Origin of the sequence: Gordonia aurantiaca (genome assembly GCF_039939235.1) — a bacterium.
Taxonomy (GTDB): Bacteria; Actinomycetota; Actinomycetes; order Mycobacteriales; family Mycobacteriaceae; genus Gordonia.
Window position 1 is genome coordinate 57,672 of the sequence record NZ_JBDUUF010000004.1, and the last position, 229,415, is coordinate 287,086.

At 69.5% G+C, this 229,415-nt stretch carries 203 protein-coding genes, 4 pseudogenes and 2 riboswitches (2 of these 209 cut by a window edge); of the genes and pseudogenes, 106 read left to right on the top strand and 101 right to left on the bottom strand.

Annotated features, from left to right (window positions below; all coding sequences use genetic code 11):
* Both ABFT43_RS09740 and ABFT43_RS09745 read left to right on the top strand, forming a co-directional pair.
* Positions 1–1,503, top strand: the 3' portion of a protein-coding gene (locus ABFT43_RS09740) for a flavin-containing monooxygenase (RefSeq protein WP_347960152.1). 51 nt of this gene lie to the left of the window's left edge; 1,503 of the gene's 1,554 nt are visible here — the last part of the coding sequence; its start codon lies off the left edge, out of view; its stop codon occupies positions 1,501–1,503.
* Positions 1,504–1,539: 36 nt separating this feature from the next.
* On the top strand, positions 1,540–2,370 hold the full coding sequence (locus ABFT43_RS09745) for an SDR family NAD(P)-dependent oxidoreductase (RefSeq protein WP_347960153.1): 831 nt from the start codon (positions 1,540–1,542) through the stop codon (positions 2,368–2,370).
* Between the two features lie 83 nt (positions 2,371–2,453).
* Here the strand turns inward: ABFT43_RS09745 and ABFT43_RS09750 are convergent, their stop codons facing one another.
* The gene (locus ABFT43_RS09750) at positions 2,454–3,413 is read right to left on the bottom strand and encodes a glycine betaine ABC transporter substrate-binding protein (protein ID WP_347960154.1); all 960 of its coding nucleotides are present in this window, start codon (positions 3,411–3,413) and stop codon (positions 2,454–2,456) included.
* Between the two features lie 65 nt (positions 3,414–3,478).
* Positions 3,479–4,099: a MarC family protein gene (locus tag ABFT43_RS09755; RefSeq protein ID WP_347960155.1), complete on the bottom strand. Its 621-nt coding sequence runs from the start codon at positions 4,097–4,099 to the stop codon at positions 3,479–3,481.
* Positions 4,100–4,138: 39 nt separating this feature from the next.
* On the opposite strand from ABFT43_RS09755, the gene ABFT43_RS09760 reads away from it, so the two are divergent.
* The 3 genes from ABFT43_RS09760 to ABFT43_RS09770 all read left to right on the top strand — a co-directional run bounded on the left by ABFT43_RS09760 (position 4,139) and on the right by ABFT43_RS09770 (position 7,149).
* A complete protein-coding gene (locus ABFT43_RS09760) occupies positions 4,139–5,272 on the top strand; it encodes a magnesium and cobalt transport protein CorA (protein WP_457590129.1) in 1,134 nt (377 codons plus the stop codon).
* 47 nt (positions 5,273–5,319) lie between these two features.
* Positions 5,320–5,964, top strand: coding sequence for an HhH-GDP family DNA glycosylase (locus tag ABFT43_RS09765; RefSeq protein ID WP_347960157.1), 645 nt, complete (start codon positions 5,320–5,322; stop codon positions 5,962–5,964).
* Between the two features lie 150 nt (positions 5,965–6,114).
* Positions 6,115–7,149, top strand: a complete 1,035-nt coding sequence (locus tag ABFT43_RS09770) for an iron-containing redox enzyme family protein (RefSeq protein ID WP_347960158.1) — start codon at positions 6,115–6,117, stop codon at positions 7,147–7,149.
* A gap of 139 nt (positions 7,150–7,288) precedes the next feature.
* Here the strand turns inward: ABFT43_RS09770 and ABFT43_RS09775 are convergent, their stop codons facing one another.
* From ABFT43_RS09775 to ABFT43_RS09785, 3 genes are all read right to left on the bottom strand, one after another.
* On the bottom strand, positions 7,289–7,504 hold the full coding sequence (locus ABFT43_RS09775) for a CDGSH iron-sulfur domain-containing protein (protein ID WP_347960440.1): 216 nt from the start codon (positions 7,502–7,504) through the stop codon (positions 7,289–7,291).
* Between the two features lie 95 nt (positions 7,505–7,599).
* The gene (locus ABFT43_RS09780; RefSeq protein WP_457590130.1) at positions 7,600–8,352 is read right to left on the bottom strand and encodes a HemK2/MTQ2 family protein methyltransferase; all 753 of its coding nucleotides are present in this window, start codon (positions 8,350–8,352) and stop codon (positions 7,600–7,602) included.
* A 147-nt stretch (positions 8,353–8,499) separates the two neighbouring features.
* Positions 8,500–9,090, bottom strand: coding sequence for a suppressor of fused domain protein (locus ABFT43_RS09785; protein WP_347960159.1), 591 nt, complete (start codon positions 9,088–9,090; stop codon positions 8,500–8,502).
* Positions 9,091–9,147: 57 nt separating this feature from the next.
* Between ABFT43_RS09785 and ABFT43_RS09790 the strand changes: the two genes are divergently transcribed.
* On the top strand, positions 9,148–9,858 hold the full coding sequence (locus ABFT43_RS09790) for a metallophosphoesterase family protein (RefSeq protein WP_347960160.1): 711 nt from the start codon (positions 9,148–9,150) through the stop codon (positions 9,856–9,858).
* Positions 9,848–10,705, top strand: a complete 858-nt coding sequence (locus ABFT43_RS09795) for a chromosome partitioning protein ParB (RefSeq protein WP_347960161.1) — start codon at positions 9,848–9,850, stop codon at positions 10,703–10,705. The genes ABFT43_RS09790 and ABFT43_RS09795 overlap by 11 nt, the downstream gene beginning before the upstream one ends.
* Positions 10,706–10,809: 104 nt before the next feature.
* Here the strand turns inward: ABFT43_RS09795 and ABFT43_RS09800 are convergent, their stop codons facing one another.
* From ABFT43_RS09800 to ABFT43_RS09820, 5 genes are all read right to left on the bottom strand, one after another.
* On the bottom strand, positions 10,810–11,988 hold the full coding sequence (locus ABFT43_RS09800; protein ID WP_347960162.1) for an ABC transporter ATP-binding protein: 1,179 nt from the start codon (positions 11,986–11,988) through the stop codon (positions 10,810–10,812).
* Positions 11,989–11,991: 3 nt separating this feature from the next.
* On the bottom strand, positions 11,992–12,822 hold the full coding sequence (locus ABFT43_RS09805) for a carbohydrate ABC transporter permease (RefSeq protein WP_347960163.1): 831 nt from the start codon (positions 12,820–12,822) through the stop codon (positions 11,992–11,994).
* A 4-nt stretch (positions 12,823–12,826) separates the two neighbouring features.
* A complete protein-coding gene (locus ABFT43_RS09810) occupies positions 12,827–14,017 on the bottom strand; it encodes a carbohydrate ABC transporter permease (RefSeq protein WP_347960164.1) in 1,191 nt (396 codons plus the stop codon).
* Positions 14,014–15,399, bottom strand: coding sequence for an extracellular solute-binding protein (locus ABFT43_RS09815; RefSeq protein WP_347960165.1), 1,386 nt, complete (start codon positions 15,397–15,399; stop codon positions 14,014–14,016). Before ABFT43_RS09815 ends, ABFT43_RS09810 begins: the two co-directional genes overlap by 4 nt.
* A gap of 293 nt (positions 15,400–15,692) precedes the next feature.
* On the bottom strand, positions 15,693–16,181 hold the full coding sequence (locus tag ABFT43_RS09820) for a general stress protein (protein ID WP_347960166.1): 489 nt from the start codon (positions 16,179–16,181) through the stop codon (positions 15,693–15,695).
* Between the two features lie 123 nt (positions 16,182–16,304).
* Here ABFT43_RS09820 and ABFT43_RS09825 point away from each other — a divergent pair, with 123 nt between their 5' ends.
* From ABFT43_RS09825 to ABFT43_RS09840, 4 genes are all read left to right on the top strand, one after another.
* A complete protein-coding gene (locus tag ABFT43_RS09825) occupies positions 16,305–17,609 on the top strand; it encodes a magnesium transporter MgtE N-terminal domain-containing protein (RefSeq protein ID WP_347960167.1) in 1,305 nt (434 codons plus the stop codon).
* Complete coding sequence (locus tag ABFT43_RS09830) at positions 17,606–18,127, top strand: DUF1003 domain-containing protein (protein ID WP_347960168.1); 522 nt, start codon at positions 17,606–17,608, stop codon at positions 18,125–18,127. Before ABFT43_RS09825 ends, ABFT43_RS09830 begins: the two co-directional genes overlap by 4 nt.
* A gap of 529 nt (positions 18,128–18,656) precedes the next feature.
* Positions 18,657–19,769, top strand: coding sequence for a lytic transglycosylase domain-containing protein (locus ABFT43_RS09835; protein ID WP_347960169.1), 1,113 nt, complete (start codon positions 18,657–18,659; stop codon positions 19,767–19,769).
* A 69-nt stretch (positions 19,770–19,838) separates the two neighbouring features.
* Positions 19,839–20,984, top strand: a complete 1,146-nt coding sequence (locus ABFT43_RS09840) for an Mrp/NBP35 family ATP-binding protein (protein WP_347960170.1) — start codon at positions 19,839–19,841, stop codon at positions 20,982–20,984.
* Between the two features lie 92 nt (positions 20,985–21,076).
* On the opposite strand, the gene tatB is transcribed toward ABFT43_RS09840, so the two are convergent.
* From tatB to sigE, 4 genes are all read right to left on the bottom strand, one after another.
* The gene (tatB, locus tag ABFT43_RS09845) at positions 21,077–21,562 is read right to left on the bottom strand and encodes a Sec-independent protein translocase protein TatB (protein WP_347960171.1); all 486 of its coding nucleotides are present in this window, start codon (positions 21,560–21,562) and stop codon (positions 21,077–21,079) included.
* Between the two features lie 41 nt (positions 21,563–21,603).
* Complete coding sequence (locus ABFT43_RS09850; protein ID WP_457590131.1) at positions 21,604–23,187, bottom strand: trypsin-like peptidase domain-containing protein; 1,584 nt, start codon at positions 23,185–23,187, stop codon at positions 21,604–21,606.
* Positions 23,184–23,708: a hypothetical protein gene (locus ABFT43_RS09855; protein ID WP_347960174.1), complete on the bottom strand. Its 525-nt coding sequence runs from the start codon at positions 23,706–23,708 to the stop codon at positions 23,184–23,186. Before ABFT43_RS09855 ends, ABFT43_RS09850 begins: the two co-directional genes overlap by 4 nt.
* A 286-nt stretch (positions 23,709–23,994) precedes the next feature.
* Complete coding sequence (gene sigE / locus ABFT43_RS09860) at positions 23,995–24,615, bottom strand: RNA polymerase sigma factor SigE (RefSeq protein ID WP_347960175.1); 621 nt, start codon at positions 24,613–24,615, stop codon at positions 23,995–23,997.
* A 303-nt stretch (positions 24,616–24,918) separates the two neighbouring features.
* On the opposite strand from sigE, the gene ABFT43_RS09865 reads away from it, so the two are divergent.
* Positions 24,919–25,566, top strand: coding sequence for an O-methyltransferase (locus ABFT43_RS09865; protein WP_347960176.1), 648 nt, complete (start codon positions 24,919–24,921; stop codon positions 25,564–25,566).
* A gap of 102 nt (positions 25,567–25,668) precedes the next feature.
* Here ABFT43_RS09865 and manB read toward each other — a convergent pair whose 3' ends face one another.
* From manB to rfbD, 3 genes are read right to left on the bottom strand one after another with little or no spacing between them, the layout of a single operon-like run.
* A complete protein-coding gene (manB, locus tag ABFT43_RS09870) occupies positions 25,669–26,802 on the bottom strand; it encodes a mannose-1-phosphate guanylyltransferase (protein ID WP_347960177.1) in 1,134 nt (377 codons plus the stop codon).
* Positions 26,803–26,846: 44 nt separating this feature from the next.
* Positions 26,847–27,725, bottom strand: a complete 879-nt coding sequence (locus tag ABFT43_RS09875) for a glycosyltransferase family 2 protein (RefSeq protein WP_347960178.1) — start codon at positions 27,723–27,725, stop codon at positions 26,847–26,849.
* A gap of 4 nt (positions 27,726–27,729) precedes the next feature.
* Positions 27,730–28,692, bottom strand: coding sequence for a dTDP-4-dehydrorhamnose reductase (gene rfbD, locus ABFT43_RS09880; protein ID WP_347960442.1), 963 nt, complete (start codon positions 28,690–28,692; stop codon positions 27,730–27,732).
* Positions 28,693–28,944: 252 nt separating this feature from the next.
* Between rfbD and ABFT43_RS09885 the strand changes: the two genes are divergently transcribed.
* The 4 genes from ABFT43_RS09885 (at position 28,945) to ABFT43_RS09900 (ending at position 33,548) form a co-directional block, all read left to right on the top strand.
* On the top strand, positions 28,945–31,551 hold the full coding sequence (locus tag ABFT43_RS09885; protein ID WP_347960179.1) for an LCP family glycopolymer transferase: 2,607 nt from the start codon (positions 28,945–28,947) through the stop codon (positions 31,549–31,551).
* A complete protein-coding gene (locus ABFT43_RS09890; RefSeq protein ID WP_347960180.1) occupies positions 31,539–32,252 on the top strand; it encodes a TIGR03089 family protein in 714 nt (237 codons plus the stop codon). The genes ABFT43_RS09885 and ABFT43_RS09890 overlap by 13 nt, the downstream gene beginning before the upstream one ends.
* Positions 32,253–32,331: 79 nt before the next feature.
* A complete protein-coding gene (locus ABFT43_RS09895; RefSeq protein WP_347960181.1) occupies positions 32,332–32,706 on the top strand; it encodes a nitroreductase family deazaflavin-dependent oxidoreductase in 375 nt (124 codons plus the stop codon).
* 5 nt (positions 32,707–32,711) lie between these two features.
* Positions 32,712–33,548, top strand: a complete 837-nt coding sequence (locus ABFT43_RS09900) for a dienelactone hydrolase family protein (protein WP_347960182.1) — start codon at positions 32,712–32,714, stop codon at positions 33,546–33,548.
* A 54-nt stretch (positions 33,549–33,602) separates the two neighbouring features.
* On the opposite strand, the gene purE is transcribed toward ABFT43_RS09900, so the two are convergent.
* Both purE and ABFT43_RS09910 read right to left on the bottom strand, forming a co-directional pair.
* On the bottom strand, positions 33,603–34,127 hold the full coding sequence (purE, locus tag ABFT43_RS09905; RefSeq protein ID WP_347960183.1) for a 5-(carboxyamino)imidazole ribonucleotide mutase: 525 nt from the start codon (positions 34,125–34,127) through the stop codon (positions 33,603–33,605).
* The gene (locus ABFT43_RS09910) at positions 34,124–35,422 is read right to left on the bottom strand and encodes a 5-(carboxyamino)imidazole ribonucleotide synthase (RefSeq protein ID WP_457590132.1); all 1,299 of its coding nucleotides are present in this window, start codon (positions 35,420–35,422) and stop codon (positions 34,124–34,126) included. The genes purE and ABFT43_RS09910 overlap by 4 nt, the downstream gene beginning before the upstream one ends.
* A gap of 78 nt (positions 35,423–35,500) precedes the next feature.
* Between ABFT43_RS09910 and ABFT43_RS09915 the strand changes: the two genes are divergently transcribed.
* On the top strand, positions 35,501–36,061 hold the full coding sequence (locus ABFT43_RS09915; protein ID WP_347960184.1) for a GtrA family protein: 561 nt from the start codon (positions 35,501–35,503) through the stop codon (positions 36,059–36,061).
* Here ABFT43_RS09915 and ABFT43_RS09920 read toward each other — a convergent pair.
* From ABFT43_RS09920 to ABFT43_RS09930, 3 genes are read right to left on the bottom strand one after another with little or no spacing between them, the layout of a single operon-like run.
* Positions 36,033–37,496, bottom strand: coding sequence for a sensor histidine kinase (locus ABFT43_RS09920; protein WP_347960444.1), 1,464 nt, complete (start codon positions 37,494–37,496; stop codon positions 36,033–36,035). The two genes, ABFT43_RS09915 and ABFT43_RS09920, sit on opposite strands and share 29 nt — an antisense overlap.
* A gap of 23 nt (positions 37,497–37,519) precedes the next feature.
* Positions 37,520–38,200: a response regulator transcription factor gene (locus ABFT43_RS09925; protein ID WP_347960185.1), complete on the bottom strand. Its 681-nt coding sequence runs from the start codon at positions 38,198–38,200 to the stop codon at positions 37,520–37,522.
* Positions 38,197–38,787 (bottom strand): PH domain-containing protein, encoded by a 591-nt coding sequence (locus tag ABFT43_RS09930; protein WP_347960186.1) that lies wholly within the window; start codon positions 38,785–38,787, stop codon positions 38,197–38,199. The genes ABFT43_RS09925 and ABFT43_RS09930 overlap by 4 nt, the downstream gene beginning before the upstream one ends.
* Positions 38,788–38,899: 112 nt before the next feature.
* On the opposite strand from ABFT43_RS09930, the gene ABFT43_RS09935 reads away from it, so the two are divergent.
* Positions 38,900–39,529: a hypothetical protein gene (locus tag ABFT43_RS09935; RefSeq protein WP_347960187.1), complete on the top strand. Its 630-nt coding sequence runs from the start codon at positions 38,900–38,902 to the stop codon at positions 39,527–39,529.
* 23 nt (positions 39,530–39,552) lie between these two features.
* On the opposite strand, the gene ABFT43_RS09940 is transcribed toward ABFT43_RS09935, so the two are convergent.
* Entirely contained in the window at positions 39,553–40,344 is a 792-nt protein-coding gene (locus ABFT43_RS09940; RefSeq protein ID WP_347960188.1) for a biotin--[acetyl-CoA-carboxylase] ligase, read from the bottom strand.
* 156 nt (positions 40,345–40,500) lie between these two features.
* On the opposite strand from ABFT43_RS09940, the gene ABFT43_RS09945 reads away from it, so the two are divergent.
* From ABFT43_RS09945 to ABFT43_RS09955, 3 genes are read left to right on the top strand one after another with little or no spacing between them, the layout of a single operon-like run.
* Positions 40,501–42,129, top strand: a complete 1,629-nt coding sequence (locus ABFT43_RS09945) for an acyl-CoA carboxylase subunit beta (RefSeq protein WP_347960189.1) — start codon at positions 40,501–40,503, stop codon at positions 42,127–42,129.
* 35 nt (positions 42,130–42,164) lie between these two features.
* Positions 42,165–42,386: an acyl-CoA carboxylase subunit epsilon gene (locus ABFT43_RS09950; RefSeq protein WP_347960190.1), complete on the top strand. Its 222-nt coding sequence runs from the start codon at positions 42,165–42,167 to the stop codon at positions 42,384–42,386.
* Between the two features lie 2 nt (positions 42,387–42,388).
* Positions 42,389–43,066, top strand: a complete 678-nt coding sequence (locus ABFT43_RS09955; RefSeq protein ID WP_347960191.1) for a Maf family protein — start codon at positions 42,389–42,391, stop codon at positions 43,064–43,066.
* On the opposite strand, the gene ABFT43_RS09960 is transcribed toward ABFT43_RS09955, so the two are convergent.
* Complete coding sequence (locus ABFT43_RS09960) at positions 43,063–43,788, bottom strand: neutral zinc metallopeptidase (protein ID WP_347960192.1); 726 nt, start codon at positions 43,786–43,788, stop codon at positions 43,063–43,065. The genes ABFT43_RS09955 and ABFT43_RS09960 overlap by 4 nt on opposite strands.
* 538 nt (positions 43,789–44,326) lie before the next feature.
* Here ABFT43_RS09960 and ABFT43_RS09965 point away from each other — a divergent pair.
* From ABFT43_RS09965 to ABFT43_RS09985, 5 genes are all read left to right on the top strand, one after another.
* Positions 44,327–45,223 (top strand): sulfurtransferase, encoded by an 897-nt coding sequence (locus ABFT43_RS09965; protein WP_347960193.1) that lies wholly within the window; start codon positions 44,327–44,329, stop codon positions 45,221–45,223.
* Positions 45,224–45,236: 13 nt separating this feature from the next.
* Positions 45,237–45,686, top strand: coding sequence for a SufE family protein (locus tag ABFT43_RS09970; protein ID WP_347960194.1), 450 nt, complete (start codon positions 45,237–45,239; stop codon positions 45,684–45,686).
* Entirely contained in the window at positions 45,683–47,224 is a 1,542-nt protein-coding gene (locus tag ABFT43_RS09975) for a condensation domain-containing protein (RefSeq protein ID WP_347960195.1), read from the top strand. Before ABFT43_RS09970 ends, ABFT43_RS09975 begins: the two co-directional genes overlap by 4 nt.
* A 208-nt stretch (positions 47,225–47,432) precedes the next feature.
* Positions 47,433–49,217 (top strand): acetyl/propionyl/methylcrotonyl-CoA carboxylase subunit alpha, encoded by a 1,785-nt coding sequence (locus tag ABFT43_RS09980; protein WP_347960196.1) that lies wholly within the window; start codon positions 47,433–47,435, stop codon positions 49,215–49,217.
* A gap of 116 nt (positions 49,218–49,333) precedes the next feature.
* Positions 49,334–49,696, top strand: a complete 363-nt coding sequence (locus ABFT43_RS09985) for a hypothetical protein (RefSeq protein ID WP_347960197.1) — start codon at positions 49,334–49,336, stop codon at positions 49,694–49,696.
* Between the two features lie 283 nt (positions 49,697–49,979).
* On the opposite strand, the gene ABFT43_RS09990 is transcribed toward ABFT43_RS09985, so the two are convergent.
* Entirely contained in the window at positions 49,980–51,107 is a 1,128-nt protein-coding gene (locus ABFT43_RS09990; protein WP_347960198.1) for a nitronate monooxygenase, read from the bottom strand.
* A gap of 438 nt (positions 51,108–51,545) precedes the next feature.
* On the opposite strand from ABFT43_RS09990, the pseudogene ABFT43_RS22690 reads away from it, so the two are divergent.
* Together ABFT43_RS22690 and ABFT43_RS10000 are read left to right on the top strand one after the other, a co-directional pair.
* Positions 51,546–51,740 (top strand): annotated as a pseudogene (locus ABFT43_RS22690) (hypothetical protein); the annotation flags it as partial.
* 622 nt (positions 51,741–52,362) lie between these two features.
* Entirely contained in the window at positions 52,363–52,851 is a 489-nt protein-coding gene (locus ABFT43_RS10000) for a 5' nucleotidase, NT5C type (protein WP_347960200.1), read from the top strand.
* A 74-nt stretch (positions 52,852–52,925) separates the two neighbouring features.
* Here ABFT43_RS10000 and ABFT43_RS10005 read toward each other — a convergent pair whose 3' ends face one another.
* Positions 52,926–54,245, bottom strand: a complete 1,320-nt coding sequence (locus ABFT43_RS10005; RefSeq protein WP_347960201.1) for an NAD(P)/FAD-dependent oxidoreductase — start codon at positions 54,243–54,245, stop codon at positions 52,926–52,928.
* A 110-nt stretch (positions 54,246–54,355) separates the two neighbouring features.
* On the opposite strand from ABFT43_RS10005, the gene ABFT43_RS10010 reads away from it, so the two are divergent.
* Genes ABFT43_RS10010 through ABFT43_RS10020 form a run of 3 tightly spaced genes read left to right on the top strand, consistent with a single transcriptional unit; the run spans position 54,356 to position 57,950 of the window.
* Positions 54,356–54,868: a 2Fe-2S iron-sulfur cluster-binding protein gene (locus tag ABFT43_RS10010; RefSeq protein WP_347960202.1), complete on the top strand. Its 513-nt coding sequence runs from the start codon at positions 54,356–54,358 to the stop codon at positions 54,866–54,868.
* A complete protein-coding gene (locus ABFT43_RS10015) occupies positions 54,865–55,866 on the top strand; it encodes an FAD binding domain-containing protein (protein ID WP_347960203.1) in 1,002 nt (333 codons plus the stop codon). The genes ABFT43_RS10010 and ABFT43_RS10015 overlap by 4 nt, the downstream gene beginning before the upstream one ends.
* Positions 55,863–57,950 carry a xanthine dehydrogenase family protein molybdopterin-binding subunit gene (locus tag ABFT43_RS10020; protein ID WP_347960204.1) on the top strand — a complete coding sequence of 696 codons (2,088 nt, stop codon included), beginning with the start codon at positions 55,863–55,865 and terminating at the stop codon, positions 57,948–57,950. The genes ABFT43_RS10015 and ABFT43_RS10020 overlap by 4 nt, the downstream gene beginning before the upstream one ends.
* 143 nt (positions 57,951–58,093) lie before the next feature.
* On the opposite strand, the gene ABFT43_RS10025 is transcribed toward ABFT43_RS10020, so the two are convergent.
* Entirely contained in the window at positions 58,094–58,867 is a 774-nt protein-coding gene (locus ABFT43_RS10025) for a hypothetical protein (protein ID WP_347960205.1), read from the bottom strand.
* 416 nt (positions 58,868–59,283) lie between these two features.
* Here ABFT43_RS10025 and ABFT43_RS10030 point away from each other — a divergent pair.
* Together ABFT43_RS10030 and ABFT43_RS10035 are read left to right on the top strand one after the other, a co-directional pair.
* Positions 59,284–60,855: pseudogene (locus ABFT43_RS10030) on the top strand (DUF222 domain-containing protein).
* Between the two features lie 167 nt (positions 60,856–61,022).
* On the top strand, positions 61,023–62,252 hold the full coding sequence (locus ABFT43_RS10035; RefSeq protein WP_347960206.1) for an MFS transporter: 1,230 nt from the start codon (positions 61,023–61,025) through the stop codon (positions 62,250–62,252).
* Here ABFT43_RS10035 and ABFT43_RS10040 read toward each other — a convergent pair.
* A complete protein-coding gene (locus ABFT43_RS10040; RefSeq protein WP_347960207.1) occupies positions 62,186–62,776 on the bottom strand; it encodes a nucleotidyltransferase family protein in 591 nt (196 codons plus the stop codon). The genes ABFT43_RS10035 and ABFT43_RS10040 overlap by 67 nt on opposite strands.
* Positions 62,777–62,958: 182 nt before the next feature.
* On the opposite strand from ABFT43_RS10040, the gene ABFT43_RS10045 reads away from it, so the two are divergent.
* Genes ABFT43_RS10045 through ABFT43_RS10060 form a run of 4 tightly spaced genes read left to right on the top strand, consistent with a single transcriptional unit; the run spans position 62,959 to position 66,468 of the window.
* Positions 62,959–64,938 (top strand): solute carrier family 23 protein, encoded by a 1,980-nt coding sequence (locus ABFT43_RS10045; protein WP_347960208.1) that lies wholly within the window; start codon positions 62,959–62,961, stop codon positions 64,936–64,938.
* Between the two features lie 9 nt (positions 64,939–64,947).
* On the top strand, positions 64,948–65,496 hold the full coding sequence (gene uraD, locus ABFT43_RS10050) for a 2-oxo-4-hydroxy-4-carboxy-5-ureidoimidazoline decarboxylase (RefSeq protein WP_347960209.1): 549 nt from the start codon (positions 64,948–64,950) through the stop codon (positions 65,494–65,496).
* A gap of 7 nt (positions 65,497–65,503) precedes the next feature.
* Entirely contained in the window at positions 65,504–65,830 is a 327-nt protein-coding gene (uraH, locus tag ABFT43_RS10055; RefSeq protein ID WP_347960210.1) for a hydroxyisourate hydrolase, read from the top strand.
* A 5-nt stretch (positions 65,831–65,835) separates the two neighbouring features.
* Positions 65,836–66,468, top strand: a complete 633-nt coding sequence (locus ABFT43_RS10060) for a nucleoside/nucleotide kinase family protein (RefSeq protein ID WP_347960211.1) — start codon at positions 65,836–65,838, stop codon at positions 66,466–66,468.
* A gap of 68 nt (positions 66,469–66,536) precedes the next feature.
* On the opposite strand, the gene ABFT43_RS10065 is transcribed toward ABFT43_RS10060, so the two are convergent.
* On the bottom strand, positions 66,537–69,926 hold the full coding sequence (locus ABFT43_RS10065; protein ID WP_347960212.1) for a pyruvate carboxylase: 3,390 nt from the start codon (positions 69,924–69,926) through the stop codon (positions 66,537–66,539).
* Positions 69,927–70,432: 506 nt separating this feature from the next.
* Between ABFT43_RS10065 and ABFT43_RS10070 the strand changes: the two genes are divergently transcribed.
* The 5 genes from ABFT43_RS10070 to ABFT43_RS10090 all read left to right on the top strand — a co-directional run bounded on the left by ABFT43_RS10070 (position 70,433) and on the right by ABFT43_RS10090 (position 78,007).
* Positions 70,433–71,209 (top strand): SGNH/GDSL hydrolase family protein, encoded by a 777-nt coding sequence (locus ABFT43_RS10070; RefSeq protein ID WP_347960213.1) that lies wholly within the window; start codon positions 70,433–70,435, stop codon positions 71,207–71,209.
* Positions 71,210–71,359: 150 nt separating this feature from the next.
* Positions 71,360–72,931: an MFS transporter gene (locus tag ABFT43_RS10075; RefSeq protein ID WP_457590138.1), complete on the top strand. Its 1,572-nt coding sequence runs from the start codon at positions 71,360–71,362 to the stop codon at positions 72,929–72,931.
* A gap of 107 nt (positions 72,932–73,038) precedes the next feature.
* Complete coding sequence (locus ABFT43_RS10080) at positions 73,039–74,403, top strand: 8-oxoguanine deaminase (protein ID WP_347960214.1); 1,365 nt, start codon at positions 73,039–73,041, stop codon at positions 74,401–74,403.
* The gene (locus ABFT43_RS10085) at positions 74,403–75,215 is read left to right on the top strand and encodes an FAD binding domain-containing protein (RefSeq protein WP_347960215.1); all 813 of its coding nucleotides are present in this window, start codon (positions 74,403–74,405) and stop codon (positions 75,213–75,215) included. The genes ABFT43_RS10080 and ABFT43_RS10085 overlap by 1 nt, the downstream gene beginning before the upstream one ends.
* Positions 75,216–75,217: 2 nt before the next feature.
* On the top strand, positions 75,218–78,007 hold the full coding sequence (locus ABFT43_RS10090) for a molybdopterin-dependent oxidoreductase (RefSeq protein WP_347960216.1): 2,790 nt from the start codon (positions 75,218–75,220) through the stop codon (positions 78,005–78,007).
* A 443-nt stretch (positions 78,008–78,450) separates the two neighbouring features.
* On the opposite strand, the gene ABFT43_RS10095 is transcribed toward ABFT43_RS10090, so the two are convergent.
* From ABFT43_RS10095 to ABFT43_RS10110, 4 genes are all read right to left on the bottom strand, one after another.
* Entirely contained in the window at positions 78,451–79,680 is a 1,230-nt protein-coding gene (locus tag ABFT43_RS10095) for an acyl-CoA dehydrogenase family protein (RefSeq protein WP_347960217.1), read from the bottom strand.
* 83 nt (positions 79,681–79,763) lie between these two features.
* Complete coding sequence (locus ABFT43_RS10100; protein WP_347960218.1) at positions 79,764–80,297, bottom strand: histidine phosphatase family protein; 534 nt, start codon at positions 80,295–80,297, stop codon at positions 79,764–79,766.
* Between the two features lie 43 nt (positions 80,298–80,340).
* Positions 80,341–81,165 carry a CbtA family protein gene (locus ABFT43_RS10105; RefSeq protein WP_347960219.1) on the bottom strand — a complete coding sequence of 275 codons (825 nt, stop codon included), beginning with the start codon at positions 81,163–81,165 and terminating at the stop codon, positions 80,341–80,343.
* Between the two features lie 25 nt (positions 81,166–81,190).
* The gene (locus ABFT43_RS10110) at positions 81,191–81,433 is read right to left on the bottom strand and encodes a CbtB domain-containing protein (RefSeq protein ID WP_347960220.1); all 243 of its coding nucleotides are present in this window, start codon (positions 81,431–81,433) and stop codon (positions 81,191–81,193) included.
* Positions 81,434–81,469: 36 nt separating this feature from the next.
* A riboswitch (cobalamin riboswitch) is annotated at positions 81,470–81,656 on the bottom strand.
* 1 nt (position 81,657) lies between these two features.
* Here ABFT43_RS10110 and ABFT43_RS10115 point away from each other — a divergent pair.
* Together ABFT43_RS10115 and ABFT43_RS10120 are read left to right on the top strand one after the other, a co-directional pair.
* Complete coding sequence (locus ABFT43_RS10115) at positions 81,658–86,310, top strand: ATP-dependent helicase (RefSeq protein WP_347960221.1); 4,653 nt, start codon at positions 81,658–81,660, stop codon at positions 86,308–86,310.
* Positions 86,303–87,094: a DNA-formamidopyrimidine glycosylase family protein gene (locus tag ABFT43_RS10120; protein WP_347960222.1), complete on the top strand. Its 792-nt coding sequence runs from the start codon at positions 86,303–86,305 to the stop codon at positions 87,092–87,094. Before ABFT43_RS10115 ends, ABFT43_RS10120 begins: the two co-directional genes overlap by 8 nt.
* A gap of 8 nt (positions 87,095–87,102) precedes the next feature.
* On the opposite strand, the gene ABFT43_RS10125 is transcribed toward ABFT43_RS10120, so the two are convergent.
* Complete coding sequence (locus tag ABFT43_RS10125) at positions 87,103–87,525, bottom strand: pyridoxamine 5'-phosphate oxidase family protein (protein ID WP_347960223.1); 423 nt, start codon at positions 87,523–87,525, stop codon at positions 87,103–87,105.
* Positions 87,526–87,615: 90 nt separating this feature from the next.
* Positions 87,616–89,358 (bottom strand): glycerol-3-phosphate dehydrogenase, encoded by a 1,743-nt coding sequence (glpD, locus tag ABFT43_RS10130; protein WP_347960224.1) that lies wholly within the window; start codon positions 89,356–89,358, stop codon positions 87,616–87,618.
* A gap of 76 nt (positions 89,359–89,434) precedes the next feature.
* Between glpD and glpK the strand changes: the two genes are divergently transcribed.
* Positions 89,435–90,922 carry a glycerol kinase GlpK gene (gene glpK, locus ABFT43_RS10135; RefSeq protein WP_347960446.1) on the top strand — a complete coding sequence of 496 codons (1,488 nt, stop codon included), beginning with the start codon at positions 89,435–89,437 and terminating at the stop codon, positions 90,920–90,922.
* 46 nt (positions 90,923–90,968) lie between these two features.
* Here glpK and ABFT43_RS10140 read toward each other — a convergent pair whose 3' ends face one another.
* The 3 genes from ABFT43_RS10140 to ABFT43_RS10150 form a co-directional block, all read right to left on the bottom strand.
* Complete coding sequence (locus tag ABFT43_RS10140) at positions 90,969–91,409, bottom strand: hypothetical protein (RefSeq protein WP_347960225.1); 441 nt, start codon at positions 91,407–91,409, stop codon at positions 90,969–90,971.
* A 34-nt stretch (positions 91,410–91,443) separates the two neighbouring features.
* Positions 91,444–92,784, bottom strand: a complete 1,341-nt coding sequence (locus ABFT43_RS10145; protein ID WP_347960226.1) for a hypothetical protein — start codon at positions 92,782–92,784, stop codon at positions 91,444–91,446.
* Positions 92,785–92,935: 151 nt separating this feature from the next.
* Positions 92,936–94,339, bottom strand: coding sequence for an NAD(P)H-quinone dehydrogenase (locus tag ABFT43_RS10150; protein ID WP_347960227.1), 1,404 nt, complete (start codon positions 94,337–94,339; stop codon positions 92,936–92,938).
* Positions 94,340–94,664: 325 nt separating this feature from the next.
* On the opposite strand from ABFT43_RS10150, the gene ABFT43_RS10155 reads away from it, so the two are divergent.
* Positions 94,665–95,147, top strand: a complete 483-nt coding sequence (locus ABFT43_RS10155) for a gamma-glutamylcyclotransferase (protein ID WP_347960228.1) — start codon at positions 94,665–94,667, stop codon at positions 95,145–95,147.
* A gap of 14 nt (positions 95,148–95,161) precedes the next feature.
* Here the strand turns inward: ABFT43_RS10155 and ABFT43_RS10160 are convergent, their stop codons facing one another.
* On the bottom strand, positions 95,162–96,361 hold the full coding sequence (locus ABFT43_RS10160; RefSeq protein ID WP_347960447.1) for an amidohydrolase: 1,200 nt from the start codon (positions 96,359–96,361) through the stop codon (positions 95,162–95,164).
* A gap of 5 nt (positions 96,362–96,366) precedes the next feature.
* Positions 96,367–97,065 (bottom strand): enoyl-CoA hydratase/isomerase family protein, encoded by a 699-nt coding sequence (locus ABFT43_RS10165; protein WP_347960229.1) that lies wholly within the window; start codon positions 97,063–97,065, stop codon positions 96,367–96,369.
* An 89-nt stretch (positions 97,066–97,154) separates the two neighbouring features.
* Between ABFT43_RS10165 and ABFT43_RS10170 the strand changes: the two genes are divergently transcribed.
* Positions 97,155–97,958 (top strand): purine-nucleoside phosphorylase, encoded by an 804-nt coding sequence (locus ABFT43_RS10170; protein WP_347960230.1) that lies wholly within the window; start codon positions 97,155–97,157, stop codon positions 97,956–97,958.
* A gap of 42 nt (positions 97,959–98,000) precedes the next feature.
* Positions 98,001–98,693 (top strand): hypothetical protein, encoded by a 693-nt coding sequence (locus ABFT43_RS10175; protein ID WP_347960231.1) that lies wholly within the window; start codon positions 98,001–98,003, stop codon positions 98,691–98,693.
* 67 nt (positions 98,694–98,760) lie between these two features.
* Here the strand turns inward: ABFT43_RS10175 and upp are convergent, their stop codons facing one another.
* On the bottom strand, positions 98,761–99,402 hold the full coding sequence (gene upp / locus ABFT43_RS10180) for a uracil phosphoribosyltransferase (protein ID WP_347960232.1): 642 nt from the start codon (positions 99,400–99,402) through the stop codon (positions 98,761–98,763).
* Positions 99,403–99,530: 128 nt separating this feature from the next.
* On the opposite strand from upp, the gene ABFT43_RS10185 reads away from it, so the two are divergent.
* The 3 genes from ABFT43_RS10185 (at position 99,531) to ABFT43_RS10195 (ending at position 102,245) form a co-directional block, all read left to right on the top strand.
* Positions 99,531–99,887 (top strand): type VII secretion target, encoded by a 357-nt coding sequence (locus ABFT43_RS10185; RefSeq protein WP_347960233.1) that lies wholly within the window; start codon positions 99,531–99,533, stop codon positions 99,885–99,887.
* The gene (locus ABFT43_RS10190; RefSeq protein ID WP_347960234.1) at positions 99,887–100,843 is read left to right on the top strand and encodes a C40 family peptidase; all 957 of its coding nucleotides are present in this window, start codon (positions 99,887–99,889) and stop codon (positions 100,841–100,843) included. Before ABFT43_RS10185 ends, ABFT43_RS10190 begins: the two co-directional genes overlap by 1 nt.
* A 127-nt stretch (positions 100,844–100,970) precedes the next feature.
* Positions 100,971–102,245, top strand: a complete 1,275-nt coding sequence (locus ABFT43_RS10195; RefSeq protein WP_347960235.1) for a primosomal protein — start codon at positions 100,971–100,973, stop codon at positions 102,243–102,245.
* A gap of 5 nt (positions 102,246–102,250) precedes the next feature.
* On the opposite strand, the gene ABFT43_RS10200 is transcribed toward ABFT43_RS10195, so the two are convergent.
* From ABFT43_RS10200 to ABFT43_RS10210, 3 genes are read right to left on the bottom strand one after another with little or no spacing between them, the layout of a single operon-like run.
* Positions 102,251–103,360: an adenosine deaminase gene (locus ABFT43_RS10200; protein ID WP_347960236.1), complete on the bottom strand. Its 1,110-nt coding sequence runs from the start codon at positions 103,358–103,360 to the stop codon at positions 102,251–102,253.
* Positions 103,357–104,718, bottom strand: a complete 1,362-nt coding sequence (locus tag ABFT43_RS10205; RefSeq protein ID WP_347960237.1) for a thymidine phosphorylase — start codon at positions 104,716–104,718, stop codon at positions 103,357–103,359. Before ABFT43_RS10205 ends, ABFT43_RS10200 begins: the two co-directional genes overlap by 4 nt.
* The gene (locus tag ABFT43_RS10210; protein ID WP_347960238.1) at positions 104,715–105,119 is read right to left on the bottom strand and encodes a cytidine deaminase; all 405 of its coding nucleotides are present in this window, start codon (positions 105,117–105,119) and stop codon (positions 104,715–104,717) included. The genes ABFT43_RS10205 and ABFT43_RS10210 overlap by 4 nt, the downstream gene beginning before the upstream one ends.
* A 224-nt stretch (positions 105,120–105,343) precedes the next feature.
* On the opposite strand from ABFT43_RS10210, the gene sdhC reads away from it, so the two are divergent.
* The 4 genes from sdhC to ABFT43_RS10230 are packed head-to-tail and all read left to right on the top strand — an operon-like array spanning position 105,344 to position 108,774.
* Positions 105,344–105,748: a succinate dehydrogenase, cytochrome b556 subunit gene (gene sdhC, locus ABFT43_RS10215; RefSeq protein ID WP_347960239.1), complete on the top strand. Its 405-nt coding sequence runs from the start codon at positions 105,344–105,346 to the stop codon at positions 105,746–105,748.
* A gap of 12 nt (positions 105,749–105,760) precedes the next feature.
* On the top strand, positions 105,761–106,216 hold the full coding sequence (locus ABFT43_RS10220) for a succinate dehydrogenase hydrophobic membrane anchor subunit (protein ID WP_347960240.1): 456 nt from the start codon (positions 105,761–105,763) through the stop codon (positions 106,214–106,216).
* A gap of 15 nt (positions 106,217–106,231) precedes the next feature.
* The gene (sdhA, locus tag ABFT43_RS10225; protein WP_347960241.1) at positions 106,232–107,986 is read left to right on the top strand and encodes a succinate dehydrogenase flavoprotein subunit; all 1,755 of its coding nucleotides are present in this window, start codon (positions 106,232–106,234) and stop codon (positions 107,984–107,986) included.
* A complete protein-coding gene (locus tag ABFT43_RS10230) occupies positions 107,986–108,774 on the top strand; it encodes a succinate dehydrogenase iron-sulfur subunit (RefSeq protein WP_347960242.1) in 789 nt (262 codons plus the stop codon). The genes sdhA and ABFT43_RS10230 overlap by 1 nt, the downstream gene beginning before the upstream one ends.
* A 157-nt stretch (positions 108,775–108,931) precedes the next feature.
* On the opposite strand, the gene ABFT43_RS10235 is transcribed toward ABFT43_RS10230, so the two are convergent.
* Complete coding sequence (locus ABFT43_RS10235) at positions 108,932–109,480, bottom strand: TetR/AcrR family transcriptional regulator (RefSeq protein ID WP_347960243.1); 549 nt, start codon at positions 109,478–109,480, stop codon at positions 108,932–108,934.
* A gap of 178 nt (positions 109,481–109,658) precedes the next feature.
* Here ABFT43_RS10235 and ABFT43_RS10240 point away from each other — a divergent pair, with 178 nt between their 5' ends.
* From ABFT43_RS10240 to ABFT43_RS10260, 5 genes are all read left to right on the top strand, one after another.
* The gene (locus ABFT43_RS10240) at positions 109,659–110,837 is read left to right on the top strand and encodes a cytochrome P450 (RefSeq protein ID WP_347960244.1); all 1,179 of its coding nucleotides are present in this window, start codon (positions 109,659–109,661) and stop codon (positions 110,835–110,837) included.
* Between the two features lie 90 nt (positions 110,838–110,927).
* Positions 110,928–111,410 carry a hypothetical protein gene (locus ABFT43_RS10245; RefSeq protein WP_347960245.1) on the top strand — a complete coding sequence of 161 codons (483 nt, stop codon included), beginning with the start codon at positions 110,928–110,930 and terminating at the stop codon, positions 111,408–111,410.
* 82 nt (positions 111,411–111,492) lie between these two features.
* Entirely contained in the window at positions 111,493–113,037 is a 1,545-nt protein-coding gene (locus ABFT43_RS10250) for an APC family permease (RefSeq protein WP_347960246.1), read from the top strand.
* Positions 113,027–113,929, top strand: a complete 903-nt coding sequence (locus ABFT43_RS10255) for a universal stress protein (protein WP_347960247.1) — start codon at positions 113,027–113,029, stop codon at positions 113,927–113,929. The genes ABFT43_RS10250 and ABFT43_RS10255 overlap by 11 nt, the downstream gene beginning before the upstream one ends.
* Positions 113,930–113,968: 39 nt before the next feature.
* Positions 113,969–114,715, top strand: coding sequence for a type 1 glutamine amidotransferase (locus ABFT43_RS10260; RefSeq protein ID WP_347960248.1), 747 nt, complete (start codon positions 113,969–113,971; stop codon positions 114,713–114,715).
* 7 nt (positions 114,716–114,722) lie between these two features.
* Here ABFT43_RS10260 and ABFT43_RS10265 read toward each other — a convergent pair whose 3' ends face one another.
* Together ABFT43_RS10265 and ABFT43_RS10270 are read right to left on the bottom strand one after the other, a co-directional pair.
* Positions 114,723–116,147 carry an NAD(P)/FAD-dependent oxidoreductase gene (locus tag ABFT43_RS10265; protein ID WP_347960249.1) on the bottom strand — a complete coding sequence of 475 codons (1,425 nt, stop codon included), beginning with the start codon at positions 116,145–116,147 and terminating at the stop codon, positions 114,723–114,725.
* Positions 116,144–117,643 carry a gamma-aminobutyraldehyde dehydrogenase gene (locus ABFT43_RS10270; RefSeq protein WP_347960250.1) on the bottom strand — a complete coding sequence of 500 codons (1,500 nt, stop codon included), beginning with the start codon at positions 117,641–117,643 and terminating at the stop codon, positions 116,144–116,146. The genes ABFT43_RS10265 and ABFT43_RS10270 overlap by 4 nt, the downstream gene beginning before the upstream one ends.
* A 111-nt stretch (positions 117,644–117,754) precedes the next feature.
* On the opposite strand from ABFT43_RS10270, the gene ABFT43_RS10275 reads away from it, so the two are divergent.
* From ABFT43_RS10275 to ABFT43_RS10285, 3 genes are read left to right on the top strand one after another with little or no spacing between them, the layout of a single operon-like run.
* The gene (locus ABFT43_RS10275; protein ID WP_347960251.1) at positions 117,755–118,219 is read left to right on the top strand and encodes an Lrp/AsnC family transcriptional regulator; all 465 of its coding nucleotides are present in this window, start codon (positions 117,755–117,757) and stop codon (positions 118,217–118,219) included.
* Positions 118,216–119,607, top strand: a complete 1,392-nt coding sequence (locus ABFT43_RS10280) for an aspartate aminotransferase family protein (protein ID WP_457590133.1) — start codon at positions 118,216–118,218, stop codon at positions 119,605–119,607. The genes ABFT43_RS10275 and ABFT43_RS10280 overlap by 4 nt, the downstream gene beginning before the upstream one ends.
* A 59-nt stretch (positions 119,608–119,666) precedes the next feature.
* On the top strand, positions 119,667–120,968 hold the full coding sequence (locus tag ABFT43_RS10285) for a D-alanyl-D-alanine carboxypeptidase family protein (RefSeq protein WP_347960253.1): 1,302 nt from the start codon (positions 119,667–119,669) through the stop codon (positions 120,966–120,968).
* A 71-nt stretch (positions 120,969–121,039) separates the two neighbouring features.
* Here the strand turns inward: ABFT43_RS10285 and ABFT43_RS10290 are convergent, their stop codons facing one another.
* The 3 genes from ABFT43_RS10290 to ABFT43_RS10300 all read right to left on the bottom strand — a co-directional run bounded on the left by ABFT43_RS10290 (position 121,040) and on the right by ABFT43_RS10300 (position 124,083).
* The gene (locus ABFT43_RS10290; protein ID WP_347960254.1) at positions 121,040–122,098 is read right to left on the bottom strand and encodes a YhjD/YihY/BrkB family envelope integrity protein; all 1,059 of its coding nucleotides are present in this window, start codon (positions 122,096–122,098) and stop codon (positions 121,040–121,042) included.
* A gap of 62 nt (positions 122,099–122,160) precedes the next feature.
* A complete protein-coding gene (trpS, locus tag ABFT43_RS10295) occupies positions 122,161–123,195 on the bottom strand; it encodes a tryptophan--tRNA ligase (protein WP_347960255.1) in 1,035 nt (344 codons plus the stop codon).
* A gap of 51 nt (positions 123,196–123,246) precedes the next feature.
* On the bottom strand, positions 123,247–124,083 hold the full coding sequence (locus ABFT43_RS10300) for an exodeoxyribonuclease III (RefSeq protein WP_347960256.1): 837 nt from the start codon (positions 124,081–124,083) through the stop codon (positions 123,247–123,249).
* A gap of 145 nt (positions 124,084–124,228) precedes the next feature.
* Between ABFT43_RS10300 and ABFT43_RS10305 the strand changes: the two genes are divergently transcribed.
* Positions 124,229–124,411 carry a (2Fe-2S)-binding protein gene (locus ABFT43_RS10305; RefSeq protein WP_347960257.1) on the top strand — a complete coding sequence of 61 codons (183 nt, stop codon included), beginning with the start codon at positions 124,229–124,231 and terminating at the stop codon, positions 124,409–124,411.
* A 101-nt stretch (positions 124,412–124,512) separates the two neighbouring features.
* The gene (gene bfr, locus ABFT43_RS10310) at positions 124,513–125,001 is read left to right on the top strand and encodes a bacterioferritin (protein WP_347960258.1); all 489 of its coding nucleotides are present in this window, start codon (positions 124,513–124,515) and stop codon (positions 124,999–125,001) included.
* Between the two features lie 43 nt (positions 125,002–125,044).
* Here bfr and ABFT43_RS10315 read toward each other — a convergent pair whose 3' ends face one another.
* On the bottom strand, positions 125,045–126,304 hold the full coding sequence (locus ABFT43_RS10315) for an MFS transporter (protein WP_347960259.1): 1,260 nt from the start codon (positions 126,302–126,304) through the stop codon (positions 125,045–125,047).
* Positions 126,305–126,459: 155 nt separating this feature from the next.
* Positions 126,460–128,229 (bottom strand): cutinase family protein, encoded by a 1,770-nt coding sequence (locus ABFT43_RS10320; RefSeq protein ID WP_347960260.1) that lies wholly within the window; start codon positions 128,227–128,229, stop codon positions 126,460–126,462.
* A gap of 274 nt (positions 128,230–128,503) precedes the next feature.
* Positions 128,504–128,625: riboswitch (SAM riboswitch) on the top strand.
* Positions 128,626–128,688: 63 nt separating this feature from the next.
* On the opposite strand from ABFT43_RS10320, the gene ABFT43_RS10325 reads away from it, so the two are divergent.
* A complete protein-coding gene (locus ABFT43_RS10325) occupies positions 128,689–130,011 on the top strand; it encodes a bifunctional o-acetylhomoserine/o-acetylserine sulfhydrylase (RefSeq protein ID WP_347960261.1) in 1,323 nt (440 codons plus the stop codon).
* Between the two features lie 16 nt (positions 130,012–130,027).
* Positions 130,028–131,176 carry a homoserine O-acetyltransferase MetX gene (metX, locus tag ABFT43_RS10330; protein WP_347960262.1) on the top strand — a complete coding sequence of 383 codons (1,149 nt, stop codon included), beginning with the start codon at positions 130,028–130,030 and terminating at the stop codon, positions 131,174–131,176.
* A 46-nt stretch (positions 131,177–131,222) separates the two neighbouring features.
* Here the strand turns inward: metX and ABFT43_RS10335 are convergent, their stop codons facing one another.
* The 3 genes from ABFT43_RS10335 to ABFT43_RS10345 form a co-directional block, all read right to left on the bottom strand.
* A complete protein-coding gene (locus ABFT43_RS10335) occupies positions 131,223–132,821 on the bottom strand; it encodes an Hsp70 family protein (RefSeq protein WP_347960263.1) in 1,599 nt (532 codons plus the stop codon).
* Positions 132,822–132,991: 170 nt separating this feature from the next.
* Positions 132,992–133,225, bottom strand: a complete 234-nt coding sequence (locus tag ABFT43_RS10340) for a DUF3017 domain-containing protein (protein WP_347960448.1) — start codon at positions 133,223–133,225, stop codon at positions 132,992–132,994.
* A gap of 89 nt (positions 133,226–133,314) precedes the next feature.
* Entirely contained in the window at positions 133,315–134,202 is an 888-nt protein-coding gene (locus ABFT43_RS10345) for a bifunctional methylenetetrahydrofolate dehydrogenase/methenyltetrahydrofolate cyclohydrolase (protein ID WP_347960264.1), read from the bottom strand.
* A 56-nt stretch (positions 134,203–134,258) separates the two neighbouring features.
* On the opposite strand from ABFT43_RS10345, the gene ABFT43_RS10350 reads away from it, so the two are divergent.
* Both ABFT43_RS10350 and ABFT43_RS10355 read left to right on the top strand, forming a co-directional pair.
* Positions 134,259–135,197 carry a serine/threonine dehydratase gene (locus ABFT43_RS10350; protein ID WP_347960265.1) on the top strand — a complete coding sequence of 313 codons (939 nt, stop codon included), beginning with the start codon at positions 134,259–134,261 and terminating at the stop codon, positions 135,195–135,197.
* A gap of 255 nt (positions 135,198–135,452) precedes the next feature.
* Positions 135,453–135,917, top strand: coding sequence for a tRNA (cytidine(34)-2'-O)-methyltransferase (locus tag ABFT43_RS10355; RefSeq protein WP_347960266.1), 465 nt, complete (start codon positions 135,453–135,455; stop codon positions 135,915–135,917).
* Positions 135,918–135,920: 3 nt separating this feature from the next.
* Here ABFT43_RS10355 and ABFT43_RS10360 read toward each other — a convergent pair whose 3' ends face one another.
* Together ABFT43_RS10360 and ABFT43_RS10365 are read right to left on the bottom strand one after the other, a co-directional pair.
* A complete protein-coding gene (locus ABFT43_RS10360) occupies positions 135,921–136,148 on the bottom strand; it encodes a DUF167 domain-containing protein (protein WP_347960267.1) in 228 nt (75 codons plus the stop codon).
* A 44-nt stretch (positions 136,149–136,192) separates the two neighbouring features.
* Positions 136,193–139,477: an error-prone DNA polymerase gene (locus tag ABFT43_RS10365; protein ID WP_347960268.1), complete on the bottom strand. Its 3,285-nt coding sequence runs from the start codon at positions 139,475–139,477 to the stop codon at positions 136,193–136,195.
* A 163-nt stretch (positions 139,478–139,640) separates the two neighbouring features.
* On the opposite strand from ABFT43_RS10365, the gene ABFT43_RS10370 reads away from it, so the two are divergent.
* Together ABFT43_RS10370 and ABFT43_RS10375 are read left to right on the top strand one after the other, a co-directional pair.
* Complete coding sequence (locus tag ABFT43_RS10370) at positions 139,641–141,578, top strand: SDR family oxidoreductase (protein ID WP_347960269.1); 1,938 nt, start codon at positions 139,641–139,643, stop codon at positions 141,576–141,578.
* Positions 141,575–142,663 (top strand): alanine racemase, encoded by a 1,089-nt coding sequence (locus tag ABFT43_RS10375; RefSeq protein WP_347960270.1) that lies wholly within the window; start codon positions 141,575–141,577, stop codon positions 142,661–142,663. Before ABFT43_RS10370 ends, ABFT43_RS10375 begins: the two co-directional genes overlap by 4 nt.
* 20 nt (positions 142,664–142,683) lie before the next feature.
* On the opposite strand, the gene ABFT43_RS10380 is transcribed toward ABFT43_RS10375, so the two are convergent.
* The 3 genes from ABFT43_RS10380 to ABFT43_RS10390 all read right to left on the bottom strand — a co-directional run bounded on the left by ABFT43_RS10380 (position 142,684) and on the right by ABFT43_RS10390 (position 146,453).
* Complete coding sequence (locus tag ABFT43_RS10380) at positions 142,684–144,267, bottom strand: DNA polymerase Y family protein (RefSeq protein WP_347960271.1); 1,584 nt, start codon at positions 144,265–144,267, stop codon at positions 142,684–142,686.
* Between the two features lie 11 nt (positions 144,268–144,278).
* Entirely contained in the window at positions 144,279–145,058 is a 780-nt protein-coding gene (locus ABFT43_RS10385) for a hypothetical protein (RefSeq protein ID WP_347960272.1), read from the bottom strand.
* A 351-nt stretch (positions 145,059–145,409) separates the two neighbouring features.
* The gene (locus tag ABFT43_RS10390) at positions 145,410–146,453 is read right to left on the bottom strand and encodes an Rv2578c family radical SAM protein (RefSeq protein WP_347960273.1); all 1,044 of its coding nucleotides are present in this window, start codon (positions 146,451–146,453) and stop codon (positions 145,410–145,412) included.
* A gap of 78 nt (positions 146,454–146,531) precedes the next feature.
* On the opposite strand from ABFT43_RS10390, the gene ABFT43_RS10395 reads away from it, so the two are divergent.
* Positions 146,532–147,815: a serine/threonine-protein kinase gene (locus ABFT43_RS10395; RefSeq protein WP_347960274.1), complete on the top strand. Its 1,284-nt coding sequence runs from the start codon at positions 146,532–146,534 to the stop codon at positions 147,813–147,815.
* Between the two features lie 76 nt (positions 147,816–147,891).
* Here the strand turns inward: ABFT43_RS10395 and ABFT43_RS10400 are convergent, their stop codons facing one another.
* Together ABFT43_RS10400 and ABFT43_RS10405 are read right to left on the bottom strand one after the other, a co-directional pair.
* Positions 147,892–148,614 carry a response regulator transcription factor gene (locus ABFT43_RS10400; RefSeq protein ID WP_347960275.1) on the bottom strand — a complete coding sequence of 241 codons (723 nt, stop codon included), beginning with the start codon at positions 148,612–148,614 and terminating at the stop codon, positions 147,892–147,894.
* On the bottom strand, positions 148,611–149,906 hold the full coding sequence (locus ABFT43_RS10405; protein WP_457590134.1) for a PspC domain-containing protein: 1,296 nt from the start codon (positions 149,904–149,906) through the stop codon (positions 148,611–148,613). The genes ABFT43_RS10400 and ABFT43_RS10405 overlap by 4 nt, the downstream gene beginning before the upstream one ends.
* Before the next feature lie 155 nt (positions 149,907–150,061).
* On the opposite strand from ABFT43_RS10405, the gene ABFT43_RS10410 reads away from it, so the two are divergent.
* Together ABFT43_RS10410 and ABFT43_RS10415 are read left to right on the top strand one after the other, a co-directional pair.
* Complete coding sequence (locus ABFT43_RS10410) at positions 150,062–151,597, top strand: PspC domain-containing protein (RefSeq protein WP_347960277.1); 1,536 nt, start codon at positions 150,062–150,064, stop codon at positions 151,595–151,597.
* A pseudogene (locus ABFT43_RS10415) lies at positions 151,594–151,806 on the top strand (hypothetical protein); the annotation flags it as partial. The gene ABFT43_RS10410 and the pseudogene ABFT43_RS10415, both read left to right, overlap by 4 nt.
* 10 nt (positions 151,807–151,816) lie before the next feature.
* On the opposite strand, the gene guaA reads toward ABFT43_RS10415, so the two are convergent.
* Positions 151,817–153,409, bottom strand: coding sequence for a glutamine-hydrolyzing GMP synthase (gene guaA / locus ABFT43_RS10420; RefSeq protein ID WP_347960278.1), 1,593 nt, complete (start codon positions 153,407–153,409; stop codon positions 151,817–151,819).
* A 48-nt stretch (positions 153,410–153,457) separates the two neighbouring features.
* Here guaA and ABFT43_RS10425 point away from each other — a divergent pair, with 48 nt between their 5' ends.
* Genes ABFT43_RS10425 through ABFT43_RS10435 form a run of 3 tightly spaced genes read left to right on the top strand, consistent with a single transcriptional unit; the run spans position 153,458 to position 155,382 of the window.
* On the top strand, positions 153,458–154,075 hold the full coding sequence (locus ABFT43_RS10425; protein WP_347960279.1) for a biotin transporter BioY: 618 nt from the start codon (positions 153,458–153,460) through the stop codon (positions 154,073–154,075).
* Positions 154,076–154,108: 33 nt separating this feature from the next.
* Positions 154,109–154,783 carry an energy-coupling factor ABC transporter ATP-binding protein gene (locus ABFT43_RS10430; protein ID WP_347960280.1) on the top strand — a complete coding sequence of 225 codons (675 nt, stop codon included), beginning with the start codon at positions 154,109–154,111 and terminating at the stop codon, positions 154,781–154,783.
* Positions 154,780–155,382: an energy-coupling factor transporter transmembrane component T family protein gene (locus ABFT43_RS10435; RefSeq protein ID WP_347960281.1), complete on the top strand. Its 603-nt coding sequence runs from the start codon at positions 154,780–154,782 to the stop codon at positions 155,380–155,382. Before ABFT43_RS10430 ends, ABFT43_RS10435 begins: the two co-directional genes overlap by 4 nt.
* 334 nt (positions 155,383–155,716) lie before the next feature.
* Here ABFT43_RS10435 and ABFT43_RS10440 read toward each other — a convergent pair whose 3' ends face one another.
* From ABFT43_RS10440 to guaB, 3 genes are all read right to left on the bottom strand, one after another.
* Positions 155,717–157,477 carry a GMC family oxidoreductase gene (locus ABFT43_RS10440; RefSeq protein ID WP_347960282.1) on the bottom strand — a complete coding sequence of 587 codons (1,761 nt, stop codon included), beginning with the start codon at positions 157,475–157,477 and terminating at the stop codon, positions 155,717–155,719.
* Positions 157,478–157,556: 79 nt separating this feature from the next.
* On the bottom strand, positions 157,557–158,708 hold the full coding sequence (locus ABFT43_RS10445) for a GuaB3 family IMP dehydrogenase-related protein (RefSeq protein ID WP_347960283.1): 1,152 nt from the start codon (positions 158,706–158,708) through the stop codon (positions 157,557–157,559).
* A 90-nt stretch (positions 158,709–158,798) separates the two neighbouring features.
* Complete coding sequence (gene guaB, locus ABFT43_RS10450) at positions 158,799–160,310, bottom strand: IMP dehydrogenase (RefSeq protein WP_347960284.1); 1,512 nt, start codon at positions 160,308–160,310, stop codon at positions 158,799–158,801.
* A 182-nt stretch (positions 160,311–160,492) separates the two neighbouring features.
* Here guaB and ABFT43_RS10455 point away from each other — a divergent pair, with 182 nt between their 5' ends.
* Positions 160,493–160,882 carry a DUF5319 domain-containing protein gene (locus ABFT43_RS10455; protein WP_347960285.1) on the top strand — a complete coding sequence of 130 codons (390 nt, stop codon included), beginning with the start codon at positions 160,493–160,495 and terminating at the stop codon, positions 160,880–160,882.
* Between the two features lie 95 nt (positions 160,883–160,977).
* On the opposite strand, the gene ABFT43_RS10460 is transcribed toward ABFT43_RS10455, so the two are convergent.
* The 3 genes from ABFT43_RS10460 to ABFT43_RS10470 form a co-directional block, all read right to left on the bottom strand.
* A complete protein-coding gene (locus ABFT43_RS10460; protein ID WP_347960286.1) occupies positions 160,978–162,048 on the bottom strand; it encodes an anti-sigma-D factor RsdA in 1,071 nt (356 codons plus the stop codon).
* Positions 162,045–162,620, bottom strand: a complete 576-nt coding sequence (locus ABFT43_RS10465) for a sigma-70 family RNA polymerase sigma factor (protein ID WP_347960287.1) — start codon at positions 162,618–162,620, stop codon at positions 162,045–162,047. Before ABFT43_RS10465 ends, ABFT43_RS10460 begins: the two co-directional genes overlap by 4 nt.
* A gap of 117 nt (positions 162,621–162,737) precedes the next feature.
* Positions 162,738–163,640, bottom strand: coding sequence for a hypothetical protein (locus ABFT43_RS10470; RefSeq protein WP_347960288.1), 903 nt, complete (start codon positions 163,638–163,640; stop codon positions 162,738–162,740).
* Between the two features lie 504 nt (positions 163,641–164,144).
* On the opposite strand from ABFT43_RS10470, the gene ABFT43_RS10475 reads away from it, so the two are divergent.
* Positions 164,145–164,441, top strand: a complete 297-nt coding sequence (locus ABFT43_RS10475; RefSeq protein ID WP_006900050.1) for a WhiB family transcriptional regulator — start codon at positions 164,145–164,147, stop codon at positions 164,439–164,441.
* Positions 164,442–164,645: 204 nt separating this feature from the next.
* On the opposite strand, the gene groL is transcribed toward ABFT43_RS10475, so the two are convergent.
* The 8 genes from groL to alr form a co-directional block, all read right to left on the bottom strand.
* A complete protein-coding gene (gene groL / locus ABFT43_RS10480) occupies positions 164,646–166,265 on the bottom strand; it encodes a chaperonin GroEL (protein ID WP_347960289.1) in 1,620 nt (539 codons plus the stop codon).
* 139 nt (positions 166,266–166,404) lie between these two features.
* A complete protein-coding gene (gene groES, locus ABFT43_RS10485) occupies positions 166,405–166,704 on the bottom strand; it encodes a co-chaperone GroES (protein WP_347960290.1) in 300 nt (99 codons plus the stop codon).
* Positions 166,705–166,915: 211 nt separating this feature from the next.
* Positions 166,916–167,962 (bottom strand): tRNA (adenosine(37)-N6)-threonylcarbamoyltransferase complex transferase subunit TsaD, encoded by a 1,047-nt coding sequence (tsaD, locus tag ABFT43_RS10490; RefSeq protein ID WP_347960291.1) that lies wholly within the window; start codon positions 167,960–167,962, stop codon positions 166,916–166,918.
* The gene (gene rimI, locus ABFT43_RS10495) at positions 167,959–168,468 is read right to left on the bottom strand and encodes a ribosomal protein S18-alanine N-acetyltransferase (protein ID WP_347960292.1); all 510 of its coding nucleotides are present in this window, start codon (positions 168,466–168,468) and stop codon (positions 167,959–167,961) included. Before rimI ends, tsaD begins: the two co-directional genes overlap by 4 nt.
* Entirely contained in the window at positions 168,465–169,277 is an 813-nt protein-coding gene (gene tsaB, locus ABFT43_RS10500; RefSeq protein WP_347960293.1) for a tRNA (adenosine(37)-N6)-threonylcarbamoyltransferase complex dimerization subunit type 1 TsaB, read from the bottom strand. The genes rimI and tsaB overlap by 4 nt, the downstream gene beginning before the upstream one ends.
* Entirely contained in the window at positions 169,274–169,792 is a 519-nt protein-coding gene (tsaE, locus tag ABFT43_RS10505) for a tRNA (adenosine(37)-N6)-threonylcarbamoyltransferase complex ATPase subunit type 1 TsaE (protein ID WP_347960294.1), read from the bottom strand. The genes tsaB and tsaE overlap by 4 nt, the downstream gene beginning before the upstream one ends.
* A complete protein-coding gene (locus tag ABFT43_RS10510) occupies positions 169,789–170,928 on the bottom strand; it encodes an alpha/beta fold hydrolase (protein WP_347960295.1) in 1,140 nt (379 codons plus the stop codon). Before ABFT43_RS10510 ends, tsaE begins: the two co-directional genes overlap by 4 nt.
* Before the next feature lie 7 nt (positions 170,929–170,935).
* Positions 170,936–172,087, bottom strand: coding sequence for an alanine racemase (gene alr, locus ABFT43_RS10515; protein ID WP_347960296.1), 1,152 nt, complete (start codon positions 172,085–172,087; stop codon positions 170,936–170,938).
* A gap of 190 nt (positions 172,088–172,277) precedes the next feature.
* On the opposite strand from alr, the gene ABFT43_RS10520 reads away from it, so the two are divergent.
* Positions 172,278–172,712, top strand: a complete 435-nt coding sequence (locus ABFT43_RS10520) for a hypothetical protein (RefSeq protein WP_347960297.1) — start codon at positions 172,278–172,280, stop codon at positions 172,710–172,712.
* Positions 172,713–172,761: 49 nt separating this feature from the next.
* On the opposite strand, the gene ABFT43_RS10525 is transcribed toward ABFT43_RS10520, so the two are convergent.
* The 7 genes from ABFT43_RS10525 to ABFT43_RS10555 all read right to left on the bottom strand — a co-directional run bounded on the left by ABFT43_RS10525 (position 172,762) and on the right by ABFT43_RS10555 (position 180,352).
* Positions 172,762–174,123 (bottom strand): NtaA/DmoA family FMN-dependent monooxygenase, encoded by a 1,362-nt coding sequence (locus ABFT43_RS10525; RefSeq protein ID WP_347960298.1) that lies wholly within the window; start codon positions 174,121–174,123, stop codon positions 172,762–172,764.
* 91 nt (positions 174,124–174,214) lie between these two features.
* Positions 174,215–175,642 carry an NAD(P)H-hydrate dehydratase gene (locus ABFT43_RS10530; protein ID WP_347960299.1) on the bottom strand — a complete coding sequence of 476 codons (1,428 nt, stop codon included), beginning with the start codon at positions 175,640–175,642 and terminating at the stop codon, positions 174,215–174,217.
* A gap of 8 nt (positions 175,643–175,650) precedes the next feature.
* The gene (gene glmS, locus ABFT43_RS10535) at positions 175,651–177,513 is read right to left on the bottom strand and encodes a glutamine--fructose-6-phosphate transaminase (isomerizing) (RefSeq protein WP_347960300.1); all 1,863 of its coding nucleotides are present in this window, start codon (positions 177,511–177,513) and stop codon (positions 175,651–175,653) included.
* Positions 177,514–177,589: 76 nt separating this feature from the next.
* Positions 177,590–178,579 carry a dienelactone hydrolase family protein gene (locus ABFT43_RS10540; protein ID WP_347960301.1) on the bottom strand — a complete coding sequence of 330 codons (990 nt, stop codon included), beginning with the start codon at positions 178,577–178,579 and terminating at the stop codon, positions 177,590–177,592.
* Between the two features lie 21 nt (positions 178,580–178,600).
* Positions 178,601–178,861 (bottom strand): hypothetical protein, encoded by a 261-nt coding sequence (locus ABFT43_RS10545; protein ID WP_347960302.1) that lies wholly within the window; start codon positions 178,859–178,861, stop codon positions 178,601–178,603.
* On the bottom strand, positions 178,858–179,955 hold the full coding sequence (locus ABFT43_RS10550; RefSeq protein WP_347960449.1) for a hypothetical protein: 1,098 nt from the start codon (positions 179,953–179,955) through the stop codon (positions 178,858–178,860). The genes ABFT43_RS10545 and ABFT43_RS10550 overlap by 4 nt, the downstream gene beginning before the upstream one ends.
* Positions 179,956–179,968: 13 nt before the next feature.
* Positions 179,969–180,352 carry a hypothetical protein gene (locus ABFT43_RS10555; protein WP_347960303.1) on the bottom strand — a complete coding sequence of 128 codons (384 nt, stop codon included), beginning with the start codon at positions 180,350–180,352 and terminating at the stop codon, positions 179,969–179,971.
* Between the two features lie 284 nt (positions 180,353–180,636).
* Between ABFT43_RS10555 and ABFT43_RS10560 the strand changes: the two genes are divergently transcribed.
* The 13 genes from ABFT43_RS10560 to ABFT43_RS10620 all read left to right on the top strand — a co-directional run bounded on the left by ABFT43_RS10560 (position 180,637) and on the right by ABFT43_RS10620 (position 194,912).
* On the top strand, positions 180,637–181,671 hold the full coding sequence (locus tag ABFT43_RS10560) for an LLM class flavin-dependent oxidoreductase (RefSeq protein ID WP_347960304.1): 1,035 nt from the start codon (positions 180,637–180,639) through the stop codon (positions 181,669–181,671).
* Complete coding sequence (locus ABFT43_RS10565; protein WP_347960305.1) at positions 181,668–183,329, top strand: long-chain fatty acid--CoA ligase; 1,662 nt, start codon at positions 181,668–181,670, stop codon at positions 183,327–183,329. The genes ABFT43_RS10560 and ABFT43_RS10565 overlap by 4 nt, the downstream gene beginning before the upstream one ends.
* A gap of 10 nt (positions 183,330–183,339) precedes the next feature.
* Positions 183,340–184,521, top strand: a complete 1,182-nt coding sequence (locus ABFT43_RS10570; protein WP_347960306.1) for an LLM class flavin-dependent oxidoreductase — start codon at positions 183,340–183,342, stop codon at positions 184,519–184,521.
* A complete protein-coding gene (locus ABFT43_RS10575) occupies positions 184,502–185,302 on the top strand; it encodes an alpha/beta fold hydrolase (protein ID WP_347960307.1) in 801 nt (266 codons plus the stop codon). The genes ABFT43_RS10570 and ABFT43_RS10575 overlap by 20 nt, the downstream gene beginning before the upstream one ends.
* Positions 185,299–186,024, top strand: a complete 726-nt coding sequence (locus tag ABFT43_RS10580) for an SDR family oxidoreductase (RefSeq protein WP_347960308.1) — start codon at positions 185,299–185,301, stop codon at positions 186,022–186,024. Before ABFT43_RS10575 ends, ABFT43_RS10580 begins: the two co-directional genes overlap by 4 nt.
* Before the next feature lie 145 nt (positions 186,025–186,169).
* Positions 186,170–186,592 carry a nuclear transport factor 2 family protein gene (locus ABFT43_RS10585; RefSeq protein ID WP_347960309.1) on the top strand — a complete coding sequence of 141 codons (423 nt, stop codon included), beginning with the start codon at positions 186,170–186,172 and terminating at the stop codon, positions 186,590–186,592.
* An 80-nt stretch (positions 186,593–186,672) separates the two neighbouring features.
* Entirely contained in the window at positions 186,673–187,764 is a 1,092-nt protein-coding gene (locus ABFT43_RS10590; protein WP_347960310.1) for an LLM class flavin-dependent oxidoreductase, read from the top strand.
* 136 nt (positions 187,765–187,900) lie between these two features.
* Positions 187,901–188,353: a flavin reductase family protein gene (locus tag ABFT43_RS10595; RefSeq protein WP_457590139.1), complete on the top strand. Its 453-nt coding sequence runs from the start codon at positions 187,901–187,903 to the stop codon at positions 188,351–188,353.
* Positions 188,350–189,621 (top strand): bifunctional 3,4-dihydroxy-2-butanone-4-phosphate synthase/GTP cyclohydrolase II, encoded by a 1,272-nt coding sequence (locus tag ABFT43_RS10600; protein ID WP_347960312.1) that lies wholly within the window; start codon positions 188,350–188,352, stop codon positions 189,619–189,621. Before ABFT43_RS10595 ends, ABFT43_RS10600 begins: the two co-directional genes overlap by 4 nt.
* Before the next feature lie 80 nt (positions 189,622–189,701).
* Positions 189,702–191,534 (top strand): GAF domain-containing protein, encoded by a 1,833-nt coding sequence (locus ABFT43_RS10605; protein ID WP_347960313.1) that lies wholly within the window; start codon positions 189,702–189,704, stop codon positions 191,532–191,534.
* An 85-nt stretch (positions 191,535–191,619) separates the two neighbouring features.
* Complete coding sequence (locus tag ABFT43_RS10610) at positions 191,620–192,711, top strand: phosphotransferase family protein (protein WP_457590135.1); 1,092 nt, start codon at positions 191,620–191,622, stop codon at positions 192,709–192,711.
* A 91-nt stretch (positions 192,712–192,802) separates the two neighbouring features.
* Entirely contained in the window at positions 192,803–194,089 is a 1,287-nt protein-coding gene (locus tag ABFT43_RS10615) for an acyl-CoA dehydrogenase family protein (protein WP_347960314.1), read from the top strand.
* Positions 194,090–194,159: 70 nt separating this feature from the next.
* On the top strand, positions 194,160–194,912 hold the full coding sequence (locus ABFT43_RS10620) for an SDR family NAD(P)-dependent oxidoreductase (protein ID WP_347960315.1): 753 nt from the start codon (positions 194,160–194,162) through the stop codon (positions 194,910–194,912).
* Between the two features lie 6 nt (positions 194,913–194,918).
* Here ABFT43_RS10620 and ABFT43_RS10625 read toward each other — a convergent pair whose 3' ends face one another.
* From ABFT43_RS10625 to eccCa, 6 genes are all read right to left on the bottom strand, one after another.
* Positions 194,919–195,626 carry an HAD family hydrolase gene (locus ABFT43_RS10625; protein ID WP_347960316.1) on the bottom strand — a complete coding sequence of 236 codons (708 nt, stop codon included), beginning with the start codon at positions 195,624–195,626 and terminating at the stop codon, positions 194,919–194,921.
* Positions 195,623–196,966: a phosphoglucosamine mutase gene (gene glmM, locus ABFT43_RS10630; RefSeq protein WP_347960317.1), complete on the bottom strand. Its 1,344-nt coding sequence runs from the start codon at positions 196,964–196,966 to the stop codon at positions 195,623–195,625. The genes ABFT43_RS10625 and glmM overlap by 4 nt, the downstream gene beginning before the upstream one ends.
* A gap of 2 nt (positions 196,967–196,968) precedes the next feature.
* Positions 196,969–197,493 carry a 30S ribosomal protein S9 gene (gene rpsI / locus ABFT43_RS10635; RefSeq protein WP_347960318.1) on the bottom strand — a complete coding sequence of 175 codons (525 nt, stop codon included), beginning with the start codon at positions 197,491–197,493 and terminating at the stop codon, positions 196,969–196,971.
* On the bottom strand, positions 197,490–197,933 hold the full coding sequence (gene rplM, locus ABFT43_RS10640) for a 50S ribosomal protein L13 (RefSeq protein ID WP_347960319.1): 444 nt from the start codon (positions 197,931–197,933) through the stop codon (positions 197,490–197,492). The genes rpsI and rplM overlap by 4 nt, the downstream gene beginning before the upstream one ends.
* Positions 197,934–198,147: 214 nt before the next feature.
* On the bottom strand, positions 198,148–199,458 hold the full coding sequence (locus ABFT43_RS10645; RefSeq protein ID WP_347960320.1) for a type VII secretion-associated protein: 1,311 nt from the start codon (positions 199,456–199,458) through the stop codon (positions 198,148–198,150).
* Positions 199,459–199,471: 13 nt separating this feature from the next.
* Entirely contained in the window at positions 199,472–203,557 is a 4,086-nt protein-coding gene (eccCa, locus tag ABFT43_RS10650; RefSeq protein WP_347960321.1) for a type VII secretion protein EccCa, read from the bottom strand.
* A gap of 98 nt (positions 203,558–203,655) precedes the next feature.
* On the opposite strand from eccCa, the gene eccD reads away from it, so the two are divergent.
* Together eccD and mycP are read left to right on the top strand one after the other, a co-directional pair.
* Positions 203,656–205,209: a type VII secretion integral membrane protein EccD gene (gene eccD, locus ABFT43_RS10655; RefSeq protein ID WP_347960322.1), complete on the top strand. Its 1,554-nt coding sequence runs from the start codon at positions 203,656–203,658 to the stop codon at positions 205,207–205,209.
* A complete protein-coding gene (gene mycP, locus ABFT43_RS10660) occupies positions 205,209–206,597 on the top strand; it encodes a type VII secretion-associated serine protease mycosin (RefSeq protein ID WP_347960323.1) in 1,389 nt (462 codons plus the stop codon). Before eccD ends, mycP begins: the two co-directional genes overlap by 1 nt.
* Positions 206,598–206,635: 38 nt before the next feature.
* Here the strand turns inward: mycP and ABFT43_RS10665 are convergent, their stop codons facing one another.
* The gene (locus ABFT43_RS10665; protein ID WP_347960324.1) at positions 206,636–207,589 is read right to left on the bottom strand and encodes a 4-hydroxy-3-methylbut-2-enyl diphosphate reductase; all 954 of its coding nucleotides are present in this window, start codon (positions 207,587–207,589) and stop codon (positions 206,636–206,638) included.
* A gap of 52 nt (positions 207,590–207,641) precedes the next feature.
* On the opposite strand from ABFT43_RS10665, the gene ABFT43_RS10670 reads away from it, so the two are divergent.
* Genes ABFT43_RS10670 through ABFT43_RS10680 form a run of 3 tightly spaced genes read left to right on the top strand, consistent with a single transcriptional unit; the run spans position 207,642 to position 209,934 of the window.
* A complete protein-coding gene (locus ABFT43_RS10670) occupies positions 207,642–208,403 on the top strand; it encodes a lipid droplet-associated protein (protein WP_347960325.1) in 762 nt (253 codons plus the stop codon).
* A complete protein-coding gene (xseA, locus tag ABFT43_RS10675) occupies positions 208,400–209,668 on the top strand; it encodes an exodeoxyribonuclease VII large subunit (protein WP_347960326.1) in 1,269 nt (422 codons plus the stop codon). Before ABFT43_RS10670 ends, xseA begins: the two co-directional genes overlap by 4 nt.
* A complete protein-coding gene (locus ABFT43_RS10680) occupies positions 209,665–209,934 on the top strand; it encodes an exodeoxyribonuclease VII small subunit (protein WP_347960327.1) in 270 nt (89 codons plus the stop codon). Before xseA ends, ABFT43_RS10680 begins: the two co-directional genes overlap by 4 nt.
* Before the next feature lie 66 nt (positions 209,935–210,000).
* Here the strand turns inward: ABFT43_RS10680 and ABFT43_RS10685 are convergent, their stop codons facing one another.
* Positions 210,001–210,612, bottom strand: a complete 612-nt coding sequence (locus tag ABFT43_RS10685; protein ID WP_347960328.1) for a DUF4245 domain-containing protein — start codon at positions 210,610–210,612, stop codon at positions 210,001–210,003.
* 105 nt (positions 210,613–210,717) lie between these two features.
* Here ABFT43_RS10685 and glpX point away from each other — a divergent pair, with 105 nt between their 5' ends.
* The 3 genes from glpX to ABFT43_RS10700 all read left to right on the top strand — a co-directional run bounded on the left by glpX (position 210,718) and on the right by ABFT43_RS10700 (position 214,929).
* Positions 210,718–211,710, top strand: a complete 993-nt coding sequence (gene glpX, locus ABFT43_RS10690) for a class II fructose-bisphosphatase (RefSeq protein ID WP_347960329.1) — start codon at positions 210,718–210,720, stop codon at positions 211,708–211,710.
* A gap of 110 nt (positions 211,711–211,820) precedes the next feature.
* Positions 211,821–213,512 carry a fumarate hydratase gene (locus ABFT43_RS10695; protein WP_347960330.1) on the top strand — a complete coding sequence of 564 codons (1,692 nt, stop codon included), beginning with the start codon at positions 211,821–211,823 and terminating at the stop codon, positions 213,510–213,512.
* 4 nt (positions 213,513–213,516) lie between these two features.
* On the top strand, positions 213,517–214,929 hold the full coding sequence (locus tag ABFT43_RS10700) for a class II fumarate hydratase (RefSeq protein ID WP_347960331.1): 1,413 nt from the start codon (positions 213,517–213,519) through the stop codon (positions 214,927–214,929).
* A 50-nt stretch (positions 214,930–214,979) separates the two neighbouring features.
* Here ABFT43_RS10700 and ABFT43_RS10705 read toward each other — a convergent pair whose 3' ends face one another.
* Entirely contained in the window at positions 214,980–216,041 is a 1,062-nt protein-coding gene (locus ABFT43_RS10705; protein ID WP_347960332.1) for a hypothetical protein, read from the bottom strand.
* Positions 216,042–216,538: 497 nt separating this feature from the next.
* Here ABFT43_RS10705 and ABFT43_RS10710 point away from each other — a divergent pair, with 497 nt between their 5' ends.
* Positions 216,539–217,261 (top strand): PIG-L deacetylase family protein, encoded by a 723-nt coding sequence (locus ABFT43_RS10710; RefSeq protein ID WP_347960333.1) that lies wholly within the window; start codon positions 216,539–216,541, stop codon positions 217,259–217,261.
* Between the two features lie 392 nt (positions 217,262–217,653).
* Positions 217,654–217,860 (top strand): hypothetical protein, encoded by a 207-nt coding sequence (locus ABFT43_RS10715; RefSeq protein WP_347960334.1) that lies wholly within the window; start codon positions 217,654–217,656, stop codon positions 217,858–217,860.
* A 59-nt stretch (positions 217,861–217,919) separates the two neighbouring features.
* Here ABFT43_RS10715 and ABFT43_RS10720 read toward each other — a convergent pair whose 3' ends face one another.
* The 5 genes from ABFT43_RS10720 to ABFT43_RS10740 form a co-directional block, all read right to left on the bottom strand.
* Positions 217,920–218,882: a L,D-transpeptidase family protein gene (locus ABFT43_RS10720; protein WP_347960451.1), complete on the bottom strand. Its 963-nt coding sequence runs from the start codon at positions 218,880–218,882 to the stop codon at positions 217,920–217,922.
* Positions 218,883–219,279: 397 nt separating this feature from the next.
* Positions 219,280–220,587, bottom strand: a complete 1,308-nt coding sequence (locus ABFT43_RS10725) for a PhoH family protein (RefSeq protein WP_347960335.1) — start codon at positions 220,585–220,587, stop codon at positions 219,280–219,282.
* A gap of 345 nt (positions 220,588–220,932) precedes the next feature.
* Complete coding sequence (locus ABFT43_RS10730) at positions 220,933–221,805, bottom strand: acyl-ACP desaturase (protein ID WP_347960336.1); 873 nt, start codon at positions 221,803–221,805, stop codon at positions 220,933–220,935.
* Positions 221,806–221,885: 80 nt separating this feature from the next.
* The gene (gene glyA / locus ABFT43_RS10735) at positions 221,886–223,193 is read right to left on the bottom strand and encodes a serine hydroxymethyltransferase (protein ID WP_347960337.1); all 1,308 of its coding nucleotides are present in this window, start codon (positions 223,191–223,193) and stop codon (positions 221,886–221,888) included.
* A 34-nt stretch (positions 223,194–223,227) separates the two neighbouring features.
* Positions 223,228–224,472: a DUF885 domain-containing protein gene (locus ABFT43_RS10740; RefSeq protein ID WP_347960338.1), complete on the bottom strand. Its 1,245-nt coding sequence runs from the start codon at positions 224,470–224,472 to the stop codon at positions 223,228–223,230.
* Between the two features lie 113 nt (positions 224,473–224,585).
* Between ABFT43_RS10740 and coaA the strand changes: the two genes are divergently transcribed.
* Positions 224,586–225,527, top strand: a complete 942-nt coding sequence (coaA, locus tag ABFT43_RS10745; RefSeq protein ID WP_347960339.1) for a type I pantothenate kinase — start codon at positions 224,586–224,588, stop codon at positions 225,525–225,527.
* 13 nt (positions 225,528–225,540) lie between these two features.
* On the opposite strand, the gene ABFT43_RS10750 is transcribed toward coaA, so the two are convergent.
* Positions 225,541–226,128, bottom strand: coding sequence for a TetR/AcrR family transcriptional regulator (locus ABFT43_RS10750; RefSeq protein ID WP_347960340.1), 588 nt, complete (start codon positions 226,126–226,128; stop codon positions 225,541–225,543).
* A 62-nt stretch (positions 226,129–226,190) separates the two neighbouring features.
* Here ABFT43_RS10750 and ABFT43_RS10755 point away from each other — a divergent pair, with 62 nt between their 5' ends.
* Positions 226,191–227,351 carry an acyl-CoA dehydrogenase family protein gene (locus ABFT43_RS10755; protein ID WP_347960341.1) on the top strand — a complete coding sequence of 387 codons (1,161 nt, stop codon included), beginning with the start codon at positions 226,191–226,193 and terminating at the stop codon, positions 227,349–227,351.
* Positions 227,352–227,354: 3 nt separating this feature from the next.
* On the opposite strand, the gene ABFT43_RS10760 is transcribed toward ABFT43_RS10755, so the two are convergent.
* The gene (locus ABFT43_RS10760; RefSeq protein ID WP_347960342.1) at positions 227,355–227,855 is read right to left on the bottom strand and encodes a carboxymuconolactone decarboxylase family protein; all 501 of its coding nucleotides are present in this window, start codon (positions 227,853–227,855) and stop codon (positions 227,355–227,357) included.
* Positions 227,855–228,632, bottom strand: a pseudogene (locus ABFT43_RS10765) (SDR family oxidoreductase). Before ABFT43_RS10765 ends, ABFT43_RS10760 begins: the two are co-directional and overlap by 1 nt.
* A gap of 91 nt (positions 228,633–228,723) precedes the next feature.
* Here ABFT43_RS10765 and pdxR point away from each other — a divergent pair.
* Positions 228,724–229,415 carry the 5' portion of a MocR-like pyridoxine biosynthesis transcription factor PdxR gene (pdxR, locus tag ABFT43_RS10770; protein ID WP_347960343.1) on the top strand. 814 nt of this gene lie beyond the right edge of the window, so the window shows 692 of its 1,506 coding nt (coding positions 1–692); the start codon lies at positions 228,724–228,726; its stop codon lies off the right edge, out of view.

A 229,415-nucleotide genomic window follows, 5' to 3' on the forward strand; every position in this document is an offset into this window, starting at 1 on the left:
CTGGGCGCCGCCATCCGCCTCAAGCAGAACGGATTCGACGACTACGTCCTCCTCGACCGCGGTCGCGACTTCGGAGGCACCTGGCGCGACAACACCTACCCCGGCGCCGCCTGCGACGTGCCCTCCCAGCTGTACTCCTACTCGTTCGCGAAGAACCCGACGTGGTCGCGGTCGTACTCGCATCAGCCGGAGATCCACCGCTACATCAACGACGTCGCGGAACGCCACGGCATCCCGGCCAAGGCGCAGTTCGGTACCGAGGTCACCCACGCCGAGTGGAACGAGGCGCAGGGCCGCTGGCTCATCGACACCGAGCGCGACGGCGTGAAGAACCAGATCCGCGCCAACATCCTGGTCGGCGGCGTCGGCCCGCTGTGCGAGCCGAACCTCCCCGACATCGAGGGCATCGAGTCCTTCGAGGGCAAGATCGTCCACTCCGCCCGCTGGGACAACGACTACGACTACTCCGGCAAGCGCGTGGCGGTGATCGGCACCGGCGCGTCGGCGATCCAGATCGTTCCCGAACTCGCCAAGCGCACCTCGCGCCTCGACGTCTACCAGCGCACCGCCCCGTGGATCGTCCCCCGCACCGAGCGTCCCTACACCAAGCTCGAGCATTGGGCCTACCGGAACATCCCCGGCTACCAGTCGGCCGTCCGTGGCACCATCTACGCCGCCAACGAGCTGACCGCCTTCGGTCTGACCTACTCCCCCTCCGCGCTCAAGCCGGTCGAACTGCTGTGCCGCGCCAACATCCTGCGCGGCGTGGGTCGTGACGCCGAGCTGCGCCGCAAGGTCACCCCGACCTTCCAGGTCGGCTGCAAGCGCATCCTGCGCTCCAACGACTGGTACCCGGCGCTCGCCCGCCCGAACGTCGACCTGGTGACCGACGGCATCGACCGGATCACCCCGGCCGGCATCGTCGCCAAGGACGGCACCACGCGTGAGGTCGACGTCATCGTCGTCGCCACCGGTTTCCACGTCACCGACTCCCCGGTGTTCGAGAAGATCGTCGGCTCGGGACGGCGCAGCCTCGCCGACGTGTGGAGCGAGATCGGCATGCAGGCCTACAAGGGCTCGTTCGTCCACGGCTTCCCGAACATGATGCTCATGGTCGGGCCGTCGACCGGCCTGGGCCACACGTCGATGGTCTACATGATCGAGTCGCAGCTGAACTACCTCGTCGACTACCTGAAAACCGTTCGGGCGCAGGGAATCACCCGCACCGAGGTCAAGCTGTCGGCGCAGCAGCAGTTCAACGCCGACATCCAGCACAAGCTGCGCAATTCCGTGTGGATCAACGGCGGCTGCGCGTCCTGGTACAAGGACGCCAACGGCAACATCACCACGCTGTGGCCGGGTTTCACGTTCGCCTTCCGCAACGCGACCCGCCGATTCGACATCGCCGCCTACGATGTGTTGCGCGGAGCGCGCCCGTCGACCTCGGTCCCGGGTGCGGGTGACGAGGCACCTAGCGACCAGCCCGCGACCGTCACCGCCTGACCGCCACCGGCACAACGACATTCGAGGAGACAACACATGAAGGACTTCCGCGGCAAGGTCGTGGTGATCACCGGCGCCGGTTCGGGCATGGGCCGCGACATCGCGGTGAAGCTGGCGAGAGAAGGTGCGCGCCTGGCCATCTCCGACGTCTCGCCGGATGGTCTCGCCGAGACCGAACGCCTGGTGAGGGCGGAGGGCGCCGAGGTCCACGCGCAACTGCTCAACGTCGCCGAGCGTGAGGCCGTGCTGACCTACGCCGACACCGTGAAGAAGCACTTCGGTGTGGTCAACGTGGTGTTCAACAACGCCGGCATCGCGCATCACGGCGAGGTCGAGAAGACCGAGTTCAAGGACATCGAGCGGGTCATGGACGTCGACTACTGGGGAGTCGTCAACGGCACCAAGGCGTTCCTGCCGCACCTGATCGAGTCGGGCGACGGCCACATCGTCAACACGTCGTCGCTGTTCGGCCTGCTGTCCGAACCCGGTCAGGCCGCCTACAACTCGGCGAAGTTCGCCGTGCGCGGCTTCACCGAGGCGCTGCGTCAGGAGATGATCATCGCCAAGCACCCGGTCAAGGTGACCTGCGTGCACCCCGGCGGCATCAAGACCGCGATCGCGCGCAACGCCACCGTGTCCGGTGATCACGACCAGAAGGCGACCGCAGCCTTCTTCGACCGCTACCTCGCGCGTATGTCGAGCGAGGACGCCGCCGACGTCATCATCAACGGTGTCAAGAAGAGCAAGGCCCGCATCCTGGTCGGCGCCGATGCCGTCGTCCTCGACCTCGCGGTGCGCCTCGTCGCCTCGAAGTACCAGTGGGTGTCGGCGAAGGTCACCGGCTGGGCGCTGTCGAAGGCCAAGTAAGAGAATCCGTTTCGGACGTCACACGCCGATGGGTCGGTCGGGGACCCGTCGGCGTGTGGTCGTTTCGGGGCCGGATGCGTTGCTCAGAGACCGTGCTCGGCCAGCCACTCCAGCGCGACATCGCGCGGGTCGCTGCCGGTCTGGACCTCGCCGGCCATCGTGGCCAGGTCGGCGGTGGTGATCTCACCGGCGACCTTGTTCATCGTCTTGACCTGATCACGGCTCAGGGCCGCCGTCCGGTACACCGGCACGAGCATCTCGGCGCGCGGGCCGACCGACGGCTCGTCGGGCCTGTCCCCCGTCTCGCCGGCGGACTTGTCGGCGTCGTCCGCGTCGCCGGTCGGTGTGCGGAGCGCCTGGACGTTCGACGACGCGCCCTCGGCGTCCTCGCCGGCGATGTCGAGCGGCGTCAGCAGGCCGACGGCGGTGCCCTGCGACGCCCGGACCAGGACCTCCTCGGTGCTCGGCACCGTCTCCACCGAACCCAGACGGCATCCTGCGTCGGCGAACGCCCGCAGCGTCGACGGGTCGGGATCGGCGGTGACGACGACCGGCAGTCCCTCCGGGAGAAGGCCGCAGTCGTCGAGGTCGGTGGCGCCCAATGCCCCGGCCATGGTGGTGGACACGAACAGCTGCGGTGCATTGGACACCGGCGTCTCGTCGCCCACCGAAACCCCCTGCGGCAGTGACCGGTTGAGGTCGACGTACACGGCGTCCGCCCCGACCGCGGTCGACGACGGGGCGAGCAGCGCCAGCAGGTCGCCGGTGAACGCCGGGAACAGGTCGACCTCGGCGCGGTCCATCTCGTCGAGCAACGTCGCGTCGTCGCCCCGCGGATGTTCGTCGGAGACCGCGCTGCCCGCGTCACGCAGCGCACCCGCGTAGATCTCGGCCATGACCCGCATCGCAGGCTGCTCCGACGAACCGATCACCAGGGGCCGCGGCGGATCGGCGTCGTCGCCGCACCCGGAGAGCACGAGGGTGAGGGTCGCGATCAGTCCGGTCACCACCGCGAGACGTTTGCCGACGAGACTCTTTCGCACAATGTCACCGTATCGGTTGGCGCGGCGCGGGTGTCGTCCGGCGCGGTCACCCCCCGCTGGAGTCCTCAGCTGCCCTCGGCGATGAAGCCCATGATCGAATCGGCGACGAGCTGCACCGCGATCGCGGCCAGCAGCAGACCCGCGATCTTGGCGAGCAGCGTGATTCCGCCGACGCCGAGGACGCGGATGAGGAACGTCGAGTAGCGCAGCACGAGCATCACCACGAGATGAACGCTGACGATGGCCGCAGCGATCGCGAGGTACCCGGCCGCCTCGCCGTCCACGCTGCTGACCTGCACGATCACGGCGGCGATGGCGCCCGGCCCGGCGAGCAGCGGCGTGCCGAGCGGAACGAGGGCCACGTTGACGTCGTCGGACGCCTTGGGGTTGCCGGCGTTGCCGAGCCCGGTGAGCAACTGCAGCGCGACGAGCAACAACAGCAGGCCACCCGCACCCTGCAGTGCCGGGATGCCGATGTGCAGGTAGTTCAGGATCGCCTTGCCGCCGATCGCGAAGAGACTGATCACCAGCAGGCTCACCATCGGGGCCTGCCAGGCCGCCCGACGCCGGTACTCCGGCGAGCGTTGCCCGACCAGACTCAGGAACAAGGGGATCTGACCGGGCGGATCCATGATGACGATCAGCGTGATCAGCGTCGTCGTGTACACGGTGACGTCGAAGGGCACGGACGCGACTCTACTGACCGGAGCCCGGCCCGGCCGGTCATGCGACACGCCGGGCCGGACGAGGGTTCGCGGGTAGCATCGGCAAGCGTGGCGTCGATCTCCAGGCCCGGTCCTCGTGGCCTGCCGTCGCGCCGGGCCCCGGGCCCGGCGCCCACCGATCCCCCGGCCGAGGCCGGGGCGGTCGTCGACTGCGCCGTCTACGTGAACGGGCATCGGCTGCCCGGCGAGATCGGGTATCGCGAGGCGCTCGAGCGGGTCCGCGAGTCGGGCGAGGGCTTCGTGTGGGTCGGGGTGCACGCGCCCGACGCCTCCCAGATGACCGACGTCGGACACACTTTCGGGTTACACGAGCTCGTCGTCGAGGACGCCGTCCACGCGCACCAACGACCGAAGCTCGAGGTCTACGACGACACCCAGTTCCTCGTGCTGCGCACCGTGCAGTACATCGAACACGACTCGATGGCCAAGGCGAGCGACGTCGTGGAGACCGGCGAGATCATGGTCTTCGCCGGGCCCGACTTCGTGCTGACCGTGCGCCACGGCGAGCACACCGAACTCTCCGGGATGCGGCATCGGCTCGAGGCGCGGCCCGAACGCCTCGCGCTCGGCCCGACCGCGGTCCTGCACGCCGTCGCCGACAAGGTCGTCGACAGCTACCTCGCGGTCACCGAGAGCATGGACGCCGACATCGCGGCCATCGAGGAGACGGTGTTCAGCCCCGACAACCGCTGGCTCGACATCGATCCGGTCTACCTCCTGCGCCGCGAGGTCCTCGAGCTCCGTCGCGCGGTCACGCCGCTCGCCGATCCGCTGCGGGTGCTGACCGCCGGCGGAAACCCCTTGGTGCCCAAGGAGGTCCGGCGCCATCTGCGTGACGTCTCCGATCACCTCACCACCGTCATCGACCGCGTCCTGGAGTACGACGACCTGCTGAACTCGCTGTTGCACGCCGGCGCGGCGAAGGTCGGCATCCAGCAGACCACCGACATGCGCAAGATCTCCGCGTGGGTCGCGATCGCGGCGGTGCCGACCATGGTCGCCGGCATCTACGGCATGAATTTCGAGCACATGCCCGAACTCCACCACCAGTGGGGCTATCCGCTGGTCCTGGGCATCCTGGTGGCGGTGTGCGTGGCACTCTTCGTGGTCTTCCGACGCAGCCACTGGCTCTGAGCGCGCGTTCGGGATTGGCCACGGCCGGCGTCGGGTAGCCGACGGGCATGAGCACCGCCGAGATCGACGAGACCGTGGCCGAACTGCTCGACCGCGCGGGACGTACCTACGCCGACGAGGCCGGGATCACGCTGAAGAACACCCCGGCCCCCCTGTTCGAGCTGCTGGTGCTGTCGTTGTTGCTGTCCACCCGGATCTCCGCCGACATCGCGGTCGCCGCCGCGCGCGAACTGTTCTCCGCGGGGTACCGCACCCCCGAGAAGATGGCGCGCGCGTCATGGCAGGACCTCGTCGACTTGCTGGGCAGGGCGCGCTACAAGCGCTACGACGAGAGCACCGCGACCCGCCTCGGCGAGGCCGCCCAGAAGGTCCTCGACGACCACGACGGTGACCTGAGGAGGCTCGCGAAGACGGCCGACCACGATCCCGAACAGGTGTCGCGGCTGGTCCGGGAGTTCACCGGCATCGGCCCGGTCGGGGCGGAGATCTTCCTGCGCGAGGTGCAGTCCGTGTGGGATTGGGTCGCACCGCGATTCGATCGACGGGCGCTGCAGGGCGCCGCAGCGCTCGGCCTGCCCGACGACCCGGAGGGTCTCGCCGGGCTCGCCGGCGGGCGCCCCGCGCTCCTGGCCGCGGCGCTGGTGCGTGCCTCACTCGACGACGATCTCGTCGCCGATCTGCGCAGGGACTGACCGGCACGGCCGCGCACGCCTATCCTGGGAGGACGATCACGCCCTCGCCGTGCGGGTCGGCGGACGGGTTTGACCTGCGTCCGATCGGGTAATCGGAGACTCTGCCGCGACCCACGTCGGGGTTGGGCGGACCAACCGGGAGGAGTGCTGGTGGCAGCGAGTTCGGTCGTTTCCGATCCGACAACCGAGGTGTTCCGTGTGCCGACGCTGCCACGCGCCCGCGGACCACTGTCGCAGGCCGTGATCGACCTGCTGCGCGGCGACCCGGCGGCGGCGACCGTCCCCGACCTCGACAGCCGCGTCCTCGACGAGGCCGACCCCTACGGTGAGGACCTCCAGCTCGCGTTGTACCTCTGCTACGAGATCCACTACGTCGGATTCGCCGACGCCGATGTCGACTGGGAGTGGAACCCCACGCTGGTGTCGTTGCGCGGCGCCCTCGAGAGCCGGTTCCGCAACGCGCTACACCGTGACGTCCCGGCATCCGACGAGGACGTCGAGGACGTGATGGACGACCTGTGCATCGAGGACCCCGACGGCGACGGCGCGTCGTACCACCTGCGCGACAACGGGACCTGGGACCAGTACCGCCAGATGTTCGCGCTGCGGTCGCTCTATCACCTCAAGGAGGCCGATCCCCATGCCTGGGCGATCCCGCGACTTCGGGGTCATGCGAAGGCCGCCTATGTCGCAGTGGAATTCGACGAATTCGGGTCCGGGCGAGGCAAGGCCGTGCACCAGGAGCTGTTCGCGGACCTGCTCCGCGCGGCCGATCTGTCGGCGGAATACCTCGCCTACCTCGACACCGTGCCCGGCGTCGCACTGACGCCGGTGAATCTCATGTCGCTCTTCGGTCTCCACCGCCGTTACCGCGGTGCGGCGGTGGGTCACCTGGCCGCCACCGAGATCACCTCGCCACCCGGGTCACAGCGACTGCTCGCCGGCCTGGAACGACTCGATGCCCCGGAGGCATGCCGCCACTTCTACCGTGAGCACGTCGAGGCCGACGCGGTCCACGAGCAGATCCTGCGCACCGACGTCGTGGGCGATCTCGTCCGGTCCGATCCGAGTGCCGAGGCCGACGTGATCTTCGGGATCCGTGCGTTCCTGTTCGTCGAAGACGCTCTCGACGCTCATGTGATGGGTGCCTGGGAGCGCGGCGAGAGCGCATTCCCGGGAATTTGAGCACGTGCTCCCCCTCGCCCGGGTCGAGACGGCCGGGTCAACGAGGCGAGCCGCGAACGGCCGACCCATCGGGTCCGCCGTTCGCGGCTCGCCTCCTTCATGTCTCCGGCAGCCTCGTCCCCCGGGAGAGCGCGGGGCGTCACACCACCCGGCGCCTCCGCTTGCGATGACTCGTGTCGCACAGCGGGTAGTTCTTGCTGCGTCCACATGCGCACACCGCGACCATGAACCGGTCGGACCGGACGTGACAGCCGTCGGGTAGTTCGATGTCGACGGGCCCCTCGACCAGCACCGGCCCGCCTCGCACGACGCGCACACGTCGGCGGTCGGCGCCGGGGGCCGGGGTCTCGTCCACGGTCGCGGTCCTCTGGGTTTCGTCGGGCAGTCGGGTTCCGTCGGCCGGGTGGGTCTCGGCGGACAGGGTCGCGTCGGTCATGACGCCTTCCACCGTCATGACGGCGTATGCCCAGTGTGGTCCTTCGCCGCCCGCGGCGCAGCGTCTTCGGGTGCGACCGCGACGATCGCGACCAGCCGCTCGACGCGACATCCGGGTTCGAGAAGCCCCTGTTCCTCGAGCCAGCGGGCGCGGGCGGTCATCACCGGACCGAACGGGATCACCCGTTCGTCGACGATGTCGGCGTCGAGTCCGCCGGAGCGGAGACTCCGCAGGGACTTCTCCTCGTCGGCGAACTCCGAGTGCACCAGCACCAGCCTGCCGCCGGGGACGAGCAGCTCGGCAGCGCGAGCACACAACGGGTCGAGCACTGCACGCCCGTCGATGCCGGCGTCCCACGCGTGGGACGGGCCGTCCGGGTGGTACTGCGGGTCGTCGGCGGGGGGCGTCGGCACGTAAGGCGGATTGCAGGTGACGATGTCGTAGCGTCCCTCGTGGCGTCGGAGGTCGCCGAGTTGCACGTCGACGGACACGCCCGCGCGTTCCGCGTTGTTCGTCGCGTACTCGACCGCGGCGGCCGACGCATCGACCGCGGTGACCTCGGCGGCGCCGAGTCGTGCGGCCGCGATGGCGACCGCGCCGCTGCCGGTGCACAGATCGAGGACCCGCGCCCCGTCGACGCCACGCTCTCGCAGGGTGTCGACGAGCAGTTCGGTGTCCTGCTGGGGCAGATAGACCGTGGCCGCGACCGGTCTGGTGGCGGCCTTCGGCCGGGTCAGTGCGAGCGGCTGCATGGAGGTCACCGTCATCGGACCACCGCCGTACCGCGTGCATCGTCTCGCCGTGTCATCTCGTCCGCCTTCCGACCGCGCCGTCACCAGCGGGGCACTCGCCCCGTGGTGTCGGTACCCCGGACGGGGTCGCGGGAAACCCGGCGAGACGTTCTCGTCGAATCGTCAGACGTGGCCGGCGGAGGCGCGGTTGGGTGCGGTGACGTCGATCCCGGCCTCCCGCCACGCCTCGCGCAGGGCGTCGGCACCCTTGAGCCGCACCCAGGCGGCCTCGTTGGCGGTGATCGGGATGGCGCGCAGGAAACGCACCGGGTCCATCGGGTCGGGCAATCCCACCTCGCCGAGCTCGTCGTCGGTGAGAAGCACCGCGGTGCACGACGACCCGTCCCACAGCGGTTCGCCGAGGTCGACGAGTGCGTCGGGGGCGAGGATGAGGCCTTCCACCGCCGGGGCGGCGGCCAGTGTCGCCATCCGCTTGTGGAGACCGGGCAGAGGGCTGTCCGGCCGCAGCCGCACGACCACCTCGGCGCGGGGTCCGCGGACCGGGTCGGCGTGGAGGTCGTTCGGATCGGTCATCGGGTGCCGCGCACACCCGGACGTCACGTACACCAGTTCCTCGGGACCGGCGTCGCCGACCACGAACCGCAGGACGTCGATCGGTTCCACGCCCAGGAAGGTCACCGACGCCCGCTGGGGTTCGACGCCGAGCCGGTCCTTGAGGTACTTCCCGACCATGTCGGGCACCGAGTCACTCACGTCCGACAGGCTACCGAGCCGCACCACCGGCCCGAGCGGCTCGTCTAGCCTGGTGCCATGGTCCGGGTTCTCGCGGTGGCCGACGAGGTGGTGGAGTCGCTCACCTTCGGCGTCGGCATCGAGGGGCGTCCCGACCTCATCCTCGGAGCCGGCGACCTGCCCTTCGAATACCTGGAGGTGCTCTCCGAACTGTGCGACGCCCCGTGCGTGTTCGTGCCCGGAAACCACGACCGCGACCTCAGCGGATACCGTCGCGGCCGCACCGGGTGGACCCGCGCGGGGCTGCCCGCCGACGATCCGGGCCCGTCCGGCGCGATCAACGCCGACGGCCGGACCGTCACCGTCGCCGGGCTGCGCATCGCCGGGCTCGGCGGGTCCCGCCGCTACAACGGCGGGTCCAACCAGTACACCGACATCCAGCAGCGCCTGCGGTCGACGCGCCTGCGGTGCCGCAACGCGCTCCGTCGGGCGACGTCGTGGGCCTCCGAGGGCGGCGGTACCCACATCCTCCTCACCCACAGCCCGGCCCGCGGCGTCGGGGACCGGGACGACGCACCGCACCGCGGCTTCGACTGTTTCCACGGGCTCGTCCATGCACTGCGGCCGCGGCTGCTGGTGCACGGCCACATCCACCCGTACGGCGACTGCCCGGCCGACCTGCCGATCGGCGAGGAGACCACCTCGATGAACGTCGTCGGATACTGTCAGTTCGACATCGATCCCGTGACCAGGAGGGTCGAGATCGTGAGGCGCAGGCATGGCGCGTGACACCGGTTTTCCCGAGGCCGACGCGGAGAACGACTTCGCGCGGCTACGCCGTCAGGCCGAACGCGCCCGTCTCGCACAGTGGTTCACGCGTCAGCCGGCCGACATAAACGCCATCCTCCCGTTCGACGAGGTCTGCGCGGCGCTGGGCGTCACCGGCAAGACCGTCCTCGGTCTGCAGGTCGTCGAGGTGTCGACGATCGTCGGAAGCGTCGACCGCACCAAGGATTTCGACCGCTACTTCCGGCCCACCTCGTCGCGGGTGCGCGAGCGGTGGCAGCGGCTCGCCGCGGCACAGCGTCGAGGCGAGTCCATGCCACCGGTGCAGCTGTACCGCATCGGGCAGATGCACTTCGTCATCGACGGTCACCACCGGGTGTCGATCGCGATCGCCCGCGGGTACCGCACCATCGACGCCTACGTCACGGAGATCCACACCCGCATCTCTCCCGAGGGCATCAACGCGCCGTCGGACCTGATCCTCAAGGACCACCGGCGGCTTTTCCTGTCGCGTGTGCCCCTGGAGGGATCGCAGGCCGAGGCGATCCGGCTGACCGATCCGTTCGACTACGCCGAGCTCGCCGAGAACGTCGAGGCGTGGGGGTTTCGGCTCAGTCAGGAGATCGGCGAGTTCCTCAGCCGCACCGAGGTCGCGCGCCGCTGGTTCGGCGAGGAGTTCCTGCCCGTGGTGCGGATGGCCCGGCGCGCCGGCATCCGCGACGATCTCGAGAGCGACGCCGAGCTCTACCTGTGGCTGGCGTGCGAGCGGTACCGATTGGTGCGCAAGCACATCTGGGACGAGAAGATCTTCGACGAACTGCGCGACCACTCCCGCCGTGGCCGCCGTTAGCCCGGAGCCCCAGACCCTCACCCGTATCGCTGCTCACACAACAGAATCGCGAGCCGAAACTCGCGATTCTGTCGCAAAGTAGCGATTTCGCGGGTGCTCGGGTGTCAGCGGCGGCGGAGCGACTCGCCCGAGCTCTGGTCGAAGATCGCGACCTTCGACGCGTCGTAGAACAGCTCGGCGGTCGAACCGCGGGTCACCTTCGAGTCCGGCGACAGGCGCGCGATCAACTGGCTTCCGCCGAGGTCCGCACCCGAGTCGGCCGAAAGCTCGGCGAGCGCGTCGCTCGACGCCCGGTTGGCCGAGCCGATCCCGAAGTAGGCGTAGATGTCCGAGCCCATCGACTCGAGAACCTCGATGGTCGCGGTGAACGTCGCGCCCTGCGCGCGCGTGGTCGGGTCGACGAGGGCGGCGTCCTCGATGTGCTCGGGACGGATGCCGACCAGCACGTCACCGCTGCTGCCGACATCACCGGCCCGCGACAGCACCGCACGATGGTCGTCGAGCCTGATCGTGCCGATCGCGGTCTCGATGCCCTCGCTGCCGAGGCGGCCGGACAGGAAGTTCATCGCGGGCGAGCCGATGAAGCCGGCGACGAACACATTGGCCGGATTGTTGTACAGCTCCTGCGGGGTGCCGATCTGCTGGACGTGGCCGCCGCGCAGCACGACGACACGGTCGCCGAGGGTCATCGCCTCGGTCTGGTCGTGCGTGACGTAGACGGTGGTGGTGCCCAGCCGCTGCTGTAGCTGCGCGATCTCGGTGCGCATCTGCACACGCAGCTTCGCGTCGAGATTCGACAGCGGCTCGTCCATCAGGAATGCCTTGGGCGAGCGCACGATCGCGCGACCCATCGCGACACGCTGGCGCTGGCCACCGGAGAGGTTGGCCGGCTTGCGGTCGAGGTACTGGCCGAGGTCGAGGATGCGGGCGGCCTCCTCGACCTTCGCCGCGATCTGGTCCTTCGGCAGCTTCTGCAGCGTCAGCGGGAACGCGATGTTCTCGCGGACCGTCATGTGCGGGTAGAGCGCGTAGCTCTGGAACACCATGGCGATGTCGCGGTCCTTGGGGGCGCGCTCGTTGACGCGCTCGCCGTCGATCCGCAACTCGCCGGAGGTGATGTCCTCGAGCCCGGCGATCATGTTGAGCGTCGTGGACTTTCCACAGCCCGACGGCCCGACCAGGATGACGAACTCGCCGTCGGCGATCTCGATGTCGATCTCGTGGACCGCGACCGAGCCGTCCGGGTACTTCTTGGTGACCTTGTCCAGAACGATGTCTGCCATGGGTTATCCCTTCACGGCGCCGGATGTCAGGCCGGCCACGATTCGACGTTGGAAGAAGAGCACGAAGATGATGATGGGGATCGTGATGACGACCGCCGCGGCCGAGATCGACCCCGTCGGTTCCTCGAACTGAGAGCTGCCGGTGAAGTTCGCGATCGCCACCGGCGCGGTGATCGCGCGTTCGGTCGACGTCAGGGACAACGCCAGCAGCAGGTCGTTCCAGGCGAAGATGAACACCAGGATCGCCGCGGTCACCACGCCGGGCGCGGCCAGCGGCGCGATCACCCGGGTGAACGCCTGGAACGGGGTCGCGCCGTCCATCTTGGCGGCCTTCTCGAGCTCCCAGGGGATCTCGCGGAAGAACGCCGACAGCGTGTAGATCGCCAACGGCAGCGCGAAGGTGATGTACGGCAGGATCAGGCCGGGCCAGGTGTCGAACAGGCCGAGCCTGCGCTCGATGTTGAACAGCGGTGTCACCAGCGAGATCTGCGGGAACATCGCGATCAGCAGCGCCGCGCCGATGAGGACCTTCTTGCCGGGGAAATCGAGGCGTGCCACGGCGTAGGCGGCCATCGTGCCGAGCAGGACGGCGATCAGGGTCGTGATCAGGCCGACGCCGATCGAGTTGATCAGCGCCGAGGTGAAGGCGCTGGTGTCGAAGATCGACTTGTAGTTGTCGAGGGTCCACTCCCGCGGGATGAAGTTGCCGTCGGTCACGCTCGACGCGGGCTTGAACGACAGGCTGATGATCCACAGCAGCGGGATGAGCGCATACAGGATCACCAGGATGTTGGCGATCGTCCACCAGGCCTTGGATTTACCGCTCGCGTTCACCGGCTTACCTCCCCTCGTCGTCGGAACCCGGTGCGGCGGTGCCGAACCCCTTGATGAACACGAATGCGATCAACGCCACGCACACGAAGATCAGGATCGAGATCGCCGATCCCACACCCAGGTTGAACGCCTTGAACAGGTTGTCGTAGCCCAGCATCGACACCGAGTAGGTGCTGTTGGACCCGCGGGTGAGCACGTAGATGTTGTCGAAGATGCGGAACGCGTCCAGCGTGCGGAACAGCAACGCGACCAGGATCGCGGGCTTCATCAGCGGAAGGATGATGCGCCACAGCCTCGTCCACGCTCCCGCGCCGTCGACCTGGGCGGCCTTGAGCAGGTCGTCGGGCACCAGGGCCAGACCCGCCAGCAGCAGCAGCGCCATGAACGGCGTGGTCTTCCAGACCTCCGCGAGGACGATGATCGCCAGCGACGGCCACTGTTCGGTCAGCGGCGCGCTGCCGTCGGGCAGCAGGTTCGCCAGGTAGCCGGTGCCGGGCGTCCAGGCGTAGTACCAGGAGAACGCCGCGGCGACGGTGACGATGCCGTACGGGATGAGAACCACCGTCCGAATCGTGCCGCGCCCGAAGATCGTGCGATGCATCACGAGTGCGATGGCCATGCCGAGGACGAACTCGATGATCACCGACACGATCGTGATCCCCAGCGTCACCGAGAACGCCGTCCACCAGTAGCTGTCGGACAGCACGGTCGCGTAGTTGGAGAACCACACGAACTCGCGCTCGCCCGGCGCGGACAGGCTCATCTTGTTCAGCGACAGCCAGAACGCGTAGATGATCGGATACCCGGTGACGAGCAGCATCATCAGCGCTGCCGGGGCGATCAGCCAGTACGCCAGCCGGCGTTCGGCGCTCTTGCCCTCACTCCGCTTGGGCTGCTTGGCCTTCTTCTCCTTCACCGGCCGCTCGGCCACCGCGGTCCCTCCGGCGGCCGTGCCGCCTGCGGGTGCCGGGTCGCCCCAACCGCCCGCGGCACTCGCCGCGCGTTGCTCGTGGCGTCCGCCCGGTGGCGGCTTCCACAGGTCCGCGGAGTGGACCGGCGGCGGTCCGCCGACGATCGGGATGGGGCCGGTCTGCGCCGGCGCGTCGTCGGGCAGCGCGTGACGGCCCGCGCGAAACGTCGACTCGCTGCCGGAATCGTCGCCGCCGGTGCCGGCCGATGTGTTCTCGTCGGTCACGGGATCAACCCTTCCCCGTTGATTGCCTTCTGGACGGCGTCGGCCAGCTCATCGACCAGGGTCTCCGGGTCCCAGGCGCCGACCGGGCTCAACTTGGCCTGCAGGAGCGTCGAGATCGCCTGATAGTCAGGCGATTTCGGACGAACCGCGGCATGCTCGGGTTCGAGCTGACGCTTGATGTCCTGCGCCATCGGGTAGGCCAGGCGGAAGTCGGCGTCGTCGTAGATGGATTCGATGACCGGCGGCGGACCGGCGTTCAGGGAGAACATCTTCTGCGACGCCTCGTTGGTGATGCACTCGGCCGCCTGCCAGGCGAGGTCCTTCTGCTTCGACGTGCTAGCGACCGCGATGTTGATGCCGCCGAGGGTGGTCTTGGCGGGCAGGCCCTCGAAGCCCGGGTACGGCGCGAAGTCGAAGACCTGCTGCATCTCGCGGTTGAGCGGGATCACGTCGCGGTCCGACGGCGGATTCGACGGATCGGCGTACAGGTTCGCGTACTTGGTCAGATCCAGGAACGGCACGCTGCCCGCGGCGGCGTTCTCACGCATGCCCGCGAACACGAAGGGCCAGTTGACCTCGTACAGCGCCCTGCCGCTCTCCATGCCGAGACGCGCGGCGCCCTCGTCGGAGTTGGTCAGCGACGGATCGTGCCCCGGCGCGGTGGCGACCGCCTTCAGGGTGCGCAGCGCGCGGACGGTGGCGGCCCGGTGCTCCGGGGTGTCGTTGAGCGTCACCTTGTCCGGGTCCTGCGGGTCGACGACCTGACCACCGGCGCTGACGAGCACCGAGTTGAACCACACCATCAGGCCCTCGTACTGCCGGCCCTGCACCATGATGTAGGTCGGTCCGCCGTTGCGCCCGCTGACGAGGGCGTCCTCGAGCATGCCGTCCCAGGTCGTGGCCGGCCGCTTGCGACCGACCTTGTCCTCGAGGACGTCCTTGCGATACCAGAGCAATTGGGTGTTGGTGGAGAACGGGATCGCGTACAGGCGTTCGTTCTCGTCGTCGTCGGTCTTCCACGTCGCGGTGTCGAGCGGACCGCCCAGCGACCGCGCCGCGACCTCGGCGGCCAGCTTGTCGGGGACCGGGACCATCCAACCGGCGTCGGCGAATTCGGCGGTCCACACGACGTCCATGCCCATCAGGTCGAGGCCGGAGTCGTTGCCCGCCAGGCGACGCGCCAGCTGCAGACGCTGGTCGTCGGCGCCCTTCGGAAGCGGGGTCGTGACCACCTTGTAGGCGCCGCCGGACTCCGCCGAGCACTTGTCGCCGATCGCGGCGAAGGTGTCGGCGCCGTCGGCGGGCGGATAGAAATTGAGAACGCCCGCTTCGTATCCCGCCCCGCAGGCGGAGACGACGGGCAGGATCGCCGCCGCGGCCACCGCGGCCGCAACGACCTTTCGCCTTACGCGACTTGTGGTTCGGGAACCCTTCGGGCCGCTCCCCGACCGCCCGGCGCTGCCGGATCGGCCGGTGCGGCCCGAAACCTCAGTGCTGACCCTGCTCCGCACGCAGCCTCCTCGATGTCGTACGCGGCGCAACACGAGCGGGTGCTCCGCCGTGAGCGTCCGAGGTGCAACGCTATACGTCGCGATTCGTGACATGCAACACATTCGGCATGAGCGTGCCACTCCGCCGGGAATTGTGATCGCGCCGTGTCCGAATCGCGAAGGTATCAGGGTTGGAGGCGCGCGAGCATGTCGCGTGCTTTTTCAGCGGTTTTCGGGTCGCACAGGACGTCGTACCGCCCCGCGACCAGCTGCATCGTCGACGCGAAGTCCCGCTGGCCGCGTGTCGCGGCATACGGGATCGTCGCGGAGATCACACCGAAGATCATGCCGCCGACCAGGCCGACGATGATCGGCCCGAGCGGGTTGCCGGTGAACACCAACGCCACCAGGCATCCGAAGAAGAAGCCGAGCCACGCACCGGACACCAGGCCCCCGCCGATGACCTTGCCCCACGTGAGGCGTCCGATGACGCGCTCGACCTGCATCAGGTCGACACCCACGATCGTCACGTCCTCCACGGTGAAGTTCTGGTCGGACAGGTAGTCCACCGCACGCTGGGCCTCGGCGTACGTCGCGTACGAACCGATCGGCCAGCCCTTGGGCGGGGTCGGCAGTCCGGGAGTCTCCCGGTTCGGGCGCATGGGATTCGTCATCTCGTCGAACCTCCCCTTCTTCAAGCGTCTCCGGCGTCGACGTCCGTGGGAGTCGACGTCGACCATGACGGTCGGGCGGCGGCCGCGACCGTCGGCCGTCGTGTTGGCACTACCCTTACTTGCATGTCGTCGGCGAGCAAGGTTTTCGTGGCCAGATTAGTCGGATTGGCCGTCCTTGGTCCCGATGGCGAATCCATCGGGCGCGTCCGTGACGTGGTGGTCTCCATCCGCCTGTCCGGGCAGCAGCCGCGCGCACTCGGGCTCGCGGTCGAACTGACCACGCGCCGAAGGATTTTCGTGCCGATGCTGCGCGTCACCAACATCGAGCCGCAGGCGGTCACCCTGAACACCGGAACGGTGAGCCTGCGCCGGCTGCACCTGCGCCCCGGGGAGGCCCTGGCGATCGGCCAGATCCTCGACACCCGGGTGCGCGTGGTCGACCCCGATCTCCCCGAACTCGCCGACGCCGACGTGACGGTGGTCGATCTCTGCATCGAGCGCACCCGCACCCGCGACTGGGTCGTGTCGCGCGTCGCGGTGCGCGCCGGCCGACGCGGACTGCGCCGCCGCCACGAGACCCACGTCGTCGACTGGTCGAGCGTGCACGGCATCACCCAGAGCTCGCTGAACCTCCCCGGGCAGGGTGTCGCCCAGGCGTTGCTGCAGTTCGAGGGCATGCGCGCGGCCGACGTCGCCAACGCGCTGCGCGAGTTGCCCGCCAAGCGTCGCGGCGAGATCGCGTCCGCACTCGACGACGAGCGGCTCGCCGACGTGCTCCAGGAGCTTCCGCCCGACGACCAGAAGGCGATGCTTACCTCGCTCGGCCGCGACCGCGCCGTCACCATCCTCGAGGAGATGGACCCCGACGACGCCGCCGACCTCCTCGGCGAGCTGCCCGACACCGAGGCCGAGGCGCTGCTGGAGGAGATGGACCCCGAGGAGTCCGAGCCGGTCCGCCGACTCCTGCTGCACTCCCCCGACACCGCGGGCGGTGTGATGACCACCGAGCCGGTCATCGTCAGTCCGTCGACGACGATCGCCGAGGCCCTCGCCCGCGTCCGGGACCCCGACCTCACCCCCGCGGCGGCGAGCATCGTGTTCGTCGTGCGACCCCCGACGTCGACGCCGACCGGCAAGTACCTCGGATGCGTGCATCTGCAGGCGATGCTGCGCGAACCGCCCGCCCATCTCGTCGGTGGCATCCTCGACACCGACCTGGCCGTCCTCCGACCCGAGGACTCCCTGGAGACGATGACCCGCTATTTCGCCACCTACAACCTCGTGTGCGGCCCGGTGGTCGACGAGACGGGCCACCTGCTCGGCGCCGTCAGCGTCGACGACCTGCTCGACGAGCTGCTACCCCGCGACTGGCGCGAGACCGAACCCGAGGACGTCGACCCCGAGTCCGGCGGGGTGCGGCTGCGATGAGCGAGGGCCGCAAGCTCGACACCCCCAGCACCCGGCGGTTCCGGTTCTCGTTCCATCTCGACTCCGACATCGTCGGGATGTACAGCGAACGGGTCGCGCGTTTCCTGGGCACCGGCCGCTATCTGGCGATCCAGACCGTCGTGGTCGTCGTGTGGATCGCCCTCAATCTGATGGCGGTCGCGATCCGGTGGGACCCGTATCCGTTCATCCTGCTCAACCTCGCGTTCTCGACGCAGGCGGCCTACGCCGCTCCCCTGATCCTGCTGGCACAGAACCGCCAGGAGAACCGCGACCGCGTCGCGCTCGAGGAGGACCGGGCCCGCGCCGCCCAGACGAAGGCCGACACCGAGTTCCTGGCCCGCGAGCTCGCCGCGGTGCGACTCGCGGTCGGCGACACCGTCACCCGCGACTACCTCCGCAGGGAACTCGACGAACTGCTCGACGAACTCGTCGAACGCCTCAACGCCCGAGACAAGGGCGAGTCCGAGGACGAGGCCACCGCCGAGAAGTCCCACTGACCCGGACACGGCGCGACCGGGACGCCGCCTGATGCGGCGCACGGGACACGGTTCCGAGGAGGTGAAGACACACCGCGACGACGTCGATGCGCGCTATCTCACACCACATCGAGACCGTCTCGTGACGTCACTCCAGTAACTTCTGTCCCATCAATTCGCGTCGGTAACCCTCTGGGTCTCGACGACGAATTCACTGACGGTGATCAAATGTCGAGTTCGCCATCTGGTCATCGGACCCACTATGTATGGTGGGTCACAGTTTGGCCGGAGATCGGTGTCGCGTCACCGTGATTCGGCCGGCACATTCGCTCTCGGCTCTCGGGCCGACAGACGGTCCGGGACATGCAATCCACGGCGAATCGGGGGCAGACGTGTTGTGTGTTGACAACGGAGTTGATGTGAACGTGCATTCGGTGCGGCAGGAACGGGCGGCGATCCGTCCGACACGATCGACGACGTCGGCGATGCGGGTGGAGGCGCCCGCGGGCAGGTACCCCGCGCGGGGCCCCGAGCAGGACACCGGCCGCCGATGAGCCCGCTGGATCTCGTGCGCCGCCGCCGTGGCCCGCGCCGCCCCTTCCACTTTCCCCGCCGTGCCGCGTCCGTGGTCGTCGGCGGTGGTCTCGTCGGCGCGATGGTGCTGGGCACGACGGCGTCGAGCGCCCACGGAGTCCTGGCCGTCGCGCCCACGGAGCCGACCGAACCGGTCGTCATCGCCGACGTGGTCGCGGGCAGCCCGGTCACCCTCCTCGGTTTCGCACCGCCGCCGGAGAAGCCGGCGCCCATCGCGCCGCAGTTCCGGCTCGCGAGCGACCTGCCGTCCGGGCCTCTCGGGATCCCCGGCATCGTGCTGCAGGCCTACAAACTGGCGGCCAACCGCGTCGGCGCGGAGAGCCCGCAGTGCAAGCTCCCGTGGTTCCTGCTCGCCGGCATCGGCCGCATCGAGTCCAACCACGCCTCGAACGGATCCGTCGACCAGTACGGCACCACGATCAACCAGATCGCCGGGCCCGTGCTCGACGGATCGCTCGCCGGCAACGCCGTCATCAAGGACACCGACGGCGGGCGCCTCGACGGCGACCCCGAGCACGACCGCGCCATCGGGCCGATGCAGTTCATCCCGAGCACGTGGGCCGCGTGGGGCTCCGACGCCAACGGCGACGGCAAGGCCGACCCGAACAACGTCTTCGACGCCACTTACTCGGCGGGCCGCTACCTGTGCGCCGGCGTCACGGACATAATGGCCGAGGGCACCCGGGTTGCCGCGGTCCTGCGCTACAACCACTCGATGGAGTACGTGGTCAACGTCCTCACCTGGGCGTCCGCATACGCGACCGGTGTGATGCCGACGAACCCCGTGCCGGAGGCCAAGCGCCTGGCGTCGAGTTCCAAGAAGAAGAAGTCCAGCTCGTCGAGCTCCTCGAGTTCGTCCTCGTCGACGCCGCCGCCGTCGTCCACGCCGCCGTCGGTGCGCAAGCCGACGCCTCCGCCGCAGGACTGCTTCATCGTGTGCCTGCCGCCGATCACCCTGCCCGGCCAGGCGCCGCCGCCGACCAAGAAGGCGCCCGCGCCGCAGCAGGCCCCGAAGAAGGTGCCGGGGAATCAGCCCGGACCTGCGACGACCCCGGTTCCGGCGCGCTGACGCAGCGGCACGACGGCGGAGCCGGGACCTCTACCCGGCCCCGCGGTTCCCGCCGGTAGTCTGGAACAGATGACAACTCCAGTCACGCCCACGGAATCGGCGGTTCGTGCCGCTCTGGGCAAGGTCAAGGATCCCGAGATCGGCAAGCCCATCACCGACATCGGGATGGTCAAGTCGGTCGCCGTCAACGACGATGCGAGCGTCGACGTCGCCATCTATCTGACGACGTCCGGCTGCCCCATGCGCACCGAGATCTCCAAGCGTGTGGAGACCGCCGTCGCCGACGTGCCCGGTGTCGGCGCGGTGCGCGTCGAGCTCGACGTGATGAACGACGAGCAGCGCACCGAGCTGCGCAAGAAGCTGCGCGGAGACAAGGCCGAGCCGGTCATCCCGTTCGCCCAGCCCGGGTCGCTGACCCGCGTCTACGCGGTGGCGTCCGGCAAGGGTGGTGTCGGCAAGTCCAGCGTCACCGTCAACCTCGCCGCCGCGCTCGCCGAGCGCGGGCTCAGCGTGGGTGTCCTCGACGCCGACATCTACGGCCACTCGGTGCCGCGCATGCTCGGCAGCGACGCCAAGCCCACCCAGGTCGAGCGGATGATCATGCCGCCGAACAGCCACGGCGTGCGATTCATCTCGATCGGGCAGTTCACCGACGGCAACACCCCGGTCACCTGGCGCGGACCGATGCTGCACCGCGCGTTGCAGCAGTTCCTGGCCGATGTCTACTGGGGCGATCTCGATGTCCTGTTGCTCGATCTGCCGCCGGGCACCGGCGACGTCGCCATCTCGATCGCGCAGCTGATCCCGAACGCGGAGATCCTGGTGGTGACCACCCCGCAACAGGCTGCCGCCGAGGTCGCCGAGCGCGCCGGCGCGATCGCGCTGCAGACCCGCCAGAAGATCCTGGGCGTGGTGGAGAACATGTCCTGGATGGAGTTGCCCGACGGCTCCCGGATGGAACCGTTCGGCTCGGGTGGCGGACAGAAGGTCGCCGACCGGCTCACGCACATGGTGGGCGCCCAGGTCGAGCTGCTCGGGCAGGTCCCGTTGGAGACCGCGTTGCGCGAGGGCGGCGACTCGGGTGTGCCCGTGGTGCTCTCGGCGCCGGAGTCGGCATCCGGTTCGGCGCTGCGCGCGATCGCGGCGAAGCTCGCGGTCCGCAAACGCGGCCTCGCGGGTATGAGCCTCGGGCTCGACACCGTCCGGCACGACTGATCCGGAAGGCGGCAAACCGGCCGCCCACGGGCGGCCGGTTTCGTATGCGTCCGTGTCGGAGTCCGGGCGAGTCGGTGCGGGAGAGCCGGTTCCTACGTGGCGTCCCAGTCCGCGACCGAGGGACGACCGGTGCTCTTGCGCCCGGTCGGCTCTCCCCCGGCGGGCTTCGGGGTGTCGACGCGCGGCGTCTGACCGCCGTCCGAGCCGTTCTTGTCCATCGACAGCGGCGCCGACACCGGTTTGATCGGCGGGGACGGCGTGCTGTTCCGGTTGACTGTCGTGGCGTCCTCCCCGAGGCGGAACAGCGAGTCGTCACCGTCGAGCAGATGCTTGGTGACCAGCGAACGCGGGGTCATGCCGCGCAACTCGTTCAGATCGGCCAGCGGCTTGCGGAGATCCTCGAACTCGGGCCCGAGTTCCTCCTTGAGCTGGTTGGTGGCGCCGGTCGCGTAGTCGCGGACCTTGCGGATCGACTGCATGGTCCAGGACACGGCCCCCGGCAGACGTTCCGGTCCGAGGATCACGAGCGCGGCGACCAGGAGGATCGCGATCTCTCCCCATCCGATACTGCTGAACATCTACCTCGTCCCGGTCTCGTCCATGTCGAAAGCCAAGCGCGTCAGTCGCTCGCGGGAGTGATGGTGCCCTTGAACGTGCGCCCGTCCCGCCAGTACTCAAACGGGACTTCCTGTCCGATCTTCGCGGTACGGATCGCGACATTCAACTCGTCGGCGCTCTCGATGGGCCGATTGTTGAACGACGTGATGACGTCGTTCTCCCGGACACCCGATCGTTCGGCGGGCCCGCCGGCCACGACGTTGCGGACCTGGGCGCCCAGAACACGCTCGTTTCGCACCGAGCTGGCGTTGACGCCGATCTGCGGGTGGTTGACCTTGCCGTCGCGGATCAGGGCCTCGGCGATGGGCTTCGCGTCGTTGATCGGGATGGCGAAGCCGAGACCGATCGAGCCGCCGCCTGCGCCGAGACGTCCGGCGGTGTTGATGCCCACGACCTTGCCGTCGGCGTTGACCAGCGGGCCACCCGAGTTGCCCGGATTGATCGCGGCATCGGTCTGGATGGCGTCGATGACCGCGTCGGTGTCCGATTCCGCGTCGGGGGTCAGCGCCACCGGGCGGTTGAGGGCGCTGACGATGCCATGGGTCACCGTGCGGTTGAGCCCGAGTGGCGAGCCGAACGCGACGACCTCCTCACCGATCTGCAGATCGGTGGAGTTGCCGAGCACCGAGACGGTGGGGTTCTTCACGTTGTCGACCTTGAGCACCGCGAGATCGGTCTTCGGGTCGCGTCCCACGATCCGCGCGGGGATGCGCTGCCGATCGAAGAAGACCACCTCGAGCTTGGCGCTCTTGTCGTTCGCCGCGATCGAGATGACATGGTTGTTGGTGAGGATGTAGCCGGCCTTGTCGACGAGGAAGCCGGAACCGGTCGCATACGCACCGGAGGCACGGACGTCGATCGCGACCACGGACTTCTCCACCGACTGCGCGACCCCGGCGATCGCCGAACGGGGTTGCGCCCCGCCTTCGGCGTCGTCGGTGGCGAGTTCGACGGAGTCGGTGGTCAGCGGCGCGGCGACCTCGGCGGTCCAGCGGCCCATCAGGCCTCCGAGGATTCCGATCAACAGCGCGATCACGGCGAGTGTCGCGAGCGCGACCCAGCTGATCCGGCTGCCCAGCAGCACATCCCGGACACCGAGCTTGGGTGCGGGTTCGGTCGGCGGTGCTTTCTCCGACGCCGACAGCGCAGGTTCGGAGAGCCGGGCCGGAGCCTCGGGATCGCGCCACGGATCGGCGGGTTCGGGCTTCTCCTCGGGCTGTCCGTAGGTGGCGAGCGGGTCGCGCTGCAGGGTTTCGTCGGAGCCCGGCGGGCGCCCGAAGGCCTCGGCGAGCACCGGGTCGGGTGGGGCGACCTGCGGCTGCGGAACCGAGTCGGTCTCGCCGGTGGTGTCGAACGATCCACTCACACCGTCGGGACGGCCGAAGACCTGTGCGGTCTCGGGCGAAACGGGCACGTGCCGGCGTCGGCCGGGTGTCAGCCGATGCGACTGCGGCGGCGTCTCGCGACGCGCGAACTGGCCGTCGTCGACGGGGACATGGAGGGCGGGGTGCTCCGCCCCGGGGGTGCCCTCACCGGTGTCGGGGTTCCGCTCGTCGTGCGGTCCGGGTCCGTTGACCACGTTCACCGGCCCCGACGACGGATGTTGCGCCCACGGGCGTCACGGGCGAAGGGATTGGTCGTGGCCCGCATCAGCGGGTTGCGCCCGTTCAGCGGGTTCCGGGCGTTGGGGATGCCGTCGGTCGGGGCGTCCGGGCCGAGATGGATCTCACGGGTCGGGATCTGCGAGAGCTGGCCGAGCAGCGAGGCGGGCACGGACACCTGCCCCGACTCGCGCAGCCGGGTGCGGGCCAGCGACTGGGCCTCGACGGCCGAGACGCATTCCGGGCACAGCGCGAGGTGGTGCGATGCACGCGCATGCGCCGACATGCCGAGTTCGCCGTCGACGAAGGCCGCGACCGCTTCGGGTGCCAGGTGCTCGGTGGGCGCAAAACGTCGGCCACCTGCTCGTCCGGGCTCGCGATAGCCGCGGTTCGGGAGGAACGACGCGGGAGCGGGAGTCCACGGGTCGGCGCCGAGATTGGAGCGCCGGCGACGGAGGTTGGGGGCACCGTTGCCCGTCGCTCGCCCGCGATCACCGTCCGTCATCGTCGGTCACCCCTCTCCACGACGTCCACGCCGCAACTCCTCGAAGTCTGCCACTTCTCCGGCATCGGATCTCCGGCCCCCGGCCCTGTGATCAGTGGTCTCGAGAACCGGTCCGATTGCCACCGGTCCGATTGCCACCGGTCCGATTGCCACGGTACCCATCGACCGCGGCGGCTGCCGGGACCCACGACCGCAGCACGTGCGCGGCGTGGTGAAGCTTATCCGAGTTTCTCAACGACGCTCGGAGATGCAGGGTTCCCGAATCCGGCGCAACGACGGCGGACACTCAGACCCGGGCGCCGACGGCAACCGAACGGCTGCTGGTGTGCCCCTGTGCGGCGAGGGCATCGCGGATGGCCTGCCGGCCGCGGTGGATGCGGCTGCGGACGGTACCCAGCTTCACGCCGAGCGTGGTCGCGATCTCCTCGTAGGACAAGCCCTCGATGTCACACAGGACGACCGCTGCGCGGAACTCCGGTGCCAGCGAGTCGAGGGCGCGCTGCAGATCCGGGTCGAGGTTCGCGGCGTCGTACACCTGCTGCGGGTCGGGGGTCTCGGCCGGCACGCGGTCGTACTCTTCCGGCAGCGCCTCCATGCGGATCTTGTTGCGACGACGGACCATGTCGAGGAACAGGTTGGTCGTGATGCGGTGCAGCCAGCCCTCGAACGTGCCGGGCCGGTAGTTGGACAGTGACCGGAACACCCGGATGAACGTCTCCTGGGTGAGATCCTCGGCGTCGTGCTGGTTCCCCGACAACCGGTAGGCCAGGCGATAGACGCGGTCGGCGTGCTCGCGCACCAGCTCGTCCCACGACGGCATCAGCAGTTCGTCGCCCGTGGCGTCGAAACCTGCGGTACCCGTCGGGACGGCAGCGACCTCGTCGATGGAATCGCGGGGATCGGTCATGGTCGGTGGTCGGTTCCTCTCTCGTGAACACAGCCCGGTGACCCAAGCACTCACCGTGGTGCAACATCTCGAAGACGGTTCGGTATTCCCAACTTGCCGGGCATTCACACCGGCCCGCCGGGAATCGCCCAAACCGTCATCGCTCTCACCCTCTCCCATCGGGGTGTGGTCGCCGTATGAGTCGCCTGAGTGTTCCCTGAGGATGTTGGGCGACCGACCGACATAGCCGGACACCGCCCGGGGATCGGCGCAGGTCGGCGTGCCGCGTCCGTGTCTGCGACGCGAGCGGTCTAACCTCGACGCGTGACCGAGTCAACCCCGTCCGCCGGCCCCGACCTGATCGCCTACGCCGAGTCGGCCATCGTCGAGGACGACGCCGTTCTCGCCGCTCGTGCCCGCGCCGAGGAGCTCGGCGCCAGGCCCGTCAGCCCTGCCGTCGGCGCACTGCTCGCGCTTCTCGCCCGCACCGCCAATGCCAAGGCGGTTGCGGAGATCGGGACGGGAACCGGGGTGAGCGGCCTGTGGCTGCTGAATGGCATGGCCGAGGACGGTGTGCTGACCACCATCGATCCCGAACCCGAGCATCACCGGGCGGCCCGGCAGTCGTTCGCCGGGGCGGACATCTCTCCCGGCCGGACGCGCCTGATCAACGGCACCCCGACCGACGTGCTGCCCCGACTCTCCGACGCGTCTTACGACCTGGTGTTCATCGACGGCCCGCTGATCGACCTGCCGCGGTTCGTGTCCGAGGCCGTCCGCATGCTGCGCGTCGGCGGTGTCGTCGTCGTGCACAACGCGACCGCCGACGGCACGGTCGGCGACCCGTCGCGGACCGAGCCGACCACCGCCGCGGCCCGCGAGGCCGCCCTGCTCATCGCCGACGACGAGTCGCTGCTGCCGGTCGTCATCCCGCTCGGCCCGGGCGTGCTGGCCGCGGTCAAGACGCGCTGACGCACCCGAGACGCCGAACCCACCACTTTCGGACGCAATTCCCACCCCGGCGGGTGGTGGATTTGTCCAGAAGTGGTGGGTTTGTCGTCTACGACTGAGCGGTCAGACGTCGGTCGAGAACCGGATTCCGTTGTCGGGGATCTGGATTCCCGGCCAGACGCGTGCGCCGCGGAGAAGCTCGCAGCGGGCGCCGATGTCCGCGCCGTCGCCGACCACGGTGTCGCGGACGAGTGCGCGCGGACCGATGCGCGCGCCGAAACCGATGATCGAGCGTTCCACCACGGCGCCGGCCTCGATCACCGCGCCGTCGAATACCACCGCACCGTCGAGACGGGCCCGCGGACCCACCTCGGCCCCGCGGCCGACGACGGTGCCGCCGATGAGCAGCGCGCCCGGTCCGACACCGGCGCCCTCGTGCACGAGCGACTCACCATGACGGTCGCCGAGCGCCGGTGAGGGGGCGATGCCGCGCACGAGGTCGGCCGAGCCGCGGACGAAGTCCTCCGGGGTCCCCATGTCGCGCCAGTAGGCGTGGTCGACGTGGGCGTGGATGTGCTTGCCCTCGGTGAGCAGGCGCGGGAACACCTCGCGCTCCACCGACACCGGGACACCGAACGGGATGGTCTCGATGACCTCGCGCTTGAAGATATAGGTACCCGCATTGATCTGGTCGGTTGGCGGGTCCTGCGTCTTCTCCAGGAACGCGGTCACCCGACCGTCGAGATCGGTGGGCACACAACCGAACGCACGCGGGTCGCTGACCCGGACCAGATGGATGGTGACGTCGGCGTCGGCCTCGCGGTGGGTCTTGATGACGTCGCGGACGTCGGTGCCGCCGAGCACGTCTCCGTTGAACACCACGATGGTGCTCGCGGTCAGGTCGTCGAGCACGTTGCGGATGCCGCCACCCGTGCCGAGCGGCTCGTCCTCGGTCACGTACCGCATGTTCAGGCCCAGCTTGGAGCCGTCGCCGTAGTACTCGCTGAACACCTCGGCCTTGTACGAGGTGCTGAGCACCACGTCGCGGATGCCCGCCGCCCGTATCCGCGACAGCAGATGGGTGAGGAAGGGCAGGCCCGCGGTCGGCAGCATCGGCTTGGGCGCCGACAATGTCAGCGGCCGGAGCCGGGTGCCCTTGCCCCCGACGAGGACGACGGCCTGCACGTCCTCGACGACATGTTCCGATCCCCTAACGGACTCGCTCCCCGCCGCCTCGCGAACGGTGTAGTGATCCACTTGATCGGTCCCTTTCTGGTGGTGATTGGTACTCACTTCAGCACTCATCGGCGGTCTTCGCTCGCCGACGCCCGTCGGGCGGCTCGCACCGCCAGACGCGAACGCACGGCGAGACCGACGCGGAGAGCCAAGCGAAGTGGCGCGCGCCATACGCCGGGGTTGCGGTCCGCCTGGAACCGATAGGCGCTCTCGTGGTGTGCGGGCAGCATCTTCTCGGGGTGCTTTCCGGCACTGTGGCCCTTGGTGTGCACGATCTCGGCACTCGGGACGTAGACGTTCTGCCAGCCGGCCTTGCCGAGGCGATCACCGAGATCGACGTCCTCCATGTACATGAAGTAGCGCGGGTCGAATCCACCGACCTCGTCGAATGCCTTGCGCCGCACCAGCAGACACGAACCCGACAACCAACCCACCGCACGTTCGGACGGCTCGACGTCATCGGCGCGGTACGCCGCGGTCCACGGATTGGACTTCCAGACGGTGCCGAGGATGGCGTGGCCGGTGCCGGAGATCAGGTCGGGGACCCGGCGCGCCGACGGGTAGATCGAGCCGTCGGGCTCGCGGATCAGCGGGCCGAGCGAGCCGGCGCGCGGCCAGCGGCGCGCGGCGGCGAGGAGCTCGTCGACGGATCCCGGCTTCCACTCGACGTCGGGATTGGCGAGGAGCACGAACTCGATGTCGGGATCGACCTCGGCGACGCCGCGGTTCATCGCCCGGCCGTAGCCGAGGTTGCCGCCGGTGCGGACGAGGGTCACCGACTCGTACTCCTGCTCGGCACGTTCGGGCGCGCCGTCGGTCGAACCGTTGTCGGCGATGATGACCTGCGGCATCTCGTCGGTGACGGCGTCGAGGCTGCGGAGAAACGTCGCGAGGTGTTCACCGGAGAAATAGGTCACCGTCACGACGGCTAGCTGAGCGGACACCGGCTCAGGGTAACGAACCACCGGCTCGGCTCGACGCGGCGATGGCTGCGTGGAGTGCGGCACGCCACTCCCGCAGCGGAGTGAGCCCCGCGGCGACCCAGGACCGTCCGGACAGCACCGAGTAGGCGGGGCGCGGGGCGGGACGGGGGAACTCCGCCGTGGTCGTCGGCAGCACGCGCGCAGGATCGGCGCCGACCTCGGCGAAGACCGCCGCGGCGACCTCGAACCAGGTCGCCCGGCCGGCGTTGGTCGCGTGCAGCACCGCACCGGTCACCTCCGGGCGCGGGCCCTTGGCGACCAGCTCCCACAGTCCGTCGGCGAGATCGATGCAATAGGTCGGCGAACCGAGCTGGTCGTCGACGACCGAGACGGTGTCGCGGCTCGCCTCGAGCCGGCGCATGGTGCCGACGAAGTCCCGGCTCTCCGGGCCCCCGGTGTACACCCACGCCGTGCGCACCACGGTGGTGCGCGGATCGGCCTCGAGCGCGGCATGCTCGCCGGCGAGCTTGGTGGCGCCGTAGACGGTCGCGGGTACGCCACTCACGTCGTCGGGCTCATAGCCGTCGGGGCGCTCGACGGCACCGTCGCCCCGCTCCTCCAGCGGGGTCCCGGGGAACACGTAGTCGGTGGAGATGTGGATCAGCCACGCCCCGGCCGCCGCGGTGCGCTCGGCCAGGACGGCCGGGCCGGTCACGTTCACGCGATGCGCCCCGTCGCGGTCGGTCTCGGCGCCGTCGACGTCGGTGTAGGCCGCGCAGTTGATCACCACGTCCTCGGGGCCGAGGTCACCGAGTGCCGCGGCGACCGAGGTCTCGTCGGCGATGTCGATGTCGGCGGAGGTCAGCGGTCGCCACACGATGTGCTCGGGCGCCGTCGCCGACCGCTCCTGCAGGGCGGTACCGAGCTGTCCGCCGGCGCCGACGATGTACACGGTGGGGGTACTGGGCGTGACACGCATGCCGACCATCGTGCCGTAGGCGGGTGGCGCCGACGTCTCGGCCACCGCCCGGTGGTTCGGGTGTCGTCCACCCGATGTACGTGATGACCACTACTCGACTTCTCGGCGTTGCGTTCTCGAATTCGGGAATCACTTCAGTAGCCTGGCGGGGAACACACCAACTGACTCTGCTTTCACTTCTGTATCGGCAACCACACGGGTGGATCCACTCCGTGGGCCGGCGTCGAGCAGGGCAACGACTGCGAAAGGGACCGCTTACCAGTGGATTCACCATCCGACGGCGCACGTGGGCGGCCGCGCCCCCGTCGTGCGGTACCGCCGGAGCCCGGCACCCGGCGTCATCCCGACGCCGACGGCGTGCGCCGAGGTGACCGCGGCGAACATGGCGAACGCACTGGTGAACCCGCGCGTCCCGCACCGGGTGCCCGTCCCCGCGGCGTGCACCCGGAGGCTCCCGGTCCCCGCCGCCGCATCCTGCGCACCGCCCCGGACGCCGAGCCGCGGGACCGGGCGCGGGTCCGCCGGCAACCGCCCCCCGAGCACCGGCGCCGCGATGTGGACCCGAGCGCGCGTGACCCGCGTCGTCGTGTCCCGCCGCCGCAGGAACCCGGTGCGCGGCGTCGTGCGACGCCCGAGGCCGTCGACCCGGCGCGCCCGCGTCGTGGCGACGCTCCGATGGGCCGGCGTTCGTCCGGCGAGATCCACACGCGTTCGGCATCGGTGGACCCCACCCGCGGCCGACGTCCGCGACCCGACGCCGAAGGACGTCGGGTGGCCGCCGACCGGGCGGACAGGCCGCACGGCGACGACGTCACGAAGGTGAAGAAGGTCGCACCCGCCGCGGACGCGCCCCGACGCACCCCGGGCGCGAAGAACACCACGAAGAAGTCGACGCGCAGGACGCCGCCGAACTCCGCGTCGAGCGCCGCCGCGGAGATCGCCGGGTCGGCCGGCGGCGACGACGACCACGCCGCCCGGCGCCCGCCGCGGAAGACCGCGGCGAAGAAGACCCCGGGTTCGAAGGCACCGGGAGCAAAGGCACCGGGAGCGAAGGCACCGGGAGTAAAGGCACCGGGAGCGAAGGCACCGGGAGCAAAGGCACCGGGAGCAAAGGCACCTGGAGCGAAGGCACCGGGAGCGAAGGCACCGGGAGTAAAGGCACCGGGTTCGAACGCATCGGGCGCCAGGACATCAGGCGCGCAGGCACCGACCGCCGAGGCCACCGTCGACACGTCCCCGCCGGGCAAGAACACGTCCCGGAAGTCGCAGCGCGCGGCGGCCCGGCCGGGTGACCCCACCGCCGAGAAGCGCCGGCCCACCGCGGGCGCGACACGTGCGGCAGCGGCCGCCGACCTCGCCGACGTCCCGTCCACGGACTCGACGACGGAGTCGACCACCCCGCCGACCGACACCGGCACCGGGTTACGCACCGGCCGTGACTGGGCGTCCGGCGCGAGTTGGGGCCGGGCGCTGATCGCGCTCGCGTCGGTCGCCGTGTTGCTGTGCACGGGCTACGCGTGGAACACCATGACGGGCCTGGACTCCCGCATCACCCAGCTCGGCGGGCTCGGGCTCGGTGGGGCCGCGGACGGGGCCGTCGACATCCTGCTGGTGGGCACCGACTCGCGCACCGACGCGCAGGGCAACCCGCTCTCCCCGGAGGAGATGAAGCTGCTGCGGTCGGGTGACGAGGTGGCCACTAACACCGACACCATCCTGCTGGTCCGCATCCCCGAGGACGGGTCGTCGGCCACCGCCATATCGATCCCACGTGACTCGTACGTCGACGTGCCCGGCATCGGGAAGAGCAAGATCAATGCGGCCTACGGCACCACCCGCGAAGGGGTTCGCGCCCGCGCGGTCGAGTCCGGCGCCTCGCCGGAGGAGGCGGAGAAGCAGGGTACGCTCGCCGGCCGAAAGGCCTTGGTGGACACCGTCGCCAACCTGACCGGCGTGCAGGTCGACCACTACGCCGAGGTCGGCCTCCTCGGCTTCGTCCTGTTGACCAACGCGGTCGGCGGCGTCGACGTCTGCCTCAAGGCACCCGTCCGCGACCCCTACAGCGGCGCCCGCTTCCGCGCCGGCATCCAGACGCTCGACGGCCCGAAGGCGCTCAGCTTCGTCCGCCAGCGTCACGGTCTACCCCGCGGCGACCTCGACCGCATCACCCGCCAACAGGCGTTCATGGCGTCGCTGACCCAGAAGGTGCTGTCCGCGGGCACCCTCACCGATCCCGGCAAGCTCTCCGAGATGCAGGACGCGGTGGCGCGGTCGATCGTCATCGACGACGGCTGGAACATCATCGATTTCGCCGAACAGCTGAAGGATCTGAGCGGCGGCAAGGTGAAGTTCGCGACCATCCCGATCGTCACCGAGCAGGGCTGGAGCGAGGACGGCCAGCAGAGCGTCGTCGAGGTCGACCCGCAGGCGGTGAAGGTGTTCACCGACGAACTGCTCACCCCGAAGAAGACCGACGACGTCGCGCGCGGCGACTACAAGGTCGACGTGGTCAACGCCGGCACCATCGACGGCCTGGGCGCCAACGTGTCGAACATCTTGACCACCAAGGGTTTCCAGCCCGGCCAGACCTCGAGCGGCAAGGCCGACACCAAGGACTCGATCGTCTACGCCAAGGAGAACAACGACGCGGCGCGGCTGCTCGCCAAGGACCTCGGCGGCGTAAGGATCGTCGCCGACCCCTCGCTCGCGGACGACCAGCTCAAGGTGGTGCTCACCAACACCTACGACGGGCCGGGTTCGATCAGCGACGTCGGTGACCAGGCCGACAATGTCCCGGCCAGCGAGCGCGTGGGCAACAAGCGACCTCCGATCACCGCGGGCAACAAGGGGCCGATGTGCGTGAACTGACCGTCACCGACGCGATCTTCGGCGTGGTCGCCGACCATTCGCGTCCGATGCTGACCTATTACGACGACGCGACCGGTGAGCGTACCGAGCTGTCGGCGGCGACGCTCGGCAACTGGGCCGCCAAGACCGGGAACCACCTGCTCGACGAGATCGGCCTGGCCACCGGCGATGTCGTCGTGGTCGACCTACCGGAGCACTGGCAGACCGCGTGCATCCTGCTGGGCGCACTGTGGGCCGGCGCCGACGTGCACTGCGGCCGAACCGATTCCGACGCCGACGCGACGGTGGTGTTCACCTCGCTCGACCGCCTCCACGATCATCCCGACGCCGACGAGATCGTCGTCGCCTCGCTCGATCCGTTCGCTCTCCCGCTGCGCGACCTCCCGCCGGGAGTCGGCGACTACGGGTCGGCGGTACGCGTGCACGGAGACCAGTTCGTCTCGCGCTCCCCCGCCGCAGCCGCTCTCGACGGTGTGGCGACGGCCGACGTCCTCGCCGCGGCTCGTGCGTCCGCCGAGGCGGACGGGATCGGCGCGGGCACCCGGGTGGCCTCGGCCCGCCCCTGGCACACCGCAGACGGTGTCCGCGATCATCTGCTCGCCCCGCTCGTCGCCGGCGGCAGCCTCGTCCACGTGTCGAACGGGACACCGGAACGACTGGCCGCGGTCGCCGCGGTCGAGAAGGCCACCCTCGTCCTCTGATTCCGCCGCGGGCGCCGTGCGCCTGACCCGGACAGCCGTTCGGCCCACGGGCAGCCGACTCTTCGGGCACAGTGGGGACATGAGACTGCCGAGAGCACTGGCCCGTTTCAACAAGGTCGTCACCAACCCGATCCAGAGTCGATGGGCCCCGCACCTTCCACCGTTCGCGATGGTCGAGCACGTCGGCCGCAAGTCGGGGAAGAAGTACTCGATCCCGGTGCTGGCATTCGTCGAACGCGACAAGGTGACGATCATCCTCACCTACGGCCGCGACACCGATTGGGTGCGCAACGTCCGGGCCGCGGGTTCCTTCGGCCTCATCCGCAAGGACCAGCACTACCGTGTGACCGGCCCGCGCGTGGTGCCGTCGGACTCCCCCGACATCGCCCGCGCGGCGAAGATCCCGGCGTTGCTGTTCGAGTCGGCTCTCCTCGGCGACCTGCACAAGGCCTGAGCGCGATGGCCGACGACCCGCTCGACGACTTCACCGCCGATGACGTGACCCTGCGCGGCAGGACCCGCCGCGTGTACCGCAAGGGCGCCGGACCGGCCGTGATCGTGATCGCCGAGATGCCCGGCATCAGCCCCAAGGTCGCGAACGTGGCCCGGCGCATCGCCGATCGCGGGGCGACCGCGGTCATGCCCTCGCTGTTCGGGGTCGACGGCCGCGACCCGCGTCCGGAGAACCTCGGGTACCCGGGCGCCGGCGCAAACATGTTCGGCACCATGGCCAAGGCCTGCATCTCACGTGAGTTCACCATCCTGGCCACGGGAAAGACCTCGCCGGTGGCCGACTGGCTGCGTGACCTCGCGGCACGCGAGCACGAGCGCTGCGGCGGGCCGGGTGTGGGCGCGGTGGGCATGTGCTTCACCGGCGGCTTCGCGCTGGCCATGGCGACCGACGATCGTATGATCGCGCCGGTGCTGTCGCAGCCGTCGTTGCCGTTCGCGCTCCTGCCCGGACGCGGCCGTAGCATCGACGTCTCCGACGCGGATCTCGCCGTCGTACAGGCGCGGTGCGCCCGCGGTCTGCAGGTGATGGGACTGCGCTTCGCCGGCGACCGCCTGTCCCCGAGATCGCGTTTCGCGCGTCTGCGCGAACTACTCGGCGACGCCTTCCTCGCCATCGAGCTGCCCGACGACGCGGCAAATCCGGATTCCTTCCTGCCGCAACCGCATTCGGTGTTGACAGAGGATCTCATCGACGAGCCGGGGCAACCCACGCGCGAGGCGTTCGACCGGGTGCTCGACTTCTTCGCGGAAAAGCTCGAGCTGCAGGCCCCGCCCGCTCCCTGAACAGGCCGCGGCCTGCGGGGGTCGTATCGAGAGGGGTCTCCCCCCCGGACAGTCCTACTCGCCCAGTAACTGCTTCTGCAGCGCAGCGTCCTTCTCGAGCACCATCTGCTCGAGGCCCTTCTGAAACGCCACCATGCGTTCGCGGAGTGCGGTATCCGACGAGGCGAGGATGCGCACGGCGAGCAGACCGGCGTTGCGGGCGCCGCCGACCGACACGGTCGCGACGGGCACGCCGGCCGGCATCTGCACGATCGACAGCAGCGAATCGAGTCCGTCGAGGTGACGCAGCGGCACCGGCACACCGATCACCGGCAGCGGCGTCGCGGAGGCGACCATACCGGGAAGATGCGCTGCGCCACCGGCTCCCGCGATGATGACCTCGATGCCGTTGTCGGCCGCACCGGCCGCGTAGTCGAGCATCCGCTGCGGCGTGCGGTGCGCCGAGATGACGCCGACCTCGAACGGCACGTCGAACTCGGCGAGCGCCTCGGCGGCCGCCTGCATCGTCGGCCAGTCCGAGTCGCTGCCCATGATCAGTCCGACCCGCGGACCGGCCTTGACCTCTGCTGCCTCACTCATGAATGCACATCCCATCCGTCGGTCCACGTCGCGTGCGACATCCACGTCGCCGCGCGCTCGGCACGTTCGCGCACCTGCTCCACCGTCTCACCCTCACGGCCGACGATGTTCACGTGCCCGATCTTGCGGTCCTTGCGCTCGCCCTTGCCGTAGAGGTGGACCTTCGCCTCGGGCATCCGCGCCATGAGGTGGTGCAGGCGTTCGTCCATCGACATCGCCGGCGCCTCCGGAGCTCCCAGGATGTTGGCCATCACGGTGAGCGGGGCGCTCGGCGCGGGACTGCCCAGCGGGTAATCGAGGACGGCCCGCAGGTGCTGCTCGAACTGGGAGGTCACCGCGCCGTCCATGGTCCAGTGGCCGCTGTTGTGCGGCCGCATCGCGAGTTCGTTGACGACGAGCTCGCCGTCGACGGTCTCGAAGAGCTCCATCGCCATCACCCCGACGACGCCGAGGTCGTTCGCCAGCCCCATCGCCATCTGCTGGGCACGTGCGGCGACCTCGTCGTCGAGATCGGGCGCCGGGGCGAGCACGACGGCGCACTGCCCGTGACGCTGGATGGTCTCGACCACCGGCCACGCGGCGCCCTGCCCGAACGGCGAGCGAGCGATCATCGCCGACAGCTCCCGCCGCATCGGCACCTTCTGTTCGGCGAGCAGCGCGGGGGCGTCGGCCGGATAGTCGTCGAAGACGGCCAGCGCCTGCTCCCGCCCGTCCACGAGCCAGACACCGCGGCCGTCGTATCCGCCGCGGACGGCCTTGATCACGATCGCCCAGTCGTGTGCCTCGCCGAACTCGACGAGACGGGCACGCGCGGCGTCGCGGTCACCGGAGAGGTCGGCGAACTCGGGCACCGGGAGGCCGAGTTCGGCCAACCGGGTACGCATCGCGAGCTTGTCCTGCGCATAGTGCAGTGCCTTCGACGGCGGCAGCACGGCGACACCCTCCGCCTCGAGCGCCTGCAGGTGCTGCAGCGGCACGCCCTCGTGGTCGAAGGTCAGCGCGGCCGAACCGGCGGCGGCACGGCGCAGGTCGTCGAGTTCGCCGTGTGAGCCCAGCACGATGTCGGCGCTCACCTGGGCGGCCGGGTCGGTTTCCGACGCGGCGAGCACGCGCAGACACTGCCCGAGCGCGATCGCCGCCTGATGCGTCATCCGCGCCAGCTGACCGCCGCCGATCATGGTGACCGTCGGCATACCCGACGCCGCGGTCGCCGCCCGCGCCGCCTCGGGTGCCGGGGGTACAGAATTCGAGGTCACGGGTGCTGCATCCGGCTCGGGTGAATTCACGCGAACCATCGTGGCATGCCCGCCGTGTCATCCGCACAACCGCCCGGGGAACGAGGTGCCGGATTTTGTTTCGTACACTCGGATCTTGTGCCATTGATCGACGAGTTGATCGCTCGCCTCCCAGCGCCGGTCCGACGTCTCGTCCTTCGGCACCACGAGCTCATCAAGTTCGCGATGGTCGGCGGCACGACGTTCGTCTTCGACCTCGCCATCTTCTACACGTTGAGCCTCACCGTTCTCGAGCCCAAGCCGGTGATCGCGAAGGTCATCGCAGGTGTGCTGGCGACGATCCTGAGCTACATCCTCAACCGCGAGTGGGCGTTCAAGAACCGCGGCGGCCGCGAGCGTCATCACGAGGCCCTGCTGTTCTTCCTCATCAGCGGCATCGGCGTCGTGCTCCAGGCGGCGCCGCTGTACATCGGCAACAACGTGTTCGACATGCGCTCCAACCTGAGCGTCTCCGAGGTCGTGGTCGTCGACTTCATCCTGGGCTACATCATCGGCAACCTGTTGCAGATGGCGTTCCGGTTCTGGGCGCTGCGCAAGTTCGCGTTCCCCGAGGAGTTGCTGCACGGCGCCGAGGCCGGCTCGACCGACCTGCACCCGAGCATGGCCGAACTCAACGATGAGGAACTCGGTCACGCCTGAGACCGTCCGGCCCGGGGGTGTCCGGTCCCGGGGTGGTCGAGCCGCCGGCAGATCCCGTGTCGGCCGCTCCGCTGTCGGCGTCGAGCGTTCCGGTGTCCGCGCCGGGGACCGGCAGGCCTGAGTTCTCCTCCGCGCCCTCGGCCGCGTCGTCGTACCCGCGGACGTACCGCGACGGCACGACGATGGCGAACACCGGCGGACGCCTCACGGTGAGTTCGAGTCGCCCGCCGTCGGCCTCGATGAGCGCCCGCGCCAACGACAGCCCGACGCCGCTGCGTCCCGCACCGCCGCGGCCGGCCGAGAATCCGCGCCGGAAGATGTGCGCCGAGATCTCGTCGGGCACGCCCTCCCCCTCGTCGGAGACGGTGATGCGCACCAGATCGCCGGACTGCAGCGTGGACACGTTGATCCGGCACGTCCCCCGGCCGTGCTGCAGCGCGTTGTCGACGAGGACGCTGACCGCCTCCCGCAGTCGCCCCGGCTGTGTGGTGAGCGCCTGCGGCGACCCGTCGAAGGAAACGGTCAGTTCGCGGCCCTGCGCCTCGTATGCCTGCCGGAAGTCCTCGACGAGGGTCGTCATCATCTCGCCGACGTCGACGATGTGCGGTTCGGACTCGTCGGCGCGCGATGCCTCGACGAGTTCGTCGAGTTCCGTGGCGAGACGGTCCACCTGGTCGAGGGCGGCCTCCGCCTCGGCCACGACGGCCGGATCGTCGTGCAGCGTCAGTTCCTCGAGTCGCAACTGGATGGCGGTCAGGCGGCTGCGCAGCTGATGGGAGGCGTCCCCGGCGATCTCGCGCTCCCGCTCCAGCCGGAGCGCTTGCGCGGTGTTGGCGTCGGCCAGTGCGCGTGACACGCGGTCGAGTTCGGCGATCCCGTACATCTTCCATTTGGTGCGGAAGTCGGCACGGGCCAGCGTCGCGGCGCGGTCGGCGAGATCGGTCAGCGGGTCGACGATGCGGCCGGCGCTCACCGCGGCCACCAGGGACCCGCCGAGGATCGACGCGACGACGACGAGCACCACGGTTCCGGCAGCGGTCACCTGGTCGTCGCGCACCTCGCTGCGCGGGATGGACAGCGAGATGGCGCCCGCGCCGCCGAGCCCGATCGACTCGGTGACCGCGGGCCCGTCGATCGGCTTCCCCACGATGGTGCGATGGACGACGCCCTGCCCGTCGGGATAGGTGACGACGAGGCGGCCGTTCGGCGGCAGGAGCAGCTCGAAGGACTCGCGGTCCACCGCGTCCGGGGTGAGGGTGCCGTCGGCGCCCTCCTGGCGGATGAGCTGGTCGGCGATGACCTTGAGCCGGTTGTCGAGTTCCTCGTGCGCGTTGTCCGACACCCACCACCAGGCGACGACGCTCAGCGGGATGCCCAGCAGGCACCCGACCGCGATCAGGACGGTGATCATGGTCGTGAGGAGCCGGCTGCGCATCGAACCCGTTCGCATCGGACCGCCTAGGGATCGAACCGGAATCCGACTCCGCGCACGGTGACGATGTGGCGGGGCCGGTGGTGGCGGTCGTCGCCGATCTTGCGGCGCAACCAGGAGATGTGCATGTCGAGGGTCTTCGACGACCGGAGGTCGGCGGAGCCCCAGACCTCGGTGAGGATCTCCTCGCGGGTGACGACCTCCCCCGCGCGTTCCATGAGGAAGCGCAGCAGGTCGAACTCGCGGTTGGCGAGGGTGAGGTCCTCCCCGTCGACCAGCACCCGCCGGGCGCGGGCGTCGAGCCGGATCGACCCGCCCTCGAGCACCACCTCGCCGTCGACCGGCTGCCGGCGGCGCAGCAGCGCGCGCACCCGGGCGAGGAGTTCCGCGAGCCGGAACGGTTTGCCCACGTAGTCGTCGGCGCCGGCGTCGAGTCCCACGACGAAGTCGACCTCGTCGGTGCGTGCGGTCAGCATCAGCACGGCCAGCGACGGCCGCTGGGCACGGACGCGGCGGCAGACCTCGAGGCCGTCGAGGTTCGGCAGCCCGAGGTCGAGGATGAGCAACTCGTACCGCGGATCGAGCGCCCTCTCCAGGGCGTCGGAGCCCGTCGCGACCACGTCACAGCCGTAGCCCTCACGGGAGAGTGCCCGCGCGAGCGGTTCGGCGATGGCGGCGTCGTCCTCGGCGAGCAGTACGTTCGTCACCGGTCGCGCGCCCCGCGGGTGTCGGGCCGGTCGGCGGGGACGTCACCGGCGTCCCCGAACCGGTCGTCCCCGAACCGGTCGTCGTCCTCGGCGTACATGTCGAGCACCTCGTGGTAGAGCAGCGCATGCACCTTCTCCACCTGCGGTATGTCGTCGAAGGACAGCGGTTCGTCGGAGGCGGACTCGATGACGAGGGTGCCGGTCCGCAGCATCCGGTCGATCAGGCCGTGACGGAACTCGACGGTGTTGATCCGGCGGATCGGGATGTCGATGCCGGATCTGGTGAGGATGCCGTTGCGGAACATCACCCGCCGGTCCGTGAGCACGAAGTGCGTGGTCTTCCACGACAGGAGCGGCCGGACGAAGTACCAGATGAAGCCGATCGCCCACAGCAACCCGACGACGATGCCGAGCACGGTCTTGGGCGTGTCACCGAGCGACGAGCCGACGATGACGCCGGCGAGCACACCCGCGGCGGCGGTGATGACCGCGAACAGCAGGAAAGGGCCCAGCAGGCACTTCCAGTGGGGGTGCCGGTGGAGGACGACCCGTTCGCCTGGCGCCAGGTTCTCCCGCGGGTATGCCATGCGGCTCAGCTTAATCGGCGGCGGCCCGCACCGGGCGACGCTGAGTAGACTGCGAGACAACCCGGCACCGATCGACCGCCGAGCACGTGGGGCGGTCGGCGAGGAGAGTGGAATGACCTACCAGGACCCGCGCGGCCCGCATCGGGATCCCGATCCCCGGACCGCCCGTTACGAGTCCGGTTACAACCCGGATTCACGTGCATACAGCCGGCAGGGCGACCCGCACGGCGGGTCGTACCAGGACCCGTACCCGGCCGACACCTACGGCGCGGCACCGTACCGCGCGGCGGACGGCGCCGGCGCCAGGGCGCGGAAGCGCACCGCACCGGACGTCAACCCGGTGACCTTCGCCGGCGGCGTGGTGATGACCGGTGTCGTCACCGGCCTGGCCGCATGGCTGGTCGCGTGGATCATCTCGGCATTCGTCGAGAAGGTGAACGAGTCCGGCAAGCTCGGCGTGTGGAATCCCGTCGCCAACAGCGAGATCTGGTTCGGCGTCGTCGGATTCCTCTGTGCGCTGGCCGCGGGCGCGCTCTGGTACGTGCTGCAGCTCATCACGCCGGCGCCCAACCAGTTCTATCGGTGGATCGTGGCGTTGCTGCTGATCGCGGCGGTGCTGATCCCGATCCTCACCTACCGGCAGGTGTCGGTGGGCATCGAAACCGCGATCGTGCACCTCGTGATCGGGCTGCCCCCGTTGACGATCATCCCCGCCATGGGCACCAAGAGCCTGCAGCGCTGAGCGCGCGACCGCGCCCGTCGGGGTCAGACCGGCCGCAGGTGGGTGACGTCGCCGGCCGCGGCGATCACCTGACGCCCGTCGACGTCGACGACGATCCGCCCCGACGCGTCGACGCCGGTCGCGGTGCCGACGACCTCGTCGTCACCGGGCAGCACCAGCCGCACCCGACGCCCGATGGTGTCGCTGTCCTCCCGGTAGCGCGCCGCGAGTCCCCTGACGTCGTGTGGCCAGAGGTCGAGCAGATCCGACAACGCCCGCAGGTACGACGCGGCGAGCTCGGTCAGCGGGATGTCCCGGCCGGTGGCCAGCTGCAGCGACGTCGCGGTCGGCACCGGGAGCTGATCGACCGTCATCGTGGTGTTCAGGCCGGTTCCGATGATCGCGATCCCACCCTCGCCCCGGGAGGTGTGCGGAGAGCGGGTGTATTCCGACAGGATGCCCGCGACCTTCTTGCCGTCCACCAGGACGTCGTTGGGCCACTTGAGGGCCGGACGCACGGCGAGGGCCTCGTCGATGCCCTGCACCGCGGCGAGTCCGGCGAGCAGTGACAGCCAGCCGAGGTACTCGGTGTGGTCGCCCACTTCGACGGCCGCCGACATCGCCAGCTGGGTGCCGCGCGGCGCGGTCCACGTCCGTGCGTGCCGTCCCCGTCCCGCGGTCTGGTCGGTGGTCACCCGGACCGTCCCGTCGACCGGCTCGACGGCCGCGCGGGCGACGAGATCCGCGTTGGTCGACCCCGTCGCGTCGACCACCTCGATCCGGCGCCACCGGGTTCCGGCGAGTCGGCTGGACAGCTCCTCGGCGTCAAGGGTCATGAGGGAGAACCTACTACCGGAGCGGATCGCCGCACCCGCCGCCACCTGCGAAAGCGCCTCTGACCAGCGCACCGACCGATCGCTCGGGAACCTGAGGGATATCTCACGTTGATCCGGTTGACGTGGCTCACACCCGGGTCGTTAGCATCGTTGGTCATGACCACAGCTTCACGCGACGACGCCGCCGCTCCTGACATCCACACGACTGCGGGGAAGCTCGCAGATCTGCGCAATCGTCTCGAGGAGACGAAGCACCCCGTGGGCGAGGCCGCCGTCGAGAAGGTGCACGCGAAGGGCAAGCTGACGGCCCGCGAGCGGATCACCCATCTGCTCGACGAGGGTTCGTTCGTCGAGCTCGACGCCCTCGCGCGGCACCGCAGCACCAACTTCGGTCTCGCCGAGCGTCGTCCCGTCGGAGACGGTGTGGTCACCGGCTACGGCACCATCGACGGCCGCGAGGTGTGCATCTTCTCGCAGGACTCCACCGTGTTCGGCGGCAGCCTCGGTGAGGTCTACGGCGAGAAGATCGTCAAGGTCATGGATCTCGCGGTGAAGACCGGTCGCCCGCTGATCGGCATCAACGACGGCGCCGGCGCCCGCATCCAGGAGGGCGTGGTCTCACTCGGCCTGTACGGCGAGATCTTCTACCGCAACGTCCGCGCCTCGGGTGTCATCCCGCAGATCTCGCTGATCATGGGCGCCGCGGCCGGCGGTCACGTGTACTCCCCCGCGCTCACCGACTTCATCGTCATGGTCGACCAGACCAGCCAGATGTTCATCACCGGCCCGGACGTCATCAAGACCGTCACCGGCGAAGAGGTGACCATGGAGGAGCTCGGCGGCGCGAACACGCACATGGCGAAGTCGGGCACCGCGAGCTACGTCGCCTCCGACGAGGAGGACGCGCTCGAATACGTCAAGGAGCTGCTCAGCTACCTGCCGAGCAACAACCGCGCCGAGCCGCCGCGACTGCCGGTCGCGCAGCCGGCCGCCGGTTCCATCGAGGACACCCTCACCGAGGAGGACCTCGAGCTGGACACGCTGATCCCGGACTCGCCGAACCAGCCGTACGACATGCACGAGGTCATCCGTCGCATCCTCGACGACGACGAGTTCCTCGAGATCCAGGCCGAGTACGCGACAAACATCATCGTCGGCTTCGGTCGCGTCGACGGCCGAAGCGTGGGCATCGTCGCCAACCAGCCGACCCAGTTCGCCGGCTGCCTCGACATCAACGCCTCGGAGAAGGCCGCGCGCTTCGTCCGCACCTGCGACGCGTTCAACATCCCGATCATCACCCTCGTGGACGTGCCCGGCTTCCTGCCCGGCACCGACCAGGAGTACAACGGCATCATCCGCCGCGGCGCCAAGCTGCTCTACGCCTACGGCGAGGCGACCGTCGGCAAGATCACCGTCATCACCCGCAAGGCCTACGGCGGCGCCTATGACGTCATGGGCTCCAAGCACATGGGCGCCGACGTCAACCTGGCCTGGCCGACCGCTCAGATCGCGGTCATGGGCGCCTCCGGCGCGGTCGGCTTCGTCTACCGCAGCCGCCTGAAGGAGGCCGCGGAGAAGGGCGAGGACGTCGACGCGCTGCGCCTCGAGCTCCAGCAGGAGTACGAGGACACCCTCGTCAACCCGTACATCGCCGCCGCCCGCGGGTACGTCGACGCGGTCATCCCGCCGAGCCACACCCGCGGACAGATCGCGACCGCGCTCAAGCTGCTCGACCGCAAGGTGGTCAACGTGCCGCCGAAGAAGCACGGGAACATCCCGCTGTGACCGTGGCGCCGAACGAGGCATCGAACGAGGGTTCTGTGAGCGAGAAGAGCGAGAACGACGCCAAGCCGTTCCTGGAGATCGTCAAGGGCAATCCGACCGACGAGGACATCGCCGTGCTGGTGACCGTCCTCGCCGGCGCGGCCGCCGGTGGCGGCCACCAGGAGGCCGGACCGCGTGACGACTGGGGTCGGCCGATCGACAAGCTGCGTCCCGCATTGTGGGGCCAGCCCACGAGCTTCACCAACCTGCGCTGGTGACGGTGAGCGACACGACATCGAAGATCGGGCCGGATGAGTCCGGCCCGATCTTCGTTCTCGGATCGGCCTCCCCGGCCCGGCTGCGCGTGCTGCGCGCGGCGGGAGTCGAACCGGTCGTACGGGTCTCGGAGGTCGACGAGGATGCGGTGCTCGCCGCCCTGCCTGCGGGCACGCCGGCGGACCGGGTCGTCGCCGAGCTCGCGCGCGCCAAGGCGGAATCCGTTGCCGCGCTCGAAGAGATCGCCACGGAGGCCACGGCGGGCCGGACCGTCGTGGTGATCGGCTGTGACTCGATGCTGTTGCTCGGCGATCGGCTGCTGGGCAAGCCGCACACCCCCGAGCGCGCGCTCGAGCAGTGGGCCGAGATGCGCGGTTCCCATGCCGACCTGCTGACCGGCCACCACCTCATCCGCCTCGGCGGCGACGAACCCGTCACCGCCGCCGGCACCAGCTCCACCCGAATCCACTTTGCCGGCGCCGACGACGACGTCATCTCGCGCTACGTCGACAGCGGCGAACCGCTCCTGGTCGCCGGCGCGTTCACCCTCGACGGACTCGGCGGCTGGCTCGTCGAGGGCATCGAGGGCGACCCGTCCTCGGTGATCGGGATCGGCCTGCCGCTGGTGCGCCGGCTGCTGAACGAGGTCGGCCTCTCGATCGGCGACTTCTGGCGCCACTAGCCCACGTCGTAGAACTCCGGCCAGTACCGCGTGAAGCAGTCCGTCGGCTGCCCCCGGCGGTTGAACTGCGGACCGGTCAACCCGATCGTCAACGCCCTCGCACGCTCGGCCGCCGAACCGTGACCCATCGCCCCGCCGGTGTCGCCGATGATCGGCAACAGCGTCGCCACCTGCAGGATCTCCTTGGCGCCCAGGGCATCCCGCTGGTACGCGGTGGTCGCCCAGTTCGCCGCGAGACAGTCGGCGACGAGTTCGCCGTTCTTGCCCTTCGGCAGCCCGGTGGCCGGGACGTCGAAGAGCTCGGCCATCCGGTAGACCACATTGTGCCCGTACTCGTGCGCGACGACGATCGCCGCGGTGAAGTCGCCCACAATCGGCGACGGCACCCCGAACACGTTGCCGTCCCAGATGGCCGCGAAGGCGTCGACCGGGAGCACGATGCTGCCCTCGGTCGGCCGGCCGTCACCGTTCGGCGCGCGGTCCACGCCGCAGAAGAAGGCGTTCGCCTCGTCGGACGGGATCCGGTCCGACGCCCCGTCCTCGTCGAGGCAGTCGGTGGCGAACGTGGTGCCCGAGGCGATGAGAACACGACCGGGCGCCGGGTCGCCCCACCCGAGTTCGCCGAACCACCCACCCCACGTGTCATCGAGGTCGTCGAGCAGCGTCGTCAGGTAGCGGGGCACCGCCTTGTCGACGTTGGAGTCGTCCACCCCGCTGGTCATCAGGCCCGACGCGGGCGTCGCGAGTTTCGGGCAGTCGTCGGGCCGACATCGCGTCGGGTCCGCGTCGGACGGGGGCGACGTCGGGATGCCTGAGCGCCTCGCGGAACCCGGTGTCGCACTCGACGTCGCCCCGGGCGAGTGCGACGGGCTCGGCGCGGACGCGGGGGGCGGCGCGTCGGAGGGGATGAACGAGCACGCGCCGGTCGCCCCCAGCACGGCCACAGCCGACAGGATCACCGCCCCGCGCGTCCACCGAACACTGCCGCAAGTGCGCGGTGAACGGTGCGACGAGATGACACCCCGGCGCCGCGCGCGCCGTCCACGTCCTGGGATCACCCGGCGAATCTAACAGGCGAACACCCCTGTGACCTGCGGTTTGTCATCCATCCGAAGCACAGGCGAGCAGCGGCCGGAAACGCGGAGCCGATCAGCACCCGGCGGGTCGGGCGGGCGATGCCCTACCCTTTGTATCCGGGACCGGGACCCGGTCCGCGCGTCAGCGCCGAGACGTCCGTACAGCAAGCTGGAGAATCAGACCGTGAGTGTTGAAACCGACCCGAACCCGGCCTTCGCCGACTACGCCCATCCCGAGCGGTTGGTGTCAACGCAGTGGCTGTCGGCTCATCTCGGTGCGAAGGGACTCAAGATCATCGAGTCCGACGAGGACGTGCTGCTCTACGACATCGGCCACATCCCGACCGCGCAGAAGATCGACTGGCACCTGCACCTCAACGATCCGGTCACCCGCGACTACATCAACGGCGAGCAGTTCGCAGAGCTCATGCGCAGCAAGGGGATCGAACGCGACGACACCATCGTCATCTACGGCGACAAGTCGAATTGGTGGGCCGCGTACGCACTCTGGGTGTTCACCCTGTTCGGTCACGAGGACGTGCGCCTGCTCGACGGCGGACGCGACGCCTGGATGGCCGAGGACCGCGAGACCTCGTTCGACGTGCCGGAGTACCCGCGGTCGGACTACCCCGTCGTCGAGCGTGACGACTCGCTGATCCGCGCCTTCAAGCCGCAGGTCCTCGAGGCGCTCGGCTCCGAGCCGTTGATCGACGTCCGGTCGCCGCAGGAGTACACCGGCGAGCGGACCCACATGCCGGACTACCCGGAGGAGGGCGCCCTGCGCGGCGGTCACATCCCCACCGCGATCTCGATCCCGTGGGCCAAGGCCGCCGCTCCGGACGGCCGGTTCCGTCCGCGCGCCGAGCTCGAGGAGATCTACGGCGGACTCGACAAGGACACCCCGACGATCGCCTACTGCCGCATCGGCGAGCGCTCGTCGCACACCTGGTTCGTGCTGACCCACCTGCTGGGCTTCACGAAGGTCCGCAACTACGACGGTTCGTGGACCGAGTGGGGCAACGCCGTGCGCGTTCCCATCGCGGTCGGCGAAGAGCCGGGTGCGGCACCCGGCGGCGAGTGATCCCGGATCGACGATGAGCTTGCCCCCAGCCCTGGCAGAGATCGTCGAAGACTTTGCAGCACTTGGTGATTCCGACAAGGTCACCTTGCTCTTGGAATTCGCCGCCGAACTCCCCGACCTGCCCGAGCACCTGCAGACCGAGGCGATGGAACCGGTACCGGAGTGCCAATCCCCGGTGTTCCTGTCCGTCGACGCCGCCGATCCGCAATCGGTACGCCTGTACTTCTCCGCCCCGCGCGAGGCACCCACCACGCGCGGGTTCGCGGCGATCCTGCACCAGGGTCTCGACACCGCCTCGGCACAGGAGATCCTCGGCGTCCCGTCCGACTTCTACTACGAACTCGGACTGGGCGCCGCGGTGAGCCCGCTGCGGTTGCGCGGGATGGCGGGCATGCTCGCCCGGATCAAGGGGCAGGTGCGCAACCAGATCGCCGACACCGGGTCAGGCCGACCCGGCACATGAAGTTCATCCAGATCCGCGACGAACCGATCGCGCCGGGCGGTCTGGTCGAGTGGACGCCGTACGTGCCCGGCGGCCTCGGCGCGTGGGAACTCGACTCCCGCCTGACGTCTCACAACCACGAGGAGCATCTGCGCTCGGCATTCGAGTACCGCGCGCGGACACAGCGCGAGGGCGGCCGGGAGGCCTGGCTGGGGCTGTCCATCGAGTTCGACGGGCCGTTGTCGATCCCGGCCATCCGCAAGGTGCTGACGCAGTGGATCGACCGCCACGAGGTGCTGCGCAGCCACGTCGTCATCAAGGGATCCGGCCTGCAACGACTGACGACGCCGCCGGGCACGGTCAGGCTCAAGATGGGTCGCATCGGCTGGTACCCGGAGTCCGGCCCGCTCGTCGAACAACTCGGCGGCGCCTTCGACCGTGCGACGGCGCCGCTGCACTGGCCCGCCTACCTGTTCGCGACCGTCGGCCGCGAGGACTCGTTCACGCTGCTGTTCGCCGCCGACCACTCGCTCGTGGACGGCTATTCGCTGATCATGGCGCAGCAGGAGCTCGTCACGCTCTACCGCGCCGCGCGTGAGCACCGGAATCCGGCTCTGCCCGAGGTCGGCAGCTACGTCGACTTCAGCGCGGAGGAACGCCGCCTGGCCGACCAGACCGGCGCCGATCATCCGGCGATCGCGATGTGGAAGGAGTTCTTGAGCGCGGGTGGCGGCGACATGCCGACATTGTTGCGTTCGTCACATTCGCGTACCGCCCGCAGCCGCGAGGACCAGGACTACGCCGACGAGACGACCATCCCGCAGGAGTCGCTGTGGGGCGTCGTCGCCGACGACGACACCGCCAACCGGTTCACCGCGGTGTGCTCGGAGGCCGGTGGCACCCTCACCGCCGGCATCCTGGCCGCGTTCGCGGTGGTCCACCATGCGATGACCGGCGACCCCGAATTCCGTTGCGTGCTGCCCAGGCACACCCGCAACGACACCCAGTGGCTGGCCGCGTTGGGCTGGTTCGTGGGCCTGGCGCCGTTCTGGATCGACATGTCCGACTCCCCCACCTTCGACCAGGCCGTCGCGCGGTCCACCGAGGTGCTCAAACGGGGCCGTCAGGGCGCCTCCCTGCCATTCGAGCGGGTCGCGCAGCTGATCGGTTACCAGGGCGCCCCGCGGTTCGTGATCTCGTTCATCGACACCCGTTACGCGCCGGGCGCGGGGGCGGCCGACGCCGGCCGCGCGAAGGTGATCCGCAGCCACAGCTACTCGCCGCACGAGGTCTACATCTGGATCAACCGCACCCCGTCGGGCCTGCGGTATTCGGCCCGCTTCCCGCGGGAGTCGCCGCTGCGGGCCTATGGCGTCGCCGAGTCGTCGACGGAGTTCCCCTGGTCGACGGTCCCCGAGGCCGATCCGTCGCGACCTCTCCCCGACGCCGACGCCGCCGATCTGAACCCGGACATCGGCCCCGTGCACGCCTACCTGCGCGCTTTCTCCTTACTGGTGCGTCAGTTAGGTGATGCGAGCGCGTTCTCGAAAGCGATGTGACCCACGGCTCCACCGAACGATTGCTCGGTGGGCTAGGGTATTGGCCGGAAGGTCGCGATGCTGGACTCCCGGCGTCGTCCATCGCCCGAGCCGTCCGCATCCCGGTCGAGGAGGGTGTACCCCCGACTTGATCGTTGTCCGACAATCGTGTCGCACGCGCCACCGCGCGTCGCGAGCACCTGAGTACGAGTAAGGCCCAGGAGAACAAGTGCCCAGTACCTCAATCAGCAAGGTCCTCATCGCCAATCGCGGCGAGATCGCTGTTCGCGTCATCCGCGCAGCCCGGGATGCGGGCATCGCGAGTGTCGCCGTGTACGCCGAGCCGGACGCGAACGCGCTGTTCGTGAAGCTCGCCGACGAGGCATTCGCGCTGGGCGGTCAGACCTCGGCCGAGTCGTACCTGGTGTTCGACAAGATCCTCGACGCCGCGAAGAAGTCCGGCGCCGACGCCATCCACCCCGGCTACGGTTTCCTGTCGGAGAATGCCGACTTCGCCCAGGCCGTCATCGACGCCGGGCTGATCTGGATCGGCCCGTCGCCGCAGTCCATCCGCGACCTCGGTGACAAGGTCACCGCGCGCCACATCGCGCTCAAGGCCAACGCCCCGATGGCCCCGGGCACCAAGGATCCGGTCAAGGACGCCGACGAGGTCGTCGCGTTCGCCAAGGAGCACGGCGTGCCCGTGGCCATCAAGGCCGCCTTCGGTGGCGGTGGCCGCGGCATGAAGGTCGCCTACACCATCGAGGAGATCCCGGAGCTGTTCGAGTCGGCCACCCGAGAGGCCGTCGCCGCCTTCGGCCGCGGCGAGTGCTTCGTCGAGCGCTACCTCGACAAGGCCCGCCACGTCGAGGCCCAGGTCCTCGCCGACCAGCACGGCAACGTCATCGTCGCCGGTACCCGCGACTGCTCGCTGCAGCGTCGCTTCCAGAAGCTCGTCGAGGAGGCCCCCGCGCCGTTCCTGACCGACGAGCAGCGCACCCGGATCCACGAGTCCGCCAAGGCCATCTGCCGCGAGGCCGGCTACTACGGCGCGGGCACCGTCGAGTTCCTGGTCGGCAACGACGGCCTGGTCTCCTTCCTCGAGGTCAACACCCGCCTGCAGGTGGAGCACCCGGTCACCGAGGAGACCGCAGGCATCGATCTCGTCCGCCAGCAGTTCCGCATCGCCAACGGCGAGAAGCTGGAGATCACCGAGGACCCGACCCCGCGCGGTCACGCCTTCGAGTTCCGCATCAACGGCGAGGACGCCGGCCGCAACTTCCTGCCGGCCCCCGGGCCCATCACCGTCTACCGCGAGCCGTCGGGCCCCGGTGTGCGCGTCGACTCCGGTGTCGTCGAGGGCGATGTCATCGGCGGCCAGTTCGACTCGATGCTCGCCAAGCTGATCGTGACCGGCGAGACCCGCCGGCAGGCCCTCGAGCGTGCCCGTCGCGCCCTGGCCGAGTTCCAGGTCGAGGGCCTGGCCACGGTCATCCCGTTCCACCGCCACATCGTGGAGAACCCCGCCTTCGTCGGCGACGGTGAGAAGTTCGACGTCTACACCAAGTGGATCGAGACCGATTGGGAGAACCCGATCGAGCCGTACACCGGTGGCGAGGCCATCGAGGAGGACGACTCCGCTCCGCGCCAGAAGGTCGTCGTCGAGGTCGGCGGACGCCGCGTCGAGGTGTCGCTGCCGGGCGATCTCGCCCTCGGCGGCGGCGGCGCGTCGGCCAACGGCGTCGTCCGCAAGAAGCCGAAGGCCCGCTCACGCAAGAAGGGTGGCGGCGCAGCCGTCTCCGGTGACGCCGTGGCCGCTCCGATGCAGGGCACCGTCGTGAAGGTCGCCGTGGAGGAGGGCCAGGAGGTCTCCGCGGGCGATCTGGTGGTCGTGCTCGAGGCCATGAAGATGGAGAACCCGGTCACCGCCCACAAGGACGGCGTGGTCACCGGCCTGTCCGTCGAGGCCGGCGCCGCGGTCACCCAGGGCACCGTGCTGCTGGAGATCAAGTAGTCCCCTGCGCCGCCTGAGGCGCGAGGAGCGAACGCTGCGAGCCACGAAGGCCGGTGTCCCGACGTCACCGGCCTTCGTGGCTCGCCTCGCTTCCCGCCATCCGACCCGAGGACATCGTGCAACCAGTCGAGATCAATGCCGGGACGTGGTACCTACGCGCGCTTCGAGCGGACGACCGGATCACCGACGTGCCGGCGTTGACCCATCTCGGGGTCGACTCCCCCGCCGGCTACGTGGCGGCGGCCGAGGGGGGCTGGGCATCGGAGACCCGCTTCGTGTGGGCGGTCTGCATCCCCACCACCGGCGAACTCGTCGCGCTCGTCGGCGTGACTCCCGCGGGCAGAGAAGGCCGACTCTGGGGCCGGGCCCGCGAGGGCTACGACGAGGCGCTCGACGCCGCGATCGGACCCGTGTCGAGGTTCGCCGAGGGCGCGCTGGGGTTGAACGTCGACGGCGAGTTCGCGCGCGGTGTTCGCTGACGGCCCCGCCGTCCGCCTCCGGTGCCCCTGAGCCTGTCCGTACGCGTCCTGTCCACCCCTCTGGTGGCCCGCGGAGGAGCGAGTCGGAAGACGCCTCCGCCAAGTGATGTCGCCCGCGACACCAGATGTCTGCGGCTTCGACGATGTCGCCCATACGGATCGACATCGATCAGCAGAATCGCGTCCTCGTCGCCGGGGCGGGCAAACGCCACAAGCGCGGGGAACGGCGATCGCTCACCGTTCCCCGCGCTCGGAATGACGTTGCGCGGCTTGTTATGTACGGCTAGGTCGTCGCGTTGGCGAACGACTCGAGATTGCTGGTGGCCTCGATGTACTCGCTCACCCAGCGCTCGATGACCGCGGAGGTCTTCTCGACCTTCTTGAACTGCCCGACCACCTGGCCGACCGGGTTGAAGGCGACGTCGATGCTCTCGTCGGGGTACTTGTGCGTCGCCGCGACCGCCATGCCGGACACCATGTACTGCAACGGCATTCCCAGCGGATCCGGATTGTTGGGGTCCTCCCACGCCTCGGTCCAGTCGTTGCGCAGCATGCGGCACGGCTTGCCGGTGAACGACCGGCTGCGCACGGTGTCGCGGCTCGACGCGTTGATGTAGGTCTGCTGCTGGACCGGGGTGTTCTCGGCCTCTTCGACCATCAGCCACTGCGACCCGCTCCACGCGCCCTGCGCGCCGAGCGCGAGCGCGGCCGCGATCTGCTCCCCGCTGCCGATGCCGCCGGCGGCCAGAACCGGCCGCGGCGCAACCTCTTTCACCACCTGCGGCCACAGCACGATCGAGCCGACCTCGCCGCAGTGGCCGCCGCCCTCGCCGCCCTGGGCGATGATGATGTCGACACCGGCGTCGGCGTGCTTGCGGGCCTGCTTGGGCGATCCACACAGTGCCGCGACCTTGCGGCCGGTGGCCTGGATCTTCTCGATCATGTCCTTCGGCGGCGTGCCGAGCGCGTTGGCGATCAGCGTGACCTTGGGATGCTGCAGCGCGATCTCGACCTGCGGGGTCGCGGTCGCCTCGGTCCAGCCGAGCAGCTGCAGCGAGTTGTCGTCCTCCTCGTTGAGCGGGACGCCGTGGTCGACGAGCAGCTTGCGACCGAACTCCAGCGTCTCCTGGGGAACCATCGACTGGAGCATCTTGGTGAGCTCCTCGGCCGACATGTTCGCGTCCATGCCCTCGTACTTGTTCGGGATGACGATGTCGACGCCGTACGGGCGATCGCCGATGTGCTCGTCGATCCAGTTCAGCTCGATCTCGAGTTGCTCGGGAGTGAATCCGACCGCGCCGAGCACGCCGTAGCCGCCGGCCTTGCTCACCGCGACGACCACGTCGCGGCAGTGCGTGAACGCGAAGATCGGGAACTCGATGCCGAGCTCGTCGCAGATCGGGGTGTGCATACAGACTCCTCGCCGGTCAGAATTAGAACGTGTTCTAATCTGGATACCAGGTCGCACAGGCACGGACAACCATTTCGCCGAACGCTCTGTGAATTCGTCACCAGACTTGTCGGACCCCTGCCCTATCCTGCAGTTGTCAGGTGGTCCTCCCGGTTCCGGTGAGGCGCCTCCCGCCTCGCCTCGGGGCAGCGCAGTTCCGCCCCGCTCGGGGCACCCCACAGTTCCGCCCCGTCCTCGGGGCACTCAGAGCCGGCCCGTGTGCCGCGCCGGGTCCACCCGGTGCCGGGATGCCGGCTCGGAAAGGGGAACGTCATGTCCGACACCCACTTCGATCACCCGTCCGTCGACGGCCCCGGCCTCGACAGCGCGGTCGAGAACGCCTGGCGCGAGTTCGAGGCCCGGCTCGCGCGGCGGCTGGCGACGCTCGGGGACTGCCAGATGGTCTTCATCACGCCGTCCGCCGAGATCGCGAACGACCGGCGGTTCGCGATCCGCGCAGGACGGCCGGGCGGAGTCCGGGTCACCGTCGCCTGCCCGGTCGACGATCCGCGGCGACTCGTCGAACTCGGCTGGAGATCCACCGCGGACGGCCGACTCATCCGCGAGGAGCCGCCGAGCCGGGCCGGCGTGATCGCCGGACTCGTCGAGCGGACACTGCGCGAGCACTGGTCGATGCCCGCGCCGGCGTTCCTCGCCGACACTGGCCGTCCGCACCCGGATTGGTGCCCGATCGTCGCCGCCGAGGAGATGGGACCCGATGCCGTACGCGACCTGGTGAAGCACGACATCGAGACCTGGTTCGGCGGGCACCTCCCGCTCCGCGCCGACGGCACCCTGCAGCTGCCGACCGGACCGGTCGAGGCGTCCATCGGCGTCAGCCGCGAGGAGCCGCGGATCGACGTCTTCGCTCGGGTCGCGACCGACATGCACCCGCGCTTCGCCGACACCGTGGTCGCCGATGTCGCGACCAGGCATCCCGGCGTCGAACTCGTTCTCGACGGCGCCGACCTGTTCGCCGTCCGGTCGATCAGCGCGTCGCCTACCACCGCGAACGCCTGTTCATCGGTCTCCACGACTGGTTCTCCTTCGTCGACACGGCCCTGCCCACAGCGCTTCGACCACTGCGCGACAGACGCACCGCTGCACGGCGAATCCCCTCGCGCGGCGCACGACTCGTCAACCGCGTGCCGTCCTTGCGGCCGCCGGCAAGCGCATATTGAGACCCCCAACGTCAGACCCGACAGGAAAGGCGACGATGACCGACAACGTTCACAGCCAACCGCGCAAGAAGATCCTCTACGTCGACATGGACAACACCCTGGTCGACTTCCGCTCCGGCATCGACAAGCTCAGCGAGGCCGAACGCAAGCGCTTCGACGGCAGCCTCGACGAGGTGCCCGGCATCTTCTCTCTCATGGACCCGATGCCCGGCGCGATCGCGGCCTACCGCGAACTGGCAACGCTCTTCGACACCTACATCCTCTCGACCGCGCCGTGGGACAACCCGATGGCGTGGACCGAGAAACTGCTCTGGGTCAAGATGCACTTCGGTCGCGACGCGAGTTCACCGGCCTACAAGCGGGTGATCCTGTCGCACCACAAGAACCTCAACCACGGCGACTTCATCATCGACGACCGGACCGCGCGCGGGGTCGACGCCTTCGTGGGCGAGCACATCCACTTCGGTCAGGCGCCCTTCGAGGACTGGGAGAAGGTCCTGGAGTACCTGCGCGGCAAGGCCTGAGCGCCGGTACATCCCGGGACGAGGGCCGCGGATGGGCCGCAGTGTGCCGTATCCGCGGCGATGGCTGGTCGCGTCTACCTCTCCCAGTGTCCGTAGGGCGTACGCGCGGTCTCGGTGTCGCCGTAGATGATCGCGCGCTCACGTCGTGAGCCCGTCAGCAGCGTGGCGCTCCAGTTCATCACGGTGCCCATCCGGTTGCGGGCGCCGGCCAGGAACGCGATGTGGATCACGCCCCACGCCAGCCATCCCGGGAGGCCCCGCATGTGGAGCCGGCCGGACTGCACGATGGCGTGACGCCGCGCGATGTAGGCGGCGGTGCCGAGGTCCCGGTACTTGAACGGCGCCCTGTTCGCCTTCCCCGCAACCTCATCGGCGATCACGCGACCCGCGTGATGCCCGCTCTGCATGGCAACCTCCGCGACACCGGGCAGATTGTCGTAGGCCATCATGTCCCCGCACACGAAGACCTCCGGGTGCCCGGGCACGGACATGTCGTCGGTGACGGGGATGCGGCCCGACCGGTCCTGCTCGACGCCGAGCGCCTGCGCCAGGGTGGCCGCGAACGGCACCGCCTCGACGCCGGTCGTCCACAACGTGGTGCGTGCCGGGTAGATCTCCTTGTGCTTGTCGGATTTCCGCGTCGTCTCGACGAAGTCGTCACCGACGCCGGTCACGTGCACGCCGAGGACCGTCTCCACCCCGAGCTTGTCGAGGGCCTTCTGCGCACTCGACGACAGATGCTCGTCGAACGACGGCAGCACCCGGTCCCCGCCGTGCAGGAGCAGCACCCGCGCCCGCGACGGGTCGATGGAGTCGTACTCGCGTTCCAGCGCCCGGGTGGCCAGCTCCCGGATCTGACCGGCCAGTTCGACCCCGGTCGGCCCGCCGCCGGCCACGGCGAAGGTCAGCCACGCCGATTGTTCCTCCGGGTCGTCGATCGTCTCGGCCATCTCGAAGGCGGTCATGATCTTGCGCCGGATGACATGGGCGTCGTCGAGGGTCTTCATGCCCGGTGCGAACCTGGCGAACCGGTCGTTGCCGCGGTAAGCGGTGCGCATGCCCGCGCCCACGACGAGATAGTCGTACGGCACCCGGAACCTCGACAGGTCCAGCCGGTCGACGACGACCTCCCGCGCATCGACGTCGATGTCTGCCGCCTCGCCGAGCACCACGTCGAGGTTGCGGTGGCGTCGTGTCAGATGCCGGATCGGCGACGAGATCGCGCCCTCCGACAGCAGGCCCGTGGCGCACTGATACAACAACGGCTGGAAGACATGACTCGTGCTGCGGTCGATCAGCGTGACGTCGACCTGCGCCTTCTTGAGCCTTCGGGCGCAGTGGATGCCGGCGAATCCTGCACCGATGATGACGACTCTGGGTCTCGCGTGGGCCATGCGCAGATTGTTACAGACAGGTGGGTGGGGCCGCCGGACATCGCGCCCCGATTCGACGCCGTGGCCGACCGCGTGGTTTGGACGGGGGCATGCCGGGTACCCGCGCGAACGTGGAAGCCACGGTTTCGCTCTCCGTCGACGGCGTACAACGCGACGTCACGGTCGACACACGCACCACCCTGCTGGACTGCCTGCGCGACCGGCTCGGCGTCTTCTCCCCGAAGAAGGGCTGCGATCACGGTCAGTGCGGCTCGTGCACCGTGCTCGTCGACGGCCGGCGGATCGTCAGCTGCCTGTCGTTCGCGGTCATGTACGACGGCGCCACGATCATGACCGCCGACGGACTCGTCGCCGGCGGTCTTCACCCGGTTCAAGAGGCGTTCATCGACGCCGATGCCTTCCAGTGCGGTTACTGCACGCCTGGTCAGGTCTGTTCGGTCGTCGGCATGATCGACGAGGCGAAGGGCGGCCACCCCAGCCACGCCACCGAGGACCTGGACCCCGACGCGTCCGCCGAGCCTCTGACGGACGACGAGATCCGGGAGCGGATGAGCGGCAACCTGTGCCGCTGCGCCGCGTATCCGAACATCCTGGCCGCGATCCGACAGGTGGTCGGCGGATGAGACCGTTCGCCTACGAACGCGCCACCGACGTCGCCGGGGCCGTCGCCTTCCTCGCCGACCATCCGGGCGCCCGGCCGATCGCGGGCGGCACCAACCTGGTCGACCACATGAAACTCGGCGTCGCCGATCCTTCGGCGCTCGTGGACATCTCGCACCTCGACCTGGATCAGATCTCCGAGAACCCCGACGGCTCCCTGCGTCTCGGCGCCACCGCCCGCAACGCCGACACCGCCGCCCATCCTCTCGTCCGCCGCCGCCATCCGATGCTCGCCCGCGCCCTGCTGTCCGGCGCGTCACCCCAGTTGCGCAACCTGGCGACCAACGGCGGAAACCTGCTGCAACGCACGCGGTGTGTCTACTTCCAGGACGTGACGACGCCCTGCAACAAGCGCGAACCCGGCACCGGCTGTTCGGCTCTCGGCGGGCACACGCGTCAACACGCCATTCTCGGCGCCTCCGACGACTGCGTCGCCACCCACCCGTCGGACATGGCCGTCGCGCTCGCCGCACTCGACGCGCGGGTCGTGGTCCACGGCCCCGACGGCGAGCGCCGGCTCGACCTGCGCGCGCTGTACCGGCTTCCGGGCGCACATCCCGACCGTGACACAGTCCTCGAACCGACCGACGTGATCGTCGCCATCGAGGTGCCCCCGCCACGCCCGGATTCGGCGTCGACGTACCGCAAGGTCCGCGACCGCGCGTCGTACGCGTTCGCCCTCGTGTCGGTCGCCGCAGAGGTCAGCACCGACGACGGCGAGGCGATTCGCGACGCCCGCATCGCCTTCGGGGGTGTCGCACACAAGCCGTGGCGGGCCGAACGAGCCGAGGCCGTCCTGCGCGGCAACCGCCCGTCGGCCGAGCTGTTCGCCGCCGCCGCTGACGCGGAACTCGCCGACGCGCGTCCCCTGGACGGCAACGCCTTCAAGATCCCGTTGCTGCGGCGCACCCTCGCGTCGGTGCTGAGGGACCTCTGCCAGACCGCGGAGCGGTCGAGATGAGCACGATCGGCACCTCCAGTCCCCGAATCGACGGCGCCCACAAGATCCGCGGCACCGCCCCGTACGCGTTCGAGCATGTCTCCGACGCCCTGTACCTGTGGCCGATCACCGCGACGGCGGCCCGCGGCCGGGTCACATCCGTCGACTCCGCCGTCGCCGTCGCCACCGATGGCGTCGAACTGGTCCTCACGGTGTTCGACGCGCCGCGCCTGGCCGACACCTCGGACGGAGATCTCACCATCCTCCAGTCCCCCGAGATCTCCTATCGCGGTCAGCTGATCGGCGCCGTGGTCGCCCGGACTCCCGAGATCGCCCGGGAGGCAGCGGCATCGGTGCTCGTCGAACATCTCGCCGAGGACCACGACACCGTCTTCCGCGTCGACCACCCCGATGCCCATCGCCCGCAGAAGGTCAACGGCGGATTCGAGACCACCTCTCGGACAGGCGAACCCGACCGTATCCTCGACGACCCGCCGGCGGACACCGTCGTCGTCGACGAGTGGTATTCGACTCCCGAAGAACACAACAACCCCATGGAACCGCACACCGTCGTCGCGATCTGGGCACCGGCGGAGCAGGTCCTCACCCTGTACGACTCCACCCAGTCGACGCAGGGCGTGGTGTCGTCTCTGGCACCGGTCCTCGGACTCGAACCCGAGCAGATGCGCGTCATCGCACCGCATGTCGGGGGTGGTTTCGGCTCCAAGGGATCACCGCACTCCCACGACGTCCTCGCCGCGATGGCCGCCATGCGACTGCCCGGGCGGGCCGTCAAGTTCGCGGTGCCGCGGCAGCACATGTTCGCCTACGTCGGCCATCGCGCATCGACTCGCTCGCGTGTCCGCCTCGCCGCCGGACTCGACGGCCGAATCTCCGCGCTCGTCCACGAGGCGTGGGTCCACAGCGCACGGGCCAAGGAGTTCGCCGAGCAGGCGGCCGTCTCGTCGCGGATGATGTACACCGCCGACCACCGCCGCACCGACCACCACGTGGTCCCGCTCGACGTGCCCCCTCCGTTCTGGATGCGGGCCCCGGGCGAGGCGCCCGGCATGTTCGCGGGCGAGGTGGCGATGGACGAACTCGCCGAGCGGCTGGGCATGGACCCGATCGAACTGCGGGTCCGCAACGAGCCGGCCGACGACCCGGAGTCCGGCAAGCCGTGGTCGTCGCGGCGTCTCGTCGACTGTCTCCGTCTCGGAGCAGACAGGTTCGGCTGGGATCGGCGCCCTGCGCCCTCGGCCCATCGGGACGGACGATGGCTGGTCGGGTACGGCGTCGCGTCGTCGACCTACCCGCACATGGTGAACCCGGGTAACGAGGCGGCGATCTCCCACCGCAGCGGACGCTTCTCGGTCAGGATCGCGGCCACCGACATCGGAACCGGCGCCTGGACCGCGCTCACTCTGATCGCGGCCGACGCGCTCGGTGTCGCCGCGGATCGGATCGACCTGCAGATCGGCGACAGCGTGCTTCCGAAGGCCACCGTCGCGGGCGGATCGTCGGGCACGTCGTCGTGGGGTTCGGCGATCGTGTCGGCGGCCCGGCGATTCCGCGAGCGGTACGGCGAGAACCCACCTGAGGCGGCGGAGGTCACGGCCACTACGGAGCAGAACCCCGACACCGAGAGGTTTCGGATCTCCTCGTTCGGTGCGCACTTCGTCGAGGCGCACGTCGACGCCGACACCGGCGAGATCCGTATCCCGCGCATGCTCGGCGTGTTCTCGATAGGACGCGCCATCAACCCGCGGACCGTGCGGTCACAGCTGATCGGCGGCATGACCTTCGGCATCTCGATGGCCCTGCACGAGGAGAGCGTCCGGGACCCGCGGTTCGGTCACGTCGTCACACAGGACCTCGCCGAATATCACATACCGGTGCACGCCGACATCGCCGACGTGGACGCCGTCTGGCTCGACGACGCGGACGAGCATGCGACTCCGATGGGTTCGCGCGGCGCAGGCGAGATCGGGATCGTCGGCAGCGCCGCCGCGGTGGTCAACGCGGTTCACGACGCGACCGGTGTGCGGGTCCGCGATCTCCCGGTCCGTCTCGACGACCTTCTGGACGGTCTGCCCGACCGGTAGCGCCGGCGCTCTTCGCCCCGTGCGAGGTCCGTGCCCAGCTCGAGCGTTGACATGTTGCCCGGCGTCAGGCCCTCGTGGCCGACAGGCCCGCTCGGTGGACGGAGACCTGTCGGCGGATGCCCGCCTGGATGATCGACGGACCCTCAGACCGCTCCAGGGTATGCCGACCAGCCCGGCACCGACGGCGCCGTCGGCCACGGTTGGTCGCCCTCGGCGGGCAGCCACCGCGGCAGGGCCGCCGGAGTCGTTGCGTCGCACGCCTTCTGATCCGCGGTCGGCGTCGGGTAGAGCGCGGCGAAATCGTAGCGCGAGGTGTACCAGCCGCCGAACACATCGGTGCCCGGAGTACGTTCCCCACCTCGGGGGGCGGCATTCGGTTCATCGCCGACCCTCCGGATGTCGATCTCCACCGGCCGGGGTGTGTCGAACCCGATGGCCCATCGCCCGGCGTGCTGTACCGACCGATACCCATGGCGGCACAGGATGATCCGCGTCCTGTCGACGTCGTCGACCCGGCGCAGCCCGGTGTAGAACGCGGTGCCGACCTGACGTCGGTCCGGCGTCACCTCCGTCGGGTATGCCGTGATCATCTGATCGATGTTCGACGGTGACGCCTCGACGAATCCCGGGTACCCCCAGACCGGAGATGCGCCCGCGGTGGCGAGTTCGAAGGATTCCACCCAGGCGCGGACGAACGTCCCCTCCGAGGACTGCGGGTCCAGGACCGGCGTCGACGGCCACCGGAAGGTGATGTCGAGGCCGGGTGGCATGTGTTCGTCCTGCACCGGGTGCGCCGAGTGGCGGGTGCCCGGGTCGGACGATCCGACGAGCACCGTCAGCCCCAGCCCGCCGACGACCGCAGCGGCCACCACTGCCGCCACCACCACGAGGAGTCGACGGCGGTGCGCTCGCGTCATGCTGATCACCTTCTTCGGTGACGGGGCCTTCGGATGACCACATTTCTCGTGCTCACCCGATTCTTTTCTGCACCCTATTCATCGTCGTGCGACAGATATGCCTTCTACAGGCAGCGGATCGGCGACGAGAAGGTCTCGAATCGGCAAAGGCGACGGGAACGCGGACAGATTTCTCGTCGAACGACGCCGCAATTCCCTGACCCGAGTCCCCGGGCACCGGAAGGCACCGGAGGGAACCGACGAGCGGGAATACGGATGTTCGCGACGAAACGGAACGGCCGCACAGCTCCTGATCAGGCCTCCGAGATCTTGTGGATGAGCTCTGCGGGGCTCCTGGTCTTCGTCTATGATCGAACATACATTCGATACGCAGAGCTCGGGGGTGAGCGTCGTGACCGACACCGTTGCAGTTGAAAATCTCCGTTCATTCCGACGGACCCTCCGACGCCGCCGAGAATCTCGATTCGATTCACGAGCTCATCGACAGGCTTCTGCAGGCCGAGATGACCCCGCTGACCGATGCGCAGGTGGAGTATGAGGCCGCCGAAACCGAGCGCGCCAGAAACCGTTTGGCGTTCGCCGGTGATCAGCAGGTGATGGAGGTCGCCGCCCGCGATCTGCCGCGCAAGACCGGCCGGCGCAACATCCTGGCCTACATTCACGATGTGCTGGGGATGACCGGTCCGGGACGCCGCCGCGCCGAGGCTGAAGCCACCGCCACGTTCACCGACCTCACCGGCCAACCCCTCGAACCCGAACTGCCCACCCTGGCCGCAGCTTTCGCCGACGGACGCGTCGGGCCCGATCACGTACACGCGGTCATGGACGTGCTCGATCAGATCCCCGCCGCAGTAGCCCATGACGTGAAGGCTGCTGCCGAGCGGACGATGGCCGAGTACGCGACCTGGATGACACCACCGGAGATCGAACGCGCCGGCGCCCGCCTGCCGGCACACCTCGACCCCGACGGCACGCTCACCGACCTCGACGACCGCAGACGACGCCGCAAGCTCTGGATCAACCGCCAACGCGCCGATGGCACATCGAAACTGACCGCCACCCTCACCCCAGAACTCCGCGCCCGGCTCGCAACCTTCCTCGACGTGTGGGCGCGCCCCGGCATGAACAACCCCGACGACCCCGACTCACCGACCGGATCGATCCAGGACGCCGACCCCGAGGCTCTAAGAAACGGCCGCGCAACGGGATCCGCGTACCCCGGCACAGATACAGCACGACGCCCTCAACGCACTGCTGAAAGCGGTGTTCGAAGACGGGTTGCTCGGCCGCACCCATCGCGGGTTGCCCATCCAACTGATCGTCAAAGCCGACCTCGCCGGCCTCTCCCGAGGCACCGGGCTGGCGGCCACCGCCGATGGCACCCTCATCGACATCGAAGATCTGATCAGGACAGGCGCCACAGTGCAACCATGGCTAGCGGTGTTCGTCGACGCCACCGCCGCACCGCCGTACCTCGGACGCGGCACACGCCTGGCGTCGATGGAACAACGCCTGGCGTCGTTCGCCCGTCCCGGCGGTGAAAGCTGCTCCGCGCCCGGTTGTGATGTGCCCGCCACGCGGGTGGAGATGCAACACGCCGACAAAGACCGGGGTGACGGTGGTGGTACCGATATCGACAACCTCACCCCGGCCTGCACCTGCCATCACCACATGATCGGCAACCGCCCCCGCGACCACACCACCCGGACGATCGGCAGCGGACCCGACGCCGGGCGCTGCACCTGGCAACTCAACACCGCACCCGGCACACCACCCCGACGCCCGCGGATCAACCGAAAACCCGACATCGGGCAACGGTTCCGGCAGACCTCACCGAGATCCGCGACGACCTCCACACCACATCCGAACCCGGGCCGCCCGACGATCCGCCACGCCCACCACGGTTCCACTACACCGACCTGCAGAACGCCACACCGGCCGAACTCGCGCTCTACGCCGCACGACTCGACCACGCCTACCCGAACTGACACCGCCTTCTGGATGCCGTCCGCGCGACGGCCCTCCTTGATGAGAGTGGACGTGCTTGTCGAGTTCTCCACCACGGCGTGCCGCAGCCGGCAGACATCAGGACCGCGATTCGTCATACTGATTATTCGTCATACCGAATTGTCTCGATGTCCCGTGAAAGGACGCCATGGTCCCCGCCGCCGCGATCTTCGTCGGCTTCCTCCTGTCCAACATGGCCAGTCCTGTGTACCCGCTGTGGCAGGACGAACTCGGGTACTCGGCCGCGTTCACGACGGTGATCTTCTCCGGCTACCCCGCCGGCGTGTTCGTGGGACTGCTGGGCCTCGGCCGACTCATCGACCAAATCGGGTGGGCGCGTGCGCTCGCCGCCGCGCTCGCCTGCTGCGTGATCGGGGCGTCGATCTTCGCCGCCGCGCCCGGCCCGTGGTGGCTGCTGGCCGCGCGGTTCGTCAGTGGCGTCGCCGCGGGAGTCTGCGCATCGTGCGGGGCGGCGGCGGTGACCGAGAGTTTCGAGCGCCGGGGCAGCAGGGCCGGCCCGTCCGTCGCCGGGCTGAGCATTTCCGCCGGTCTGGCCTGCGGTCCACTCCTGGGCGGCATCTTCGCGGACCTGCCGCTGTGGCCGACGCAGCTGATCTTCGTCATGGAAGCCGCGCTGGCCGCCGTGATCGGAGTCCTCGTGATCACCATGACGCGGTCGGGCGGGCCGGCCTCGCCGCGCCACCACGACGGCCACGCGCGCATACCCGACGCCCCCGCCGATCCCGAACGGCGTCGGCAGGTGTTGACCGCCGCGTGTGCACTCGCATTCTCCTCCGGCATCACGTGCGCGATCTACATGTCGATCGGTTCGGGATTCCTGCGCAACACGCTCGGCACCACGAGCACGACGGCCGCCGGACTTCTCGTCTTCCTGGTGTTCGCCTCGGCGGTCTCCGGGCAGCTGCTGTTCGCCCGCGCATCGTGGACAGCACAGGGCGGGACGGCGCTGGCCATCGGAGCGATCGCCGCGGCCGCTCTCGTTGTCGGCGTGGCGACGTCTACCGCATGGGTGCTGTTCGTGTCCGCGTCGTTCTCCGGCGCGGCCCAGGGGCTGGCTCAGATCGCCGGTCTCTCGATGGTCCGTTCGGTGACGAACCTTGCGCGACTTCGCGGCGGGTACGCACTCTTCAACGCCGCGTCGTACCTCGGAGGCGGCGGGAGCGTGCTCGTCGCCGGCGGTCTGCTGACCTTCACCGCGATGGGCACGACGATGGTGATCCTCGCGGTGTCCGTCGGCGTGCTGACGGCGATGTCGGCGGTCATGCTCGCCACGCTCGTCAGGACGCGGGATCAGTCCGGGACGTCGATGTCGATCCCCGACGCGAGGTCGGAACACTCGACCTCGCGCACCTCATGACCCCGCAGATACGGCTGCGCTCCCACGTCTCCGCCGATGACCTCGACCGCCGGCCGCAGATGATCGGCACCGAGGTACACGGGGTGCCCGGGCCTGCCGCCGAAGACCGCCCGGACCAGCGCATCCGTACGACGCCCGGCAGCGTCGAGCACCCGGCTCACCACCGCGCTGCCGACGTCCGGCGTGTCAACGGTGTGTAACAGGACGCTGTACGTCCCAGGCCTCGCCAAAGCCTCACCGAGCACCGCAGCCACCGAGTGCCCGACCCCCTTCGACCAGTCCTCGACGATCAGAGCAGAGGCACCGCGGGGCGGCTCGACGATGGCCGCGCCCATCGCGACGACCACCTCGTCGCATCCACCATCCCGCAGCGCCGCGACCGCCAGATCCAACCAATCACCGTCATGGGCAAGGATTTTCGGTTGTCCATAACGGCTGCCCGCGCCCGCGGCGAGGACCGCACCCAGCACCTCGACCCCGGGGGCGTCACCGCTCGTCGAGTGGTCGATCGCGTCGTCGTGCACGCATCCACTCTTCCCTACCCGTGTCCACCGACGCCAGGTAAACGCTTGTGAAATCTTCGGTCCCCGACGAGCGGACCGCGCCGCACGGCGCCACCATTTACCCTGCCGGGCCGACTCGGGAACGAGTCGCGGAATCGAGCCGCACCGACCGGGACGGTCGGTGGGGAGGGGATGAGGCAGCGATGGCCACCGACGCAGCATCCGCGGGTCAGAAGCGGAAGAAGAAGGTCCACCCCGTCGACCAGGTACCCCCGGTCGGCAAGATGATCACGCTCGGCGTGCAGCACGTCGTGGCGTTCTACGCCGGCGCGGTGCTGGTGCCGCTGCTCATCGCCCGGGCCATCGACCTCGATTCCGAGGCGCTGACGATGCTCATCACCGCCGACCTGTTCACCTGCGGCATCGCGTCGCTGTTGCAGGCGGTCGGCATCTGGAAGATCGGCGTCCGGCTCCCCCTTCTGCAGGGCATCACGTTCGCCACCCTCGCACCGGTCATCAAGATCGCCAACGACCACGGCGGCGGCCGCGTCGGGCTGCAAACCGTCTACGGCGCGGTCATCGCCGCAGGCCTGTTCACGTTCCTGATCGCGCCGTTCTTCGCGAACCTCATCCGCTTCCTGCCGCCGGTGGTGACCGGCACCCTCATCGCGATCATCGGCATCTGCCTCATCCCGGTGGGCGCGGGCGACGCCGTCAGCGACCCGGACACCCACATCCACGACAGCTCCAACCCGAGGTGGGTCCTCTACGCGTTCGGCACCATCGTGCTCATCGTGCTCATGCAACGGTTCCTACGCGGATTCATGGGCACGATCGCGGTGCTCCTGGGTCTGGTCATCGGCACCGCTGTGGCGTGGCTCCTGGGCGACACCGGGTTCGAGATCGTCGGCGAGGCGTCCTGGGTCGGCTTCACCCCGCCGTTCGCATTCGGCTGGCCCCGCTTCGACATCGTCGCCATCGTCTCGCTGATCGTGGTGCTGCTGGTGGTGGCCGTGGAGTCGACCGGATCGGTGTTCGCGACCGGAGAGATCGTCGGCAAGCGCATCAAGAAGGAGGACATCGCCGCCACCGTCCGCGCCGACGGTCTGGCCACGATGATCGGCGGCTCGTTCAACTCTTTCCCGTACACCGCGTTCTCCGAGAACGTCGGCCTGGTCCGGCTGACGGGGGTCAAGAGCCGCTGGGTGGTCGCCGCAGCCGGCGTCATCATGATCCTGCTCGGTCTGCTGCCGAAGGTCGCCAAGATCGTCGAGTGCATCCCCGCGCCGGTGCTCGGCGGCGCCGCGTTGATCATGTTCGCGACCGTCGCCGTCGTCGGCATCCAGATGCTGACCTCGGTCGACTTCACCGACCACCGCAACCTGATCATCGCGGCCACCTCCCTGGCGGTGGCGCTGTACGTCCAGTTCTCGCAGTCGTCGGGCCCCTCGCAGGTCATCGACGTCGACGGCAACGTCGTCGACACCCCGGCCACCCCGGGCGTCGACCAGGCGATGCCGAACATCTTCCTGCAGATCCCGTTCTCGACCGGCATCACGATGGGCGCGATCACCGCGATCCTGTTGAACCTCTTGTTCTTCCACGTCGGCAGAAGGGGCCCGGCCGTTGCCGGCGCGGGGTCGATCACCCTCGACGAGGTGAACGAGATGTCGCTGGAGAAGTTCCGCGAGACCTTCGGCCATGTCGTGCAGGACGTCGACTGGGTCCTCGACCGCGCCTACGCGCAGCGGCCGTTCGAGGATGTGCACGATCTGCGCAGCGCCTTCCAGGAGGCGATGCTCACCGGCAACGATGCCGAGCAGCTCGAGCTCATCCAGGCCTTCCCGGATCTCGGGGCGGAGGACGAGTCGGGCGAGATGGCCGCCGTCGACCATGTGGCGCTCTCGCAGCTCGACGAGGCCGAGCACCAGAACGTCGTCGATCTCGCGACCGCATATCGCGAGCACTTCGGTTTCCCGCTCGTCATCTGCGCCCGCGAGGCCGAACGCTACGACCGCGTGCTGCGCAACGGCTGGTCACGCATGGACAACTCGGAGAGCAGCGAGAAGTCGTTCGCGCTCATCGAGATCGCGAAGATCGCGAACCACCGGTTCGACGATCTCGTCGCCGACGCCAACCCGCTCACGTCCGCCCGGTTCGGCCGCCGGCCGGAACTCTCCTAGGCTGAGCGCGTGCGACGAGTCGACTGGCGTGGAGTCCCCAGCTTCAACGAGCTGACCGAGAAGCAGGCGATCGCAGCGCTGTACGAGTGCTGCAGTTCGACGATCTGGGCGTTGCGGGTCGCGCGCGCCCGGCCGTTCGCCGACGAGGAGGCGGTCCTCGAGTACGCCGACCTGATCCTCGCCGAGCTCACCGAGACCGATCTCGACGAGGCACTCGCCGGACACCCGCGGATCGGCGACCGGCCGGACAACGCGTCGTCGGCGCGGGAACAGTCGGGAGTGACCGGTGCCGACGCCTCGGTCCTGCGGGACCTGAAGAGATACAACCGGGAGTACGAGGAGAAGTTCGGACACGTCTACCTGGTCTTCGCCAACGGCCGACCCGCCGAGGAACTCCTCGGAATCCTCGAGGAGCGCCTGCGCAACGACCCCGAGACCGAACGCCGGGTGATGCGGATGGAGCTCGCGAAGATCAATCGCAGCCGACTCAAACGTATGCTGGCACCGGCGGCGCATGCCGAGGAAACAGCACATGCCGGGGAAACCACGAAGGAGTAGTCAGCGGATGACCGGTCTGTCCACCCACGTCCTGGATGCAACGTCGGGGTCGCCGGCCGTCGGCGTGGAGGTGTCGCTGCAGGATGCCTCCGGCACGGAACTCGCCTCCGGGCGAACCGATTCCGATGGACGCATCGGACAGGTCAACGCCGAGCCGCTCGTCCCCGGCATCTACCACCTCGTCTTCGACACCGGGAACTGGTTCGCCGACAACGACATCAGGGGTTTCTACCCCGAGGTCGACATCTGTTTCGAGGTCGACGACCCGGAGCGCCACTACCACGTCCCGGTCCTGTTGAGTCCGTTCGCGTACTCGACGTACCGCGGCAGCTGAGCGGGATGCCACTCCCCGCGGAGGTCTCCGACCACGTCGCATCCCTGCTCGACGGCGCCGATTCCCGCGTTCTGGTGGGGATCACCGGACCTCCGGGTGCCGGCAAGACGACCCTGGCCCGTGCACTCGTCACGGACTTCATCGGGCGATTCGGACGTGCCGCCGTCGGCTACGTGCCGATGGACGGGTTCCACCTCTCCGACGCCGTACTGGAGCGTCTCGGTCGCCGCAATCGCAAGGGCGCCCCGGACACATTCGATGCCGCGGGTTTCGTGGCGTTGCTGCACCGCATCCGCGAGATGGGTCATGACATCTGTGTTCCGGACTTCGATCACACTGCGGGAGAACCGATCTCGGCGTCGCTGATCGTGCCCGCCGCAGCGCGGCTGGTGGTCGTCGAGGGCAACTACCTCGGCCTCGACGAACCGGTCTGGCGTGAGGTACGGCAGCTGCTGGACCGGCTGGTGTACGTCGACGCCGACACGGCCGTCCGGCGCGAACGACTCCGCGAGCGCCACATTGCCGCCGGGAAGACCGACGCCGACTCGCTCGCCTGGATCGGGTCGGTCGACGAGCCGAACGCGGCGCTCATCGCGACGTCGCGCAACCGGGCCGATCTCGTCGTCCTGAACGACTAGAGACAACCCCGGTGTTCCCGCGTGGGACCGCCTTCCGCGGGAACACCGGCCGTTCCGAAAGCTGCTGGTCAGCCGATCTCGAGGAGCAGGTCACCCGGGGCCACCTGCGAGACGGGGCCGATCGCGATGCGGGTGACCTTGCCGGCGACCGGCGCGGTGATCGCGGCCTCCATCTTCATGGCCTCGATGGTTCCGATGGTGGCACCGACGGCGATCTCGTCACCGACATCGACCGACAGCGTCACCACACCGGCGAACGGCGCGCCGACGTGGTGCGGGTTGGACCGGTCGGCCTTCTCGGCGGCCGCGACCGCGGAGTCGACGCTGCGGTCGCGCACCGCGATGGGACGCAACTGTCCGTTGAGCACGCACATGACGGTGCGCATACCCTTCTCGTCCGGCTCGCTGATCGCCTCGAGACCGATCATCAGCTCGACGCCCGGCTCGAGCGAGACACGGTGTTCCTCGCCGTAGCGCAGACCGTAGAAGAACTGGTTGGCACTCAACCGGGAGGTGTCGCCGTAGCGCTCGTAGTGTTCCTCGAATTCCTTTGTGGGACCCGGGAACAACAGGTAGTTGAGCCGGACCTGCCGATCGCGGCCGGGCTTGTCGAGGATGGCCTCGTCGTCGGCGGTCAGCGGCTTGACCTCCGGCGCCGGCGCCCGCCCCTCGAGGGCGAGCGAGCGAAGCGGCTCCGGCCAGCCGCCGGGTGGATCACCCAGTTCGCCGCGCAGGAACCCGATCACCGAGTCCGGGATGTCGTAGGCCGACGGGTCGGCGGCGAACTCGGCCGCGGTGATGCCGCGTCCCACCAGCGCCAGCGCGAGGTCGCCGACGACCTTCGACGACGGGGTGACCTTGACCAGGCGGCCCAGGATGCGATCGGCGGCCGCGTAGGCCTGCTCGACCGCCTCGAAGCGGTTGCCCAGCCCCAGCGCGATGGCCTGCTGGCGCAGGTTCGACAGCTGACCGCCCGGGATCTCGTGGCTGTAGACACGACCGGTCGGCGCCGGGATGCCGGACTCGAACGGCGCGTACACCTTGCGCAGCGCCTCCCAGTACGGCTCGAGGTCGCAGACCTTGGCCAGGTCGAGGCCGCTGTCACGCTCGGTGTGCGCGGTCGCGGCGACGATCGCCGACAACGGCGGCTGGCTCGTGGTGCCGGCCAGGGCGGCACTCGCTCCGTCGACGGCATCCGCGCCGGCCTCCCACGCGGCGAGGTAGGTCGCCAGCTGCCCACCCGGGGTGTCGTGGGTGTGCACGTGGATCGGCAGGTCGAAGTTCTTCCGTAGCGCGGAGACCAGCTTGGTCGCGGCAGGTGCCCGCAGCAGGCCCGCCATGTCCTTGATCGCCAGCACATGCGCGCCGGCGGAGGCGATCTCCTCGGCCAGACGGAGGTAGTAGTCGAGGGTGTATAGGTCCTCGGCCGGGTTCATCAGGTCGCCGGTGTAGCTCATCGCCACCTCGGCCACCGCGGTGCCGGTCTCGCGGACCGCGTCGATCGCCGGCCGCATCGCGTCGACGTTGTTGAGCGCGTCGAAGATGCGGAAGATGTCGATGCCCACGTCGGTGGCCTCGGCCACGAACGCGGTGGTGACCTTGGTGGGGTACGGCGTGTAGCCGACCGTGTTGGCGCCACGCAGCAGCATCTGCAGACAGATGTTCGGGATGGCCTCGCGCAACTGCGCCAGGCGATCCCACGGGTCCTCCTTCAGGAACCGCAGCGCAACATCGTAGGTCGCGCCGCCCCAGCACTCCACCGACAGCAGCTCCGGTGTCAGCGCCGCGACATAAGGGGCCACCATCACCAGCCCGTTGGTGCGCACCCGGGTCGCCAGCAGCGACTGGTGCGCGTCCCGGAAGGTGGTGTCGGTGATGCCCAGCCGCGGGTTCTCGCGCAGATCCCTGGCGAATCCCTCCGGCCCGAGTTCCAGCAGACGCTGACGCGACCCGTCCGGCGGCGAGGCGAGCAGCGCCTTGTCGACCGCGGGCAGCTTGTCGCGCGGGTACACCGTGGTCGGGCGCTCGCCGTGCGGCTTGTTGACCGTCACGTCGGCGAGGTAGGCAAGGATCTTCGAGCCGCGGTCGGCCGAGGCACGCGAGGTCAGCAGTTCGGGACGCTCGTCGATGAACGACGTGGTCACTCGCCCGGCCCGGAAGTCCGGGTCGTCGAGAACCGCCTGCAGGAACGGGATGTTCGTGGCCACCCCGCGGATGCGGAACTCGGCCACCGCACGCCGGGCGCGCCGCACCGCGGTCGCGAAATCCCTTCCGCGACAGGTCAGTTTGACCAGCATCGAATCGAAGTGACCGCTGACCTCGGCGCCCAGGTTCGCGCCGCCGTCCAGCCGCACGCCCGCACCGCCCGGGCTGCGGTAGCCGGTGATGCGACCCACGTCCGGACGGAAGCCGTTGGCCGGGTCCTCGGTGGTGATCCGGCACTGCATCGCCGCGCCGCGGATGCGGATCGACTCCTGCGACAGGCCCAGATCCTCGAGGCTCTCGCCCGCCGCGATGCGTAGCTGCGAGCTGACCAGGTCGACATCGGTGATCTCCTCGGTCACCGTGTGCTCGACCTGGATGCGCGGGTTCATCTCGATGAACACGTGCCGCCCCTGTTCGTCGAGGAGGAATTCGACGGTGCCGGCACACGAATAGCCGATGTGGCGGGCGAACGCCACGGCGTCTGCGCAGATCTTCTCGCGCAGCTCGTCCGGCAGGTTCGGCGCCGGCGCCAACTCGATGACCTTCTGATGACGACGCTGCAGCGAGCAGTCCCGCTCGTACAGGTGGATGACGTTGCCGTAGGTGTCGGCCAGGATCTGCACCTCGATGTGGCGCGGGTTGACCACCGCCTGCTCGAGGAACACAGTCGGATCACCGAACGCGGCCTCGGCCTCGCGTGAGGCCGCCGCGATCGCCTCGGCCAGATCCGCCGGATCGTCGACGCGGCGCATACCGCGACCACCGCCACCGGCCACGGCCTTCACGAAGACCGGGAACTGCATGTCGGCCGACGCGGCCACCAACTGCCCGGGATCGGCCGAGGGCTCCGACGATGCCAGGACCGGGATCCCGGTGGCCTTCGCCGCGGCGACCGCGGTGGCCTTGTTGCCCGTCAGGTCCAACACGTCGGCGTTCGGACCGACGAAGGTGATGCCGTTGTCCGCGCATGCTCGGGCCAGGCCGGGGTTCTCCGACAGGAAGCCGTAGCCCGGGTAGATCGCATCCGCCCCACACCGCACCGCGGCCGCGACGACCTCGTCGACCGACAGGTACGCGCGCACCGGATGGCCCGGCACCCCGATCTGGTACGACTCGTCGGCCTTCAACCGGTGCACCGAGTTGCGGTCCTCGTACGGATAGACCGCCACCGTGCGCGCGCCGAGCTCGTACGCGGCACGGAACGCACGGATCGCGATCTCGCCCCGATTGGCGACCAGAACCTTCTCGAACATCGGGTTCTCCCCTTTTTCCCGCTGCGACAAATTGATTTTTCCCCGGTGCCGCCGAACCGACGGAACGGCGCAACTCATGTGATCCTACCCACACCCCACCAGGCGCCGGACAGCCCCTCCGTCTTTCCGCGAGCGTTCTCAAAATGGCTGGCGGACAACCTAACCCGAACACATTGCGCCAACGTTACCGAGTCCTGACAGCACCGGACCCGCGACGAGAGATTCGCGGAGGGAATGGGAATCGACACCGACCGATCGCTCCGTCGAGAAATGATCACCCGTCGGGTATCCGGATTGCGAACAATTCGATCCGATTCGCGCGAAACCGACGGACCGCCGGTCGCCCCGACCACCCCCGCCGCCGACCGGATCGCCTCACCCCGCGTCCCGTGCCGCACAGTGACGCACGCCGCAGACCTTGGCCCGCGGCGGCGTGGCGAACTACCGTCCTAGGTCGATCGTCATAATCGGTCGATCGTCATATCCGGACCAGGAGGGCCAGCACCGTGGGCTTCACCCGCTACGTCGCGTTGGGGGATTCGTTCACCGAGGGGGTCGGCGACAACGACCCCACCCGCCCCAACGGTCTGCGCGGCTGGGCCGACCGCGTCGCCGAACAGCTCGCCACCCACGATCCCGACTTCGAGTACGCGAATCTCGCGATCCGCGGTCGCCTGCTCGATGCGGTCGTCGCCGAACAGCTCGAACCCGCGGTCGCGATGAACCCCGATCTGGTCACCGTCTACGCCGGCGGCAACGACCTCATGCGTCCCGGACTCGACATCGACGCCCTCATGGGCCGGTACGACGAGGCGATCGGCAAGCTCGTCGCCACCGGTGCGACCGTCGTCGTGTTCACCGCCTACGACACCGGGTGGGCGCCGGTCTTCCGCAAGCTGCGCGGGCGGATCGCGATCTACAACGAGCTGCTCCGCGAGGTCGCCGACCGGCACGGCGTCGTGCTGTTCGACTACTGGCGCCTGAAGGGCTACGACGACTACCGGATGTGGGACACCGACCGCCTCCACATGTCCACGCTGGGTCACACGCGCATGGCCGCCGAGGTCCTCGACCTGCTGGGCGTCGAGCACGCCATCACGCCGGTCGAACTCGAGCCGCTCGCCGAGCCGTCGCGTCACGAGCAGCGTCGCCAGAACACCGAGTGGGCCCGCACCTTCCTGGCCCCGTGGGTCATGCGCCGCATCCGCGGGGTGTCGTCGGGCGACGGCATCACCCCTCGCTGGCCGGAGCCGGTGTCCGGAGCCGATCTCCTCAGGCTCTGATCGGCGTTCATTCCTCCGGTTGAATTTCGGGGCTCGACCCGGCGCTTCGGGCGGGGAACGGACCGGCGAGCGCCTTCCGGCGACACCGCGCGGATACCCTGATCGTTCGGAGGTGTGAACGAACATGAGTACGACGAGCCGGATGGTCTCGTGACCAGGAGCACGGAGACCGGCGGGGAACCCGGCAAGGAGACCCCCGACGCCGTCGGAGAGACCGGCGATCACGTCGACCGGGCTCATCTGGACGGGGCTGCCCGGCCCGGCAGCGCACCGGCCCCCGGGACCCCGGCAGAGGACGAGAAGCCGCACCCGCGCGCCGCGGTCGCGGTGCTGTGCCTCGCCGGCATCGTGGTCGCGGTGATGCAGACGATCATCGTCCCGCTGATCCCGGAACTGCCGTCCCTGCTGAAGGCCGACGCCTCGAACACCACCTGGGCGATCACCATCACCCTCCTCGTCGCGGCCGTGGCCACCCCGATCGGCGGACGCATCGGCGACATGTACGGCAAACGTCTCGCGATCCTCGCCAGCCTCGGATTCGTCGCACTCGGTTCGGTCGTCTGCGCGCTCGCGACATCCCTGCCGCTGTTCATCCTCGGCCGCGGCCTGCAGGGTCTGGGATTCGGCATCGTCGCCCTCGGCATCAGCGTGATGCGCGACATCGTGCCGCCCCGGCACCTCGGCTCCGCGGTCGGCACCATGAGCGCCTCCCTCGGCATCGGTGGCGCGCTGGGCCTCCCGATCGCCGCGGCCATCGCCCAGCACATCAGCTGGCACGGCCTGTTCTGGGCGTGTGCGCTGGTGGCGGGCCTGGCCGCGCTCGGTGTCCTGGCGACCGTCCCGTCGAACAGCGCGGTCTCCGGCGGCCGCTTCGATCTCGTCGGAGCGCTCGGTCTCGGCGCGTTCCTGATGTGCCTGCTGTTGCCGCTGTCCAAGGGTGCGGTCTGGGGATGGGGCAGCCCGCTGACCCTCGGGTTGTTCGGGGCGTTCGTCGTGCTGCTCGGGATCTGGGCAACAGTGGAACTCCGTCGCGGCAACCCGCTGATCGACCTGCGCCTGCTGGGGACCCGCCCGCTCTTCCTGACCAACCTGGCGTCGATCGCCACCGGCTTCGCCTTCTACGCGATGCAGCTCATCCCGATCCAGCTGCTGATGGCCCCGACCTTCACCCCGAACGGTCTCGGCTTCGACATGGTCCACGCGAGCCTGATCCTCGCGCCCAGCGGCGTGGTCATGTTCCTGTTCTCCAACATCAGCGGACGCATGAACGCCGCACTGGGCGCACGCGTGTCCCTCGCTCTCGGCGGCGTGATCATCGGCGTCGGCTACGTCATCTTCATCGTCGGCCTCTCCGGCCCCTGGGACCTGTCCTGGATCCACATGCTCGTCATCAGCTGCTGCATCGGCGCGGGCCTCGGCATCGCGTACTCGGCGATGCCGGCGCTCATCATGCAGTCGGTCAGCGTCGAGCAGACCGGCGAGTCGAACGGTGTCAACGCCCTGATGCGCATCATCGGCACGTCCACCGCGTCCGCGGTCGTCGGCATGCTGCTGACGTGGTCGATGGCGTCGATCAGCGGCCCGGGCGACGTGACCGTGGTCGTCCCGACCAGCGACGGATATCTGTGGGCGTCGGGTATCGCACTCGGCGCGTGTGCGGTCGCCACCCTGGTCGCACTGGCCATCCCGGCGCGCCGGGCGATCACCGAAACACCCGTCTGACGCCGGGTTGCGGGAACTCCGCCCGTCGGCTGCGAGGCGCTTCACAATCAGCGCGAACTTCTGTGACATGAGATGCGCGCGGGGTCGGATACACGTAGCGTGACGCCGTGGCACCCGCGATCCTGATCGAGAACACCCACGTACTGACGCTCGACGCGCAGCGCCGGGAACTGCCCCGGGCGTCGGTGCTCGTCGAGGGCACGACGATCACGGCGGTGTCCGAGGAGCCCATCCCCGCCGCGGTCGCCCGTGACGCCGTGCGGGTCGACGGCCGCGGATGCGTCCTCACGCCGGGCCTGGTGAACACGCATCACCACCTCTACCAATGGATCACGCGCGGTCTGGCCGCCGATCACACCCTGTTCCAGTGGTTGCAGACGCTGTACCCGATCTGGGCCGGCATCGACGAAGAGGCCGTGCACGCGGCCGCGCTGGGCGGGCTCACCCAGCTGGCGCTGTCCGGATGCACGACGACCACCGACCATCATTACGTCTTCCCCCGCGAGGGCGGCGACCTGCTGGGCGCGGAGATCACCGCGGCAGACGAGGTCGGGCTGCGATTCCATCCCACGCGCGGCTCGATGGACCTGTCGGAGAAGGACGGTGGGCTGCCGCCGGATTCGGTGGTGCAGACCATCGACGAGATCCTCGCCGCCAGTGCCGATGCCGTCGCCCGCTGGCATGATCCGGCGCCCGGCGCGATGCTGCGGATCGCGCTCGCGCCGTGTTCGCCGTTCTCGGTCACCACCGACCTGCTGCGCGAATCGGCCTCGCTGGCACGCGAACTCGGCGTCCGGATGCACACCCACCTCGCCGAGTCGATCGACGAGGACACCTATTGCTCCGAGCATTTCGGTTGCACGCCTTTGGCGTACATGGAGTCGGTCGGTTGGGTGGGCGAGGACGTCTGGTACGCCCACGGCGTCGAGTTCGACGACACGGCGATCGCCCGGCTGGCCGCGACCGGGACGGGCGTCGCCCACTGCCCCACCTCCAATGCCCGCCTGGGCAACGGGATCTGCCGCACCCGCGACCTCGTCGACGCAGGCGTGCCGGTGGGGCTCGGGGTCGACGGTGCCGCGTCGAACGAATCCGCCCGCCTGCTCGAGGAGGCCCACCAGGCCGTCCTGATGGCGCGTGCCCGCGGCGGACCCACCGCCCTGACCACCCGTACCGCCCTCGAACTCGCCACTCTCGGCGGCGCACGGGTGCTCGGCCGGGAGGACGAGATCGGGTCGATCGAACCCGGCAAGTTCGCCGACCTCGTACTGTGGGACCTGTCCACCGTCGCCCACCGCGACATCGACGACCCGGTCGCGGCCCTCGTCCTCGGGGCGATCCCGCCGATCAAGGCGTCATGGGTGCACGGGCGGCAGGTGGTCGCCGATGGCGAGATGCTCACCATCGACACCGAGACGATGACCGACGCCGTTGCGGCCGCGCACCGACGCCTGCTGGACAAGGCACGCTGATGGATCTCACCGCCGTCACCCGGTACCGTTTCGCCCGCTCGCGCGAGGAGGCGTTCCCCCAGCCCGGCGAACAGATCGTCGCCGGCGGCACGTGGGTGTTCTCCGAGCCCCAACCGGCCACCACCGGGATCGTCGATCTCAGCGAGATGCGTTGGCCGTCAATCGAAGATCTTCCCGGCGGCGGACTCCGGATCGCCGCCACCTGCACGATCGCCGAGCTCGCCGCGCTGCCGCCGCGCCCCGGCTTCCGCGCCCACCCGCTGTTCGCGCAGTGCGCCAACGCCCTGCTGGCGTCGTTCAAGATCTGGAACATGGCGACGGTCGGCGGCAACATCTGCCGGTCGTTCGCCGCGGCGTCGATGGTTTCGCTGGCCGCCGGCCTCGACGCGACCGCGCACATCTGGCATCCCGACGGCGCCGATCGCGACGTGCCCGTGTCGGATCTGGTGATCGGAAACGGCATCAACATCCTCGCTCCCGGCGAGGTGCTGCGCGCCGTCGACTTCCCCGGCCACGCACTGGCCGCACGCACGGGGTTCCGCAAGATCGCCCTGGCCGAACTCGGCCGGTCCGGCGCGGTGGTGACCGGGCGCGTCGACCCGGACGGGACCACCGTGTACGGGATCACCGCGGCCACCGAGTGGCCCACCGTGCTGCGGTATCCGATCCCCCCGACGGCGGACCGGTTGCGGCACGACATCACCTCCGCGCCCGGCTACTACACCGACCCGCTCGGCTCGGCGGACTGGCGGCGGGCCGTCTCCGCGGTCCTGGCCGAGGAGATCCGCGTCGAACTCGAAGGGTCGGTGTAGTCGTGGAGTTCGAGGTCAACGGCGAACGCATCGACGCCGAACCCGCCGCGGGGCAGTGCCTTCGGACGCTGCTGCGCCGGCACGCCCACTTCGAGGTCAAGAAGGGCTGCGACGCCGGAGACTGCGGCGCCTGCTCGGTGCTCGTCGACGGAAAGCCCGTGCACTCGTGCATCTTCCCGGCGCAACGGGTCGCCGGGAGGTCGGTGACCACGGTCGCCGGACTCGGCACCCCCGACGACCTCCACCCCGTCCAGCAGTCCTTCGTCGACCACTTCGGGTTCCAGTGCGGCTTCTGCAGCGCCGGCATGATCGTCACCACCTCGGCGCTCACCCCGGAAGACCTCGACGACCTGCCGCGGCTGATGAAGGGAAACCTGTGCCGCTGCACCGGATATCGCTCCATCCGCGAGGCGATCACCGGCGCCGTCGCCGGCGAGACCAACGCCGGCCCACGCGCTCCCGGGTCACCCGACCCCCGCCCGGCGGTCGGTACCTCGGTGACCCCGCCCGCCGCTCGTCGCGTGGTGACCGGCACGGAGCCGTACACCTTCGACGTCCCGCTCACCGACGCGCTCCACATCCACGTCCTCGGGTCGCCGCATCCGCACGCCCGGATCCTCTCGATCGACACCACCGACGCAGCCGCCCTGCCCGGCGTCGAACTCATCCTCACGCACGAAAACGTCTCGACGCCGCGGTTTTCCACCGCACGACACGAGAACCGTCTCGAGGACCCGGACGACACGCTGATCTTCGACCCGGTCGTGCGGTTCGTCGGCCAGCGGGTCGCCGCGGTGGTCGCGAGCTCGCCCGGGATCGCCGAACAGGCCGCCCGGCTCATCCGAGTCACCTATGAGGAACTGCCCGCGGTCTTCGATCCCGAGGAGGCCCGCAGCCCCGGCGCGCCGCTGCTGCATCCCGACCTCACCCCCGACGACCGCGTCGCCGAACCCGACCGCAACGTCGTCGCGACCTTCCACGAGGGCTTCGGCGGCGACATCGACGAGGCACTCTCCGCGTCGTCGACCACCGTCCGCGGAACCTGGCAGACCCAGCGGGTGTCCCACGCGCAGCTGGAAACCCACGGCTCGGTGGCATGGCTGGACGCCCAGGGCCGCCTGGTGGTGCGCACGTCCACCCAGGTGCCGTTCCTGGTGCGCGACGAACTGGCCCGCATCCTCGACCTCCCGGTCGAGAGGGTGCGGGTGTTCAGCGGTCGCGTCGGTGGCGGTTTCGGTGGCAAGCAGGAGTTGTTGACCGAGGATCTCGCAGCGGTCGCCGCACTGCGCACCGGCAGGCCCTGCATCTACGAGATGACCCGCACCGACGAGATGACCCGCACGACGTACCGGCACCCCATGCGGGTGACGGTGGAGCTCGGCGCCGACGACGACGGACGGCTCACCGGGCTGCGCGTCGAGGTCCTGTCCGACACCGGCGCCTACGGCAACCATGCGATCGGCGTCATGTTCCACGCGTGCGCGGAGTCGGTGTCGATCTACAACTGCCCCGTCAAGCGGATCGACGCCGAGGCCGTCTACACCAACAACCCGCCGTCGGGCGCCTTTCGCGGATACGGCCTCGGCCAGGTGATCTTCGCGGTCGAGTCCGCGATGGACGAGCTCGCCCTCCGCCTCGGCATCGACCCCTTCGAGCTGCGCCGCCGCAACGCCGTCGCCGACGGCGACCCGCTGCTGATCGCCCGGCCCGAACCCGAGGTCGACCTGGTGTATGGCAGTTACGGACTCGACCAGTGCCTCGACGCCGCCGAGGCAGCGCTGCGGCGCGGCAACGGGATGGCCCCGCCGCCCGGGCCGCGGTGGCGCGTCGGTGAGGGCATGGCCATCGCCGCGATCGCCACCATGGCGCCGCGCGGGCACGTCTCCGAGGTCACCGTCTCCGTCGATACCGGGGGGACCTACCACGTCGGCGTCGGGACGTGTGAGTTCGGCAACGGCACCACCACGGTGCACACCCAGATCGTCGCGACCGCACTGTCGACGGACGTCTCGCGGGTGTCCCTGCACCACGGCGACACCGACGCCGCGGCATATGACACCGGTGCGTTCGCGTCGGCCGGGACCACCGTCGCGGGCAAGGCGGTGCATGCCGCGAGCCTCGCGCTGCGCGACGCCCTCGTCGATGCGGCCGGCCGGCTCACCGGAGCCGATCCCGCGGAGATCCGACTGGGCCCGGACGGGGCGATCGTCGGCGAGGGTCTCGTCGGCTTCGGCGACCTCATCGCCGCCGTGGACAACCGCCACCGCCTCGACCTGCCCGACGGCGCCCGCGCCTACGCCGCCGGCGAGGAACGCGGCGAGATGCGCTCGATCGCGTTCAACGTGCAGGCATTCCGCGTCGCCGTGGACACCGATACCGGCAAGGTCGTGATCCTGCAGTCGGTCCACGCCGCCGACGCGGGCACCGTGATGAATCCCGAGCAGTGTCGGGGACAGGTGGAAGGCGGTGTGGCGCAAGGTATCGGGTCTGCGCTCTACGAGGAGATCATGCTCGACGAGGGGGTGCCCGTGACCAAGGTCTTCCGCACGTACCGGGTGCCGCAGATGGCCGACATCCCCTACACCGAGGTCTATTTCGCCGACACCGCCGACGAGCTCGGGCCGTTCGGTGCCAAGTCGATGTCGGAGTCGCCGTTCAACCCGGTCGCGCCCGCGCTGGCCAATGCCATCCGCCGCGCGATCGGGGTGCGGCCTCTCGAGACCCCGATGTCGCGGGATCGGGTCTGGCGGCTCGCGCACGGCGGGGCCACCGGCGAGACCTCGGAGTCCTGAACCCCGGCGACCCGGGGCCGGTCAGCGGTTGCGAAACGCCGCGACGGCCGCGTCGATCGAGGGAAAGAACCGGCCCGGATGAGGGCGGTTCCACCAGCATCGGGTTCTCCGACGGCAGAACGCTTACTTCAGCCGGACGAATCGATTGCTTTCGCACGCCCGCTCGTTCGGCCACCGGGGCGCGAGATGCGCTCGCCGAGAACGGGAATCCGCCGAACAGGCCGCCGGCGACGTGGGCGGTGTCTCCCCCCGGCGACCGCGGTGACGACCTCGCCGATCTCGGCGAGGTCGTCACCGCTGCTTCGACCCGAGATGCCGAAGAGCGCCGGAAACCGGCCCACCGCCACGATCAGCGCGAGAACGTTGAGGCATCCGAGCGTCAGCGGTTCGGAGAGCAGGTCAATGACGAAACCGAGACGGTGTTCGGATTCTCTGGCGCACCGCTATCCGCGCAGCAGGCCCTTGGCGACGTGGGTTACCTGGATCTCGTTGCTGCCCGCGTAGATCATGAGCGACTTCGCATCCCGGGCGAGCTGCTCGACCCGGTACTCCGCCATGTAGCCGTTGCCGCCGAACAGCTGGACCGCCTCCATGGCGACATCGGTCGCCGCCCGCGACGAGTACAGCTTCATCGCCGACGCCTCGGCCAGGCTCAACGGCTTGCCGGCCTTGGCGCGCTCGATCGCGTTGAACAGCATGTTCTGCACGTTGATCCGCGCGATCTCCATCTCGGCGAGCTTGAGCTGGATGAGCTGGAAGTCGCCGATCGGCCGGCCCCACAGCTTGCGGTTCCGGGCGTAGTCGACCGACAGGCGCTGTGCCTCGTTGATGATGCCCAGCGACAGCGCGGCGATGCCGATGCGCTCGGCGACGAACCCGGCCTTGGCGCCCTCGGCGCCGCGGGCGTCGGAGCCGGTGTCCTCGGTCTCGCCGAGCAACCGGTCCTTGCCCAGCCGGACGTTGTCGAAGAAGAGCTCACCGGTCGGCGAGCTCATCATGCCCATCTTCTTGAACGGCTTGCCCTGCGTGAGACCGGGCATGCCCTTGTCGAGGACGAAGGTGAGCACCTTGCGATCGCGGATCGGGGTGTCGCTGCCGTCGTCGAGCTTGGCGAACACGACGATCGTGTCGGCGTACGGGCCGTTGGTGATGAAGGTCTTCTGACCGTTGAGGATGTAGTCGTCGCCGTCGCGGCGCACGGTGGTCTTCATGCCGCCCAGCGCATCCGAGCCCGAGTCGGGTTCGGTGATGGCCCAGGCGCCGACCTTCTCCATCGTCACCAGTTCGGGGAGCCAGCGCTTCTTCTGCGCGAGCGTGCCACGGCTGCGGATGGTCGAGGCGGTCAGCCCCATGCTCACGCCGAGCGAGGCGACGAGGCCGAGGCAGACACCGGCGAGTTCGATATTGACCATCATGAACATCGAGCCGCCCATGGCGCCGCCACTGCCGCCGGAGGACTCCTTCTTCTCGCCGGCGGCCTCGGCCGCGAGTTCCTGCTCCAACGAGTCCTTGGCCATCTGGTCGACGCCGAAGGTCCGCAGCAGCTTCCGGGTGATGTCATAGGGCGGGAGCTCGCCGGACTCGAGCTCGTCGACATGTGGCCGGATCTCCTTGTCGATGAACGCGCGCAGCGCGTCCCGAACCATCAGATCTTCTTCGGACCACTCGAACATCGTCACTCTCCCAGACCAGTGCCACCGAGGTGGAACACGTTTCAGTTTGTCGACATAACTGTGTCAGGAGTCACCCGCGATGTCTAGGTACGTTGCGACGAATCCGTCTCTTCGGCGCTCGCGTACGGCCACCGACAGACGGATGCGGGCCGGACCTCGGCGCGGAAGTACTCCGCGGCGTCGACGCACAACAGGGCCTGGGCGACGGGCATCGCGACGACGACGGCCCGCCCGGCGAGGTCGTCGAGCATCCGGTCCCGCCACGCGTGGACACGGGCGACGAAGCCCGCGACGCTCTCCCCGCCGTGCGGTGCCGAGGACGGGTCGGTGAACCAGGCGGCGAGCTCGTGCGGCGGGACCTGTTCGGGGGTCAGACCGGCCCACGCCCCGACGTCGAGGGTGCGCAGCGCATGGTCGGCGATCTGCTCGATCGGCGCGCCGAGCAACCGGGCGCTCTCGAGGGTCGCGGGTTCGGGGCCGCAGGCGAGGACGGCTTCGACCTCGTCGGTCGCCCCGAGCGCGAGGATGTCGCGGCGTCCGCGGTCGTCCAGCGGCGCATCATCGCCGAAGCGCACCGATCGGTTCGGACCGGTGCGCCCTGCGGTGATGATCTGCATCCGTGGTTGCCGTGTCGGTCCTGGCACGGGTCAGCGACCCGGATCAGCCCCGGCCGGCGCCGACCGTGACGCGCGAAGCGCTCTTCGACCGCGTCATCGCACCCAGCACGACCGCGAAGGTCAGCGTCAGCACCGTCCAGAGGATGACCTGGTTGGTGATCGCGTACACGCGGAAATCGCCCACCACGTCTGCCGGGAAACCCGGGAAGACGATCTGGCCCGCATCGTCGCGCACCGGTCCGGGGACCTCGTGGAACGACGGCAGCAGGGCGATGGTGATGCCGACCGCGATCAGGTAGGCGGCGCCTCCGACGACGCCCGAGACCAACCCGCCGATCCGCGGGCGCAGCCACAGCGCCAACACCACCGCGGCGATCGCGAGCACCACCGACGCGACACTGATCGTCAGGAACGCCCCGGTGCGGTCGCCAATGGTGTCGTCGTCACCGACCGCCGGCGGATTGGCCGGGTAGGCGAAGAACGGCACGCCGAAGACCGCGACGAAACCGATGACGCCCAGCGCGCCTGCGACGGCACGCGGATCGGTGGCCGGGTGACGGCTGCCGAGGTGGGCCCACAGCACGGTGAACGCGACCGCGAAGAACGCGCCCATGCACAGCGCGAACACGAGGTTGCCGATCCCGGCACCGAGGTTCTCCTGCATGGCGCGGGTGAAGACCTCGCCGCCCTCGCCGTGATGATGCCCGCCCGCGGCGTGCGCGAGCGCCTCCTCGGCCGCCGAGCGCTCACCTTCGTAGTCGACGGCCCTCGACACGACCGGTTCGAGGTAGAACCGGGCGAACACGAACGACACGATCCCGGCGATCAGGCCCGCGAACAGTCCTGCGCCGATGAGTTTCTTCTCCATGTGGACTTGTCCCTCGTCGGGCCACTCAGTGGCAGGGGAAGCCCAGGAAATGGCGGGCGTCGTGCACGAACTCGTGCACGTAGGTGTTCTCGCCGAACACCGACACGACCCCTTGGTCGTACCCGAGGAAGTAGTAGGCCAGCGCCGCGAAGAGCACGGTCAGGCTCAGCCAGACGGCCGCCCGGGCCGCGGAGAGGTTCGGAACGGCGAGTGCGCGTGGCGCGACGTTCGCCGTCGGGATACCGGGAGCAGGGGTACCGGTGTTCATCTGTGGGTGTCCTTTCGCCGATCTCGCGTCGGAGAGTTGTGGAACGTCACGCCGGCACGGCATCCTGACTCACGTCGACGTACAGACACCGTCGAATCCCTCGACCGCGTCGGATGTCGTCGTTCACAGTGGCGCGACCGCTCCGGATTCCCACCGGATTCCCCGTACAGGCGTGAGACGATTGTATACCGCCGGGTGTCGCACCCGTGAGACATAGTGGAGGAATGCCCCGCCCATCGGTGCTCGACCGCTTCACCGCTCCCACGCGGCGATGGTTCACCAGTGCCTTCACCACGCCCACCGCCGCCCAGACGGGCGCTTGGACCTCCATCGCCGACGGGGCGAACACCCTGGTCATAGCTCCGACCGGCTCCGGCAAGACCCTCGCGGCGTTCCTGTGGGCGCTCGACCGGCTCGCCGCCGAGGCCGCCGAACGCGGCGCCGAGCCGAGACGCACCGGCACCCGCGTCGTCTACATCTCGCCGCTGAAGGCGCTCGCGGTCGACGTCGAGCGCAACCTGCGCGCGCCGCTGACCGGCATCACCCGCGCCGCCCAGGAACTGAACCTGCCGGAGCCGAACATCACCGTCGGCGTCCGGTCCGGCGACACCTCGGCGGCCGAGCGTCGCAGCCTGATCAAGGCCCCGCCCGACATCCTGATCACCACACCCGAGTCGCTGTACCTCATGCTGACGTCGGCGGCGCGCGACACCCTCGCCGACGTCGAGGCGGTCATCGTCGACGAGGTGCACGCGGTCGCGTCGACCAAGCGCGGCACACACCTCGCGCTGTCCCTGGAGCGTCTCGACGAACTACTCGAGAAACCCGCACAACGCATCGGGTTGTCGGCCACCGTCCGGCCCCCCGACGTCGTCGCCGGGTTCCTCTCCGGGGCGGCGCCGTGCACCGTCGTGAAACCGAGAGCGGCCAAGACCTTCGACCTGCGCGTCGATGTGCCGGTCGAGGACATGGCGAACATCCCGCCGCCTCCGGGACCCGAGGGCGCAGACGCCGAGCTCGACGACGCGTTCTCCCCGACCGCCGGATCGCTGTGGCCGTACGTGGAGGCGTCGATCGTCGACCAGATCGAGGCCAACCGGGCGACGATCGTGTTCGCCAACTCGCGACGCCTGGCCGAACGGTTGACCGCCCGGCTCAACGAGATCCACGCACAGCGACAGGGCGTGGAACTCGACGCCAAGGCGAATCCGACCGTGCCCGGCGGCGCCCCGGCCACCATCATGGGCAGCGGCGGGACCGCGGGTGCCGAGCCCCTGCTCGCGCGTGCGCATCACGGTTCGGTCAGCAAGGAGCAGCGCGCCCAGATCGAGGACGACCTGAAGACCGGACGCCTGAAGTGTGTGGTCGCGACCAGCTCGCTCGAACTCGGCATCGACATGGGCGCGGTGGACCTCGTCATCCAGGTGGAGGCGCCGCCGTCGGTGGCCAGCGGCCTGCAGCGCATCGGTCGCGCCGGACACCGGGTCGGCGAGGTCAGCCAGGGCGTGCTGTATCCCAAGCACCGCACCGACCTGCTGCACTGCACGGTGACCGTCGAGCGGATGCTCGACGGGAAGATCGAGGAGATCAGGGTCCCGAAGAATCCCCTGGACATCCTGGCGCAGCACACCATCGCTGCCGCCGCGGTCGACGACCTCGACGTCGACCACTGGTACGAGGTGGTGCGCCGGGCCGCGCCGTACCGGGAGCTCGGGCGTGGCGTCTACGAGGCGACCCTCGACCTCGTGTCCGGCCGGTTCCCGTCCGACGAGTTCGCCGAGCTGCGGCCGCGGGTGAACTGGGACCGCGACGCCGGGGTGCTCACCGGACGCCGCGGCGCCCAACGACTTGCGGTCACCTCCGGCGGGTCGATCCCCGACCGCGGCCTGTTCGGCGTGTTCATGGTCGGCGAAAAGGCCACGCGCGTGGGCGAACTCGACGAGGAGATGGTCTACGAGTCCCGCGTCGGCGACGTCTTCGCGCTCGGCGCGACGAGCTGGCGCATCGAGGACATCACCCACGACCGGGTCCTGGTCTCCCCGGCGTTCGGACAACCGGGCCGACTGCCGTTCTGGATCGGCGACGCGGTGGGCCGGCCCGCCGAGCTCGGCGCCGCCATCGGCGCGTTCACCGGGACCATCGCCGACGCCGAGAAGCTCGACGCCCACGTGGAACGCCTCGGGCTCACCGAGAACGCCCGCACCAATCTCGCGAACCTGATCGCCGAGCAGCGCGAGGCCACCGGACACCTGCCCACCGACAAGACGCTGGTCGTCGAACGGTTCCGCGACGAGCTCGGCGACTGGCGGGTCATCCTGCACTCCCCCTACGGCCTGCGGGTCCACGCGCCGTGGGCGAGCGCGATCTCACAGCGGCTCGTCGCGACGCTCGGACTCGAGAACGCCACCACCGCAACCGATGACGGGATCATCCTGCGTCTTCCCGACACCGACGACGACCCGCCCGGCGCGGGCATGTTCCTGCTCGACCCCGAGGAGCTGGAACAGCTGGTGACCGACGGGCTGGCCGACTCGTCGTTGTTCGCCTCCCGGTTCCGCGAATGCGCCGCCCGCGCACTGCTCCTGCCGCGCCGCGATCCCGGCCGCCGGGCGCCCCTGTGGCAGCAACGGCTGCGCAGCGCGAACCTCCTTGCGGTCGCGTCGAAATTCCCGGACTTCCCGATCGTGCTGGAGGCGGTGCGGGAATGTCTGCAGGACGTCTACGATCTCCCGGCCCTGCTCGATCTGCTCACCCGCATCCGCGCCCGGCGCATCCGGATCGTCGAGACCGAGACACCCAGCCCTTCGCCGTTCGCGGCGTCGATGCTGTTCAACTACGCGGGCGCCTTCATGTACGCCGACGACGCCCCACTCGCCGAGCGCCGCGCGGCCGCGCTGTCGCTGGACACGAGCCTGCTCGCCCAGCTGCTCGGCCGGGTCGACCTGCGCGAACTGCTCGACCCCGGCGTCATCGCCGAGGTCATCGCCCGGCTGCAGCGCCTGGCGCCCGAGCGGCAGGCCCGCGACGCCGAGGACGTCGTCGACCTGCTGCGCTGGTTGGGCCCGCTGACCACCGAGGAGGTGCAGGCCCGCTACCGCGGCGAGGAATCGGTCGCCGGCGTGCTCGCCGACCTCCACCGGGGTGGTCAGATCATCTCGATCAACCACAACGGCCGGCCACTGTGGGCCTCGATCGACGACACCGCCCGACTCCGCGACGCACTCGGTGTGCCGGCGCCGATGGGGGTCCCCGCCGCCTACCTCGAACCCGTGCCCGATCCCGTCGGCGACCTCGTGGGCCGTTATGCCCGCACCCACGGACCGTTCACCATCCCCGAGGCCGCGCAGGCGCTGGGGCTGGCGACGGCCGTCGTCCGGGACACCCTCACCCGCCTTGCCTCCGAGCGGCGCGTGGTCGAGGGAGACTTCCTGCCCGACTCCGGAACCGGCGACGCGACAACGGATTCCGGAACTCCGTCGACCACACAGTGGTGTCACACCGACGTGCTGGGTCAGATCCGGCGCGGATCGCTCGCCGCCAGCCGGGCCGAGGTGGCGCCGGTCGGCCCCGAGGTCCTCACGCGGTTCCTGCTCGACTGGCAGCACGCCTCCCCGGACACCGTGCTGCGCGGCGTGGACGGGGTCGCGACGGTGATCGACCAGCTCGCCGGCCATCCGCTGCCCGCGTCGGCGTGGGAGTCGCTGATCCTGCCCGCGCGGGTCTCCGACTATGCGCCGTCGATGCTCGACGAACTGTTGAGCACCGGCGAGGTGGTGTGGTCCGGCCACGGCCGCATCGGCAACGCCGACGGGTGGATCGCCCTGCATCCCGCCGACGTCGCGGCGTTCACCCTGCCCGATCCCGATCCCATCGACACCACCGCGATCCACGACGCCATCACCGCGGCGCTCGAGCCCGGTGGCGCGCTGCGGTTCCCGCAGATCACCGCCGGCATCTCCACCGGCACCACCGCACCGTCGGCCGAGGTGGAGGATGCCCTGTGGGATCTGGTGTGGGCCGGTCAGGTCAGCAACGACACCTTCGCGCCGGTCCGCGCGCTGCTCCACCCCCGGCGCAGCCCGTCGTCGCCGCGGTCGGCGCCCGCGCACCGCGCCCGAGGGCACGCGCCACGATTGCGCGCCGGGCGACTGTCCGCGCGCTACCTCGCCGGGCACACCGAGACCCCGTCTGTGTCCCCCACCGCGGCCGGACGCTGGTTCGCCCTCGACCGGCCCGAGATCGACCCGACGGTCGCGACGCAGGCGCTGTGCGACCAATTGCTCGCCCGTTACGGCGTGATCACCCGCGGCAGTGTCACCACCGAGGAGGTCACCGGCGGGTTCGCTCGGGTCTACAAGGCGCTCAACGTCTTCGAGGACAGCGGACAGGTCCGGCGCGGCTACTACGTCGAGGGACTCGGCGGCGCGCAGTTCGCCTCCCCCGCGACCGTCGACGAATTGCGACGCCATGCGCTCCCCGACCGCAAGCCGCCGCGGGAGGCGGTGGTGCTCGCGGCCACCGACCCGGCCAATCCGTTCGGCGCCGCATTGGAGTGGCCGCGGTCCCGCGACGCCGAGGCGGGGCATCGCCCCGGCCGCAAACCCGGTGCGCTGGTGGTGATGGTCGACGGAGAACTCGTGTGCTTCGTCGAGCGCGGCGGCAAGACACTGCTGACGTTCACCGACTCGATCCCGGCTCTGGAGTCGGCGGCCGGCGCCCTGGTCGCCCTCGTGAAGGCGGGCCGGGTCTCGCGGTTGACCATCGACCAGATCGATTCGGAGCCGGTGCGTGCCACCGACTTCGGCAAGGTCCTCGTCGAGGCGGGGTTCGCGACCACCCCACGCGGCATCCGGCTGAGGTACGGCACCCATGCCTGAGGGCGACACCGTCTACGCCGCGGCGGACCGATTGCGGAGAGCGCTCGACGGCCGGAGGCTGGCGTTCACCCAGTTCCGCATCCCGTCGCTGGCGACCGCGGATCTCACCGGCCGCACCGTCGAGTCGGTGCGGTCGAAGGGCAAGCATCTGCTCATCGACGTCGCGGAGAGCGCACCGGGCGCCGGCGACAGGTTGAGCATCCACACGCACCTGAAGATGGAGGGCGTGTGGCATGTCCATCCGATCGGACGTCGCTGGCGTCGTCCCGCCTTCCAGGCGCGCGTGGTGCTGCGCACCGAGACCCACGAGGCGGTCGGCTTCGACCTCGGCACCCTCGAACTGCTCGCCGATCCCGACGCCGCACTGTCGTATCTGGGGCCGGACCTGCTCGCCGAGGACTTCGATCGCGAGGAGGCGATACGACGACTCGCCGCCGACCCCGACCAGCCGATCGGTGCAGCACTGCTCGACCAGCGACTCATGGCCGGGGTGGGCAACGTGTTCCGCAGCGAGATCTGCTACCTGCGCAAGGTGCTGCCCACCCGGCCGGCGGGCGCGGTCGACCTGGGCCCGATGGTCGACCTGAGCCGACGGCTCCTGTGGGCCAACCGATTACGCGCAGCCCGGACGACCACCGGCAACACCTCTCCCAACGGACGCATGTGGGTGTACGGCCGCCAGGGACAACTGTGCCGCCGGTGCGCGACCGTCATCAGACGCGGAGAACTGGTATCGACCGGCGGCGAGCGGTCGATCTACTGGTGCCCGAGGTGCCAGACCTGAGCACGGCCCTACACCGGATAGCGCTCCGGCTCCGGACCGAATTCGAAACGGCGAGCGGTGATCTCGTCGACGGCGATCTCGACGTAGTTGTACTTGAGCGTCGGAATCCAGGGGTGCAGCGGGAGCTTGTCGGCCTCCTCGATCTCGCGCACGCCGGTCAGGATCCGCGCCTGTCCCTTGACGATCACGCTCCAGCCGCCGTCGTCGGTGTAGGAGTCGGTCTCGAAGGCGACCCGGTCGTTGACCGCGAGCTCCGAGAGCTTGGTGCCCTCGCCGGTGCGGAGGATGATCTTGCCGTCCGCGGCGTGATAATTCACCGGGTAGACATCCGGCACACCGCCGACACACGTTGCCAGGCGGCCCACTTCGCCCGAGCCGAGAAGTTCCCAGGCCTCTTCGGGGCCGAGCACCTGAACCGGAGTCTCTGTCATGATCCGTCCCTTCTCTGGTCCCCCTGATCCCGATACTGCCCCGCTGTCGGGTGAGGGTAACAGGGACCTAGGTCCCGCTCGCGGCGGGATTCAGTCGGGGACGGGAACCGGCTCTAGGTTCTCCTTGCGCGCCTCCGGAGCGGCGGCCCGCAGTGCGTCGGCGGAGTCGTCGTCGGGTTGCTGCTGCGACGCGATCTCCGCCTCGACCCGCGCCTTGTAGTTGGCGATCTCGAAGTCGCGCTGCTCGGGTGACCAGGACAGGATCGGCGCGAGCAGGTCGGCGACCTCCTCGGCGCAGTCGACGCCGCGGTGCGAGTACTCGATGGCGATCCGGGTGCGGCGGGCCAGCACGTCCTCGAGATGCAGCGCCGCCTCGTCGATGGCCGCGTACACGATCTCGACGCGCAGGTACTGGGGTGCGGCCGCCAGCGGGGCGAGCAACGACCGGTCCTCCTGCGCGTAGTAGAGGACATCGTCGATGAGCGAGCCGTATCGGTTGAGCAGACGCCGGATCCGGTACGGGTGCAGGCCATATCGCTGTCCCAGATGCTCGCACTGGTTGATCAGCGCGAAGTAGCCGTCGGCGCCGAGCAGCGGGACGCGTTCGGTGATCGACGGCGCCACACGGGTCGGGATGAAGTCGTTGCAGGCGTCCACCGCATCCGCGGCCATCACCCGGTAGGTGGTGTACTTGCCGCCCGCGATGGAGACCAGGCCCGGGGCGACGGTCGCGACCGCGTGCTCGCGCGAGAGCTTGGACGTCTCGTCGTCCTCGCCGGCCAGCAGCGGACGCAGTCCCGCGTACACTCCCTCGATGTCGTCGTGCGTCAGCGGCGTCACCAGCACTTCGTTGACCCGCTCCAGGATGTAGTCGATGTCGGCGCGGGTCGCCGCCGGGTGGGCGAGGTCGAGGTTCCAGTCGGTGTCGGTGGTGCCGATGATCCAGTGCGTCTCCCACGGGATCACGAAGAGCACCGACTTGTCGGTGCGCAGGATGATCGCCGTCTCGCTCACGATGCGGTCGCGCGGGACCACGATGTGGACGCCCTTGGAAGCGCGGACCCGGAAGTGGCCGCGCTGCTTCGACAGCGCCTGGACCTCGTCTGTCCACACCCCGGCCGCGTTGATGACGCAATGCCCGCGAACCTCGGCGATCTCGCCGTTCTCGGTGTCGCGCACTCGCACCCCGAGGACGCGGTCGGCCTCGCGGAGGAAGCCGACCACCTGTGTGGATGTCCGGATCACCGCGCCGTACTGCGCCGCGGTCCGCGCCACGGTGAGGCTGTGCCGCGCGTCGTCGACGACGGTGTCGTAGTAGCGGATTCCACCGATGAGCGAATCCCGTTTGAGCGCCGGAGCGACCCGCAGCGCACCCGACCGGGTGACGTGCCGCTGGCCGGGAACCGATTTGGCACCACCCATGCGGTCGTAGAGGAACAGGCCGGCGGCGACATACGGCCGCTCCCAGACCCGTTGCGTCAGCGGATAGAGGAAGGGCAGCGGTTTGACCAGGTGCGGCGCCAGGAATCGCAGGGAGAGCTCGCGTTCCCGCAGGGCCTCACGGACGAGCCCGAACTCGAGCTGCTCGAGGTAGCGGAGTCCGCCGTGGAACATCTTCGACGACCGGCTCGAGGTACCCGACGCGATGTCGCGGGCCTCCACCAGCGCCACCCGCAGGCCACGGGTCGCCGCGTCGAGTGCGCATCCGACACCGACCACCCCGCCGCCGATCACCACGATGTCGAACTGTTCCTCACCGAGTCGGCGCCACGCCTCGGCGCGGTAGAGCGGACCCATGTCCGCAGGCCGGTCCGGGTTGAACTCGGTGTTCATACTCGCCGAGCCTAATTGATCTGCGCCCACCTCACAGCGTGCGACACTGACGGGCGTGGGTAGTTCAGGCAAATATGTGGCGGCCATCGACCAGGGCACCACCTCCACCCGGGCGATGATCTTCGACCACGCCGGACGCGTGGTCGGCGTCGAGCAGATCGAACACGAGCAGATCTTCCCCCGCGCCGGGTGGGTCGAGCACGATGCCGCCGAGATCTGGCGCAACACGCGCCGCGTCGGCGCCGCGGCCCTGGCATCGGCCGAGCTGACCGCCAAGGACATCGTCGCCTGCGGCATCACCAATCAGCGCGAGACGACGGTGATCTGGGACCGCGAGACCGGCGCGCCCGTCTACAACGCGATCGTCTGGCAGGACACCCGCACCAACGACCTGTGCAACGATCTCGCCGGGGACGCAGGCGTCGACCGCTACCGCTCACGCACCGGGCTGCCGCTGTCCACCTACTTCGCCGGGCCGAAGATCCGCTGGCTGCTCGATCACGTCGACGGACTGCGCGAAAAGGCCGAGGCGGGCCGGTTGTGTTTCGGCACAATGGATTCCTGGCTCGCCTGGAACATGACCGGCGGGGTCGACGGCGGTGTCCACGTCACCGACGTCACCAACGCCTCGCGCACCATGCTCATGAATCTGCGCACCTTGGACTGGGACGAAGAGATCTGCGCGGAGATGGGCATCCCGATGTCGATGCTGCCCGAGATCCGCAGCTCCTCCGGCCCTTTCGGTTCGCTGCGCGGTCAGGGCCCGCTGCCCGGCGTCCCGCTCACCGGCATCCTCGGCGACCAGCAGGCCGCGACCTTCGGTCAGGCGTGCCTGTCGCCGGGTGAGGCGAAGAACACCTACGGCACCGGAAACTTCCTGCTGCTCAACACCGGGACCGAACCGGTGTTCAGCGATCACGGCCTGCTCACGACGGTCTGCTACCGCATCGGCGATCAGCCCGCCCGTTACGCGCTCGAGGGATCGATCGCGGTCACCGGCTCGCTCATCCAGTGGCTGCGCGACAACCTCGGGATCATCCACACCGCCGCCGAGGTGGAGCGCCTCGCCGCCGAGGTCGACGACAACGGCGGCGCCTACTTCGTGCCCGCGTTCTCCGGACTGTTCGCGCCGCGCTGGCGGTCGGACGCCCGCGGGGTGATCGTCGGCCTGACCCGATTCGTCAACAAGGGGCATCTCGCGCGAGCGGCGCTGGAGGCCAGCGCATTCCAGACCCGGGAGGTCATCGAGGCGATGCAGGCCGACTCCGGCATGGCACTGTCGACGCTCAAGGTCGACGGCGGGATGGTCGTCAACGAGATGCTCATGCAGTTCCAGGCCGACATCCTGGACGTCCCGGTGGTCCGTCCGGTGGTCAACGAGACCACCGCGCTGGGCGCGGCCTACGCCGCCGGGCTGGCCGTCGGGTATTGGGAGAGCGAGGACGAGATCCGCGCGAACTGGGCCGAGGACAAGCGCTGGAATCCCGCGATGGACGCCGGTGAGCGCGAACGGCTCTACGCGGAGTGGAACCGGGCGGTCGAGCACAGCTTCGGACTCGCCTGACGATCCCCATCCGCACGGCGGGCATCCGTCCTGCGCCGCAACGGATTCAGACCACGAAGTCGGCGAGGACGCCCACGACACCCGCGGTCCCGCCGAGGGCCGCGGACGCTTCGTAGGCGGCCTCGGAGAGCGCGGCCCGCGGCGGTTGGCCGGCCGTGGTGACGGAGATGGCGGCCAGGATGCAGTCGATCGCCCGGGCGCGCCGGAAGCTGTCCCGCTGCCGCTCGACGTCGCCGCGCCACTGATGCGCGAACCCATCGAAATCGTGTTGTGCCGCAACGGCTCTCAATGCCGCGACGCCGGCCACGTCGGCACTCCCCTGCTGCCGCCATTGCCGGATCACATCACGCACCTCTCCGGTCGCCGCGCCGGTCACGTCCATGACCGTGGCCACCAGCAGGTGCAGACATCGCATGACGTCGTCGTCGGACACCTCGGCGACCAGGCGGGCGACCCCGCCCGGCAGCCGGTCCACGCGGTTCAGCATCGAGACCTCCCGCATTCGGCCGCGGTGAGCGCGGTCATGTGTTACCCCGCCGTTCGTTCGCGACGCCCTCGCCGCCGGGCTCCGTCCGGGACTCGACCCGCTCGGCGGAACGCCCCGTGGTCCCGGACGGAACATGTTGTTCCGGAGCGGGTTCCGATGTCGCCGGGGCCGGATGCTGACTCGGTGGCACCGCAGGCGCATGCGGGGTCCAGTCGCCGACGACGGGCGGCCCCACCAGCGGCAGCGCGCCGACGATCTCGGCGCCGTGCTCGCGGTTGTGCAGGTACGGCGCGGTCTTGTGGCGTTCGTCGTCGTTGCCGCTGCGACGACCGATCGGGGTCGCCCCGAGCGGGCCTGCCGACGGCGCGATCGCCCGTGGCCCCGGCACGCTCGGCGTCGCCGACGCCGAGGCGGCACCCGGCGACGACCATGGCGGCGCCATCGGCATCGGGGTGACGAACTCGGGCGTCCCACCGGCTCCGGCCCCGGCGTGACCTGCGCCGTGGGTGCCGTGCCCATCTGTGCCACGCGGGTCACCGGAGACGGCCCGCTCCCCGGCTCGCTCCGGCAGGCCGCGCGCTCCCCGACGCAGACCGTCGGGGTCGTCGCCGAGTCCACGACCGCCGGAGGTCGACGATCCCGCCGGGGTCGAGGAGACGATGCCCGACGGGGCGGGCCCGGCGCCGCCCGGCGCGGTTGCGACCGGTGGCGCGGTGGCCGGTACCGACGGGGCGGTGCGTCGCCCGAAGTCGCCGGCGTCGACGGCGTTGGCGGCCTGCCCGCGCGTGGAGTCGCCCGACGACCCCCCTGACGACGCACCCGTCATGCCGCCCACGCCCTGGACGACCGCGGCCGGAAACGTCGACTCCACGGGAAGTCTGCGCTGCACGCCCTGCATCGGCGTCGAGTAGGTGGACCCCATGAGCTCATCGGCCTCGTAGCGGACCTGTGGCGCGCCCTCCGGCTTCTCCCGGAGCCGTCGGCGAAGATCCTGCAGCCGACCCTCCTGCCCGCGCGCCGACCCGACGATCCCGGCGGCCTGGCCCAGCATGTCGCCGACTACGCTCGCGGTCGCCAGCGTCGACTGCATCGCGGCGGCCAGGTCTCGTCCGGCCTGCACCGCGGCGTCGGCGGAGAGACCACGCAAGCCGTCGTCGGGGAAGAGCCCGTCCAGCCGGGCGGCGGCGCGCCGGACCGCATCGATCGCCTGAAGGATCGTGTTGACGTCGCCCTGCGCGCTGCCGGGGTCCATGGTGTGCAGGATGTCGATGATCTCGTCGATACCCAGCGTCAGCCAGTCCGTGCGGGCGCCGCCGGAGAGGGACGCCGGACCGAACAGGCCCTCCTCCGTGCCGCCGGCCGCATCGTTCGTCACGACGCCTCCCCCGAAGTCGCGGTGCGGATGCCCGGCACGACCCCGTCACCGGACAGAATGCTCATGACCCTACCGCGGTCCGCGGCCGCATCCGAAGCCCGTGCCGGGGCTGTGCACGGCGGCAGCCGGCAGGGAGATCCGGCCGGGAGATTCAGTCCAGGTCGTCGTGCCGGACGAGCTGGCGGGCCGCCTCGGTGATCGACCCGGACAGCGACGGATACACCGAGAACGTCTGCGCGAGGTCGCTGACGGTGAGCTTGTTCTGCACCGCCAGCGCGATCGGCAGGATCAGCTCGGAGGCGTTGGGCGCCACCGCCACACCGCCGATGACCACGCCGGTCGCCGGGCGGCAGAAGATCTTGACGAAACCGCGGCGCAGGCCGCTCATCTTGGCGCGCGGGTTGGTCGCCAGCGGCAGCATCACGGTCCGGGCCGGGTACTCGCCGGCGTCGATCGCGTTCTGCGAGACACCGACGCTCGCAATCTCCGGACGCGTGAAGATCGCCGACGCAACGGTTTTCAGTTTGATCGGGCTGACACCCTCGCCGAGCGCGTGGTACACGGCGATGCGGCCCTGCATGGCCGCGACCGACGCGAGCGGCAGGAGGCCGGTGCAGTCGCCCGCCGCGTAGATGCCGGGGACGGACGTGCGCGAGACACGGTCGACGCGGATGTAGCCGCCCCTGTCGACCTCGACGCCCGCCCGCTCGAGCTCCAGGTCGGCGGTGTTGGGAACCGAGCCGACGGTCATGAGCACGTGGCTGCCGGTGACCGAGCGGCCGTCGGCGAGGTGCACGGTGACCGCGTCGCCCTCGCGCACGACCTTGTCGGCCCGGGCGTGCTTGACCAGTTCCACACCGCGCTCGGCGAGCGCGTCCTCCAGGACCAGGGCGGCGTCCTCGTCCTCATGCGGCAGCATGCGGTCGCGGCTGGACACGAGGGTCACCTTCACGCCGAGTTCGGTGTAGGCGTGCACGAATTCGGCACCGGTGACACCGGAGCCGACGACGACGAGGTGCTCGGGCAGTTCTTCGAGGTCGTAGAGCTGACGCCAGGTGAGGATCCGCTCGCCGTCGGGCCGGGCGTCGGGCAGGATGCGTGGCGACGCGCCGGTGGCGATCAGCACCACGTCGCCCTCGAAGCGCTGGGTGCTTCCGTCCTCCAGGGTGGCGATGACGCCGTGGGTCGCGACACCGAGCTGGGTCTCGGCGAGGACGGCGGTACCGTTCACCAGCGTCACGCCCTCGCTGACGAGGCGCGAACGGATGTCTGCGGACTGGGCGAACGCGAGGTCGCGCACGCGCTGGTGGATCTGCGGGAGACTGACCAGGGCGTCACCGGTCTTGATGTTGATGCCGAGGTCGACGGCCTTGCGAACCTCGGTGCGGATGCCCGTGGAGGCGATGAAGGTCTTCGACGGGACGCAGTCCCAGAGCACGCAGGCGCCGCCGATGCCGTCCGAATCGATCACCGTGATGTCGGCGCCGTATGCGGCTGCCGCCAGTGCCGCCTCGTATCCCGCCGGTCCGCCGCCGATGATGACGATCCTGGTCACTGTGCACTCCTGTCCTGCACGGGTCTCGCCGCGACGTCCTCGTGAGAAGTCGTGCGCCCGGCGTGCGTGTTGGTCGGTGGGCGAACTGGGCTGTCGGACCGGGTGGTTGACGGCACCCTCGTGCCGGACCACCGGTCCGGGGTCGAGCCGCGCGGGGTGGTGCGTGCTCTCCTGGGCGACCGTCGCATGGGGTCGCACCTCCTACCAAGCTAGTCCTGTCGGGTTGCGGGACTCCATGCGGATGGTCCCACATGCGGCGTACGCCACTGTCGACGGCGCGCGGGTCATCTTCCCGACGAGGGCGTCGACACACTAGGCTCCACCCGTGCCGATTTATGCAGCCTACGGCTCCAACATGGACCCCGAGCAGATGGCGCAGCGCGCGCCCCACTCACCGATGGCGGGTACGGGATGGCTCAACGGATGGCGGCTGACCTTCGGTGGCGAGGACATCGGCTGGGAGGGTTCCCTGGCCACGGTCACCGAGGACCGCGAGGACCCGAACGCCCGTGTCTTCGTCGTGCTGTACGACGTCCCGCCGGAGGACGAGCAGCTCCTCGACCGGTGGGAGGGCTCCGAACTCGGCTTCCACCGGAAGATCCGGGCACGCGTCGACACCGCCGACGGACCCGTGCTGGCGTGGCTGTATGTGCTCGACGCCTACGAGGGCGGACTCCCCTCGGCCCGCTATCTGGGTGTCATGGCCGACGCCGCGGAGGTCGCCGGCGCGCCTGCCGAATACGTGCAGGATCTGCGGCTGCGTGAGGCGCGCAACGTGGGGCCCGGCCCCGGCCCGATCGAGCCCTGAGCGCGGTCGTCCCGCTAGATGGTCTCGGCGGTGTTGCGCGCGTTGAGCACCACACCCGCGAGGGTGCGCACGCCGATGGCCAGTGCGCGTTCGTCGAGGTCGAAGTTGGGTGCGTGCAGATCGACCTGCGGCCCCTTGCCGTCCCACACCCCGAGCCGCGCCATCGCGCCGGGCACCTGTTCGAGGTACCAGGAGAAGTCCTCGCCGCCGGGCGACTGAGGCGTGTCGGCGACCGCGTCGGGACCGATCGCGGCGACCGACCGTTCGAGCATCCGGAACGCCACCTCGTCGTTGACCACCGGCGGCACCCCGCGGATATAGGACAGGTCGTAGCGGACCCCGAGGGGTGCGACGAGTTCGCCGACGATGCTGCGGACGAGGGGTTCCAGCGTCGCCCAGGTGCCGTGGTCGCCGGTGCGCACGGTCCCGCGCAGACGCCCCTCCTGTGGGATCGCGTTGGGGGCGCTGCCGGCGTTGGCCGCGCCCCACACCATGACCGTCCCCGATCTCGGGTCGACACGGCGTGACAGCACGCCGGGGAGACCGGTGATCACGGTGCCCATCGCGTAGACGAGGTCGCCGGTGAGGTGCGGCCGGGACGTGTGGCCGCCCGCCGAGTGGAGCTGGAGGTCGATGTGGTCGGCCGCAGAGGTGAGCGGGCCCTGTCGCAGGCCGACGGTGCCGACCGGCAGCCGGGGGTCGCAGTGGAGTGCGAAGATCCGTCCGAGACCGCGCGTGACCCCGGCGTCGATGGCGTCGAGCGCGCCACCCGGCATGACCTCCTCGGCGGCCTGGAAGATGAGCCGCACGCCGACCGGGAGCGGTTCGGCCTCGGCGAGAAGCTTGGCGACGCCGATCAGGATCGCGGTGTGCGCGTCATGGCCGCAGGAGTGCGACACGCCCTCGACCTTCGAGGTGAACGCGAGACCGGTGTGTTCGGTGACCGGCAGCGCGTCCATGTCGGCGCGCAGACCGATGCGCGGTTCCCCCTCCGGACCGAGGTCGCAGACGACGCCGGTGCCCAGCGGCAGGCGACGTGGCCGCAGACCGGCGGCGGTCAGCTCGCGCATCACCAATTCGGTGGTGCGGATCTCCTGACGTGACAGCTCGGGATGCGCGTGGATGTCCCGGCGCCAGCCGACCAGCTCGTCCCAGTGGGCGGCGAGCCACTCGTCGATCGGACCACCGCCCTCGACGGCGATCACCGACTCCATGCCGGTCATGCCAGCACCCCGGCCGGTGTCGGGAGCGCGAGGTCGGCGAGCAACGGCCCGCGCAGCCCGCGCTTGATGACGGCCAGGTTGGGGCCGACCGTGCCGGCGCGCGCCGCGGCCAGTTCGGCGGCGCGGGCGGCGAGCCGCTCGACCGGCACCGCCTCGTCGACGATGCCGGCCGCCACCGCGTCGTCGGCGCCGTAGCGGCGGCTGCTGTACATCGCCTCGGTGGCGGTGCGATCTGTCAGGCGGGTTCGCAGCAGGGTCGCCATCCCGCGGGTGAACGGCATGTTCAGCGCCGCCTCGGGCAGAGACCAGAACCCGCGCTCGGTGCGCATGATCACCTGGTCGGCGCAGAGTGCGAGCATCGCCCCGGCGCCGAAGGCGTGACCGTTGATCGCGGCGACCGTCGGAACCGGCAGCGTGAGGATCGTCGAGTACAGTGCGTGCACACGGTCGAGGTAGGCGGGGAGCTGATCCGGCGCGGCGAAGATGTGGTCGGTGTCCAGACCGTTGGTGAAGTACTTCCCGGTCGCGGTCAGCACGAGCGGCTTCGGGTTCGCACTCACCTCAGCGAGCAGCCGTTCCACCTCGTCGAGCCACTCCAGGCGGAATCGGTTCTCCGGATTCGACTCGTCGAGTTCGACTCCCGGCGCGCCGAGATGGAGTTCGACGACGTCGGCGGCCTCGTTGAGATATGGCATGACCTGACCTTATCGCTCCGCGTGACCTGCAATCGGCACGACCGCCGCCATACCGCACCGCGGCACGGTCGATTGTTTAGGGTTGGCGCATGGATCCGACCGTTGACGCCGACGCCGCGGCCATCACCGCTGCCGCCACCATCGCCGCCGAGACCGACGCCGCCGCACACGATGTCGCCGTCATCCTCGGGTCGGGCTGGGCCCCCGCGGCCGACGCCTTCGGCACCCCGATCCGGTCGCTGCCGATGTCGTCGATCCCCGGCTTCACCCCACCCAGGGCCGCCGGCCACGGCGGGGTGATCCACTCGGTCCACATCGGCGACCGCCGGGTTCTGCTGATGCTGGGCCGGATTCACGCCTACGAAGGTCACGACCTCGCCCGTGTGGTGCATCCGGTGCGGACCGCGGCGGCGGCCGGCGCGCACACCGTGATCCTCACGAACGCGGCCGGCGGCCTGCGCGAGGACATGTCGGTGGGTCAGCCGGTGCTCATCTCCGATCACCTCAACCTGACGGCGCGCTCCCCGCTCGTCGGCGCGCAGTTCGTGGATCTCGTCGACGCCTACTCGCCGCGCCTGCGCGAGATCGCGCGCAGGGTCGATCCGTCCTTCGCCGAGGGCGTCTACGCGGGCCTGCCCGGCCCGCATTACGAGACCCCGGCCGAGGTCCGCATGCTGCGCACCCTCGGCGCCGATCTCGTCGGCATGTCGACCGTGCACGAGACGATCGCGGCCCGCGCGGCCGGCCTCGAGGTCCTCGGCGTCTCCCTGGTCACCAACCTCGCCGCCGGCATGACCGGCGAGCACCTGAGCCACACCGAGGTGCTCGAGGTGGGCCGTGCGTCTGCGACACGAATGGGTGAATTGCTGGCCCAGATCATCGCCGAACTGTAGAACCGTCTCCAGCAGCCGGAGCGCCACTTCCCGAGGAGGACGATGACGTACCCACCGGACGGTCCGGGCGGATATCCCCAGAACTCCGACCCCTACGGGCAGGGCGGTTACCCGGGCGGGTACGGACCGGCCGGGTATCCGCAGGGTCCGCCGCCGGAGCCACCACGATCGCCGTGGTCGTCGCCCGCAGTGCTCGTGGCGATCGTCGCGGGCGTCCTGCTGGTGGTCGTCGGCGCACTGGCGGCGTTCCTGCTGATCCCCGCCGACGACCCCGACGACGAGGTGGCGGCGAGCACCACCACGACCGCCGCGCCGCAGACCGTGACGAGCACGGTGACGCAGTCCCCGGCGGCGGGCGCGAACCCGACCACGACCACCACGACGACCACGGTCCCGGGCCGGCCGCTGCCGACGGTGCCCGGCGCCGACTGGCAGGGCTTCACGAGCGGGCCGCGCTGCAATGCCGCCGACGACCCGGCCGTCGCGATCGGGATGACCGCCCGCTCACGCGTGGTCATCTGCCAGGTCGGCAACCAGAGCGGACGCTGGTACTACAAGGGCGCGGCGCCCAACGGGTCGATCGAACTGCAGTACCCGACCCGGGTCGGCAACACGTTCGAGGCCACCAACGGGTCGGTGCGCTATCTGGTGTCGCCGTCGCGGCTGACGATCGTCGACGGTGACTCGGTGCTGTCCGACGAGCCGATGATCGCCTATTGGAGCCCGCTCGGCTGACTCACCGGCACGGCCATCGGCCGGACTCGACCGCCGTCGGCCTCGACCGGGCCGACGGGCACCTCACTCACCGTGAGGCGGAGGTCCATCGCGGGCCGAACTGACGGTCACCGGCGTCCCCGAGACCGGGCACGATGTAGTTCGCTTCGTCGAGACCCTCGTCGATCGCGGCGACGACAAGACGGCACGGGTGGCCGGACTTCTCCAGCGCCTCCACGCCCTGCGGGGCGGCGACGACGCAGATCGCGGTGATGTCGGTGGCGTTGCGCGCGACCAGCAGGTCGATGGTGTGCAGCATCGAGCCGCCGGTGGCGAGCATCGGATCGAGCACGAAGACGGGGTGTCCCGCCAGGTCGTCGGGCAGCGACTCGAGGTACGGCACGGGCTGCGCGGTCTCCTCGTCGCGGGCGATCCCGACAAAGCCCACCTGCGCCTCGGGCACCATCGCGTGCGCCTGCTCGACCATGCCCAGACCCGCACGCAGCACCGGCACCAGCAGCGGGGGCTCGGCCAGCCGCGACCCGGTGAACTCGGTGAGCGGGGTCCTGATCTGCACCTCCGTCGACGGCGCGCCCACCAGCGCCTCGTACACCAGCATCTGGGTGAGATCCGAGAGCGCCGCGCGGAAGCCGGCGTTGTCGGTGGTCTCGTCGCGCATGGTGGTGAGTCGGGCGGCGGCGAGAGGGTGATCGACGATCAGGCGTTCCATGGCGACCACCCTATTTCCTGGCCGAGCCGGCCGCGCGGGTTGGGGCGGATGTGCGCACCGGACCACGCCGCGCGGGCCGCGGACGCAATCCGATGGAACCGGATCGACGCGCGGCACGTCGAAATCCCATGAGCCCGCACACCCTCGGTTCCCGATCCGCCACCACCCCCCTCCACCCCACCGACCACGGTCGCATCCTGGTCGATTCCACTGCGCTGCAAGGCTTCTCCTCAGCGCACCGCAGCACGTCCGCGATCGTGGGAGACCAGGTGCGCGACGACGAGGCCGCCATCGTCGATCTCGCGATCACCTTCGGGTTGATCGGCGCGGAGTTCCTCGCCGCCGTCGTCGAGTTCCTTCGTCTCCATCGGGAGAATCTGTCCTCCACCGCACGCCGCCAGGAGCGGCTCGCCGACACGACGCAGCGCGCGGACGCGGACCACTGCGACTGTGACCGCGCCGCCGCGAAGGAGCTGAGCCTCTGATGGCGGGTGCCGAGGTCTTCGTCGAACCGCTGCGCGCACTGCTCACCGCGCTGGGCACCGGCGTGCTCGCGCCGGGCAATCCCGCCGACCGTCTCCGGGTCGCCGCATCCGCGGTCGCCACGGCGCGCCGCGGCTCGGAGGCCGCGACCGACGCGGCACGCGCCGGATGGGTGGGCGCCGGCGGGAGCGCCGCCTTCGCCGCTGCCCGATCCGTGCAGCGCGGGATGACGCTTCTGATCGAGGATGCCGACGAGTTCGCGCGGCTCGTCGAGAGCGCCGGCCGCAAGGTGCATGCGGCGGCAACCATGATCGACGAGCTGGTGGATTCGCTGGAACGCCACTCGCGAGCACTCGGCGACCAGTTGTTCAGCCCCGCCGGGCTGATGGCCATGGTCCCGGTGGCCGCCGAGCATCTCGGGCGCGGAATCGAGATCGTCGCCCGCACCCGCGAGGACCTGCGCGGCGACACCGCGGCGATGACCGAACTCGCCCGACGTCTCGCTCCGGACACGGCTGCGGCGCCCGGCGCCGAGATCGCGCAGGCGTCCACGACGCCGGTGCCGGGCGGCGTCCCGGTGACGCTGCCCGATGGATCGGTGGCATATGCACCCGACGAGCGGGCCGCCACGGCGGTGCGGGCCGCGCTCGGCCAGCGCGGCGTTCCGTATGTATGGGGCGGCACCACCCCCGCCGGTTTCGACTGCAGCGGCTTCACCCAGTGGGCCTACCGCCAGGCAGGACTGGAACTCCCGCGGCTCGCGCAGGACCAGGACACGGCCGGGTACCGGGTGTCGCAGGCGGAGCTGCAACCCGGCGATCTCGCGGTGTGGTCGGGGCATGTCGCCATGTACATCGGCAACGGCCAGCTCATCGAGGCCGGGGATCCCGTCGGTGTGTCGCCGCTGCGGACCACCAATCTGGACCAGACCTTCGAGGGCTTCTTCCGGCCGCGATGAGACACTCGCGGAGCAAGCCCTGCGACGGCCCAGGTGACGACCCTTGTGCGCGGGCCGTGAAGAGGCATCTGCCCTATGTGTGGCCCACTACTGGATCCGCGGTCATCTATCGCTAGGCTGTGTCCCCATGGCCGGAGACATCGTCCCGATTGAGCTCGGACTCACCGACGGAAACAGCTTCACCCTGTGGGCACCCCGCTGGCGCGAGGGTGACGACGAGTGGGAGGCGTTCCTCGGACTCGACGAGGATCTCTACGTCCTCCCCGGCGTCGCCGAACTCGCCGCGTTCGTGCGCACCAACTCCGACAACGACCTCATCGAGCACCCGGCCTGGCCGACCCTGGTCCAGGTGCGGGCCGAGGAGCTGATCCCCGACGAGCGGCACACGTACGACCTCGTCGGCGTTCCCGAGCTCGCGGCCGAGGACCCGACCCCCGAGGTCATCGCCGAACTCGAGGACGCGCTCGAGATCGTGCGCATCCTGGGCGAGGTCTGCGAGCTGACGCCGATCACCAAGTTCTTCAACGGCAACCCGATCCTGGGCGCCGTCACCACCGGTACCCGCAACTTCGAGGGCCGCGAGGGCCTCGACCTCTGGGTCCGCATCGGCCGGCTCATCGCCAAGCACTGGGACGACGTCCTCGACGCCATCGACGAGGTCATCACCGTCCCCGAGGTCGACCCGAAGGTCGTCGAGACCGCCGAGGCCGAACTCGAGGCCGCCGCATCCGCCGAGGACGAGGACGAGCCGGCCGAGGACGAGGACATCGAGATCGTCGAGCCCGCCGAGGACGAGGACGAGGACGACGACGAGGACGACGAAGACGAGTACGACGACGAGGACGACGAAGACGATTTCTGGGCGTCGGTCGGCATCGACCCGATCAAGATCGTCACCCGTGGCGACGAGTTCTGGACCCTGCGCTGCTACCTCGGCGACGACCCGGTCTTCCTCGGCGCCGATGGCAAGATCTTCGTGTTCACCTCGCCCCGCGCCCTGTCACGGTTCCTCGCCGACGAGAACGATCACGATCTCGCCGACCTGTCGACCTTCGAGGACATCCGCGCCGAGGCGACCAACGGTTCGCTGGAGTTCGACGTCATCGACGACAACGTGTACGTCCTGCCCGGCATCTCCGAGGACATCGCCGACGGCCCGCGCCGTATGGATCGCGATCAGCTCGACCTCGCCGTCGAGCTGCTGACCGACGCCGCCGACTACGCCGGTGACGACACGGTCGCCGAGACCCTCGGCTCGACCACGCCCCTCGGCTGGTTCATCGACTACGCCCTCAACCCCGACCCGAAGCGGATGGCCCCGAGCGGGCCGTTCGACAACGAGGCCGAGGCATGGCGCGCTCTCGAACACGACTTCGAGGCACGGCTGGTCAAGAAGGGCTAGCCCGGCTAGCCCATGAGCACGGCGTAACCCGGCTTGATAACGTCGTCGATGAACTGCAGCCGTTCGTCGAAGTGGATGAACGCCGACTTCATGGCGTTTACGGTGAAGCGTTCGAAATCGGCCCAGCCGTAGCCGAACTGGTCGGCGAGCAGCGAGAACTCCTTGGTCATCGAGGTGTCGCTCATGAGCCTGTTGTCGGTGTTCACCGTGACCCGGAACCGGAGTCGCGCCAGCACGTTGAAGGGATGCTCCGCGAGGGAGGCGACCGCACCGGTCTGCACGTTCGAACTCGGGCACAACTCCAGCGGAATCCGCTTGTCGCGCACCACGTTCGCGATGAGCCCGAGTTTCGCGCCCGCGAACGACCGCGCGGCGAGATCGGCCCCCTCGGGCAGTTCGATGTCGTCGAAGACGCGCACCCCGTGACCGAGCCGGTCGGTGCCGCAGAAGCCGATGGCCTCGTGGATGGACGGCAGTCCGAACGCCTCGCCGGCGTGGATGGTGAACGGCGCCGAGTTGGCACGCATGTACTCGAACGCGTCGAGGTGCCGCGTCGGCGGATGGCCTGCCTCGGCGCCGGCGATGTCGAATCCGACGACGCCACGGTCGCGGTAGCGCACGGCCAGCTCGGCGATCTCGCGTGACCGCGCCGCGTGGCGCATCGCGGTCACCAGGCAGCGCACGGTGATGTTCTTGCCCCGGGCGGCGGCGATCCGCTCCCCGTCCGCGAAACCGCGCAGCACGGCCTCGACCACCTCGTCGAGGGTCAAACCCTGCTCGAGATGCTGTTCGGGTGCGTAGCGCACCTCGGCGTAGACGACGTTGTCGTCCGCGAGGTCCTCGACGCATTCGCGCGCCACCCGTTCGAGCGCGCCGACGGTCTGCATCACGGCGACGGTGTGTTCGAAGGTCTCCAGATACCGCTCCAGCGAGCCGCTGTCAGCGGCCTCGCGGAACCACCGCGCCAGACCCTCGACGTCCTCGGCGGGCAGCCGGTCGTACCCGATCTCGTGCGCGAGTTCGAGTACCGTCGCCGGGCGCAGGCCGCCGTCGAGGTGATCGTGCAAGAGGACCTTTGGTGCGAGCTTGAGGTGTGCGGCATCGAGCGTCGTCATCTGGTGAACCTAACGCGGTCGATGATCAACGGCCGGGTGGCGGAGGCCCCCGTGTCGGAATCGACCGCGTCGGGCGCCTCCGTGCCGGGCTCGATCCGCACCGCGCGTCGCAGGCACGCCCGTGCGCCGGGGATGCGGTGCTCATCCTGCGTGTGCAGCGTGAACAGCGGTTGTCCGGCGCGAACCCGGTCGCCGGGCCGCACGTGGACGATGACGCCCGCTTCGGCGGCCACCGATTCCCCGGGCTTCGACCGTCCGCCGCCGGCCTGCCACGCGGCGTCCCCGACCGCGCGGGCGTCGACCTCGGTCACGACACCGTCGGTGTCGGCGGTGAGATCGTCCCGAAGCCGCGCGACCGGCAGCGGTGCATCGGGGTCGCCGCCCTGGGCGGAGATCATCGCCCGCCACACATCCATCGCCCGGCCGTTCGCCAGGTGCTCGGCCGGGTCCGCGTCGGTCAGCCCCGCGGCGTCGAGCATCTCACGGGCGAGCGCCAGGGTGAGCTCGACGACATCGGCAGGCCCGCCACCGGCGAGGACCTCGAGGGATTCGGCGACCTCGACGGCATTGCCGACGGCCCGTCCCAACGGCACGCTCATGTCGGTTATGAGCGCGCGGGTGTCCACGCCGGCGTCGAGGCCGAGCTCGACCATCGTCGACGCCAGCTCGCGCGCGTCGTCCTCGTTCGGCAGGAAGGCGCCCGAGCCGGTCTTGACGTCGAGGACGAGCGCCGCGGTGCCCTCGGCGATCTTCTTGCTCATGATCGAACTGGCCAGGAGCGGGATGGACTCGACGGTTCCGGTGACGTCGCGCAGCGCGTAGAGCTTGCGGTCGGCGGGCGCGAGGTCGGCACCGGCGGCGCAGATGACCGCGCCCACCTCCTCGAGCCGGGCGAACATCTCCTCTGTGGTCAGCTCGGCGCGCCACCCCCGGATCGACTCCAGCTTGTCGAGTGTGCCACCGGTGTGGCCGAGGCCGCGACCGGACAGTTGCGGAACCGCGACGCCGAACGACGCGACGAGCGGGGTGAGCGGTAGCGTGATCTTGTCCCCGACGCCCCCGGTGGAGTGCTTGTCCACCGTGGTCAACGGCTTTCCGTCCCGCCGCAGGCCGGAGAGGTCCAGCCGGCGGCCGCTGTCGATCATCGCCTGCGTCCACGTCGCGATCTCACGCCGGTTCATCCCGCGGAGACAGATCGCCATGAGCAGCGCGGACATCTGCTCGGGGGCCACCTCGCCGCGGGTGTAGCCGTCGACCATCCAGGCGATCTGCGCGTCGCTGAGCTCGTGCCCGCCCCGCTTGGTGGCGATCACCGCAACGGCGTGGATGACCTCTTCGGCGGTGGCGTCGGCGCTCACGGGACCACCTCGGCGATGTCGTCGGGCCCGAAGGCGTCGGGTAGGAGGTCGGCCAGCCTGCGGGGCCCGGCCGGGTGGTCGACGAGGAGTTCACGTCCCCCGTGCTCGAGGAGCACCTGCCGGCACCGCCCGCACGGCATCAGGACCTTTCCGTTCGCATCGGCGACGGAAACCGCACGAACCGAGCGCTGACCTTGGGAGACCAGGTGTGCGATCAACGAGACCTCGGCGCAGATCCCGAGTCCGTATGAGACATTTTCCACATTGCAACCTCCGAGGATCTCGCCCTCGGAGGTGATCCCGGCCGCCCCCACCGGATAGCGCGAATACGGGGCGTAGGCGCGCAACACCATTTCATTTGCTTTGTGGCGCAGGACATTCCAGTCGATCTCCGTATTCACGCCCACCTCCTCGCTGAAGCTGTAACAGCCGGACACCGGAAATTCACCGGCCCCAGAGCTTGGGTAAGGCAAACCTAAGTCGGATTCTCTTGTGCCTCAAATCGGTTCGGGCAATTTATCACCGGATTGGGCATGGGTTTAGAGTCTCTTGTCATGGGTCCATGGTCGAGTCGGAGCATGCCGATTCGACGCGTCCATCGACGATGTTGGAGGCCACTTTTCCGATGAGCACCTCGACCGAAGTCGCACCTGACCCGGTGCGTCGACGTTCTCTTTACCGCGGCGATCCAGGCATGTGGTCCTGGGTCCTCCACCGCATCACCGGCGTAACCATCTTCTTCTTCCTGTTCGTGCACGTGCTGGACACCGCGGTCATCCGCGTGGATCCGAATCAGTACGACCAGATCATCGAGACCTACAAGACCCCGATCATCGGTCTCATGGAGATCGCCCTGGTCGCCTGCGTCCTGTTCCACGCCTTCAACGGCGTGCGCCTGATCCTGGTGGACTTCTGGTCCAAGGGCCCCAAGTACCAGCGGCAGATGCTGTGGGTGGCCATGACCCTGTTCGTCATCGTTTTCGCCGCCGGCGCGGTCCGCCTGCTGCAGATCATGATCGACCACGCGTAGGAGACACCAGAGATGACCACCTCGGAAGCCACGGGTGTCGCCAAGACCCTCGGCACGCAGCACGACCGCCCCGCGAGCCTGGACAACCCGCGCTCGCCCCGCAAGCCCAAGGGCGGCAACTTCGAGAAGAACGCGTGGATGTTCATGCGCTTCTCCGGCCTGATCCTCGTCTTCCTGACGATCGGCCACATGTTCATCATGCTCGCCTGGGACGGAGGCGTGCACCGTATCGACGCCTCGTTCGTCGCCGCCCGCTGGAGCTCGCCGGGCTGGCAGATCTGGGACCTCACCATGCTGTGGCTGGCCCAGCTGCACGGCGGCAACGGCGTGCGCACCGTCATCGCCGACTACTCGCGCAAGGACTCGACCCGCTTCTGGCTCAACGTCCTGCTGGCCGTGTCGATGATCCTGACCCTCGTGCTCGGCACGTACGCGATCCTCACCTTCGACGTCAACAGCGTCGGCTAAAGGAGACCAGAAACAATGCAGGAACACCGCTACGACGTCGTCATCGTGGGCGCCGGTGGCGCCGGAATGCGGGCGGCCATCGAGGCCGCCCCGCGTGCCCGCACCGCGGTTCTGACCAAGCTCTACCCCACCCGCAGCCACACCGGCGCGGCACAGGGCGGTATGTGTGCCGCGCTGGCCAACGTCGAGGAGGACAACTGGGAGTGGCACACCTTCGACACCGTCAAGGGCGGTGACTACCTCGCCGATCAGGACGCCGTCGAGATCATGGCCAAGGAGGCCATCGACGCGGTGCTCGATCTGGAGAAGATGGGTCTGCCCTTCAACCGGACGCCGGAGGGCAAGATCGACCAGCGTCGCTTCGGTGGCCACACCCGCGACCACGGCAAGTCGCCCGTGCGTCGTGCGTGCTACGCCGCCGACCGCACCGGTCACATGATCCTGCAGACCCTCTACCAGAACTGCGTCAAGCACGACGTCGAGTTCTTCAACGAGTTCTACGCGCTCGACATCTGCCTCGCGGAGAACGAGGACGGCGAGCTCGTCGCCAACGGTGTGGTCGCCTACGAGCTGGCCACCGGCGAGATCCACGTATTTCACGCCAAGTCGATCGTCTTCGCGACCGGCGGCTCGGGCCGCATGTACAAGACGACGTCCAACGCCCACACCCTCACCGGTGACGGCATGGGCATCATCTTCCGCAAGGGCCTGCCGCTGGAGGACATGGAGTTCCACCAGTTCCATCCGACGGGGCTGGCCGGCCTCGGCATCCTCATCTCGGAGGCCGTGCGCGGCGAGGGCGGCATCCTCCGCAACGCCGACGGTGAGCGCTTCATGGAGCGCTACGCCCCCACCATCAAGGACCTCGCGCCCCGCGACATCGTCGCCCGCTCGATGGTTCTCGAGGTGCTCGAGGGCCGCGGCGCCGGACCGAACAAGGATTACGTCTACATCGACGTGACCCACCTCGGCGAGGACGTCCTCAACGAGAAACTCCCGGACATCACCGAGTTCGCCCGCACCTACCTCGGCGTGGACCCGGTCAAGGAGTACGTGCCGGTCTTCCCGACCTGCCACTACGTCATGGGCGGCATCCCGACCAACGTCAACGGCCAGGTGCTGCGCAACAACACCGAGGTCGTGCACGGCCTGTACGCCGCCGGTGAGTGCGCCTGCGTGTCGGTGCACGGCGCCAACCGCCTCGGCACCAACTCGCTGCTCGACATCAACGTCTTCGGCCGTCGCGCCGGCATCGCCGCCGCGGAGTACGCCAACAACGCGGACTTCGTCGAGCTCCCGGAGCGTCCGACCGAGATGGTCGACGGTTGGCTGGAGCAGCTGCTCAGCGAGCACGGCCACGAGCGTGTCGCCGACATCCGCACCGAGCTGCAGGCGTCGATGGACGCGAACGCGTCGGTGTTCCGCACCGAGGAGACCCTCAAGCAGGCGCTGACCGACATCCACGCGCTGAAGGAGCGGTACAACCACATCCGCGTCCACGACAAGGGCAAGCGCTACAACAGCGACCTGCTCGAGGCCATCGAGCTCGGCTTCCTGCTCGAGATGGCCGAGGTCACCGTCGTCGGCGCCCTCAACCGCAAGGAGTCGCGCGGCGGCCATGCGCGCGAGGACTACCCCGATCGTGACGACGTGAACTACATGCGCCACACCATGGCCTACAAGAAGGGCACCGGCCTTCTCGCGGACATCGAGCTGGACTACAAGCCCGTGGTGCAGACCCGCTACGAGCCGATGGAGCGTAAGTACTGATGACATCTGTTCTGGACAAGTCCACTCCTGCCTCTGACGAGCCGCCACTGCCCCCGGTGCCCGAAGAGGCGCACATGGTGACGCTGAAGATCTACCGGTTCAATCCGGAGAACCCGGACGCCGCCGGTTTCGAGAGCTTCCGCGTCCCGGCACTGCCGACCGACCGCCTGCTCAACCTGCTGCTGTACGTGAAGGGCTACCTCGACGGCACCCTCACGTTCCGCCGCAGCTGCGCACATGGCGTGTGCGGATCGGACGCGATGCGCATCAACGGTGTCAACCGTCTGGCGTGCAAGCTCCTCATGAAGGACATGCTCCCCAAGGACAAGTCCAAGGAGATCACCATCACCGTCGAGCCGATCCGAGGCCTGCCGGTGGAGAAGGATCTCGTGGTCAACATGGAGCCGTTCTTCGACGCGTACCGTGCGATCAAGCCGTTCCTGATCACCTCGGGCAACGAGCCGACCCGCGAGCGCATCCAGAGCCAGTCCGACCGCGCCCGCTTCGACGACACCACCAAGTGCATCCTGTGTGCCTGCTGCACCACGAGCTGCCCGGTGTTCTGGACCGAGGGTTCGTACTTCGGCCCGGCCGCGATCGTCAACGCGCACCGATTCATCTTCGACAGCCGTGACGAAGGCGCCGTCGAGCGTCTCGACATCCTCAACGACGTCGACGGTGTGTGGCGCTGCCGCACCACCTTCAACTGCACCGACGCATGCCCCCGCGGCATCCAGGTCACGCAGGCGATCTCGGAGGTCAAGCGCGCGCTCATGTTCTCGCGCTAGGCGATACACGCTTTCTCTGCAGCCCGGCAACGGCCCGCACCGATTCGGTGCGGGCCGTTGCTCTTTGATTCACCGAGTTGCTATTTCCTGCACCGAACTGCTCTTTCATGCACGCAGCGCCCGGCGGCGAGCCGTGGGCGCCGGTGGCCGCACCGCCTCATCCGGCCCGGTGCAGCACCCCGGCGACGATCGACTCCACCAGCGCATCCTCCTCGTTTGGATCGGCCTCCCACAACAACATCGCCAGAACCGACCTCACGGCGAAGCCCGCGGCGACGGCATCGTCGGGATCGAAGCCGATGAGTTCCGCCGCGACCGCCCGGACGGCGGGCGAGGCGAGGACGGTCGGTGTCGACGCGACGAGGTTCGCGGGGCGGAGGAACTGGCGGATCACCCGGTTGCCGCGCAGTTCCCGCAGGGCGGCGCCGATGGCGATCCGGGCCCGCTCCTCGCCGGTCGTGTCGGCGACCCGGGCGCGGATCGACTCGAGCACCGGAGTCGCGGTGGCCACCAGGACGGCTTCGATGATGGCGGTGCGCCCACCCACGTGCCGGTAGACGGTCGCGCGCGAGCAGTGGGCGCGGCGTGCGAGTTCGTCGATGCCGAACCCGTCGAGTCCCCGTGCCGCGATGATGGTCGCGGCCTGGGAGATCAGGCGTGCGCGCGCCACCCCGACACGGTCGCCGCCCACCAGCCAGTCGCCCATCGTCACCCTTCCCTTCGGTCGTCGATTCTCATCATGAGACATGGGGCCACCGGAAAGGCTCGTTTTCGCCCAGGTCAACTGCATGTGCCGAGACCGCCGACCCCCGTTGCGGAGAGGCCCTGTATCGATATCCGGCGAACTCCTGTACCACGGCCCGTCGCTCGGCGACCCTGGACACATGCTCACCCTCGACGACCCCGCGTTCATCACCCGATTCCACACCGATCAGCCGGTCCAGCAGATCGGCGATTCTCCCTTCTACGCCGTCGGGACCTGGGAGCTCATCGCCGACGTGGTGCGACGTCCGGCCGAGTTCTCGTCGAATCTGACCGCCACGATGATCTGCCACGAGAACGGCACGATCAGCGAGTTCCCGGTCGCCGGCCTCGGCGACGCGGTGCACGTGCTCGCGACCGCCGACGGGCCCCGGCACCGGCTGCACCGGTCCCTGGTGATGCCGTCGCTGACCCCGGTGCGCATCCGGGAACTGGAACCGCACGTGGCCGGGATCGTGGACACCGCATGGTCCGAGGGAATCGACGGTGACCGCATCGACTGGTCCACCGCGGTGGCGCACCGCGTGCCGGTCGCCGTGGTCACCGAACTCCTAGGCCTGCCCGCCGACGACGTCGACGACCTCGCCCGGTGGGCACACGCGACCACCGGACTCATCGACGGGATCGTCGCTCCCGGCCGACTCGCCGCGGCGACCGCGGCGGTCGGTGAGCTCACCTCGTATCTCGACGGTGCCCTGGGCCGGGCCCTGCAGGACATCGATGCCGCCACCGGGGTGCTCGCCGACATCGCGGCGGCCATCATCCGAACGGACCTCGACCGGTCCACCGCGGTGATGATGCTGTTGCAGCTCGTCGCCGCGGGATCGGAATCGACCACCGGCCTCCTGCACAGCGCCGTACGTCTGCTCGCCGAGAATCCCGATGTCACCGCGCGATTGCGGCGCGAACCCGACCGCATCCCGGCATTCATCGAGGAGGCCCTGCGACTGGAATCGCCGTTCCGTGGCCACTTCCGGCACGTCGTCGACGACACCGTCCTCGGTGACACTCCCCTGCCTGCGGGTTCGCACCTGTACCTGATGTGGCGGGCCGCCAACCGCGATCCCGCGCAGTTCGACGACCCGGACCGCATCGATCTCGACCGTGCGGTCGCCGGTCCCGACGGCCGGCGTACCGCTCGCGCCGCCCACGTCGCCTTCGGCCGGGGACTTCACCTGTGCGTGGGCGCCGGGCTCGCACGCATGCAGTCACGCCTGGCGATCACTCGGCTACTCTCCGCCACAACCGATTTCGCTCTCGTCGAGACGCCCGCGACACTGAACCTGACCGGGCCCGGCTGATCCTCGGCAGGAGATCGAGGGAACCGAACCGGCGCCCGGGTGCGTCAAAGAAGGACACACCAGATCAGCCCACCGTCGAACGGAGACCCCGTGGCCCGGATCCTGTTCTCCCGCCTGCTGCTGACCGCCGCCGTGAGCGGCCTCGGCGCCCTGACCGCCTTCGCGCCGCCCACCGTTGCGCCCGCCGCCGCTGCGCCCGCCACGGCGCGATCGACACCTTCCACGACCCCCGCGTCACCGACGGCAGCACCGGAGCGCGTGACCATCACCTTCGTCTCCGACCGCCGCCTCAACGGTCCGGCGGCATGGTCCGACGCCCACGGCTCGCTGCACACCCAGCTCGAAGTCCCTCTGGCACAGCATGATCCGTCGTCCGAGCTCTGGTCTGCCTCGCTCGTGTTCACGCGGCGGTCCCCCGACGGCCCGCTGCACGCGACCTTCCGCTCCGCCGGACGATTCGCCCATTGCGAGGTGCGCGTCGACTCGACCGTGGTGGCCGAGGACACCGCGCGCGGGGATCGCCCGACGAGCACGTGCCTGGTCGGCAGGGAGACGCCCGACGCGGAAATCTGAGCCGGATTTTCCGCTTGCAGGGAGGAATGCGACGGCCGATCGTACGCTGTCTCTCGTCATGAATGCATGAGCGGAGACGAGCATGTCGGAACGCATCGACCACGGGGCCTCGACCCCTTTCGGAACCAACGGGTCCGGCATGCTGGACGACCCCGGCGACAAGGGGCTCCGGATCGGCTCGATCGGCCTGATGGGCAACGTGGTCATCGGACTGGCCGCGGTCGCGCCGGCGTACAGTCTCGCCGCGACGCTGGGGTATGTCGTCGACAGCGTCGGCGAGAAGTCGCCGTCGATGTTCGTCCTCGCGTTCCTGCCGATGCTGCTGGTGGCGTTCGCCTATCGCGAGCTGTCCACCGACACCCCCGACTGCGGGACGACCTTCACTTGGGGCACAAAGGCATTCGGCCCGGGGATCGGATGGATCGGCGGATGGGGTGTGGCCGTCTCGGCGATCATCGTGCTGGCCAACGTCTCCGAGATCTCGGCGCTCTACCTGTTCCAGTTCCTCGGGCTCGACGCCCTCGCCGACAGCATGGCGGCCAAGGTCCTGCTCGGCACCTTCTTTATCGTCGCGATGACCTGGATCAGCATCCGCGGCATCGTCATCAGCGAACGCATGCAGGTGATCCTGATGTTCATCCAGTTCGCGGTGCTGATCGTCGCCAGCGTGATCGCCCTGGCCAAGGTGGGGCTCGACTCCGCCGGACCGCAGGCCATCGATCCCGAGTGGTCGTGGTTGTGGCCCGGCGGTCTCGACCAATCGCAGATCGCCGCGGCGGTCATCCTGTGCATCTTCATCTACTGGGGTTGGGATGCGTGTCTGGCCGTCAACGAGGAGACCAGGGATCCCGAGAAGACCCCGGGACGCGCGGCGCTGCTCACCTGCCTCATCCTGGTCGCGACGTACGTGCTCGTCACCTACGCCATCCAATCGTTCGCCGGCTTCGGCGAGACCGGGATCGGACTCGGCAACGACGCCAACGACGAGGACGTGCTGACCATCCTCGGCGAACCGGTGGCGGGTGCGCTGATGTCGTCGGCGCTGCTGCTCACCGTGTGCGTCTCGGCCCTGTCGTCGACGCAGTCCACGATCCTGCCGACGGCGCGCGGCAGCCTGTCGATGGCGGTGTACAAGGCCCTGCCGGAGAAGTTCGCGTCCATCCACCCGCGCTACATGACGCCGGCGTTCGGCACCGCGGTGATGGGCGGTGCGGCACTCACCTTCTACCTGGTGCTCTCGCTGGTCAGTCAGGACACCCTCGCCGACTCGATCGCCTCACTCGGGCTGGCGGTGGCGTTCTACTACGGCATCACCGCGTTCGCTTGCGTGTGGTACTTCAGGTCGACCTTGTTCGCCTCGGCGCGCAACTTCTTCTTCCGCGGACTCTTCCCGCTCATCGGCGGCGTCGCCATGACCGCCGCCTTCGTCAGGTCGGCATACGACATGATCTCCCCGGATTACGGCGCGACCTCGATCGGTGGAATCGGCGGCGTGTTCGTCATGGGCGTGGGCATGCTGGTGCTCGGCATCCCGCTGATGCTGGCCTGCTTCGCCCACAACAGCGAGTTCTTCCGTGGGAAGACGCTGACCGCCGACACCGAGGTGAGGGTTCCCGATGTCTACTGACACGCCCGACGACCCGGTCGACCACGCTGCCGTCCCCCGGCTCACGGTCGGCTATCTCGCGACCCCGTCCGGCGCCGACGGCGTGGCCCTGGGGGTCGCGCTCGCCCGCGTCACCGGCGCCGATCTCGACCTCGTCTGTGTGGTGCGTCCGGTCCCCTATGACGGCACACCCGGCATCGCCCAGTATCAGCGGCGCCTGGAAGACCAGGCCGCCGAATGGCTTCGCGAGGGTGCCGCGCTCATTCCGGCGGGCTTCCGGTACCGCACCATCGTCACCGTCAACGATTCGTTCGCCGATGGACTCATCTCCCATGCCGTCGACACCGGCGCGAGGATGATCGTCGTCGGCGGCACCGGTGACGGACTCCTGCGGCGTCACACCCTCGGCACCGTCAGCAACGAACTCGTGCACTCCTCGCCGGTTCCGGTCGCCCTGGCGCCGCGTGGCTACGCCGACCGCGTCGACACCGTCCTCGGCACGGTGACGGTCGCGGTGCCCGTCGAACCCGAGGCAGACAACCCGCTCCCGTTCGCCGAGAAACTCGTCGAGCGTGCGAAGTTGGATCTTCGGCTGCTGTCGCTGGTGTCGCTCGAATCCCCTTTTGACGACGAATCGTCGCGCGACGCCCGTCGGGCTCAGGTCGCGGTCGCCCGGGAACTCCTGGACAGGACCCGCGCCGAGGTCTCCCCGGAACTCGAGGTCGACGTCGTCGTCGCCGACGGCGACACGCTCGACGAGGCGCTCGCCAATCTGCCCTGGGGTGACGACGACATCGTGGCGGTCGGGTCCGGCCACCTCGCCCCGCCTCATCGTGTGTTCCTGGGCAGCACCGCGGCCCGAATCCTGCGGTGGACGACGTCTCCGGTTATCGTCGTCCCCAAGGGACCGTGATCGGCGAGTCCCACCGAGATCCCCGGAGCCGTACCCGCTTTGACCGACGAACCGCTGCGCGTCCTCGAGATTCGTCACGCCGAGTCCGAACCGCCGGGTTCCTACGGTCCCGTCCTCGCCGAGCTCGCAGCGGTGACGACGCTGCGCATCTGGCGCGAGCCCGTCCCCGACGATCTGTCCGGCTTCGACGCGATCGTCACACTCGGCGGCGCGATGGGGGTCGAGGACGCACCGCGCATCCCGTGGATCACCGACGAGATCGGACTGCTGCGCCGGGCCGTCGACCGCGACCTGCCGGTGTGGGGTGTGTGTCTCGGAGCGCAGATGCTCGCGGCCGCGCTCGGCGCCGAGGTGCGCCGCAGCGACACGCCCGAGATCGGCGTCCACACCGTCACCCTGAACACCACGGCCGCCGACGATCCCGTCTGGGGAACGTCGCCCGACGCACCCGACGCGGTGCCGCGGGAATTCGGTGTCGTGCAATGGCATTTCGACACCTTCGCGCTGCCCGACGAGGCGACCCTGCTCGCCTCGTCGCCGAGATGCCCCAACCAGCTCTACCGGCACCGGTATTCCTACGGCGTGCAGTTCCACCTCGAGGCCGGCGGGCCGCTGGTCGACGACTGGCTGGGTGCCCCCGAGTCGTATGCGCTGGTGCGTGACACCATCGGCGCGCAGGCCGCGGACCGGTTCGCGTCGGAGGCCGCGGCCGCGGAGGAGGTCACCGTGCCGTTGGCGCGGACCGTGATGGAGCGCTGGCTCCGCGGGCTCGCCGAGCGGCGGTGACGGCGCCTCAGCTGTCGAATCCCAGCCCGGTCTTGTCCAACAGCGTGAGCCACGGCCCGCGCCGCCCGTCACGCAACTCGCTGCGCGCGATCTCCCGCCGGGTGAGGGTGATGCCCAGCCAGCGGATCGGCTCGGGCGGGAACGGCAGCGGTTTGCGGCGCACCATCGACAGTCGGGTGCGTTCGGTGTGCAGGCCCTCGACGAGGTCCAGAGCGGTGGCCGCCGCGAAATGCGAAGCGCCGACCCCCAATCCGGTGAACCCGACCGAGGTCACCACGCGGCCGCGGTGCGAGGTGTCCCAGAACGCGCAGAATCGCGAGCAGGTGTCGATGACCCCGCCCCAGGTGTGTGTCGCACGGATGCCCTCGAGTTGTGGGAACATCTGCAGCAGGTGTTCGCCCAGCAGTGCCCACTCCGTGGGCCGGCGTTCGAGGCGCGGGTCGTCGTCGGACCCGAAGTGATACGGCGCGTCCCAGCCACCCCACAGCATCCGGTTGTCGGCCGTGAGCCGGAAGTAGTGGAAGCGGGGGCCGCTGTCGGCGAGCCCCTCCCGCCCGGACCAGCCGATCGCCGAGAGCTGGGCGTCGGTGAGCGGTTCGGTCATCAGTGCGTAGTCCCACACCGGCACCGTGTACAACCGCAGGCGGCGGACCAGCGCACGGCTCGCCGACGTCGCCACGACGACCCGGTCGGCGCGGACGTGCCCGAGATCCGTGCGGGCCCGGACGGACCGGTCGTCCGAGGTCAGTTCCCGGACCTCGGTGTCCTCGAAGATCCGCACCCCGAGCCGTTCCGCCGCCGCGGCGAGACCGAAGGCGAGTTTCGCCGGGTCGACGATCATGACGTCGGGGTCGAAGAGGGCGCCGCGGACCATCGGCGAGTGCACGCGCTCGCGTGCGGCGGATTCGTCGAGCAGCTCGAGGCGGGCCCCCAGCGCGGCGCCGGCCTCGTAGGTCTTGGCGAGATCGGCGAACTGCCAGTCGGTGATGGCGAGGTCGAGTTCCCCGGTGCGCTCGGCATCGGCGTCGATGCCCAACCGGTCGAGGGTTTCCGCGATCGCGGCGAGGGTCTCGCGTCCCATCCGCAACAGCGTGGGCATCTCGTCGCCGAATCGCGCGATCCCGTTGGGGATTCCGTGGGTGAGACTGGCCGCGCAGAAACCGCCGTTGCGTCCGGATGCGTGTTCGGCGATCCGGTCGCGCTCCACCAGGACGACCGACCGGGACGGGTCGCGTTCGGCGGCCTGCACCGCCGTCCACAGGCCCGTGAAACCGCCGCCGATGACGAGCAGGTCGGTGGTCACATCCCCGGTGAGCCGTGGTCGGGGATCCGGTCGCAGGTCACGGTCGAGCCAGAAGGGCCGGGCGACGGCCTGCGCGACGAGATCGGCACCGCGATCGGTCGGCAGCTCCGCCCACGGCCGGGCGGTCACCCCTGCTCACCGCCCAGGCCGAACACCGTCCGGTGCCAAGGCTTTTCGACGATTCCGCGCAGGTCGCTCATCACGTGCTTGACGAGGAGGTACTCCTCGAGCGAATACGTCGACATGTCCTTGCCGAAGCCCGACGCCTTGAATCCGCCGTGCGGCATCTCGCTGATGATCGGGATGTGGTCGTTGATCCACACGCAACCCGCATGGATCTCGCGCGACGCCCGTTGCGCCCGATACACATCACGTGTCCAGGCCGAGGCCGCGAGTCCGTAGGCGGTGTCGTTGGCGCGCCGGATCGCGTCGTCGTCATCGGTGAACCTGCTGACCGTGAGAACCGGCCCGAACACCTCGTCACGGTAGATCTCCGAGTCCTCGGTGACGTCGGCGACGAGGGTCGGCGGGTAGAAGGCGCCGGGCCCGTCGGGAACCGTTCCGCCGGTGACGGTCCGGGCGCCGGACGCGCGGGCCCGGTCGACCATCCCGGCCACCTTGTCGCGATGGGTGCGGGAGATGAGGGACCCGAGATCGGTTGCGGGGTCCGCTGGGTCGCCGATGACGACCTTGCCCATCAGCTCGGCGACGCCGTCGACGAAATCGTCGTAGAGGGAGGGGGCGACGATCGCGCGGGTGGCGGCCGTGCAGTCCTGGCCGCCGTTGATGAGTGCGCCGGCGACCGCGCCGTGGATCGCCGCGTCGAGGTCCGCGTCGTCGAAGACGACGAACGGCGCCTTGCCACCGAGTTCGAGCTGGATGCGGGCTCCGTTCGTGGCTGCCTGGGCCATCACCTGCCGGCCCACGGCCGACGAGCCGGTGAAGGTGACCATGTCCACGCCGGGATGACCGGCCAGGCGCGCCCCGACCTCCGGGCCGGTCCCGACCACGATGTTCAGGACACCGGCGGGCAATCCCGCCTCGCTCGCCACGCGCGCGAGGGTCAGCGTGGTGAGCGGGGTGATCTCGGCGGGTTTGAGGACCACCGCGCAGCCCGCGGCGAGCGCCGGGATGACCTTCCAGACCGCCATCTGCAGCGGGTAGTTCCACGGGGTGATGGTCCCGACCACGCCGACCGGCTCGCGCCGGATGCTCGAGGTGTGGTCGCCGGAATACTCGGCGGTGGCCTTCCCCTCGAGATCGCGTGCGACCCCGGCGAAGAACTCGACGTTGTCGATCGAGCCGGGCACGTCGAATTCGGAGGCCAGGCGCACCGGCTTGCCGGTGTGGGCGACCTCCTCGGCGACGAAGGTCTCGGACTCCGCGGCCATCGCACGGGCGAGGGCGAGCAGGACCGCGGACCGCTCTGCCGGGGTCGCCCGGCCCCACTCCGGTTGGGCCGCGCGGGCACTCGCGACCGCGGCATCGACATCGTTCCCACCGGCGAGTTTCACGGTTGCGACCGGTTGATCTGTGGCAGGATTCACGACGATGCGGTCGGCACCGGTCGCGTGATGGGGCTTCCCGTCGATCCAGCCGGACGGGATGTTGGCAGAGGAGGGCATACCCCCGGAGTCTACCGCCGCCCTTGCGGATTCACGCGCCGAAAACCGGTTTCGGTTGCGGTTTTCGTCGAAAATGTTGCGTGCCGCTGCGGAATCCGTCACGATCGTTGGGTGGCTGACCCTGCGTCCACACAACTCGACGCCACCGCGAAGAAGATCATCGAACTCCTCCAGACCGATGGTCGGAGCAGCTATGCCTCGATCGGCAAGGTCGTGGGCCTGTCCGAGGCGGCCGTCCGGAACCGGGTACAGAAGCTCAGCGAGAGCGGCCTGATGCAGATCGTCGCGGTCACCGACCCGCTCAAGCTCGGGTTCGCACGGCAGGCGATGATCGGAATCCGTTGCATCGGCGACACCCAGGCCCTGGCCGAGCGTCTGGCCGAGCACAGGGAGATCGACTACGTCCTCCTCACCGCAGGGTCTTTCGACATCTTGATCGAGGTCGTCTGCGAGGACGACGATCATCTCCTGGACATCCTCAACAAGAAGGTGCGGTCGAACCCCGAGGTTGTCGGCACCGAGACCCTCGTCTACCTGAAACTCGTCAAACAGCAATACAACTGGGGAACACGATGACAATGACCGCACCTTCGACACCTTCGCAGGACGACGGGTCCCTGGGTGCGCGCAGCGCAGCCCACCTGTGGGGACACTTCGCCCGCCACGGCGGGGCCATCAGGCCGCCGGTCATCACCCGCGGTGAGGGTCTGCGGATCTTCGACGACGCCGGCCGCGGCTACCTCGACGGGCTCTCCGGCCTCTTCGTCGTCCAGGTCGGTCACGGCCGCGAGGAACTGGCGCAGGCGGCCGCGAAGCAGGCGAAGGATCTCGCGTTCTTCCCGCTGTGGTCGTACGCCACGCCGCCGGCGATCGAACTCGCCGAGCGGCTGGCCGCCTACGCACCCGGCGACCTCAACCGGGTCTTCTTCACCACCGGCGGCGGCGAGGCCGTCGAGAGCGCTTGGAAACTGGCCAAGCAGTTCTACAAGCTGACCGGCAAACCCGGTAAGCACAAGGTGATCTCGCGTTCGATCGCCTACCACGGCGCGCCGCAGGGCGCTCTCGCCATCACCGGCATCCCGGCGATGAAGGCGCCCTACGAACCGTTGACGCCCGGCGCCTTCCGCGTGCCGAACACCAACATCTACCGCGCCGCAGAGGATCTCGCCGACGACCCGAAGAAGTTCGGCCGTTGGGCCGCCGACCGCATCGCCGAGGCGATCGAGTTCGAGGGCCCGGACACCGTCGCCGCCGTCTTCCTCGAACCCGTGCAGAACGCCGGCGGATGCTTCCCGCCGCCGCCCGGCTACTTCGAACGGGTCCGCGAGATCTGCGACGAGTACGACGTCCTGCTCGTCTCCGACGAGGTTATCTGCGCGTTCGGCCGGATCGGATCGATGTTCGCCTGCGACGACTTCGGGTACGTGCCAGACATCATCACGTGTGCCAAGGGCATGACGTCGGGCTACTCACCGATCGGCGCGATGATCGCCAGCGACCGGCTGTTCGAGCCGTTCGCCGACGGCACGACCACGTTCGCACACGGATACACCTTCGGCGGACATCCGGTGTCCGCGGCGGTCGCCCTGGCGAACCTCGACATCTTCGAACGCGAGGGTCTCAACGACCACGTCAAGACCCAGGCGCCGGCCTTCCGGGCGACGCTGGAGAAGCTGTACGACCTGCCCATCGTCGGCGACGTCCGCGGCGAGGGCTTCTTCTACGGCATCGAACTGGTCAAGGACAAGTCCACCAAGGAGACCTTCACCCCGGCCGAGGCCGAGCGCATCCTGCGCGGCTTCCTGTCGGGCGCGCTGTACGATGCCGGGCTGTACTGCCGCGCCGACGACCGCGGCGACCCGGTCGTGCAGCTCGCGCCGCCGCTGATCGCGGGCCAGGCCGAGTTCGACGAGATCGAGCAGATCCTGCGGTCGGTACTGAGCGAGGCCTACAACCTGCTCTGAGCCGAACACACCCCCGCCACACCCTGAACCCGCACGACCGCGCTGGTAACGTGCGGGCGGTGACCTCGGGGTGGATTCGCCGAACCGCATGCGGCCTCGCCGCAGCGGCCGCCGGGCTGACCATCGGTGTGGCCTCGCCGGATATGTCCGGGTCCGCGGTCGCCGATCCCGTTGCGCCGACCGGTGCTCCGGCAGCGACGACCACGCCGGTCACCGATCACTGTCCGCATCGGGTCGGGCCTCCGCCGCCGGTCGACGAGTCCGAGGTCGTCCCGGCGGGTTCGCCGACACCCACCCCTCTGCCGGTCCCGACGCCCGCGATCGGCGGGGAGGATCTCGCGTTCTGCGGCGTCGTCGCCGATCCGGACGCGGGACCGATACCGCCGAAGCTCACGTCGGCGGGTTGGCTGGTCGCCGACCTCGACTCCGGTCGCGTCATCGCCGCGAAGGACCCGCACGGTCGGTATCGCCCGGCCTCGACGATCAAGGTATTGCTGGCCCTCGTCGTACTCGACGAACTGGACCTCGACTCGACGGTCGTCCCGTCCGCCGAGGACTGGAGCGCCGAAGGCGATTCGTGCGGCATGGGTCCCGGCGGGCGCTACACGGTGCGAGACCTGTTGACCGGCCTTCTGCTGGTCTCCGGCAACGATTGCGCCAACGCCCTCGGCCGCGAACTGGGTGGCGTCGACACGGCGCTGGAGAAGATGAACGCGCGCGCCCGCGAACTCGGCGCCTCCGACACCCGTGCCGCGAGCCCGTCCGGCCTGGACGCGCCCGGAATGTCCTCGTCGCCTTACGATCTCGCGCTCATCTTCCGGGCCGCCATGGCGAACGAGACCTTCCGCGAGATCGTCGCGATGCCGACTTACCGGTTTCCCGGCTACCCGAAGCGGCCCGACGTCCCCGGCGACACGGACCACCCGGCCTACGACATGTACAGCAGCAATCGCCTTCTGCTCGACGGGTATCCGGGCATGTTGGGAGCCAAGACCGGGTACACCGACGACGCTCGCAAGACCTACGTCGCCGCAGCCGAACGCGACGGCCGCAAGATCCTCATCGTGCAGATGTACGGGCTGGCGATGGAGGGCAATCCCTACTGGGACCAGGCGAAGGCGTTGTTCGAGTACGGTTTCCGTGCGCCGGAGAACGTCTCGGTCGGCCGGCTCGTCGAACCGGCGAACGAGGGTTCACCGTCGCAGGCGGCGAACGCCGCGTCGTCGGACGTCACCCACCTGGCTAGCACCGGCTCCGACTCGGCGTCCCCGGTGTCGGTGCGCGTGCTCATCGGCCTGCTCGCCGCGCTGGTCGCGGTCGTCCTGCTGATGATCGGGGTGCGGTTGTCCAAGCGGCGATGATCCCACCGCCTCTGAAAGGACCTGCGGCCGGAGGCCCCGGTTCGGTGTTGCTGGGCTTTGTCCGCGACACCTCACCGCCGCAGGATCGCGCCCACCAGCGCGGCGACCGCGGCGCCGGCACCGGCTGCGGCGGCAAGCGCGGCCGGACGCGCCGTCGGGTTCACGTCGACGGTCGGTGAGACGACCACGGGTCGACGCAGCTCCGCATCGGACTCCTCGACGACCTGGAACTCGGCGTTGATCGGATCGGTCGCACACCACGCGGCGGCGTACAGCACGATCCGCGACGCGAGATAGGCGAACACCATGACGCCGAGGATCGGACCGAACGCGACGCCTGCCGGGCTGCTCAACACCGACTCGAGGTAGAGCCCGCCGATGGCCTTGACGATCTCGAACGCGACCGCGGTGATCAGGCCGGCTTTCAGGGTGTTGCGAAACGGCAGGCGCACCAACGGCAGTCGCGCCATGACAAAGGTGAACAGCCCCCAGGTGGCCAATATCGAGACCGCGAAGGACACCAGTCGCACCAGGACCGGTGCCCACGACGCCTCGTCGAGCCCGACCCATCCGAGCACGGCCCTCGTGAGCCCGGAGTTGCCCAGCGCGGTGATCGCCATCGTCAACGCGAAGGCGACGCCGAGACCCGCGAAGGTGATGAGATCCCACACCTTCGACATGACCGCGTTCCGCTGGACGCGGCCGCCCCACATCTCGGTCATGCCCGCGCGGACGCCGGAGATCCACCCGATGCCGGTGAAGGCCGCGCCGAGCAGACCCACCACACCCACCGTGGTGCGGGAGTCGATCGCCGACGTGATGATGTCGGACACCTGGTCGCCGAGCTGGCCGGGCATCTTCCGCACCACGGTGTCCTGGATGTCGGCCAGGACCTCCGGTTGGCGAGCGAGCACGAAACCGGCGATGGCGAACGCCACCATGATGATCGGCACCAGCGCCAGGATGCCGTTGAAGCTGATGCTCGCGGCGTACAGGTTGCCGCGACGGTCGTTGTAACGCTCGACGGTCCGCAGCAGGTGGTCGAGCCAGACCCAGTGTTCGCGACGATCCTCGTACGTCGACTTCGCCCGGGCCATCAGGCCTTTCGCCGACTCCACCACCGAACTCACCGCACCCCTCCTCCGCCGGGCACCGCGGGCGGAGGTCGATGCGGCGAGTCGGGCTCGCGGCATCAGGCCCGCGGTGGCAGGAATCCCACCTTGTCATAGACGGACTTGAGGGTGGCCGAGGCCACCGTCCGGGCGCGTTCGGCGCCGTCCGCCAGGATCGCGTCGAGTTGCGCGGGATCGTCCATGTACTCGTTGACGCGTCCGCGCAGCGGGGTGACGAACTCGGTGAGCACGTCGGCGGTGTCGACCTTGAGGTCGCCGTATCCCTTGCCCTGGTACTTGTCGACGAGCACGTCGATCGGGGTGCCGCTCAGCGCGGACTGGATGGTGAGCAGATTGCTGACGCCGGGCTTGTTCTCCGGATCGAAGCGGATCTCTGTGTCGGTGTCGGTGACGGCCGACCGGATCTTCTTCGCCGACTTCTTCGGCTCGTCGAGCAGGTTGATGAGGCCCTTGTCCGTCTCCGCCGACTTGCTCATCTTGGCGGTCGGGTTCTGCAGGTCGTAGATCTTGGCGAATTCCTTGACGATGTGGGCCTGCGGGACCTTGAAGGTCTTGCCGAACCGCGAGTTGAAGCGCTGCGCGAGATCGCGGGTCAGCTCGAGGTGCTGACGCTGGTCCTCACCGACCGGCACCTTGTCGACCTGAAACGCCAGGATGTCGGCGGCCATCAGGATCGGGTAGGTGAACAGGCCGACCCCCGCGGCGTCGACGCCCTGCTTGGCCGACTTGTCCTTGAACTGGGTCATGCGACTGGCCTCACCGAAACCGGTGATGCACTGCAGCACCCAGGTCAGTTCGGCGATCTCCGGGATGTGCGACTGCACGTAGATCGTGGATCGCTCCGGGTCGACGCCGACGGCCAGCAATTGCGCGACCGACAGACGGGTGCGCTGGGCGAGGGCCTTCGGATCATGCGGCACGGTGATCGCGTGCATGTCCGGGATGAAGTAGTACGCCTCGTAGTCGTCCTGCAGGGCCACCCACTGACGCACGGCACCGAGATAGTTGCCGAGGTGGAACGAATCGCTGGTGGGCTGGATGCCCGACAGCACGCGGGGGCGGGTGGCGCCGGATGCGGAGACGTCAGAACTCATTGCCCCATTTTCGCAGACCACCGAAACCCGTTTTGCTCCCCGGCCCCCGTCTCACTCGTAGGTGACGGTCACCGGCGCATGGTCGGACCACCGCAGGTCGTAGGCCGGTGCCCGGTCGACGTTCGCCTTCACCGCACGTTCGGCGAGTGAGCGGTTGGTGAGCTGGTAGTCGATACGCCAGCCGGCGTCGTTGTCGAAGGCCTTGCCGCGCCACGACCACCACGAATACGGGCCACTCTCATCGGGATAGAGCTCCCGCGTGACATCGCGCCAACCGTTGCCGAGGAGGTCGCCGACCCACGCACGCTCGTGCGGCAGGAAGCCCGGGCTCTTGAGATTGCCCTTCCAGTTCTTGATGTCGGCCTCGGCGTGGGCGATGTTCCAGTCGCCGCCGACGACGACGTGACGGCGGCGACGCACCAGCGTGCCGAGGTAGGCGCCGAACTCGTCGAGGAAGCGCTTCTTCTCCTCGTACTTCGCGACGTCCTTCGGATCGTCGCTGAGCGCTGCCCCTTTGGGCAGATAGAGGCTCGCGGCGGTGACCGCGCCCAGGTCCGTGTCGAGATCGACCTCGATGTAGCGACCGAGGCCGTCGAACTCCTCACTGCCGAATCCGACGCGGGCGGTCGACGGGGCGGATCGGGTCAGCACGCCGACCCCCGCATGCCCCTTGACAGTGGACTCGCTCATCACCAGATGCCAGCCGGCGTCGAGCGCCGGGGCGAGGGCCTCGCGCGCGAGCTTCTCCGTCGCCCGCACCTCCTGCATCAGGACGACGTCGGTGTCGGTGTCGTCGAGCCAGGCCAGAAAGCCCCTGTTGCCCTCGGACCGCTGCTTGACCGCGGCTCGGATTCCGTTGACGTTGACGGTCGTGATCTTGAGTGGCACGGGGCCACATCCTACGGATCACCACCGACGCCGAGGCGTGCGGACACGTGTGACAAACTCCGAGAAACAGAGGTAAGGCAACCCTTGCGCGGCCACTCCCTCTTATGTAAGCATTGCCTAACAGGTTCGAGGTTAGGTCTGCCAAATGTTCGTTTGTATCTGCCGAGCGGTCACCGAAGAAGAGGTGCACGAGCACTGCGATGCCGGTGCGTACACCATCGATGACATCGCCGACCGCTGTGGCGCGGGCGAAGGCTGCGGCACCTGCCTCGAGCGGCTGGACAGCATCCTGAGCGAAAGGTCGGCCACCGCCACGACTGCAGCCTGATCCGACAAGTCGACGACAACCTCGCGAGGGACCACCGCGCGAGGGGTTTCGTCGTGTTACCGTCGTCACACAGGACGATTCGGGCGACGGAAGGCTGTCACATGCGTGGCGATGATGAGGTCATTGCATTGCTCAACGAGCAGCTCACCAGCGAGCTGACCGCGATCAACCAGTACTTCCTCCACGCGAAGATGCAGGAGAGCTGGGGTCTCACGGAGATCGCCGCGAAGACCCGCGCGGAGTCCATCGAGGAGATGACTCACGCGGAGATCCTCACCGACCGCATCCTCTTCCTCGAGGCCCTGCCGAACTACCAGCGGTTGCTGCCGCTGCGCATCGGACAGTCCATCCGTGAGCAGTTCGAGTCGGACATGGCCATCGAGGTCGAGGTCGTCGAGCGCCTGCGCCCGGGGATCGCGATGTGCCGCGAGAAGGGCGACATCACCAGTGCGAACCTCCTCGAGAAGATCCTCGCCGACGAGGAGGAGCACATCGACTACCTCGAGACACAGCTCGAGCTGATCAACAAGCTCGGCGAGCCGCTGTACCTGTCGAAGACGATCGCGACGCCGCCGAGCAACCAGGCCTAGCACTTCCGGCCGGGGTTCTCGGGCGGGGTCGCCCACGACGTCCTCAGGAGACCTGCTGCCTCCGCGCGGAGACGATGGCGGCCGCCGCGACGGCCAGTCCGCCGACCGCGAGCACCGCACCGACGGCTGCGGGCGACCGGAATCCCCACCCCGCGGCGACGACCACGCCGCCGAGGAACGCCCCGAGCGCGTTGGCGATGTTGAGCGCCGAGTGGTTGAGCGCGGCGGCCAGTGTCTGCGCGTCGGCGGCGACGTCCATGAGGCGTGTCTGGAGCGCGGGGATCATCGCCGTACCGGTGAGCGCGACGAAGTAGGTGAGGATCAATGCCAACCAGCCGTTGCCGGCGAGCAATGCGAACGCGGTGAGCGTGACCGCACTGGTGAACAGTCCGCCGACGATCGCGATCGGGACACTGCGGTCGGCCGCGTATCCGCCGACGACGTTGCCGGTGACCATGCCGAGGCCGTAGAGCATCAGCGCCAGCGGGACGACCGCGACCGACAGCCCGCTCACCGAGGTGAGCGCCGAATTCAGATAGGTGTAGAAGGCGAACATCCCGCCGAAGCCCACGGTTCCGATCACCAGCGTGAACCACACCTGCGAGCGCCTCAGCGCCCCGAGCTCGGTCAGCGGATCGGTGATCTTCATGCCGGACAGGCTCGGCAGGACCCGCATCAGCGCGACGACGGTCGCGACGCCGATGGCGACCACGATCCCGAAGGCCGACCGCCACCCGAACGTCTCCCCGAGCCAGGCGGCCGCGGGCACGCCGACGACGTTCGCGACCGACAGTCCCAGCATCACCTGCCCGACGGCCTTCGCGCGATCACCCGGCCCTGCGAGATGCGCGGCGACGAGCGCCGCGACACCGAAGTACGCCCCGTGCGGCAGACCCGCGACAAATCGCGCGGCCAGCAGCAGCCCGTAGGACGGGGCCAGGACGGTGGCCAGGTTACCGACCGTGAACGCCACCATCAGCGCGATCAGCAACGCACGTCGTGGGAGGCGCGCGGTGAGCGCCGCGATGACGGGCGCACCCACGACGACGCCGAGGGCGTAGGCGGAGATGACGTGACCGGCGGTGGGTTCGGACACGCCCAGCGACCCGGCGATGTTGGGCAGCAGCCCCATCGCGACGAACTCGGTGGTCCCGATGCCGAAGCCACCGAGCGCCAACGCGAGGATCGTCGCCCGGCGCACCCGGGGCGAGACCTTCGACGACGCGTCCGGGGCGGTGGCCGTGACGGCGGCAGCGGGCGTCAGGTCGTCGGGGGCGTCGGCGGTGGTGGAAACGTCAGGCACGCCTCATCCCAACCGATCCCCCGCGCCGTCGATTCCCGCTCGCCGGGTGAGTTCATTCACAGGTCGGTCACCCGAGCCCACCCAGAATCGCACCTTCGTACCAGAATCGCAGGCTCTGGTCTGCGATTCTGCTGCTCGACCCGCGATCGTGCGGGTTACTCGGAGGACTCGCCGGCGCCGGAATCCGAGCCCGCGCCCACGCCGCTCCCCGTACCGGTGTCACCGCTGCTGTCGGAACCGGTGTCACCGCTGCTGTCGGAACCGGAGTCACCGTCGGTCCCGGAGCCTGGGGCACCGCCGCCGGACGGCTCCGAGTCGGGGCCTCCGTCACCGGATCCGATCGCTTCCGGGGCCTCGGAAACCGAGGTGTCGGTGTCCGTGCGGGTGACGACCGGGTCGGGGTCGACCGCAGTGCCGGTGTCCCCACCGGCGGGCGTCGGCGATCCGGCGCCGGTGTCGGTCGGCGGCGAGTCGACGACGACGGGTTCGGACGGCGCGCCGGTCGCGACGACCGCATCACTGCCGCCCGTTCCGCCGCCGGCGCTCTTCTCCTCCGAACCGGTCGAGTCAGATCCCGTCGCGCCGGGCTCCGGTTCGCCGGCTTCGTCACCGGTGAGCGCGTCGATCTCGGCGACGACCCGGGTGAACGCCCGCGCCGACGCCGGCGACACGACGGTGTCGTCCGAGACCGTCGTGAGCATCGCCGACGTGGAGCCGGCGGTCGGACCGACGAGGGCGCCGGCCCAGTACGTCACGAAGTTGACCGGAGCGAGAACCATGCTGCGGACGCTGGCGGCGAGGGCCTTCACACCCCGCACGAACCGGGCCGGGGTCAGCGTGATGATTCCCTGGAGGATGTCGTCGAAGACGAACAGATCCGGGAGATAGGCGCCGTAGCCGAGCTGCGGCAGTTGCGGGGCGAAGCCCTGGATCAGCCGGACGATGGGCTGGAGGCCGGACAGCGTGATCGCCGACGGAAGGCCGATCCGGGGCCGGTTCTCCAGGAAGTCCGGGATGTCGCCGGTGTAGCCCACGCTCGTGGCCCAGCCCTGCACGAGCTCGGCGAAGCCCGACTTCGCCGAGAGCATGCAGACACCGTCGACGCAGGAGGTGGCACGATCGTCCCAGGCGTAATCGACGTCGAAGGGACTCTTCCCCATCTCCACCGGATACAGGAAGTGCTTGGTGAAGTAGCCGACGATGCCGTCGATCGCGCCGATGGGGTCGTACAGCGGATCGGGGAGATCGCAGATGGCGTCGCCCTCGATGCAGACCGACACCACCCGCGACGAGACGTCGCCGAATCCCGGGTCGGTGCTCGAACTCCCGCGCGGCCCGGTCATCGTCAGGCCCGGGATCACGCCGATGAGCGACAGTTCGATGCCCCGGCCGGTCCTGTCCCCGGCGCGACGGGGATCGGAGTAGAGCTCGCCGTAGATCGAGTCCGGGTTGATCTCGACGTCGTCGTCCGGGTCGTCCGGAGTGCCGTTCACGTCGAACTTCTTGTGGTTGCCGATGTCGGCGAGCACGTCACCGGCGATGCGGGCGCCCTGCGAGTACCCGACGACCACCACCGGCTTGTCGCCGCACTGCGCCTGGTAGCTCGCGATCTCGCGGGCTGCCGACTCGTATCCCAGCCGCGTGCTCTGGTCGTATCCGGTCGCGCCGAGCGGCCACAGGGTCGTCGGGTATTCGGTGTTGACGTAGACGTAACCCTGGTCCTCGTAACGCTTCTTGGCGCCTTGGAGATGCACCGCATATGGATCGTTGGTACCCGCCACGATCACCACGGCGCCCGAGCCACAGTCCGCGGCCGCCTCCGGCACCCCGCCGAAGAGTCCGAACGACGCGGCGGTGGCGAGCCCCGTGGTCGTCGCGATCAAAAGTGCCGTCCGCCGGGACCGCAGGTGCGCCATCGCCCCCATGAGGCCATCTCCTCACTCCACCCAGTACCCCCTCGCGATGAGGAGGACTCCCCAACCCGGGGTGTCGGGGGAACGTTACGGCGACCACGCCTGACCTGCGGTGACACTGAGCCTTGCTAACGATTCTGAACTGGGGATTCACGAACCCGATGTCGCAAAATCACCCGCTCGGACTACAGCCGTCTACACGTTTCCGGGGCGCGACGGGAGGTTGGATTCGGGCTGACCGGGAGGGTTCTCAGACACTCACATCCGTGTTATATCCTTGTCGCCAGGTCATGAGTATCAGCGTCAAGCCCCGGCTGGCTGATCGGCAACCCTCCAACCGCGGTGGGGTGCTCCGGGTGATGACCGGGTTGAGGGATCGCAGATGCGAAACCCCGGCAAGCGCGGGTCCGAAGGTCGGACCCCACCAGGGTCTGTCAGACTCTGCCGACCGTAGAAAGTGATTCAATCGCCATGTCTGATGCCACCGAAGGCACCAATCCCGTAGACAACTGGAGCTTCGAGACCAAGCAGGTCCACGTCGGCCAGTCCGCCGACGCCGCGACCAACGCGCGGGCGCTCCCGATCTACCAGACGACGTCGTACGTCTTCAATGACACGCAGCACGCGGCGAACCTGTTCGGCCTGGCCGAGCCGGGCAACATCTACACCCGCATCATGAACCCGACCCAGGATGCGGTCGAGCAGCGCATCGCCGCTCTCGAAGGCGGTGTGGCAGCGCTGCTCCTGGCCTCCGGCCAGGCTGCCGAGACCTACGCGATCCTCAACATCGTCGAGTCCGGCGGACACGTCGTGTCGAGCCCGCGTCTGTACGGCGGCACCTACAACCTCTTCCACTACACGCTGCCTAAGCTCGGCGTCGAGGTCAGCTTCGTCGAGGATCCCGAGGACCTCGACTCGTGGCAGGCCGCGATCAAGGACAACACCCGCGCCCTGTACGGCGAGTCGATCTCCAACCCCAACAACGAGATCCTCGACATCAAGGGCGTCTCCGAGGTCGCGCACCGCAACGGCCTCCCGCTGATCGTCGACAACACCGTCGCGACGCCGTACCTGATCAACCCGATCGCCCACGGCGCCGACGTCGTCGTGCACTCGGCCACCAAGTACATCGGCGGCCACGGCACCGCGATCGGCGGCGTCATCGTCGACGGCGGCACCTTCGACTGGCGCGTCCAGCGTGACGGCAAGGACCTGTTCCCCGGCTTCACCACCCCGGACCCGAGCTACCACGGCGCGGTGTTCGCGGATCTCGGTGCGCCGGCCTACGCGCTCAAGGCCCGCGTCCAGTGGCTGCGCGACACCGGTGCGGCGATCTCTCCGTTCAACGCGTTCCTGCTCGCCCAGGGCCTCGAGACCCTGAGCCTGCGCGTCGAGCGTCACGTCGCCAACGCGCAGAAGGTCGCGAAGTTCCTCGAGGGCCACCCGCAGGTCGAGTCCGTCGCCTACGCCGGGCTCGAGTCCTCGCCGTGGTACAAGCGCGGCCAGGAGCTGGCCCCGCGCGGCCAGGGCGCCATCGTGGCGTTCGAGATCGCCGGCGGCGTGGACGCCGGCAAGAAGTTCGTCGACGCCCTGACCCTGCACAGCCATGTGGCAAACATCGGTGACGTACGCTCGCTGGTGATCCATCCGGCCTCGACCACCCACAGCCAGCTGATCCCCGAGGAGCAGCTCGCCGCGGGTGTGACCCCCGGTCTCGTGCGACTGGCCGTGGGCATCGAGGGAATCGACGACATCCTGGCCGACCTCGAACAGGGTTTCGCGGCGGCCAAGTGAGACAGGTGAGGCAGCTTTGTCGGTGAGTATCGACCTGAACGCGACAGCGTCTGATCAGCCCGACTGGGAATCACTCCCGGACGGGAAGCTCGTCGGCATGAAGATCGGATCGCTGCCTCTCGACAGCGGTGAACGGCTCGACGACGTCACCCTGGCGTTCCAGCGCTGGGGGACGTTGTCGCCGTCCCGCGACAACGTGATCGTCACGTTGCACGCCCTGACCGGTGATTCCCATGTCACCGGCCCGCCGGACGACGAGCACGAGTCCGCCGGCTGGTGGGACGGTCTCATCGGTCCGGGCAAGGCCATCGACACCGACGAGTGGTGTGTCATCTCGGCCAACGTCCTCGGTGGTTGCAAGGGGTCGACCGGCCCGTCGTCCATCGCGCCCGACGGTCGCCCGTACGGGTCGAGGTTCCCGCAGATCACCGTCCTGGACCAGGTCCGGGCCGAGGTCGCGCTGATGGACCGTCTCGGAATCCAAAGTGTCGGAGCCGTTCTCGGCGGCTCGATGGGTGGCGCCCGGGCGCTCGAGTGGGCCATCGCCTACCCCGACCGGGTGCGCAGCGCCCTGGTCCTCGCCGTCGGCGCCCGCGCCACCGCGGACCAGATCGGCATCCAGAACACGCAGATCGCGGCCATCAAGGCCGATCCGGCGTGGAACAACGGGGACTACCACGGCACCGGACGGATCCCGTTGGCCGGCATGGGCATCGCGCGCCAGATCGCGCACCTGACGTATCGCTCCGAGCACGAACTCGACGAGCGTTTCGGCAACCAGCCGCAAGGTGACGAGAACCCGCTGCTCGGCGGGCGTTACGCCATCCAGAGTTACCTCGAGCACCAGGCGAGCAAGCTGCAACAGCGGTTCGACCCGGGCAGTTACGTGGTCCTCACCGAGGTTCTCAACCATCACGACGTCGGCCGCAACCGCGGGGGCGTCAAGAAGGCCCTCAACGACTGCAAGGTGCCGGTGATCGTCGGCGGCATCGACTCGGACCGCCTGTTCCCGTTGCGGCTTCAGGCGGAGCTGGCCGAGGAGCTCGGCAATTGCGTCGGCGGTCTGCACGTGGTGCGCTCGGACACCGGTCACGACGGCTTCCTGACCGAGTTCGACGCGATCGCCGACCTGCTCAAGCAGACGGTCGAACTGGCGCGCCGCTAGTCATCCCGCGGTCCTGTCCCGGGCCGACCCTCTCGAGCCGACCCCGCTACGGAACGGGCACGGGCGCGCCCACGCCCGGCTCGGGACTCGAGGAACTCGGCGCCGCTGCGCCCGGTTCCGGTGCTGCCGATCCCGGTGCTCTCGATGCCGGTGATCCCGATCCCGGTGCTGCCGATCCGGGTGCCGGTTCCGCTGTTCGCGGTGCGACCTGCCCCGTTCGCGGCGCCACCGACGTCCCGTCGTCGGACGACGTCTGCGGGGCCGACGTGCGCGGACGCAGTTCCGGCGGAAGGACTTCCGGCGGGATCGGCGGTGTCGTCTCGGGCGCGAACGGCAAATCCGGCCACGGGAACGGCAGTAGCGTACGCGTCGTCGTGGAGGTCGACGGTGTGGTCGGCGGCAGCTCGGTGGTGGCCCAACCCGGCTGTGCGCCGCCTCCCGGATGCGGGATCGGTTGCGGCACTTCGATGGTCGGCTCGAGAGTCGGTGTCACCGTTTCACCGGGGTGCTCGGACAACGGTTCCTGCGACGAGGTGCCCGTACCCGGGGTCTGCTCACCGGTGGTCGCGACCGCCGGCACACTGCTGATCGACGGCGGGGCCTCGTCCGAATTCCGGTCGGCGAACGAGGAACTCACCGCGTAGATGGTGATGAGGGTCGCGGCGAGGATCGCGCCGGCGACCGCGAGCGGCGTCGCCGACAGCCACTCGCGCTGGCGTCGTCCACCGATGAACGCCAGACGCGTTGTGGCGGAATAGGTCTGGTGGGCCAGCAGGGCGGCGCCGGTGGCAGCGACGAGCTCCGGCGCAGAAGGGCAAACGGTATCGAGGTCGTGACCGCGAGCGATCTCGCGAACGGCCGGGAGATTTGCGAGGCCACCGACGAACACCACGGCGTCGGGGGCGATGCCCCGCGCCGACACCTCGGCGACGTATCGGTCGAACACCTCGCGCGCCTGCGCGATCATGGGCGCAACCGCTTCGGCCACTTGGGATTCGGTGAGATTCACGCGACCGGAGCCGCCGGGGAGGGTCACCGACGATCGGGCCGCCTCGTCGGAACTCCGATGGCCGTAGGAGATCTCCTCCTTGGCGGTGCGGCAGGCGCTGAGGAGTTCGCTGCGCCCCGCGCGTGTCCGGACCGCGTCCCCCAGCGACGGGTTGTCCGCGGTGAGCTTCGCCGCGATGGCACGGTCGAGACGTCGGCCGCTGATCACGCTGGTGCGTTCGACGTCACCGATCCGACCGCCGGCGGGATCGACGGTGTAGATGGACATTCCGGTGTCGCCGCAGTCGACGACGACCGGCGCGGCGAAACGGTCGATCTCCCCGGTGTCGGCGAGATAGGCGGCGACCGCCTCGTTCTCGTTGGTCAGCCGGATCTGGCGTTTGGGTCCGCTCCCCCGCGAACGCAGGCGGCGGCGCTGCGATGCGGTACGGGCGGCGACGCCGATGGCGCCGACGCGGGTGTCGTTCTCCCGGGCCGCGGAGAGCATGACGTCGATACCGGCGTTGACCCGACCAGCGTCGTCGAGCCCGTCGGACGGGTCGACGTCGATGACGCGGGAATCCACCACGCTGCGGCCGAGGTCGTCACGCGTCAGCAGGACGTAGTGGATCATGCCGGCGCCTGCCGACACCCCCATCGCCGTCAGTTCGTTCGCAGTGGGCTCGTCGGTCGGTGATGCAGTGATACGTACTCCAGCGGTCTGTCCGTCTGCCGCAGCGATCGAGCGTTGCTGCTGATGGGCAGATCAAATGGCCTGTTCAGCGCGCGACCACATGGTCTGAAGGTCACGCTCAGGTCTCATTGTAATCAATCCGTGCCCAAAGAGTCGATCGAGGTCGCCAGCCAGAGCATCACGCCACCGATCGCAGTCATCGCCGCGACGTCGAAGAACTTGCCCCTGACCTGCAGCAATCCCGCCTTCGACGACGGAATGAAGGCCCGCAGAAGCGCGCCGATCAACAGTGCCGCGCCGAAGACGAACGAACCGCGCCGCCACCGGTCGAACAACACGAAGAGGGCCGCCGCGAGCACGCCGAGCATCACCAGCAGGTACGGGATCTGGACGAGGACCGCACGCACCCCGCGAACCGGCTCGGGTGCGAGTTCGGCGCCGTGATGCTCGTCCGGGGTCACGCCGTGCCGCCACCTGCGGCTGCGGCCTCGCGGGCGGCGAGCTGCTGCTCGGCCCGCTCGACGACGTTGACGAGGAGGAAGGCCCGGGTCAGCGGACCCACCCCGCCGGGGTTCGGGGAGACGTGTCCGGCGACCTCCCAGACATCCGGGTGGACGTCGCCGACCAGGCCGGCGTCGGTGCGGCTGACACCGACGTCGATGACCGCGGCGCCCGGCTTCACCATGTCCTTGGTGATGAGGTGCGGAACACCTGCGGCCGCGACGACGATGTCGGCGCGCTCGACCTCGGCCTTGAGGTCGGCGGTGCCGGTGTGGCACAGCGTGACCGTGGCGTTCTCGCTACGGCGCGTCAGGAGCAGGCCGATCGGACGGCCGATCGTCACGCCACGACCGACGACTGTCACCCGGGCGCCGGCGATCGGGACGTCGTAGCGGCGCAGCAGATGGATGACGCCGCGCGGAGTGCACGGCAGGGTGGACTCCTTGCCCAGCACCAGACGCCCGAGGTTGATCGGGTGCAGGCCGTCGGCGTCCTTCTCCGGGAGGATGCGCTCGAGGGCCTCGTTCTCGTCGAGATGCCTGGGCAGCGGGAGCTGCACGATGTACCCGGTGCACGCCGGGTCCGCGTTGAGCTCGTCGATGGCCGCGTTCAGTTCCTCCTGCGTGACGTCGGCGGGGAGGTCCTTGCGGATGGAGGCGACACCGACCTTCGCGCAGTCGGCGTGCTTGCCCTTCACATAGGAGTGGGAGCCGGGGTCGTCGCCGACCAGCACGGTGCCCAGTCCCGGGGTGATGCCGGCTTCCTTCAGCTTCTGCACCCGTTCGGTGAGATCGGCGAAGATCTCGTCGCGCGTCGTCTTGCCATCCAGTCGTATCGCGGTCACGAGGGACATTCTTCCATTGCGGCGGACGAGCCCGTGAGCGCACTAGTCTCGGTGTGGTGACAGCAGCCCTCACCGATCTCCGACGAGCCGCCGCCACGATCTCCCCGCACCTGCGGCGCACCCCCATCCTGCGTACCTCGATCGACACCGTCGACGGCCCTCGTGAAGTGGTCTTCAAGCTCGAATATCTCCAGCTGGGAGGGTGCTTCAAGGTCCGCGGAAGCCTGTGGGCGACACTGCACGCGCGGTCGCGCGGCGACCTGACCGACGCCGGCGTCCTCGTCGCGTCGGGCGGCAACGCCGCGATCGGCGCCGCCTGGGCCGCCCGGATCGCCGGTGTGCCGTGCACCGTGGTCGTCCCGGAGAACGCACCCCCGGTGAAGGTCGAGACGTTGCGCGGCCTCGGCGCGGACGTGCGCCTCGTCGGGCAGCGCTACCAGGACGCGGCCGACGCGGCGGTCGGCCTCGCGGAGTCGACGGGTGCGCTGTTGCTGCACGCCTACGACCTGCCCGACGTCGTCACGGGTGCGGGCACGATCGGCCTGGAGATCGCCGAGGACGTGCCCGGCCCGCTGACCACGGTCGCCTGCGTCGGCGGCGGCGGACTCCTCGCCGGTCTGGCGGCCGCACTCAGTCCCGGTGACCGGTTGGTCGGCGCCGAGCCGGTCGGGGCGTCGTGCCTGAATCAGGCGCTCGCCGCGGGTGTACCGGTGACCGTCGATCTCGACTCGGTCGCGGTCGACTCGCTCGGCGCCACCCGGGTCGGCGACATCTGCTGGAAGACCGTGTCGCAGAACCCCGCCGTCGACGCCGTCACGGTGACCGATGCCGACCTCGTCGCGGCCCGGCGGATGCTGTGGGAGTCCCACCGCGTCCTCGTCGAACACGGCACCGCGGCCGCCCTCGCCGCGGTGACCACCGGAGCGGTTCGGCCACCCGAGGATTCGACGCTGTGCGTGGTGCTGTGCGGGGCGAACACCGGGTTCGGGGTGTAGCGGTCGGCGTTGCGCCGCGTCGTCGCCCGCGTTCCGGAACACGACCGCCACCCGGATGTCGCGGCCCGTCGGCCGGTGGATCTCGGCCGGTGGATCTCGGCCGGTGGATATCGACCGGGTGGATGTGCGCGCGTGCGGCCTCGTCACCGCCGGGCGTCGTCGGAGCCTGCCCCCTCGAGCCCTGCCCCCTCGAGCCCTGCCCCTTCGAACACCGCGTCATCCCCAGCCCCGCCCGACGACTACGCTGGCCACATCATGTTCCGGATCATGTTCTTCCAGCCCTGCATCCCGCCGAACACCGGCAACGCGATCCGGCTGGCCGCCAACACCGGGTGCGAACTGCATCTCATCGAACCGCTCGGGTTCTCCATGTCCGACGCACAGGTCAAGCGTGCGGGGCTCGACTACCACGAGATGGCCACCGTCACGGTGCATCCCAACCTGGTGACCGCCTGGCACGAACTGAAGCCGGAGCGTGTGTTCGCGTTCACCGCGCATGCCGAGCGCTTTCACACCGACGTCGAGTACCGCCCCGGCGACGTGTTGCTGTTCGGTCCCGAACCGACGGGGCTGCCCGACGAGGTGCTCGCCGAGCCGGAGATCACCGAGAAGCTCCGCATCCCGATGCTCGCGGGGCGTCGATCCCACAATCTGGCGAACTCCGCCAGCATCGTGGTCTACGAGGCCTGGCGGCAGAACGGATTCGCGGGCGCGGTCTGAGCGCTACCCCACCCGATACCGCTTGGTCCGGGCGGTCGCACCGCCGATCAGTGCGACCTTGCTCTTGGGTACGCCGAGGTGCTTGGCGAGCAGTTCGGCCACGGCCTTGTTGGCGCGTCCCTCGATGGCGGGCTCACGGACGTAGATGGTGATGGCACCGTCCTCGCCGGTCTCCACCAGCGGCCCCTTGCTGCTCTTCGGTTTGACGGTGACCACGACCTGTTCGGACATGACTCCTGCGATTCGTTGACGACTCGGACACGACACGTGTGGGGCTATTGCCAGTCCCTGGATCTCGTCCCCACCCGAAGATCCATGCGCTGCAGCCGATCTGCGACGACGGTGACTGCCCCCTCGGCATTCTGAACCCGGCCGCGCACCAGCAACGCCGGTGCGGTCTGTGCCAGTACACGGTACCGCGCCCACAGACCGACCGAGCACACCACGTTGACCATCCCGGTCTCGTCCTCGAGGTTGATGAAGGTCACCCCCGAGGCCGTCGCCGGGCGCTGCCGGTGTGTCACCGCACCGCCGACCAGCACCCGCGCGCCGTCGGGTACCTCCAGCAGCCGGTCCGCGGGCACCACGCCCATCGCGTCCAGCCGCGGACGCAGGAACTGCGTCGGATACGACTTCGGGGTGATGCCGGTGGCCCAGGCGTCGGTGGCGGCCAGTTCGATGTCGGACAGCCCGGGCAGGGTGGGCGTCGCGGTCGCGGGACGCAGCTCGAGCTGGTCGTCGCGGACGGTGGCGGCGGCGCCGGCCTCCCACAACGCCTGACGCCGGCTGAGGCCGAAGCAGTCGAAGGCGCCCGCCCCGGCGAGTCCCTCGAGTTCCTTCGCGGTCAGCCCGGCGCGCCGGGAGACGTCGGTGATGTCGGTGTACGGACCGTCGGCACGGGCATCGACGATGCGCTGCGCCACGTCCTCGCCGACACCGCGCACCTCGTCGAGCCCCAGCCGGACGTCGAGGCCCTCGTTCTCCAGGGTGGCGTGGGCCAGGGAGAGGTTGATGTCGGGCCGGTGGACGGCCACTCCGTGCCGGCGGGCGTCGGCGACCAGTGTCTGCGGCGAGTAGAAACCCATCGGCTGTGCCCTCAGCAACGCCGCACAGAACGCGGCCGGGTGGTGCAGCTTGAACCACGACGAGTAGAAGACGAGCGACGCGAAGCTCTGCGAATGGCTCTCCGGGAAGCCGAAGTTCGCGAAGGCGGCCATCTTCTCGAAGATCCGGTCGGCGGTGTCCCCGGTGATGCCGTGCAGCCGTTCCATGCCCTCGTAGAACCGCTTGCGCAGCCGCTCCATCTTCTCCGGCGACCGCTTGGAGCCCATCGCCCGCCGCAACTGGTCGGCCTCCGAGGCGTCGAATCCGGCGACGTCGACGGCCAGCTGCATCAGCTGTTCCTGGAACAGCGGCACACCCAGGGTGCGTTCGAGGGCCTTGGCCATCGACGGGTGTTCGACTGTGGGCGGCTCCTGGCCGTTGCGCCGCTTGATGTAGGGGTGCACCGATCCACCCTGGATGGGGCCGGGCCGGATCAGCGCGACCTCGACGACCAGGTCGTAGAAGCACCGGGGTTTCAGCCGCGGCAGGGTCGCCATCTGCGCCCGCGACTCCACCTGGAACACGCCGATGGAGTCGGCGCGGCACAGCATCTCGTAGACCGCCGGCTCGGAGAGGTCCAGGGCGGCCAGGTCCACCTCGATGCCCTTGTGCTCGGCGACCAGGTCGATCGCATAGTGCAACGCCGACAGCATGCCGAGCCCGAGGAGGTCGAACTTCACCAGGCCGATGGCCGCGCAGTCGTCCTTGTCCCACTGCAGCACACTGCGATTCTCCATCCGCGCCCACTCGGTGGGACAGACGTCCGCGATGGGCCGGTCGCAGATCACCATGCCCCCGGAGTGGATGCCCAGATGGCGTGGCATGCCGAGTATCTCGCCGGCGAGTTCGGCGACGTCGTCGGGTGCGGTGTCGGGTGCGCGGGACCAGGCGTCCTGCTGCCCGGGCGCATATCCGAGCGCCCGCGCCATGTCACGGATGGCCGAGCGGCCGCGGTAGGTGATGACGTTGGCGACCTGCGCGCTGCGGTCCCGTCCGTAGCGGCGGTAGACGTACTGGATCGCCTCCTCGCGACGATCGGATTCGATGTCCACGTCGATGTCGGGCGGGCCGTCGCGCTCGGGGGCGAGGAACCGCTCGAACAGCAACTGGTTGGCGACCGGGTCGACGTTGGTGATGCCCAGCGCGTAGCAGACCGCGGAGTTGGCCGCGCTCCCCCGGCCCTGGCACAGGATGTCGTTGGCCTTGCAGAAGTCGACGATGTCGGCGACGACGAGGAAGTACCCGGGGAACGAGAGCGCCTCGATGATGGCGAGCTCGTGTTCGATCTGCCGGTAGGCCTGCGGATGTTCGGCCGGGGTGCCGTAGCGGCGACGGGCGCGGGTCATGGTCAGTTCCCGCAGCCAGCTGGCCTCGGTGTGCCCCTCCGGGACGTCGAACGGCGGCAGTTCCGGTGCGATGAGGCCCAGCCGGAAGGCACAGTCCGACGCGATGTCGACGGCGTTGTCGATCGCGTCGAGGTGCGCGGGCATCAGCCGGGCCATCTCGTCGCCGCTGCGCAGGTGCGCCCCGGCGACCCCGGGCATCCAACCGGCGATGGTCTCGATGTCGGTGCGCGCCCGCACCGCGGCCATCGCCATCGCGAGCCGACGCCGCCCGGGTCCGGCGAAATGCGCCCCGGTGGTGGCGACGGTCGGGACCCCGGCGCGGGCGGCGAGGTCGGCGAGCACCGCGTTGCGCTCGTCGTCGTCGGGCAGCCCCTGCGCGGTGAGCTCGCACACGACGTTGTCGCGGCCGTAGGTCTCGAGCATCTCCCGCAGCGCACGCTCCGCGGCCGCCACCCCGCCGCGGTCGAGAGCACGCCGGACCGCACCCTTGCGGCAACCGGTGAGGATCAGCCAGTGTCCGCCACCGGCCCCGGCGAGGGCGGCGCGGTCGTAGCGCAGCACCCCCTTCTCCCCTGCGACCATGTGCGCGTCGGCGATGGTGCGCGACAGGCGCCGGTAGCCCTCGCCGTCGCGGGCGAGGACCAGCAGGTGTTCGCCGGGCGGGTCGTTGTATCCGGTCCGGGCGACGTCGGGTTCCAGCGACAGCTCCGCGCCGAAGACGGTGGGCATCCCGAATTCCCTTGCCGCCTCGGCGAATCGGACGATGCCGTAGAAACCGTCGTGGTCGGTGATCGCCAGCGCCTCCAGACCGAGCCGCTGGGCCTCCTCCACCATCTCCTCCGGCATCGACGCACCGTCGAGAAAGCTGTAGGAGCTGTGCGCGTGCAGTTCGGCGTAGGCCACCGACGACGAGCCGCGCGAGATGTCGGCGGCCTGGTAGGCGCCGCGCTTGCGCGACCACGCCGGGCTGTCGCTGCCGTCGCCCGGAAACATCGCGTGGTCGCTGTCGTCGGGGCCGAACGCCGTCCCCGGCCGACCACCGTCGGGCGCCCGGCCGGAGAGCACCCGCTCCATCTCCGACCACGTCGGAGGCCCCTGATCCCAGCCCACACCGACAGTCTATCGAACATGGGTTCGAATGGATATTCCTCACCTGAACCCATTGCAATGGCCCGAGTTAGGTGTCACTCTGAGTACCAGACAGATTCCATCTCCTTCGGGGGGAGGGGACATCGAGCGGGACCTGGCGCCAGCGCATCACGATGGGATCATCATGACCAGCTACTTCATCACCGGAGGCAGCGGATTCATCGGTCGGCGTGTCATCGAGCGTCTTCTGACCGTCGACCCCGATGCGACCGTCCACGCCCTCGTGCGCGAGTCGTCGCGGTCCGCCTTCACCGCCATGCTCGACGAACTCGGCGCGGGTGAGCGCGTGACACCCGTCGTCGGCGACCTGACCAGTCCGGGCCTCGGCATCGACCCGGCCGGGCTGCCCGACATCGACCACGTCGTCCACCTCGCCGCAATCTACGACATGGCCGCCGACGCCGAGTCGCAGCGAGCGGCCAACGTGCTCGGCACCTCGCGGGTCGCCGACTTCGCGATCGCCCGCGACGCACTCATGCACCATGTGTCGTCGATCGCAGTGGCCGGCGATCACCGCGGACGCTTCACCGAGGCCGATTTCGAGGTCGGACAGGGTTTTCCGACGGCGTATCACCGCACGAAGTTCGAGGCCGAACGCGTCGTGCGCGAACGCGAGGGGCTGCGATGGCGGGTGTACCGGCCGTCGATCGTGGTCGGCGACTCGCGCACCGGCGAGATGGACAAAATCGACGGGCCCTACTACTTCTTCGGGCACCTGGCGATGCTCGGCCGGTTGCCGCGGGCGCTGCGCCTGCCCATGCCCGACCTCGGCACGCTCAACATGGTGCCCGTCGACTACGTCGCCGCGGCCATGGTGGCGCTGATCGCGGTGGAGCCGGAGCGCAGCGGCCTGGTGTTCCATCTCGGTGACAGCCGGTCGCTGACGACCACCGAGATGTACAACGCGCTCGCCCCGGCGTTCAACGCACCCAAGGGTTTCGACGCGGTACCGCACCGTATCGTCGAACCGGTGCTGAACCTGTCCGGGATGGGTGTGGCCAAGGTGGGACGGGACCTGGTCGCCGCGCAGCAGGGCATCCCGGCGGCGGTGCTCGACGCGGTGTCGTTGCCGGTGGAGTTCTCCTCCGACCACACCATCGCCGTCCTCCACGACCACGGCATCAGCGTGCCCGATTTCGCCGAATACGCACCGCGGCTGTGGCATTACTGGGCCCGCCATCTCGACCGGTCCCGCAACCGGCGCCGCGATCCGCGAGGGCCGCTGGTGGGCAAGAACATCCTCATCACGGGCGGGTCGAGCGGTATCGGCAAGGCGACCGCCCGCATGTGCGTCGCCCGCGGCGCCAACGTGATCATCGTGGCCCGCTCCGCCGACGAACTCGATTCCGCGGTGGACGAATTGAACTCGACGACCAGCAAGAAGGGCATCCCACCCGGCCGCGCGTTCGCCCATCAGTGCGACATCACCGATCCCGAATCGGTCAACGCGCTGGTCAAGTCGGTGCTCGCCGAACATGGGCACGTGGACGTGCTGGTGAACAACGCCGGCCGGTCCATCCGCCGCGCCACGGTCAACTCGGTGGAACGCGCCCACGACTATCACCGGGTCATGGCGGTGAACTACTTCGGCGCGGTGAACCTCGTCCTGGGCCTGTTGCCACACATGATCGCGCGGCAGTCCGGCCACATCGTGAACGTCACCTCGATCGCGGTGCAGTCGCGTGGCCCGCGGTTCGGCGCGTACGCCGCGTCGAAGGCCGCCCTGGAAGCGTTCAGCGACGTGACCGGCACCGAGACCGTGTCCGATCACGTCACGTTCAGTAATGTGCGCCTGCCGCTGGTGAAGACACGGATGATCGAGCCGACCGAGGCGTATCGGGATCAACCCGGCACCTGGGACGTCGACAAGGCCGCGGCGCGCGTGCTGCATGCGATCATCCACCGGCCCAAACGGGTCGGTTCGACGCTGGGCACGATCGCCGAGCTCGGTCATCGCCTGACCCCGGACCTGACCACCCGCATCCTGCACCAGGAGTATCTGCTGTTCGGCGAATCGGCCGCAGCGATGGGGCGCCGGCGATCAGGTGGTCCCGACGCGTGATCGACACCCCGTACCTGGAGGTCGACGTCGACCGCCTGGACCGCAACCTGACCAACCTCGCCGAGGCCGCGCGACGCATCGGCGTCGACGTCCGGCCGCACGCCAAGACCCACAAGTGTGCCGAGATCGCCCGTAGGCAACGAGATCTCGGCGCGGTCGGACTGACGGTCGCGACCGTCGGCGAGGCCGAGGCCTTCGCCGACGCCGCCGCCGTCACCTGCTGCACCGACCTGTTCATCGCCTACCCGCTGTGGACCGGACCGACGAAGGCCGCCCGCCTGCGCGCGCTCGCCGACCGGGTGGCGCTGCGGGTCGGCGTCGACTCCGTCGACGGGGCACGGCATCTCGCGGAGTCGGTGGGAGCGGCGTCGATCCGGGTGCTCGTCGAGGTCGACTCCGGGCAGCACCGCACCGGCGTGGTGCCGGAACGAGCCGGCGAGGTCGCCGCCGCGGCGAGTGCCGCGGGACTCGACGTGATCGGCGTGTTCACCTTCCCGGGCCACTCGTACGGCGTCGGGGACACCCGGCGCGCCGCGGCCGTCGCCGAGGTGCGGGCACTGGCCGCGGCCGCCGAGAGCCTGCGGGCCCATGGCCTCGAACCGCTCGTGCGCAGCGGTGGCTCGACGCCGACGGTCGGGCTGCTCGACGAGGTGACCCCGGGCGTGCTCACCGAGATCCGGCCCGGCGTCTACCCGTTCAACGACGCCCAGCAGATCGAGATCGGTTCCTGCGGATTCGACGACGTCGCACTCACCGCGGTGGCGACCGTGGTCCGACGCGACGACGGTCGGCGGATCGTGGTCGACGCGGGCAGCAAGATCCTCGGGGCCGACCGCGCCCCGTGGGCGACCGGATACGGCCGGCTCCTCGATCATCCCGACGCCCGCATCGTGCAGCTGTCGGAACACCATGCGGTGGTGGATTTCCCGGACCGGACCCCGGGTGACGACATCCCCCGGCTGGGCAGCCTCGTGCGCGTGGTGCCGAATCATGTGTGCAACGCGGTCAATCTCGTCGACGAACTGGTGGCGATCGACGGCGAGGACACCCGCTGGCCGGTGATCGCTCGGGGCCGCAACAGCTGAGGCCGTCGCGCTCGGTCGTGTCACTCGTACACCCCCTCGACGTTCCACTCCCCGCCGCGGTAACACAGCAGCAGCGCCCGTGAGTCGTCGAGCAGGACCTGTGCCCGCGCGACCAGTTCGCCGCGTCCCGCCGACGGACCGTCGAGATCGACCGGCCAGGGTCCGGCCCACCAGCACAGGCCCCAGCCGGGTTTCCGGGAGTCCGGCAGGCAGACGGTCACCGGTTCGGCGGTGAACGCGCCGCGCTCGGTGACCCGCACCGGATGGCCGAGGGCGTCGAGCACGCGAACCGCCGTCTGCACCAGCACCGTCGGGGTGGGCTGCGGCAGGCTCCCCGGCCACGGCGCCGACGGGTCCCGTAGCGGGGTCGGCTCGTCGCCGAGGGGGACCAGGGTGATCCGTTCCGCGGGACCGCGACCGCCGCTGAGCACCGGGATGCGGACCGCGTCGCCGCCGAGCAACCCCTGGATCCGGACCAGGGAGCGCCGGGCGCGTTCCTCGGTGTCCGGGTCGTCGGCCCGGCCGCTGCCGTCGGAGAGCTGATGCTGCAGGGCGCCGGCGTCGACGACCTCCACCGGTTCCAGCCGCAGGCGCACGATCGGCGAATCCGGGGTCTTCGCGGCGCCGCGCCGACCTCCGGTCAGCCACCCCTCCAGTTGCCACCGGATGCGGTCGGCCGTCGACTCCGGGGTCAGCGGCTGGGCACAGTGCCAGGTCCGCGAATGCTGTTGCCCGCGTTCGGTGGTCGCCTCGATGGTCAATCGGGTGCAGGCGACCGCGGCGTCGCGCAGCCGTCGGTGGAGTCTTTCGGCAAGGGTGCGTCCGATGAACGCCGCGACGTCGATGCGGTCGACCGGCGGGTCGCAGGTGTGGTCGACGGTCAGCTCCGTGGGAACGTACCTGCCCGACGGCACACGCCCCGGCTGTGCGTTGGCCAGGCGATGCGCGACGACCGCGTCCTTGTCGAACCGGGACGCCACGTCGGCGACGTCCATGTCGGCGAAGGCACCGATCGTCGAGATCCCCAGGCGCCGCAGGAGATCCACCAGTTCGACGCGGGACGGGTCGGCGAGGCTCGGTTCGAGGGCGAGATCGCCGACGGGCCGGTCGGCGAGATAGGAACGGTCGCCGCCCGGGGGCACCTGATGGCCGTGCCGTGCGGCGAGGACCGCGGTGAACACCTCGTCGGCGATGCCCACCTGCGATTCGATGCCGCAGGCCGACACCGCGTCCACGAGTTCCTCGGCCAGCGTCTCGATGCCGCCGAAGTAGCGGGCCGCGCGGTCGCCGGGGATCACCACGAGCCCCGGCCGAAGCACCTCGAGGGTCGGGATCAGTTCGGCCACCGCGGTCACCACCGGCTCGAACAACCGCCGGTCGCGTCCCTCGTCGGCGGTCACCACGGTCATCTCCGGGCACACCGACTGCGCCTGTCGTTTGCGCATGCCGCGCCGGACCCCGGCCGCCCGCGCCGTCGCCGAGCAGGCGACGACCCGGTTGGCCGACAGCACCGCCACCGGATGCAGCGGGGGCAGGTCGGCGTCGGCGGCCGCCGCCATTGCCGGCCAGTCGGGACACCAGAGTGCAAGAGTGCGTCTGCTCATCGCCCGCTCCGTCAGTTCGCGACGGCCAGGACCGGGCGGACGCGGGTCGTCGGGACCATCTCGACGATGCGATCGGGCCCCTGACCGGGAGCGAGGAGTTCGACCTCGGTGCTCCGGGTCTGCCGGCCGCGTCCCGACGCCGTGACCCGCAGTCTCAACCCGCCGATGCGTCCGTAGCCACTGCGCGCGGTGTCGAGGTCGGTGGCCCCGGCCACCAGCGGGGTGTGCCGGTAGGTGAGCACGCGCGCCTCGATGGACAGCTGCGCGCCCGGCCACCCGGCGCCGGCGACCAGCAGGACCGACGACTGTTTGCGGACGCGTCCGGCCACCACCCGGGCCCGCGAAGGGGCGACGCCGTCCGTCCCGGAGCCCGAGCCCGACGGTCCGAGTCGTCCGAGGATCACCAGGTCCATGCCGTCGAGCAGCACCGCGGCGACCTCGACCGGATCCGCACCGGGTTCGGGGATGGTCGCGATCCGGGACAGGACGGCGCCCATCTCCACCGCCGACAGCAGGCTCAGCCGCGACATCCCTACGATCCCCACGCGGCCGCCGGCGCGGGTCACCGACGCGATGATCGCCACCAGCAGCGAGTTGGCGCCGTCGAACCGGGCGACGGTTCCCCGCGGGATACCGTTGTGCGGCAACACCTCCGACAGCGGCTCCGGAATCGGCAACACGCCGGCGGACGGGTCGCGGACCTCTACCGTGTGCTGGTCGGGGCGTCCGGACATCGCCGCCATGCGGCGGCGCAGAACCGTCAGTTCATCGGCACGATCTGACACATCCATGACACTCTCCAGTCGCGTGGTGGTACTCGAGCGAGCCGGGAAGTTGCTGCGCCATCAGGGTCGGAAAATCGGGGTCGGAAAGGCGTCGGAACGATCGGCGGGACGCGGCTGTCGACCGGTCCCGCCCGCACGATCATTCGAACATCTTTTCGATACCCAGAGGGTAGAACCACCCACCGACAAGCGTCAAATGTCGAGATCGCCGCATCGTAACCCGTTGCACACGAGCATCTTTCACCCCACAAGTCCCGAAAACCACCAAAATCGCGGGCTGCGGACAGAATCGCCACCCGGAACGTGCGAATCCGATCCGCAACCCGCGATCCTGAGCGGCGGACACCCCGCGGGAAGCTAGAAGAGCGTGAGCGCGTGCTGAAGTTCGGGCGCGGCGACCGACCCGGGAGGCCCCGAACCGACGGCGGACTCGGTCCCGGTCTGCCGCAGGCCTCCCGAACCGGCGAGCCCGTGCTTGTGGACCAGCGGCTGCATGCGCTCCCGCAGCCACGACGAGTACTCGGGCGTCACATACGCCCCGCGGCCGTAGAGCCCGCGGTAGCGGCGGATCAGCGCCGGGTGCTCCTCGGCCAGCCACTCCAGGAACCACGGCTTGGTCGACGATCGCAGGTGCATCGGGAACGCGGTCACCCCCGACGCACCGGCCCCTGCGAGCGCGCCCAGCAACTCGTCGAGATGGGATTTCGAGTCGGTCAGGTACGGGATCACCGGGGCGACCATGACGTGCGGGGCGAGCCCGGCGTCGGCGAGGTCGCGGATCAGCGACAACCGCGCCCTCGGCGACGGCGTCCCCGGTTCGATCTTCTTCTGCAGGTCCGGATCGACGATGGCCAGCGAGATCCCGACGCTGACCGGGACCTGGGCCGCGGCCTGCCGCAGCAGGGGCAGGTCCCGCCGGATCAATGTGCCCTTGGTGAGGATCGAGAACGGGGTCCGCGACTCGGCGAGTGCCGCGATCACCCCCGGCATCAGCCGGTAGCGGCCCTCTGCACGCTGGTAGGGGTCGGTGTTGGTGCCCAGCGCGACGGTCTCACGCGTCCAGGACCGGCGCCGGAGCTCCCTGCGCAGCACCGCGGCCACGTTGAGCTTGACGACGACCTGGGTGTCGAAGTCCTTGCCGGCGTCGAGGTCTAGATACTCGTGCGTCGGACGGGCGAAGCAATAGCGACAGGCATGGGTACACCCGCGAAAGGTGTTGACGGTGAACTGAAACGGCAGATGCGACGCCTCCGGGACACGATTGAGCGCGCTCTTTGCCAGCACCTCGTGGAACGTGACACCCTCGAAGTCCGGTGTCCGCACCGACCGCACGAGGCCGGAGCGGCTCAACCCGGGGAGCGCCCCGTCGTCGACCTCGACCGCCTGTTCGGACCATCGCATGAAACGAGTCGAACACATGTGCGATGGGGATGTCAAGCGTGCCGCCCGTGGCGACGGCCGCGCGGCTATCATCGCCGTATGCCGCCATCCCCCGGAACCCACCACACCCCAGGTCCGCAGTACCTGGTGGCCGGCCGATACCGCCTGAAATCGCGGATCGGCGGCGGCGGGATGGGTACCGTGTGGCTCGCCCGTGACCAGCTCCTCGACCGCGACGTCGCGGTCAAGCAGGTCGTCTCCACCGAGGGACTCACCGAGGACACCGCCGACAACATCCGCAAGCGCGCCATGCGCGAGGGCCGGATCGCGGCCAAGCTGTCGCACCGCAACGCGATCGCCATGCACGACGTCGCGCTCGACCGCGGCGAGCCGTGGCTGGTGATGGAGTACCTGCCGTCGCGCAGCGTCGCCCAGATCCTGCACGCCACAACGACCCTCGCCCCCGCCGAGGCCGCCCAGATCGGCGCGCAGGTGGCCGACGCGATGGCCGAGGCGCACGCCGCGGGCATCGTGCACCGCGACATCAAGCCGGGCAACATCCTCATCGCCGAGGGCGGCCGCAACGCGGGCCTGGTCAAGATCACCGACTTCGGCATCTCACGGGCCAAGGACGACGTGTCGCTGACCCAGACCGGCGTGATCACCGGCACCCCGGCGTATTTCGCACCCGAGGTGGCCCGCGGCGCCGAGCCGTCGGAGGCGTCCGACGTCTACTCGCTGGGCGCCACGGTGTACACGATGGTCGAGGGCCGGCCGCCGTTCGGTGTCGACGACAACTCGATCGCCTTGCTGCACAAGGTCGCCCGTGCCCGTATCAACCCGATGAAGAACGCCGGTGAACTCGAGCCGGTCCTGCTGCGGTTGCTGGAGCCAAGCCCCACGAGGCGCCCGACGATGGCCGAGGCGCGCGACCTGCTCGCCGAGGTCGCCGCCGGGTCGCGCGGCACCCGCGAGCAGGTGCTCACCGGTCTCATCACCCGTCCCGGCGCCGGTACCCCGGTGTGGGCGCAGCGCAACGCGGCCCGTTCCGCGACCACCGGCGGCCATCGCCCGGTCGGTGCGGCCACACTGCCGCCCTACTCCCCCGGCTCGGCCGGTGACCGCGCGTCGCGCGACATCCCCCAGACCCGCGATTCGCATGCACCGACGCTGATGTCGTCGACGCCGCAACCGCATACGAGCCCGTCCCATCCGACGCGCCAGTACTCGACGCCCCGGCCACCCGCGTCGTACCAGACCCAGAGTTGGGCGCGGCAGGCACGGGAGACGGCGACGTCGAGCACCGCCCTCGCGGTGTCGGTATTCGTGTTTTTCGCGGTGCTGGCCGTGCTGGTGGTGTTGCTGATCGCGTTGTGGCGGTGAGCGCTGAGCCCACCGGGCACCCTGGGACCCACCCGCTCCGTTTCGGCGGCCCGGCGGCTGTGGGGATGCGGCAGGATCAGCCGATGTGACGCGTCGCCGCCCACCGGGTCAGCGCGTTGCGGTTGGACTGCTGGGTCTTGCGCAGCACGTTGGAGGCGTGGGTCTCGACGGTCTTGATCGAGATGAACAGCTCCTCGGCGATCTCCCGGTAGGTGTACCCGCGTGCCAGCAGGCGCAGGACCTCGAGTTCCCGGCGTGTCAGCGAGTCGAGCTCGGGGTCGAGCGGCGGTTCGGGGGCCGTCGACTTGCCGGTGAAGGAGTCCAGCACGAACCCCGCCAGGCGCGGGCTGAACACGGCGTCGCCCTCGGCGACGCGCCGCACCGCGTCGGCGAGTTCGGAGCCGTCGATGGTCTTGGTGACATAGCCGCGGGCGCCGGCGCGGATCGTGGCGATGACGTCCTCGGCGGCGTCGGAGACGCTGAGCGCGAGGAAAACCGGCGCCGAATCGGGCCCCATCCGGTCGACGACCCCACGCAGGACGGCCACACCGCCGCCGGCGGGCATGTGGACGTCGAGCAGCACCACGTCGGGGGTGGTGGAGACGATGCCGTCGATCGCCTCGCCGACCGTGCCGGCCTCGCCGATCACACGCAGGCCGGGTTCGTCGGCGAGTTCGGCGCGCACACCCGAGCGGAACACGGCGTGGTCGTCGACGAGATACACGCTGTAGGTCGACGCCGCGGCGTCCTCCGGGGTGTCGGTGCTCGACGAGCTGGTGGGGATCTGTTCTCCGGTCATCTCACCTTCCAGTTCTGCGCTGCTTCTCGATCGGCCTGCCCGGCCTCCATCCCATCGGCCGGGATCTCCCCGGCCTCTGTGTCCCGGTTGCCGGGCGTCTCCTCGACCGGGACACCGTCCCCCCTCGGCATCGTGAGTGCGACGTTGGTGCCGCGACCCGGCGTCGACGTGATCGACGCACGACCACCCGCACGTTCCATGCGGGACCGGATCGAACGGCTGATGCCCTGTCGGTCCTCGTCGATCATCGCAGGGTCGAATCCGACGCCGCGATCACGGATGAACACCTCGACCTGCTCGTCGGACACCTCGCAGTACACGTCGACGCTGCGTTCGCCGGAATGCTTGGCGGCGTTGACGAGTGCCTCGCGGGTCGCACCCGCCAGCGCCGACCATCGTTTCGCGTCCCGCGCGTCGCTGGGCCGCAGGTCGCCGACGGTGATGATCTCGACCTCGATGCCATAGGCGTCCTCGACCTCGGCACCCACACTGCGGATGGCGGCCGCGAGCGAACCGCGCTGCTGGGCGGGGTCCCCGAACAGCCAGGCCCGCAGCTCCCGCTCCTGGCTGCGGGCCAGACGTGCAACCTCTTCGGGGCGATTGGCCCGCTTCTGGATCAGTGCGAGGGTCTGCAGCACCGAGTCGTGCAGGTGCGAGGCGATCTCCTCACGTTCGGCATTGCGGATGCGCGCCGCGCGCTCTTCGTTCAGGGTGCGCCACATGCGCATCCACAACGGCACGGTCAGCAGCACCACGCCGATCAGCGTCGCCACGACCGCGAGGATCGTCGAGTTGAGTCCGCCGAAGCTGCGGTCCCCGGCGACCACGATCACGACGAGCCCACCGACGACCAGCACGACCCCGCCGATGAGCCGTGTCCACGTCAGCAGCGGAGTGCGCGGCGTGCGATGGGAGGTGTCGAACTCGCGCCAGACCAGGCTCGCGCCGATCGCGATGAACACGAACGGGACCAGATACTCCGCGGGTGTGCCCGATGCGGCGAAGCCGACGATGGACATCGCCACGAGACCGATCACCGCGAGGCCGAGCGACTGGCGACGCTCCCCCGGCTTCGGTGGATCGGTGTCGTTGCCGGGCGGACAGAAGAACCACAGCAGGCCGTAGGCGGCCACGCCGGCTCCTGCCAGCGCCGCCAGGACCACGAAAACGACCCGGACGCGGAAGACGTCGACGCCCAGATGGTCCGCGATTCCACCGGCGACGCCGGCGATCACCCGGCCGCCGTCCCTGCGCACCAGGCGCGGGACAGGCTCCACCTCCGTTCGACTCACAACACCGATGGTCCCACGCCCGCCGGATCCGGACATCGGGGTTCACCCCCGATTCCCCGACGACCGACCTCAGGGTCTCCGGATACCCCCGGTTCGGATCGGGTGGAAATCTCAGGGATTCTCCCCGATGTGCCGGGGGCACGCGGCAGAGCACGATGTGTGGCATGGACACCAAGGAGTTCCAGAATCAGATCACGCAGCTGTGGTCGACGCGCCCCGTCCGGCCGGAGAACCGGACCATCGCCGGCGTGTGCAGCGGCATCGCCGCCCGCTACCGGATCGATCCCACGCTGGTGAAGGTCGCGTTCGTGGTGTCCGCCCTCTTCGGCGGCAGCGGCCTGATCCTCTACCTCGCTGCGTGGGTGGCGTTCCCGAGCGCCGCCCGTGCCCGCAACCAGGCCCTGCGTGGGCCCGGCTCGACCGGTCACAGCCACGAGCACGGCGGCCACCGGCACGGTCGCGGCGGTCTGCACAACCCGCAGGTACTGCTGCTCGTCGTGCTCGCGATCGTCATCGTCACCTCCATCGGTCCCAACCGGACCTGGGGATCGGGCGGACTCGTCGGCGCGATCCTGATGCTCGGCGGCTGGTACCTGCTCCATCAGCGGACCCCGCAGCCGCCGCCCGGCACCAGCATCGACACCGTCGCCGCCCTCACCGATGTGGTGGTCCCGCCGCCGACGGCCGGCCAGTTCGAACGCTGGGTCCCGCGCGCGATGAGCAGTGCGGCAACGGTTGCCGGCACTGCGCCCACCGTCGACATCACCAAGCCGGCGACGCCCGCGTCGGCCACCGTACCGGGCAGTCCTCAGCCGTCCACCGGGACCGGCGCATCCCCCGAAGACCCTTCCGACACGGACACACCGAAGGAGACCGGCGTGACGGAACCGACCGGCAGGATCGACCTGCAGAAGAGCACGGACCCCACCGGCACGGGCACCACCGGTACCCCGACCGCCGAGCGCTGGACCCCCCTCCCGACGCCCGCGCCGGCCCTCGACGAGATCGAGACCGGCCCGCCGTCGTGGGACCCGCTGGGCGCCGCACCCTTCGCCTGGGATCTCCCCGAACCGTCGTCACCGGAACCGCCCGTGCCGACGCGCCGCCGCCGCTCGCCGTTGACGCTGGTGGTCCTGGGTCTGGCGGTCATCGTCGGAGCGGTCGGGGCCGCACTGAACCAGGCCGGGGTCGACTGGTTCACGCTGCCACGCATCCTGTCGATGTGCCTCGCCGTGGTCGGTGTCGGCCTGGTCGTCGCATCTGTGATGCGTCGCCGCACCGGTGAGCACAGCACGGGTCTGGTGCCCGTCGCCATCCTGCTGGGCATCGCGGCGATCGTGACCACGGCGGCGAGCGGGATCGCCGTACCCGAGGGCGGGGTCGGCGAACGCACGTGGAAGCCGTTGACGGAGAACGACATCGAATCCGCATACCGGCTCGGCGTCGGCGAGATGACGCTGGACCTGCGCGAGGTCGACCTCACCTCGGACCGGCGGGTGGAGCTGCGCAACGGCATGGGCGTGATCAAGGTGTTCGTCGGAGACGACATGAACGTCCGCGCCGACTGCAACACCGGGATCGGCAACATCACCTGCCCGAGCGGCCTCGACGGCGGGCGCGACGGCACCGACGGCCCGGTCCTGGAGATCGACGCACACACCGGAATGGGAGAGGTCAAGGTCCTGCGATGAACGACAGCACCCACGACGACACCACGCAGTACGAAACCGCCCACCGTGCACCGGGTCTCGGAATCCTCGGAATCATCGCGCTGGCCGTCGCGGCGTGGGGCCTCGCCGGCGGTCCCACCCTCCCCGACGCGTCGGACCTCGCCTGGATCGCCGTCGGCGTCGGCGTGCTGATCGGCGTGGTCCTCATCATCTCCGGCGCCCGCGCCCGCTGCTCTCGTGTCACTCCCACTCGATGGTCCCCGGTGGCTTGCTCGTCACGTCGAGCACGACCCGGTTGACGTCGGGCACCTCGTTGGTGATGCGCGTCGAGATGGTCTCGAGCACCTCGTAGGGCACGCGGGTCCAGTCCGCGGTCATGGCGTCCTCGCTGGAGACGGGACGCAGCACGACGGGATGACCGTAGGTGCGGCCGTCGCCCTGCACGCCCACGCTGCGGACGTCGGCGAGCAGCACCACGGGGCACTGCCAGATCTGGCCGTCGAGGCCGGCCGCGGTGAGCTCCTCGCGGGCGATGAGGTCGGCCTTGCGGAGCGTCTCCAGACGGTCCGCGGTGACCTCGCCGACGATGCGGATCGCCAGGCCCGGACCGGGGAACGGCTGGCGGGCGACGATCTCCTCGGGCAGGCCGAGTTCGCGTCCCACCGCGCGCACCTCGTCCTTGAACAGCAGGCGCAGCGGCTCGACGAGGGTGAACTCGAGGTCCTCGGGAAGGCCGCCCACATTGTGGTGGCTCTTGATGTTCGCGGTGCCGCTGCCACCGCCGGATTCGACGACATCCGGGTACAGGGTGCCCTGGACGAGGAACTCGACCTTCTCGCCGGCCTCGGCCTCTTCACCGAGCACCTCGCTCACGGCGCCCTCGAAGGCCCGGATGAACTCGCGGCCGATGATCTTGCGCTTGGTCTCCGGATCGGTCACGCCGGACAGCTCGCGCAGGAAGGTCTCCGCGGCGTCGACGGTGACCAGCTTCGCGCCGGTCGCGTTGACGAAGTCGTGCTGGACCTGCTCGCGCTCTCCGGCGCGCAGCAGACCGTGGTCGACGAAGACACAGGTCAGGCGATCGCCGATGGCGCGCTGCACCAGCGCGGCCGCGACCGCGGAGTCGACGCCGCCGGACAGTCCGCAGATCGCGCGGCCGTCACCGATCTGGTCGGCGACCGCGTCGATGAGGGCGTCGGCGATGTTCGCGGCGGTCCAGGTGGCCTCCAGACCGGCGATCTCGTAGAGGAAACGGGTGAGGACCTGCTGGCCGTGCGGGGTGTGCAGCACCTCGGGGTGGTACTGGACGCCGGCGATGCGGCGCTCGAGGTTCTCGAACGCGGCGACCGGCGCACCCGCGGTCGAACCGGTGACGGTGAAGCCCTCCGGCGCGCGCTGCACGGCGTCGTTGTGGCTCATCCACACCGGCTGGGTGTCGGAGAGGCCCTGGTGCAGGACGCCCTCGCCGTTCAGGTTCAGCGTGGTCCGGCCGAACTCGCGGCCGCCGGTGTTGGCGACGTCGCCACCCAGCGCCGCGGCCATCGCCTGGAAGCCGTAGCAGATGCCGAACACCGGCACGTCGAGGTCGAACACCTCCGGATCGAGGCGGGGTGCGTCCTCGGCGTACACCGACGCCGGGCCGCCCGAGAGGATGATCGCGACGGGGTCCTTCGCCTTGATCTCCTCCAGCGGGGCGTCGTGACCGATCACCTCGGAGTAGATCCGGGCCTCACGCACTCTCCGCGCGATCAGCTGCGCGTACTGCGCCCCGAAGTCGACGACGAGAACGGGCCGCGGGCCCTCGAGGAAGTCCTCAGCAGAAGAATCTGTCACCCGGTCGAGTCTAACGGGCGCCACGACGTGAAATACTTCGACACCGACATGACTGCATCTCCCCGCACCCCAGCCCGATCATCGGTTGTGGCCGACCTCACGCAGGTCGCCGTCTTCGCCGCGCTGATCGCCGCCCTCGGCCTGCCGGGGACCATCAACATCGGCACCAGTGGTGTCCCGATCACCTTTCAGACCCTCGGTGTGATCTTGGCCGGCGCGGTGCTCGGACCCCGCAAGGGCACCCTCACGGTGGTGCTGTTCATGGTGCTGGCGATCGCCGGCCTGCCGATCCTCTCCGGTGGCCGCAACGGCCTGACCGCGCTGTCCTCCCCCACGGCCGGGTACTTCGTCGGCTTCCTGCCCGCCGTCGTGGTGATCGGTGTGCTGACCGCGCTCATGCTCGGTGTCGGGCCCCGGCCGCGATATCGCGTCCTGTGGGGCATCGCCATCAACGCGCTGGGTGGCATGGCGGTGATCTACCTGTGCGGCGTCATCGGCCTGGTCGTCCGCACCGACCTGACCGTCTGGGCGGCGATCACCTCCAACGGCCCGTTCCTCGTCGGCGACATCCTCAAGGTGGTGGTGGCCGCGCTCGTCGCCGCGCAGGTCCATCGGGGACGTCCCGGACTCATCGAGCCGTGGCGCCTGCGGCGCGTTCGCGACTGACCCGCCGGCGACCACGTCCATGACCCCACGTCGATGATCGAGTTCCGCAACGTCTCGCACGCCTACGACGACCGCGTCGTACTGCGCGACGTCTCGCTGTCTTTGACCGAGCGCCGTATCGGCATCGTCGGGGCCAACGGCAGCGGCAAGTCGACGCTGGCGCGGATGATCAACGCACTCGTCGTGCCCGGCTCCGGCACGGTGACCGTCGACGGGCTCGATGTCGCGAAGCACAAGCGTGAGGTCAGGCGCCGAGTCGGGTTCATCTTCTCCGACCCCGACCGGCAGATCATCATGCCGACGGTCATCGAGGACATCGAGTTGTCGTTGCGCCGCACCGAACTCGACAAGAAGCAGCGCGCCGCGCGCGCCCGCGAGGTGCTGAGCCGCTTCGGGCTCGTCGAGCACGCCGACCATCCCGCGCAGCGGCTGTCCGGCGGGCAGAAGCAACTCCTCGCGCTCGCCTCGATCTTCGTGACTGACCCGGCGATCATCGTCGCCGACGAGCCGACAACGCTCCTCGACCTCCGGAACACGCGGATGCTGACCGACGTCTTCGCCACGCTCGACGAGCAGCTGATCGTCGTCAGCCACGACCTCGACATCCTCGACGACTTCGACCGGGTACTCGTGATCGAGGACGGCCGTGTGGTCGCCGACGACGAACCCGCCCCGGCCCTGCGGTTCTATCGGGAGTTGATGTCGTGAACGTCCTCGGCGTCTACCGTCCCGGCAACACCGTGCTGCACCGCCTGCCGCCGGGCGTGAAGTTCGTCGCGATGGGTGTCATCATCCTGGTGATGTCGCTGACCGTGCGCACGCTGCCCGCGCTCGGAGCGGCCACCGCCGGGGTCGCGGCGATCTTCGCGCTCGGCGGCATCGGCCCCTTGGAGGCCTGGCGGCAGTTGCGGCCACTCCTGTGGATGCTGGCGTTCATCTTCGCCTTCCAGGTGGTCTTCACCGACTGGCGGCGCGCGGTGGTCGTGTGCGGACTGCTCGCGCTGTCGGTGGCGCTCGCCACCGCCGTCACGCTGACCACCCGCACCACCGACATGCTCGACGCGATCGTCCGAGGCCTGAGCCCCCTCGGTCGGCTGGGCGTCCGGACCGACCTCGTCGCCCTGGCGATGGCGCTGACCATCCGGTCGATCCCGCTGATGGTCGAGGTGGTCCGCGAGGTCGACGAGGCGCGCAAGGCGCGTGGGCTGCGTCCCGGTCCGCGCATCCTGGTGGCGCCCGTGGTGCTCGCGGCGCTGCGTACCGCCGACGGTTTCGCCGACACCCTCACCGCACGCGGCCTCGACTAGCGATCCGTAGAAGTCGTGGACGCCATATCCCGTTGGTTGCTACGAAAGCCGGTTCAGGTCACCAGGGCACGACCTGGTCGAAGGGCGAGGCGGGATCACCGGCCGGTGCCCGCGTTCGGCGAGATCGCGTGCGAGATGTGTTCCCAGCGCACCGCTTCCGCCCGCCAATACCACGGCCATCGGCACGTTTGGTGTCATCGCGCCCCCTGACTCGTGGGACGGACACCACTCGCGAAACGCCCGGACCCCTATGACACAGTCCACAGACACGAACCGACCGCATCCATCAAGAGGATGCGGTCGGTCCCTGTGAGAGTGAACGAGAAGAAAGGGTTCAGGCGGTCGCGCCCTTCGACACCGGCGTGATCGGCAGCCGCAGCGCACCCGGGGCATCGGCCGGGACGACCGGAGACACCGGTTCCGTCGGCTGGATGCGCTGGTAGGCCTCGCCCTGCTCGGGACGCCGGTCCTGCTCACCCTTGTTGGGCCACAACGCGATCGCGCGCTCGGCCTGTGCGCAGATCGTCAGCGACGGGTTCACGCCGAGGTTCGCCGAGACCGACGCGCCGTCGGTGATGTGCAGGGTCGGGTAGTTCCACACGCGGTGGTACGGGTCGATGACGCCGTTGGCCGGATCGTCGGAGATCGCACAGCCGCCCAGGTAGTGGGCGGTCAACGGCATGTTGAAGATGTCACCCCAGGTGCCGCCCGCGATGCCCTTCTTCAGCTTGGCGGCCATCCGGCGGGTTGCCTCGTTGCCCTTGGGAATCCATGTCGGATTGGGTTCGCCGTGGCCCTGCTTGCTGGTGATGAACCGGAACGGACCGAACTTCTTCACGTACGTGGTCAGCGAGTTGTTGTTGTTCTGCATGACCAACGCGATGACGGTGCGCTCGCTCCACCGGTGCACGACGAGCAGCCGCACCAGCAGGAACGGGTTCTTCGCGACCTGCTTGAGGAACTGCGCGAAGCGGTTGCGGCGGGTCCCGCCGTCGGTGAGCAGCGTCTGCAGGTAGGCGATCGCGTTGGAGCCCTTGCCATATCGCACCGGTTCGATGTGTGTGTTGGGTTCCGGGTAGAACGACGAGGTGATCGCGACCCCGCGCGAGTAGTCGTGTTCCGGATCCACCCGCGACCCCATCGCGCCGAGGATCGACTCGGAGTTGGTCCGGGTCAGGCGCCCCATCGCGTCCGAGATGTGCGGCAGCGTGGTGTATTTCGCGTGATGTAGCAGACGCTGGGTGTTGAACGTGCCCGCCGCCAGGATCACCTGGTCGGCGGTGAAGACACGACGCCGGCGGCCGATCGGCCCCCACGCCGACGAGTGATGGGTCCCCACCTCCCACGTGCCGTCGGCACGCTGCACGAGCGAATCGACGGTGGTGCGGTCGATGATCTTCGCGCCGTTGCGTTCGGCGAGCCCGAGGTAGTTCTTCAGCAGCGTGTTCTTGGCGCCGACTCGGCATCCGGTCATGCAGGCGCCGCACTCGGTGCAGGCCGTGCGCGCGGGACCGGCACCGCCGAAGTAGGGGTCGGGCACGGTTTCGCCGGGCTCGCCCTGCAGTCCGGTCTTGGCGCCGAAGAACACACCCACGGGCGTGTGGGTGAAGGTGTCGCCGACGCCCATCTCCTCGGCCACCTGCTTGACGACGAGATCGGAGTCGGTGACCGTCGGGTTGGTGACGACGCCGAGCATCCGGCGGGCCTGGTCGTAGTACGGACTGAGTTCGTCCTCCCAGTCGGTGATGTGGTTCCACTGGGGATCGGTGAAGAACGGCGTCGGCGGCTTGTACAGCGTGTTCGCGTAGTTGAGGGAACCGCCGCCCACGCCCGCGCCGGCCAGGATCATCACGTCCTTGAGGGCGTGGATGCGCTGGATGCCGTACAGGCCGAGCTTGGGCGCCCACAGCCAGCGGTTGAGGCGCCAACTCGTCTTGGCGAACTGCTCGTCCTCGAAGCGTCGGCCTGCCTCGATGACGCCGACGCGGTACCCCTTCTCCACCAGCCGGAGCGCACTCACGCTGCCACCGAACCCGGAGCCGACGATGAGGACGTCGAAATCCGTCGCGCCGCTGGATTGCTTCTTCACACGCATGACGACCATGCTAATGGTCGTTGTCACGTGGGATGACCCAGGTCACCCTAACTCGAGTCGTCGAGGGTCGCCCACACGCTCACGCGCGGACGGACAGCCCCACCTTCTGGAACTCCTTGAGATCGCAGTAACCGGCCTTGGCCATCGCACGACGCAGGGCACCGACGTAGTTGAGCTCGCCGAACGGGTCGTCGGACGGTCCGACGAGCACACGCTCGAGGCTCGGGCGGTCGTCGTCGACGGCGACCTGCAGCAGCGCACCACGCGGGGTGTCCGGGTGCGCGGCGGCCGACGGCCAGTACCAGCCGCGTCCGGGAGCCGAGGCCGAGGCGGCCAGTGGGGTGCCGAGCACCGCGGCGTCGGCACCACAGGCGATCGCCTTGACCAGGTCGCCGGAGGTGTGGATGTCGCCGTCGGCGATGACGTGCACGTAGCGGCCGCCGGTCTCGTCGAGGTAGTCGCGACGGGCCGCGGCGGCATCGGCGATCGCGGTCGCCATCGGCACGCCGATGCCCAGCACCTCGCCGGTGGTGGTGGCGCCGGCCGCCGAGCCGTAACCGACGATCACGCCCGCCGCGCCGGTGCGCATCAGGTGCAGCGCGGTGCGATGGTCGTGGACGCCGCCGGCGATCACCGGGATGTCGAGTTCGGCGATGAACGTCTTGAGGTTCAACGGTTCCCGCTGCGTGCCGTCACCCTGGGCGACGTGCTCGGCGGAGATGATCGTGCCGTGCACGACGAGGATCTCGACACCCGCGGCCAGCAGCGCCGGGGTGAGTTCCTGGGCGTGCTGCGGGCTGACCCGCACCGCGGTGGTGACCCCGGCCTCACGGACCCGGGCGACCGCCTGACCGAGCAGCTCGGGATCGAGCGGGGCCGCGTGCAGCTTCTGCAGGTGACGCACCGCCGCATAAGGGTCCGGATCGTCGGCCGCGACGGCGACGAGCTCGGCGAGCTTGTCCTCGACGTCGCGGTGGCGGGCCCACAGACCCTCGCCGTTGATGACGCCGAGTGCGCCGAGCTTGCCGAGCTCGACCGCCACCGCCGGAGACACCAGGGCGTCGGTCGGGTGACTCAGGATCGGCGACTCGAAGCGGTAGGCATCGATCTGCCAGGCCGTCGAGACGTCCTTGGACGAGCGGGTCCGACGGGACGGGACGATGCTGATGTCGTCCAGCTCGTAGGTCCGTCGGGCCGTCCGGCCCATGCCGATTTCGACGAGATCACGCACCACTGCGCCTTTCTGGGGAGTTCAGCTGCACATCGACCCTACGGCGTCCCCGGTCGAAGCGATCCGCCGGGGAACACCGCGGGAAGGACGTCAGCGGGAATAGTAGTTGGGCGCCTCGGCGGTCAGGGTGATGTCGTGCGGATGCGACTCCTTGAGCCCCGCGGCCGTGATCTGCACGAAGCGGGCCTTGTGCAGGTCGGTGATGGTCGACGACCCGGTGTAGCCCATCGCGGCACGGAGGCCGCCGACGAGCTGGTGGATCACCTGGTTCAGCGGACCGCGGAACGGCACGCGCCCCTCGATGCCCTCGGGGACCAGCTTCTCCTCCTTGAGGACGTCGTCCTGGAAGTAACGGTCCTTGGAGTACGACTTGCCCTGGCCGCGGCCCTGCATCGCGCCGAGCGAGCCCATGCCGCGGTAGCTCTTGTACTGCTTGCCGTTGACGAGGACCAGTTCGCCCGGCGCCTCGGCGGTGCCGGCGAGCAGCGAGCCGAGCATCGCGGTCGACGCACCGGCGGCGAGCGCCTTGGCGATGTCGCCGGAGTACTGCAGGCCGCCGTCGGCGATGACCGGCACACCGGCCTTGTGGCAGACCGCGGCGGCCTCCAGGATCGCGGTGATCTGCGGGGCGCCGACACCGGCGACCACGCGGGTGGTGCAGATCGAGCCGGGTCCGACACCGACCTTGACCGCATCGGCGCCGGCGTCGACGAGCGCCTGTGCGGCCTCACGGGTGGCGACGTTGCCGCCGACCACGTCCACACGGTCGCCGACCTCGGCCTTGAGCTTGGCGACCATGTCGAGCACCAGGCGGTTGTGGGCGTGCGCGGTGTCGACGATGATCACGTCCACCCCGGCGTCCACGAGTGCCATCGCGCGATCCCACTGGGTGGTGCCGGTACCCACGGCCGCGGCGACGAGCAGGCGGCCGTCCGCGTCCTTGGTGGCGTTCGGGTGCTGCTCGGTCTTGACGAAGTCCTTGACGGTGATCAGTCCGGTGAGGCGGCCGTTGCCGTCGACGATCGGCAGCTTCTCGATCTTGTTGCGACGCAGCAGTCCGAGCGCGGCCTCTGCGGAGACGCCCTCCTGAGCGGTGATCAGCGGGGCCTTGGTCATCACCTCGGCGACCGGACGGTTCTGGTCGACCTCGAAACGCATGTCACGGTTGGTGATGATGCCGACGAGTTCACCCTTGTCGTCGACGACGGGCAGACCGGAGATCCGGTACCGCGCGCACATCGCGTCGACCTCGGCGAGGGTGTGGGTCGGCGAACAGGTGACGGGGTCGGTGACCATGCCCGCCTCGGACCGCTTGACGGTCTCGACCTGCGACGCCTGCTCCTCGATCGAGAGGTTGCGGTGCAGCACGCCCATACCGCCGGCGCGCGCCATCGCGATCGCCATGCGAGACTCGGTGACGGTGTCCATCGCGGAACTCACCAGGGGAACCTTGAGGGTCACGTTCCTGGTCACCCGCGACGAGGTGTCCACCTCGCTGGGGATCACGTCCGAAGCAGAGGGCAGCAACAGGACGTCGTCGAAGGTCAGGCCGAGCATCGCGACCTTGCCGGGATCGTCTCCACCGGTACGAACATGCGTCATCGGTCCATCGTATCGACTCCGCCGATGCGGCGACCGTCACACGTCGGTCGAGGCCCCGGTGGGAGAAGTTTTCGGGCGTGGAGTCGGGCCGCGGAGACCCATCGGGTGAACCGGTCCCCATCCGTCGGATCCCTGCCGGACGCCTGCGGCGCAACCCCTCGTGTATCGGCTACCGTGGTGTTGTGCGTGACCACCTGCCACCCGGCCTCCCGCCGGACCCGTTCGCCGACGACCCGAGCGATCCCGCTGCCGCACTCGACAGTGTGGAGCCGGGTATCCCGTTGGACGAGAGCGAGCGGCTGGCGGTCGAGGAGGATCTCGCCGACCTGGCGGTCTACGAAGCATTGCTCGCCCACCGCGGGATCCGCGGACTCGTCGTCATGTGCGACGACTGCCACGAGGACCACTATCACGACTGGGACATGCTCCGGGCGAATCTGATCCAGCTCCTCATCGACGGCACCGTGCGCCCGCACGAGCCCGCCGTCGACCCGAAGCCGGAGCACTACGTCACGTGGGACTACTGCCGCGGCTACGCCGACGCGCGCAACCACTTCGACGAGGGCCGCTGACGGACCCGGACCTCCCGGCCAACCCGATCACCGACGAAAAAGACTGTGCCCGTACCGAATCCGGTACGGGCACAGTTCGTCTGGGGTCTGTCTGATCAGCCGTGACCGCGCTCCGACGCATCGACGCCGGGCGGCGGGGTCCACGGGAAGGCCGGGAACTCGGCCGGGGTCCGGGTGACCGACTTCGTGGTGGTCGGCGCGCTCGGTTCCTGCGCCTCGGGTTCGCTCGGCGGCGCCGATGGGCTCGGCTCCTCGGACGGACTCGGCTCCTCGACCCCGCCGCCGGGTTCCTCCGTCGACGGGGTGGTGCTCGACGCCCCCTCCGACGGCGATGGCTGCGAACCCTGGATGCGGAGATCCGGGCCGGTGGGGCCACCACCCGGCCGGGTCGCCTCCGGGGCGGAGGCCCCGGCGCTGCGCTGCGTGGTGGACATGCCTGCGCCGATGCGGAGACGGTTCACCCACTGACCCATCTCCTCGCGCGTTCCCTTGTCGCGCATCGGGCCCATCTTCTCCTCGGCCTTCGCGATGTAGGCCGCGGCTGCCGAGGTGTCCCCGTTGGCGATGGCCGCCTCGGCGCGCTCGAGGTTGTTGCGGACGTCGTAGGCCGCCTGGGTCTCCGATGCCTGCTCGGCGAACACCACCTGCTTGACGCCCCACAGCGGGTCGCCCGGCTGGGAGCCCTCGGACAGGACGGTGAGACCGGCTGCGGCGACGATGACGATCGCCGCGGCGCCCGACACGACGCGCAGGTGGCGAACCACGCGACGGCCCTTGCTCGCGCGCTCGGTGTGGGCGATGGCCCGCTCGACGTCCTCGACGGACACCAGCGGGGCCGCCGGCGCGGCGACGACCTCGTTGCGCCAGCCCGACAGCAGCTCGGCGAGCTCGTATTCGGTGGCGTCACGGGTGGGGACGGGCACATCGCGCGAGAGCGCGTCGATGAAGTTCTCGTCGAAACCGACCTCGGCGAGGTCCAGCGAGTCGGCGTCGGTGGGGTCGACGCCCGCAGGGTCGGCCGACCCGCCGATCCAGTGGACATCGGGCCGGTTCGGGTCCGGCCGCTGTGCCCCGGACTCACGGTTGGTCAATGGTTCTCCCGGCTTGTCGAGCTGCTCACGCCCGTGGATCGAGCGACGGCGGCGCCAGTCCGACTCTCCGTTCACCTCTGACCCCCTGCTCGCTTCAGCTCATCCTTCAACTTCGCCAGTGCCCGGTGCTGGGCGACGCGCACGGCTCCCGCCGTGCTCCCGATCATCTGGGCCGTCTCCTCGGCCGACATCCCCACGACCAGACGCAGGACCAGGACCTCGCGCTGTCTCTCGGGAAGGATCTCGAGCAGTGCGCGCATCCGCCGGCTGCTGTCGGCATCGAGCGCGGACTGCTCGGGGCCGCCCGTCACCAGACCCACCTCGGGTACCTCGTCGACCGGGTCGGCCTTCACCCGCGCAGCCACTCGCATGGCGTCTGCCACCTTGTGCGAGGTGATGCCGTAGACGAAGGCCATGAAGGGTTTGCCCTGGTCCCGATAACGGGGCAGCGCGGTCATGACCGCCATCAAAGCCTCCTGCGCGATGTCGTCCGCGGAGAACAGGTGTCGTTCTCCCACTCCGATTCGCCCTCGGCAATAGCGCAGGATCGGCTCCTGCACGCTTTCGAGGACTGCGGTGAGAGCTGCACGATCACCCTGGCCCGCGGCCCGGACAGCGTCGTCCAACTCACCACCTGTCAGCTTCATCGCGTGTAGGAATCCCCGTGTTACAGATCGGTTGACCAGCGTGCGCCGGTCCTGTTGACGGGCCCCCACGCCCACTGACGTCGACGCCGACGCCGCCGAGGCAGACCCTCAAACACCTTAGCCATGACCCCCCGACTCCAACGCCATGCCCTTGCAGATGAGCGTGGCGCGCAGATGCCCGTACCTCTTTTCTTCCTCCGCCGAGACGTCCCCGAGCCCGGTCAGCAGCGCCCACGCCGCCCATTCGAGCGGCAACAACCCTTCCTGAGCTGCGACGACGAGGACGCCACGAGCACCGGCCACGGCCTCGTCCCGACGTCCCGAGGCAGCTGTGGCCGCCGCCAGGATCAGTTCGGTCTTCGTGCGATGCCGTACCGGGACCCCGGACGTGTCCATCAGTCGACGGACGAGCCGCGCACCCGCTTCCGCATGTTCGAGCCCGGCGCTCACGTCCCCGGAATACAGACCGAGTTCGGCACTCACCCACTCCCAGCGAAGACGGCAGCGGCTGAACGTGAGCCAATCCACGTCACCGCCCGCACTGCGTTCCACGTCGGCGGAGCCGATGCGTTCCACGTCGGCGGAGCCGATGCGTTCCACGTCGGCGGAGCCGGTGTCGGGGCGCTCGATGCCGAGCAGCGCCCGCGCCCGTGCCAGCAACCGGGACGACGCCCCGAACCGCAACAGCCCGAGATTGTCGGCCGCGAGCCCGACGAGCGCGTCGGCGGCCGCAGCCCGCGTCAGGTCCACCGCATCCCGGCCCCCGCACGGACGGGCGCCGGCGACCGCCGCCAGCGCCTGCCCGTCGACCCCGAGTGCCCGGTCGTGCCGTCCGCCCTGGCGAAGCAGGGACGCACGGGTGCTCAGGCACAGGGAGAGGATCGCGGCGTCGTCGTCCCCGGGCGCCCCGGCGCCGTGTACCCCGGGCGCCCCGGCGCCGTGTACCGCTCGGACCCCGGCGACGATCCCGTCCAGGGCGGTGAGTGCGACGGCGTAGTCACCGCGTCCACCCGTCGCCACGGCGGCTTCCCACGCCGCCAGTCGTTCGCAGAGCACATCGCGTCGCGGTCCGGAAGGGGTTCGACACCCCTCGAAAGTGTCGTTGATCACTGATTCTTTTTCGGTTTGCATGAATTTAACGAATGATTCCCAACGTTAATCCTGAGACAAGATCACCGGCAGATAATGAGCAGATTTCCTCGGTGTTAACCGTTGACAAGTCCGTTCCGCTGCCGTTTACTTACTCGCCTGCGCCGCCCGAGCACTGGGATTACACATCTCCCCTGGTCAGACGCGTGCAATCCCTCGGAGTAAAGGCCGTTGCGCGCCGCACGAGCCCCTGTGCTAGTGGCTCCCGACCCCCTAACCTCCCGTTAACATCGGCGAGACTTTTGGCCGGTCACCGGGCGTTTTGAACGGTATTGACTGCATTTCTCAGGCCCGCTTAATGTGAGGCCACGCGTTGCAGGAATCGACGTTCACCACCGGCGAACCCGGTGCGGCCCTAGACAAGGAGTAGCTGCCATGCCTCAGCCAAACCACCTCCCCGGCCCCAATGCAGACGTCTGGGACTGGCAGATGCACGGACTCTGCCGCGGAGTCGACTCGTCGATGTTCTTCCATCCTGACGGAGAACGTGGCCGGGCGCGCGCCCAGCGCGAGCGCCGTGCGAAAGAGATGTGCCACCAGTGCCCGGTGATCGCCCAGTGCCGCGAGCACGCACTGGCCGTGGCCGAGCCCTACGGCATCTGGGGCGGACTCTCCGAGTCCGAGCGGAGCATGCTGATGAAGCGCGGCGTCGGGCGCCGCATGGCGAGCTGAGCAGCGCAGGACCCTCGAGACCCACCGCGAGATCACCAAGGAGCCGCGCATCCCCCGGGATGCGCGGCTCCTTCGCGTCGCGGCCGGTCCGCCGGCGTGGAGCGCTCGCCACACGAGGTTTCACGGCCCCGAACAGCAAACCGGTTGCCACCCACGCGAGCTGGGTGACAACCGGTTCGTCAGCTGTCCGAGGTCGGACCCGGGTCAGTGCGCGTGACCATGTCCGGCGTGGGCGCCGGCGGGCTCCTCTTCGGGCTTGTCGGTGATCGCGGTCTCGGTGGTCAGGACCATCCGGGCGACCGAGGCGGCGTTGACGACCGCCGAGCGGGTCACCTTGACCGGGTCGATGACGCCGTCGGCCACGAGATCGCCGTAGGTGAGGGTCGCGGCGTTGAAGCCCTGGCCCTTCTCCGCGTCGGCGACCTGCTGCACGACCACGGCGCCGTCGAGGCCGGCGTTGGTGGCGATCCAGTACAGCGGGGCCTTGGCGGCCTCACGGACCACACGCACACCGAGCGCCTCGTCGCCGTCGAGCGAGTCGGCGAGCTCGTCGAGGACCTTGGCGGCCTGGACGATGGCCGAACCGCCACCGGGGATGATGCCCTCTTCGACCGCGGCCTTGGCTGCGGCGACCGCGTCCTCGACGCGGTGCTTGCGCTCCTTGAGCTCGGTCTCGGTGGCCGCACCCACGCGGATCACCGCGACACCGCCGGCCAGCTTGGCCAGGCGCTCGCCGAGCTTCTCACGGTCCCAGTCGGAGTCGGACTGCTCGATCTCGCGACGGATCTGCGCGGCACGCGCGGCAATGTCCTCCTTGGTGCCCGCACCCTCGACGATCGTGGTGGAGTCCTTGGTGACGACGACGCGACGCGCCTTGCCGAGCATGTCGAGACCGACGCTCGACAGGGTGACGCCGATGTCGCTGGAGATCACGGTGCCACCGGTGACGACCGCGAGGTCCTGCATGAAGGCCTTGCGGCGGTCACCGAAGAACGGCGACTTGACCGCAACGGCCTTGAGGGTCTTGCGGATCGCGTTGACCACGAGGGTCGACAGCGGCTCGCCCTCGACGTCCTCGGCGATGACGACCAGCGGCTTGCCCGACTCGACGACCTTCTCCAGGACCGGAAGGAAGTCGGGGAGCGACGTGATCTTGTCGCGGTACAGCAGGATGTAGGCGTCCTCGAGGACGGCTTCCTGGGCGTCGACGTCGGTCACGAAGTACGGCGACAGGTAGCCCTTGTCGAACTGGACGCCCTCGGTGACCTCGAGTTCGGTGTGTAGACCCGATCCCTCTTCCACCGTGACGACGCCGTCGGCGCCGACCGCGGTCATCGCCTTGCCGACCATCTCGCCGATCTCCTCGTCACGCGAGGAGACGGTGGCGATCTGGGCGATGCCCTGTTCGCCGTCGACCGGGGTCGCGGCCGCCAGCAGGGCCTCACTCAGCGCGTCGGCCGCCTTGCTGATGCCGGCGCCCAGCGCCATCGGGTTGGCGCCCGCGGCGACGTTGCGCAGGCCGGCCTTGACGAGGGCCTGGGCGAGCACGGTCGCGGTGGTGGTGCCGTCGCCGGCGACGTCGTTGGTCTTGGTGGCGACCGACTTCACCAGCTGCGCACCGAGGTTCTCGAACGGATCCTCGAGGTCGATGTCACGCGCGATGGTCACACCGTCGTTGGTGACGCTCGGTCCGCCGAAAGCCTTGGCCAGCACCACGTGCCGACCGCGCGGGCCCAGGGTGACCTTGACGGTGTCGGCGAGCTGGTCGATGCCCCGCTCGAGCGCCCGTCGCGCTACTTCGTCGAATTCAATCTGCTTGGCCATGAATCTCTTTCTTCACTGAGTAGGTCTTCACGGGAGCCGCCCGTCGGTCAACGGCGACCGCCCCGGAACCCCTGCACGGGGAGCCGGGGCGGCGCGTCGAACGTCGAGCGACTCGCGGGGAAAATCCCTCGCCCGAGTCTTACTTGCCGACGACGGCGAGCACGTCGCGCGCCGACAGGATCAGGTACTCCTCGCCGTTGTACTTGATCTCGGTGCCGCCGTACTTGCTGTAGATGACGGTGTCGCCTTCCTTGACGTCAACCGGAATGCGATTGCCCTGCTCGGTGACCCGACCCTCGCCGACGGCGATGACGGTGCCCTCCTGCGGCTTCTCCTTGGCGGAGTCCGGGATGACCAGGCCCGAGGCGGTGGTCGTCTCGGCCTCGACGGCCTGCACCAGGATCTTGTCCTCAAGCGGCTTGATGTTCACGCTCGCCACGATGTGAGTCCTCAACTTTCGTACTGAGAAAGAATCTGCACGTTCATGGCCCTGGGACAAAACCTCGTCGTCGCGGGTGTCCGAGGCTTCACTCAGTGCCAACTAGCACTCTATACATGAGAGTGCCAGCACTCAAGGGAGGTGGGTGCGAAATGCCCGAGTTTCGCCCGAGGCGATCGCTGCCCGGCGCTCCGCGCACTTGTTCCGGGCTTCAGAGCTGGCTGACCCGGACCGACATCGCCGGATCGGAGGCGACCGTCAGCGGTGACGGCGCGGCGCCGCCGGCGATCACGTGAGCGCCCAGGGTCGCGATCATCGCACCGTTGTCGGTGCACAACCGCGGCTTGGGCACCCGCAGGGTGATACCCGCTGCCGCGCACCGCTCCTCGGCCAACGACCGGATGCGCGAGTTGGCGGTGGCGCCGCCACCGAGCACCAGGGTGTTCACGCCCAGGTCCTCGCACGCGCGGACGGCCTTCATGGTGAGCACGTCGGCGACGGCCTCCTGGAACGACGCGGCGACGTCGGCGACCGGGACCGGGACGCCGTCGCGCTCGCACTTCTCGACGTAGCGCGCGACCGCGGTCTTGAGTCCGCTGAACGAGAAGTCGTGGCGGGCGTCGCGGGGGCCGGTCATGCCACGCGGGAACGTGATGGCGTTCGGGTCGCCGTCGCGGGCCGCGCGGTCGAGGGCCGGGCCGCCCGGGAATCCGAGGTCGAGCAGGCGGGCCACCTTGTCGAAGGCCTCCCCCGCCGCGTCGTCGACGGTCGTGCCGAGTTCGACGATGGGCAGCGCGAGATCCTTCACGTGCAACAGATGTGTGTGTCCGCCCGACACGAGCAGCGCGACGCACTCGGGCATCGGACCGTGCTCGAGGGTGTCCACCGCGACGTGCCCACCGAGGTGGTTCATCGCGTACAGCGGCACATCCCACGCCAGGGAGTAGGCCTTCGCGGCGGCCACGCCCACGAGCAACGCACCCGCCAGGCCCGGTCCGATGGTCACCGCGATCGCGTCGGGCCGGTCGATGCCGGCGGCCTCCCGCGCGCGGCGCATCGTCGGCACGATCGCCTCGAGGTGCGCGCGCGAGGCGATCTCGGGGACGACGCCACCGAAGCGGGCGTGTTCGTCGACGCTACTGGCGACCTCGTCGGCGAGCAGCGTGGCGTATCCGGGTTCGTCCCCGTCGCCGGGTGTCCAGCGCACGATCCCGACGCCCGTCTCGTCGCAGGAACTCTCGATGCCCATGACGATCACGCCGGGCCCTCCTCCGGTTCGATCGGCCGTCCGGATCTCGGCGCCCGCAGCATGGTGTAGGCGTCCGCGCCGGACGGTTGGTAGTAGCCGCGACGCAGGCCGACGGTGGTGAAGCCGTGCTTCGAGTACAGCGCGATCGCGGGGTCGTTGTCGGTGCGGACCTCGAGGTAGACCGGGGCGTCGATCTCGTCGGCGACCGCGAGCATCGCCTCCAGCAGGGCCTTGCCGATGCCCTTGCCCTGATGGCGCGGATCGACCGAGATGGTGTGGATCTCGCACTCGTAGGCGTCGGGCCGGCCGAGCGTGGAGATGCCCGCGTAACCGATGATCTCGCCGCCGGGCCTCTCCCGGGCCGCGAAGTAGGTGTTGTACGGCGCGTTGAGCTCGGCCCGGAACGCCGACGCCGGCCACGGTGAGTCGTCGCCGTAGATCACCTTCTCCAGCATCGCGCAGCGCGGGACGTCGGCGTAGGTGAGCGCGTCGATGATCAGTTCGGGCGCCGTCATGTCGCCGCCCCGAGGGTCCTTGCTTCGTCGGTCCCGGCCTTCGCAGTGCCGGCCTTCTCGGCCGCCTGCTGCGCCTTCCGCGCCTTCAGTTCCTTCTGTTCCACGGCATCGGGGCGGCGCAGGTACAGCGCGACCAGCGGTTCGGGCGTCTCGCCCGCCACGATCCGGCCGGCGGCCGCGGTGGCGAGGCCGCGCGGTGTCGGCACCGTGACCTCGGGATCCGCCCCGGTCCAGCCGACGAGTCGCAGGTGCGATGCCGAACCTGCGGCGATCGGGTACGTTCCCGCCCCGATGTCGGCGGCGAGCTCTTCGGCGACCGCCGCGGGCGCGGTGACCTGCGGCCCCCTGGTGCGCCGCCCGTCGCGGTAGGTCGCCCAGTACACCTCGCGGCGCCGGGCGTCGGTGACGACGAGGACGCCTGCGCCATCGGGTGCGGCGTCGAGGGCGAGCGCATCCAGCGAACACACCCCGTAGGCGGGCAGTCCGAGTGCGTCGGCGAATGCCGCGCCGGTCGCCATGCCGACCCGCAGGCCGGTGAACGGGCCGGGACCGCATCCGACGACGACCGCGTCGAGCGCGTCCCGGGACACCCCCGCCTCGGCGAGGCACTCGGCGACGAGGGTGGTCAGCAGTTCGGCGTGGCGACGATGATCGGCGACCGCGCGTTCGGCGAGAGCGGTTGTGTCGCCGAAGGATTCACCGGCCACACGGACGATGCCGGTGACCACGGAGTCGGTGGCGGTGTCGATGGCGAGAACCGTCCGGGGGACGGCGATGCCCCCGGCGGCGTTCGGATCTCCGGTACTCATTCCTCGCTCACCCATTCCCATTCCGCGTGACGCACATCGGTGTCCGGATCACGTCGCAGACGCACGACGAGATACCGCTGCGCCAGCCGTTCGGCCACACCTTCACCCCATTCGACCACGACGACCGCGTCCTCGAGCTCGGTGTCGAGGTCGAGCGCGTCGAGTTCGTCGAGGACGGCGCGCGTCGGCGTTCCGTCGTCGTCCATCTCGTGCAGGCCCAGACGGTAGGCGTCGACGTGGACCATCGCGAGGCCACCGGGCCGGCCGGGACGGTGCTCGCGCGCGATGATGAACGTCGGCGAGGTGACCCTGCCCTCGATGCCCAGCCCCCGGCCGATGCCGCGGGCCAGCGCGGTCTTACCGGCCCCCAGCGGGCCGTCGAGGATGACGAGGTCACCGGCCGCGAGAGTGGTGGCGAGCTCGGCGCCGAACTCCTCGGTGTCGGCGACCTCGGGGAGCTCGCGCGTCCCCGTACGGTCGGTGATCGGGCTGGATGTGGCCCCCGTGTCGCTCATGCGCGCTTCCGATTCCACCAGCGCCGGCGCGGCCGGGGCGCCGCGACGCGGGCCCGGTCGACGAGGTCCACGATCGCGTCGGAGACCAGGCGCGGTTCCTCCATCTGCACCATGTGTCCGGCTCCTTTGACGACGACGAGCCGCGAGTCCGGCCCGAGTTGCGAGTACATCCGCACCGAGTTCGGCAGCGGGGTCAGACGGTCCTTGTCGCCGCACACGACGGTCGTCGGCACCTGCGCCAGCACCGGCAGCGCGGTCGACTCGTCGTGGATCTCCAACGCGTGGAGGAAGTTCACGATCGTCTCGATCGGGGTGCTCTGGATCATCTTCTCCACCGCGCTGCCGAGCGCCGGGCTGAAGAAGGTCGGTCCGAAGCTGGCCGCGACGAGGACGGGTTCGAGTGCCGAGCGGGTCAGGCCGCGGCCGGCCTGCACGAGGCGCGTTGCGCGACGGACGCTCAGCCGGAACGCGTCGACGATCGGATTCCCCAGTCCCTCACCCAGTCCCGCCTCGGTGATGCCGCGGGCGGCGGTCGCGACGAGACCCACGCCGGCCACCGGACCGCCGGCCGAGAACAGCGCGGGGTGGCGCCGTGCGAGTCCCATCAGGGTCATCCCGCCCATCGAATGCCCCACCAGCACAACGCGTCCGGTGGGCGCGGTGGACCGGATCACCGCCGCCGCGTCGTCGGCGAGCTGCGCGATGGTGCAGGTCTCGGCCGACGCGGCGTCGCTGCGGCCGTGGCCGCGGTGATCGTAGAAGACGAATCGGTAATCGCGATCGGCCCACTCCTCGGCGAGCTGCTGCCACTGGAAATGCCAGCCGGCCATCCGCAACGAGAAGCCGTGCACGAAGACGAGGGTCAGCTCGGGTTCCGCACCCTGTGCGACGTCGCCGAGGTCGAGGGTGCGCACCGCGAGTCGGAGGCCGTCGTCGGTGGTGACGGTGCTCGCCGGGAGGCCGTAGATCGCGGTGAGGTCGACCCCGGCGTGGGGGTCGGGCCGGCCCACGGCGCTCTTGCGGGCGGCGTTACGGGCGGCGCCGATCGCCGCCCGCCCCCCGAGCGCCGCGACACCGGCGACACCGGCCAGCAGGCCGGCGCGTTCGGACCTTTCCACCGCGCTCACCCCACTCATGTCTGGTTCACCGTCCCGCCGCGTCGTCGGGCGTCGGTGCGTTCACGTACTGCCGCACGACGCGGTTGCCGATCTGGGAGACGATCTCGTAGTCGATGGTGCCGATCGCATCCGCCCAGTCCTTGGCGGTCGGGCCGCCGTGCCGGCCGGTGCCGAACAGCTCGACCTCGTCCCCCTCGCTCACCCCGCCGCCATCGGGCCCCAGATCGATGACCAGCTGGTCCATGCAGATCCGGCCGATGCTGTCGAAGAGACGCTCACCGATGCGGACCCGCAACCGGCCCGACAGCAGCCGCGGCACGCCGTCGGCGTATCCGGCGGGCACCACCGCGACGACGGTGTCGCGGGGGGCGATCCAGGTCTGACTGTAGGAGACCCCTTGCCCCGCCGCCACGTTCTTGACCAGCGCCACACGCGCCGACAGAGTCATGGCCGGGACGAGCCCGAAGTCGCCGCGCTCGGGCACCGGCGTGCGTCCGTACATCGCGATGCCGGGCCGGATCATGTCCCGGGCCAGGTCGGGACGGGTCAGCGCCGCAGGCGAGTTCGCCATGTGCACCACCTCGGGCGCCGCCCCCAGGCGGGTGAGGTCGGCCACCGCGGCGTCGAGGCGGGCGGCCTGCTCGCTGTTGAGCGGATGGTCGGGTTCGTCGCCGCGCGCGAGGTGGCACATCACGCCGCGCAGCACCACCACGCCCTCGGCGTGCACCTTGGCGATCTTCTCGGCGAAGTCGTCCCACTCATCGACCGCGACGCCGCTGCGGTTGAGGCCGGTGTCGACCTTCACCGTCACACTCGCCTGCACGCCCGAGCGGCGCGCGGCGGCCACGACGGCGTCGAGCTGTGCGGACGACGACAGCGCGACCTCGATGTTCTGCGCGACCGCGGCGCCGAAGTCCGCACCCGGCGTGTGCAACCAGGCGGTGATCGGCGCGTCGATGCCGGCGGCGCGGAGCGCGAGGGCCTCGGTGATGTGCGCCACGCCCAGCTCCGCCGCACCCGCCGCGAGGGCGGCCCGGGCCACCGGCACGGCTCCATGGCCGTAGGCGTCGGCCTTCACGACCGCCATCACGGCGGCGTCGGAGGCGTCCCGCAGGACGTCGAGGTTGTGGGCGATCGCGCCGAGATCGACGGTCGCGGTGAGCGCAGGTGAGGTCATCGCCGACCATTCTCCCAGATCGGCGTGAGCGAATTGGCTCACACTCGACCACGGGCGGCGGTGACCAGGCGGTTTCGCGTGTCCGGACATGAGTAATCACACCGATGCGCCCCGCCCGGCGGCCCGGTTGGATGAAACCCGACCCTGCCACCCTCCGAGAGCCGAGGCATCCGACATCATGAATCCCGCCATGACCCACGATCCCGCGCCACCCCGCCCCGGATTCGCGGACGACTTCACCCCGGTGGACACCGCCCTGCAGCACGTCGTGGACACCGGGAAGCCGAGGTCCGGTCTCCGCTTCTCGCTGTTGGCGTGGGCATCCGACGTGATCGCGTGGTTGTCGCTGGTGGCGAGCGCGGTCTGCGCATTCGTGACCGTCCTGGCCCTGCTGGCCGAGGACACCGACGCCGCCACCGCGTGTCTCGTCGCCGCCATCGTCCTCTACCTGGTGGGCGTCACCGCGACCGTGGCCGCCGCGGTCTGCCTGGTCGTCTCGTTCCTCCGGCGCCGGCGGGACGGATCGACTCGCCGGGCCGGCCCGGTCCTGGACCTCGTCGCGCTGACCCTCGCCACCGCGATCAGCGTGGCGGCCTGCCTCTGGCCGGTGCTGCTGGTCCTCTGACCGACCGCCGCGACCCGCCGAACCGCCGTGCCGCGTCGAACCGAGACCGTCAGACGAGTTCGGCGCTGTCCCGGCGGTAGGCGGCGCCCGGGTGGGTGGCGGCCAGATGAGGACCGGCGCCACCGAGTCGCTCGCGCAGCGTGCCCGCCTCTGGCGCGGCGCCGATGTGCCCCCGCGCCGTGAGCTCCGGCATCACCAGGTCGAGGAAGCTGTCGAACGTGCCGGTGTGGTCGGGCTGTACCAGGAAGCCGTCGGCCCCGGTGAACTCGATCGTCTCCTCGGCGGCGTCGACGACCTGCTGCGGATCACCGATGAACGGGGTGCCCATGACGCTGTTGGCCTGGAACTCCTCGAGGATCTGACGCACCGTCGGCGCACCGGGGCCGAGGAATCGCTCGACATTGGTCCGGCCGGTCTGGGTCTGCGCGGCAGCCGGATCCAGGGGCTTGTCCGGGTCCATCGTGGTGAGATCGAGGCCGGTGAAGAAGGCGTATGCCACGGCGGCGTCGGCGAGTGTTCGGGTGGCGAGGGTGCGCTCCCGGATCCGACGTGCCGCGGTCTCGGTCTCGGCGACGATGAACGTGCCCGCGACGAGGCAACGGATCCCGGCGGGATCACGCCCGTGATCCTCGGCGCGCCGGCGGATGTCGGCGATCTGGGATCTGAGTGCCTCCGGTTCGGCGGAGAGGAAGACCGCCTCGGCGTAACGTGCCGCGAGATCCCGGCCCGGGGCCGACGCACCCGCCTGGAAGAGCACCGGGGTGCGTTGCGGCCCGGGCGGCACCGTCAGGATCCCGTTCGCGGCGAAATGCGGTCCGCGGTGCTCGATCTCGCGGACGTGTTCCGGATCCGCGTAGATCCCGGCGGCGCGGTCGACGACGTAGCCGCTCTCGTCCCAGCATCCTTCCCACAGCTTGAGACAGAGATCCACGTGGTCGGCGGCGATCTCGTATCGGAGGTCGTGCTCGACGAGCGGCCTGCCGAACAGCCGCGCCGAGGCGTTCTGCCCGGCGCCGGTGACCACGTTCCATCCGATGCGCCCGCGGGTCAGATGGTCGAGGGTGGCCATCTTGCGTGCGACCATCGGCGGAGCCTCCACCTGGGTCGACAGGGTCGTGACCAGTCCGAGCCGGTCGGTGACCGCCGCCAGCGCCGAGAGCAGCATGGTCGGGTCGGCCTTGGGGAACTGGATGGCGCCGCGCAGCGCGGCAGGCGGGATGCCGCCGGACAGGACGGGGTACCCGTAGTCGTCGGCGAAGAACAGGAAGTCCACGCCGGCCCGGTCGCAGCGCCGCGCCATCTCCAGCCAGTGTCCGAGATCGAGGAAGTCCGTGGACGTGTTGTCCGGCAGCTTCCAGGAGCCCATCAGGCCCGCGCACTGGAACATCCCGATCCGCCACCGCTGCGTCATGTACGTACTCCCTCGCCGATCCGACGAGCGACACTATGCCGCGCAGGTGTTTCGCGACGATTACGTCCGTGCGAAACGCACGATGCCGTCGCTACGTCGACGACCGGAGTCGGCGAATCGAATCAGAAACCGCAGCAAGCAGATTCGAGGCCCCGATCGGCGCCCCCCGGCTCGCCAGTGCCGCGGCGCGCGCGTGGACGCGGGCCGCGTACGCACCGGCCCGCTGAGGCGGGAGCCCCGCCGCGAGCAGCGAGCCGGCGATGCCGGAGAGCACGTCACCGGCTCCGGCCGTGGCCGCCCACGACGAGCCCGCATCGTTTCCGGCGACCGTTCCGGACGGATCGGCGATCAGCGTGATGCGCCCCTTGAGCAACACCGTGACATTCCATTTCGCGGCGAGGCCGGCGACGGCGGACAGCCGGTCGGCGGTGACCTCGGCGCCGGTCAGCCGGGCGAACTCCCCCGCGTGCGGGGTCAGCAGGGTCGGCGCTTCGCGCCCGGCGACCAGCTCGGGCCGGCGGGCGACGATGGTGAGCGCGTCGGCGTCGACGAGCACCGGCAGGTCGGAGTCGAGCACGGCGCGCAGCGTCGCCTCCGCGGCGTCGTCGGTGCCCATGCCGGGCCCGACCGTCCAGGCCTGCACCCGCCCGGCCTCGGCGAGATCCGGGACGGCGACGACCTCCGGGAAATGCGAGACCACCTCGGCGTGCGCCGATCCGACGTAGCGGGTCATGCCCGAGGTCGCGGCGACCGCCGCCCCCGACGCCAGGATCGCGGCGCCGGGATACCGGTGCGATCCGGCGATGATGCCGACCACGCCCTGCGTGTACTTGTCGTCGGCGGGACCCGGTGTCGGCCAGTCGATCTCGTCGTCAGAATACGAGAAGAGCCGCGGCACAACGCGTTCGGCCGGGTCGGGGATGCCGATGTCGACGACGGTGACCCGCCCGCAGCGCGGAGCCGCGAGCAGGTGGACGCGCCGCGGATGCCCGAACGTGACGGTGATGTCGGCGCGCACCGACGGGTCATGGACCTCACCGGTGTCGCAGTCCACCCCGGACGGAAGGTCGACGGCGACCACCGTGGTGTCGGGGTCGAGCCGCGCGAACACCGCGGCCGCGCCGGGCCGCAGCGGTCCCCTGCCCCCGATCCCGACGACACCGTCGATGACGATGTCGAGGCCGGCGGGCAGCCCGTCGTCCACGTGGCCGCCGGCGGCCCGGAACGCGCGCAGTCCGGCGGGGTGTGCCTTGTCCGGGGCGAGCAGCACCGCGTGGGCGGCGACCCCGCGCCGGGCGAGTTCGGCCCCGGCGAACAGCGCGTCCCCGCCGTTGTCGCCGGCCCCGACGACCACGCCCACACGTCGTCCGTAGACGCCGCCGGTCCGTGCGAGTTCGGCGGCGACGGCCTGCGCGACACCGTGCGACGCGCGCCGCATCAGCGTCCCGTCGGCCAGCAGATCACCCGACGCCCGTTCGGCTGCGCGGACCTCGTCGGCGGTCAGGTACTGCGTCGGCATGGGACTCCCTACTCGACGGTCACCGACTTGGCAAGGTTGCGGGGCTTGTCGACGTCGTAACCGCGGGCCTGCGCCACGCTGGCCGCGAACACCTGCAACGGCACTGTGGACACCAGCGGCTGCAGCAGGGTCGGGGTCTTCGGGATCGGGATGAAGTCGTCGGCGACGGCACGTGCGGCGTCGTCGTCGGACTCGGCGATCACGATCGTGCGGGCGCCGCGGGCCTGGATCTCCCGGATGTTGCTGACCATCTTCGAGTGCAGCACCGCACGGCCGTCCGGGGAGGGCATGACGGTGATGACCGGCAGCCCGTCCTCGATGAGCGCGATCGGCCCGTGCTTGAGCTCGCCGGCGGCGAAACCCTCGGCGTGCATGTATGCCAACTCCTTGAGCTTGAGCGCACCCTCGAGCGCCACCGGGTAGCCGACGTGGCGGCCGATGAACAGGACGGTGTTGTGCTGCGCCAGCGAGCGGGCGAGTTCGCGCACCGGCCCCATGGTCTCGAGGACCTCGGCGACCGAGTCGGCCATTCTCTCGATGGCCTCGAACTCGCGCACGACCTCGTCGGAGTACTTGGTGCCGCGGGCCTGCGCGAGCGCCAGGCCCACCAGGTAGGCGGCGACGATCTGCGCGAGGAAGCACTTGGTCGACGCGACGCCGATCTCCGGCCCGGCGTGGGTGTAGAGCACCGCGTCGGATTCGCGCGGGATCTGCGCGCCGTTGGTGTTGCAGATCGCGAGCACGCGCGCCTTCTGATCCTTGGCGTGGCGGACGGCCTCGAGGGTGTCGGCGGTCTCACCCGACTGGGAGATGGCCAGCACCAGCGTCGAACGGTCCAGGACCGGGTCGCGGTAGCGGAACTCGCTGGCCAGCTCGATCTCGACCGGCAGGCGCGTCCAGTGCTCGATCGCGTACTTGGCGAGGAGACCGGCGTGGTAGGCGGTACCACAGGCGACGACGAACACCTTGTCGACGTCGCGGAGGTCGTCGTCGGTCAGGCGCTGCTCGTCGAGGACGATTCGACCGTCCTGCAGGTGGCCCAGCAGGGTGTCGGCGATCGCGCGCGGCTGCTCGGCGATCTCCTTGAGCATGAAGAAGTCGTAGCCGCCCTTCTCGGCGGCCGCGAGATCCCAGTCGATGTGGAACGGCTTGCCGGGGCGCTCGTTCCGGTCGAAGTCGGTGATCGTGTACGAGTCGGCGGTGATGACGACGACCTCGTCCTGACCGAGTTCCACCGCCTCACGGGTGTGCTCGATGAAGGCCGTCACGTCGGATGCGACGAACATCTCCTCCTGCCCGACGCCCACGACCAGCGGCGTCGACCGGCGGGCGGCGACGATGGTGTCCGGGTGGTCGGCGTGGGTGAAGACCAGCGTGAACGCTCCCTCGAGGCGGCGCAGCGCGGCGTAGGCGCTGCCCACGAAGTCACCGGCGGTCGGGCCGAGCGCGTAGTACTTCGACACGAGGTGGACCGCGGTCTCGGTGTCGGTCTCGGAGCCGAACTCGACGCCGTCCTCCTCGAGCTCCGCGCGCAGCTCGGCGTAGTTCTCGATGATGCCGTTGTGGACGACCGCGATCTTGCCGTCGCTGCTGGCGTGCGGGTGGGCGTTCTTGTCCGTCGGCTTGCCGTGGGTGGCCCAGCGCGTGTGCCCCATGCCCGTGGTGCCCGACAGCGCCTCGCGCCCGACCGTTGCGATCTGCTTCTCGAGGTTCTCCATGCGGAGAGCCTTCTTCTGGATCGCGGTGTTTCCCGCACCGTCGAGAATCGCGACCCCTGCCGAGTCGTACCCGCGGTACTCCATCCGTCGCAATGCCTCGACGACGATGTCCAGGGCATCGCGGCGCCCCACGTATCCCACGATTCCACACATAGTCAGTCAGCGTACCTGCGTGCGAACCGGACGACGCGCCCGCTCACGGCCGTCGACGTGTCCGCTGTCGCGGACCTCATTCGATGGTGTCGGGGACCACCGCGTTCGGGGCACCGGAGGGCACCGGCGAGCCCGCCCGGCGACGCTTGCGGTCCTTCGCGCCGAGCAGCTTCGCGATCCGGTCCTGGGCCTCCGGCGGGTTGTCCGGGTCGACCGGCGGGACCTTGCCCAGGACGATCTCCGGGTCGGCGAAGGCCCGGTACTCCGGGTCGTCGTTGAGGGTGTGGAGGAAGAACCCGGTGAGCAGCGCGCGCACCGCGGTGTGCGTCTTCTTGTCGGCGCCGTTGCTCCCCCACAGCGAGCCGAGGCCCCGGTGTTCGAGGAGTCCCTTCGACGTGGCGCCCGGCGGGGTCCGTAGGACCGCGCGCGGCGCGTCGGAACCCTCGTGGTCGGCGCCCCAGGCCCGCGCGAGCGGCAGCGCGTTACCGTCGACGGTGTCGAGTTCCCCGATCGAGGAGACGATCAGTCCCGGTACGGTCAGGCGCCGCGCCGCGGGCAGCAGGGCCGGCGTGGTGGGCGCCGGGAACACCGCGGCGACCCCGCGCACCGCGGGTTGTGGCTGCTCGTGCAGCACCCCGTCGGAGGCGGCGAGCACGGCCGACGATGCGCCGAAACCGTGCCCGGCGAGCCCGATGCGGGCCGGGTCGACGGTGATCTCGCGGAAACCGAGCCGGACCCGGGAGACGATCGACAGCGCCGAGCGCAGTTGCGCCGCCATCGCGTCGTCCGAGGCGAACACCCCGTTCTGGCCGGCGGGGACGGCCACCACGATGCCCCAGGAGGCGAGGTGCTGACACAGGTCGCGGTAGCGGGCGGTCGAGGTCAGCCAGCCGTGGCCGAACGCGATGGCGGGCAGCCGTTCTCCCGACGCCGGGGTGAACACCTCCCCGCGCGTTCCGACGATCCCGAGGTCGCCGCGCAGGACGCGATTCGGGCCACGACGGCCGAGCTCGACCATCAGCTTCTCGGGCGGTTTCGACGGTTTCGAACGCTTCTTGCCTGGCACAGCAGACAGCCTAGGCGGTGCCTACCGCTCGGGTGGCGGCAGATGCGGACTCGCGTCGGCGATGTCGGCGGGCAGCATGATGCTCGGCACCGTGCCGGCGGCGTCGGCGTCGTGTTCGAGCTCCTCGCGGAGCATCTCCGTCCGCGAGCGCAGCATGGTGCGGCGGTGATCGGCCATCGCCTGCGCGAGGTCGCGCTGTGCGGCGGTGAACCGGTGTGAGGCGTCGGCGACCTGCGCGGTGGCCGAGCGCGCGAGTGCTTCGATCTGGTCCGCGAGATTCACTGATCACCCGCCAGCGCCAGGTCACCGTCGGAGGGGTCCGCTCTTGGTGAGGGGTCCTCGGTGGTGGACGTCGTCGGCGCCGCACGGCCCCGGTCCGAGCGCGGCGGGTCGCCCGGGACGTCGATCTGCGCACCGGCCCCGGTCACCGCGGCGATCGTCTCGGCGTCGGGAACCTCCACCACGGTGTCGGCCACCGACGATTCGCTCACCACGGTGTCGATCGGCGGGACGGCCGGCTCGTCGTGAGCCGCGGCCGCTCCCCCGAGCCGGAACGGCACGTCCTCGGCACCGGAGGTCGCGTCCGCCGCGGAGATGCCGTCCGCACCGGGGGTTTCCACATCCGCCGGGTCCGCGTGCGCCGCCGGGTGCGCCGCCTCGGACCCGGGCGCCGAGAACGATTGATGCGCAGGGTCGCCCGCGCGGCCGGACGCACCGCTTCCGTGGAGCACCGGACACTCGGGGTACTCCTCGTGGTCGATCCCGTCGAGCGACCGGTTCAGGATCGCGAGGATGCCGCCGATCCCGCGCACCGTCGCCTCGACACAGGTCGTGAGCAGCTCCACCCGCGACCGGAGATCCTCCGCGACGACGCCGGGCGGGACCCTCCCGGACAGCACCGCCTCGGGCAGCTCGGCCGGGGGCGTGTCCGCGACGATCGGCGTCCCCAGCCGGGAGACGGCCAGATAGAACGACCGCAGCAGGCGGTCGATGCCCGACGCCGCCGCGGATGTCGCGTCGGCGAGCTTGTGCAACACGTACAGGTCGGATTCCGCGCGTCGCTGGTGGTCGATGACCGCGTCGATCGCGAGGGCGGCGGACCCGCTGTGCCAGCCGTCGTCGAGCCGGACGCGCTGCTCGGGGAGGTGATGCAGCTGCCCGGAGACCGCACGATGGGCGGCGACGAGTGCCCGGCTGTCGGCCGAGAGCGCCGCGATGTCGAACGAGTCGACGGTCCGCAGGCCCGCCCGGATCGTCTCCTCCGCCGGACCGGGCAGACCCATCAGGCGACCGGCGCCGAGCAGTTCGACGAACGCCTCCACCCCGGCGTGCGCGTCCTGCCGCAAGATCGACAGCGAATCCCCGCCCCGCCTCATCGCCACCGTCCTCTCACCTCGACTCCGGCACGGCCCGCGACACCCCGGCAGCGGCCTCGGCGTCGCCGGCGGACATGATCTCCGCCGCCTCGCGGAGACGTGCTGCCAGGAGGTCGGCCGCACGGGACTGGGCACGCAGGCGCCGGGACAGGGTTGCGCTCATCTCGGCGTAGGCGCCGGCCAGCCGGGACAGCGTCTCGTCTGCCTCGGAGGGCGAGCCGGCGGCCGGGGTGGCGTCGGGGTGGGCCCACCGGCCGAAATCGTGGGCGGCGAGGTCGTCGGCCACCGCGTTCACCACGAGCGCCGAACGCCGATAGAACGACGCCACGGCCGACACCTGATCGGTGTCCATCGAGACACGTCGCGAGCCGGGCTCGAACGCCCGGTGTTCGGCCACCCCGCCCACCTGCCACCCCCTTCAGGTCATCGCGCATCGTACCGAGCCCCCGCGGACCGCACCGGAAACCATCCACCGCGGCCGGACGCCGCGACACCCGGACGCCGTGACACCCGGACGCCCGGCTCCCCGCTCCGCCGGGTCCGATCGTCGACCGCGTCTCCCGACACCGCGACCGCGCGCCGTTGGGATTTCCGACAACACCCCCGCGCCCGCCTCTTCCGAGGTCCCACGACAATCACGGAAAGTGACTCCGACCACACTGTCGGCGAGAGGATCTGCACATGAACGCGTCGAACGTGAGCTTCGGGCTCTGGTACGACTTCCGCAACCCGGCCGGTAGCGGCCGCGGTTTCGGGGACTTCTACCGCGCCACCCTCGACCAGATCGCGTGGGCGGAGACGATCGGCATCGACTCGGTCTGGCTGACCGAGCACCACTTCATGGACGACGGCTACACCCCTTCTCCGTTCCTGCTGGCGTCGGCGATCGGCGACCGCACGACGAAGATGCGCATCGGCACCAATCTCGTGGTGTCCCCGCTGCACAATCCGATCCGGCTGGCCGAGGACGCGGCCACCCTCTCGCTGCTCACCGGCGGCCGGTTCTCGCTCGGCGTCGGGCAGGGCTACTGGGAGCCGGAGTTCGCCGCCTTCGACCGCCGCCTGGTCAATCGACCCAGCCTCCTCGAGGAGGGCGTGGAGATCGTGCGGCGCTGCTGGTCCGGGTCGGCCGACCCGTTCGACGGGAAGCGGTTGCGCAAGCCGGCGATGCCGGTGACCCCGACCCCGGAGGTCACCCCGGACATCCTCGTCGGCGCGATGGCCGATCCCGCGATCGAACGGGCTGCGCGCATCGGCGACGGCTTCCTGTCCACCCAGAACGCCCACCACGCGTCGTATCTCGACGCACTCGAACGGCTCGGGCGTTCCCGCTCGGAGGGCCGCATCTTCGCCGGCCAGTGGACCATCATCGCAGAGGACCCGGAGCGCGAGTGGGCCCGGATCGGCAAGCACGCGCTGTACCAGATCAACAAATACATCGAGATGGGCGCCTTCGGCGACGTCCCGTCGTTCACCGAGCCCGGTCAGCTGATCGACGCCGGGTCGTTCACCCTGTGGGACCCGGCGACCGCCGTCGACGAGCTGACCGCGCTGCTGCGGAACACCCCGCAGATCGAGGACGTGCACTTCTGGGCGCAACTCCCCGGCGAATCGGTCGAGAGCGGCAGCGCCCGAATCGAATTGCTGGCCACGAAGGTTGCGCCCCGGGTGCGGGCCCGATTGGCCGCAAAGGAGTCCGTGGAGGTCCCTGCATGAACAACTCCCCCTCGCCCGCCGCACACCCGCTGCTGATCACCGATTTCTTGTTCCGCGCACGGGACATGTTCGGCGACAAGGAGATCGTCGACCATGTCGACGGCGTGGAGGTGTTCCGGTACACCTATCGCGACTACGCCGACCGGGTGCTGCGACTGGCCTCGGCACTGATCGACGCGGGCGTGCGGCCGGGCGACCGGGTCGGCACGCTGGCGTGGAACCACCGACGCCACCTGGAGCTGTACCTCGCCGTGCCGCTGGCCGGTGCGGTGTTGCACACCATCAACATCCGTCTGTCACCCGAGGAGATCGCCTACATCGTCGACCACGCCGATGACTCGATGATCTTCGCCGACCCGTCGCTGGAGCACCTGCTGTCGGTCGCAACCGAACGGCGGCCCGACATGCCGGTCGTGCCGATCGACCCGGAGGGCACCGGCGCCGCGGTCCCCCTCGGCGCCCCCACCCTGGATTCGATGATCGACGGCGCGCCGTCGCTGCCCGAACCGATCGCGCGCGAGGACACCGACCTCGCGGTCCTGTGTTACACCTCGGGCACGACCGGCGCCCCGAAGGGCGTTGGGTATTCCCACAAATCGCTGTACCTGCACACGATGGCGGCCTGCCTCGCCGACGGACACGCGATCTGCGAACGCGACCGCGCGCTGCTCGTGGTGCCGATGTTCCACGCCAACGCCTGGGGCGTTCCGTTCGCGGCGTTGATGACCGGGGCGTCGCAGATCCTGCCCGGCCCGCACCCGACGCCGGCCCAGATCGCGTCCCTCATCGCGAAGGAGCGGGTCACCTACACCGGCATGGTCCCGACCGTGGCCGTCGATCTGCTCGCCCACGTCCGCACCGCGGGCACCGACCTGAGCAGCCTGCGCGCCCTCGTCCTCGGCGGTTCCACCCCGGCCATCTCCCTCATCCGTGACCTGGAGGAACTCGGTGTCCCGGTCTTCCAGGGGTGGGGCATGACCGAGATCTCCCCGATGGCGACCTTCTCCCGGCCGCCGGCCTCCGTGGATGGTGACCCGCAACGCCGCTGGGAGATGATCCGCAAGCAGGGCCGCCTGTTGCCGGGCCTGCAGTGGAAACTGGTCGACGACGAGGGCAACGTCATGCCGCACGACGGGATCAGCCGCGGCGAGATCCTGATCCGCGGCCCCTGGGTGGCGACCGGGTACTACAACGCCGATCACCCCGACAGGTTCGCCGACGGCTGGTTGCGCACCGGCGACATCGGCGTCATCGACGAGCACGGGTACCTGACGATCGTCGACCGCACCAAGGATCTCATCAAGTCCGGGGGCGAATGGATCAGCTCCGTCGCCCTGGAGGAGGCGCTCCTCGAGCATCCGGCCGTGCACGAGGCCGCGGTGGTGTCCGTGCCCCATCCGCGCTGGCAGGAGCGGCCCGTCGCGTATGTGGTCGGCGACGCCGACATCGACGTCGACGAGGTGAGAGCGGATCTCGCCGAACGTGTTCCGCGCTGGTGGGTGCCCGAGAAGATCGTCGCCGTGGACGAGCTGCCGCGCACCAGCGTCGGAAAACTCGACAAACGGCGGCTGCGCGAACAGGCCGCGGGAACACCCGACTTGTGGGAACCCACAACGGCCGGAGATTCTCCCGTTCCGGTTCCGCACCGCGATTCCTAACGTCAGCAGTGTGAGATTCAGCCTGTTCTACGTGTTGGAGAGTCCGGACCGGGACTTCCGGCGGGCCTACGAGGAGATGCTCTCGCAGGTCGAGATCGCCGAGGAACTCGGTTTCCACGGGGTGTGGCTCGCCGAACACCACGGCAGCGCCTACGGCTCGATGCCGTCGCCGCAGGTCGCGGCGGCGGCCATCGCAGCCCGGACGTCCCGGATCCGGATCGGGATCGCGGTCAGCAACCTCACCCTGGCCTGGCCGGTCCGGATCGCCGAGGACTACGCCATGGTCGACGTGATCTCCGGCGGCCGACTCGACTTCGGAGTTGGACGCGGGTACCAGCCGCACGAGTTCCGCGCCATGGGCGTCGCGGACAAGCAGGACGTCAGCCGCGAGGTCTTCGACGAGGCCTTCCAGATCGTGACGGGCCTGTGGACCAAGGCCGTCGGTGAGCCGTACACGTTCCACGGCAAGCACTTCCACATCGACGCGGTCGACTGCCGACCCACCCCGATCCAGAAGCCGACCCCGCCGATCTACGTCGCCTCGATCAGCCCCGAGACGTTCGACCTGGTCGCCGACCACGGTCACGACATGCTGGTGACGCCGACGCTCATGACGCTGCCCGAACTGAACGGCTTCGTCGTGAACGCCAAGCGCACGCTGATCCATCGCGGCCGGGATCCGCTGACCCTGGACTTCCCGATGAACTGGCAGATCCACCTGGCCGACGACGACGTGCAGGCGATCTCCGCGGCCCGACCCTGCCTCGAGTGGTACTTCGACAACGTCATGTCCGCGGTGCCGCAGGGGGATTCGACCCCCGCCGGATACGAGCGCTACGCGGCGCTGGCCGAGGCGGCCGCCGAGGGCGCGATGTCTCTGACCGGACTGCGGGAGGGCGGCGTCTGCTACGTCGGCGACCCGGACGGCCTCATCCGCGAGATCGAGATCCTCCGCGAGGAAACGGGCCTCGATCATCTCATCTGCTGGATGCGGTTCGGCGGCATGCCCCACGAGCACGTCGTGAGGTCGATGGAACTGCTCGCCGAACATGTCATCCCCCGCTTCGCCGACGAGCCGCCACTGGTCCCCCGCGCCCTGCGCGAGGAGGAGCCGGCGGTCGCCGGCGACGACGTCTTCACCATCGAATTCCCCCACGAAGAAGGAGAAATCCATGAGCTATCTCGCGGTTGAGAACGATCGTCGCATCTACTTCGAACACCACCGTGGTGAGGGTCGGCCGATCGTGCTGATCCACGGATGGGGCGCCAACACCCGCTGTTGGGACACCACCGCCCCTGCGCTCAGGGCCGCCGGCCACGAGGTCGTTCTCGTCGACCTGCGCGCATGCGGCCGCTCGGACAAGGACTTCGAGGACGTGTCGATCGCCGCGCTCGCCGGCGATGTCGTCAAGCTGGTCGATCACCTGGACCTGTCCTCGCCGGTGATCAACGGATGGTCGCTCGGCGGCGCCGTGGCGACCGCCGCCGCGGCCGCGCTGGGGTCGCGGGCCGGCGGTCTCGTGCTGACCGGCGGTGCGTCGCCCCGCTACACCGCCACCGACGACTGGCCGTACGGCGGCACCACCGAGGACGTCGAGGGTGTGCTGGCCGGCGCCGCGGCCAACCGTGCCGACACCTTCCGCGCCGTCGCCACCGCGGTCTGCGCCACCCCGCCGAGCGACGATGTCCTGAACTGGATCTGGGGGATGTTCATGGAGATGGGCCCGGCCGGCGACGACTCGCTGCGCGACCTCGCCCGTACCGACCTGCGCAAGGAGATCAGCGGCCTGGAGATCCCGATTCTGCTGCTGCACGGCCGTGACGACGCGTTCGTGCCGTTCGGCGGGGCCGAGGCCGTCCTCGGCCTCAACTCCCGCGCTCGGCTTGTGCCGTTCGACAACTGCGGTCACGCCCCGTTCCTGGAGGACCGGGACCGTTACCTCGCCGAGCTGACGGGATTCTGCAAGTCATGAGCGCCAAGGTCTGGATCGTCACCGGCGGGTCCCGCGGCATCGGCCGTGCGGTGGTCGAGAATCTCACCGCGCGGGGCGATTTAGTGGTCTCGCTGGCCCGCGGCGTGGCGACCGTCCCGTTCACCCGCCCGGCCCAGGTGCTCGAGCTCAAGACCGACATCACCGACTCGTCCTCGGTGGCCCGGGCCCTGACGACGATCACCGAGGAATACGGCACCGTCGACGGCCTGATCAACGTCGCGGGCGTCCATCGGGGCGGACGCGTGGAAGATCTGAGCCGTGCGGACTGGGATCTGGTGTTGGCCACCAATCTGACCGGCGCGTTCGAGATGTGCAAGGCCACCGTGCCCATCCTCGCCCCCGGCTCGTCGATCGTGAATGTCGGTGCGGTCGTGGGATTCCGCGGCTTCCCCGGAGACGTCGCCTATGGCTCGGCGAAAGCCGGTCTCAGCGGCCTGACCCAGGTGCTCGCCGCCGAGCTCGCCCCGCGCGACATCCGGGTGAACCTGGTCATCCCGGGTTTTGTGGACACCGACATGACCTCCGGCCTGAGCGAGCGGGCCCGGGCGCGCGTCGTCTCGTCCATCCCGGCCGGTCGTACCGGCCGGCCGGAGGAGATCGCGCAGGTCGTCGTGGACGTGGCCCTGGCCACGTACATGTACGGCGCCATCGTGCCCGTCGACGGCGGGCTGATGAACACCTTCAGCGGCGGAGGCCGGTGACGTCTCCTCCCGGATGAACCGAACCTGTTGTGACAACCCACAAGAGCGCGCGAACAACTTGGTGACTCAGACCACACTGGCTCATAGATTCGTTGTTGCACACAGTTTCTCACCCGATCTCGGATCCCCCAGAAGGAGGCAATCGGTGTCTACGAGCACAGCGAGCGTCAGCACGGAGCAGGAGAACAAGGCCCTCGTCGCGGAATTCATGGAGGTGTTCTCCCGCGGCGATGTGGACGCCATCCTGTCCTACCTGGCGCCGACGGCCACCTGGTGGGTCGGCGGAACGATCGAGGGCATCTCCGGCACCAAGAACAAAGAGGAGTTCGGTGCCATGCTCTCGGGCCTGTCCGCCACCACCAAGACCGGTGCGATCGCGCTCAAGCCGCTCGCATTCACCGCCGAGGGCGAACGGGTGGCGGTCGAGACCGAGTCGTATTCCGAGATGAGCAACGGCACGGTCTACAACAACCTCTATCACTTCGTCTTCATCGTCCGCGACGGAAAGATCCACGCGGTCAAGGAATACCTCGACACCGAACACACCCGTGCGGTGTTCCTCGGCTGACGCCGCGAAATCCCCTCCCCCGCCATCCCTCCCACCGAACCCCTCGGTACCCCAACCCCTTTCAGTTAGGAGCTGATCACATGGACATCGGCGTTCTGCTCGTCTTCCAGAACTACCACGAGAACGTGAGCGACGAACAGGTCTTCAAGCACGACCTGTCGCTCGGCGTGCTCGCCGAGAAGGTCGGTTTCGACTCGGTCTGGTCGGCCGAGCACCACTTCGACGATTACTCGATGTGCCCGGACAACTTCGCCATCCTGTCCTACCTGGCCGGCAAGACCTCCCGGGTCAAGCTGGGCATCGGCGCCACCATCCTGCCGTGGAACGATCCGCTGCGCGTGGTGGAGAAGGCGATCATGCTCGACCAGATGTCCGACGGCCGCCTCCTTCTCGCCCTCGGCCGCGGCCTCGCGAAGATGGAGTACGAGGCCTTCGGCGTCCCGATGGACGAGTCGCGTGACCGCTTCAACGAGGCCGCCGAGATCGTCCTGCGCGGCATCCGCACCGGCGTGGTGTCCGGCGACGGCCCGTTCTACCCGCAGAAGGAGGTCGCGATCCGCCCAGCGCCGAGTCCCGACATCAACTGGGAGGGACGCCTTTTCGGTGCAGCCATGTCGCCCGACTCGATCCCGGTCGTCGCCGACCTCGGCATCCAGATGATGACCTTCGTGCAGTACGAGTTCGCCAAGCACGCGGAGGCCATCAACGAGTGGCGCGACCGCTTCCGCGAGGCCAACGGCCGCGAACCGCTGCCGCCGATGGTCCAGGACTTCGTCATCTGCCACGAAGACGAGGAGGAGGCCCGCCGTCTGGCCTACGAGCACACCCACCGCTACTTCCTGTCGGTCATCAAGCACTACGACTTCGCCGGCAAGCACTGGCGCGAGACCAAGGGCTACGAGACCTACCAGGCGGGCGCGGACATGATCCGCGAGGCCGGCATGGAGGCCGCCGCCGACGCCTACGTCGAGGCGAACATCTACGGCACGCCCGAACAGTGCGTGGAGAAGTACGCGGCCCGCCGCGAGTTGGTCGGCGACTTCATCGCCAACGCTGCGTTCTCGTTCGGCGGCATCCCGTTCGCCGAGGCCGAGAAGAGCCTGACCCTCTTCGGCGAGAAGGTCGTTCCCGAGCTCCACAAGATGACGTCCAAGACCCCCGCGGCCGTCTGACCCGTCCCGTGACACCGCTGCGGCGCCGGCGGCTCCCCCTCCCCGGCGCCGCAGCGTTTCCACACATCCCGCATCCCCAGGAGGAGCCGTGAGCGAATCCACGACCGAGAAGATCGCCGCCGAGTTCCGCGAGGTGATGGCCCGCGTCTGCACCCCGGTCGCCGTCATCACCGCCTTCGACGACGAACGTCCCCACGGGACCACGGTCAGCGCCTTCACCTCGCTGTCGATGGGACCGCCGATGATCCTGGTCTCCCTCGACCGCGGCTCCGACCTACTCGGGATCATCCGCCGCACCGGCGAGTTCGGCGTCAACGTCCTCGCCCACGACCAGGCGGACATCGCGATGCGCTTCGCGCGCAAGGGCGCCGACAAGTTCCACGGGGTCTCCTGGCACGAATCCGCCCGCGTCCCGCGGATCCACGGTTCCGCCGGCTGGCTGGCGTGCACCACCGAGACGCTGGTCGACGGCGGCGACCACGTCGTCGTCCTCGGCAACATCGTCGAGACCGGCGTGACCCCCGCACCCCCGCTGACCTATCACGACCGGGTGTTCGGCACCCACCGAGCACTCGAGGTCGCCTCATGAACACCACCCCCATCCCGATCGGCACCGAGGCCTCGTCGCAGGCCGTCGCACATGCGGTCGCGGCCATCGCCGCCGGCGGCTTCGTCGTCGTCGTCGACGACGCCGACCGCGAGAACGAGGGCGACCTGATCTGCTCGGCGTCGACGATCACCGACGAGCAGATGGCGTTCCTGATCCGCCACACCACCGGGATCATCTGCGCACCGATGACCGCCGACCGCGCCCGTCGTCTCGAGCTCCCGCAGATGGTCACCGACAACCGGGACGTCCACGGCACGGCGTTCACGGTGACGGTCGACCACCACGAGGCCGGCACCGGGGTGTCGGCGCACGACCGCGCCCTCACCGTCCGGGCGCTGGCCTCCGAGGGCACCATGGCCTCCGACCTGCGTCGTCCCGGGCACGTCTTCCCCCTGCAGGCCCGCGACGGCGGCGTCCTGACCCGCGCAGGGCACACCGAGGCCGCCGTCGACCTGGTCACGATGGCCGGCGCCGGCGAGGTCGGGGTGATCGGCGAGATCATCTCCGACGACGGCACGATGCGCCGCGACGACGATCTGCTGCGATTCGCGCAGCAGCACGGACTCCCGGTCCTGCACATCGCCGACCTCGTCGCCCACCGCAAGGCGGCGGGATCCCTGGTCCACCAGATCGCGTCCTCGGCGATGCCCACCCTGTTCGGCGACTTCCGGGCGGTCGCCTACCGCTCCGACATCGACGACACCGAACACCTCGCGCTGGTGATGGGCGACGTGGCCGCCGCCGGCGCGACCGAACGGGGCGCCCTGGTGCGCGTGCACAGCGAATGCCTCACCGGCGACATCGTCGGCTCCCTGCGCTGCGACTGCGGCGCCCAGCTCGAGCAGGCGCTCGCCGCCATCGCCGAGGAGGGCTGCGGCGCGGTCGTCTACCTGCGCGGCCACGAGGGCCGCGGCATCGGCCTCGGCCACAAGATCCGCGCCTACGCCCTGCAGGAACAGGGGCTCGACACCGTCGACGCCAACACCGCGCTCGGATTGCCCGTCGACTCCCGCACCTACGGCACCGGCGCCGCGATCCTCGCGGATCTCGGCATCCGCCGGGTCCGGCTCATCACCAACAATCCCGCCAAATACGGCGGACTCGGGGGCCACGACCTCGAGATCGTGGGACGGGTGGCCCTGCCGACCGTCCCGACGCCGCACAACGTCCGCTACCTGCGCACCAAGAAGGAACGGATGGGACATGTGCTCGGCGAGGGCACCCTGTTGGGGGGCACAGGCGCGTGACCGCGACCACTCTTCCTTGGTATCGTGACCTTCACCAATCCTAATTGTGCTGAGGAATTGGTGATGAGGAGGCCGTGCGGATGACATCCGTCGTGGACACCGGTTCCACCCGTCTGCGCAGCACCGGCCGCGAGCGCGACGTCATCGCGGCGTTCTCCGAGATCACCACCGAGGCGATCACCGACACCCGGCTCGAGGACCTGCTGAGCCTGGTCGGCCAAAAGCTCTGCGCGCTGCTCGGGGTGACCCGCTGCTCGGTGTACCTGCGTCACCCCAATGGCACCTATCGCGGCGCGGCGGGCTTCTGCCAGGAGGCCGGCGACATCACCGAGGCGGTCAAGCGCCAGGTGTCCGGCTTCGACGGGGACCGGTTCAGCCAGGAGGTCATCGACACCAAGGCACCCGTCGTCATCGCCGACGCCCTCAACGACCCGCGCCCCCACCGGCGCACCATGGCTCACTGGGACGTGCGGGCCATGCTCGGCGTCCCGCTGATCTTCGACGACACCGTCATCGGGCTGATCTTCGTCGACAGCCGCGGTCGCGAACACCACTTCTCCGCCGAGGACATCGAGGTCGCCGAGTTGTTCGCCCGGCTGTCCGCGCTGTTCATCAGCCAGGCCATGCTCAACACCCGCCTGCGCGGACAGGCCGCCGAGATCGCCCGCAACAACGCGACCCTCGCGTATCTCGCCGACGTGCACCAGCGACTCACCAACGCGGTGCTCGAGGGTGCCAACATCCACCGGGTCGTCGAACTGCTGTCGGAGTTGTCGGCCAAGCCCGTGGTTCTCTACAACAACTCCTTCGACGTGCTCGCATGGGCGGCACCGGAGGCGTTGAAGCTCACCTCGCCACCGGTCATGAGCGAGAAGGTCCGCAACACCGCGTCGGTGCGCCAGGCCCTGTCGGAGCTGTCCGCGACGACACCGTCGGCGATCGTCCCGGCCCAGCTCGCCGTCGGACTCGGCCGCCGGCATCTCATGTGCCGCATGGTGATCGAGGGCAAACCGGCCGGATTCCTCGGCATCGTCGAGGTCGGCCGCAGCCTGGAGCCGCTCGACGCGAACATCGCCGAACGCGGCGCCACCGTCCTCGCGCTGCAGATGCTCTCCGAGCGGCGGCAGATCGAGACCGAGGGCCAGGCCCGTGACGACTACCTGTCGGACCTGCTCCGCAACAGCCGGGACAAGGAACACCTCGTCCGGCGCGGTCCGCAGTTCGGCATCGATCTCACCAATCCCCATGTCCTGGTCCGGTTCACCGTCGACGACGCCGCCGACCGGCTCACCGCCTCGGCCATCCAGTCCCTCGTCACACGCACGTTCGCGCACGTCATGTCGATCTCGCCGCCCCCGGCGGTCCGCTTGCCGGGCGCGGTGATCGTGATGGTGCGGCTCGAGGCCGACGACCCCGACGAGATCACGCGGGTGCGCGACCACGTGGCGACCATCCGCGACCGGCTCAGCGACCAGCTGTCCCTGGGCGCCACGCTCATCTCCGGCATCTGCCGCTCCCCCGTCGACTATCCGCATGCTCATCGCGATCTCCGCGAGATGGGTTCGGTGGCAAAGTCCTTCGGCTGGGACGAGCGGGTGATGACCCTCGACGAGCTCGGCCTGTTCCGGGTCGTGGTGTCGAGCGGCCACGTGAAGGAGGCGCTGCATTTCGCGCACTCCTTCGTCGCCCCGGTGCGCGACCACGACGACGGCACCCTGCTGGCCACCTGGCGGGCGTTCGTGGCGAACGACGGCAAGGTGCAGGCCACCGCGTCGGCGCTCGAGGTGCACGAGAACACCATTCGCTACCGGCTGGGCCGGATCAAGGAGATCGCGCGTCGGGATCCGACGTCCCTCGACAGCCTGCTGTCGGCGAAGATGGCCTTCCAGGTGCTCGATCTCGCAGGTCAGTGACGTGCCCGGCGCCGGTTGTGGTTTCCTCCAAAGCCCGGCGGGGAACACGGTTCTCGCCGGACCACGATCGCCATAGGTTCGACACATGGCACGCAGCACGATCCCTCACGCGCCCGCGGGTGCGCAGGACGACGCCCCACCAGCCGATGCCCCGCCGGTCGATGTGGCGGCACTCACCGCCTGGATGGACGAGCAGGGGCTGCCCGGCGGGGACGTCGAGCTGACCCCGTTGCCCGGTGGCACGCAGAACATCATGCTCATCGTCGACCGCGGTGGGCGGCGATACGTGTTGCGGCGCGGCCCGCGACACCTGCGGCCCGGCTCGAACGCCGCCATCGCACGCGAGATGCGGTTGCTGTCGGCGCTCGGCGCCACCGATGTCGCGCATCCGCGGTTCATCGCCGGCACCCCCGACCCCGACGTGCTGGGGGCGACCTTCTACCTGATGGAGCCGGTGGACGGCTTCAACGCCGCCGACGGGCTTCCCGCGCCGTACGCGGCGTCCGCCGAGGGGCGACGAGCCATGGGCTTCGCTCTCGTCGACGCGCTCGCCGGCCTCGCCGCCGTCGACCATTCGGCGATCGGCCTCGACGACTTCGGCAGGCCCGAGGGATTCCTGGAACGGCAGGTCCCCCGGTGGCTGGCCGAATACGAACGTTACGCCGCCACACCGGGATACCCCGGCGGCACCTTCGACGACCTCGACCGGATCGCCGGCTGGCTCGACGACCACCGCCCCGCCGGCTTCCGGCCCGGGCTCATGCACGGCGACTACCACGTCGCGAACGTCCTCTACGACCATCACGTGCCGAAGGTCGCGGCGATCGTCGACTGGGAGATGGCGACCATCGGCGATCCGCTGCTGGATCTCGGTGTGCTGCTGGCGATCTGGCCCAACGAGCCACGTCAGGCCGACCTGTACGAGAGCGCACTCGGTCGCGCCGGTGACCTGCCGGGCAGGGCGGCGATCGTCGACCGGTACGCGCAGCGGTCCGATCGCGATCTCGGTGCCCTGGACTGGTACACGGTGATGGCGGCATTCAAGCTCGGCATCATCCTGGAGGGCACCTACGCCCGCTCGTGCGACGGCAAGGCGCCGCGCGCGGTGGGCGACCGCCTGCACCGGTACGCGGTGGGGCTGTTCGACCGCGCCCGGCAGGTCATCTCCGCTTGCTGAGCACAGTCCCTCCGGCACTCGCCGATGCTTTTCCACTTCCCACCTCCGGTCCCACCCCGCGAGACCCCACAGTAGAAACGGAGCACCATCAATGGCCTGGGATTTCTCCACCGAGCCCGAGTTCCAGAAGAAGCTGGACTGGATGAAGGATTTCGTCAGCGCCGAGATCTTCCCCCTCGAGACCCTCGACCTCGACTGGGATCAGTTGCGCAAGGCGATCGCACCGCTGCAGCAGGAGGTCAAGGCCAATGACCTCTGGGCGGCCCACCTCGACCCCGAGCTCGGCGGCCAGGGCTACGGTCAGGTGAAACTCGGCCTGATGCAGGAGATCCTGGGCGCCAGCCCGTACGGTCCCCTCGTCTTCGGTTGCCAGGCGCCGGATTCCGGCAACGCCGAGATCCTCGCCGCCTACGGGACCGACGAGCAGAAGCGCCGCTGGCTCGATCCGCTGCTCGCCGGTGAGTACTATTCGTCGTTCGCGCTGACCGAGCCGGACAACGCCGGCGCCGACCCCACCAAACTCACCACCACCGCCGTCCGCGACGGCGATCAGTGGGTCATCAACGGCCACAAGTGGTTCATCAGCAACGCGGCCACCGCCGACTTCATGATCGTCGTCGCCGTCACCGATCCCGACGCCGACCGGCACCGTCGCACCTCGCAGTTCATCGTCCCCATCGACGCACCGGGCCTCGAGGTGGTCCGCGACATCGGGTCCATCGAGAACCCGCGGCCGCGGCCGCACACCTATGGGTCGCACTGCGAGGTGCTGCTGCGCGACGTCCGCGTGGACGACTCGGCGATGCTCGGCGGCCGCGGTGACGGCTTCCTCGTCGCCCAGAAGCGCCTGGGCCCCGGCCGGATTCACCACTGCATGCGCTGGATCGGGCAGGCCAACCGCGCCTTCGACATGATGTGCGAGCGCGCCACCTACCGCTTTGCGCACGGGTCGGTGCTCGCCGACAAGCAGACGATCCGCAATTTCATCGCCGACTCGGCTGCGGAGATCCAGGCGTTGCGCCTGATGACCCTGCACGCGGCGTGGCGCATCGACGAGGAGGGAACGGCGGCCGCCCGCAAGGACATCGCGCTCATCAAGTTCTTCGGCGCCAAGATCCTCCACAACGTCATCGACCGCGCCGTGCAGGTCCACGGCTCGCTGGGTTACAGCGCCGACCTGCCGCTGGAGTCCATGTATCGCGCGGCCCGCGCCGCCCGACTCTACGACGGCCCGGACGAGGTCCACCGCGACAGCGTCGCCCGCCAGTACCTCAAGGCCTACGCACCCCCGGCCGACAACCGTCCGAGCGAGCACATCCCCACCCGTCGGGAGGCCGCGCAGCGACGCTTCGCCGACCTGCTGGCCGACCAGCCCTGATGCCCCACGTGCTCTCGACGACCCTCGAGAGAATCCCCCAACCCCCAACACCGTCAGGAAGCGAGGAGCCATGTCTCTGAAGGGAAAGACAGCGATCGTCACCGGTGCCGCGCAGGGCATCGGCCAAGCCACGGCCGTCCGGCTGGCCGCCGACGGCGCACACGTCGTGGCCGCCGACATCCAGGACTGCGAGGCCACGCTCAAGGAGATCTCCGAGGCCGGCGGCTCGGCCGAGGCGGTGCGCCTCGACGTCCGGGTGGCCGACGACTGGGCGGCCGCGGTGGAGAAGATCACCGCGTCGCGCGGCGCGATCGACTGCCTCGCCAACGTCGCGGGCGTGGTCAACATGATCAGCGAGGACACCGTCGTCGGCCTCACCGAGGAGGCCTGGGACAACGTCATCGGCACCGACCTCAAGGGCGTGTGGCTCGGCATGCGGGCGGTCATCCCGGGGATGATCTCGAACGGCGGCGGCCGCATCGTGAACATCTCGTCGATGGCCGCACTGCGCGGCCTGCCGAACCTGGCGTCGTACTCGGCGGCGAAGGGCGGCGTCATCGGCCTGACCAAGCAGGCCGCCTTCGAGTACGGCCCGCACAACATCCTGATCAACGCGATCGCGCCGGGCACCATCGACACCCCGATCCTGGCCGACATCACCGACGAGATGCGGGAGGCGAACGCCAACGCGCACATCATCCGCCGGCTGGGACGTCCGGCCGAGATCGCCTCGATGGTCGCCTACCTCATGCGTGAGGGCGACTTCCTGACCGGGGAGATCTACCCGGTCGACGGCGGCTGGGCCGCGAAGGGCAACTTCTGAGCGGAGTCAGATCCGGTCGCCCAGTTCGATGCCGTGCGAGGTCACGGCCTCGAGCAGCGCGGTCGGCCGATGGACCGGCGGCACGTCGTGCACCTGCGCGAAGGAACACCCGAGCGCGCGTGCACCGCCGTCGGCCTTCTCGCTGTCGCCGACCATGAGCACCTGTTCGGCGGGCACGCCGATCGGATCGAGGGCGGCGGTGAAGATCTGCGGGTCGGGTTTGATCGCCCCGACCTCGTAGGAGAGCGCATACGCGTGCACGAGGTGGTCAACCCCGTGCAGGGCGAGCACCTTGCGCAGGTCGAAGGCGATGTTGCTCACGATGCCGATCGGGACGCCCGCCGCCGAGAGTCTGTGCAGCACTTCGACGGTGTCGCCGAACGGCACCCACGACTCGGGATCGAGGACCCGGTCGTAGAGCGAGTTGGCGTGCGCGGGATCGCTCAGGCCGAGCGTGCGCAACAGCGCCAGGTAACCCCGGCGGTGCAGTACGGGCTCGAGATCCCTGCGCTCCCACGCGATCCGGTCGTCACCCTCGATGCCGTCCGGGGTGCCGACCGGCGCGACCATGCGGCGGATGATGTCGTCCTGCCGCTCGGGCCCGATCGGCTCCCCCGCGTCGTCGCGGAGGTCGGCGAACCATTCGTCACGGGGTTCGAAGCGGAACAGGGTGCCCGAGAAGTCGAACAGGACAGCGCGATCGACGGCCGTCATGCGCCGGCGGCCTCGACGACGCCGGCCAGTCGACGGGCGATCTCGTCGGCCTGTTCGGCGGTGGCCGCCTCGACCATGACACGCACCAGCTGTTCGGTTCCGGAGGGACGCAACAGAACCCGTCCCGTGTCACCCAGCTCGGCCTCGGCGGCGGCCACGGCCTCCCGGACCGCCGGGGACTCGGCGACGGCGTGCTTGTCGGCGACCCGCACGTTGATGAGTTCCTGCGGCAACACCGTCACGATGCCGGCAAGGTCGGCCAGGCGCGATCGGGTCGCGGCCATCCGTGCCATCAGCAACAGGCCGGTGAGAATCCCATCGCCGGTCGTGCCGACACCGGGGACCACGATGTGCCCGGACTGCTCGCCGCCGAGCGAGTATCCGCCGCGGCGCAGTTCCTCGAGCACATACCGGTCACCGACCGCAGTGGTGCGGACGGTGATCCCGGCCTCGCGCATGGCGATGTGCAGACCGAGGTTGCTCATCACGGTCGCGACCAGGACGTTGTCGTTGAGCCTTCCCTTCGCGGCGAGCGAGGTCGCGAGGATCGCCATGATGGCGTCGCCGTCGACGATCGCGCCGGTGGAATCGACTGCGAGACAACGATCTGCGTCTCCGTCGTGGGCGAGGCCGAGGTCGGCGCCGTGCTCGAGCACGGCCGCCTGCAGCTTGCCCATGTGGGTGGAGCCGCAGTCGTCGTTGATGTTGAGACCGTCCGGCTCGGCGTGGATCGTGATGACGTTCGCACCGGCGTCGGCGTAGGCCAGCGGCGCCAGCTCCGACGCGGCGCCGTGCGCGCAGTCCACGACGACGGTCAGGCCGTCGAGCCGCTCGTCGATCGCCTCGGCGAGGTGACGGCGGTAGCGGTCCCCCGCGTCCGGCGCGTCGATCACCCGTCCGACCGCCGCACCGATGGGACGGACGAAGTCGTCGTCCATCGCCGCCTCGATGCGGTCCTCGATCTCGTCGTCGAGCTTGTGCCCGCCGGCGGAGAAGAACTTGATGCCGTTGTCCGGCATGGGATTGTGCGACGCCGAGATCATCACGCCGAAGTCGGCGTGGTAGTCCGCGGTCAGGTAGGCGACCGCAGGGGTCGGCACGGTCCCGACACGGATGGCGTCGACGCCGGTGGCGGCCAGTCCCGCACACACGGCTGCCTCCAGCATCTCGCCGGAAGCGCGCGGGTCCCGGCCGACGACCGCACGCGGACGGCGCGTCGCATCGGGAGCGAGGTCCTCGAAAACGACCGCGGCGGCCGAGGCCAGGCGCAACGCGAGCTCTGGGGTGAGCTCTGCGTTGGCCAGGCCTCGGACGCCGTCGGTTCCGAAAAGGCGTGCCAAGATCAGCGCTTGGAGTACTGCGACGCCTTGCGTGCCTTCTTGAGGCCGTACTTCTTGCGCTCGACCGCACGCGGGTCACGGGTCAGGAAGCCGGCCTTCTTCAGGGCGGGGCGATCCTCCGGGGTGACCTCGATGAGGGCACGAGCGATGGCGAGCCGCAGCGCGCCGGCCTGGCCCGAGGGGCCGCCGCCGACGAGCTTGGCGTAGATGTCGAACGACTCGGTGCGATCGACGGTGACCAGCGGGGCCTTGATCAGCTGCTGGTGCACCTTGTTGGGGAAGTAGTCCTCCAGGGTGCGGCCGTTCAGGTTGAACTGGCCGGTACCCGGCAGCAGGCGCACGCGGACGACGGCTTCCTTGCGGCGACCGACGGTCTGGATCGGGCGGTCGATGACGACCGGCTCGCGAACCTCTTCGACCGCGACAGCGGTCTCGTAATCGTCGGCAGCGGCCTCGACGGCCTCGGCGACCTCGACGACAGCTTCCTCGACGGCCTCCACGGCCTCGTTGATGTTCTCGTTGGTCACTGGGCCACCTGCTTGATCTCGAAGGGAACGGGGCGCTGGGCCGCGTGCGGATGGTTCGGGCCTGCGTAGACCTTCAGCTTCGAGGCCATCGCGCGACCGAGCTTGTTCGAGGGCAGCATGCCCTTGACGGCCTTCTCGATGACGCGCTCGGGGAAGGTCTCGAGGAGCTCGGCGGTGGTGCGGGACTTGAGCCCACCGGGGTGCCCCGAGTGGGTGTAGTTCAGCTTGCGCTCGGCCTTGTTGCTGGTCAGCGCGACCTTCTCGGCATTGACGATGATGACGAAGTCGCCACCGTCGACATGCGGGGCGTAGGTCGGCTTGTGCTTGCCGCGCAGCAGGTTCGCGGCCTGCACGGCCAGCCGGCCGAGCACCACGTCTTCGGCGTCGATGACATGCCACGTACGCGTGATGTCACCGGCCTTCGGGGTGTAGGTAGGCACAGTTGGTCCTCAACTCTTGTCTTGTGGATGCTGGTCCGGCGCTCACGGCCGAGGTGGTTCCCGGCGACCAGTGGGGACCCGGGCCTCTGCTGCCCGGGAGAACACATGCGAACACACGTGTACCCCAGGCGCCGTGCACCAGCGATCCAGGTTACGCGACCGTGCAGGTCAGGGTCAAAACGCCCGACCAGGACACCCAGGCGGACCCGCCGGGTCAGTCCACCCGCAACGAACGGACGGCCCGCGCGCATTCGTCGTCCACCGATTCCGCCGCGGAGCCGGCCTGGCATCCGATCGACACCTGCAGGCCGTCGTCGACGATCACGTACCAGCGTATGGCGCTGCCCGACGCCGGCGCCTCCCGGTAGCTGATGACCTCGCGGCCGGCGTAGCGGGTCGACGCCGAGAACTCGGTGACCACGTCGTCGCCGCGCTGTTCGATGCGGTTGCGGAGGCTGGCGGCGACGCTCTGCAGGGTCGAGCCGCTCCGCACCTCGGTAAGGACGGCGATGATCCGGCGGCCGTCGGCCTGGGACACGAACACCGTGCGGGAGGTGGTCGGGTCGTCGGTGTCGTCGCTCGGGGTGTCCTGCCCGGTCCGTCGCCAGTCCCCGGGCACCGTCAGGGTGGCCCGCCCGACGGCGACCTCCGTGGTCGTGGCGGATTCACCCCCGCGCTGCCACCACCCCACCGCCAGCGCACCGGCGAGGACCAGCACCGCCAGGACCGCCGCGGCCACCAGCGTGTGCCGGTCGCGCCACGCCGAGGCGGGCGCCGGCGCCGCGGCAGGCTCGCCGACGACCGGGGTCGCGTCGTCGGCCACGCCACCGGTGCGGTGTCCGAGGCGCACGACGAGGGCACGGTCGACGGGGACCACGCGTCCGGCGACGGCATGCGCGGCGACCGCCTCGACCGCGGCGGCGACCTCGGCGGGCCCCTCCCCGTCGACGTACACCGCCTCGACGGTGTCGTCGATGATCTCCATGCCCTCGACGTCACCGGTCGCGTCACCCTCGACGAGCCCGCACCGCTCGACGACCCACCCCTCGGGACGTCGCCGGAGGATCTGGACCGGCCAGAACCGCCGGGCGGGGGGTGCCGGGTCCGTGGGCGGCGCCGGCACATGGGTGGTCTCCACGACGGCGCAGCACTGCACGGTGATGTCGGCGTGACTGCGCGCGACCAGGAGGGCCCGGGGGACCAGGGCGAGCGGGACCCGGCCGCCGGCGACCTCGGCCAGGCACGATGCCCGTCGCGGTCCCCACGTGCTGGGATGACCGACGACGAGCGGACGGGCGGACGACTCGCCGGGGGCGGGCAGCCCCCACTCGGCGAACACCTGCTGCCACGCCTGCCGGATGTGGAGGCGGCGACCGTCGAGGACGACGGTCGTTTCGTCGACGGCCTCGAGGATCGCCCGCACGTCCCGATCGGGTGCGTCCGGGCCGGTGACCGGGTCGAAGACCCGCACCCGGCCGTACGCGAGGTCGACGACCGTCGGCCGGATCACCCCTGCGTCACCCATCGCCCCACCGCCGCTACTCGGTCGTCGGCGCCAGGGCGACCTGGATCATCTCCTGGGGCCGCACGCGGGACACGAGCTCACCGCGGCCCGGAACGAGACGCTGCAGGCGGCTGCGGCCGGTGATGAAGCCCTCGTCTCGGTCGCCGCTCATCAGCAGCATGTCCGACGACAGATCCTTCAGTCGTGCGATGAGCGGGTCGAACAGGGCCCGGCCGAGACCGCCCGAGCGTCGGGCCAGCACGATGTGCAGACCGATGTCGCGGGCGTGCGAGGCGAGGTCGACGATCGGCATCAGCGGGTTGCCCGACGCGGTGGCGACCATGTCGTAGTCGTCGACGACGAGGTAGATCTCCGGCTGTCCGGCCAGCCAGCTGCGCTCCTTCAACTGGGCGACGGTGACGTCCTCCGGGGGCATCCGGGTCTTGAGGTAGGCGGCGAGCTGGTCCATCAGGGTCGCCGCGCGGTCCGGGGAGCTCGCATATCCGGCGAGGTGGTCGCCGTCGATGATGCCGAGCATCGTGCGCCGATAGTCGACGAACACGATGCGGACCTGGTCCGGGGTGCCGCCCGCCACGAGTCCGGTCACGATCGTGCGCAGCAGGTTGGTCTTGCCGTGCTCGACGTCCGCGAAGGCCATGAAGTGCGGCTGCGTGGTGAAGTCGAGGACCACGGGGGCCAGTTCCTGCTCGCCCACGCCGATCGCGACCTGGTTGGGCGCGAGGGTGATCCCGGCGTTCGCGAGCGCGGTCTGCACCGCCTCGTGGGTGATCTCGGTGCTGAGCTTGCGGACCGGCATCGCCGCGCGACCCGGGTAGGCGGCCACCAGTTTCTCCACCGACGCCGCGACTCCCGCGGGCAGCGTCTCGGCGCTGCCGACGTCGTCGAGGCGCGGCAGCGCGACGAGCATGTGGAGCTCGTCGGGGGTGAGACCGCGTCCGGGACGGTTCTGCGGGACGCCCGCGGCGGCGCGACGGCTCATCTCCGAGTCGGTCGGATCGCCGAGGCGCAATTCGATGCGGGTGCCGAGCAGGTCGCGCACGGCCGGCCGGATCTCCGCCCAGCGTGTCGCGCTGACGATGACGTGCACGCCGAAGGACAGGCCCTGCGCGGCGATGGTGGTGAAGTGTTCCTCGATCGCCTCGAGTTCGTTGCGCAGGACGCCGATTCCGTCGAGAACGAGGAACACGTCACCGAAACGGTCGGCGACGAGCGGATCGTCGGGCGCGACCCTGCCGCCGGCGAACCACTCCGCCCGGCGGGCCCGGTAGTCGCGCATCGACTCCAGGCCGAGGCGGGCGAATTCCATCTCGCGCGACCTGACGATCGTCGCGACCTCGGCCACGGTGCGCCGCACCGCGTCCATGTCGCCACGGGACGCGACCGAACCCACATGCGGCAGGCCGGCCATGCCCGCGAGGCTGCCTCCGCCGAAGTCCAGGCAGTAGAACTGCACCTGCTCGGGCGTGTGTGTCGCCGCCATCGCCATCATGATCGTGCGCAGCGTGGTGGACTTGCCCGACTGCGGTCCGCCGACCACGGCGACGTTGCCCGCGGCGCCGGACAGGTCGATCATCAGCGGGTCGCGCCGCTGGTCGTACGGGCGGTCCACCCAGCCGATGGGCAGCGCGAGGTTGCCGGGGACCGTCGGCTGGGTCCAATCGCGCTGTCCCACGAGGTCTTGCACGGTCGGCGAGTCCTCGAGCGGCTCGAGCCACACCCTGTGCGCCGGCGGCCCGGCGCCCTCGATGCGGGAGACGATGGTCTCCATCAGCGTCGGCACCGACACCGACGCCGGCTCGAAGTCGGTCTCCGGCATGGCCTCCGGCGCGGGCGGCTCCTCGTCGAGCAGGCTCTCCGCCCGGTCGAGCAGCGAACGCGGGGACCCCTCGTCGAGCGGGGCCGGCAGCGCGGTGAAGACCTTGAGCTTCCCGAGCCGCGGCATCGACGACGTGCCGAGGGTCTCGGACTCCTCGGTCACCGTCGGCGAGTGATAGGGGCCCGAGACGTAGGAGGTGTTGAAGCGCACCGGGTCGTCGGAGTCGCATTTGAGGTAGGCCGAGCCGGGCACGCTCGGCAGGTGGTAGGCGTCCGGGACACCGAGCACCGAGCGGGACTCGTTGGCGGAGAACGTCTTCAGACCGATACGGTAGGACAGGTGCGAGTCGAGGCCGCGAAGCTTGCCCTCCTCGAGGCGCTGCGACGCCAGCAGGAGGTGGATGTGCAGCGACCGGCCCAGACGGCCGATGGCGACGAACAGCTCGGCGAAATCCGGCTTCTGCGCGAGCAGTTCGGAGAACTCGTCGACGACGATGAACAGCGCGGGCATCGGTTCGAGGCGCACCCCGGAGGCACGTGCCCGTTCGTAGTCGGCGACGTTCGCGTAGTTGCCTGCGGCGCGCAGCACCTCCTGCCGGCGGTTCATCTCACCGGACAGCGCGTCCTTCATGCGGTCGACCATCGCCAGCTCCTGCTCGAGGTTGGTGATGATGGCCGCGACGTGCGGCGCCGACTCGAGACCGAGGAACGTGGCGCCGCCCTTGAAGTCGACGAGGACCAGGTTCAGCTCGGACGGCGAATGGGTCGCGAGCATCGCGGTGACCAGGGTGCGCAGGAACTCCGACTTGCCCGAGCCGGTGGCGCCGATGCACAGGCCGTGGGGGCCCATGCCGCCATGCGCGCTCTCCTTGATGTCGAGTTCGACGGGCGTCCCGCTGGGCGTGTACCCGATCGGCACCCGCAGGCGGTCGCGCCCGGTGCGCCCGCGCCAGGCCGTCGCGGGGTCGAAGAGTGCGGCGTCCTCGATGCCGAGCAGTGCGGGGAGCCCGGGATCGGCTGAGGTGGCCTCGGATTCGAGGTTGGCGAGCGTCGCCGCGGTCGCCGGCCGATAGCGGGCCATCCGCCTGGCGACGGCCTCCGCCTCCGGGATGCTCAGCGAGTCCATGTCGGCGAACTCCTCCACCCCGGAGGCGCTGCGCGCCGACACCTTCGAGTTCCGCACCACCAGCTGCAACCCGCGGCGGGCGGCGAGACCATCCGGTGGGGCGGTGAGGTCGAGGACGGTCACGCCCTCCATGCCGGAGGAACTCAGGACGCGCTCGTCGCCGGCGACATATCCGTCGTCGATGACGATCACGAGGTGCGCACGGTTTCCGTTGGGCGGTGCCGAGCGGCTGAAGCGTCCGCGTTCGAGAAGGTCGGAGGCGAGCGAGTTCTCCAGGTCGGCGAGCGTCGGGTAGATCATCCGCATCGGGCCGATGCCGTCGCGCAGCGTCGGATGGCCAACGTGCGGAAGCCATTTCGCCCAGTCCCAGGCCTCCCCCGCGGGATCGCCGGTGACGATCCCGATGAGCAGGTGGTCGGGCCCGTGGAACACGGCGAGCTCGACGAGCATCGACCGCACCAGCTCACGGGTCTCCTGACGAGCACCCTCGATGTTGATCGCCGGGAATCCGCGAAGCGAGATCGACCGCGGCAGGCTGTACACCGCGGAGTGGGTGCGCACGAAGCGGCGCAGCGCCACCATCGACACCGGTTCGATGTCCTCGAGCGGCCCGGTCTCCGGCGGCATCAGCCGCGTCGCGAGCCGCTGGACGCCGACACCCACGCGGACATGGGCGAAATCGCTGTCGACGGGCCTGCGCTCCCACATACGCCGGCTGCCGATCACGTCGAGCAGGGCATGCGGGTCGGGGTGGCTCCAGGTGCGCGCCGCGCGCTGGTTCTCGACGGTGTCGATGACCTGCCCGCGCAGCTGCCCCAGGTAGCGGAAGTAGTCCTTGCGCTCCTCGTTGAGCTCGGCGGCGCGCTTGCCGCCCCCGCGACCCCCGGCGGCGAACATGCCGAACATCGACATGAGCATCATCAGCGGGAACATCATGAACAGCGGATTGGTCAGGATGTTGCGGCCGCCGGTGACCATCATCAGCGCGATCATGCCGACGACGGCGACGATCATCACCACCGGTAACAGTTTGACCAGCAGGTTCCCCGGCACGACACGAGGAACGTCCGGTGGCGCCTGGATGTTGACCTCGCCGCCGGGCATCCGGGGCGGCGTGATGCGTGGCCGACGCACGAAACCCTCGGTGGTCGTGACCACTCGACTCCCCCTGACCCCTCGAGCTGTGTATCCCCCGGCGGTCGAGGCCGCCCGAATTGGCTATGTTAGCGGGACAACCCTGGGGGAGGATTGACCTGATGCCACCTGTGGACGGATTCGCGCCGGGATTCCCGTCGCCCGCTGTGGAGGCCACCACCGGTGACCGCCGGTCCGCAGACACCGCCATCGAGCCGCAGCTCGTGCGCGTGTCCGTGCTCGGCGGCAACACCCAACTCGACGTCGGCCTGCCGGCCGGCATCCCGATCGCCGGGCTGATCGGCGATCTCGTCGCCCAGATCGAGTCGCGCAACCCGTCGCGGCACGATCCCGACGACCCCGACGCCGATCCGCGTTCCGGCGGCCGGCCGCACGACCGGCAGAATCGCTGGACCCTCGCCCTCGTCGGGCAGGATCCGCTCCCCCTGCACCGTTCCCTGTCGGAGTCGGGCATCCGCGACGGCGACCTCCTCCTGCTGACGTCGGTGCGGACCGGCGAGTCGCCGGTGCTCTTCGACGACGTGGTCGACGCGGTCGCCCGCCTCAACGAGTCCCAGTTCACCGGATGGACCGCCGTCTCGGCCCGATACGTCGGCTACGCGCTGGCCCTGATCGCATCCGTCGCGGGCGCGGCCTCGCTCGCCGCGGCCCGTTACGACTCCGGCGCGCTCTGGCTCGCCGCGCTGTCGGGCCTCGCCGTGATGGGCCTGGTCACCGCCACCACGATCGTCGCCCGCTACTACCGGGACGACCTGAGCTCGACGATATTGTCCGTCTGCGCGACCCCGATGGCCTTCGTGACGGGCATGATCCTGACGCCGGAATCCTATGGCGCAGCGCATCTCACGCTCGGCTTCGCGTTCGTCCTCGTCACCGCCGTGCTCACCTACCGGCTCACCGCGGTCGGCGCCACCGCCCACAGCGCGGTGACCAGCGCCGCGGTCCTCGGCGCGCTCGGCTGCGGCTCCCGCCTGCTCGTCGACACCTCGGCGTCCGACGTCGCGGCGGTGGTGGCCGCCGTCGGCCTGCTGCTCATCGGTCTCGCGCCCCGGGTGACGATCCTGCTCGCCAAGCTGCCGCTGCCGCCCGTCCCGACCGCGGGCGCCGCCATCGACGTCGCCGACATCGAACCCACCCCGTCGATCGAGGGCATCGGCGCGATCGGCGCCACCGCGCTGCCGAAAGCCGATGCGCTCGAACGGCGTTCGTACCTTGCCAACGCATACCTCACCGGTATCGTCGCCGGCCTGACGGCCGTCACCGCGGTGGCCGCCGTGCTGACCGCGGCCCCGCTGGCCGGGTTCGAGTGGAAGAACGCGGCCTACGCCGCAATCATCGGCGTGGTGCTGTGCCTGCGCGGGCGATCGCACAGCGACCTGTTCCAGGCGGCGATCCTCATCGTCGGCGGCTCGCTCGTGGTGATCACGCTGCTGACCGGTCTCGCCTTCGGCGACGACCGTTGGCCCGCCATCGGATTCACCCTCGGCATCGTGGTCATGATCGCGGCACTTGTCCTCGGAGTGGTTGCACCGCACCAGGACTTCTCCCCCGTCATGCGGCGCTGGGCCGAGATCGGCGAGTACATCCTCGTCGCACTCATCGTGCCGCTGCTGTTGTGGCTGCTCGACCTGTACCGCATCGTCCGGGAGATCTGATGTCCCGGGCCCGTTCCCGGTTCGCAGCGCCGGTGGCCGTCGCCCTCGCCGCCTCGCTGCTCGGCCTGTCGGCCGGCCCCGCGTCGGCGGCGACCCCGCCGCGGATCAACCCCGGCGCGCTCATCCGTTCCGCACCGGTCGCACCGCCGGAACCCACCGAGCAGGGTTTCCTGTGCACCGAGACGGCGCTGACCCGGGGCACCGCGAAACCCTCTCCGGCACAGGAGATGATGAATCTCGACCAGGCATGGCGGTTCAGTCGCGGCAGCGGGCAGAAGGTGGCCGTCATCGACACCGGCGTCACCCCGCATCCGCGGCTGGGGAAGGTGATCGCCGGCGGGGACTACGTCTCGAACGGCACCGGCCTCGACGACTGCGACGCGCACGGCACCATGGTCGCCGGGATCATCGCCGGACGCCCCGCCGACTCGGACGGTTTCGCCGGCGTGGCCCCCGCCGCGTCGATCATCTCCATCCGCCAGCACAGCGCGGTGTTCAAGGCGAAGAACACCAAGCGCGCCGACGACCGTCCGAAGGTGGGTTCCGGCTACGGGACGGTCCGCACCATGGCGCACGCGATCGTTCGCGCGGTCGACCTCGGCGCGACCGTGATCAACATCTCACTGGTCGCCTGTGCGACCGACCCCGACGAGCTCGACGATCCGGCGCTCGGCGCGGCGGTCCGTTATGCCTACGACCGCGACGTCGTCGTCGTGGTCGCGGCCGGCAACACCCCGGCCAACTGCCAGAACCAGAACCCGGAGCCCGCGGGCGGGGACCCGGCGAGCTGGGCCTCGGTGGGAACCTTCGCGACGCCCGCCTGGTACGCGCCCTACGTGCTCACCGTCGGGGCGATCGACACCGAGACCGGCGCCCCCAGCGCCTCCAGCCTGCACGGACCGTGGGTGAGTGTGGCAGCCCCGGGCACCGAGATCGTCAGCCTCGACAACCGACGCGGGTCCAGCCGCCTCGTCTCCGCGCAGCGCGGCGAGGACGGCGCGGCCCCGTTGAACGGCACCAGCTTCGCGGCCCCGTTCGTCGCCGGCACCGCGGCACTCGTCCGGTCGCGGTTCCCCGAACTCTCGGCGCGGCAGGTGATGGACCGGATCATCGCGACCGCGCATGCGCCGGGAGACGGCCATGACCAGAAGGTCGGCCACGGCGTCGTGGACCCGGTGGCCGCGCTGACCGCGGAGATCCCGACAGAGAACGGGCCGCGGGCGCAGTCGGCCCCGATCGCCGCTCCCCCGCCCCGGACACCGCCGGATCACACCGCGCGCAATGTCGCGATCGCCGGGACCGGTGTGAGCATCGCGGTGATCGCCGCCGTGCTCGCGATCGCGCTGCCGCACCGGAGGGTGCGCAAGCTCGACCCGGACGAGTTCTAGGGGACGACGCCGCTCAGCGGGCGGTGCACACGGGCCGCTCAGCGGGCGGTGCGCGCGGGCCGCAGCTCGCGCGGCAGGGCGAAGGTCAGCGTCTCGTTGGCGGTGTTGACCGTCTCGACGGTGTCATAGCCGCGCTCGGCCAGCCAGTCGAGGACACCGCGGACCAGGACCTCGGGCACCGACGCGCCGGAGGTCACGCCGACGGTGGTGACACCCTCGAGCCAGGCGTCGTCGATCTCGCGGGCGTAGTCGACGAGGTGTCCGGCCTTGGCGCCGGCCTGCAGCGCGACCTCGACCAGGCGCACCGAGTTGGACGAGTTCTTGGACCCGACGACGATGACGAGATCGCAGTTCGGGGCCATCGCCTTCACCGCGACCTGCCGGTTCTGCGTGGCGTAGCAGATGTCGTCGCTCGGCGGATCGGCCAACTCCGGGAAGCGTTCCCGCAAGCGCTTGACGGTCTCCATGGTCTCGTCGACCGACAACGTGGTCTGCGACAGCCAGATGACCTTCGACGGGTCGCGCACGGTCACGCCGTCGACCGCGTCGGGTCCGTCGACGAGCTGGATGTGCTCGGGCGCCTCACCCGCGGTGCCCTCGACCTCCTCGTGCCCCTCGTGGCCGATCAGCAGGATGTCGTAGTCGTCACGCGCGAAACGCTTGGCCTCCTGGTGCACCTTGGTCACCAGCGGGCAGGTCGCGTCGATGGTCTTGAGGTTGCGCTCGGCCGCGGACGCGTGGACCTGCGGCGAGACCCCGTGGGCGCTGAACACGACGATGGCGCCCTCGGGCACCTCGTCGGTCTCGCTCACGAAGATCGCACCGCGTTCGGCCAGGGTCTCGACCACGTGCCTGTTGTGCACGATCTCCTTGCGGACGTAGACGGGGGCGCCGTGCTTGTCCAGGGCACGCTCGACCGTCTCCACCGCACGGTCGACGCCCGCGCAGTAGCCGCGGGGTTCGGCGAGCAGGACACGCTTGGTCTCAGACATGTCTCCAAGGGTACGGGTTACAGAAGGGTGCCCGTGATGGCAGAGTGTTGGCATGGATCGCGCACCCTATCCGGCCCGTATCGCCGCAGGTCTGATCGTCACCGCCATCGAGGAGACCCGGAAGCTGCCGTCTCTCCTCATCACCTTGCCCATGACGGCCATCAGCCAGACCCTGCAGGCGGGCATGCGGGCCCAGCAGAACATCGCCGAACTCGCCATCAAGGGCGACGCCGCCCTGGAGATGCTCTTCGAGAAGCCCAGCGAGCAGCCCGAATGGGCCGTCTTCGACGAGGACGAGACCCCGGGCCCGGACACCGACGCACACCTGGCCGCGGACGCGCCGATCACCAAGCACTCGCCCACCACCATCGACGACGAGGTCGCCGCGGCCGCCGACACGGAGTCCGAGGCGAAGTCCGACGGGGAGGCCGAAGCCGCCTCCGACACGGTCGAGCCCGCCGAGGTCGACGCCGAGGCCACCGACGCCGAGCTCGCCGCGCCGCCGCGGGCGGACGTCGGCCGATTCGCGCTCTACAGCTCGGCACCCGAGGAGGTCGTCGAGAAGGCCGAGAAGAAGGCCACCCCGGCCGGGGCGAAGGCCGCGTCGGCGAACGGCTCTGCGCCGGAGATCGTCGAACTCATCGACTACGACACCCTCACCCTCGCCCAGCTGCGGGCGCGCCTGCGTTCGGTCGGCGTCGACGACCTCGAGGCGCTGGTGGAGTACGAGAAGGCCAACCGCGGCCGCGCACCGTTCGTGACGATGCTCGAGAACAGGATCGCCTCGCAGAACAAGCGCTCCTCCGAGGCGTGAGCGGGTCCTCGCCGAATTCGGCCGAGAACCCGTGGCCGGTCCGGACGGTCAACACCAAGATCGCCGACTGGATTCACCGGCTCGGCCAGATCTGGGTGGAGGGCCAGATCACCCAGATCAGCCGCCGCCCGGGTACCCGCACCGCGTTCATGACGCTGCGCGACCCGGCCGCGGACATCTCGATCTCGGTGACCTGTAGCCCGGATCTGTTGGCGCGCACGGAGGTTCCGCTGCACGACGGCAGTCACGTCGTGGTGCTCGGACGGCCGAGCTTCTACACCGGCCGGGGCACCGTTTCGTTGCGGATCAGCGACATCCGCCCGGTCGGGATCGGCGAACTGCTGCTGCGGATCGAGCGGCTGCGGCAGCTCCTGGCCGCGGAGGGCCTGTTCGATCCGCGGCTCAAGCGGACGTTGCCGTTCCTGCCCCGCACCATCGGCCTGATCAGCGGCCGCGCCAGTGCCGCCCAGCGGGATGTGGTGAGCGTCGCCACCCAGCGCTGGTCGGCGGTACGTTTCGACATCCGGGAGGCGCCGGTCCAGGGCCCGACCGCGGTGGCGCGCATCCTCACGCATCTCGCCGAACTCGACGCCCACCCCGACGTCGAGGTGATCATCATCGCCCGCGGCGGCGGGAGCGTCGAGGACCTGCTGCCGTTCTCCGACGAGGCGCTGCTGCGCGCGGTGGCCCGCTGCACGACTCCGGTGGTCAGCGCGATCGGGCACGAGCCCGACAACCCGCTGCTCGATCTCGTCGCCGATCTGCGCGCCGCCACCCCCACCGACGCGGCCAAGCGCGTGGTGCCCGACGTGGAGGCCGAGCTCGCCGGAATCGCCGAACTCCGCCGTCGCAGCGCGCAGGCGCTGCGCAACTGGGTCCGCCGGGAGTCGGCGGTCGTCGAGTCCCTGCGACGCCGGCCCGTCCTCGCCCGGCCGGAGATCCTCGTCGACGCCGGGGAGCGTCACGTCGCCGAGCTTCGACGGGCGCTGCGCCGAGATGTGCTGCGCCACATCGACGCCGAGGAGCGACACCACGAACACCTCGCGGCCCGGCTGTCGACGCTGGGCCCGGCACAGACGCTCGCCCGCGGCTACGCCGTGGTGCAACGCACCGACACCGACGTCACCCATGTGGTCGGCGGCCTCGACGACCTGCCGGTGGGCGCACAGTTGCGCATCCGCGTCGCCGACGGCGCCGCCCGCGCGACGGTGACCGCCCGAGAGGAACCGGCATCGACACCCCACGACATCCCAGGAGAGTCATGAGCGACGAAGGCGACCAGTTCGACAACGACCTCGACACTGCGCAGTTCACCCCCGTGGCCGAACTCGGCTACGAACAGGCCCGCGACGAACTCGCCGAGATCGTCGGCACGCTCGAGCACGGCGGCCTCGATCTCGACACGTCACTGGCGTTGTGGGAACGCGGCGAAGCACTCGCCGCCCGCTGCGAGGAACACCTGCGCGGCGCCCGCGAACGCATCGAATCCGTCATCGCGCAGAAGTCGGCCGACGACGAAGACGACGACTGACCCGGACCGACCGACCCAGAACGACCGAACCGGAACGACCGGACCGGAACGCCCCGAACGCAGACGTCAGCGGGTTCCCGACGGCGAACCCGGCGTCGCCGACGGCTTGGGCAACGGCCTCTGCTCGACCACCGACGCACCGATCGTCTCGATGTCGGAGACCGGGCCCCGCGTCAGCACGCCGATGCGCACGTCGCCCAGATCGGTGATCCAGAAGCGCTTGTCCCCGGCCGTCTCATAGGTCACCCACTTGTGGCCGGCGAGGTCGCGCGTGCCGGTCGCGGTGAGATCGTTGAGGGTCGTGTCGTCACCCGCCAGATAGGTGACCAGCACGTCCTCTGGGGCGTCGGTCTGGCTGAGCTGGACGTAGGCGCCACTCGCAGACAGCCAGCCGACGGTACTGACCCGATGCCCCTCGATCGCAGGCGACGAGCCGGAGTTCGCCTTCCAACCCTCCGGCGTCGGCGGCATGCGGACCGGGAAGGGCATCTCCCGCGCATCGGCCTCGAGCGCCGCCTTGACGTTGAACTCCGCGACCTTGTCCGCCGAGGGCTCCTGATCGACACCCACCGAGCAATTCCCGGACGCGATCGCCACCAGAGCGACGAGCGCGAGCAACGGCACCATGGTCCAGAACATGTCCTTGCCGTTGATGAGAATGCGCGGTTTGTCTGCCATGCCGCCGAGTATCGCACCCACAGGGTCAGTCGCCGAACGGCCGGTATGACATGCAAGGATGTTGTCTGAGATCACCGCCACGACGTCCATGAGGAGTGCAAGCCCATGACTGCAAGCCACCAAGCGCCCGATCGCAATCTCGCGATGGAGTTGGTCCGAGTGACCGAGGCCGCGGCGCTCGCCGCCGGCCGCTGGGTGGGGCGCGGTGACAAGAACTCCGGCGACGGCGCGGCGGTCGACGCCATGCGTCAGCTCCTCTCCACCGTCTCGATGCGCGGCGTCGTGGTGATCGGCGAGGGCGAGAAGGACGAGGCCCCGATGCTGTTCAACGGCGAGGAGGTCGGCAACGGCGAGGGCCCCGAGTGCGACGTCGCCGTCGACCCGATCGACGGCACCACCCTGATGGCCGAGGGCCGCCCGAACTCCATCTCGGTCATCGCCGTCAGCGAGCGCGGCACCATGTACGACCCGTCCGCTGTGTTCTACATGGAGAAGATCGCCGTCGGCCCGGAGGCCAAGGGCGCCATCGACATCAACGCCTCGGTCGAGTGGAACATCAACTCGGTGGCCAGGGCCAAGGGCATCGACGTCTCCGACCTGACCGTCGTGATCCTCGACCGTCCCCGCCACGCCGACCTCATCTCCGAGATCCGCGCCGCCGGCGCCAAGATCCGCCTCATCTCCGACGGCGACGTCGCGGGCGCGGTCGCCGCGGCCGACGACTACTCCACCGTGGACATGCTGATGGGCATCGGCGGCACCCCCGAGGGCATCATCGCGGCCGTCGCGATGAAGTGCATGGGCGGCGAGATCCAGGGCAAGCTGTGGCCCCGCAACGACGAAGAGCGACAGAAGGCCATCGACGCCGGCCACGACCTCGACCGCGCGCTGACCACCGACGACCTCGTCCGCGGCGAGAACTGCTTCTTCTGCGCGACCGGCGTGACCAACGGCGACATGCTGCGCGGTGTGACCTACCGCCCGAACGGCGCGACCACCCGTTCGCTCGTCATGCGCTCGAAGTCGGGCACCGTGCGCCGCATCGAGTCGGTACACCGTCCCGAGAAGCTGCGCGGCTACGCCGGCATCAAGTACTGAGCACCCCGCAACCGACGCTCGAAGGCCCCGCGCCACCAGCAGTGACCCACCTCACGAGTGGGGTCACCTATGGCGTGGGGCCTTTTCACGCGAGGGATACGATACGGTCCGTGAGCAAACCAGCCCCCGAGTTTCTCTACTCCGATCTGCTGCCCATCGGGCCCGACGAGACCCCGTACCGTCTGATCACCACCGAGGGTGTGTCGACCTTCGAGCTCGGTGGCCAGACCTTCCTCAAGGTGGAGCCGGAGGCCATCCGCAGGCTCACCGCGGAGGCGATGCACGACATCAGTCACTTCCTGCGTCCCGCGCACCTCGCCCAGCTGCGCAAGATCATCGACGACCCCGAGGCGTCGGGCAATGACCGCTTCGTCGCACTCGACCTGCTCAAGAACGTCAACATCTCCGCCGGCGGCGTGCTGCCGATGTGCCAGGACACCGGCACGGCGATCGTGATGGGCAAGAAGAGCGAGGGCGTGCTGACCGGCGTCGACGACGCCGAGGTCATCTCGAAGGGTGTCTACGACGCCTACACCCAGCTCAACCTGCGCTACTCACAGCTCGCTCCGCTGACGACCTACGAAGAGAAGAACACCGGCACCAATCTTCCGGCCCAGGTGGAGATCTACTCCACCGCGCAGGGCCCCAAGGGACCGGAGTACAAGTTCCTCTTCATGGCCAAGGGCGGCGGCAGCGCCAACAAGTCGTTCCTGTTCCAGGAGACCAAGGCGATCCTCAACCCGAAGTCGATCCTGAAGTTCCTGGACGAGAAGATCCGCTCGTTGGGCACCGCGGCCTGCCCGCCGTACCACCTGGCCGTCGTGATCGGCGGCACCTCCGCCGAATTCGCGCTCAAGACCGCCAAGTACGCGTCGGCGCACTATCTCGACAACCTGCCCACCGAGGGCTCGATGTCGGCGCACGGTTTCCGCGACCTCGAGCTCGAGGAAGAGGTCTTCAAGCTGACCCAGTCCTTCGGCATCGGCGCCCAGTTCGGCGGCAAGTACTTCTGCCACGACGTCCGGGTAGTGCGTCTGCCGCGCCACGGCGCATCGTGCCCGGTGGCCATCGCGGTCTCCTGCTCGGCCGACCGTCAGGCACTCGGCAAGATCACCCCGGAGGGCGTGTTCCTCGAGCAGCTCGAGACCGACCCGGCGAAGTACATGCCGGCCGCGGGTGTCGCCGAGGACATCGCCGGCGGCGAGGTGGTCGAGGTCGACCTGAACCGTCCGATGCCGGAGATCCTCGCGCAGCTGTCGCAGTACCCCGTCAAGACCCGTCTGTCGCTGACCGGTCCGCTGGTGGTGGCACGTGACATCGCACACGCCAAGATCAAGGAGCGCCTCGACGCCGGCGAGCCGATGCCGGACTACATGCGCAACCACCCCGTCTACTACGCGGGCCCGGCCAAGACCCCGGAGGGTATGGCGTCCGGCTCCTTCGGTCCGACGACCGCGGGCCGCATGGACTCCTACGTCGACCAGTTCCAGGCCGCCGGCGGCTCGATGATCATGCTGGCCAAGGGCAACCGGTCCAAGCAGGTCACCGAGGCGTGCCAGAAGCACGGTGGCTTCTACCTCGGTTCCATCGGTGGTCCGGCCGCACGTCTGGCCCTCGACTGCATCAAGAGCCAGGAGGTCCTCGAGTACCCCGAACTCGGTATGGAGGCAGTCTGGAAGATCGAGGTGGAGAATTTCCCGGCCTTCATCGTTGTTGACGACAAGGGCAACGACTTCTTCACCGACCCGAGCGGTACCGTCAGCGTCCCGCTCTCCGGCATAAGGATCCGATCAAAGGAGTAGACCGATGGCCGAGCCACAGGGCAAGCACGAGTTCCGCATCGAACACGACACGATGGGAGAGGTGCGAGTCCCCGTCGATGCCCTGTGGCGAGCGCAGACGCAGCGCGCGGTGGAGAACTTCCCGATCAGTTTCCGCCCGCTCGAGCGGACGCAGATCCGCGCGCTGGGTCTGCTGAAGCAGGCCTGCGCCAAGGTCAACAAGGATCTCGGGCTGCTCGACGCCGAACGCGCGGACGCGATCATGGCCGCCGCCGCGCAGATCGCCGAGGGCCGCCACGACGACCAGTTCCCGATCGACGTGTTCCAGACCGGTTCGGGCACCAGCTCGAACATGAACGCCAACGAGGTCATCGCCTCGCTGGCGAAGGCCGAGGGTGTCGACGTGCATCCCAACGATCACGTCAACATGTCGCAGTCGTCGAACGACACGTTCCCCACCGCAACCCACGTGGCCGCGACGGAGGCGGTCGTCGACAACCTCGTCCCGGCACTGGAGCATCTCCGTAAGGCGTTGGCGGACAAGGCGGTCGAGTGGCGCGAGGTGGTCAAGAGCGGCCGCACGCATCTGATGGACGCGGTGCCGGTGACCCTCGGCCAGGAGTTCTCCGGCTACGCGCGCCAGATGGAGGCGGCCATCGAACGGGTCACCGCCACCCTGCCGCGCGTGGGTGAGCTGCCCATCGGCGGTACCGCGGTCGGCACCGGCCTCAACGCCCCGCCCGGGTTCGGTTCGAAGGTGGTCGAGGAACTGGTCAGGCTGACCGGGGTCACCGAGTTGCGGCTGGCGAAGGACAACTTCGAGGCGCAGGCCGCCCGCGACGGACTCGTCGAGCTGTCCGGTCAGCTCAAGACGGTCGCGGTGTCGCTGACCAAGATCGCCAACGACGTCCGGTGGATGGGGTCGGGGCCGCTGACCGGTCTGGGCGAGATCCTGCTCCCCGACCTCCAGCCGGGCAGCTCGATCATGCCGGGCAAGGTCAATCCCGTTCTGCCCGAAGCGGTCACACAGGTCGCGGCGCAGGTGATCGGCAACGACGCGGCGGTCACCTGGGGTGGCGGCAACGGCGCGTTCGAGCTCAACGTCTACATCCCGATGATGGCCCGCAACGTGCTCGAGTCGATCACGTTGCTGGCCAACGTGTCCCGCCTGTTCGCGGACAAGTGCATCGTCGGCCTGAAGGCCAACGTCGAGCGGTTGCGCACCCTCGCCGAGAGCTCGCCGTCGATCGTCACCCCGCTGAACTCGGCCATCGGTTACGAGGAGGCGGCCGCGGTCGCGAAGCAGGCGCTCGCGGAGGGCAAGACGATCCGTCAGACGGTGATCGACCGCGGTCTCGTCGGCGACAAGCTCAGCGAGGCCGAACTCGACGAGCGGCTCGACGTCCTCAAGATGGCCAACCTGGATCGCGAACGCTGAACCACACCGTCTGCCGGGGCCGGGACGATCCGACCCCGGCAGACGGGTCATCACGGTAGCCGCGGCGGAAGGCCGGCGACCTGCTTCACCAGGGCGTCGGCACCGATCCCGCCGGGCACGACCACGTCCGTCGATGCAGCGGAACCGGTCTTACGTCCGATGGACCCGGTGTCTGCCGATCCCGACGAGGAGCCGCCGTCGGCCGAACCGGAACCGGACACGGAACCGCTCCCCGGCGAGCCGGTGGACCAGCCCGGGATGGTCCCCAGGCCGGGAACCACGAAGTCTCCCACCGAGATCTCCGGGATGATCCCGGCGTTGCTCGACCCGATTCGCGGCAGGCCGAGGTAGTTCACGGAGGAGTTGTCCCCCAGGAACCCGGCGGTGTTCTTGGTCGTGGGGAACAGGCCGATTTCGGTGCCGAGCCAGGCCAGTTCGATGGCCGCGCCGTTCTTCGAGACCGGCTTGAAGCCGTAGTCGCTGGTGAGCGCGACGATATCCGGACCGCCCAGGGTCAGCCGGGAGATGTCTTTGCTCAGCAGCGACTCTCCCGAGCTCAGCGAGGCCATGAGGTCGGACGCACTCAGGCCGTCGGCGAGCAGCGCGAAGGGGTTCTTCAGCGCCAGGCTGACGGTGCCGCCGGGCTTGTCGTGAGTGCCCTCGAGGAGGCCCAGGACGCCGACACAGTCACCGGCGGTGGATGAGTGGGCATAGGCGAATACCCCGACGCAGGTGACCTGCCCGGAGTTCAGGCCGCCGAGGCTGAGAGTGGGCGCAGACGCCGCCGCGATCCCCAGCACCGACACCGCAGTCGCGGTCCGGTTGATACCCGCCGTGGAGACCGCGATGCCGGGGCCGATGGCGGTCGCCGAGGCGCCGGCCCCGACCGAGAGGGCCACGCCTCCCAGCACCCCTCCTTGCGGCAACAGGTCCGAGGACCCGGAGGATGAACCGAACATCGCGGAACCCGACGAAGAACCCGACGAGGAACCGGCAGATCCGGTGTCGGCCGTCGCGCCACCGGGGCCGAGGGACGCCGCGGCAACGAGGGTCACCGCCATCGCCATTGCCGAGGCAAGCGATCTGGTGCGGCCGAGAAGTCGAGGTGTCATCCGAACACCGCTCCTTTCCGTGAAATCGATCACCACATCCATGTGGTGCGATCACTATGTCTCGCCACACCTTTGGCCGACCGGTCACTCGACAGGCGTTTGCGAGACGTGTCGAGGACACATTCGGGCCATGTCCACCGTCATCGGTGGTATCCGCGAATTCGGCGCCCCGCCACCCGGTCGACGAGGATCGGCGAGAAGAGGTGATGCCCTGACCGGCACTGTCGATCGTCGTGGTGGAACGGTGACGGTGTTGGTCGTCGCGCGGTCGGTGAATCGCGGATTCCGCCCTTCGGAACGGTCGACCGCGTAGCCGTCGTCGACCTCATCGGTGCCGTGCACCGCAGCCGGGTGATTCCTCACGCCGGTCGAAGCGCTCGATCCGGGTCTCAGAGGATTTCTGATCGCTTCCGCCCCTCGATCGGATACGAACACCTTCGGTGTGCTTCGCGGACCGAGATCACCCTGCGCCAAGGCCGACCGGCTACCGTCGAGGCATGCCGACGAACCTTCTCCCCTTCCCGACGGAGTGGCAGACCGGACTGGTGCTCGTCGCCCACCCCGACGATCCCGAGTACGGGATGGCGGCCGCGGTCGCACGATGGACCGGCGAGGGCAGGCGAGTCGTCTATGCGCTGGCGTCCAGCGGCGAGCGCGGCATCGAGGGACTGACGCCCGCCGAGACCGGGCCGCTGCGAGAGGCGGAGCAGCGCGCGTCGGCGAAGATCGTCGGCGTCGACGAGGTCGAGTTCTGGGGTTTTCCCGACAGCGACATCCGCAACACCCCGGAGTTGCGCTCGAAGATCACCGAGACCGTCGAACGCGTTGCGCCGCAGGTGATCCTGTCGCTGTACGGCGGGCCGGAATGGGCGCCCGGCCAACCGAACCAGCGCGACCACATGGAGTTCTCCGCCGCCGTCCTCGACGCGTACGACGAACTGGCACGCCGGCTGCCCGACGCCACGCCGGCGTGGTTGTTCGAGAACGGTCCCGCGCCGACGCACGTCGTCGACGTCGACGATCAGATCGAGATCGCCGTGCGGTCCCTGGCGGCCCATGACCGCTACCTGTCGGTACTGGACCCGGACACGCCGGTCCCCGACCAGGCCCGCCGTCAGATCGAGTCGGCGACCGCCCCGCGGGACGCCTCCGGGCGGCATGTGTCGGGCTTCGAGCTGAAGCGCTCCCGGGACTCCCGGACCATGGTGGACCCGACCTAGGCCTCACTCCCCCGTGACCTTCGGCCCCTCCCGATCACGACCGCGCCACGAGATGGTGGTGGTGTCGTCACATTCGGGGTCGGGCTCACGGATGGAGGTGATCAGCCATCACGCTCACGGGCGTTCTCGTCGTCAGCCTCCTGGCGTTCCTCGTGTCCGCCGTCACAGGCCTCTCCGTGTGGCTCGTGGTGGGATTCGGCCTGTTCAGCGGGCTACAATCGGTGGCGCTGGTCGCCGAGCGGACATCCGCTTGGCGGCTGTGACGGATCGGGTTCTCTCAACTCGTGTCCTTTGACCGGACCAAAAGACATCTTATCTGCCGTTGGGGTCTATGAGATCCAGCTCACACTTCGGCACACTGAAGTAGTCGATCGTCCGAGAGGTAAGAAACCATGACAGCCGTCTCACCCATGTCCGCCGAGACCGAGGGTTCGTCGGACCGGTACTGCGACAGCTGCGGACGCGTCTTCACGGTTCATCGAAACGTCCCGCCGCAGGGAATCGACGATCTGGCCCGCGCCAGTGGCTGGCACATCGGGGCCGAGGAGACCTTCTGTCCCGCGTGCCGGCAAGCCCGGCTCAGCATCAGCGACACCTGAGGCCCACAAGGCCCCAGGTGTCGCTCTTCGTTTCGCGATCCGTCATGTTCCGCGAGGGGTCAGCCCCCGATACCGGTTCCGAGCGCGGTCCCCGGTCCGAAGAGAGAGGGAACCACACCGACCAGCAGTGACAGCAGATCGGGCAACACTTCCGCGCCGGGGATCTCGGGAGACGTCGGCGGCGTGGTACCCGGGGTTGTTTGAGGGGTGGCTCCGGGGGCCTCGCCGGCCGGCGGGCCCTGATTCACGCCGATGGTGATCTTCGGGCTCTTCGCTGGGTCGAGCCAGACGAGCACCTTCTTCATGAGCTCGCGTTCGATGGCAACGCAGCCCATGGTCGGCTGGTTGTTCGTGACGTGTAGGAAGATCGCCGACGCCCGGCCCGGGATCCGCTGCGGGTTGTGCGCGATGTTGACCGCGTAGTCGTACACGGGCCCCGAGTCGTACAGGTTCTCGCTGTCGCCGCCGGGGCTCTGAGCCTGGCGGACGTGCGTGTTGTACGTCGGCGACTTGGGGTTGGAGTCCCACCAGTCCTGCCGGTCGACCTTGATGTACGGCATCTTGGTGCCCGGATTCTCCTGACGGCCGAAGGCCTGGTCGAGAGCGAACGTGCCGGCCGGCGTCCGGTAGACGTTGTCCTGCGGCTCACCCATGCCCAGCGAGCCCAGGAACGCCCGGGTCGGCCCGATGACGGGCTTCCAGCTGCCGTCGGTGCCCTTCTCGAAGGCCGTGAGGGTGGCGGTGGTGTCCGATGCCTTGGGCGCGGTCACGACGATCATCTGCGAGGTGTCGCCACCGCTCGTGCCACCGATCCCGTCGCCGGACCCGTTCTGCCCGGAGAGCTTGTTCAGGATCTCGTCGAGGATCGGGATGCCCAGCCCCGGGCCCGCACCGGGGATCGACGGCGTGGTCGGTGTGGTGGGTGTGGTCGGTGAAGTCGTCTCCGGCTCGGCGAACGCCTGGCCGGCCCCACCCGCGCACGCCGCAAGCACCGCGATCACCAGTAGTCCCAGAAGTCTCATTCGCCCCATCAGTAACTTCAGCACCACACCAGTGTGCCAGTGCGCAAGTGGCCCGTGAGTCACGTGATGGTCACGGTGCCGTCAGGATCGGATCAACCTTCCACCCAGGCCGCATCGGGGTGATCCACGACATCCCCGATGGGCCTCGACGCTCCGCGATCCTCTACTCCGCGGGCAGACGCCCGGCAGGCAACGTGCTGTGGACCGACACGAGAAGGCCGCGCCGTCCCCTTTCTGGGGATTCGACGCGGCCTCCCGGCAGATCCGCCCGCTCGCCACGCTCCCGGCGCGGACACACTCCCGGCGCGGACACACCCCGCCCGCTCGCTACGCTCCCGGCGCGGACACACCCCGCCCGCTCGCTACGCTCCCGGCGCGGACACACCCCGCCCGCTCGCTACGCTCCCGGCGCGGAGGGCCCGAACTCCTCCAGCATCTCCGTCACCAGTGCCGCGATCGGCGAACGCTCACTGCGCGTCAGGGTGATGTGCGCGAACAACGGGTGCCCCTTCAGCTTCTCGATCACCGCGGCAACCCCGTCGTGCCGGCCGACGCGCAGATTGTCGCGCTGCGCGACGTCGTGGGTCAGGACCACCCGCGATCCGGCGCCCAGCCGGGACAGCACCGTGAGCAGCACATTGCGTTCCAGTGACTGCGCCTCGTCGACGATGACGAACGAATCGTGCAGCGACCTGCCGCGAATGTGCGTCAGCGGCAGGACCTCGAGCATCCCGCGACTCAGCACCTCGTCGATGACCTCGGGCGACGCCAGGCCCTCCAGGGTGTCGAACACCGCCTGCGCCCAGGGACCCATCTTCTCGGCCTCGCCACCGGGCAGATAGCCGAGTTGCTGACCGCCGACTGCGTACAGCGGACGGAACACCACGACCTTGCGCTGGGTGCGGCGCTCCAGCACGGCCTCCAGCCCGGCGCACAACGCGAGCGCGGACTTTCCGGTGCCGGCCTTGCCGCCCAGCGACACGATGCCGACGCTGTCGTCGAGCAGCAGGTCCAGCGCGATCCGCTGTTCCGCCGAACGCCCGTGCAGCCCGAACGCCTCCCGGTCACCGCGCACCAGCTGCACCCGCTTGTCCTCGTTCACCCGTCCGAGCGCACTCGACGTCGCACTGAGCAGCCGGATTCCGGTGTGGCACGGCAGTTCCCGGGCCTCGTCGATGTCCACGACACCCTCGGCGAACAGCGCGTCGACAGTGGCGGTCTCGACGTCGAGCTCGGCCATGCCCGACCAGCCGGAGACCACCACGTCCTGGGCGTGGTACTCGTCGGCGTCGAGCCCGACGGCACCGGCCTTCACACGCAGCGGGATGTCCTTGGAGACCAGCGTGACGTCGTTGCCCTCCGCGCGCAGGTTGAGCGCACAGGCGAGGATGCGCGAGTCGTTGCTGTCGGTGCGGAAGCCGGCGGGGAGCACCGCCGAGTCGGTGTGATTGAGTTCCACCTGCAGGGTGCCGCCCTCGGAGCCGATCCCGATCGGGAGGTCGAGCCGTCCGTGGGCCAGTCGCAGGTCGTCGAGCAGGCGCAATGCCTCACGCGCGAACCAACCGAGCTCGTGGTGGTGACGTTTGCCCTCGAGTTCGCTGATCACCACCAGCGGAAGAACCACGTGGTGTTCTGCGAAACGCATGACCGCCCAGGGATCGGACAGCAGCACGGAGGTGTCGAGGACGTAGGTGCGTGTGGTCACGTGGGGCTCCTACGTTCGTGCGGCGCCCGCACAAACCAGTTCTGTAGTCGACCGGCTGGTCCGAATGTCCGGGTCCTCGGCGTCAGCCGAGGTGGACGAGGACCGGGGCCGGTCCCCTCGCGATGCTGGTGCAAACCACGAATCGAACCTCCCGGACGGATCGCTTCCCCGCGGTCCGTCACCCGTCAACGTACGCGCGAATTGGCCCCTCGGCTCGTCGAGATCAGGTGTGTCGGCGTGAATTTCGCGTTAACGCGGGTATCGTCAGCCCCGGGGACGCAAACGGCGCCACCAGGACTTTTCTCGTCCTGATGGCGCCGTGAGAACTTGTCTCGCCGCGCGTGCCTAACCGCGGGCGCGGGACAGGATGCGCTGACGCGCCGCCTCGGCCTCGTCGCCGAGTCCTTCGACGGAGTCGAGCTTGACCGCGTCGGCGAACGCCGTCGCGATCTCCTTCCAGGTGTCCTCGTTCTCGTAGTCGGCGATGAGCGCGCGCTCGGCGTCGAAGTCGTCGATGTCGTGGCCGATCGCCTCGGCACGGCCGACCGCGAGCGCCTTGTCCATCGCGATGACGGTGGTGTCCTGGTCGGCGACGATGCCGGCGTTGAGGAACTTGCCGAAGGTCGTCGACTGCAGGTCGTCGTCGGCGGAGATCTTCGACAGGATCTGGACGAGGACCTCATCGTCGGCGATTGCCGAGAGGCGCTTGATGAAGCTGACGCACTGGTTCTCGTGCACGGCCATCAGGGCGAGCACGTCCATCGGGCCGAGCTCGGCCATCTCCTCGGAGCTCTGGCGGTAACCCTTGGTCACGTGCACCAGACGACGGTGTTCGGCGTCGACCGGGTCGACGGCGCGGCGCACGATGAGGTAGTCGCGCAGCACGATCGAGTGCCGGTTGTCCTCGGCGGTCCAGACGCCGATGAGCTGACGCCACTCGGAGAACGCCGGGAAGTGCTTGGCCAGCACGCGGTGGTAGGACGGCAGCTGATCCTTGGTCAGCAGCAGCGCCAGCAGCGCGGCCCGGGCCTCGTCGGACAGCGTGGCCTGCGAGGGATCGAAGTCCTCGCCGCCGAGGAAGGCGAAGTTGCGCCCCTCGTCCCACGGCACCCAGTCGTGCGGCTGCCACGGGGTGGCGGCCGCCCTGTGCTCTTCGGCGATCTCGGGAAGAGCCTTCTCGAGGGCGATGATCAGGTCGTCTTCAGTGAGTGCGTTCATCGTTGCCAAGAATACGTACGCCGCCTCGCGCGGAGCAATTCAGGTCACACTCCTCGCGAGACGGCGTCCGTGGGATCCGGTCAGATGCGGCTCATCAGGCCCCACTCCTCGAGTCCCTCGTAGAGAGGGAAGTCGAGGGCGAGCTTGGAGACGCGGCCGCGCAGCGCAGAGACGTCGGCGGACGTGCCGGCGGCCAGCGTGGTGGCGATGATGTCGGCGACCTCGGTGAACTGCTCTTCGCCGAAGCCGCGGGTGGCCAGCGCCGGGGTGCCGATGCGCAGACCCGAGGTGACCATCGGCGGGCGCGGGTCGAACGGCACGGCGTTGCGGTTGACGGTGATGCCGACCTGGTGCAGCAGATCCTCGGCCTGCTGACCGTCGAGGTTGCTGTTGCGCAGGTCGACGAGGACCAGGTGGACGTCGGTGCCGCCGGTGAGCACCGAGATGCCGGCGTTGGCGACGTCCTCACCGGTGAGGCGCTCGGCGAGGATCTTGGCGCCGGCGAGGGTGCGCCGCTGGCGATCGGCGAACTCCTCGGTGCCGGCGATCTTCAGCGCGACGGCCTTGCCGGCGATCGCGTGCATGAGCGGGCCGCCCTGCTGGCCGGGGAACACGGCCGAGTTGATCTTCTTGGCCCACTCCTGCTTGGCCAGGATGATGCCCGAGCGCGGGCCGCCGAGGGTCTTGTGCACGGTCGAGCTGACGACGTCGGCGTGCGGGACCGGCGACGGGTGGAGTCCGGCGGCGACGAGACCGGCGAAGTGCGCCATGTCGACCCACAGGTGGGCTCCGACCTCGTCGGCGATCGAGCGGAACGCCTCGAAGTCGAGGGTGCGCGGGTACGCCGACCATCCGGCGACGATGACCTTCGGCTTGACGTCGAGGGCGATCTTGCGCACCTCGTCCATGTCGATGCGGAAGTCTTCCTTGCTCACGCCGTAGAAGGCGTTCTCGTAGAGCTTGCCGGAGAAGTTGAGCCGCATGCCGTGGGTGAGGTGGCCGCCGTGGGCGAGGTCGAGACCGAGCATGGTCTCCCCCGGCTCCATGAGGGCCTGCAGCACGGCGGCGTTGGCCTGCGCACCCGAGTGGGGCTGCACGTTGGCGAACTCCGCTCCGAACAGTTCCTTGGCGCGGTTGCGGGCGATGTCCTCGACCACGTCGACGTATTCGCAGCCGCCGTAGTACCGGCGACCGGGGTAGCCCTCGGCGTACTTGTTGGTGAGCACGCTGCCCTGGGCCTGGAGGACCGCGCGCGGAACGAAGTTCTCCGACGCGATCATCTCGAGAGTGTCCCGCTGACGGCTCAGTTCGCCGTTCATCGCGGCGGCGACATCAGGGTCCAGCTCCGCCAGGGACATCGAGTTCACGGATGACGAGTTCGAGGTCATGGGGTCAAGTCTAGGGACGGCGATGCCGAATCCCCTAACCAGCCACCTGCGCCTTCTGGCGGGCGGCCGCGAGTTCGCGTCGCAGGCTCGCCGGGATGAGGGGTTCGTCGAGCAGGCGGCCGAACGCCGCGGCACGGTCGTCGGCGGCGTCGAGCCAGCGTTCGAGCAGCTGGTACCCCTCGACGTAGGTGCTGATGTAGGCGCGCCACAGCGGCGAGGTGAGGAATCGGAGCATCTGCCGCGCACGCTCCGGCGGGGCGAGCAGCCAGGTCTGCAGGAACTCCGCGACGGTGTCGGCGTCGGCGTGCCGGTCGTGCAGCATCAGCGCGGCGTCCTGGCGCACGGTGATCAGCGGTGCGGTGGCCCGCGACACCCGAGCGGCCCGGTCGGCGTCGAAGCGCAGGCCGAGGTCGGCGTAGATCTCGGCGGCCCAGCCGTGCCAGTCCGGACCCATGATCGCGGTGAGCGCGTGGTCGGCGAGCCCCTCGGCCATGAGGCACTGCGGGGTGTTGACGAGAAAGATCGACTGCTCGTGCTGTCCCGCGCCGACGAGCAACTGCTCCTTGCGGCAGTGCTCGGTGTGATGCCCCGGGTAGGCCTCGTGCGCGATGAGGGTCGGCAGCGACGACATGTACTGGGTGAGGTCGGCGTTGATCGCAACCTTGGAGCGATAACCGCCGAGGTAGTAGTTGAACCCGGACCAGGGCCTGTCCGTGACGACCTCGAACTCGACGATCTCGTTGTCCGGCAACGGGTACTGTGCCCGCACGCGTTCCCGCAGGGCGCTGCTGAACGCCCGCACGCACTCGTCGACCCTGGCCGGCGGGATCTCGTCGGCACGGCGATGGGCCGCGTAGGCGTCGCGCAGGGCCGCACCCGTCGCCCCCGGGACGCCGAGCGCCTCGGCCAGCGCGACGTGCGCGGCCTCGTATGCCTCGGTTCCGGCGGGCGCGATGTCGACGTCGAAGTAGGCGCTCACCTCGTCGACGAACGAGATCTCCTCGCCCGCGAACCTGCGCGCCGAGCATTCCAGGGCCCGCAGGTGTACGGCGATGAACTCGGCACGCTCGGCCGGCAGCCCGCCGGGGAGTTCGGCCAGCAGCGCCCGGGCGCGCGCGGCGAGTTGCGTGGGTTCCGGGGCGGGTGCGTTCTCGATCTCCGCCCGCAGCGCCGGATCGCCGGTGTAGGCGTCGACGAACCCCTCCTCCAGGCGGTCGAAGGCCAGTCCCAGGCGCAGGTAGTCGGTGACGAGATCGGGGTTCGCGGTGTCGGCCGGCATATGGCCGAGGCTACCTCGGGTACACCTCTGTGTCGTAGGCAATCGCGTGCCCCTAAGCTGTACGACATGACGACCCGGGCATCCGCGCGTACGACGACCCCGGAGCTGCGCTGATGGCTCGTAACGCCAGCGACCGGGACCCCAGCCTGTATCTGGAGCTGGACCGAAAGCAGTGGCGTGAGCTCCGCGAGTCGATGCCGATGGTTCTGACCGAGGACGAGCTCTCGGAACTCGTCGGCCTCGGCGAGCAGATCGACCTCCAGGAGGTCGCCGACGTCTACCTGCCGCTGTCGCGCCTGATCCACCTGCAAGTGGCTGCGCGCCAACGACTCTTCGCCGCGACGTCGACGTTCCTCGGAGAACGCCAGACCAGCCGCCAGGTGCCGTTCATCATCGGGATCGCGGGCAGCGTCGCGGTCGGCAAGTCGACCACGGCGCGCGTCCTGGCAGCGCTCCTCGCGCGCTGGGAGTCCCACCCGAAGGTCGATCTGGTCACCACCGACGGATTCCTGCTGCCCACCGCCGAGATGCAGCGACGAGGCATCCTGCACCGCAAGGGTTTTCCCGAGTCCTACGACCGCCGGGCGCTCTTGCGGTTCGTGACCGAGGTGAAGTCGGGGGCCCGCGAGGTCGCCGCGCCGGTGTACTCGCACCTGGCCTACGACATCGTGCCCAACGTCTATCACTATGTGCGCCAGCCCGACATCCTCATTCTCGAGGGCCTCAACGTCCTGCAGACGGGCCCGACGCTGATGGTGTCGGACCTCTTCGACTTCTCGATCTACGTCGACGCCAAGATCGAGGACATCGAGGAGTGGTACATCTCGCGATTCCTGCAGATGCGGACGACATCGTTCGCCAACCCGGACTCGCACTTCCACGCCTATGCCTCGCTCACCGACGAGCAGGCGACCGCCGCCGCGCGTGATCTGTGGATCTCGATCAACCGCCCCAACCTGATCGAGAACATCCTGCCCACGCGTCCCCGCGCCACACTGGTCCTGCGCAAGGACCACGACCACTCGATCAACCGGGTGCGACTGCGGAAACTCTGAGCCACACGACTTTTCAGTCGGTGCGCAACATGAGGTCGACGAGTTCGGCGCCATACCGTCCCGCGGCGGCGCGATCGTCCTCCGTGTAGGACAGGTGCAGCGCGCCCACACCCATCGCGAATATCCATGCCGCCCGCATCGACGCCGTCTCCTCGTCGAGGCCGTGGTCGACGAGGCAGCGCCGCACCGCTTCTCGGGCGCGGCGATCGGAGGTGCGGATGCTCGCCTGCGCCTGCCGGTCGGTGCGCGCCCATTCCCGCATCGCCCGCTCGATCATCCAATGCCGCGGGCTGGTGAGCTGGGCGATCAGGCCCAGCAGCCGTTCCCGCGGCGGTCGGTCCGCGAGGGCCTCCAGGTTCCTGTGCTCCTCGTCGCTCCACTCGCCCCAGCGTGCGACGAGTGCGGCCCGGTAGGCGGCGACGTCGGTGAAATGCCAGTAGAAGCTGCCCTTGGTGACGCCCATCCGGCGGCACAGCTCGTCGATCTTGAGCTGCTTGAAACCCTCGTCGGCGAGGACGGCGTACCCGAGTTCGATCCAGTCGTCGGCGGACAGCTGGCGACCGCCACCCCGCCCGCGCCTTCGCTCCCGCGTCTGAGCCACCTCCCCACCCTAGAGCCGGCGAAACCCCACTTCCATACTTTTTCGTATGTTAGGTTCCGGACATGACCCCGACATCCGGATCGGTGACGATCACCGACGCGTTCATCACCGCGCTCGCCGACCGCGCCGCACAGGCCGAAGAGCAGCGGAAGCTACCCGCCGAGACCATCCGGGACGCCACCGACAGTGGCCTGCTCGACCTGTTGATCCCCAGGCGGTTCGGCGGGCTGGAAGCGCCGTTTCCCGAGATCCTCGACCACGTCCGGCGCCTCGCGCACGGATGCACCTCCAGCGCCTGGACGCTGGGCTTCTACACGCTGCACGGCTGGATCACCGCCCTGTTCGACGAGGAGGCACAAAAGGAGGCGTTCGCCGATCGCCCGTACCTCGCCCCGGCACCGCTCGCCCCGACCGGCACCGCCGAGCCCGCCGGCGGCGGGTTCACGGTGTCCGGACGCTGGTCGTGGGCGACCGGGATCATGGAGGCCAACTGGGTCATGGTCGGCGCGATCGTGACGGGCGACAGGCCCGACGCCGTGCTGGCACTCCTGCCGATGGCCGACGTACGGGTCGAGGACGTCTGGCACACCGACGGCATGCGCGCCACCGGGTCGAACGACGTGGTGATCGAGAAGGCCTTCGTCCCCGCGCACCGCACCATCCGGGTCCGGGACCTCTACGCGGGCAGGACACCCGGCGCCGCCCTGCACGACAACCCGTCGTACCGGTGGCCGATGGTCCCCGCGCTCGCGCTGCTGGCGGCCATGCCGGCGCTCGGCGCCGCCGAACGCGTCGCCGACCTGTACGCGCAGCGACTCTCCGAACGGGTCCTCGCGTATCAGATGGTGAAGCAGAAGGACAAACCTGCAGCGCGAATCCGCCTGGGCGACGCCCGAATCCGACTGCAGGCCCTGCGCGGCCTGCTCGACGGGACCACCTCGACCATCGACCGGATCGTGGCCGCCGGCGAGACGGTCGACCTCCGTACCCGCGCCGGGGCCCGGCTCGCCGCCGCCCGGATCGTGCACGAGTCGAGGGCGATCATCGGCTCGTTGCTCGAGGCGTCGGGCGCGAGCGTCCACTTCCTCGACCACCCGATGCAGCGGGCGCGGCGGGACGTCGACGTCCTGTCCGGCCACGTCGTCTTCGACTACGACGAGATCCGCGAGATCACCGGATCATTGGAGATCGGCATGGAGATCTCCCCGTTCGCCATGGTGTAGCGGTCAGCGCGCGGCCGATGACCGACGCCGCTCGTCGAGACCTGCGGGATAGCCACCGGCGATCGCGATTCGGTTCCAGGCGTTCACCATCACGATCGACGCGACCAGCTGCCCGATCGCGCCGGCGTCGAAATATTCTCGCGCATCGGCGAACACCGCGTCGTCGACGCCGTTCTCGCCGGGGAGCGTGAGCTGCTCGGTCAGGGCGAGCGCCGCCCGTTCCCGTTCGCTGAACAGTCCACCTGCGTCTCGCCACGCGGCGATCATCAGCAGTTTCCGCGGCTCCATGTGGGCATCGAGCGCGTCCGTCGCGTGCATGTGCAGGCCGTAGGCACAGGAGTTGAGCTGCGACACCCGGATCGCGAGGAGCTCGGTGATCTCGGGATCGACGCCCACCGACGACACCCGTTGCAGGGCGACGAGTGCCTTGTAGACGCCGGGGCTGTCCCGCGGGATCCACATGCGGGTCGGCGGGCGGGACGCCGGCCCCACGCCCGCGGCCATCACGACCTGCCCGCGCCGGCGCCGGCGTGCGCGGCCAGCCAGTCGTCGAGGGCGGTGGACGTGACGACGTCGGGCTCGGTCGGCACCAGCCCCCCGCTGCGGATCGCGGCGCCGCCGACCGGCGCACCGATGACCCACCTCGGAGATCCCAGCTGCGACGCGACGGCTTTCGCGACGTCGACCAGGTTCATCTCGTCGGGCCCGGCGACCTCGATCTTGCGGCCGCCCGGCCCGCCCGACGTCGCGACGTCGGCGACCACGCGCGCCACATCGGCGGCGGCCGCGGGCCGCGACCACATCTTCGGCGCGACGGCGACCGGACCGAGCGACATCCGGCCCATCATCTGTTCGGCGAGTTCGAACCACTGCGTCGACGCGACGATGGTCAGCACGTGCGGCGACAGGTTCTCCAGGTAGGCCTCCTCCTGGGCCGCCTTGCCCCTGGTAGTAGCCGAACTTCGCGTTCACCGCCGGCTTGTCGGCGTTGACGATCGACACGCACACCACGTGCCCGACACCCGCATCGGTCGCGGCGCGGGCGATGTTGGCCGCCGTCGTACGGAAGAAGTCGACCGCCTTCTTGGCACTGAGCGTCTCGAGGCTGAGGCAGTCGACGACGGCATCCGCACCGGGCATCGTCTCCGCCAGCCCCTTCCCCGTGTAGGCGTCGACGCCGCGTGCCCGGTTGGCCCGGACCACCTCGTGCCCTCGTTCGGTGAGCTCGTCGACGACCCGGCTGCCCAGGACCCCACTCGCTCCGATCACCACGATCTTCATCTCTATCCCCTTTGCAGTCGTCCTTCTTTCCTGACGTGCTCTCCTGCACCTACGCTAGTTCTCGATTAGCACAAGAAAGTGGTCCAATTCGATGGCAGTAAACGAGGCCAATTCTGCGGAGGACGGCCCGCGTGATCCGTGGGCGGAGGTCGCCGCGCGCCTGGGTGCAGACCTGTTCCTCGACCTGCAGCCCGACCCGGACGCGAGCACCCGCGGCCGTGGCGCCACGCTGCGACGCACCCTCGCGGAGGCGTTGCGCTCGGCCATCCTCGACGGCCGGTTGCCGCCGGGCACCGCGCTACCGCCGTACCGATCGCTGGCCGCGGACCTCGGAGTGGCCCGTGGCACGGTGTCGGCGGTCTATCAGGAGCTGGTCGCCGAGGGCTGGCTGACCGCCCGGCAGGGGTCGTCGACGAGGGTGGCCGAGGGTGCCGCGCACCCGGAGGCCGGACGCGACCCCGGCATCGGTCACACCGACACGGGATCGGTGATGTTCCATCTGCCGCACGACTTCTCGCTCGGCCGGCCATGCGCGGGGATGTTCCCCCGCGCGGACTGGATCCGGGCGACGCGCAGGGTCCTCACCGAGTGCGCGGACGAGGTCTTCGCACCGGCGCATCCACAGGGGCGCCCCGAGCTCCGCCACGCGCTGGCCGTGTACCTGAGCCGCACGCGCGGAGTACGTACCACCGCGGACCGCATCATCCTGGGCACCGCGGTGCAGTCCGCGCTGGAGTTGTTGTCGCGCACCGTGTTCGGCGACGTCATCGCGGCAGAGAGCCA

Excerpts from the sequence above, each read along its gene's own strand:
- ABFT43_RS09745 (WP_347960153.1), top strand. The coding sequence starts at position 1,540 with ATGAAGGACTTCCGCGGCAAGGTCGTGGTGATCACCGGCGCCGGTTCG.
- ABFT43_RS09760 (WP_457590129.1), top strand. The coding sequence starts at position 4,139 with ATGCGACACGCCGGGCCGGACGAGGGTTCGCGGGTAGCATCGGCAAGC.
- ABFT43_RS09765 (WP_347960157.1), top strand. The coding sequence starts at position 5,320 with ATGAGCACCGCCGAGATCGACGAGACCGTGGCCGAACTGCTCGACCGC.
- ABFT43_RS09780 (WP_457590130.1), bottom strand. The coding sequence starts at position 8,352 with ATGACGGTGACCTCCATGCAGCCGCTCGCACTGACCCGGCCGAAGGCC.
- ABFT43_RS09790 (WP_347960160.1), top strand. The coding sequence starts at position 9,148 with ATGGTCCGGGTTCTCGCGGTGGCCGACGAGGTGGTGGAGTCGCTCACC.
- ABFT43_RS09795 (WP_347960161.1), top strand. The coding sequence starts at position 9,848 with ATGGCGCGTGACACCGGTTTTCCCGAGGCCGACGCGGAGAACGACTTC.
- ABFT43_RS09800 (WP_347960162.1), bottom strand. The coding sequence starts at position 11,988 with ATGGCAGACATCGTTCTGGACAAGGTCACCAAGAAGTACCCGGACGGC.
- ABFT43_RS09820 (WP_347960166.1), bottom strand. The coding sequence starts at position 16,181 with ATGACGAATCCCATGCGCCCGAACCGGGAGACTCCCGGACTGCCGACC.
- ABFT43_RS09825 (WP_347960167.1), top strand. The coding sequence starts at position 16,305 with ATGTCGTCGGCGAGCAAGGTTTTCGTGGCCAGATTAGTCGGATTGGCC.
- ABFT43_RS09830 (WP_347960168.1), top strand. The coding sequence starts at position 17,606 with ATGAGCGAGGGCCGCAAGCTCGACACCCCCAGCACCCGGCGGTTCCGG.
- ABFT43_RS09835 (WP_347960169.1), top strand. The coding sequence starts at position 18,657 with ATGAGCCCGCTGGATCTCGTGCGCCGCCGCCGTGGCCCGCGCCGCCCC.
- ABFT43_RS09840 (WP_347960170.1), top strand. The coding sequence starts at position 19,839 with ATGACAACTCCAGTCACGCCCACGGAATCGGCGGTTCGTGCCGCTCTG.
- tatB (WP_347960171.1), bottom strand. The coding sequence starts at position 21,562 with ATGTTCAGCAGTATCGGATGGGGAGAGATCGCGATCCTCCTGGTCGCC.
- ABFT43_RS09855 (WP_347960174.1), bottom strand. The coding sequence starts at position 23,708 with ATGACGGACGGTGATCGCGGGCGAGCGACGGGCAACGGTGCCCCCAAC.
- sigE (WP_347960175.1), bottom strand. The coding sequence starts at position 24,615 with ATGACCGATCCCCGCGATTCCATCGACGAGGTCGCTGCCGTCCCGACG.
- rfbD (WP_347960442.1), bottom strand. The coding sequence starts at position 28,692 with ATGGTCGGCATGCGTGTCACGCCCAGTACCCCCACCGTGTACATCGTC.
- ABFT43_RS09895 (WP_347960181.1), top strand. The coding sequence starts at position 32,332 with ATGAGACTGCCGAGAGCACTGGCCCGTTTCAACAAGGTCGTCACCAAC.
- ABFT43_RS09900 (WP_347960182.1), top strand. The coding sequence starts at position 32,712 with ATGGCCGACGACCCGCTCGACGACTTCACCGCCGATGACGTGACCCTG.
- purE (WP_347960183.1), bottom strand. The coding sequence starts at position 34,127 with ATGAGTGAGGCAGCAGAGGTCAAGGCCGGTCCGCGGGTCGGACTGATC.
- ABFT43_RS09910 (WP_457590132.1), bottom strand. The coding sequence starts at position 35,422 with ATGGTTCGCGTGAATTCACCCGAGCCGGATGCAGCACCCGTGACCTCG.
- ABFT43_RS09920 (WP_347960444.1), bottom strand. The coding sequence starts at position 37,496 with ATGCGCAGCCGGCTCCTCACGACCATGATCACCGTCCTGATCGCGGTC.
- ABFT43_RS09930 (WP_347960186.1), bottom strand. The coding sequence starts at position 38,787 with ATGGCATACCCGCGGGAGAACCTGGCGCCAGGCGAACGGGTCGTCCTC.
- ABFT43_RS09935 (WP_347960187.1), top strand. The coding sequence starts at position 38,900 with ATGACCTACCAGGACCCGCGCGGCCCGCATCGGGATCCCGATCCCCGG.
- ABFT43_RS09940 (WP_347960188.1), bottom strand. The coding sequence starts at position 40,344 with ATGACCCTTGACGCCGAGGAGCTGTCCAGCCGACTCGCCGGAACCCGG.
- ABFT43_RS09945 (WP_347960189.1), top strand. The coding sequence starts at position 40,501 with ATGACCACAGCTTCACGCGACGACGCCGCCGCTCCTGACATCCACACG.
- ABFT43_RS09960 (WP_347960192.1), bottom strand. The coding sequence starts at position 43,788 with ATGACCAGCGGGGTGGACGACTCCAACGTCGACAAGGCGGTGCCCCGC.
- ABFT43_RS09970 (WP_347960194.1), top strand. The coding sequence starts at position 45,237 with ATGAGCTTGCCCCCAGCCCTGGCAGAGATCGTCGAAGACTTTGCAGCA.
- ABFT43_RS09975 (WP_347960195.1), top strand. The coding sequence starts at position 45,683 with ATGAAGTTCATCCAGATCCGCGACGAACCGATCGCGCCGGGCGGTCTG.
- ABFT43_RS09990 (WP_347960198.1), bottom strand. The coding sequence starts at position 51,107 with ATGCACACCCCGATCTGCGACGAGCTCGGCATCGAGTTCCCGATCTTC.
- ABFT43_RS10000 (WP_347960200.1), top strand. The coding sequence starts at position 52,363 with ATGACCGACAACGTTCACAGCCAACCGCGCAAGAAGATCCTCTACGTC.
- ABFT43_RS10005 (WP_347960201.1), bottom strand. The coding sequence starts at position 54,245 with ATGGCCCACGCGAGACCCAGAGTCGTCATCATCGGTGCAGGATTCGCC.
- ABFT43_RS10015 (WP_347960203.1), top strand. The coding sequence starts at position 54,865 with ATGAGACCGTTCGCCTACGAACGCGCCACCGACGTCGCCGGGGCCGTC.
- ABFT43_RS10020 (WP_347960204.1), top strand. The coding sequence starts at position 55,863 with ATGAGCACGATCGGCACCTCCAGTCCCCGAATCGACGGCGCCCACAAG.
- ABFT43_RS10025 (WP_347960205.1), bottom strand. The coding sequence starts at position 58,867 with ATGACGCGAGCGCACCGCCGTCGACTCCTCGTGGTGGTGGCGGCAGTG.
- ABFT43_RS10035 (WP_347960206.1), top strand. The coding sequence starts at position 61,023 with ATGGTCCCCGCCGCCGCGATCTTCGTCGGCTTCCTCCTGTCCAACATG.
- ABFT43_RS10045 (WP_347960208.1), top strand. The coding sequence starts at position 62,959 with ATGGCCACCGACGCAGCATCCGCGGGTCAGAAGCGGAAGAAGAAGGTC.
- uraH (WP_347960210.1), top strand. The coding sequence starts at position 65,504 with ATGACCGGTCTGTCCACCCACGTCCTGGATGCAACGTCGGGGTCGCCG.
- ABFT43_RS10060 (WP_347960211.1), top strand. The coding sequence starts at position 65,836 with ATGCCACTCCCCGCGGAGGTCTCCGACCACGTCGCATCCCTGCTCGAC.
- ABFT43_RS10065 (WP_347960212.1), bottom strand. The coding sequence starts at position 69,926 with ATGTTCGAGAAGGTTCTGGTCGCCAATCGGGGCGAGATCGCGATCCGT.
- ABFT43_RS10085 (WP_347960215.1), top strand. The coding sequence starts at position 74,403 with ATGGATCTCACCGCCGTCACCCGGTACCGTTTCGCCCGCTCGCGCGAG.
- ABFT43_RS10095 (WP_347960217.1), bottom strand. The coding sequence starts at position 79,680 with ATGTTCGAGTGGTCCGAAGAAGATCTGATGGTTCGGGACGCGCTGCGC.
- ABFT43_RS10100 (WP_347960218.1), bottom strand. The coding sequence starts at position 80,297 with ATGCAGATCATCACCGCAGGGCGCACCGGTCCGAACCGATCGGTGCGC.
- ABFT43_RS10105 (WP_347960219.1), bottom strand. The coding sequence starts at position 81,165 with ATGGAGAAGAAACTCATCGGCGCAGGACTGTTCGCGGGCCTGATCGCC.
- ABFT43_RS10110 (WP_347960220.1), bottom strand. The coding sequence starts at position 81,433 with ATGAACACCGGTACCCCTGCTCCCGGTATCCCGACGGCGAACGTCGCG.
- ABFT43_RS10115 (WP_347960221.1), top strand. The coding sequence starts at position 81,658 with ATGCCCCGCCCATCGGTGCTCGACCGCTTCACCGCTCCCACGCGGCGA.
- ABFT43_RS10120 (WP_347960222.1), top strand. The coding sequence starts at position 86,303 with ATGCCTGAGGGCGACACCGTCTACGCCGCGGCGGACCGATTGCGGAGA.
- ABFT43_RS10125 (WP_347960223.1), bottom strand. The coding sequence starts at position 87,525 with ATGACAGAGACTCCGGTTCAGGTGCTCGGCCCCGAAGAGGCCTGGGAA.
- glpD (WP_347960224.1), bottom strand. The coding sequence starts at position 89,358 with ATGAACACCGAGTTCAACCCGGACCGGCCTGCGGACATGGGTCCGCTC.
- ABFT43_RS10140 (WP_347960225.1), bottom strand. The coding sequence starts at position 91,409 with ATGCTGAACCGCGTGGACCGGCTGCCGGGCGGGGTCGCCCGCCTGGTC.
- ABFT43_RS10160 (WP_347960447.1), bottom strand. The coding sequence starts at position 96,361 with ATGGAGTCGGTGATCGCCGTCGAGGGCGGTGGTCCGATCGACGAGTGG.
- ABFT43_RS10165 (WP_347960229.1), bottom strand. The coding sequence starts at position 97,065 with ATGCCATATCTCAACGAGGCCGCCGACGTCGTCGAACTCCATCTCGGC.
- ABFT43_RS10170 (WP_347960230.1), top strand. The coding sequence starts at position 97,155 with ATGGATCCGACCGTTGACGCCGACGCCGCGGCCATCACCGCTGCCGCC.
- ABFT43_RS10175 (WP_347960231.1), top strand. The coding sequence starts at position 98,001 with ATGACGTACCCACCGGACGGTCCGGGCGGATATCCCCAGAACTCCGAC.
- upp (WP_347960232.1), bottom strand. The coding sequence starts at position 99,402 with ATGGAACGCCTGATCGTCGATCACCCTCTCGCCGCCGCCCGACTCACC.
- ABFT43_RS10185 (WP_347960233.1), top strand. The coding sequence starts at position 99,531 with ATGAGCCCGCACACCCTCGGTTCCCGATCCGCCACCACCCCCCTCCAC.
- ABFT43_RS10190 (WP_347960234.1), top strand. The coding sequence starts at position 99,887 with ATGGCGGGTGCCGAGGTCTTCGTCGAACCGCTGCGCGCACTGCTCACC.
- ABFT43_RS10195 (WP_347960235.1), top strand. The coding sequence starts at position 100,971 with ATGGCCGGAGACATCGTCCCGATTGAGCTCGGACTCACCGACGGAAAC.
- ABFT43_RS10200 (WP_347960236.1), bottom strand. The coding sequence starts at position 103,360 with ATGACGACGCTCGATGCCGCACACCTCAAGCTCGCACCAAAGGTCCTC.
- sdhC (WP_347960239.1), top strand. The coding sequence starts at position 105,344 with ATGAGCACCTCGACCGAAGTCGCACCTGACCCGGTGCGTCGACGTTCT.
- ABFT43_RS10220 (WP_347960240.1), top strand. The coding sequence starts at position 105,761 with ATGACCACCTCGGAAGCCACGGGTGTCGCCAAGACCCTCGGCACGCAG.
- sdhA (WP_347960241.1), top strand. The coding sequence starts at position 106,232 with ATGCAGGAACACCGCTACGACGTCGTCATCGTGGGCGCCGGTGGCGCC.
- ABFT43_RS10230 (WP_347960242.1), top strand. The coding sequence starts at position 107,986 with ATGACATCTGTTCTGGACAAGTCCACTCCTGCCTCTGACGAGCCGCCA.
- ABFT43_RS10235 (WP_347960243.1), bottom strand. The coding sequence starts at position 109,480 with ATGGGCGACTGGCTGGTGGGCGGCGACCGTGTCGGGGTGGCGCGCGCA.
- ABFT43_RS10240 (WP_347960244.1), top strand. The coding sequence starts at position 109,659 with ATGCTCACCCTCGACGACCCCGCGTTCATCACCCGATTCCACACCGAT.
- ABFT43_RS10250 (WP_347960246.1), top strand. The coding sequence starts at position 111,493 with ATGTCGGAACGCATCGACCACGGGGCCTCGACCCCTTTCGGAACCAAC.
- ABFT43_RS10255 (WP_347960247.1), top strand. The coding sequence starts at position 113,027 with ATGTCTACTGACACGCCCGACGACCCGGTCGACCACGCTGCCGTCCCC.
- ABFT43_RS10270 (WP_347960250.1), bottom strand. The coding sequence starts at position 117,643 with ATGCCCTCCTCTGCCAACATCCCGTCCGGCTGGATCGACGGGAAGCCC.
- ABFT43_RS10280 (WP_457590133.1), top strand. The coding sequence starts at position 118,216 with ATGACAATGACCGCACCTTCGACACCTTCGCAGGACGACGGGTCCCTG.
- trpS (WP_347960255.1), bottom strand. The coding sequence starts at position 123,195 with ATGAGTTCTGACGTCTCCGCATCCGGCGCCACCCGCCCCCGCGTGCTG.
- ABFT43_RS10305 (WP_347960257.1), top strand. The coding sequence starts at position 124,229 with ATGTTCGTTTGTATCTGCCGAGCGGTCACCGAAGAAGAGGTGCACGAG.
- bfr (WP_347960258.1), top strand. The coding sequence starts at position 124,513 with ATGCGTGGCGATGATGAGGTCATTGCATTGCTCAACGAGCAGCTCACC.
- ABFT43_RS10320 (WP_347960260.1), bottom strand. The coding sequence starts at position 128,229 with ATGGGGGCGATGGCGCACCTGCGGTCCCGGCGGACGGCACTTTTGATC.
- ABFT43_RS10325 (WP_347960261.1), top strand. The coding sequence starts at position 128,689 with ATGTCTGATGCCACCGAAGGCACCAATCCCGTAGACAACTGGAGCTTC.
- ABFT43_RS10335 (WP_347960263.1), bottom strand. The coding sequence starts at position 132,821 with ATGGGGGTGTCGGCAGGCGCCGGCATGATCCACTACGTCCTGCTGACG.
- ABFT43_RS10340 (WP_347960448.1), bottom strand. The coding sequence starts at position 133,225 with ATGCTCGGCGTGCTCGCGGCGGCCCTCTTCGTGTTGTTCGACCGGTGG.
- ABFT43_RS10355 (WP_347960266.1), top strand. The coding sequence starts at position 135,453 with ATGTTCCGGATCATGTTCTTCCAGCCCTGCATCCCGCCGAACACCGGC.
- ABFT43_RS10360 (WP_347960267.1), bottom strand. The coding sequence starts at position 136,148 with ATGTCCGAACAGGTCGTGGTCACCGTCAAACCGAAGAGCAGCAAGGGG.
- ABFT43_RS10370 (WP_347960269.1), top strand. The coding sequence starts at position 139,641 with ATGACCAGCTACTTCATCACCGGAGGCAGCGGATTCATCGGTCGGCGT.
- ABFT43_RS10380 (WP_347960271.1), bottom strand. The coding sequence starts at position 144,267 with ATGAGCAGACGCACTCTTGCACTCTGGTGTCCCGACTGGCCGGCAATG.
- ABFT43_RS10385 (WP_347960272.1), bottom strand. The coding sequence starts at position 145,058 with ATGGATGTGTCAGATCGTGCCGATGAACTGACGGTTCTGCGCCGCCGC.
- ABFT43_RS10390 (WP_347960273.1), bottom strand. The coding sequence starts at position 146,453 with ATGCGATGGTCCGAACAGGCGGTCGAGGTCGACGACGGGGCGCTCCCC.
- ABFT43_RS10395 (WP_347960274.1), top strand. The coding sequence starts at position 146,532 with ATGCCGCCATCCCCCGGAACCCACCACACCCCAGGTCCGCAGTACCTG.
- ABFT43_RS10400 (WP_347960275.1), bottom strand. The coding sequence starts at position 148,614 with ATGACCGGAGAACAGATCCCCACCAGCTCGTCGAGCACCGACACCCCG.
- ABFT43_RS10410 (WP_347960277.1), top strand. The coding sequence starts at position 150,062 with ATGTGTGGCATGGACACCAAGGAGTTCCAGAATCAGATCACGCAGCTG.
- ABFT43_RS10425 (WP_347960279.1), top strand. The coding sequence starts at position 153,458 with ATGACTGCATCTCCCCGCACCCCAGCCCGATCATCGGTTGTGGCCGAC.
- ABFT43_RS10430 (WP_347960280.1), top strand. The coding sequence starts at position 154,109 with ATGATCGAGTTCCGCAACGTCTCGCACGCCTACGACGACCGCGTCGTA.
- ABFT43_RS10440 (WP_347960282.1), bottom strand. The coding sequence starts at position 157,477 with ATGCGTGTGAAGAAGCAATCCAGCGGCGCGACGGATTTCGACGTCCTC.
- guaB (WP_347960284.1), bottom strand. The coding sequence starts at position 160,310 with ATGACGCATGTTCGTACCGGTGGAGACGATCCCGGCAAGGTCGCGATG.
- ABFT43_RS10465 (WP_347960287.1), bottom strand. The coding sequence starts at position 162,620 with ATGAAGCTGACAGGTGGTGAGTTGGACGACGCTGTCCGGGCCGCGGGC.
- ABFT43_RS10475 (WP_006900050.1), top strand. The coding sequence starts at position 164,145 with ATGCCTCAGCCAAACCACCTCCCCGGCCCCAATGCAGACGTCTGGGAC.
- groL (WP_347960289.1), bottom strand. The coding sequence starts at position 166,265 with ATGGCCAAGCAGATTGAATTCGACGAAGTAGCGCGACGGGCGCTCGAG.
- rimI (WP_347960292.1), bottom strand. The coding sequence starts at position 168,468 with ATGACGGCGCCCGAACTGATCATCGACGCGCTCACCTACGCCGACGTC.
- tsaB (WP_347960293.1), bottom strand. The coding sequence starts at position 169,277 with ATGAGTACCGGAGATCCGAACGCCGCCGGGGGCATCGCCGTCCCCCGG.
- tsaE (WP_347960294.1), bottom strand. The coding sequence starts at position 169,792 with ATGAGCGACACGGGGGCCACATCCAGCCCGATCACCGACCGTACGGGG.
- ABFT43_RS10510 (WP_347960295.1), bottom strand. The coding sequence starts at position 170,928 with ATGAGTGGGGTGAGCGCGGTGGAAAGGTCCGAACGCGCCGGCCTGCTG.
- alr (WP_347960296.1), bottom strand. The coding sequence starts at position 172,087 with ATGACCTCACCTGCGCTCACCGCGACCGTCGATCTCGGCGCGATCGCC.
- ABFT43_RS10520 (WP_347960297.1), top strand. The coding sequence starts at position 172,278 with ATGACCCACGATCCCGCGCCACCCCGCCCCGGATTCGCGGACGACTTC.
- ABFT43_RS10525 (WP_347960298.1), bottom strand. The coding sequence starts at position 174,123 with ATGACGCAGCGGTGGCGGATCGGGATGTTCCAGTGCGCGGGCCTGATG.
- ABFT43_RS10530 (WP_347960299.1), bottom strand. The coding sequence starts at position 175,642 with ATGCCGACGCAGTACCTGACCGCCGACGAGGTCCGCGCAGCCGAACGG.
- glmS (WP_347960300.1), bottom strand. The coding sequence starts at position 177,513 with ATGTGTGGAATCGTGGGATACGTGGGGCGCCGCGATGCCCTGGACATC.
- ABFT43_RS10550 (WP_347960449.1), bottom strand. The coding sequence starts at position 179,955 with ATGAGGCGGGGCGGGGATTCGCTGTCGATCTTGCGGCAGGACGCGCAC.
- ABFT43_RS10560 (WP_347960304.1), top strand. The coding sequence starts at position 180,637 with ATGAACGCGTCGAACGTGAGCTTCGGGCTCTGGTACGACTTCCGCAAC.
- ABFT43_RS10565 (WP_347960305.1), top strand. The coding sequence starts at position 181,668 with ATGAACAACTCCCCCTCGCCCGCCGCACACCCGCTGCTGATCACCGAT.
- ABFT43_RS10575 (WP_347960307.1), top strand. The coding sequence starts at position 184,502 with ATGAGCTATCTCGCGGTTGAGAACGATCGTCGCATCTACTTCGAACAC.
- ABFT43_RS10580 (WP_347960308.1), top strand. The coding sequence starts at position 185,299 with ATGAGCGCCAAGGTCTGGATCGTCACCGGCGGGTCCCGCGGCATCGGC.
- ABFT43_RS10590 (WP_347960310.1), top strand. The coding sequence starts at position 186,673 with ATGGACATCGGCGTTCTGCTCGTCTTCCAGAACTACCACGAGAACGTG.
- ABFT43_RS10595 (WP_457590139.1), top strand. The coding sequence starts at position 187,901 with ATGGCCCGCGTCTGCACCCCGGTCGCCGTCATCACCGCCTTCGACGAC.
- ABFT43_RS10600 (WP_347960312.1), top strand. The coding sequence starts at position 188,350 with ATGAACACCACCCCCATCCCGATCGGCACCGAGGCCTCGTCGCAGGCC.
- ABFT43_RS10605 (WP_347960313.1), top strand. The coding sequence starts at position 189,702 with ATGACATCCGTCGTGGACACCGGTTCCACCCGTCTGCGCAGCACCGGC.
- ABFT43_RS10610 (WP_457590135.1), top strand. The coding sequence starts at position 191,620 with ATGGCACGCAGCACGATCCCTCACGCGCCCGCGGGTGCGCAGGACGAC.
- ABFT43_RS10615 (WP_347960314.1), top strand. The coding sequence starts at position 192,803 with ATGGCCTGGGATTTCTCCACCGAGCCCGAGTTCCAGAAGAAGCTGGAC.
- ABFT43_RS10620 (WP_347960315.1), top strand. The coding sequence starts at position 194,160 with ATGTCTCTGAAGGGAAAGACAGCGATCGTCACCGGTGCCGCGCAGGGC.
- ABFT43_RS10625 (WP_347960316.1), bottom strand. The coding sequence starts at position 195,626 with ATGACGGCCGTCGATCGCGCTGTCCTGTTCGACTTCTCGGGCACCCTG.
- ABFT43_RS10645 (WP_347960320.1), bottom strand. The coding sequence starts at position 199,458 with ATGGGTGACGCAGGGGTGATCCGGCCGACGGTCGTCGACCTCGCGTAC.
- eccD (WP_347960322.1), top strand. The coding sequence starts at position 203,656 with ATGCCACCTGTGGACGGATTCGCGCCGGGATTCCCGTCGCCCGCTGTG.
- mycP (WP_347960323.1), top strand. The coding sequence starts at position 205,209 with ATGTCCCGGGCCCGTTCCCGGTTCGCAGCGCCGGTGGCCGTCGCCCTC.
- ABFT43_RS10665 (WP_347960324.1), bottom strand. The coding sequence starts at position 207,589 with ATGTCTGAGACCAAGCGTGTCCTGCTCGCCGAACCCCGCGGCTACTGC.
- ABFT43_RS10670 (WP_347960325.1), top strand. The coding sequence starts at position 207,642 with ATGGATCGCGCACCCTATCCGGCCCGTATCGCCGCAGGTCTGATCGTC.
- ABFT43_RS10680 (WP_347960327.1), top strand. The coding sequence starts at position 209,665 with ATGAGCGACGAAGGCGACCAGTTCGACAACGACCTCGACACTGCGCAG.
- ABFT43_RS10685 (WP_347960328.1), bottom strand. The coding sequence starts at position 210,612 with ATGGCAGACAAACCGCGCATTCTCATCAACGGCAAGGACATGTTCTGG.
- glpX (WP_347960329.1), top strand. The coding sequence starts at position 210,718 with ATGACTGCAAGCCACCAAGCGCCCGATCGCAATCTCGCGATGGAGTTG.
- ABFT43_RS10700 (WP_347960331.1), top strand. The coding sequence starts at position 213,517 with ATGGCCGAGCCACAGGGCAAGCACGAGTTCCGCATCGAACACGACACG.
- ABFT43_RS10705 (WP_347960332.1), bottom strand. The coding sequence starts at position 216,041 with ATGACACCTCGACTTCTCGGCCGCACCAGATCGCTTGCCTCGGCAATG.
- ABFT43_RS10710 (WP_347960333.1), top strand. The coding sequence starts at position 216,539 with ATGCCGACGAACCTTCTCCCCTTCCCGACGGAGTGGCAGACCGGACTG.
- ABFT43_RS10715 (WP_347960334.1), top strand. The coding sequence starts at position 217,654 with ATGACAGCCGTCTCACCCATGTCCGCCGAGACCGAGGGTTCGTCGGAC.
- ABFT43_RS10720 (WP_347960451.1), bottom strand. The coding sequence starts at position 218,882 with ATGAGACTTCTGGGACTACTGGTGATCGCGGTGCTTGCGGCGTGCGCG.
- ABFT43_RS10730 (WP_347960336.1), bottom strand. The coding sequence starts at position 221,805 with ATGAACGCACTCACTGAAGACGACCTGATCATCGCCCTCGAGAAGGCT.
- glyA (WP_347960337.1), bottom strand. The coding sequence starts at position 223,193 with ATGACCTCGAACTCGTCATCCGTGAACTCGATGTCCCTGGCGGAGCTG.
- ABFT43_RS10740 (WP_347960338.1), bottom strand. The coding sequence starts at position 224,472 with ATGCCGGCCGACACCGCGAACCCCGATCTCGTCACCGACTACCTGCGC.
- coaA (WP_347960339.1), top strand. The coding sequence starts at position 224,586 with ATGGCTCGTAACGCCAGCGACCGGGACCCCAGCCTGTATCTGGAGCTG.
- ABFT43_RS10755 (WP_347960341.1), top strand. The coding sequence starts at position 226,191 with ATGACCCCGACATCCGGATCGGTGACGATCACCGACGCGTTCATCACC.
- ABFT43_RS10760 (WP_347960342.1), bottom strand. The coding sequence starts at position 227,855 with ATGGCCGCGGGCGTGGGGCCGGCGTCCCGCCCGCCGACCCGCATGTGG.